The sequence below is a fragment of the Nonomuraea sp. B10E15 genome (genome assembly GCF_039871615.1).
Lineage (GTDB): Bacteria > Actinomycetota > Actinomycetes > Streptosporangiales > Streptosporangiaceae > Nonomuraea.
In genome coordinates, this window is the sequence record NZ_JBDPMB010000019.1 from 1 (window position 1) to 190,886 (window position 190,886).

A 190,886-nucleotide genomic window follows, 5' to 3' on the forward strand; every position below is an offset into this window, starting at 1 on the left:
TCTGGTCCGTGCCGGGGCGACCTTCGTCAAGGGCAAGCTCGTCGAGCGGCCCGCGGAATCACCGGCGATCGAGGACCAGTCGAGAGCCGCCTAGAAGATCTTGATCCACAGGTCTTGACGATTGCTCCTGTCCTCCCCGTTGCAGGCCGTCGAGGACGACTGCGACCTCAGCCCATTGATCCGGGCTCAGTTTCCACTGCCGCACTTGACCGAGCAAGCGCGCGACCTCTTGATACATCCACTCACCCATCAGCGAGCCTGAATGATCCACTGTTGTGATCGTATGCTCTCGTCTGCAATGCGACGTGATTTCTCGGCAACCCTGCGGAACACGCCTGAGAGCTTCGGTTCGGCTGCGTGGTGGAGCCTACACCGAGCGTCGGAATTAGAAGATGCAACGACACCCTCTGACTGGGCCCCGCAAGCCCTCTCGAGAACCGGACGGACTGGGCTCTACGGGTTCGTCGCCACGCTCCAGCCGGATGCGAACTTCGGCCGCATCCTGGCCGCCTACGGCGGTGTCTTCGTCGCCGGGTCCCTGGCCAGGGGCATGGTCATCGACGGTTTCCGGCCCGACCGGTGGGACGTCGTCGGCGCCTTGATCTGCCTGGCCGGAGTCGCCGTGATCATGTACGCGCCGCGCGGCTGAGCGGCCGGATCGCTACGGTCCTGCCGGGCCCGCGTGGGCGGCCAGGATGCGCCAGCCGTGTTCGTCCGTGTGAACCCAGGTCCGGGTGTAGCTCATCCGCCCGGCGAAGGGCTGGCCGGCGAAGGTGCCCTCCAGCGTGCCGAGGAAGCACGTGACGCCGGTACGCCCCTCGACGATCACGGTGAGATCCTCCTGGACGAGCTTCGTCATGACCTGGGTACGCGAGCGGTGGTTGTGCAGGTCGGCTCCCTTGGCTTCCGTGTGGCACCGGCCGTCCGGCGGGCCGGTGAAGACGAGCCGCTCGTCGAGCAGCCGGTCCAGCTCCTCGACGTCACCGGCGAGTTGCGCCGCCTGAAGTCGCCGCTCTGCCTCGTGTAGCTCATCGGTGAGGGTGCGGTCGGTCATGAAGAGTCCTCCTCCGGACGGGATGTGCTTGATGGGCGGGCATGGTCAGCCGTGCAGGTAGCGCCTGCGCCAGGTACAGGTTGCACAGCACCGCGGCGCGGGTCGCGCGGGTGACGCCCGCGGGCAGCCACAGCGCCCTGACGGGCGGCAGCACCCAGTACACCTCGCCCACGCCGACGCTCAGGACGCCGCGCCGGGTCCGGGCGAGCTGGTGGTGGGTGTGGCTGTGCGGGGGATCCAGTCCCCGAGGCGAGCGGGAACCGGACGACGATGGTCGCGCCGATGTCCTCCTGCGGCACAGTATGGCCCCATCGCGGATTGTGGCCAAATCGTGGCGAATCATAGCGTTGTCCGGGCGCCGATGACTGTGCTGTGCCTTGTCCAGTTCATGCTCGTGCTCGACGACACCGTCGTGAACGTGGCTCTGCCCAGCATCCGCGATGAGCTGGGCTTCAGCGTGTCCGGGCTGCCCTGGGTGGTCAACGCCTACTTCCTGGCGTTCGGCGGGCTGCTGTTGTTGTGCGGGAGGCTGGCCGATCTGCTGGGCCGCCGTCGTGTCTTCCTCGCCGACGTGGCGCTGTTCGGGGTGGTCAGCCTGGCGTGCGGGCTCGCGCAGGAGCCGTGGCAGCTCGTGATCGGGCGGTTCGTCCACGATGGTGCTGACCGACCGCCTGATCGTCATCGAGGACGGCGCCATCGTCCAGCAGGGCGCCCCGGCCGAGGTGGCCCGCCATCCACGTACTGACTACGTGGCCAGTCTGGTCGGGCTCAACCTGTATCGCGCGGCCAGATCGTCCGGATCGAGGACATCGCGGCCATGGTGACCCGAAGTTAGCCCGGAGTGCCGCGCGCATCGTTCTGGGAGAAGGAGCGCCTGTAGGCGGCGGGCGTGGTGCGTACCAGGGTGTGGAAGCGTCTGCGGAGGTTGGTGGCCGACGACAGGCCGACGCGGGCCGCGATCGTCTCCACGGAGAGTTCGGTCTCTTCCAGCAGCGTCCGCGCGGCGGCCACGCGCTGCTGGAGCAGCCATCGGCCGGGGCTGACGCCGAGCTGGTCGGCGAACCTGCGGGCGAGCGTCCGCGGCGCGACCCTGGCCCGCGCGGCGAGGTCGTCGACGGTGAGGGGTTCGTGCAGCCGCTCGGCGGCCCAGTCGAGGACGGGGGCCAGGGAGTGCGGCGGGCGGTCGGCGGCGGCCACGGCGCTGTATTGCAGTTGCCCGCCTTCGCGGTGCGGGGGCATGACCATGTGCCGGGCGACGTGCGTGGCGTAGGCGGCGCCGTGGTCGGCGCGGGCCAGGTGCAGGCACAGGTCGATGCCCGCGGCGGTGCCCGCGCTGGTGGCGACGTCGCCCAGGTCGACGTAGAGCGTGTCGGGCTCCACCAGCACGTCGGGGAAGCGGGCGGCGAGTTCGCCGGTGAGCCGCCAATGGGTGGTCGCCCTGCGGTGGTCCAGCAGCCCGGCCTGGGCCAGGAGGAAGGCGCCCGAGCAGATCGCGATGATCCGGGCACCGCGCCGGTGGGCCCCGCGCACCGCGTCGAGCACGGCGGGCGGCGCGGTGTCCTGGCGGCGGTGCCAGCCGGGGACCACCACCGTGTCCGCCGTGCCGAGCGCCGTCAGGTCCTGGCCGACCAGCATGTCGTAGCCCGCCAGGGTCGGCACCGCGCCCGGCCGCTCGGCGCACACCGTGAACGCGTAGCGCCCCGGCAGGCCGGGCCGGGACAGGCCGAAGACCTCGGCGGCGCAGGCCAGCTCGAACGTGGACTGCGGCGGCAGGACCAACGCGGCCACTCGATGGACACCCATGGCAAGAAAGTACCTGAAAGCGTCAATCATGACACTGGGCTGAGGTGGACGTCCGCCCCGACGATGGGCGCATGACACACGATGCGCATGACGTCCAGATCTTGAACGTCGACGAGGTCGAACCCGTCGAGGTCGTCCCCGGGATCATCCGGCGGCGGCTGCCGGCCACCGAGTGGGCTCGCGGGTGGATGTACGACTTCGCCGCGGGCACCGAGTGGCCCGAGGTGGACGTGCACGAGGGCGAAGAGCGCTACTACGTGATCTCGGGTGAGTTCATCGACCGGGGGCAGCGGCTCGGGCCCGGCAGCTATGTCGTGTTCGCCCCGGGCAGCACGCACCGCCCGCGCACCGAGACGGGCGCCCGCATGCTGGGCATCAGCATCCTCGCCGGGCCCCGTCCTAGCACGTCCTAGAGCGCCGGTCACGTAACCTTGGCTGGATTCGTGATACCTCTTCCTGATCGCGTCTTCGGTCGGGGTCAGGGAGAGGATCCGTGATTCATGCGTCCCGGAGCGTGGCAGCCGCCGGTAGAGCCGTCCCGGGTCGAGCAGACCATCCTGAAGGCGTCAAAGGGCCAAGCTGTTCGTCTTCCTGCGCCTGCACCGGCATGAGCTGTTCGATGAGGCATTCGGGGCCTCCCCCATCGACGTGAACACCGATTTCAGGCGGCAGGTTTCAGGTTATCTGTCGTCTTCTCGTAGGCGATCGGGCTGAGCCGGCCGAGGCGGGAGTGCCGCCGGATCGTGTTGTAGCGGGTGATCCAGCGGAACACGGCCAGGCGCGCAGTCGCGTGAACGCGGGGTGTGGCTGGCGGCTGTCGTCCTGCCGCTGTTCTACGCGGCCTGGCAACTGGCCTGGGCGGCCGGACGGCGAGGCCGAGGGCACCGAACCCGTAGACACCCGCGCGGCCGGGGTTGATCTTCAAGGCCGCCCCGTCCGGTCGCCGTCACTGTCCAGCACGGTGCCCGCGATGAACGGCGCCACCAGGTCACCCGCCTCTCGCTCGGCTTCCTGGGCGGCCTTGCCCGCGGCTTCGAGCACCGCAGCGGCCAGCTCCTCGGAGCCGAGCCGCATGGCGCGCGGGTCGATGGTGAGCCCGCGCAGCGCTCCACCCTGCGTCACCTCGGCCACCACCTTGCCCTGCGCCGCCTCGCCCAGGCCTCTGATGTCGGCTATCTGCCCGCTCAGCCGCTCGATCGCGGCCACGTCCTGCTGAAAGCGGTCACGCAACCGGCCCAGCCTCTCGTCGCCACCTGTGCTGAACGGTTCGACCGGTGATGTCATTCCATCTCCCGACTAGTGTGATCACCGCTTTACGTGGTCAACCAGCCGGAAATACGGGCTATTTCCGTCAGGCGAGCGGGATGAGCAATCCCCGTTCGTCCTCCTGGCGCGGGCCGAGGATCCGGCGCTGTTCCGCGGTGATCGACAGGTCGTTGATGCTGGCCTCACGCCGCCGCATCAGGCCGCCCTCGTCGAACTCCCACAGCTCATTGCCGTAGCTGCGCCACGATCGCCCGTCCGCATCGCGCCACTCGTACTGGAAGCGGACGGCGATGCGGTCGCCGGTGAAGGTCCAGAGTTCCTTGCGGAGCGCATAGTCCAGCTCCTTGGCCCACTTGCGGGTCAGGAAGGCGACGATCTCCTCCCGGCCGGTGACCAGCTCGCCGCGGTTGCGCCAGACCGAGTCGGGCGTGTAGGCGAGGGCCACGCGGTGCGGGTCGCGGGTGTTCCAGGCGTCCTCGGCTGCCTGGACCTTGGCGCGGGCGGTCTCTTCTGTGAAGGGCGGAACGGGCGGGCGGATCATGCGTGCTCCTTGGTGTGCTGCTTCGGGGCGGCGGGGGTCAGTCCGCCTCTGGGAAGATCGCCTGGACGGGGCAGGCGCGGGCGGCCTCTTCGACGGCGGGCCACGACACGTCGCCGGGCGTCGCGTCGTACACCAGCTCGTCATCGTCGTCGAGGCCGAACACCTCCGGGGCGGCGAACACGCACTGGGCGTGGGTCTGGCACAGGCTCATGTCGACGCGGACGCGCATCAGCCTCTCCTCTCGGTGGCCGGAGCCGGGTTGAACCTGGAGAACTTGCCGAACGACCAGCGCTGCGGGAACCCTCCGGTGATCTGGACGGCCCGCTCGACGTCGAAGTCGACCAGCCGCTGGGCGCCGGGCACCGCGGCGGCCCTGCCGGGGTCCCAGTCGACGTGGGCGCGGCCGGTCAACTGCAGCGTCGCGCCGTTCTCCCAGTCGAGGAACAGCAGGCCGCAGCGGGGTTCGAGCGCGAGGTTGCCCAGCGTCATGAACATGGAGTTGCCGGCGTAGTCGGGCCAGGTGAGCCGCCTGCCGCCGGTCACGGTGACGAAGCCGGGGTTGCCGCCGCGATGCGAGGCGTCGGCGCCCTGTCCGGCCGCGTAGGTGCCGGCGAAGAAGGTGTCGGCCGTGGCGACCCACCGCCGCTGGGCTTCGGTCAGCTCGCCGGTGACGACCGCCGCCCTGCTCGCCGCAAGCGTCTCGTCGGCATACGTACGAGTTTGCAGGTATTTCGGGCAGTTGGCGTACACCTGTTCGGTGCGGGTCACGAGCCGGTCGCCGTCCCTGACGGCCCGGCCGTTGACCCGCATCCGGCGGCGGCCTGCCGGTTCGATCACGATCATGCCGAGGTCCCGCTCGGTCTCGAACAGCCCGGCGAGCGGGTCGCCCCTGCCGGGCAGCCGGTCGGCGACGACGGTGCGGTCGTCCGGGGCGGTCAGGAAGCCGGGCGGGCCGGTGATCAGCCCGGCCCAGGCCGCGCCGGCGTCGTCGGCGGTCGCGATCACCGCCAGGCGCTGCTGGCGGAGGAAGTCCGCGGCGACCGGCGGGATCGCCCCGCCGACGCCCGCCGATCCCCATCCGCCGGTGGTCAGACCGGCCCGGCGCTGCACCGCGTGTTCGCCGTCGTGGAGCACCATCGGCTCCTCTCCTTACTGGGGGTCGTCTGTCAGAAGAAGCCGCACGTCGGAGCACCCTGCGTCGGAGCGGGGGCGGTGTCGGCGCCGGTCGGGGCGTAGATCTCCAGGCGGATGCCGTCGGGGTCGGTGAAGAACACGCCGCCGGACGAGGCGCCCTCACCGTGCGGGACGACGCCGTCGTGAAGTGGCTCCGTGCCGAGACCGCGCAGGACGGCCTCGGCGCGGTGGACCGCCTCGATGTCGGGCGCCTCGAACGACAGGTGGTGCAGCCCCGGCCGGTCCACGGGGAACGTGCCGTCGCTCTGCTGCCACAGCGTGAGGATCAGGGTGTTGTCCCGGCCGAGGAAGGCGTAGCGCCGGTCGTCCTCCGCCCGCTCGGCGAAGACCTCGAACTCGAAGACCTGGCGGTAGAAGGCGACAGAACGGGCCAGATCGGTCACGTTCAGACCGACATGCCCGGTCCGCAAGGCCGGTGCGCTCATGAGGGACCTCTCATATTTCTAATGGTTAAATGCTCTTGCATCCGTGATAAGCATGGCGGAGGGTTCTTACGGTGTCAAGCGCCTGGTACCGTGAGAAACGTGGATGTGGCTCACCTCACCGGCGGCGGTGCTCCCCAACTCGGCGAGCCCCTGCCCATCGAACTCGGCAACACCACCCATGCGGTGCGTGGCCGGGTCAGGGACGGCCTGCACACGGTCGAGCACCTCGCCGCGTGGCTGCGCGACATGCGCGACAGGCTCGCCGTCCCCCTCTCCGACGCCGACCTCCAGGACGTGACCGGCGACGACCTCCACCGGGCCAGGGAGCTGCGCGGCGTCATCCGCGCGCTCGCCGACGCTGCGGTCACCGGCCAGGACCCCGCCCCGGACACGGTCGCGACGCTCAACCGCCACGCCGGCAGCGTCCCGCGCTGGCACGAACTGCGTCTCGGCCCCGAGCCGCAGCTGGTCGTGCGCACCACCGGCCGCCCGGTCGCCGCCGCCGTCGCCGCACTGGCCGAGGACGCCGTCACCCTGTTCGCCGGGCCGGTCCGCCACGAGATCCGCGCCTGCCAGGCCCCCGGCTGCGTGCTGTACTTCGTCCGCGACAGCCCACGGCGCGAATGGTGCTCGGGCGGCTGCGGCAACCGGGCCCGAGCCGCCCGCCACTACGCCAAGAAACGGAACCGCTGACCGAGGCGGCAAAACGCCGGCACCGCGCGACCGCTGGGGGCAGCGGGCACGCGGTGCCGGAGGTCGTGCTTACTTGCGCAGGTTGAAGGCTCGGACGGTGGTCTGCTTGATGGTGTTGCCCTCCTTGTCCCAGGCTTCGACCTTGAGGGTCACGGCGCCCTTGGTGGCGCGGAAGGCGGGGTAGCGGGCCTTGGCGGTGTAGGTGCCGTCCTTGGCGTGCTTGACGGAGACGGACGTGTAGGTGACGCCGTCGTCCGTGCTGGCCCACAGCTTCAGCCCGGCGATGTCAGGCATCTTCGACGGGGACGGCGAGTGGTAGGGGGAGACGGTGAACGAGTGCGTGCCTCCGGCGCGCACGCTGTTGGCCATGTCCAGCGTGTCGCCCAGGTCGTAGCTGACGAACACGACAGGGGCGGGCTTGCAAGGCTCCGCCGTGCCGTACAGCACGTCGAGTGAGCAGAACGAGCCGGGCAGCCGGTCGGCCTTGGCCGGGGTGGCGAAGGTCCACTCGGTGTCGTGCCGGTCGTTCTTGGCGGTCAGCCGGTAGCGGCCGGAGTCGGCGGGCAGGGCGAAGACCGGCATCACGGTCGTGCCGCCGACCTGGGCGCGCGGGATCTCCTTGCCGTCCCGGTAGAGGCGGACGTCGAAGCCCGGCTTGGACAGGTCGGTCGTCGGCCAGAAGCCGCCGCTGTACTGCCTGGAGCCCGGGGAGCCGTAACTGGGCTCGAACTCCGCCCACAGGTTGCCGCCCTGGACGCAGATCATGCACCGGAAGTACGGGCCGAGGTTCGCGCCCGGCTTGGCGAGCTTGTAGACCTTGTCAGAGCCGGTCGCGACGCCGGGCGTGAACGGGGTGGCCAGCCATGCCTGCCGGGTGTGGACCGGCTTGTCGAACACTTCCAGGGCCCACTGCGGAATCCGGTCGTCCGTCTGCGAGCCGCGCATCTCCTCCATGCCGTGCGACCAGAGGATGCCGCCGTCGAGCGGTCCGACCCAGTCACGCCGTTCCCGCTGGGTGAGCCGGGGCCCGCCCCACGCGACGAGCCCGGTCGACAGCGGCATGACGTCGTCGGCCTTCTGCGCGTACCGCCAGTCGTTGTAGCGGGCGGAGGCGGCGAGGTGGGTGTCCAGGTCGACCCGGGCCAGGTCGCGTTCCTTGAAGGTGTAGTGCATCGAGCGGGGCACCCGGCCGTCTTCGTACGGGGCGAAGGTGTAGCTGTAGGGCGTCTCCTCGGTGCCGGTCACCCGGACGATGATCCGCTTGCGGCCCCCGAGCAGGTCACGCAGGCCGAGCGCCTCGCGGGAGGGCAGCGACACCGTCGGGATGCCGATGGGCTTGGCCGCCCCGCTGAACGGGGTCTGCGTAAAGCTCAGCGGGATCGCGCAGCCGGTGCCGGGCTTCGGGAAGTGCGCGATCGCGGCGGCGCCCGCGTCGCGGATCGGGCCGACCCGCTCGATCTGGACTCCGCACGCGTCGCCGAACAGGTTCTCCGACATCGGCGCTTCCAGGAGGACGAGCTTGCCGCGCAGGTCACGGCCCGCGATGTCCTCGGGCCTGCCCTCGCCGACGTCGACGACCTCCAGGTCCCGGGTCCCGGTGAACGGCCGGAAGTCGGGGAAGCCGTCGCTCTGCTCGTGCACCCCGAAGGTGTTGTAGCCGTGCAGCGCGGAGGCCGGGTGCAGGGTGAGCTTGCCGCCCCCGCGCACGCTCATGGCGACCTCGGCCTGCCCGAGGGTGAAGCGGGTGTGGAAGCGGAAGGCGCCCTTGGTGACCTTGTCGCCGGGCAGGGCCCACAGCCGGGCCCAGGCGTTCCTGGGCCAGGTGAACCCCATGTAGGGGGTGCCGTCGGCCACGGTCCGCTGGTACGCCAGGTAGGGGATGTTGCTCAACGGCTCGGCCGGCTTCGGGGTGGTGAAGCGGACCTCGGCCAGCTTCCTGGCGTCGAGCGTGATCTCGGTGTCGCCGCTGACGGTGAGCTGGGGGACGGTCAGGAGCGCCAGGTTGTCGCGCTCGTCGTCGCCGACCCAGGTCAGCACCTGCGTCACGCTGAGGACGCCCTGCGGGACGCGGACGACCGTGGTGCCCTCGGCGGTCAGGGCGACTCCGCCGATGAGGCCCTTGCCGCCGGACACGTCGATCGTGTCCTGGGCGACGGGGCTGCGCGGCTTGCCGTCCTGGCCCAGGGTGTGGATGGTGAGCGTGGCCTTGGGCACCTCGCGCACCACGCCCACGGGGCTGCGCAGCTCGACGCCGTCGGCGGTCGCGGTGACGGCGCCGGTGTAGTTGTCCAGCTCCGGAAGCGCCTTGGGGTCGAGGGTGGCGGTGACGGTGGCGGTCCCTCCCGCGGGCACCGTGAGCGTCGTCTCGGCGAGGCTCAGCGCGCCCTCGACCGCGCCGCCGCCGGACGCGCGCAGGTCGGGGGTGAGGGTCAGGGTGACCGGCTGGTCCCCCAGGTTGGCGTAGGTCAGCTCCCCGGTCGCGGGGGCGGAGTCCGCCTCGACCGCGCCGAAGTCCAGCGCCCCGGTGGTGGCGAAGACCTTCTGGGTGTACGCCCTGGCCACGTCGAGCCGGCCGGCGCCCTGCTTGAACACGCTGAGGGCGTCGTCCTTGGCGGTCGACATGAGCGCGGCCTTGATCTGCGGGCCGGTCCAGTCCGGGTGCAGTTGCGCGACGATCGCGGCGGCGCCCGCGACGTGCGGGGTGGCCATCGAGGTGCCGTTCGCGGCCGTGTAGTGCTCGTCGAGCGGGCTGCCCATGACCGTGCCCGCCGCGCGGGCCGCGGCGATGGCCACGCCGGGGGCGGCGATGTCCGGCTTGAGGCCGCCGCCGATGCGCGGTCCCTGGCTGGAGAAGGTGGCCCACTCGTCGCTCTTGTCGACGGCGGCCACGGTCAGCGCGGCGTCGGCCGTGCCGGGGGTGGCGACGGTCTCGGCGCCGGACGCTCCGGCGTTGCCCGCGGCGATCACGAACAGCGCGCCGGTGGAGGCGGTGAGCGCGTCGACCGCCTGGCTCATCGGGTCGGTCCCGTCGGTGGCGTCGCCGCCGAGGCTCATGCTGATCACCTTGGCGCCGGAGGCGGCGGCCCACTCCATGCCCTCGATGATCTGGGAGTCGGTGCCGGAACCCTCGTTGGACAGCACCTTGCCGACGATCAGCTCGGCGCCGGGCGCGACGCCCTTGAACTTGCCGCCGGCCGCCGCGCCTGACCCGGCGATGGTGGAGGCGACGTGGGTGCCGTGGCCGTGGCCGTCCCGCACCTCCTGGCCGGGGATGAAGGACCGGCTGCCGGTGATCCGGCCGGCCAGGTCGGGGTGCTCGGCGTCGACGCCGGTGTCCAGGACGGCGACCTTCACGCCGCTGCCGTCGTGACCCCCGGCCCACGCCTGCGGGGCGCCGATCATCGGGACGCTCTCCGCGAGGTCGGCCTTGACCTTGCCGTCCAGCCACACCTTGGCGATGTCGCCGCGCAGCGTGTCGAGCACGTTGGCCGGCCCGGCGAACCCGTTGGCGCCCTTGCTGTCCGGTACGGCCCGCACCGCGCTCCAGAACGCGCCCGCCTCCGCCTTGGTGACCCGGAGCGCCGAGGCGTTGACGCTCTCCAGGGCGAGCACGGGCTCGCTGGCGGGGATGGCCTGGGCCGCCGAGGCCACGGCCTGGTCGCTGTGCTCCCCGGGGTACTGGACGATGACGGGAACCTGCTCGGTCTCGTCGTCGGTGTAGCCGTTCTCGGCCAGGTAGGTGACGTTGAACAGCTCCCGGTCCAGGCGACCGGCGTTGATGGCGGGCACGGCGTCGCTCGGGGTGACGTACACGCCCTTCGGGGTGGCGAGCGTGGTGAGCTGGGCGGTGGTGCCGTCGGGGCGGACGCCCGCCTCGGGGCGCACGGCGTACGTGCCGCCGCCCGTGTCGGTGAGCCGTACTCGGTCGCCGGTGATCAGGGTGACGGTGCGGTCGCCTGGGCCCAGTCCGGTCAGCGTGACGGGGCCGGTGGCCGGGGTGGCGGCGGGGGCGGGTTCCTGGGCCTGGGCGGAGGCGCCGGGCACGGCGAGGGTGCCTAGGGCCAGGGCCGAGGCGGCGAGGAGCGCGCCGGTGCGGCGGCGCCCGGGAGAGGGGGGATCATGCGGAGGCCTGCGTGGGGACATGCGGGGGTGCCCTTTCGGGGTGGGAGGGGGGAAGATCAGACGGGCTCGAACCCTTCGGGGGCGTCGTCGAGGGGTTCGATGACCGGCCTCTCCGGCGGAGCCGCCGGTCCTTTCTGCGCTGGGTCGGCGTCGGCCGGTTCGCCATCGGCTGAGTCGGTTTCGGGCATGCCGTAAGCGTGGCCCGAATCCCTTCGGGGGACTATGGGTAGGGCACCCCATTCGCGGCCCCCGTACCGGGTGGGTCACTACGGGGGTGTTCGACCCCGAGGTGCGCGCCGAGTGCGGCGCGGGAGCGCAACCCGAGCTTGCGCAGCGCGGCGCCGAGGTGCTTCTCCACCGTTCTGGGCGAGACGAACAGTTGCTGGCCGATCTCCCGGTTGGTCAGCCCGGCGGCGGCCATTTCGGCTATCTCCCGCTCACGGGGGGACAGGTCGGCGCCGTAACCCTGCGGCCCGCCGGGATAGCGGCCCTTGACCGTCACGCCGTGCCTGCGGGCGAGCTGCGCGGCGCGGTCGAGGTCCCACCGGGCGGCCAGGTCCCGGAACGTCGTCATCGCCTCCAGCAGCGGCTCCCCCGCCCACGGGTCACCGGCGGCGAACAGACGCCCGGCGGCCAGCTCGCGCGCCTGGGCCGCCTCGTACGGCGCGCCCAGCAGGTCGTAGCCGGCCGCCGCCGCGCGGAACCGCGCCGCTGCGGGCGCGTCCCCGGCGGTGAGGTGCCCGCGCGCGTGCGCCAGCGCCGCCGCCGCCATCGGCGCGTCGAGGCCGCCGAGCCGCGCCGACAGCCGCTCCGCCAGCGCGACGGCCTCCTCCCGCCGGTCCACCGCGACCATGGCCTCGGCCAGCGCGGGCAGCGCACGCACCGCCAGCGGCCAGAGCCCCTTGGTCTCCCACACGGCGACCGCCGCCTCGGTCGCCGCGAGCGCGGCCTGGGCCTCGCCGCTCGCCGTGGACAGCCGCAGGAACCCGGCCGCCGACAGCGGAAGCAGCTCGTAGGCGCCCAGAGCCAGGGCTTTCCCTGCGACCTCGGGCAGCTCGCGCCTGGCCGTGTCGAGTTCGCCGCGCGCCAGCGCCAGGCAGGCCGCGACGGTCTCGGCGCCGAGGCGGTCGAACGGGCGCCCACCGTACTCGTCGAGCAGCAGCGCGGTCTCCTCCTCCAGGCCGTCCCACCGGCCCTGACAGCAGGCCAGCAGCAGCGCGACCAGCCGGCAGCGCGACAGCGGCTCGCGTGACGACTCCTCACCGGCCGCGCCCCGCATCGCCGCCGTCAGCAACTCTGCGGCGACCTCGTAGCCGCCCGCGAGACAGGCGTTCTCCGCGATGGACCGGTACGCGCCCACCTCCTGCCGATGCCCCGGCAGGCCGCCGGTCCTGCGGCGCACCTCCTCGGTCAGCCCCAGCCAGCGCGGATCGCCGTACCCGCAGAAGGAGGTCGCGATCTTGCCGAGGACGAAGACCTCCTCGACCGGGTCGCCGACGGCCGGGACCGCCTCCAGCGCCCGCTCCAGCCACACGACGTGCTCGGCCAGCGGCACCCGTGCGTCCATCGGCCTGCCGAGCGCCGCCATCACCCACGCCGCCAGCGCGGGCCGGTCGGCGAGGTCGCCCGCGGCGGCGGCGAAGGCGCGGCGCTGCGCGCCGGGGTCCCCGCCGAGCCGCTCCTGGAGCAGCCCGATGAGGAAGTGAAGCTGACCGCGCAGCGGGCCAGGCTGCTCCGACTCCAGCGCCTGTGACAGCAGATCGATGACCTCCGGCGGGCGCAGCACCTGCGGGGCCGCCCAGCCCAGCCGCACCGCCAGGCGGCCCCGGCGGGCCGGGTCGAGCGGCGCGTGGCGCAGCACGTCCTCCAGGATCCGCACGGCCTCGGCGTCGTCGCCGAGCTGCGACGCCTGCTCGGCGGCCTGTTCCGCGGCTTCGACCCAGTCGGCCAGCCGTCCGGCCTGGCGCAGGTGGTGGGCCTCCTGGCCGAGCGGCACCGGCTTCAGCTCCCGCACGGCCGCCGCCGCCCGCGCGTGCAGCTCCTGCCGCCGCCCGAGCGGGATCGCGCCGTACACCGCCTGCGCGGTCAGCACATGGCGGAACGCCACCGCCCCGGCCTGTTCCGCCAGCAGTCCGGAGACCAGCAGTTCGTCCACCCCGGCCACGGTCTCGCCCCTCGGCAGGCCGCTCACCCGGGCCAGTTCCGCCGGCCGCACCGGCACCTGGAGCACCGCCGCCGCCTCCGCCACCGCACGCGCCTCCCCGGGCAGCCGCGCCACCCGCTCACGCACCGAGTCGCGTACACCCGGCGGCACGTCGAGTTTCGCCACCGCCTTGCGCGCCCATCGCCCGCTGCGCAGCCTGATCAGCGCGCCCCGGGCGCGCAGCAGCGCCATCAGCTCCTGTACGGCCAGCGGCAGCCCCGACGACAGCTCGTACAGGTGCGCGCCGAAGTCGGCGGTGACCCCAGCCTCGCCGAGAATGGCGGCGGCCAACTCCCCGGTCTGCGCGGCGTCCAGAGCCTTCAGCAGGATGTGATCGTGGAAGACCGCGTCGGCGGGCCGCCCGGTCACCTCCCTGACCACGGCATCGGCCTCCTCCCCCCGGTAGGTGAGCACGACCGACATCCCGGGCGGCGGCACCGCCAGCGCGTAGGCGAGGAACTCGGCGGTCTGCTCGTCGGCCCAGTGCAGGTCCTCCACCACCAGCACCACGGGCCCGAGCGCCCGCAGCACCTCGGCCAGGCCACGGAACAACCGGTGACGTTCCGCGGCCCGGTCGTCCAGCGGCTCCAGCGACGGCGGCAGCACCGGCGCCAGCTCGGGCAGCAGGCCGCGCAGCGCGCCCGCGACCGGCGACAGCTCGGCCCGCGCGAGCGGGTCACCGGCGCCGCGTAACGCCTCCACCAGGGGGCCCAGCGGAAACGGCTCTCTGATACGCCGGGCGCCGCCGCGCAGCAGCAGCCGACCGGCCATCTCGGGACGGGCCGCCAGCTCGGCCAGCAGCCTGCTCTTGCCGATGCCGGCCTCGCCTTCGAGCACCACCACGGCGGGCGGCCGGCTCACCGCCGCGACCAAGCGCCGCAGCTCCTCCTCACGCCCGACCAGAACCGGCGAGATCACCCGCCCCGCGACCGTGCCGCCATCCGACATCGGGAACGCCTCCGCTCACCTGGCCCAGCCTGGATCATTCATACAGCAAACGCCCATAAAGGCTCACGGGTGGGCTTGTGCGTTCTGCATGCCCACCGGTGCACGAAGAACTACTGGTGAGGACCCCAGACGCCCAGGATGAAGGGCATGAGTTCCGACATCCAGCCCTTCCGTATCGAGGTTCCGCGGGGAGTCGATGATCAGCAGGCTCGGCGGCAGGACGTCGGGATGGTCGAGCGCGGCGGCTTCCGCGAGCCGCTCTTCGCTAACGATCGGCCCCTGTTGACCGACGCGTCTCAGACCGCCTGCGGTCTCGTTGCGGACACCGTCTCCAACGAGGCCGCCCAGGTCAGAGGCCCGCAACGATCAGCGGCTCAAGATAATGGTCGCTTGTGAAACAGCCCGTACCGGCCGGGAACATGCTGGCGTCCGTTGTTTCATAGGTCGGTGCAAAACCTTTGACGGGTGAAACGCACCCATGAAACGACCTCGGAGTGCATGACGACGACTTTCTCCGCGTGGAGGCCCACGACTGCCCGATGTCCTCCTGCGCCGCCCCGGCCGGCTCGCCGTACAAGATCGGCTACGCCCGTGCCTCGACGCTGCGGCAGTCGCCGGATACCCAGCTCGACTCCCTCAAGGCGGCCGGAGCGAGCCGGATCTCTTTTCGGAGAAGATCTCCACCCGCGCCACGAGGCGGCCCGAACTCGAGCGGGCCGTGGACCTGGCCCGCGAGATGCGCACCTCCGGCATCGCCGTCACCCTGGTCGTCCACGAGCACAAGCGACTTGGCCGCGGCCTGGCCCTGGCCGAACTCGCCGCACAACTGCGCGCCGCAGGCGTCGCCCTGGAGTTCCTCACCGGCGAGCTGCAAGGAAGCCATGATCCGTCCGGCGTGGTGTTCGCCGTGCTGGCCGCCCTGTCGGGGACGGAACGCGAATACATCCGCGACCGCACCCTGGAAGGTCACGAGTCCGCCCGTAAGAACGCAAGGCCATCGGCGGCGCCACCGTCACCGACCCCGCCATGCTGTCCATGGCCCTGCATCTGCGCGACCACGACGAACAGAACGCGCCGAAGACACGGACGTGAGCGCCGAGCCCGTGGCCCACCACCGTAATTGAACCGAGACCTCCTCCACAGGACCTTCGTTACCGCAGGTTAGACGGTAATTCGTTGGGAATTTCTTCAGTGCTAGCGGGACCCCTACGAGGGGAAGCCCAATGTGCGATTCCCTCCGTCATGGGGGCGCCGAAGGTCGCGCTGCGGCTGACTCCGAAACCGGTCTCGCTGATGCGTATCAGCCGCCTGGCCGACTCTCTCGAAGGGGTCGAAAGACGTCGTGTACGCCCGTAGCAACCGCGCCCTCGTGGGCAAGGTGACCTGGTCGGGCAGCGTACGGAACAAGCGGACGGGCGCCACCCTGCCGCTCGACCACATCAACCACCCGCCCGAGGTCCCCGTCGGCACGGCGCCGGGCGCCGTCGTCAAGTTCACCCCCAAGTTCGCCTCCGCCACCCCGTCCGGACCCGGCGTGGAGGTCATCCTCGACGCCCAGGGCCGCGTGACCGAGACGTCCAGCACCCGCGGCACGAAGCTCACGCAGGACCAGACGTCCCTCCAGGCCGCCGGCGGCCTCTTCGGCAGCAACCCCCGCGCCACCGTCGGCACCACCGAGGACAAGAAGATCGTCCTCGCCACGATCGACGGCCGGATGTCCACCGGCGTCGGCACCACCCTCAAGGAGAGCGCCGCCGTCGCCAAGGCACTGGGCATGCACGACGCCATCAACCTCGACGGCGGCGGCTCCGCCACCATGTCCCTCAAGGGCCGACTCATCAACAAACCCTGCGGCTCCAGAGAACGCGCGGTAGGCGACGCTCTCATCTTCGTCGACCCCCCTACCGGCCCCGCTGACCCGTCAGCCCTTCTCCGCGCCCGCCGTCAGCCCCGACACCATCGCGCGCTGGGCCGCGAAGAAGCCGATCAGGACCGGTACCGTGATGGCGATCGACCCGGCCATGAGCACGGTGACCGGCACGTCGAACTGGGCGAGCTGCGACACTCCGAGCGAGACGGTCCAGCGCTCGCGGTCGTCGATGAGGAAGAGCAGGGCGTACAGGTACTCGTTCCACGCGATCATGAAGATGTACAGGCCGGTCGCCGCGATCCCGGGCATGGTCATGGGCAGCACGATCCGACCGATGATCTGCATCCGGCCGGCTCCGTCGATCGCCCCGGCCTCCTCCACGGAGACCGGGACCGACTCGAAGTAGTTACGGAGCATGTAGATCGCCAGCGGCACGGTCGTCGCCATATAGATGATCACAAGGCCGACGAGCGACCCGCGCAGGCCGAGACGGCTGAAGAGCACGTACAGCGGCACCGCCAGGGCGATGCCCGGCAGCACGTACACCGAGAGGAACAGCGCGCCCACGGCGCCCCGGCCGCGGAAGCGCAGCCGCGCCGTCGCGTAGGCGCCGAGCACGCAGACGACGAGGGTCGCGAGAGTGGTGAGCGCGGAGAGCACGAACGAGTTCACCATGAACCGCAACAGGTCGAACCCGCCCTCCCCCCGGCCGCGCAGCGCCGTCGAGTACGCCGACAGGTCGAAGGTGCCCGGCAGGATCGCGAGCGGATCAGCGGCGACGTCGGCGAACGACCGCAGCGACAGGCCGATGGCGTACAGCAGGGGGAACGCCGCGAAGACCACGATCACAACGATGACGACGACGCGGACGACGCCGGCGACCGCTTCGCTCCCGGACATACGGCTCATGATGCGGCCTCCCGACGTCGCTGGAGCACGAGGTAGGCGGTGATGAAGACGGCGAGGATGAGCGTGATCGCCACACCCACGCCAGAGGCCGACCCGATGTCGGACCGTACGACCAGCTCGTTGTAGACCCGCACGGCCAGCACCTGGGTCCCGGCGGCTCCCCCGGTCAGCAGGTAGACCTCGTTGAACGTCTGGAAGGTCCAGATGAAGCGGAGCAGCAGCAGGATCGAGACCACGCCGGTCAGCTCCGGCAGGATGACGTACCGGATCCGCTGCCACGGCCCGGCCCCGTCCAGCACCGCGGCCTCCTCCAGGGTGCCCGGCACGGCGTGCAGCCGCGCCGCCACGAACAGGTAGGCCAGCGGGAAGGTGTGCCAGACCAGCACCAGGATCACGCTGCAGAGCGCGAGCGGGATCTCGACGCCGAGCACGGTGATGTCCGGCGTGGTGAGGAACGCGATCGGGGCGTCCCAGCCGAGCAGCCGGGTGCCCACCGCGTTGACGAAGCCGTACTGCGTGTTCAGCAGGCTGCGCCAGGTCTGCGTGGAGGCGACCACCGGCAGCACGTACGGCACCAGCACGAGGGCACTCACCAGCGCCCGCCCGCGGAACGGCCGCCGCAGCGCGACCGCGGTCACCGCGCCGAGCGCCACCGACAGGACCGAGGTGGCCAGCGACAGCACCACGGTGGTACGCAGGGACGTCCAGAAGCCCTCCGAGCGGAAGAGCGCCAGGATGTTCTCCGGGTTCAGCCCGAGGTCGGTCAGGGTGAGGCGGGGCAGCTGAACGAGCTTGATGTCCTGGAACGCCAGCACCAGCACGGCGAGAAACGGCAGGACCACGACGGCGAGCACGACCGCCGTCGTCGGGGCGACGAGGAGCCAGCCGGCCCTGGCCTCCTGCCGGGCGCGCGAACTGCGCCGGGCAGGACGCGGGGTGCCGGTGGCGGTGGTGCGTGCGGTCACTCAGTCTCCTGCTGGACCGCCTCGGCCGCGGCGGCGAGACCCTCGGCCACCTTGGCCGGGTCTCCCGCGGAGAACAGGTCGCCGATGTTCTGCGGCACCACCTGCTGCTGCGTCACCAGGGAGGCCAGCAGCACGTCGTCGGTGCCGGCGCCCCAGCGCACGTAGTTCTCCGAGCCCGTCGCGACCTGCTGGGCGACCTCGTCGCCGTACACCTTGGCGATTGATCCGCCCTGGCCGTCGGCGCCGAGCGGGAGCTTCGACCACGCGTCGATGTACTCGGTCGGGTTCTCGGCGGTGCCGAGACGGACCGGGACCCGCCCGACGGTGGCCATGGCCAGCGAGTCCACGTAGCCATCGGTCATGAGGAACTCGACGTAGTCCTTGGCCGCCTCGGTCTGCGCCCCGGTCGGGATCGACAGCTGCAGCACCGTGCCGAACTGGACCGGCTCGGTGCCGTCCGCGCCGGTGAGCGAGGTGAGGACCCCGGTGTTCTGGGCGAGGAAGCCGGGGTCCTCCTTGCACTCGGGGCAGGTGGGCGGGTTGGCCTCGTCCAGGCCCGCGACCTCGTCGAGGATATGCGAGGAGAACATGAGCATCGACGCCTGGCCGCTCAGGTAGGCTGAGCGGCCGGCTTCGACGTCGAACTGGGCGCCGCCGTTGGTGGCCGCCATCCGCTGGTACACCTCGAGCGCGTGCACGCAGGCGGGAGAGTCGATCGTGACCTTGCCGCCGGCGACCAGTTGGCACCCGTTCGGCAGCACGGACGCCTCCAGCGTCTCGCCGAGCCAGGCGTTGCCCGGCTGGTTGCCCAGCGCGATGCCGCCCTTGCCGTCGGCCGAGAGTTTCTCGGCGGCCGCGGCCAGGTCCTCGATCGTCTTCGGGGCGTCCAGGCCGGCGGCCTCGAACAGGTCGCTGCGGTAGAGGTAGAGGTAGCCCCAGCCGTCCATCGGGACGCCGGACGGCTGGCCGCCGACTTCGATCATGCGCATGGCGCCCTCGGCGAAGGTCTCCTCGCCCAGCCCGGCGATCACCTCGGCGGCCGCCTTCTGGTCGAGGATGCCCTGGTCGACCCAGCTGGCGGACTGCTCCCAGCCGTGCAGGATCACGTCCGGCACCTCGCCGGAGGCGACGTTGGCCAGCAACGTGGTGTTCTGGTCGGGACCGGAGAGCGGCACCACCTCGACCTCGATGCCGGTCTTCGCGGTGAAGCGCGCCGCGATCTCCTCCTGGGCGGTCACCCGCTCCGGGGTCGTCTGCCCCGTCCAGAACGTGAGCTTCGTGACCTCCTCGGCCGCTCCCTCGTTCGGCGTCCCGCCGGAACAGCCGGCGAGCATCACCGCGGCGGCCGCGCTCAGCGCGAACGCCCTGGTCCGATGCCTCATGTCATCTCCTCTCGTCGGCCGGCTCCGTGCCGGCCGGTGCTCCCGCGTCCCGCTCGGGGCCCGTCGTGGCGCGCGCCAGCAGGCGGCGCGCGGTCGCGACGACATCGCCGGTCGGCGTCGTCGCGTGATCGTGCGGCCCGGCGACCCAGGCGTCCTCGATCGCGGCGACGCGCTCGCGGTACTGGGCCAGGCGCTCGTCGGTCAGGGCCCGCTCACCGTCGGAGAGTTCGGCGAGCAGCGCGAACCAGGCCGCCCACCGGGGCCGGTACAGCCCGCCGAGCAGGCCCGCCCAGTGCCGGCCCGAGTAGTCGTGCAGGCCCGAGCCTGGCCGGCCCCAGACGGACAGGATCCGGCGCGCGTCGCGGCCCAGGACGTCCCGCTCTTCGGCGTCGTCACCCCACTCCCGCGCGGCCCGCACCCATGCTCCGGTCAGGCGGTCGGCCCGCGTGCCCGCGAGCTCCTCCAGCCCGTCCAACGCGGCGAGGACCTCGGCCGCGGCCCGCTCGACACCGGCGCGGTCGCCCGCCCTCGACGCGCGGACCGCGGCGCGCACCGGCGCCCGCACACCCTGTGCGACCACGTGGGTCACCACGTCGGCGAGGTCGCCCGCCCACGGGCCGTCCGGCCCGAGCCGCTCAGCCGCGTTGGCCAGCAGTTCCGCCGCTCTGGCCAGCTCGGGCAGGTCGCCCTCGACCCGCGGGTCCGCCTCGGCGTCGATGTTCGCCGACGGCGGCCGGTCCGGGCCGAGCTCCTCCCCCGCCAGGCGCTGGCTGCGGAAGGGCACGTCGGCGTCCCAGGGCCGGGCGATCACCGGCGACGGGATCGACCGGGTCGCGCCGGGGCCGTAGAGCGTCGCGGCCAGGATCCGCCAGGCCTCCAGCGCCGCCCCGCGGACGTCCTCGCCGGCGCCGGCCAGCCGATAGCGGCGGATCACGAACCCGGCGAGCCACGCCTCGACGTCGTCCGGCGGATCCCAGGGAAGGGTGGCTGCCAGCTCGTAGAAAGCCGGGTTCTGCTCCGTGGCCTCGGGGACGAGGCCGAAGCCACGGAGCCGGGCACGCTGCGGGGACGCCTCAACCCGGCGCCACTCCCGGACGAGCCCCCGCAGGTCGCCGTGGAGGGAGAAGCGGCCGCCGAAGTTGTGGATCGCGCACCAGGCCCACGGCCGGTCGGTGATCCCCCGGCTGTCGTCCCACACGGGCGCGTGCTCGGCCCAGAGGTCCAGCAGCAACATCCGGTCGGCCGGCACGTCCCGTACGAAGGCGGCGATGCGGTCGGCCGTCCAGAAGGCACGCTTGAAGTGGAACGGCCAGGCCTGCATGACCCAGGTCGCGTCCGGGTCGGCCCGCCGCAGCCCGCGCCAGATCGTCGCGCCGAGCCGGGCGAGGTAGTCCGGGTCGGCCGACGGCGGGACGGACTCGATGAGCGGGTCGGCGGCGTACAGGTGGTCGGTCCCGAGGAGTGCGCGCTGGTGGCGCGCCACCGCCGCGGCGACCTCGTCGAACGCGGCGCTGCCCGGCTCGAGCAGAGCCGTCGAGAAGTCCTGCCAGGTGGTACGGCGCGAGCCCGCCCCGCCGAGCGCGTCGGGCACATGGCCGCCGAACGCCGGCAGCACCGGGGTCATGCCGAGTTCGCGCTGCCGGGCCAGGACGCGGCGGGCCAGCTCGAGCCGCCGCTCGGGCCAGCGTCTGGGCAACGGCCCGCCCCAGGAGCTGGTGGAGCCCATCAGCGTCCACGGCAGGTAGGGGGCGCCGCCGAGCCAGGCGGCGATCTTGCCCCTACCGGCCCCCAGCTCGGCGAAGGCGGCCGCGAGCACGGCCTCGTGCCCGAGCACCATCAGCGGAGCGTTGATCCCGTGCAGCGCCATCCAGTCGATCTCGCGCTCCCACCTGGACCAGCTCCAGAAGGGGGCCGTGTACCCCGTGGTGACCACGTTGAAGTAGGTGCGCAGCGCGACCGCGGCCACGGCGCCCGTCTCCGGGGCGTCCGGCCAGCCGCCCACGGGCAGGCCGTGCGCGGCTCCGGGGTCGTCCCAGGTGACCTGGACCCCGGCGACGTCGGTGAGGTAGTGGTGCAACCCGGCCCCGAGCGCCGGCAGGTCGCCGCCACGCACGCGCAGCCGTCCCCCGGCGGCCGCGTAGGCGAAGCGGCCGGCGCCGAGCCCGGGGTCGAGCTCGAAGTCGACATCACCGGCGGGCCGGCCCAGGACCCGCTCCGCCAGCGCGCGTGCCGCCCCGGTCACAGCGTCACCACCGCCCCCGTGCGCCGCGACTCCTCGGCCGCGAACGCGATCCGGTGGCTCACGGCCGCGTTGGCCAGCGTGGTCGGCAGCGTGGCGTGCGGGGTCGCGTCCGGCCGCTCCCTGCGCTCCCACACCATCGCCAGGAACTCGCGCATCAGCCCGTCGTCGCCGCCGGCGTGCCCGTCCGACTCCCGGCGGCCGGGCTCGGCGATCAGGTCGGCCTCGTCCACCGGGGCGGTGACCGTGGTGATGACCTCGTCGTCCGGCATGCCCGAGCGACCCTCGGCGTCACGGTCCCACCGTGGCGCGCCCCCGAGCTCGGCGCCGGGGCGCGGCAGAAACCGGCGGAGCGTCACCACACCCGTGTCCAGCCGCGCCTCGATCTCGCCATGCGAACCGAGCAGGCGTACGGTACGGGTGTTGGCCTCGGTGAACGCGCCGATCCGCAGGGTCGCCGTCGTCCCGTCCGCGTAGTCGAGCACGACGACCTGGTGATCGACCGCGTCATTGTCGCAGCGGTAGACGCATCGCCCGTAGGGACCCGTCTCGAGCGCCTTGCGCCGCCCGGCCTCCGACGTGTCCGCGGTCACCGCCGTGACCGGCCAGGTGTTCCGCTCGCGCAGCCGCTCGACGTAGAAGCGCGGCGCGTAGAAGGGGCAGCTCGCCGCCGCGGGGCAGCCGTCGGTGCACCGCTCCGGCGCACCCGCCGGCGCGTTCTCGGGGCGGAACTGCGTCAGGCGGCCCGTGGAGTAGACGCGGTCCGGCGCCGCGCCGACCAGCCAGGTGATGACGTCGAGGTCGTGGCAGGACTTGGCGAGCAGCAGCGGACTCGAGGTGTCCGACCGCCGCCAGTTGCCCCGTACGTAGGAATGCACGAAGTGCCAGTAGCCGGGGTCCTCGGTCTGCTCCAGGTGGATCAGCCGCCCGATCGCGCCCTCGTCCAGCAGCCGCTTGATCTGACGGAAGAACTGCGTGTACCGCAGGACATGGGCGACCGCGACGGGAACATCGGCGGCGGCCACGCGGGCGAGGATCTCGTCGAGCTGGCCGGGCTCGACGGCCACCGGCTTCTCGACGAGGATCGCGTAGCCCAGATCGGCCGCGGCTCCCACCGGTCCGCTGCGGACCCGGTCCGGCGTCGCGACGACGACCGCCTCGGCGAGCCGCTCCCCGGCGAGCATGTCCTCCCATGAGGTGAAGACCCGGTCCGAGGGCAGGCCGTGCGCGGCAGCCATCGCGGCGCGCCGCCCGGGGTCGGGCTCGGCGACGGCGACCACCCGGGCCTGATCGGGGTGGCGCAGGCAGTAGTCCGCGTACGCCTCCGCTCCCCGGTGCCCCGCACCGATCACTCCCAACGTCACCGGCTCCACCCGATCCACCTCTCCCCCAGTTCCCTGTGCGGTGGTCAGGCTTGCGGAGAACCCACACCCACTGCAACGATGCCGGAAATGTCGCACGAAACGCTCACAAAAGCCCTTCCGGTGAACGGAAACGACATCCTTCACGGCATCGACCGGCGGATCGCCGGGGTGCTCCTCGCCCACCCGCGTGCGTCCGCCGCCACGGTCGCGACGATCGCCGGGACCAGCCCGCCGACGGCCTCCCGGCACATCGCCGCCCTGACGGCGCGAGGAACGATCACCGTCGCCGCGGTGGTTGATAGGGAGTGGGCCAACGCCGGGTTCACGGTCTGGCTGCGCGTACGGTGCGAGCCGGGAGCGAGCCGCACCGTCGCCCAGAAGATCGCCGAGTGGCCCGAATCCGGCTACCTCGCCGTCACGGGCGGCGAGGTCGACTGCGTGGCGCAGGTCGCCGTCCGCACCTCGGCCCAGCTGCTCGACATCTCCGCCCGGCAGCTGCGCGAGCTCCCCGGAGTACGCTCGGGCGAGATGCTCCGCGTCATCCGGCGCTTCGCCACGCCGCACGGCTGGACCGCGGGCATCCTGCACACCCGCGAGCTCACCCTCGCCCGCGCCGACCGATGGGACGCCTGGACCGAGGCGGGCGGGACCCGGCAGATCACGACCGACGCCGTCGACGAGGCGATCGTGACCGCCCTCGCCCACGACGGGCGGCTCAGCTGGCGCGAGCTCGGCGCCCGCGCCGGAGTCTCCTCCGCCACGGCCAGCCGCCGCACCGAGGCCCTCATGCGCTGCGGCCCGCTCCGTTTGCGCACCGTCGTCGACCCCGCACAGGTGGGCAGACCCGTAGTCGCCCTGGTCTGGCTGCGCGTGCTGCCCTCACGCCTCGAGGTCGCCGGTCGCACGCTCGCCGACCACCCCGACGTCCTCTCCATCGCCGCCACCACCGGCCGGCACAACCTCTGCGGCGAGATCGCCGTCGCCGACGACGACACGCTCTACCGCTTCCTCACCCACGACGTCGGCGCCATCCCCGGAGTCGCCGAGGTCGAGGTGACCGACGGCCTCCAGGTCCTCAAACGCGCGGCCCGCGTCTTCCCCACGGCGGGCGGTACCGGGTTCGAACCAGTGACCCCTCGGGGGTAGAGCACATCCGGCGATTCAGGGTCTCACCTCGGAAAACATTCCAGCCACATCCCTCGCCATGGAACACAGGGACCGTGTCTGGACGGTGCACGTCTGCGCGAGGAAGGGCGCCGCCGCCCGCGGCAGCCCTTATGGGCTTGAGCAACACATCGCTCATATGCACCAGCAGTTGGCCCGGCACGGTGGTGTGACGTTCGAGGATCGGACGTTGTCCTTCCAACCCGGTCCGGTCCCCGACGAGGGGCAGGAACTCCCCGCTTGGTACGTCGCCCGCCGCTTGTGGCGCGAACAGCTCTACCCTGACGCCGCCATTCAGGATGAGCGGCTACGGCGCCAGCCCATTCACGGCGACTTGCACTGGGACAACATCGTTACGGGGGTCAGCCCACATAAGCCCAAAACCCACATTGAGATGATCTTAAATGGGCGAGCGGGTGGGTTGATGAAGCTGTGATCTTCTTCGTCTGTTGCGCCCGTGTTCGTCTCGCTACGGTGTGTCTTGTCCGTTGGGCGGGGTGAGCCGGGAGGCGCGTGCGGTGACGTCCGTCGAGCGGACCGCCTATCGGCTGTTCCCGCGCTTGATGATGACGCGCGAGCTGTACCTCTTCTACTCCCCCTCGCAGGAGGAACTGGCGTGGGCGAGGGAGAAGACCGACACCGATGAGCCCCTGCTGGCGCTGACGCTCGCGCTCAAGTGCTTTCAGCGTTGGCCCGACCTCATGCGGGTGGCGATCTCCATCCGCGAGGGCAGGCTCAACTCCGTCACCCTGCTGCGCCGGCTGGGCTCCCACTCGCGCAAGAACGAGATCTACCGGGCCTTTCGGGAGGTCGGCCGCAGCGTGCGCACCGTGGCGCTCCTACGTTTCCTCGCCGACCCGGCCCTGCGGCGGCGTATCACCGCGTTCACCAACAAGGTCGAAGGCTTCAACGGCTTCTCCGCCTGGCTGCGCTTCGGCAACGACGGCGTCATCGCCGACAACGACCCGGCCGAGCAGGAGAAGATGATCAAATGCAACTCCCTGCTGGCCAACTGCGTGATCTTCCATACCGCGCTAGACATGATGGAGGTGAGCGTCAGCTTCTGTCGGAGGGCTGGGAGATCGGCGCCGAGGACGTCGCACAACTGTCGCCCTACCTGACCGCGCACATCAGCCGGTTCGGCCTGTACGCGACCGACGTGCTACGTCTGCGTCCGGACGACTTCGACCCCGACCTGCCCGAGATCGACTTCACCACCCTGTCCGAGGCGGCGTAGCGGTGGGCCTGTTACGGCTGTTGTATGGCTGTCAAAGGCGCAGCCCGAGGGGCGCCGCTGCCACGAGGCCACCGTCGATGACGAGGTCCTGACCAGTGATGTACGACGCGTCGTCCGAGGCCAGGAAGGCGACGGCAGCGGCGACATCGTCCGGGTGGCCGAGCGAGCCGAGCGGCACCTCCGCCGTGATGCGGGTCTCCGCGTCGGGGTCGATGGCGGACCGGTACATCTCGGTCTCGATGTAGCCGGGGCTGATGGAGTTGACGCGGATGCCACGCGCCGCGAGGTCGGTGCCGAGCGTGCGGGCGAGATTGTGCACGGCAGCCTTGCTGGCGGCGTAGATCGAGGCCGCAGGGAGGCCTCGGTGCAGGGTCCAGGAGGCGTTGATGACGACAGCGCCTCCGTCGCCCATCAGCGGCAGCGCCGTCTGGATCGTGAAGAACACGCCCTTGAAGTTGATTCCGACGGTGTGGTCGAAGTCCTTCGGGGTGAACTCTGGCCTGAAGTCCGCAATTCCGGCATTGGCGAAGACCGCATCGAGGGCACCACGCCAGGTCTCGATGCGTCGCACGAGGAGATCGCGGTCGGCGTCAACGCTGACGTCCGCGCGGACGGGCAGGACCCGCTCAGAGCCCAGGCGTTCTGCTGCGGCGTCGAGGCGGGGCTGGTCGCGGCCGGTGATGATGACGTACGCGCCCTCGTCGAGAAGCCTGCGCGCGGTCGCGAAGCCGATGCCGCTGGTGCCGCCAGTGATCAAAACTGTTTTGTTCGTGAATCGCTTCATGCCGACAATCCTCGAGCGGCCCGAGCCTACGCGGCAGTGTTGGCTGAACCTGGGTCTGACACCACCACCAAGCGCTCCAGCAGGGCCCCCGTTCCCGTCCCGGGCGCGGGGGTGTGCAGCAACAGGCGGTGGCCGGGCAGTTCGGGCAGCGGCAGCGTGGTGGCCTCGAAGGTCAGCGTCCCCAGGCCGGGAATCTCCAGGGCCTTGGTGCCGTGAGTGGGGCCGCCCACGGGGAGTTCCGCCCAGATCTCGGCGAAGGCGGGGCTAGCGGCGCACATGTCCGCGGCCAGGCGGCCGAATTCGGGATCGTCCGGGTAGCGGGCGGCGTCCGCCCGGAACAGGCCGATCATCGCTCGCGCCGCGTCGTGCCAGTCCACGACTGCCGCACGGTAGCGGGCGTTGGTGAAAAAGCTGACCAGGCAGTTGTGGTCGTACTCGTTGCACTGGAACACGATCTCCGTCGCGCGGTTGACCGCGAGGACGTTCCAGTGCCGGTCGATGACGTACGCGGGCCGCGGCAGCCAGCCCTCCAGCAGTCGCCGCACGGCATCGGGGACCCGTCCATCGGACGGCGCCGCCTGTGGCGGATTGAGGCCGGCGAGGAGGTACAGGTGCTCGCGCTCTGCGGGCTCCAGGCGCAGCACCTTGGCGATGGCGTCCAGGACGTCGGCGGAGACGTTGATGTCGCGTCCCTGCTCGAGCCAGGTGTACCAGGACACTCCTACGCCGGCGAGCACCGCCACCTCCTCCCGCCGCAGCCCGGGCGTACGGCGGCCCTCGCCTGCCTGCATGCCCACGTCAGCGGGCATCACCCGGGCCCGCCGCGACCGGAGGAACGCGCGCATCTCGGAACTGCGCCGCTGCCGCGCATCTGTGGAGAGCCGGGAAATGCCCATCAGGTCATGCTATGTCGTGATCAACAGACCTCGTCTGTACGGCACCCATGCGTGTTGCTGTCCAAGGGTGCTGCCGACCGGGCCGCCTCGTGTGCGAGCACACGGTGCCGCAGCGTTTTCTGGATAGAGGTTTCTGGACGGTGTCGCGCCTGGTCGCTAAGGTGTCCGGAAAAGTACACGTTTCTGGACACCGCCGGGATGATGGCGGATGACCATCTGGGCGTACGCACGAGTCTCGACGCGTGATCAGAACCCGCAGCTCCAGCTCGACGCTCTGGCGGCCAGCGGCTACGACGAACTGGTCATGGAAAGGGAGTCGGGCAAGCGTGGTGTCGCGCGACCGGAGTGGGAGGCGCTTCTGGCGCTGCCGCAGGCGGGGGACACGCTGAAGTTCTGGAAGTCCGACCGGTGGGGCCGTTCGGCGGGGCACGTGCTGACCACGGTCAACGAGCTGCGCGACCGCGGCATCACGGTGGTGTCGCTGACGGAGAACTTCGATCTGGGCATCAAGGAGGGTCGGTTCATGTTCGCGGTCCTGGCCGCAGCCGCCGAGTACGAGCTGGAGCTGCGAGCCGAGCGTCAGACCGAGGGGATCGCCGCCGCCAAGCGCCGCGAGGCCACCGGTGCCATGCTGCCTGGCAGGAAGAAGACCGGTCGGCCGCGCGTCATCGGCCCCGCCGAGCTGGCCACGCTACGCCGCCTGGTCGACGACGGCGTCTCGGTCACAGAAGCGGCCCGCACTCTCAAAATCGGCCGCTCCACCGCCTACGAAGCACTCGCGCGACGCTGACCAGTAGTTTCTCCCACCCTGCATCCCGTTCTGCCAGTTGGTCCCTAGCAAGATCGTTCTCAGCGCCGGTAGCTGTCCACCAATAGAGATCCACTCAAGATCATCTCAATGTGGGTTTGCCGCCCCTCCCAGCTCTCCCGGTGTACTTCTTGACCTGCGACGGGCTTGCCGACACCCCAAGAGGCGCGCCGGGCCGGCGGATCGGACGGTAGGCCAGAGCGCATGGACACCGCCTGGCCTGGCAGACGACGGCCGCGTGCGCTTCGCTGAATTCCGCCTGAAGCTGACGTTGCCGCAGCTCTGCCTGCGCGCCGTCACCGCCGCGGTCACCCCGAACGCGCCGCCGGACGCCTTCCTCGACGCCACCCCCGCCGACATGCTGCAACACCTGGCCGACTTCGAGCACACCTCGGCAACGATCGTCCAGCTGCGTCGATGGTTATCTTGGGTTCTTGGCCCTTTCTCGCAGGTCAGAGCGAGATAATCTTGTCGGGCATGTTAGGCAAGTGGGGCTGATCAGACGGAGCTCCTCGCCAGCCTGGTCGGCCCTCCGCTCCCGAACGTGTCCTGGGCCGTCAGGTAGCGGAACGTGATCGGGGCGGGGCGGCCGACCGAGTCAGCGATGCCAGCCAGATAATGAGCGGCATGCCACAGATCACCGTCGAGTACTCCGCTGCGCTCACCGACGCGTTCGACCGCCACGGGTTCGCACTGGCGTTGCATCCCACCGCGGCCGAGCTGATCGGTAGCGCTCTTCCAGATTTCAAAACCCGCTTCCATTCGATCACCGAGGCGGTCATCGGCAACGGCGAGGTCACCGAGGCGATGATCCATGTGGACCTGGCGATCCTGCCTGGCCGTGACGCGGAACTCAAGACCCATCTGGGCGATCTGACCCTGGCGATGCTGTGCGAGCACATAAAGCCGGGAACGGGGCTGAACATCCAGGTCACCGTAGAGGTTCGGGACATCGCCAGTTACCACAAAAGATGGCTGCCTTGACGCGAGGGCGGTCCTGGTCAGCCTGGGGCTGGTTCGGTGAGCCGGGCTTCGAGGTCGGCGATCATCTGGGTGAGCAGGCTGGGTACAAGCACCAGCATGAGGGTGAGGAGGCTCGCTCGTTGTCGGGCCGGAGCGGGCGCGGCTGCGGGAGCTGGAGCGGGAGAACAAGGAGCTGCGCGAGAAGGTGCAGTTCTTGAAAGAAGCGGCCGCCTTCTTCGCGGGCGAGACTCGGTGAGAGCTCGCTTCGAGCTCATCGACGCGGAGAAGGCCGACCACACCGTCGCGGCGATGTGCGCATGGCTGGGGGTGTCCCGGTCGGGCTACTACGAATGGCGCGGCCGGCCCGCCTCGGCGACCGCTCGCCGGCGTGAGCACCTCAAGCAGCTCATCACTGCCGTCTTCGAGGCCTCGCGTGAGACCTACGGTTACCGGCGGGTGCGCCGCGCGCTGGCCCGGTGCGGCGAGGAATGCTCGGCCGAGCTGGTTCGGCTGCTCATGCGTGAGCTCGGCCTGGTCCCGGTGCAGGCACGAGCCTTCACGCCGACCACGACCGAGCAGGGCGACTTCCTCGGGGGCGACCAGAGCGAGCAGGATCGGGTGGCGGCGTTCTCCTCGCCGCTCCAGGCCCTGAACCGTCGAGCGGCGTGCCACCGTGGCCAGGAACCGGCGCCGCTCCCTCGGCAGCATCGACATATCAAGCTGGTGGGCGTCCATCGCCCGCAGGTACAGCAGCTTGTCGACCGACACTCCGATCGCCGGAACGCTCGCCTCGACCGCCGGCGTGGTCAACCACCGAAGCCGGGACATCCCGATCTCCGCGTCCTCCACCAGCAGCGGATCCAGATCCGCCCGCATCAGCCGCGTCAGCAGATGCGCGACCTTCTGGCTGGTCAGCTTCCCCGCCGCAGTCCGCGCAGCGGTCACCAGTTCCATGAGCGTGACCGCGCCCGGCCGCACTACTTGCGCAGCCTGCAGATGCTCCACCGCCTGCTGGAACAACAGCGATGGGGTGTCGTGCTCCATCGCCCGGTCCGGGAGGAACTGCTCCAGCTCCTTCCACTGGATGCTGCCCGGCGTGGCGTTCTTCCACGTCAGATACTTCATAACCAGCTTCAAATGATCGCTGCGCGTCTGCGGCCGCTTCCGCGTCGACCGGTCGTACTGCTCGAGCATCCCGGGAAACACCGCCATCTGGGTCGCCAACCGCTGCACCGCCGCCTGCGGAACCTGCAGCAGTTCATCAGGGACGAAGCCGAGCCACGGCAACGTGCACAGCTGAACGGCCAACCCCAGCCGGGCGTCGGGACCGCGGCCAGGCACTGCCTGTCCAGTCCCGGTGAGGATCTCAACGCCGGTCGCCGGTACAGCTTCACCGCCTCCCAGCCCGCCGACGGGCTGCGGCCCCTGCGCGATCCAGCCCGAGCCGAGCCCGACGACATCGACGAGTAGGTCCCCGAGGGGACACGTGAGTCCATTAGCTGTCTGTTCTGCTCGAAGAAGGCCTCCCGGCCGAGGCTCTGACCCGGGGTCGTTGAGCCGGATCAGTGTCGCGGCGACCAGCGGCGGCTCTCGCGACGATTGATCAATCCGGCGGCCTCCAACCCGCCGCTGAGCCCTCGATCACACCAGCGCCGTCATGGACGGCGACACGGTCTTCTCCACCTGTGCTCCGGCCAGACGGCCCGCATCCAGCCGGTCAGTGGTGCCGAACTGGCCGGACTCCGCCGTGGTGATGGTGCCGAGCAGGGCCGCCGATCGCGACGTCGCGGATGAACCTGCCGTCCATCGCGGTGACGTCGTCATGGAGCTCGGCCCGCAGGATTGGGATGTCGTCCTCGTGCCCGACCTTGTTACTCCTTGGCATCCCAACCTCCTGACGTCACAACGCCACGCACGGTGAGTGCGTACGAGCAACCTCCCAGCCAGGGCCGACAGATCCCGTTGAAGACCCGAAGTCAGTCAGGGCTGAGTCAGACCCGGTGGGAGGTGCTCACCGACATCATCTCTGTCAGGGTTCGAGGTCGGTCACTCCCTGGCCGCTCGTGATGTCGAACGGAACGGAGACCTGGTCGTGCGTGATCAGCCAGGTGCCGGCGATTTCTCGGAAGCAGTATGTGCCTCGGACCCACATCCCGTCCGTCGAGGTCCCGTCTTTCAAGGTGCCGGTGAGTCGGGCGAAGCAGTGCCCGAACGCCACACCCTCGCCCACGGTGAGCTTCAGGTCGCGAACCTCAAAGGTCACTTCCTCGAAGACCGCGAACACGTTCGCCCAGTTCTTCAGCTTTGCGTCTATCCCTACATGCTGGAGTGGCGGCTCGACGTCGAAGGAGACGATGTCCGTGGCGTAGAGCTGCTTCAAGCCTGCGATGTCTTTGTTTCGGAGGCCTTCGGCCAGCTTGTCGATGTGATTTCTGAGTTCGGTTTCGCTCACTTCTCCTGGTTCCCTTCATTCGTTGTGGGTCAGATGACCTCAGGATTGGCCATCATTCCCATGTCCTCGTGTTCGGCGTTGTGGCAGTGAAAGAGGTCGCGGCCGCGGTAGCCGTCGAAGCGAGTGATGATCTCGGCTGCTTCGCCTGGCCGTAGCGAGATGGTGTCCTTGAGACCCGCATCGTGGGGCGGCGGGGCCTTGCCGCCGCGTGAGAGCACCCGGAAGCCGACCAGGTGCAGGTGGACGGGGTGGTGGATGTCGGCGATCAGCCGCCAGACCTCGATGTCGCCGAGGCGGGTGGTGACGTCGGTGCCGGCGGGGTCGAACGCCTTCCCGCCGATGAGCCAGCCGTGACGTCCGTTCTGGCCGGCGCGGAAGGAGAGGTCGCGCGTCCGGACGGCGCCCGAGCGGCGCCAGCTCGGCAGATCGGACGAGAGCTTTCTGGGGGTACGGCTGTCGTCGGTGGCCTTGCGCGCGACGCGGAAGGCCACCACGTCGCGAGTGCGGCTTGTGCCCAGCCGGTTGATGATGCGGACACGGCCGCCGACCGGGATCTTCTGCGGCTACCCATCGTGCGCACCGTGAAGACCAGCTGGGCCGAGCCACGTCGTGAGGGCGGTCCGGAGAGCGTCAAGGTCTGGCTGCTCGCCGGCGCGGGTGACCCAGGCGACGTGTCCGTCGGGACGGATGAGTACGGCGTCCGCGCCGAGGTCGGAGCCCTTCGCAGGATGGGCGCGGACGAGATCGACTCGGTCCGCCCAGCCGATCACGACGGCGTCGAGCGGCGGGAGACCGCCGAGATCCAGCAGAACCGCGCGAGCGCGGTGCAGCAGTTCGTAGACGCGACCGTGTTCGAGGTCGAGATCCGGCATCCGCATGCCGAGGAGGTCGTCCGTCCCCGCCATCGGATACCTGATGTCGGTCGCCGTGATCATCCCGGCCAGGCGCAGCCGTACCTCGTCGATGCCGATGAGATCACCCAGCACCTCGCGCAGAGCGGAGGTGTGATCGTCCACCCGCCAGAGGGCGGTCTGGGCGCGGGTGTTCTGCAGGACGCGGGCGGCGACCGGGTGGCGTTCTGCCTGGTAGGTGTCGAGCAACAGGGCCGGGGCCTGGCCGCGGACGACGGCGGCGAGCTTCCAGCCGAGGTTGACCGCGTCCTGCACGCCGGTGTTCAGGCCCTGCCCGCCTGCCGGGAAGTGGATGTGCGCGGCGTCGCCGGCCAGGAGGACGCGGCCTTCGCGGTAGCGGTCGGCCTGGCGTGCCGCGTCGCCGTGCCGGGAGAGCCAGCGCGGCGAGTGCATCCCGTAATCCGTCCCGGCGATCTTGAGCAGGGTCTTGCGGAGGGTCTCCAGGGTCACCGGTTCGTCCCGGCCAGCCACGTGATCGAACTCGTTGGTCAGCACCCGGTACCAGTCCGGACCGTAGGACAGCACCGAGAATCTGCCGTGCTCGCGTCCCTCCTGGAAGATGTCGGCGGCGGGCGGCTCGGCGAGCTCGACGTCGCCGAGCATCGCGGTCATCGTGGCCGGCGTGCCGGGGAAGGCGATGCCGGCGAGCGCGCGCACCGTGCTGCGGCCCCCGTCGCAGCCGACAAGGTAGTCCGCCCGGACGCGCGACCCGTCCGCGAGCTCCACCGTGGCGCCCGTCTCGTCCTGGCTGAACCCCGTCACCTCGGCGTCGCGGCTCAGCCGTACCCCCAACTGCGCCGCGCGCTCCTCCAGCAGCCGTTCCACCTCGGCCTGCAAGATGAGCAGAGCGTACGGATATCGCGTCGCCATATCGGATAGGTCGAGACCGAGTCCGGAGAAATGCACCTCCTGTCGCGGCCGTCCGCGCTCGAGGAACCCGTCGAGCAGACCCCGCTGGTCGAGCACCTCCATCGTGCGGATGTGCAGGGCTCCGGCCCGCGATTCCACCGTTCGAGGCTCCGCGGCCCGCTCGAGGACGAGCACATCGATCCCGGCGAGCCCCAGCTCGCACGCGAGCATCAGCCCGGTCGGCCCTGCTCCGGCGATCACTACCTGGGTATCGGTCATGGTCAACTCCTTGGTCATCTTTCAGTCGAATGGGTCAACACGCGCAGAGGAGACGGAGAGGCGTTCGTCGATCGCCTGCCGCCCCGCTTCTGCGGCGGCACCTTCGCTCGCGCCAGACATGCGCGATCGCGACTTACTGCGCTGCGGCTGCCGACTCCTACCGGCTGATCTGACGCGGAACCGTCAGTGCGAGGAGTTTGTCCGGGTTGCGGATGGAGTAGAGGTGGGTGATCTTCCCGTCGACGACATCGGCCAGGACGACACCCTCCAGGTGGTCGCCGCTGTAGGCGGCCATCGCGGGCGCGTTGTTGCAGTTGACGATCTCGATACGCAATTCAGGCAACCGCCCCGGGCGGACCAGTTCCATGACGAGCGCGGCCACTTTCTCCGCGCCCACCACCGGCTGGCGCGTCGCGGTGACCTTGCCGCCGCTGTCGGCGGTATACGTGGCGTCCGGCGCGAGCAGCGAGAGTAGCTCTCCCATGTCACCGGTCGCCGCCGCGGACATGAACTGCTCGGTGATCCGCGTGCACGTCCCGGCGTCGACGGGGTCGAAACGCCTGCGCCGCGCCTGTACGTGCCCGCGGGCGCGGTGCGCCATCTGGCGCACCGTCACCACGGATCTGTCCACCACTGCGGCGATAGCGTCGTAGTCGAACTCGAACACCTCGCGCAGCACGAACACCGCGCGCTCGTCGGGGGTGAGCGTTTCGAGCAGCACCAGCATCGCCATCGACACCGACTCGGCGAGCACCACATCGGCCGACGCGTCGTCCTCGCTGAGCAGCAGCGGCTCGGGCAGCCAGGAGCCGACGTACTCCTCGCGGCGGCGCTTACTCGCCCGCAGGGCGTTGAGCGCCTGACGGGTCACCAGCCGCGCCAGATACGACTTGGTGTCGCGCACCGCCGCGAGATCCACCTTGGCCCACCGCAGATAGCTGTCCTGCAGCACGTCGTCGGATTCTGTCGCCGAACCGAGGATCTCGTAGACGATCGTGAACAGCAGTGGCCGCAGTACGGTGAACCGCTCGGCATGCTCGTCGGTGGTCAGCGGGCGGCCGCCACCTGCGCGAGCCGCGGTCCCGGCTTGGACCACACGATGGTGCCCGGGTTGCGGCCTTCCATGCCGATGCCCATCATCGTCTGGCGGCACTGCTCCTCCTTCATCTGCGCGCCCTCCTGCCCGTCGAAGTAGGTGTCCAAGGAAGTGTCGTCCGCGCGGACGAGCTGCTTTATACCGGCATGCCTGCCCAGGCTGATGCACACCCCCTTGAAACCCTGATCGATCACCGCCGGCGCGGTTCCCGCGATGCGGCTCAGCACGGCGTCGGCGGCCTGCACTCCGAGCGGTATCGCGGCCTGGCAGCTCATCCGCAGCGGCTGCCCCGACGGTGAACCGGCGTCACCCGCCGCGACAATACGGTCGTCATCGACGCTGACCAGCGTTTCGTCCGTGAGCAGCCGACCCAGCTCGTCCACGCGCAACCCGCTGGCCGCCGCCAAGCCCGGCACGCCGAAGCCCGCCGTCCAGATGGTGAGGGCGCTCTGCCGTACCGCTCCATCGGTGAGGACGACCGCGTCCCGCCGGACCTCGGCCACCGCGCTGCCCTCCAGCACCGTGACACCGTTCTCGGACAGCCACGTCGCGACGGATCGGCGGCCAGGAGCGCTGAGGGTGGGGGCCAGGGTTCTCCCTTCGACCAGAGTGACCTTGCGCCCTTGTTCGGCGAGCTCCGCGGCGGTCTCGATGCCGGTCAGCCCGCCGCCGACCACGGTGATCGCGGCCTCGGCCGGCAGCTCCGCCAGCCTGGCGCGCAGCCGCTGGGCACATTCGAGCTCGGCGATGGAGTAGGCGAATTCGGCCGCGCCCGGCACGGAGGAGGGGACTGCGCCGGTGCTGCCGACCGCGTAGATGACGTAGTCGTAGTCCAGCGCAGCGCCCGACGCCAGCCCCACCGTGCGGGAGGCGGTGTCGATACGGGTGGCGTTGTCGACCACCAGCTTGATGCCGTCGCCAAGCAGGGTGCCGTAGTCGACCGAGGGGTCGTAATCGCCGGCGACGAACTGGTGCAGCCGGATCCGTTCGACGAACGTCGGGCGGGAGTTGACCAGGGTGATGTCGACGTCGTCGCGCAACTGGAGGTGGTTGGCCGCGACCGTTCCCGCGTATCCGCCGCCGATGACCACGATCTTGTGTGAAGTGTTGTGTACAGTCACGCCCTCAAGACACCGGGGACCGCAGCGACGTGACCGGAGGCGACGTGACGTGCGTCACTCCACACATAGGCGCGGAACACGTGCTCGCGGCAGAGCCTTCGGCCCATCCCAGACTGTGACACAGACTATCTATTATCTGTCACACTGACCCTCGCGGCCGGGACCACGCCCAGCTCGCGGCGAGCCGGCCGGGACGCGACTCGGCCACATGACGTGTCACATCGACGTGCAGGAGCTGCAGTGACGGTCGTCTCCTTCCTCGCGCCGAGCGCCGATGCTCCGGCAGGCGGGCAGAGTGTCGCGGCCGCGGTCGGCCGCTTCCTCGACCAGGTGCAGGCCGCCACTACCCGCGCCGGCTACGCCGCCACCCTCACCCGTCTGACCGCGCTGGCCGGCACCCGGCCCACCGCGAGCCTGAGGCCCGAGGACTACGCCACGGTGATGGAGTACTGGAACACCGCGGCGGCCGCTACCTGGAACCGGCACCTGTCCGCGCTGGTCTCCTTCACCGCCTGGGCCCAGCGCCAGGAACTGCTGGCCGCCAACCACGCCCGCCGTCTGCAGCGCCGCAAGAGCGCCCGCCGCGGCGACCGCGCCATCCCGCGCACGCGACTGGAGGCCCTGTTCACCGACCCCGAGAGCGCCCTGCGCGGGCGCCTGCTGTGGCGGATGCTGTATGAGACGGCCGCCCGCGCCGAGGAGATCCTCACCTTGAACATCGAGGATCTGGACCTGGAGTTCCGCCGCGCCCGCGTGGTCTCCGTGGGCGGCGCGATCGAGTACGTGCACTGGGGCACCGGCACCGCCCGGCTCCTGCCCCGCCTGCTCAAAGGCCGCACCGCCGGCCCGCTCTTCCTGGCCGACCGACGCGCCCCCGCCTCCGGCTCCCGGGCGCCCGCGGCCGCCGACATCTGCCCGGCCACCGGACGCGGCCGACTGTCCTACCCGCGCGCCGAGTACCTGTTCAAGCAGGCCAGCGCCAAGCTCGACCCGCACCAGAAAGGCTGGACGCTCCACCAACTGCGCCACAGCGCCCTGCAGCACCTGGCCGAGGCCGGCCGCAGCGCGCCCGAACTCCAGGCCAAGTCGCGCCACCAGCACCTGGCCAGCCTCGGCCGCTACGTCCGCCTCGGCGAGGAGACCTCCGCCCGCCTCACTCGTCACCGACTTCCAGGAGCGGCAGGCCCGCCGCGTACCGCCGGAAGAAGCCGGCGGTCGGGGTGTCCGCCGTCGCGACGGCGTCCGGGGTACCCGCCGCGACCACCGCGCCCCCGTCCGGTCCGGATCCCGGCCCCAGGTCGATCACCCAGTCCGCGGACGCGGCGACGGGGATGTCATGTTCGGCCACGACGACCGTGTTGCCCGAGTCGAGCAACACGTCGAGCGCGTCCACCACCTGCTGGACGTCGGACGGGTGCAGGCCCGAGACGGGTTCGTCGAGAACGACGAGGCCGGCCTTGCGGGACGCGGCGCCGCGCTGGATCGCGGACGCCAGCTTCAACCGCTGCGCCTCGCCGCCGGACAACTCCGTGGCGCTCTGGCCGAGCTGGAGATAACCAAGCCCGACCTGGTTCAGGGCTGCCAGGGTTTCCGCGAGCTGCCGGGGTTCGGAGAACCGCTCCACCGCCTCGGCGACGGTCAGGTCCAGCACCTGATCGATGGCCAGCCCCAGATATCTGATCTCCAAGGCCTCCGGCTTGTAGCGCCGGCCCTCGCACGCGTCGCAGACCACCCACACATCGGGCAGGAAGTGCATGTCGACCAGCTTGCGGCCATAACCGGTGCAGGTTTCGCAGCGGCCGCCGCCCGCGGTGTTGAAGCTGAACCAGGAGGCGTTGACCCCGCGTCCGCGCGCCAGGCCGGTCTCGGCGAACAGCTTGCGGACGATGTCGAAGGCCTTGCTGTAGGTGGCCGGATTGGACCGTGGCGTGCGCCCGAGTGGTTCCTGGTCGACGACGGCGACCCAGTCGAACCCCTCCAGACCGGTGACCTGTCGCACCGTGTCTGTCGTCGGCCCGTTCAGGGCGGCCGCCACGCTCGCCGCGAGCGCGCCGAGCAGGCTGCTCTTGCCGCTGCCGCTTACCCCGGTCAGGCAGGTGAGCCGACCGGCGGGGAAACGTACCAGATCCGCGGTCACGTTGTGCGCGCGCAGGCCGTGCAGCTCCACCCATCCGGTGTCACCCCCGATCGGACGGCGGGTCCGGCGCAGCCGCGGCCCCTCACCGGCCAGATAGCGTCCGGTCAGCGACATCGGGTGGGCGGCCGCGTCGGAGGGAAGGCCCGACACCAGGATCTCACCGCCGAGGCGGCCCGCGCCGGGGCCCATGTCGATCACCCAGTCGGCCCGGGCGATCAGTTCGGGGTCGTGCTCGACCAGGAGCACCGTGTTGCCGGCCCCACGTAGCTCCAGGGCGATGTCGAGCAGGTGCGCCTTGTCCGCCGGATGCAGCCCCGTCCCGGGCTCGTCCAGGACGAAGACTATGCCGCTCAGCTCGGTGCTGAGCTGCGCGGCGAGCCGGGTCCGCTGCAACTCGCCCCCGGACAACGTCGCCGCCCTCCGGGACAACTGGAGATGGGCCAGGCCGAGCCGGTTGATGATCCCGAGCCGGCGGCCCAGGTCCTGGAGCAGCGGCTCACCCACCTCGCGCTGCCGGGCGTCCAGGCCGCCGGCCACACGTTCCGCCCAGCTGCGCACATCCCGTACGTCCACCTCGAGCAGGTCGGGATAGGTCAGCCCGCCGAGCCGCACGGACCGGGCCACCTGGTCGTACCCGCTGCCGCCGCAGGTGCCGCACGGCAGCTTACGCATGTACGGCAGGTAGCGCTGCTTGGCGCTGGAGGTCTGGGCGTTCACGAACACCCGCTCCACCTCGGCGAGTGCGCCCCGAAGCGGCTGGCTGGAGGTGTAGGTCACCGAGACCGTCTCGTTCTTGTTCGACATGTCGACGGTCGCCTCGACCTTCTCCTCACCCGTGCCGTACAGCACGCAGTGGCGGAACTCCTCCGGCAGCGACCGCCACGGCCGGCCGAGGTCCACGCCGCGCTTCTCGGCGAGCGCCGGTACGAACGCGTGCTCCCCCGACCGCCACTTGGCGTACCAGGGCGAGGCCCCCTCGAAGAGCGGAAGCTCCGGATGGGTGATGACCAGGTCCTCCTGCGCCTGCCAGTGCCCTCCCACCCCGTGACAGTCCGCACAGCTCCCTTCCGGCGTGTTGCGGTCGAAATGAGCGGTCGTCAGATGCCCGTCCCCGCTTTCCGCCGCCGGGTCCGCGCCGATCCCCGGCAGGCGCGAGTACAGCAGCCCCAGATGCCCGTCGATGCCGGTGATCGTCGCGACCGTGGACCGAGGATTGCGGTTCAGGCGGCGCTGATCGACCGCGAGCGTCGCGCCGAGTCCCAAGATGCGGTCGACCTTCGGCCGATTGCGCTGGGTGATGTACTGCCGCACGAACGGCGAAAGCCCCTCCAAGTAGCGCAGCTGGGCCTCGTTGTGCAGGGTGTCGATGGCCAGCGAGGTCTTGCCGCTGCCGCTCACCCCGGTGAAGGCGGTGAGCCGCCCCTTGGGGATGCTCACCGACACGTTTCGTAGATTGTTGGTACCTGCCCCCACCACCTCGATGGCCTCACAGCCCATGCTCACGACATCCCGTACAAACGCGGTCAACCTTCCTCCACCCCTCTCGCGACACAGCAGAACATGGGCGGGCGGACGGCCCGCCCATGCCGAATGAATCGATCACGCCACTACGCGGCGGGCGTGGTGAGCTTGTCGATGTCGGGGGCGTAGACGGTCATCCAGTGCGGATGCAGCCGGTAGTAGACCACGTCGTTGTCCCAGTCGAAGGAGTCGTCACCGTAGAAGTCCTTGAGGTGGGCGAGGACGTCCGGCCAGTCTGCGGCCGGCTCGCCGTGCCGCGGGTTGAGGATCTCCACCGTGCCGTGCGTGAAGACGCCCAGGTCCTCGCCGCGCATGTGCGCGGCGCTGACGGCGGGGCGGGCGGCGAGGTGGCGTGCCTTGGCGGCGCCGCGCGCCGTGCCGAAGCACCACTTCCCGTGCAGGAAGTGCCCGTCCACACCGCTGATCCGCGGCTCTCCCTTCGCCGTCACGGTGGACAGGGCGAGGGTGCACATGCCGGTCAAGATCCGGGTGACCTGCTCCGCGGTCAGCGTGTTCTCGGTGACGATCGAGCGGAGGTGCGAGGTGGAGCGGGAAAGGGAGGCTTCGAGGAGGGCCTGGAGCTCCTTGAGCTCCTCGGGCGTTTCGCGCATGGAGATCCTTGTCTATCCGTGATGCGTCGGTCCACACCCACGTCGGTGCCGACCGGTGAACCCATGCTCGATCTGAAACCCGACGTCTTGTGTCATGTTTTTTCATCCGTCCTGAGGACGCCGCCGAGCCGCCGGGCCAGCGTCCTTCGCCTGGGCTTGTCCCCAGCCGCCCAGATTGGCGAGCGCTCGGTCAAGTGGTCTCGATAACGGCCCCTAGTCTTGTGGCTGGGGTGCGGCCGCTCGTGGGTGTTCCGTTTGGGGGGATCGCTCACCGGAACATCGGCCGTCCGGATGACCACGCCAGGTCGGGGTGTTCCGTATAGGTCTTCCGCGATCTGTTCCGGTGAAGCCCCCTATTCGGAACACTTGTGTCGGCTACGCCCGCTGCTCCACCGACGAGCAAGACGTGATCATCCAGACCGAGCAGTTGCTCGCTCTCGGCGTCCCCAAAGACCGGATCTACTGCCGCATCACCTTGGGTTTGCCCCGTTTCGTGGGGACATGCCGATCAAGGTCCCATCGCGGTCGGCGTGATCGCTTCAGACTCTGTTCGTGGCTGAGCGGGCTCGTGCACGCGAGATCGATGACAATGAGGGAAACCGGGCTGGTGCGCATCGTACGGCGCGGCACTGGCTCGGAGGTGACCTGGCGGCGAGCGCAGATGGTGCTGCTGTCGGCTCAGGGCATGACCACCAGGCAGATCGCCAAAGTGGCCTGCACCAGCGAAGACCGGGTCCGTGATGTGATTTACAACTTCAACGCCGATGGATTCGACTCGCTCTCCCCAAGTACAAGGGCGGCCGGAAGCCGGTTCACGCTCCCGGGAGCGTGTGGATATCAAGAAGATCGCCAAGTCTCGTCCTGCCGAGCGCGGGTTGCCGTTCTCCCGGTGGAGCCGGGCCAAGCTGGCCGATTTCCTGGTCGCCGAGGGGGTGGTCGAGGACATCAGCCATGAGGGCCTGCGCGAGCTTCTACGTGCGAAAAATGTCTCCTTTCAAGCCATGAAGACCTGGAAGCGGTGCGCACGGCACCTGCACACACTGCGCAAGACCCATCGCGAGAGCCTGTCCAGTGACGACAACCGGACAATCAAGGCCCTGCTCAGGCGAGCCAGTACCAGCTAACCAACCCGCCTTCCGCGCCGGTGATGACGCGCGCTCGCATGAATGTGACCAGGGCGGGACACCATGGCCCGCGCAACTGCGAGTTGTATGGGCTATGACAACGCCAACGTCGCCGTAGCCTCCACTGCCTCACCCTGTGAAACACGGCCTGCCCGAACACGGGCCAGCCGAGCTGAGCACAGACCCCGGCCTACGGAGCAGTCCTTAAGGAGGACGTGCGCTGCCTCGGCGACATCATGACCCGCGTGCGCGACCACATGCGCGCGCAGCCGCCCCGCTCGGCGGCCCCGCGCAAGCGCCGTACCCGGTCAGAGGCCTAGCACGGCCTCGAGGTCGTCGATGGCCGCCAGGGGCTGGGCGAGCTGCTCGCGTTCTGCCTCGGTCAGGGTGAGGGCGCGCGCCCGGGCCAGGGCGTGCCCGGCGGCGGCGTGGTCCTTGGCGCGGACGGCGAGCTCGGCCCGGTAGGCCAGCGCCTCCAGCAGCTCGGCCGCCGACGCGGTGTCCTTGTCCCGCTCCAGGGCGCCGTCCAGGATCTCGGCCGCCCGCTCGTGCTTGCCGTGGGAGTCGCCCATCACGACCGCCCGGTTCAGCGAGGCGGTGAGCCTGCTCGTGGTCTCCTCCTTCTCCGGCAGGGGGCGGGCGGCCATGAAGCGGATCCAGTTGCCGCCGGGGTCGATGACAGCGAAGCCGGAGTGGTTGCCGTCGTTCTTCCGCCTGCGCGGCCGAGTCATCCGGGGGATGCCGGAGATCAGGAGCTTCCCGTGCGCCGCGCGCATGCCCGCGGCGAACGCCTCGAACAGCTCTCCGGTGTCCGGCACGACGATTACGCAGGTCCCGTAGGAGTCTTCGGGTTTGAACGCCTCCGGCATGCCGAAGAAGCCCAGCTGGAGATCCTCGCGCTTGAGCAACACGTACGGGTTCGGCCGGGCCTGGTAGTAGATCCGGCGGAAACCGAGCATCGTGTAGAAGTCGACCATCTCGTCGATGGAGCGGCAGGGAAGCAGCGGTATGGCGATCTCGTCGGCCATCGGGAAAACTCCTATTCGCCGGCCATGGTGAACGCGCCCTCTTCCAGGCGGCGGATCAGTCGGTCGGTCCACTGGGCGCCGGCGTCGGCGGTGCCCAGCCACAGGGACAGCACCTCGCCCACCGGGCCCCAGGTCGCCAGATCCGTGCCCTCGGGCAGGTACGCGGTGATGCTCGCGCGCCACTCGCGCATAGCGCGGGCCCGCTCGCGCAGCAACTCCAGGGCCCGCTCCCGGGGAAGGTCCTCGATGAGGCCGACAGCGGCGCCCAGCACGTCCAGGCTCGGCTCGCGGTCGGCCAGCGCCTGACCCAGCAGGTCGAGGTATTCCCGCTCGCCCTCCTGGGTCAGCTCGTACTCGATCCGCGGCGGCCCCCCGGCCTCAGAGGTGACCGTCTCGTGCGTCACCAGCAGGCCCTGACCGGCCATGCTCTTGAGCGCGTGATAGACCGAGCCCGAGGTGGCGGTCGACCACTCGTGCGCGCCCCACGACTCGAGATCCGCGCGGATCTGGTAGCCGTGGGCGCGCCCGCGCCTGCGCAGCGCGCCCAGGACCAGCAGCCGTACCGGCTTCATCGAACCCTCCCGAGCTTCGCTAGCCAAATTTGGCTAGCTGCTACCGGGAGCTTACCGCACCAACGCGGAGGAATTCGGCATAGCGGCCGCCGCGGCGTACCAGCTCCTCGTGATCACCCTCCTCGACGACCCGGCCACCGTCCCAAAAGGCGATGCGATCGGCGCGCTGGACCGTCCGCATCCGGTGGGCCACCATCACCACCGTCCGGCCGGCCATCAGGCGCTCGATCCGCCCTACCTGGGTGGTTAGTGCTGATCCCGCGCCGTCATGTCGGTTCCATCGCTGATCTAACAGATGCTGAGATGCGTGACCTTGGCTCGTGGCAGGTACTGCTCTCGCGCAGCAAGAGCTGTATAGGGCGGTGAACCGGTCCCTAGGATCAGGTTCGGTCATGCGTCCCTCCTTCCTCTAGATGCGCCATCACCAGGGAGGTGAGCGAACCGCGCCCGTTCTTACAGCCCGAGGGGAATGGGTGTTTCCTGCCCCGTGTCTCCCGCATCTTGTACTCACTCCCACCCCGGAGGTGTGGCTCTTGTGGCTGGTGTTGTTCTGATGCCAGTTGGAGCGAGGAGATCGATGCGGGCATTTGCTCCGCGGCTCCCAAACCGAGACGAACCTCATTCGGAAACCCCTGAAACGACAAGATCCCGCCTGATCTCGATGATCAGACGGTCCAGCCGTCTCATGAACGGCCCAGCAGGGGCCTGGGTGGATTCCAGAGGCGCTCGTGGGAGTCGTAGGAGATCAGCTTGGAATCGCCGACCATCAGCACCTGGTGGCCCAGGTGCTGATTGCGGGACCGGGCGGCGGCCAGGCTTTCGTGGGTGCCTTCCACAAGCTCGCGGATGAACTCGGCGAGCGCGGCGAAGACGTGGAAGACAGGTTGGCCGCTGGTGGTGGTGTCCAGCGCCAGCAGGCTGCCCGTCGCGCACGTCGGCGAACAACTTCCGTCGACCGGCGGGACGGGTTAACGCTCGGGCGTCCATCGGCTCCTTCTTCACAGCCGAGGAATTCGGGACTGTCGAGAAAGGGGACAGCCATGAGCCTGATGGTCGCGGGGATGTTGGCGAGCGTGGCGGGCAGCCTGCTGGCGCTGGTCACGACCTGGGTACGCGAACGGTACAGGCAGCGAAGGCTAGCTGAGGTCATCGCGCGCCTGCCGAGGGGCAGCGTGTACGTCGACCGGGCGGACGGCGTACGCGTCCACGTTGGTTCCGCCGAATCGGCGGCCCTGGCGGAGGCCGGTGATGGATGATGTGGACGACACCTCGCAAGGCAGGAGCAGACCACCGTGACGCCGCCTCCCCGGCCTCCAGCCGAAGACGACGGCACCGAGTTCGCGCAGTGGTACCGCCGGGAGTTCCCCGACCTGCTGCTGTTCGCGCACCGGCTGGGCGCGCGCTGGCACGAGGCGTTCGACTTGGCGCAGGAGGCGTGCGCCAAGGCCTTTCCGCGCTGGCCGGAGATCGGCAAGCCCCGGGCCTACGTGCGGGTCGCGATCAGGAATGCCTACTTCAAGAAGGGACAGGGTGTCAGGGAAAGCGAGCTCGGCGAGGCGGGGACGGACACCGTCTCGCCCGGGGACCAGGAGTTGCTGCGGGTCGAGTTCCAGGATCAGGAGCGCGCGATCTTCGCGGCGATCCGGCACCTTCCGCCCGTCCAGCGGGAGATCATGGCGTGGACGATCGACGGGTACACTCCGGCCGAGATCGCCGAGCTGCTCGACAAGAGTCCGCCGGCCGTACGCGTCAATCTCTTCAAGGCCCGCGCGACGCTCCGGATCGCACTGGCTGGCATGGGAGGCGAGGATGGCTGAGGTGAACCCCCGGCGCTCACTCGACGGGCGCCGACTTGACCGGCTGCTCGCCGAGTCGCAGCGGCGGGCCAGGTCGGCGGTCGAGCAGGCGGTGGACACCGAGGCAGGCCTACAGGAGATCGCCAGGCCGCGGCCGACCGTGCTCGTGGTCGAGGACGACCCCTCCATGTCGGAGGCCCTCGCCCTCATCCTGGCCAGGTCCGGGTTCGAGGTCGTGGGCGTCGCGATCGAGGGCGGGGAGGCGGTGGCCGCGGTGCGGCGGACGCGTCCTGACCTGGTGACGATGGATCTCATGTTGCCCGGGATGGACGGATGGGTCGCTACCGAGATCATCGCCAGGGAGCACCCCTCGACGCGAGTGGTTTGCGTCACCGCGAAGGACGAGCGGGCGGACCTGCTGCGCGGGCTGGCCGCCGGCGCGGTGGGGTTCCTGACCAAGCCGTTCAGCGTGGACGAGCTGGTGGCGACGCTGCGCGAGGTGCTGCGCGGCGGCTATCCCATCGCCGCGGCGATCATGGCGTCGCTGCCGCCGCCGGGCACGGCGCGGACCGCGCCGGTTCCCGCGATCAGCCTGTTCACCGAGCTGGAGGCCACAGTGCTCCGGCACCTGGCCGACAACTTGTCCACCCCGCAGATCGCGGCGGCCACCGGCTTCACCGTCCAGGAGGTCACTGAGCTCCAGGCGCTCATCGCGGAGAAGATCAAGCTGCGCACCGCCCTGCAGGACAGGAGACACCGGCTCGGCTCCTGACAGACGCGGCCGGGCCCTGGCCGCCGCCGTCGAGGCCGGGCGCACCAGCGCGGAGGTCCGTCGCTGGCGGTCCGACATGAAGGAGATATGGATCACCAGGACCACGTTGGCCATTGAGGCCGAGCGTGCCCGCGGCACCGCGCCGCCCGGACCGCGAGCCCGCGATCTCGCCATCGCGCTGAACGCCATGAACGACTCGGTGTTCTATGCGACCTTGACCGGCGACGAGCCCGCGGTGCCGGCATCCGACGCCGTGGAGACACTGCTCCACATCTGGCTCACCACCATCTACCAGACCGCGCGCCCCACCTCGACCGCCTGATCACGGCTGGTGAGCAGATCATCGCGGTCCTGATCCGCCGATGGCTCCTTCGCCGCGCCGGCTGGACGCGCTCCCGCGGGATGCGGGCGCCGGAGGAGGTCGCGGTGGCGGGCTTCGACGATGTCGCGAGGGCACGCTTCGCGACGCCCCCGCTGACCTCGGTCTCCGCTGACGGGGAGGCGCCGGCTTCCGATGCCGTCGCGACGGCTCCACGAGCAGATCGCTGGCAAGCCCGGTGGACGCGGGCCGCGCATCACGGTGGATTTCGAGCTGAACGTGCGCGGGCCGAGTCAGTGAGGCTGGACCTCGAAGAGAGCCCGACGTGTCTGATCACCACGGGTCAGCCCGGAGCGCTGCGTGCTCACGTCCAGCCGTCCATGTGCCGACCGGGCGCGCGTCCCGGCGTATCCCGTCACGTGTCGAGCAGTTCCGCGTCGTCCGGGTGCAGGGCGGCGCCCAGCTCGAACTCGGCTTCGAAGCCCGCTTCTCCGAGTGCCGCGCGTAGCGCGGCGGCGATCCGGTCCACGTCACCGCGTTCGGCAGCGGGCAGCGGCGCGTCCACCGAGGCGCGGGCCGCGGAGGCCACACCGAGCAGGCGGGTGGCCCGCAGGGGGTGACCGGCGAGTGCCCACGCCCCGGCGAGCCCCTCAAAGGCCAGGGCGATCGCCCTCGGATCGCCGGTGTCCCGGGCCGCGGCCAGCCCTTCCCGATGCAGCTCCAGTGCCGTCTTCGCCTCCCCGCGCAGCTCCGCGACGAAGCCGAGCTCGGCCAGGATCAGCGCCGCCCCGTACTCCGCGTCGAACTGCCGGTTCCACTCCAGCCACCGGCGCAGATACGACTCCGCGCGGTCGAGCCTGCCCTGCCGGCGCGCCCCCAGGGCGAGCCCGAGCTCGGCGTACTCCTCGGCCGGTTGGTCTGCCTGCTCAATGGCGAGGAGCCTGGCCCGCTCGTGGAATTCCTCGGCCCCGGCGTGGTCGCCGGTCAGCAGGGTGATCCTGCCGAGCTCGGACCAGCGCATCGAGGCGTCGGTCCACAGCCCGAGCTCCTCCGCCATCCGCGCCCCCTCCCGGTGTAGCCGGGCGGCCCGCGGGTAGTCGCCCTCGATCTCCGCCAGCCGTCCCAGCACGGCCGTGGCCTGCAGTTGCCCCCATCGGTCACCGGCCTCGTGGAAGAGCTCGAGACTCTCCTCGCCGTCGCGCCGGGAAGCACGCAGATCGCCGCAGACGTACGTCTGCATGCCTCGGGTGCTGAGCCCCGCGGCGAGGGCCCAGCGATCGTCGAGCGCACGGGACTCGGTGAGCATCCGGTTCAGCAGTTCCGTGCCCACCGCGGAGTCGCCGAACCTGGTGACCGCGTAAGCGAGCAGCCAGCCCGCCCTGACCCGTTCATGGGGGTCGCGGATGCCGTCGTACACGTCGAGGACGGCCTGACTGTGGCGTGCCGGTCCGTCCGGGGCGCCGGACAGCAGGCTCATCCCGGTGTGCCAGGCCACGGTGCCCGACCGGTCCGGTACCCGGCCGGCCGCAGGGTCCGCCTCTCCCTCACCGCCGCCGGAGGCATCGCCGGGCAGGGCGAGGGCCATGGCGAGGTAGCGCCTGGCCTCGCTGAGACGGCCGCGCAGGAACCAGTACCAGGCCATCGCGTGGACGAGCCGGCGCATCAGGTGGCCGTCGCCGTCCGCGGCGGCGCTGTCGAGCGCGCTGCGGATGTTGGCGGTCTCGGCGTCCAGAAGCCGCAGCCGGCGCTGCTGGTCGGCGCCGCGCAGGAAGGGATCCGTCCGTTCGGCGAACGCCACGTAATAGGACGCGTGAGCGCGCCGCACCCGCTCATGCTCGGATTCCCGCAGCCGCTCCAGGAGGTACGCCGACACCGACTCGAGCAGCCGGTACCGGGTGCCGTCCGCATCGTGGGAGACCAGCACAAGAGAACGGTCGACCAGACGGGTCAGCAGGTCCAGGACCTCGGCGGGCTTCACACCGGCACCGGCGCAGACGGCCTCGGCGGCCTCCAGCGTGCAGCCGTCGGAGTGGACGGCGAGCCGGCGCAGCACCGCCTGCTCGGCCGCGGTGAGCAGTTCCCAGCTCCAATCGATCATCGCGCGCAAGGTCCGCTGCCGTGCGGGGGCGCCCCGACGGCCGCCGGTGAGCAGGCGGAACCGGTCGTCCAGACGCTTGGCCAGCTCACGCACCCCGAGGACGCGGACCCGGGTCGACGCCAGCTCCAGGGCCAGCGGAATGCCGTCGAGCCGGCGGCAGATGGAGGCGATCGCGCGGGCGTTGCCGTCGGTGAGGGCGAAACCGGGCGAGGCCGCCGCGGCGCGGTCGACGAACAACCGCACCGCGCTCGACGCGCGCAGTACCGCCTGATCACCCGAGTCCGGGGGCGGATCGAGCGGGGGCACCGGCCAGACCTGCTCGCCCGAGATGCTCAGCGGTTCCTGGCTCGTGGCGAGGATTCGTACGTCCGGGGCGTCCCGCAGCAGCGCCTGGGCCAGGCCGGCGGCGGCCTCGATGACGTGCTCGCAGTTGTCGAGGACCAGCAGCAGGCGCTGGGTGCGGAGCGCGTCGGACAATCGGTCGAGCAGCGTGCGCGGCACCGGGCCGGAGCGGCCGGCGTCGTCCCGGACCCCCAGCGTCGCGGCCACGACCTCGGCCAGTTCGTCACCCGTGGTGGCGCCGGACTCGGTGGAGAAGGTAGGGGCGGCCAACTCCACCAGCCAGACACCGTCCGGGTGCGAACCGGTCAGGGCGGACGCCACCTCTACCGCCAGCCGCGTCTTGCCGACTCCGCCGGGCCCGGTCAACGTCACCAGGCGGCCCGCCGCGACCAGGGCGCGAATCTCTGGCACACAGTCCTCCCGCCCGACCAGGGCGGTGGCCGGGACAGGCAGGTTGGTGTGGCGGCGCGGCCCGGACATGGGTGCCGGGACGGCCCGCAGGGTCGGGTCCTGCCGCAGGATCTCCTGGTGCAGGGCGGCCAGTTCGGTACCCGGATCGAGGCCCAGTTCGTCCTTCAGGCGGCGGCGTAGGTCCTGGTAGCTGTCAAGGGCCTCGCTCGCCCGGCCCGCGCCGTACAGGGCTCGCATATGGGCCGCGCGCAGCCGCTCCCGGAGCGGGTGGCGGCGGGTCAGGTCGCCGAGCTCCCCGGCGAGAAGACCGTGCTCGCCCAGTTCGAGGCGGGCCTCGGCCTGTTCCTCCAGGGCCAGCAGGCGCTGCTCCTCCAAGCGCGTGACGGCCGGGCGCGCGAACTCCTCGTCGGCGAAGTCGGCGAAGGCGGGGCCGCGCCACAACGCCAGAGCCGCGGTGAGCAGTTCGGCGCGTTCGCGGGGGTCCGTGGCGGTACGGGCCCGTGTGGTGAGTGCGGTGAACCGGCCCGCGTCCACGGCGTCGTCCGCCACGTCGAGGACGTAGCCGAGAGCCCGGTGCACCAGCAGGCCCTGACCCCCGGCACGGCCGAGCACCCGCCGCAACCGCGACACCAGGGTCTGCAGAGCACCCGTTGGGTTCGCCGGCGGCGCCTCGCCCCACAGTTCGTCCACGAGCCGATCGGCGGAGACCACCTGCCCCGGGGCCGTCAGCAGAGCAGCGAGCAGTGAGCGCACCTTCGTCTCCGGCACCACCACGGCATCACCGTCCGCCGACCAGACGGCCAGCGGACCCAACACCCCGAAACGCATGCATTCACCGTACGGCCACGCGGTCGTCCGCCGGCGTGTCAGCGCACCGCAAGCAGACCGACAGAAAACCGCGAGCCCAGGCCCGCACTGTCTGTGGTGCACCGGCCGGGAGCCGGCGCACCACATCTTGTAGGAGTCAACGATGAGCAAGTTCGCAGGTAAGAAGGCTGTCGTCACGGGCGGTACCCACGGAATGGGCCTGGCCATCGTCGAAGCGCTTCTGGACGGCGGGGCCGAGGTCGTCCTCACGGGCCGCAATGAGACGAAGATCGAGGAGGCACGTACCGGGCTGAAGCCGCACCCCGCGCACGTCGTACGCTCCGACGCGGCGAGCATGGCCGACATCCGAGCCCTCACCGGCACCGTGCGGGACAGGCTCGGCCGGATCGACTACCTGTTCGTCAACCACGGCATCGCCGAGGTCCAGACGCTCGAGGAGGTCACCGAGGGCTCCTGGGACCGGCACTTCGCCGTGAACGCCAAGGGCGCCTTCTTCACGGTGCAGAGCCTGTCGCCGCTGATCAACGAGGGCGGGGCGATCGTCTTCACCACCGTCGCCAACGATCTGATCTTCCCCGGCCTGAGCGCCTACTCCGGCTCCAAAGAGGCGGTACGGGCGATCTCCCACGTCCTCGCGGCCGAGTTCCTGCCTCGCAGGATCCGCGTCAACGCCGTGGCCCCCGGCTACATCACGACCCCGACCATGGGTGTCGCCGGGCTGACCGAGGAGGAACGCCGCGAGTTCGAGCGGCAGGGCAGCGAGACCACTCCGCTCAAGCGCAACGGCACCGTCGAGGAGGTCGCGGCGGCCGCGCTCTTCCTGGCCGCCGACGCGACCTTCACCACCAACGCCGAGTTCCCCGTCGACGGAGGGTTCGCCCAGGGCCTCAGCAGCGCGCACTGAGGCAGGCCCCGCTTCCACCGCTGCCCCGCCCATGTGCGGGACAGCGGCCCATGAACGAGTACCGAAAGGTCAGATCCATGACGTCGAGGAGTGCCGTCGGCAGCACGGCATCAGGGCGTGAGCTCGCGGCCGATACGGGGTTCGCCCAGGGTATTACGGCGGGAGACCGGTGATGTGGGACGACGCCGCCGACAGCCCCGACCGCTCGGTCGCCGAACATGTCCGCCGCTACCTGGCCACGGACGGCCGTGACGGTTACCTGGAAGGAGGGATGACCAACCTCGTCCTCACCGTCAAGGGCAGGAAGTCGGGCCGGTGGCTGCGCACGGGGCTGTTCTTCGGGGAGGACGACGGCCGCTACATCCTGGTCGCGTCCGGCTCGGCCGTCACGCAGACGCATCCCGCGTGGTATCTCAACATCATGGCCAACCCGGAGGTCGGCGTGCAGATCCTCGGCGAGCGTTTCACCGCCCGCGCGCGTACCGCTGAGGGGCCGGAACGGGAGCGGCTCTGGCGCATGATGACCGCGCTCGCGCCGGTCTACCACACCTACGAGGCCAGGAGCCGCAGGCAGATCCCCGTGGTCGTCCTGGAGCACATCCGACCGAGGCAGTGAGCACGATCTTTCCGGCGGTGCGGTTGGTCTCGCCGAGCTCATGTGCCTGGGCCGCCTGCTCGAACGGCAGGACAGTGCCGACCTCGACGCCCAGCTTTCCCGCCTCCACCAGCTCGGCGATCGTCGCTGCCGCCGGATCGCACGGGCCACGGCGTCAGGCGCGGGAACCGAACATCTGAACGTACGTCAGAGCCGGGGAAGCGCGGATCCAGCGGCCGGATCCGCGCTTCCCCAGGCGGCCCCGGTGTACAGCACCCTGAAGGCGGGGCTGAGGACGTGGTCGCGGTGGATCTTGCTGTCCATCCACGCTGAGACGGCCGCGCGAGGAGTGACATAGCCGCGTCCCCACCCGACGTAGGTGTTCTCGGCAACGGAGAAGGAGGTGCAGCGGCGGCCGTAACCCACCGCTCGGGCACGGCTGGGGCGGGGTCGAGCGGGTCTGTGGATTGATGTGCGAGCTGGGGCAGACGTGGTTCGACACGGCCGAACCGGCCGGCGATCCGGGCAGCTCGTTGAAGATGACCGTCCAGCCGTCAGGGTCTACGCTGTGGCTCGCGGCCACCGCATGGTCTTTTGTTGTCTTCGCAAACTCCGAATGATCGCGCGGTGGCTCCGCGGGCACGGCCCCGTCCGCCGGGGAGCTCACATCCATCAACATCCGTTGCGGATTTTTCCACACACCGAATCCTTATTCATGCACAGAACAATCAGCGACGCGCTGACAGCATGTCGAGCCAGCAAGCGAATCACCCACAGCGGGGGACGGGCCGGGTGAGGCCGTCAAATACAGGCCCGCCGCTGGAACATGGCAACAAACTCCACTGCCTGGACCAGGAAAATCGTTATGGCAGGAGCCGGGGCAGCACTCGCGGGCGGCCTCATGGTCACGGCGCAAGGCCCGGCCGCCGCCCAGGAAACATCGGCGGTCGCGCTCAGCACGGCCGCGCAGGCCGGTGCCGCGACCGCGACCGCGACCACCGCACGCTACCCGGTCCGCTGCTCCGTCTTCGGAAACTGCACGATCTACTTCCCGAAGAGCGTCACCCGCACACTCAACCGCTTGATGCAGTCCTATGGGCGTGACGCGCAAGGGTTGATCGAGGCCGCGTGCGGTGACCTGCAGAGCGGCCAGAGCATCTGCAAGTGGGGCGCGAAGCACCTGCCTCGGTCCACCTTCACGCACCTCCAGCTCGCGGTGAAGGAGGGCGGGTGCTACGTCGGCCGCATCTACCCCGCCGCAGCGACATTGGGCGCTGGCTTCCGATCCGACCGGGTCGGCCCCCGGCACACGCTCTGCCGCTGACCGCCGTACGACCCGAGGCGGGTGCTCCGGTCTCCACCCAGACCGGAGCACCCGCCTGCGCCCGCACCCCGTTCCATGCCTCAACTCATGGAGCCAGGTGAGATCGAGGTTGTCACTTCAGGTGTGTAAAGATCGTTTCTGATGGCTTGAGGCCGGTCTTTACCTGATGCGGCCTGGGTAGGCGATGTCGAGTTCGATGAGTGCCTCGCGCCAGCCGATGGTGCGCTGTCCTTCGATCAGGCGGGCGGTGCTGGGCGAGTTTTTGATCTTGCCGGTTTTCTCCTTGGTCACGGCGCGTTCGCGGGCGCGTTTGTCCTCGATGTTGATGATGGCCAGCCACAGCAGCTTGACCACGGCGTCGTCGCCGGGGAAGTGGCCGCGGGCCTTGGTGACCTTGCGCAGCTGGTAGTTCAGGGACTCGATGCTGTTGGTGGTGTAGAGCAGCTTGCGGACCGCCGGGGAGAAGGCGAAGAACGGGGTGAAGCGGTCCCAGGCGGCCTCGAACACGCGAGCCGCCTGCGGATACTTCTCGCCCCAGGTGGAGGCGGTGAAGTCGGCCAGGGCGTCGAAGGCCGTCTCCGCGGTGGGCGCGGTGTAGATCTTCTTGAGCTCGGCGGCCACCGCGACGCGGTCGCGGCGGGCGACCGGTCGCAGCGCGTTGCGGATCAGGTGCACGACGCAGGCCTGCACGGTGGTGTGCGGGAACGCCGCGTGGATGGCGTCTTCGAAGCCGTTCAGGCCGTCGGTGCAGGCGATGAGGATGTCGCGCACGCCGCGGTTCTTCAGGTCGTTCATCACCGAGGTCCAGAAGCGGGCCGACTCGCCGGCGGTGGCCGTATCGAGCGGGGTCTTGGCCAGCCAGATCCCCAGCACGTGTTTCTCGCCGTCGGCGTCGATGCCGACCGCTAGGTAGGCGGGTTTGGCCTGGACGCTGTGGTTGTCGCGGACTTTGACCACGATGGCGTCCAGGAACACCACCGGGTAGACGGCCTCCAACGGCCGGGCTTGCCAGGCGCGGACCTCTTCCAGCACGGCGTCGGTGATGTTGGAGATGGCCTCGTGCGACAGCTCGGTGTCGTAGATCTGGCGCAGGTGGTGCTGGATGTCGCGCACGCTCATGCCGTGCGCGTACAAGCTGATGATCATGTCGTCCAGGCCGCCGGAGACGCGGCCGGCCCGCTTGGGCACCAGCATCGGCTCGAAGGTGCCGGCCCGGTCCCGGGGCACGGCCAGCCGGACCGGCCCCACCCCGGTCTGCACCGTTTTGCCGATCCTGCCGTTGCGGGAGTTGCCGCTCCCGTGACCGGCCGGATCATGCTTGCCGTAGCCCAGATGCGACGACAGCTCGGCCTCCAGCGCGCGTTCCAGCACCGCCTTGACCAGCTCGCCGAGCATCGAACCCTCGCCGGTCAGCCGCAGCCCGCCGGCCCCGTCGCGCGAACGCTCCAGCAGCAGGTCCAGCACCTGATCGCCGAGCAGGTCCCGCAACGGCACCTCGCCGTCACGGTGGGGGGATTTTTCCCCGCCATGATGAGCAGCCGCCCCCAGCAGCGCCGATGCGTCATCGTGCTGGTCTTGCCCCACCGCGGCCAGCGCGGTTCTTCCCCGTGTCGTGGACATGATCGTGTTCTCCCCCGAGATGGTGAATGATCGTTGCAGACTTCCGTCTACGTTTGGTGATCATTTCCACACCTAGAGTGATACTCCCGTGAGATCAGCGGTGATGCGAATTCCGGTTGTTGGCCTCGCCGGCAAGAGCTCGGCCCGACGTCATGCCGTTGAGCTGCGGTATCGCTTATTGACAGCAAGCGGCTCTCAGCGTGCGCATGCTGAGAGCCGGGGCGCTGTTCAGGTGTCCTGGGGGCGGAACCCGTCGATGCCGGCCGCGACCGGGTCGGGGGCGGGCGCGAGGTACTCGGCGACGGCCCGGCGGCACCAGGCGGTCACGTTGGGGGGCCCGCTCCGCTTCGATCTCGGTGTCAAGCTGGGCGGCGGCTGGGCGCGCCGGTAGCCATCGGTGAGCGCGATGCCGAGATAGCCCAGGCCGATCCCGTCGGGCAGTGTGGGGTCGATGACGTGGTCGCTCGCGGCGGTGCTGCACCAGGCGTGATCGAAGGCGAAGGGCAGGTCTTCGGTAATCACCATGCCTTCCACGGACAGCAGACCGGCATGTTCGTCGGTCAGGCGGCACGCCGTTGCGAAGCAGATTCCCGACGGGCCGGGAACGAATGCTGCTGGCCCCGATGCCGGTGTGAACAGGCGGCCGTGGGCCGGCAGCATCTCTGCCAGGCTGGCGTATCTCCAGCCGTCGCGTCGGTCGGTGTGAGCGGCGCGCCATAGTCCGGCGATGGCCTCGACCTGCTCCAGCAGGAGTCGCGTCGCCGGGCGGACATCGCTCCTCATGAGGGCCGCCACGGCGGCGGTCTCGGTCTGGGCTTGGGCCCGCAGCGCCTGGTCGGCCTGCTTGCGGAGCCGGTCGCGGTCGTCGGCGAAGCGTTGTCCTGGACGGGCCTTCACCGCGAAGTCGGAGACGTACCGTACCGGCACGCAGCACAGATGCGAGACGGCCGACCTGTCATAACGAAGCTGGCAGTTCGACCCGCTGCGCGACGAGACATCGAGTACGCACACCGGCGTCCCCGTCGAGCCGCACCTCTACCCAGCACGTTCCACAGCCGACCGTGATGGCCGGAGCCGCGGTCTCCCAGCGGGTTGATCCAGGACTGATCGCCGTGTTCCGCCGCGCGCTGATGGCCAGGCGGCCCTGCACAGCCGAACGGGTGCGCCGGCCCGGATGTCCTTGAGCCGCTGAAGGCCGACGTTCGGCGCGTATCTTCGATGGTGGTGCCCACCTTGGCCGCGCTGCACAATCGAGCCGGTCAAGGAGCCGCCAGCAGCTGAGGGGGACGATCGATGGGCGCGGGCTATCCGAAGGGGCGACGGCGACGTGCCGAGATCGTCGAGGTCGCGTTCGCCAAGTTCGCCTCGGTCGGGTACCGCAACGCGAGCATGGTGCGGATCGCCGCGGACTGCGGGGTGTCGCGGATGGGCCTGGCGCATCACTTCCCGACGAAGGAATCGCTCCTGGCCGCGGTTCTCGAAGAACGGGATCGGGTGAACGGCGAGTTGTTCTTCGCCGGATTCGACGCGACGGCGGATGGCGTGGACTACTTCTCCCGGCTCGCGCGGCTGGTGGAGTACAACGCGACGGTGCCGGAGCTTGTGCGCTTGTACGCCGTGCTGTCGGTCGAGGCGGCCGATCCGGCGCATCCGGCGCACGCGTACTTCGTCGACCGGTATACGAACATCCGCCGCGACATTCGCGATGCGTTCGAGGAACTCCATGCCCGAGGGCTCGTGCGGCCGGGGATGAGCATCGCGGGTGCGGATGCGGATCTCATGGCGTTGATCGACGGTCTGCAGGTGCAGTGGCTCCTGCTGCTGCTGGTCGGCGGTCACGAGACCACCGCCAACATGATCTCGCTGAGCGTGGCCTCGCTTCTGGACGATCCGAAACTGCTGGCCGGGTTGCGGGAGCGGCCCGAGCGGACCCCGCAACTGGTCGAAGAGCTGCTGCGGTTCCACTCCATCGTCGACAACGCCACCTCCCGGGTGGTCGTCGAGGATTTCGAACTCGGCGGCATCGCCTTCCGCGCCGGCGACGGCGTCATCGTGGCGGCCGCGGCCGCCAGCCACGACCCGGACGTGTTCGCACGGCCGGATCAGATCGACGTCGACCGCGGTGCACGGCACCACCTGGCCTTCGGCTTCGGGATCCACCAGTGCCTCGGACAGAACCTCGCCCGGCTGGAGCTGGAGATCGTGCTGAACACGTTGTTCGCACGGATCCCGGACCTGGCGCTGGCGGACCCGGTAGAGCGCCTGCCGTTCAAGAGCGACGCGCTCGTCTACGGCATCCACCGGCTGCCGGTGACCTGGTAGACGAAGGAGACGCCGTAATGAAGATCACATGGAACGAGGAAAGATGCTGCGGTTCGGGCCAATGCGTGCTCGCCGCCCCAGACCTCTTCGATCAGCGAGAGGAGGACGGGCTCGCGGTACTGTTGCATCCGTACCCTGAAGCGGAGCAACACGCATCCGCCCGGGAGGCAGCCCTGCTGTGTCCAGGACGGGCGATCTCGATCGAGGGATCACCCTAGGCCCTCATCGAGCACCGCTGGCATGGGTGTGGCGGCAGGCGTGCGGCGTCACACCTCGCTGCCGAGGATGGCCGCCGCTCGCAGGTCCACGCCAGGACGGCTCCGGCCAGGCAGCGATGGCCTCCCTGTGCGGGAAAGTGCCGACAACTCCGTTCAGGAGCCGTTGCCCGACCCGCAGGTGCTGAGGCTCCGCGTCAGCGCGGGGTGAGGACGCAGAACTCGTTGCCCTCCGGGTCGGCGAGGACCGTCCACGGCACGTCGCCCTGGCCAATGTTGATGTCGATGGCGCCCAGAGCTCTCAACCTGGCCACCTCCGCCTCTTGGTCGTCACCGGGGTATGGCCGGAGGTCCAGGTGGACTCTGTTCCTCATGGTCTTCACGTCGGACGTGCGGTGGAACTCCAGATACGGGCCGACACCCTTGGCGGACCGGAGCATCGCGTGATCGTCGGTCACCTCGTGCAGGGTCCAGTCCATCGCCTCGTCCCAGAACCGGGCCATGGCCCGCGGATCCACGCAGTCGACCACTACCGCGGCGATCGGCCCGGTGTCCTGGTTGAGCGGATGAGGCTCCAGCACGCAGAACTCGTTGCCTTCCGGGTCGGCGAGGACCGTCCACGGCACGTCGCCCTGGCCCACGTCGGCGGGCGTCGCGCCGAGCTCCTGGAGGCGCGCGACCAGCTGTGCGTGATGGGCCGCAGAGGTGGTGGCGAGATCAATGTGCACGCGGTTCTTCACCGTTTTGGGTGCCGGGTCGCCAACGATGTCGATGACGACGGCGGAGGGATCGGGATAGACGAAGCCCATGGGCTCGAGGCAAGTTATGCCGGTGATGCCGGGTTCCTCGCTGTCAATACCCCAGCCGAGCACCTCCGCCCACCACCGGCCGAGCATCGAGTGATCCAGAGCCTTCATATGGATCTGAATGAGCCGCGTCGCCATGCCGTCGATCATATGACCAGGTGGATGATGCTTTGTTCGCGTGATCACTTAAGGCGACTTCGCTGATCGGCCGGGTTGCACCGCGTGTTGAGGCTTTTCTCTACCGCGTCCAGGCAGGAGGTACGGCGGGAGGCGAAAGTCTCCGGGACTCGTTCAGCGACAGTCTTGACGTCATGAGTGTTTGTGACAACGAGCAGTGCGACGCGGAGCCCGGCATCGGGCTCCGCTGCTTACGGCTGCGCCACCGGCCGGACGGCTCTCTCGCCGTGACGGACGAGTCTGGTCCAGCGAGACGTACCAGGCCCGATGCGTGGACGGGGGCGACCGCGTGACGGACCCCTCTGCCCCCGCCGCTGTCTCGTGGCGGGAACTGTTGAGCCCGGAGCACGCCGGCGTGGCGATCGTCCTGGCCGTCGGGGTGCTCGTCGGTGCGATCAACATCTATCTGGCCTCGAGCCTGCTGCCGACCGCGGTGGCCGAGATCGGCGGCGCGGGCTTCTACGCGTGGAACATGACGGTCTACCTCGTCGCGATGGTGATCGCGACGATGCTGGTCAGCCGCTTCCTGGCTCGCTGGGGCGACGTCGGCGCCTATCTGCTCGGCTTCGGAGTGTTCCTGGTGGGTTCGCTGGCCTGCGCGCTCAGCCCGGTGATGCCGGTGCTGCTGGCTGGCCGTGGCATCCAAGGGCTGGGGGCGGGGCTGCTGTCCGGGCTGGCCTTCGCCGCCGTCCGATCCGCCCTGCCGCGCCGGTTGTGGACGCGCGCCAATGCGCTGATGTCGGCGATGTACGGCGTGGGCAATTTCGTCGGACCCGCGCTCGGCGGGCTGTTCGCCCAGTTCGGGGGTTGGCGGTTGGCGTTCGTCTCGATGGCAGTGATCGCGGCGCTGTGCGGCTTGCTGGTGCCCCGAGTACTGCCACGCGGCGACCGCGGCGACGTCCGGGCGCCGGTCCCGGTGGTTTCGCTGCTGCTGGTCACGGCGGCCGCCGCCGCGGTCAGCGTGGCCGGGGTGTTGTCCGGGGCCGCGGCCATCGCGGCCGGCATCGCGGTGGCGTTGCTGCTGGTGGCCGTCTTCGTCGCTCATGAGCGGCGCAGTGAGCTGCGGGTCTTCCCCCGCCCCACCTACCGGCCGGGTTCGCCGCTGAAGTGGCTGTACCTGACGCTGGCGCTGCTGGCTTTCGGCGTCGCGGTGGAGTCATTCCTGCCGTTGTTCGGACAGCGGTTGGGCGGGCTGGCCCCGGCCGTGGCCGGGTTCTTCGGCGCGGCCATCTCGCTGGGCTGGTCGGCGACCCAGCTCGTCAGCTCCTCAGCGGTCAAGGAGCGCACGATCGGCCGGTTGCGCATGCTCGGCCCGCTGCTCCTGGCGCTCGGCTTCCTCGTCCAGGGCCTGCTGCAGCGGCAGGACGCCCCGCTCTGGCTGGTGCTCGTGTGGGTGCCGGTGCTGTTCATCGCCGGTGCCGGTGTCGGGCTGGCCTATCCGCACCTGTCGGTGGCGGTGATGTCCAGCACGCAGGACCCCGGCGAAGGAGAGCGGGCGGCCGCTGCGATCGCCACGGTGACGAGCCTGTCGATCGCGTTCGGGACGGCGGTGGCCGGCGCCCTGGTCAACCTGGGCGGTTCCTCGATGCTCGACGCGGCCCGTTACATGCTGTTCGGGTTCGCGATCATCTGTGCGTTCGGTGCCGTCACCGCCCGCGCGGCATCTAGTACCGGCTCTCCGGCGTCAGCCGGCCGGCCTGGCTCGTGAGCGTCACATTCCGCCCTCGGGCCGTGAAGCCCAACCGCAGACTCTCGACCGTGACCGTGTTCGATTCGAAGGAGATGTCATGACCGATGCCCCGCAAGAGACACCGATGTTCCCGATGGCCCGTGCGGCGGGATGTCCGTTCGATCCGCCGCCGCAGCTGAGCCGCCGCGGCGAGCAAACGCCGGTCTCGCGCGTGCGGCTCTGGGATGGCAGTACGCCGTGGATGGTCACCCGCTACGCCGACGTACGCGCGCTGCTCGCTGATCCGCGCGTCAGCGTCGACGTCGCCGAACCGGGCTTCCCGCACACCAACGCGGTGAGCAAGGCGCGCGACGCGCAGATGAAGACGCTGATGCAGATGGACGCGCCGGAGCACACGGTGCACCGGCGCCGGCTGACCGCGGACTTCATGGTCAAGAAGATGGAGGTGCTGCGGCCCACGATTCAGCGGATCGTCGATGGTCTCATCGATGACCTGCTCGCCGGGCCGAACCCGGCCGATCTGGTGGAGGCGTTCGCGCTGCCGGTTCCCTCGCTGGTGATCTGTGAGCTGCTGGGGGTGCCGTACGCCGACCGCGCCTTCTTCCAGCGGGTGGCCGGTGAACTGGTCATGGACGAGGGCGATCCGGCCGAGGCCATGGCCGCCAGCGAGGAGCTGAACAGCTACCTGGAGAATCTGGTGGAGGAGAAGAACGCCGAGCCAGGCGATGATGTGTTCAGCAGGCTGACCGTCGAGCAATACCGCACCGGCGCGATGACCCGGGCCGAGATCGCCACGATGGGACAGCTCCTGCTGGTGGCCGGGCACGACACCACCGCGAACATGATCGCGCTGGGCACGGCCGCGCTGCTGACCAACCCCAAGCAGTTGAGCGCACTGCGCGACGGCGCCGACCCTGCCCTGGTCGCAGGCGCGGTCGAGGAACTCCTGCGCTACCTGTCCATCACCCACACCGAAGCCCGCCGCGTCGCAGCCGCCGATCTTGAGATCGGCGGGCAGCTGATTCGCCGGGGCGAGGGCATCATCGCGGTCAAGAGCACCGCCAACCGCGACCTCGCCGCCTTCCCCGACCCCGACGTGCTCGACGTCCACCGCAACGCCCGGCACCATGTCGCCTTCGGCTACGGCGCCCACCAGTGCCTGGGCCAGCCGCTGGCCCGCGTGGAGCTCCAAGTCGTCTTCGGCACCCTGTTCCGGCGCATTCCCACGCTGGCTCTGGCCGTACCACCGCAAGATCTGACGTTCAACCCCAACGCGGTCTTCTACGGGGTCCGCGACCTGCCCGTCACCTGGTGAAGCAAGCAGAAGAGGAGAAGGTAGATGAAGGTCACCGTCGACCAGGACGCCTGCACCGGCTCGGGGCAGTGCGTGCTCAGCGCACCTGAGGTGTTCGACCAGCGCGACGCCGACGGCATCGCCGTGCTGCTCGACGACAGCCCGGAGCCCCGGCTGCACGAAGACGTCCGCGAGGCCGCGCGGATCTGCCCGGCCCTGGCGATCACGCTCACGGGCCCGTGAAGCAATTGTCCCGCATCGTTGTCGTAGGCGCTTCCGTGGCGGGGCTGACCGCCGCGGAGGCCCTGCGCCACCACGGATTCACCGGCGACCTGACGATCGTCGGCGCCGAATCCCGGCCGCCCTACGATCGGCCGCCGCTGTCCAAGCAGATCCTGCGCGGCACATGGCAATCCGACCGCGTGACGCTGCGGCGCCCTGACGCGCTCGACGCCCTGGGCGCGGACTGGCGGCTCGGCGTAGCCGCCACCCGCCTCGACACCGACGCGCGCGAACTCACCCTCACCGACGGCGGTGTGCTGCCCTACGACGGGCTTGTGATCGCCACCGGAGTCACCCCCCGGCAACTGCCCGCAGGACACGAACTCGGCGGCGTTCACCTGCTGCGCACCCTCGACGACGCGCTCGCCCTGCGGGCCGGGCTGCTGGCCGCCACCTCCGTGGCCGTCGTCGGTGCCGGTTTCCTCGGCTCGGAGGTCGCCGCGATCGCCCGCGAACTCGGCCGCAACGTCACCTTGATCGACCCGCTGCCCGCCCCGCTGATCCGTCAGTTCGGAGGTCACGTTGCCCAGTTGTGCGCCGAGTTGCATGCCCAGCGCGGCGTAACGGTCCGCTCCGGCACCATCGTGACCGCACTGTGCGGCCACGATGGTCGGGTCACCGGTCTGAACCTGGACGACGGCGATCACGTTTCAGCCGACCTGGTGCTGGTGGCCATCGGCTCGACCCCGGCCGTCGACTGGCTGACCGGCAGCGGGCTGAACCTGGACGACGGCATCCGGTGCGACCAGACGTGCCGGGCCGCCCCCGGCGTCGTCGCCGCCGGCGACCTCGCCTCATGGTCCCACCCGCAGTTCGGGCGCATGCGCGTCGAACACCGTATGAACGCCACCGAGCAGGGCACCGCCGCCGCGCGAACCCTTCTCGGCGCGGCAATCCCGTTCGCGCCCGTTCCCTACTTCTGGAGCGACCAGTACGACGTGAAGATCCAGGCCTACGGCCGCCCCAGCGGCGAGGCGAAACTCCACATCATCGCCGACGACCCGGCCACGCACCAGTTCGCCGCCCTGTACAGCACGGATGGTCGCGTCACAGGAGCCGTGACCTGGAACCTTCCCCGGCAGGCACGCGACCTTCGCCGCCATGTCGCCGAGCGAACCCCTTGGCGGCAAGCGCTCGGAGTCCGCCGCGGCTGATGGCGATGTGCGCCGGCTACCGGATTCTCGATCGCCGGGGTCGGTGACATCCAGGCCCAGGGCGCGGCCGCCGCCACGTTCGACGATGTCGCGGATCTGCGGGGACCTGGCCACCAGGCCGCCCGCGAGCACTGCGCCGGTCTCCACCGACGACGACCTCGCCCTCCTCAAGGAGGCCGGTTTCACGCGTTACGGAACGATCCTGAAGTACCTCGCCTTCGAATGAGACTGGCCGCACCCGTCTCGGCGAGCAGGTTACGGACGCGATCGCCGTCCTGACCGCCGACGCGGTCAGGGACGATACCGAAGGACATCTTCAGGGCCCCTCAGGTCGGGCGAATCCGCGGCTACTGGGAACCAGGGCCGCAGCGGCCGGGGCGAGGAAGCACACCAGCGCGCAACCGGCCAGGACCGGCTGCCAGCCGAAGGCGTCGATGGCGGGGGCGAGGAAGGCCAAGCCGACGGGAGCCAGGCCGTAGGAAACCAGAAAGTCGAGCGAGGAGACCCGGGCGAGCAGGCGCGGCTCCACCTCGCGCTGCGTGGCGGTGAACCAGGGCACGTTGAACAGCTCGATGCCCAGCCCGGCCAGCACGTAGGCGGCGAACACCACTGCCGGGTGCACCGGTAGCAGCAGGCTGAGCGGCGCGAAGCCGTACAGGGCCAGGCCAGCCAGGGCGGTCCAGCCCTGAGCTCGCGGCGTCCAGCGGGCCACGAGGAGCGCGCCGGCCAGCGCGCCGAGGGTGTAGGCGGTGAGCGCCACCGCGAGCATCGCCTCGGTGCCGTAGCGGTCGCGGCTGACCAGCGGGAGTGCCACGCCGGTGGCCGAATAGCCGGTGAAGACGACGGCGGCCAGCGCGCCCAGCCCGGCGAGGAACCACGGGTGCCGGCGCGCCTCGCGCACCCCCTCGCCGAACTCCGCGAAGAACCGCGCGCCGTCCGCCGGACGTGCCGGGGCCGACAGTCCCCGGGGCGGCAGTACGGCGGCGGCCAGCCATAGCAGCCCGGTGCCGATCAGCAGCCACCAGGTGTTCAGAACGGCGGCCAGCAACGCCGTGCCCGCCGGCGCGACCAGGGTGGTGACGCGCACGGCCAGCGTCATGGCGGCGTTGGCCTGCCTGCGCCGCCCGGCGTCCACGACTTCGGCCGTGAGCGCCTGGAACGCGGGCCGGCACGCCCCCTGGCCCGCGCCGACGACCGCCGCCGCCGCGGCCATCAGCGGAATCGACCGTCCGAGCCCTAGCGCGATGAAGGGGGTGGCGAGCGCGGCGGCCAGCCCCGCCCACAACACGACGGCCCGTCGCGAGTACCGATCGGCCAGGACTCCGCTGATCGGCACCGCAAGGAGGAAACCCACCGTTCGGGTGGCCAGCACGATCCCGAGAGCGGCGGCGGTAAGCCCACGGTCCAGCACGGCGAGCCCCAGCACGAACGGCAGCGCCCAGGTCGCCAGCCCTGAGGCGGTGGTGCCGCACCACAGCAGGAGGAACCGCCCCTCGCGCATGATGGACCGCGCCGCGGACGGCGACGTGTCCGAGTCGGTGGGCGTCGGTGCGATCACAGGCGGACTCCTCCATGGGACCAGGACCATCGAGATTTCTGATCCACAACACGGCAGTGAAAACCACTATCATTCCACTTCTCTGAGGGCCTTTCCCCCGTTCCGTGAGATCAGCGTCTTCACCGGGCTTGTGCTGCTCTTGTACTCGGCCGCCTGCGGCGGTACCCGATCCGTCTCCCCTTCGTCCGCTCCTGCCCCGGGTGCGGTGCGGGTGAGCAGCTGTGGCCAGGGCCTGTCGTTCTCCAGCCCGCCGGAGCGCGTCATCACGCTGGACCATTCCTCGACCGAGACGCTGCTCGCGCTCGGCCCACAGGACCGCATGGCCGGAACCTCGAATCTGAAGACCACGGTGGCGCCGCAGTACAAGGCCGCCTACGACAGCGTCCCCGTAGCCCGTGGAAGGCGCTCGGCCGGACCGACCAGCTCGTCATCGACGCCGCGCTGGAACGCCTCGACCTGACCGAGCTGAGGGCCAGGGACTGGAAGACACCCTCCGGTGGCGAACGCCGGCGCGCCCACATCGCCGCGCGCCCTCCCCCAGCAACCCTGGTGCATCCTGCTGGATGAACCCACCAACCACCTGGACATCAGACACCAGCTTGCCCTGATGGACCTGCTGGCGACCAGCGACCGTACGATTCTGGTGGCCCTGCACGATTTGGCCCTGGCCGCCCGCCACTGCGACCGCCTCGTCCTGATGAGCGGCGGCACGCTGATCGCCGACGGGCCGCCGAACGAGGTCATCACCCCGGAACGGCTGCGGAACGTCTTCGGCGTCGAGGCCCACATCGCCACGGACGTGCTGGGCAGCCTGACGGTCGCCTTCGCCCGCGCCGGTGAGGCAGGAAACCCGCACGCGACCTGGTGAGCCGCCCCGGGCGGCGCTGCTCATCCGGTCATGTCTCGAGTTCGCGCAGGTATTTCGCGAATCCTTCAAGCCCGTCGATGTTGCGCGGGCCGCTGATGCCCTCGTTGTAGTCCAGGACATAGAAGCGGTCGTTCACCACGGCGGGCAGCTTGCTGGTGGTGGGGAACTCCTTCAAAAACTTGATCTTCTCCGCGGCGGGCTTGTCCCCGTAGTCCAGGATGACGATGACCTCCGGCTTGGCCTCGACCACGGCCTCCCAGGTGACCTCCCCCCAGCGGGCGTCCAGGTCACCGAACACGTTTCGGCCGCCGGCGAAGCGGATGATGTCGGTAGGCGGCACCTGGCTGCCCGCGGTGAACGGCTTGTCCGTGCCCGAATCGTAGAGGAAGACCGGGGTCGGGTCGCCCTTGGGCGCCTGCGCCCGAACCGCCTCGACGCGCTTGCGGTAGTCGGCGATCAGTTCCTGGGCCTTGGCCTCGACGCCGAAGATCTGGCCGAGGCGTTCGAGGTCGGTGTAAAGGGCCTCGAACGGCGCCACCCGCTCAGGGTAGCCGGGGTAGTTGAAACATGACTCTGAGTGCATGAAGCTCTGAATCTTCAGCCCGTCGAGGATCTCGGGGGTGATGCCGCGCTGGTCGCTGAAGCCCGAGCGCCAGCCGGCGACCACGAAGTCGGCCTTGGCGTCCACGACGAGCTCGCGGTTGAGCAGGTCGTCGCTGAGGAACGTGACCTTGGCGTACTCGGCCGCCCAGGGCGACTCCTCGACGGACGGGTTGGCGGGCGGCATCACGTAGCCGTGCACATGCTGGGTCAGGCCGAGAGCGAACATCTTGTCGGCGCTGCCGCCCTCGTAGACGACGGCGCGGCGGGGCGTGGTGTACTGGACGTCCTCGCCGCACCTCTTGACCGTCACCGTGCTCGCGGCGGCGCCGTCACCCTCCACCTGCGCGCCGCATCCGGCGAGCAGGAGCGTGCCCGCCAGGAGCACGGCGATGGTAGGTCTCTTCACTCGGGGTTTCCTTTCATGATCGTGGCCGCACCCAGGTCGTAGAGCACCTGGGGGACCCCGGTGAGGGGATGAGGGACGACGCTCGCCTCGACGCCGAACGCCTCGCGGAGCAGTTCTCCAGTGAGAACCTCGGCGGGCGGGCCGCAGGCGACGAGAGCGCCGTGCGACAGCACCGCCAGCCGGTCGCACGCGGAGGCGGCCAGGTTGAGGTCGTGCAGGGTGACCAGCACGCTCACCCCGGCGCCCTTGAGCATCGACAGCAGCCGGATCTGGTGGTGCAGGTCTAGATGGTTGGTGGGCTCGTCCAGCACCAGCACCCGCGGCTCCTGCACGAGCGCCCGGGCCACCAGGACCCGCTGGCACTCACCGCCGGACAGCGACAGCACACCGCGGTCGGCCAGGTGCAGCACCTCCATCTGCGCCATCGCCTCGCGGCACAGCTCGCGCTCGCGGGCGCTGAGCGCCTGGTTGCCGCGCAGGTGGGGAGCGCGGCCGAGGGCGACGACCTCCGCGACGGTGAAGTCGAGATCCGCCCGCCCCTCCTGCGTGAGGGCGGCGATCACGCGGGCGCTGTCGCGCAGCGGCATCCGCGACAGGTCCTGCCCGTCGATCCGCACCGCGCCGCCCGTCGGCCGCAACGCCCGATACACGCACCGCAGGGCTGTCGTCTTTCCCGAACCGTTGGGCCCGACCAGCCCCACCACTTCCCCGTCCTCGACGGTGAGCGCCAGATCCCTGACAATGGCGGCGCCGTCGATGGACACCGAGAGATCGTCCAGCAGCAGGCGGGTCATCAGCGACCTCCGAACAGGTAGCCGCGGCGGCGCAGCAGCACGACGAACACCGGCACGCCCACCAGCGCGGTGATCACGCCCAGTGGCAGCTCGCGCGGAGCGACCAGGGTCGCCGATCGCGCCGCTGACCGCGACCATGGCCCCGGTCGCCAGCGACGTCAGCACGAACAGGCCCCGGCGAAACCTGACGGTGTCGACACCGAGGCTCACCGACGTCTCGTCACCCAGCGCGAGCACGTCCAGGCTCCGCCCGGAACGGCGCAGCACCACGACGGTGACCACGGTGACGACCGCCACGACCGGCAGCGCTCCCCAGGTGGCCGCGCCGAAGCCGCCCATCGACCAGAACAGCACCGTGCTCGTCGACTCGCCGTCCGGGACGAAGTAGACGATGAGGCTCATCACCGCCTGGAAACCGAACGCCATCGCCACTCCCGTGAGCACCAGCCGCAGCGGCGCCAGCCCGGCGGCGCCACGGGAGGCCAGATAGACCAGGCCGGAGACGAGCAGCGCCCCGAGAAACGCGCCGGCCGAGACCGCGTAGATCCCCAGCGCGGTGAGCGCGCCGGTGGCGCTGACGAGCACCGCCCCCGCCGACGCGCCCGACGACACGCCGAGGACGAACGGGTCGGCCAGCGCGTTGCGCACCATCGCCTGGATCGCCACCCCGACCACGCTGAGCCCGGCCCCCACCAGGACCGCCAGCAGCACGCGCGGCGTCCTGACCTGCCAGATGATCTGGTACGCGGTGACCTCGTCGGCCCCGATCGTGCCTCCGGTCACGGCCGCCCAGAGGAAGCGCAGCGTCTCCCCCGGTGGCACGGTGGCCGCGCCCAGGCCGATCGCCAGCAGCACGGACACCACGAGAACGCCGGCCAGCAGAACGACGATCAGCGGCATGGCCGGCCCCGTCACCTTACCGGTGGGCGGGTCGCCAGTTCCCGGGACCGCCGGTGAGGATGCCGCGCCGGAGCCCGATGAACCTGACTCACGCAACGTTCTCAAAGACACTCCAGAAAATGAGAATCATTTCCAACAGACCGTATCACCACGAATGACTCGCGCACTATCGGAGCGAAGGCGTGGAGACAGCCGGGTCAGTCTGCTGCCGCGTACCTGCGTGGGGCTGGGGAGGGCGATGTCGCAGCCGAGTACGGCGGATCGGCCGGTTCCGGTGGCCGGCCGCCGAGTCCGGGTCACCACAGGGCTGGGCCGGGTTCCGGCCGCCCTGGGCGTTCATCGTCCTCGTGGCCCCGCTGGTGACGGGGCGGTTCCTGCTCGCGCCCCACCTGACGCATCCGGCGCTGCGGGACCTGGGCGACCGTGTTCGCGGCCGTATGCGTGCAGGCCCTGCCGTTCCTGGTGCTGGGGGTGGCGTTGTCGGCGGCCATCACCGCGTTCGTGCCCGCCTCGTTCGGGACGCGGGCGCTGCCCCGGCGCACCTACGCGGCGGTGCCCGTCGCGGGCATGGCCGGGGCGGTGCTGCGACCTGCTGCATGCCGGCGGGCTCCTGGTGGTCGGCGCGCTGGCGGCGGCGACCCTGAACGTGGTGATCCCCCGCGGCTGGCTGACCACTGTGGCCGGGGTGCCAGCCCGGCAGGTTCGCCCTCGCGGGTGAGGGTTTGTGCGTGGGACGCGACTCCGCCGATCCGGTCAGCAGCGACTACAGCGCACCGTTCCCCGGCGGAACCATCAGGAGGGTGACCGTCAACGTCAGCGGCGAGCACTACGTCGACCACGACCTCGAAGGAATGGCGATGCTCGCCCGCGACTAGGACCCGTTGGAGTTCGGATCATGTGGTTGAGGTGAGGAGTCGTAAGCACAGGATCGATCCCCGGGGATAGCGTCTGGCCTCGTAGCTTTCCGGGGTTTTGTCGTAGCGGGTCGCCAGGCTTTGATCTTCTGGAAGCAGCGTTCGACGGTGTTGCGCCGTCGGTAGCGCTCGGGGCCGGCCTTGGCTCACCAGGCGAAGATTGCGCGATGGTGCGCCTGGAGGGCACGACGTTCAGGTCAGGACCCAGGGGTCGTGGTCGTAGAGCCAGGCGGTGGCCTTCTCGTAGAAGGGCGGGACGAACACTCGCATCACGGCGGCTTGCAGGCTGCGTTTGACGGGGCCGGCCTTCTTGGCGTCGCGGTTGTCGTCAGCGGCGCCCAGAAGTTTGGTGATGCGGGGACGGCGCCGGGCGTCGTAGGCGGCCAAGGCGTCGGGGATCGCTGGGGTGGTGCGCAGAGTTGCGGCAAGAGTGAGGGCGTCTTCGATGACCATGGACGCGCCCTGCCCGGCGCCGACGGGGTGGGCGGCGTCACCGATGAGAACGATCCGGTCGTTATGCCAGGTGGGGACCGGGTCAACGGCGTGCATGATCACCGTAGGGTGCAGGCGGGTGGTGGCCGCGATGACCGCCGACGGAACGCTCTCGTGCCGGTAGAGGTCGGCGGTGCGGCGCAGCCATTCGGCGTCGGTGACGCCGGTCCTGTCCGGTTCGGCCGGGTCGGCGATCTGCGCGGACCACCAGACCTCGCCGTCCCCGGCAGCGAGGTGGATAAAAGCTCCGTTGCGGGCGAACGTCATATTGAACACGCCCGGGTCGACGCTCGGCACCCGCGAGACGCCAGAGACGGCGTACAGGCCAGCGTACTCCGGGCGGGGCGCGGCCGGGTCGAGCGCCGCGCGGACCGTCGACCAGATGCCGTCGCCGGCCACCACCAGGTCGGCGGTGACCTGGTCACCGTTGTCGAAGTACGCGGTGACGCCGTCGCCGGTCTCGGACAGGCCGGTCACCCGGCGCCCGGTGACGATGGCCGCTCCGGCGTCCGTCGCGGCGGTGCACAGGGCGTCCACCAGGCGTCCCCGCATGAGAGTGACGCTGTGCAGCGGGTCGCTGCCACGACGGCCCCGTGGGACGTCGCCCAGCAGCCTCCCGGACGACGACCACATCCGCTGGCGCGGAATGGCTGTACCCCGCGCCTGGACCTCGGCCAGACAGCCGAGCACGTCCAAGCCACGCAGCCCGTTGGAGGCGAGGCTGACGAACGAGCCGACGTCCCCGCCAGGGTCCGCGTGCGCCTCGTACACGGTGGCTTCGATGTCATCCGGCCCCAGACGGCGCAGGGCCAGCGCCGCAGCGGCTCCGCCGACGCCTCCGCCGATCACGATAACGCGCATGACAACTCCCTGAATGCATATTCACCGAATAGAGATTCGGTGAAATTGTGTTCAGTATGATGGTCGCTGTCAACCCGCTTATCCAGAAGGGGGCAAAGATCGTGGGGAACAGCAGGACTCCCGGGCGCGCCACGGCGTCAGGCCTGCGCAAAGCGAAAGCAGCCGAGACAAGGGCGGCACTGCTGGAAGCCGCCCGCCGGCTGTTCGCCGAACGCGGCTACCTCAACACCAAGATCACGGACATCGCCGCAGCTGCTGGACGGGCCACCGGCTCGTTCTACGAGCACTTCACCGGCAAGGACGAACTGCTCCAAGCTCTCCTGGACGACCTGGAGGCGCACGCCGACGAAGAACTCGCGACTACCGAGCATCCACCTGACCACGACCTGACCGACCGCCGCCAGCTACGCGAGCACCTGCGGATCGTCTGGACCGTGCTGCGCGAGCACCGGCCCACGATGGTGGCCCTGTTCCAGTCCAGGATCGCCGCCGATCCCGGCTCCGGGCAGGCCTGGCACAGCCTCGTCACCGAGACCGCCGTCTTCCGCCAGCACCTCGAATACCTGCGCGACCGCGGCCACCACCTGCCCGGCGACCCCCAGCTGATCGCGGCCGCGATCGGCGCCATGATGACCACACTGGGTTACGCCATCCTCACCGACGACAGTCCCATCAACGACGACCAGGCCATCGACACCCTCACCGACCTCCTGCTGTACGGGCTAACCGGGCCGCGCGCATGATCCTCCGGCCTTGGCCGATATCGTGACCGGCACGGCGACCGGGAACCAGGCCCTGGTGCGGCGCTCTCAACGGCCCAAGCCACACCAGGGCGACGCGAGAGCGTCGGGTGTTGGCCAGCGACGGCGGACTCCTCCGGGGCCATGGACGGATGCCCCCAGCAGCCCCAACCGTTGACATCACTGGAGCACTCGCAGGGGAGTTCAGGGCGTCAGCCCCGGTCGGACACTGACGCAGCCTGGAGGGGTTCGAGTCATACCGAACCGCCTCTGAGAAGGTCATGTCTACCCTGCCCACGCCCACGCCCACCCGCAGCCGCGACATCGCGACCGACTACGGCACCGTTCCTTTGCCTCCTTCGACGACCAAGCCGCCTGGGTGGAGCAGATGCTTGGCGGTCTTCGACCTGAGCGAGCCCATGTCGTGGGGCACTCGTTCGGCGGGGCGATTCAGGCAGCCGGTCGACCGAACTGGTGCCTGAGGGCTCGTCTGGAGAAGCTCGGCGCGGCCGAGGAGCCGCCGCTGATGAAGGAGCTGCGCTCGCTGGTTGATGACATGCTGCCCCGGCTGGACTTTCCCGAGCTGCTGCTGGAGGTCTTCGACCGCACCGGGCTGCCGTCCGACTTCACCCATATCTCCGGCGCCGACGCCTCCATGGAGGACTTTGGGGTCAGCCTGGCCGCGCTGATCGTGGCCGAGGCGTGCAACGTCGGCCTGGTGCCGATCGAAAAGCCGAACGTGCCAGCGCTGACCCGGGCCCGGCTGCTGCAGGTGGATCAGCGCTACCTGCGTGGCGAGACGATCGTGGCGGCCAACGCCCGCCTGATTGCCGCCCAGGGCGAGCTGGACATCGTCGCTTGCTGGGCGGCGGGCACATCGCTTCAGCCGACGGGCTGCGCTTCGTGGTTCCGGTGCAGAACCTGCACACCGGCCACAACCCCGCCTACTGGGGCAGACAGCGCGGCGCGACCTGGCTGAACGTGGTCAATGACCAGGTGATGGGCATCGGCGGGTTGGTGGTGCCCGGCACGCTGCGCGACTCGCTGTTCATCTTGGACGCCATCCACAACCTCGACGGGGGCCCGAAGCCGGAGACGGTGGTCACCGACACCGCCGGCTATTCCGACATCGTCTCGGGCCTGTTCGTGATCTGCGGTTACCAGTTCTCCCCGCGTATCGCCGATCTGGCCGACACCCGGCTGTGGCGCACCAACACCAGAGCGGTGTACGGACCGCTGGAGCACATGTCCCGCCACACCGTGCGGCTGGATAAGATCCGCGCGCACTGGGGCGACATGCTGCGCGTGGCCGGCTCGCTGACGATGGGCACGGTGCGCGCCTACGACCTGATCCGGATGCTGTCGGCCGACGGGCGCACCACCGGCCTGGGTGAGGCGTTCGCCCACTACGGTCGGATCTTCAAGACGCTGCACCTGCTGCAGTTCATCGCCGACGAAGGCTACCGGCGGATGATCGGCACCCAGCTTAACGTGCAGGAGGCCCGCCACCGGCTGGCCCGGAAGATCGCCTTCGGCAACCGGGGCCAGCTGCGCCAGCGCTACCGCGAGGGCCTTGAGGATCAGCTGGGCAGTCTGGGGCTGGCGTTGAACGCGGTCATCTGGTGGAACAGCATGTATCTGGACACATGTCGTCGTCGAACACCTTCGGTCGGCCGCCGTGGCGGCCGCGCTCACGGGCCGAGGCCTGGCCCTCCAGCGACTTCTCCCGGATGTACTCGCGTTCGGACTCGGCCATCCCGGCGAAGAACGCGAACAACGCGGCCCCGTGCCCGCTCGGGTCATACACGCCCTGCAACGGGCCGGTGAGCAGCTCCAGCTGGATATCGGCCCGCCGCAGCTGTTCGGCGATGGTCAGCAGCTCGGCCGCGCCCCGCCCGAGGCGCTTCATCTCATGCACCGTGAAGATCACCCGCTGATGCGACCGCCTGCTTGATGGTGCGGGCGAAGTCCATCGCCTTGGTGAGCTCCGGCCGCACCTTCACGCGGGTGCTGATCTTCTCATTTCTGAGAACAGCACAGAGCCACCGTGGCTACGCAGAGCCAAATTGCATTCGCAGCGACTCGACCAGCGGCTCCGATGTCCAGTCGCCGGGCCGACGGGTTCGTGATGGCCAAGGGCTGTGGCGCTTCACCAGGTGATCGGTTGGCTGGTGAGCATGGGCCGGACCTTGGTGAGCATCAGGTCGAGGAACCGATCGGGGTGGCGGAAGGAGGCGAAGTGGCTCGCGTCCTGGATGAGGGCGAAGTTCTTGACGGGCGCGGTGACGTCGTCGAAGAACCGCCGGACCGGCTCAGGCGGGGTGATCACGTCGCGCTCGCCCTGGAAGATGAAGAACGGGATGGCGAACGTGGTGCCTTCGGCCCATTCGTCGATGGTCGCGGACTCGGGCGCGACGCGCTCGGAGAAGCTCATGGCCTTGGTGTAGGCAGGCAGTTCGCGCAGGGAGTGCAGGGGCGAGGACAGCAGGGAGCCGACCACGACGGTCTTGATGGTGTCGAAGGTGAGCGGGTCGGAGCCGACGGTGTGCTTGTTGTACTGCGACCAGTCCTCGACGCCCCAGGACGGCCCCTCACTCGGGTCCATGCGACCGGCCCCAAAGTAGCTCTCTGTAATGTTTCAGGATCGCCACGTAGCGGTCACGGATGAGCGGTACCGGACCGTAGCGACATCTGTGCGGAGCAGGGTGCCATCGTTATCTTCAGTGCGATCGGGGGAGAAAGGGTCCCTGTTCGATGCGCAGAGAGTGGGAGATGGAAGACCTCATCGAGTGCTGGACATTGGATGAGGCCGAGGTCGAGTTACTGGCGAATAAGAGCGGTGCCACCCGTCTCGGGTTCGCGCTGATACTGAAGTTCTTCGAGCTGGAAGGCCGTTTTCCGCGCCGGGAGGACGTGCCGAAGGCCGCGGTCGACTACATGGCCGGCCAGGTGAAGGTCGATGCCGCCCTGTTCGCCGAGTACCGCTGGTCGGGTAGCACGATCGAGTATCACCGGGCGCAGGTCCGCCGGTTCCACGGCTTTCGAGAGCCGACGGTGGCCGATGAGGACAAGCTGACGTTCTGGCTGGCCGACAAGATGTGCCCGGTGGAGACGTCGCGGGAGCGGCTGCGTGCCGCGCTGCTGGCCCGCTGCCGCGAGGAGCGAACCGAGCCGCCCACGCCCAAGCAGATCGAGCGGCTGGCCGGTGCGGCCGAGGCGTTGTTCGAGCGGGAATTCACCGCCACCACGACGCGGCGGTTGCCGGTCTCGGCGGTGGCCGCGCTGGAGGATCTGGTCGCGGTTCCCGACCCGGACCCGGAGGGCGAGGGCGAGGCCGGGGCCGCCGGAGCGCGCAGCTTCCTGCAGGAGCTGAAAGAGGACCCCGGGCCTCTGCAGTTGGAAACGTTGCTGGCCGAGATTGTCAAGCTGGAGCGGGTCAAGGCCATCGGGTTACCGGAGGGCCTGTTCGAGGGTGTGTCGGAGAAGGTGGTGGAGGCGTGGCGGGCACGGGCGATGCGCATGTACCCGTCCGACTTCGCCGCCGCACCGGAGCCGATCCGGCTGACCCTGCTGGCGGCGCTGTGCTGGGTGCGCAAGGCGGAGATGATCGACGGGCTGGTGGAACTGCTGATCCAGCTCGTGCACAAGATCAGCGTGCGGGCGGAGAAGAAGGTCGAGAACGAGCTGAGCAGTGAGTTCCGGCGGGTTCAGGGCAAGTACGGCATCTTGGCCCGGCTGGCCCAGGCGGCGCTGGACCTGCCCGAGGAACTCGTCCGCACGGCGATCTACCCGGTGGTGGGCACGGCCACGCTGGCCGACATCATCGCCGAGGCCAAGGCGAATGAGAAAGAGCTCCGTACGCGGGTGCGGGTCAAGCTGCGTGGCTCCTACTCGCGCCACTATCGGCGTGGGCTGCCCAAACTGCTGCGCGCGCTGAACTTTCACTGCAACAACACCACCTTCCAGCCGGTGATGGACGCACTGAAGCTGCTGGACCGCTACGCCGACTCCGAGGCCGTCTTCCACGACCGCGCCGAGACGGTCCCGATCGAGCATGTAGTACCGGAGGACTGGCGGGAGGCGGTGGTCGACGAACGCGGCCGTATCGAGCGCATCCCGTACGAGCTGTGCGTTCTTGTGGCGCTGCGCAAGGCGATCCGCCGGCGGGAGATCTGGGTTGAGGGCGGCAAGATCTGGCGCAACCCCGAGGCGGACTTGCCGGCCGACTTTGACGACAACCGGGACGTGCACTACGAGGCCCTGAAGAAGCCCCGTGACCCGGCGGCGTTCATCGCCGACCTGCAGCGCCGCCACACCGCCGCCCTCGACCGGCTGGACAAGGCGATGCGCAAGGGCACCACCGGCGGGGTGAAGATCACCCGGAAGAAGGGTGAGCCGTGGATCAGCGTCCCGCCGCTGGGCAAGCAGGAGGAGCCGGTGGGCTTGAAGGCGCTGAAGGCGGAGATCTCCCGCCGGTGGGGCGTGATCGACCTGCTGGACGTGCTCAAGGACGTGGCTAACGTCACCGACTACACCGACGCTTTCACCTCGGTGGCCTCGCGAATCGTCATCGACCCTGCTGTGCTGCAGAGACGGCTGTTGTTGTGCCTGTACGGGCTGGGGACGAATGTCGGGATCAAGCGAGTGGCCGACGGCGTGGCCGCGGCTGCGCTGCCGCCCGGGCAGATCGACAACGAGGCGGCGCTGCGACGAACCCGCCGGTTGTTCATCAACCGGGACAACCTCCGCGAGGCGATCCGCCTCATCGTCAACGCCACTCTGAAGGCGCGCGACACTGTGCTGTGGGGCGAGGGCACCTCGTGCGCGTCCGACTCGCGAAAGTTCGGATCGTGGTCGGCGAATTTCATGACCGAGTGGCATCAGCGCTACCACGGGCCGGGGATCATGGTGTATTGGCACGTCGAACGGCGGTCGGTGTGCATCTACAGCCAGGTGACCTCCACGACCGCCTCCGAGGTGGCCTCGATGATCGAGGGTCTGCTGCGGCACCTGACGGATGCGGAGATCGATCGCCAGTACACCGATACCCACGGCGCCTCGATCGTCGGGTTTGCCTTCTCGGAGTTGCTGGGCTTCAAGCTGCTGCCGCGGCTGAAGAACATCGGCTCGGCCCGGCTGTATCGGCCCGGGACCGGCGAGGATGAGGCGTGGCCGCGCCTGGAGGCGGTGCTGTCGAACAAGACCATCGACTGGGATGTGGTCGCCCGCCACTACGACCAGATGATCAAGTACGCGACCGCGCTGCGGCTGCGCACCGCCGAGTCCCACCAGATGCTGCGCCGCTTCACCCGCGGCGGCCCCAAGCATCCCACCTACCAGGCGATCGAGGAACTCGGCCGCGTCATCAGAACGATCTTCATCTGTGATTACCTTGCGGATGAGGGGCTCAGGAGGGAGATCGGCGAGGGCCTGAACGTGGTGGAGAACTTCAACTCGGCCAGCAAGGACCTGTTCTACGGCAAGGCCGGCGATCTGACCGGCGACGACCGCGAGAACGTTGAAGTTTCCGCGCTGGCGCTGCACCTGATCGCCGCCGCCATCACCTACCTCAACACGCACCTGATCCAGATCGTGCTGCGCGACCCGGTCTGGCGAAAACGGCTGAGCCCGGCCGACCGGCGCGGGCTGACGGCTCTGTTCTGGTCCCATCTGAACCTGTACGGGCGCTTCGAACTCGACATGAGTCGCCACCTGGAGTTGGAGGGCGTCCCGCTCACCCGGCCCAGCTGATCAGCGGACAGCGGGCGTTGGAGCGCCCGCCGCAACATGATCGAGAACATGATCGAGTAATTCGAGCGCAAGCCCTTGCACGGTCAAGCACACCTGAAGGCAGGTGCCGCCAGCTCAGGATGTTGTCTCCTCCGGTCATGCTCGCTGGCCACGCCCTCCAGCATGGCCAGCCGCGTCACGAGTCGGGACAGGTCAGTCCCCGCACGCCAGGGTTGCAAATGATGTTTCTTATTACGATGTCCGGATGGTTTCCGCTCCCCTCACTGCCGTCGACTCGGCTCCGCCGCATTCCCGCCGTCTGGCCTGGTTAGACGCGCTGCGAGGACTGGCTGCGATGGTGGTGGTTTTCGAGCATGCGCTCACGCCGCTGTGGCCGGAGGCGCGGCTGCCGATCAAGGCTGTCTTCGATCCCGGCTGGTACGGCGTATTGGTGTTCTTCTTGGTCAGCGGCTACATCGTGCCGGCGTCGCTGGAGCGCCGGGGCAGCGTGCGGGCCTTTTGGATCTCACGGTTCTTCCGGCTGTGGCCGCTGTTCACCGTGTGCGTGGCCGGCATGCTGCTGCTGGCGGCGGTCGGCTGGGACAGCTTGCACACCTGGTGGGGCAGCCGGCCGGTGGCGCTGGCCCTGGCGCACGCCAGCATGCTGCAGAACCTGATGTACGTACCGAACCTGGCCAATGTGCTGTGGACACTGTCCTACGAGATGGCCTTCTACCTGCTGCTGACGGCGATGTTCGCCCTGGGTGTGCACCGGCGCAGTACCATGGCCGCGCTCACGTTCGCGGCGGCCGCTGTGCTGGGCGCCGGGCTGCTGCCGGTGACGCTCCTGTCAGCTGGCGGGGCGGGGCGCATGCTCACGGTCGTGGTCGTAGTGATCGCCGTGCTGGCTGCCGGGCTGGCCGCGGTGCTGCGTGGCGGCAGGCGGGTACAGCAGGTGGGCGCCGCGGCTATCGCGGGCACGATCCTCCTGCTACTGGCGGTCAACCAGAGTTACCCCGGGCCGTGGCAGGGGCTGTTCATCTTGGCGACCATGTTCGCCGGCACCGCGCTGTATCGTGTCGAGACCGGTCAGTTCGGTCACTGGCACATCGCCTGGGTGGCGCTGGTACCGCTGGCGGGGTTGTGGCTCGCGCGCGCCGAGTTGGGAGTGCAGCTGGCGATCGCAGCGGCCTGGCTGACGTTCGCCGCCGGGATGACGCTGCGCCACCGCGCGATGCCGTCGTGGCTGACCTGGCTGGGCCTGGTGTCCTACTCGATCTACCTGTTGCACCCGCTGCTGCTGGAGAGCGTGGAGTACCTTCTGCCGAACCCGCCGGCCGTACCAGTGGCAGCACGCCTGACGCTGCTGGCGGCGGTGTACGCGGTGCTCCTCGGCCTATGCACGCTGACCTGGCGATGGGTGGAGATGCCGGTGCAGCGGCTGGGCAGGCGCTTGATCAGCCAGGCCGGATCCCGGGCAGAGTCCAGCCTGGAGAGGGCAGCCAGCGGGTGAAGCCGCGCGGTGGATCCCAGACGCAGACGACCTTCCGTAGCCGTTGTGTTCCACGCAACTCAACTTGAGGATGAAGCCTGGGTTGATGGTCAGCGGGCGTGAGGATCGGGATCCCTGCGCGGGCTTAACCGGTGTCCGTTTTCGTGGAGATCACGAAACAGCGAGGGGTCCCGGTAGCAACGGAGCAGAATCCAACGAACCTGCCTCTGACCTGCAGTGGCGTGGTGTTCCGCGCCAAGTTAGAAGGACTTCGTCGTGGTTCTTGGTGCTGACGGCTGATCCGCGGGTGAGCGAGGTTAGAGCCCTTTGTGGAAGGCGGCGTACTCGGCGCGGGCCTGTTCGACAGCGTCGGGGTGGCGCTGGGCCTTCTCGTGTTCTGCAAGGGCGCGGTAGATGCTGGCGAGGGAGGGGTTGTGACCTTTGCGTTTGCCGGTGGGGATGATCAGGTCCTTGCGGATCTTGTCGATGGGTTCGCCGGCCGCGCGGCGCCGTAGGACGGTGTGGATCATGTCGTCGGTGATGACGGTGGGACGGCCGCCGTGGTTGCCCTTGCGGGCTGCGGCGTCCAGTCCTTCCAGCGTCGCCTCGCGGATCGCTTCTCGTTCGGTCTCGGCCATGGCGGCGAAGAATGCGAATAGCATGCGGCCGGGTCCGGCAGGGTCGTAGATTCCGGCGAGGGGGCCGACGAGCATTTCCAGGACCAGGCCGTGCGCGGTGAGGTGGTCGGCCAGGGCGGTGAGCTCGCTGGCGTCGCGGCCGAGCCGCTTCATCTCGTACACGGTGAGGATGACGCGGCAGTGCGGGGCATGGGCCTTGATCTGCCGGGCGGTGGCCAGGGCCTTCTCGAACGCGGGCCGGACCTTGAGGCGGGTGGAGATCTTCTCGCTGAAGATCTTGTCGCGGCCGATGCCGTGCGCGGTCAGGGCGTCCAGTTGGGACTGGAGTTCCTGGGTGAGGGAGGAGCAGCGGGCGTAGCCGATGCGGATGTCGGCTGCGGGCCGGTCGGGGTCGACGGGGGCGGGCGGCGGGGTGCCGGGCCGCCAGGGCTGGCCGGGCCTGCGGTCGGAGGAAGTTTGGATGCGCAGTCGCTTGGCCAGCCGGGGCACCTTGGTGAAGCGGCCGGTGTGGTATGTGCCGGCGACGGCGCCGGACCGTGACCGGCAGGGCGATCCGGGTTCGACGTCGCATCGCGGACAGGGGTGACGCTCGACCTCATCGCCGTCACGGGAGACGTCGTCGGCGGTGTCGGAATCAGTGACGGATCCGGCTCTTTCGCAGGGCTGGAGGACATCGACCATGCCCCGAATCCTCTCACAAACATTTCTCAAAACAACCTTGGTTGAGGACTTGAGTGAGAACGAGTTATGAGAGGGATTCGAGGCTGTCTGCCGTCCCGCGAGGCGTGTTGGTGATCTTCTCTCGGAATCGCTCGTTTATGAGAGCCCCGCCGTAGGCGACAGTTAATTAATAACCAGCATTAGTCTGCTTGAAGCAGCGGTCCAGTTCGCGGGGTAGTCCGCTCCGGTGGTCGGACTCTTGGCAGATCAGGTCGCTGGTCGCCGCGGTAGGTCTGGCATTTACTGCGGCGACGTCGTCAGTGGTGATGAAAGCGGTCTGTTTCGCTACGCTGGATGCCCGGTCTTCGTGCTCACCGCTTCTTTGCCACCATGAACGGTGTGCTGTCGACAACGCCGGACAGGGCAGGGTGCTCGTGCGGGGTAAAGGGTAGCCACGCCAGTCTGATCCGATGCGGCTGCCCATCGCCGGTGGAAACCTCTAGCGTGGCCGCTGCTTGCCTGTTGGAGGCAACTGCGATCTGTCCGCTGACCTCTAGGCCGCTCACGAGACTTGTCCGTTCCAGCGTGATCGTGGTGTCGCTGAAATCGACCCGGCCGCCTCGTAGTCCCGGCTGGGTGTCGAGCCGACTGTGGGTGGGCGAATAGGGGTTGCGGCGGGCGACGGCGTCGGTTGCGGTGGCGAAGGTGACCGCGAGCAGGCGTCGCTGCTTGTGGGAAAGTCCGGCTGCGGGTATCGGCGGCACGTCGCTGATCGTGCGAGGGAAGCTGCCGATGGCCCGGTAGTTCTCCGCAGCACACCGCATATCCGGAACTCTGTGGCTGGTAAGGAACGATCGCATTGCCGTACGAATGCACTCGCCCACCTCGCCCGGCACCATCGCGAGGCTGTGCGCCGCGAAAGGGACCCGGACGAACGTGGCGTTGGGGAAGGCGCGCATCGCGCGGGCGACTTCAGCTGGACTATGTGTGTCGAAGTCACCGCCGACTACCATGATCGGCACGTTGGGCAGGTCCGCCCGTGGAGGCAGGGGAGGGCTGTGCCGGAGGGTGGGCCACTGGACGCAGAAGTCGAGATCTTTGGTGATGTCCAGGCCCAGATCGGCCGGTGTGTACGGCGCCAGCGGCCGTTCCTGAAGGTAGTAGCGTTGCAGCTGGGCTTGTCGTTCGGCGGGTGAGGCGTCCCGGTCGAAGGGGAAAGACCCGTCGCCGCATCGGTAGGCCAGGTACCCGGCCCACTCCGGGCCCTCCACCGGTTGCTGTGGCAGACCGGGCACCACTTGGGTCAGCCGTCGCAGTGGTGCGGGGTCGCCGTGGAGGTAGGCCGTGGCTGCGGCGTTGGCTTCTCTGCCGAATACCGCGTCATAGACTTTGTCCACCATGCCGAGTGCGGCGATTGGCACCTTCGGGTCAGGATGTGCGCGCAGCCGGGTTACCAGGTCCGTCCAGGTGTTACTTGCTCGGCCTGGCAGGGCGCGGCAGGCCCGCGACTGTCTGCACACCAAATCGAGGTGGTCCAGGCGTGAGCGAACCGGCCACAGCGCGTATCCGTCGGCCGAGGTGATCATAGTGCTGTCCAGGAACGCGGCGGCCAGGCTGCCGGGGTGCCTGGCGGCGTACGCCTGGGCGAAGAGGGTGCCGTACGAGTTGCCGTAGAAGGTAATCTTCGAGACGCCCAGCGCCCGGCGCACCGCGTCCATGTCGTGCACAGCCTGGTCGGCAGTGAAGAACTGAACGCGCGGGCCGAGGCGTTTGGCGCAGGGCGCGATCGTCTCCGGGACACGGAGGTTCAGCCCTGGGCACAGTAGGGGGGACGACGTGCCCAGCCCGCGGGGCTCGACCACTAGGAGGTTCTGGTCCTCCAGCACCGGGCCGAGCACCTGCTGGATGCGTGGGAGATCGGGCAAGGCGGCCATCGGCCCGCCGGGGTTGGCGAGGATAGTGCCGGTTGCTCGGCCTGGGCGTTTTGTTGCCGGGAGCCAGGTGAAGGCGACGGTGATGCGCTCAGACGATGGGTCGCCCCAGTCCAGCGGCACCGCCAGTGTGCCGTCGCAGCGTTCGGTCGCCGCTGCGCACTCGTGGGATGGGGCGACCGCCTGAGACGCGGCAGCCGGAACGGCGGGCAGGAGTACCGCGGCAAGTACTCCTCCAGCAGCAAGGACTCTGGAGATCATTTCCCTGGCCCTGCATCGGGATGCTTGGTTGTCATCATGGTGATCACTGTGGCGAGGACGGACGAGTGTTCACCACGGGGACATCCTCCGTGCTGGCTTCGGGATATCCCCCATGGGCTCTCCGGCTGTTCTTGTGGGTGAGTGTCCGCCAGGCTGTACGGCGTGTGGCCGTGATCACCCGCAAGATGGCGTCAGGTGAGGAGGAGCGTGGGCAAGCAAGCAGAGAGCGGCTCCGGCCTGTGGCCGGTGCTGATCACGGCTCCATTGAAAAGGCGGGCATGGTGTGAGCTCGCTTACGCGCTGATGTTGCCGTTCATGGTGGGAGCCGGCCTGGTCCATCTCGTTCTCGTGCTGCTGAGCGTCATGCTGGCGGCGAATTTCGTCGGAGTGCCGATGCTGGCCCTGAGCGTGAGAGTGGCCAGAGGGCTCGGCACGGCCAATCGACGGCTGGCACGAGCGTGGGCCGGGGTGCGGGTGCCCGATCCCGCGCCGTTCCGTACCAGGCCGGGGCTGCTGAATCGGCTCGGCTCGGCACTCGGTGACGCGACGGGATGGCGCGCCATCATCCATGGCCTGCTCCGGCTGCCGGCGGCCGTGGTCGCCTGCGCGGCCGCCGCCGGGTTGTGGGGAGGCGGCCTGCTTCTGCTCGGCTGCCCCCTGTGGGGGCAGTCCTCTGTCTTGGTGCACCTGTCTCCCCCCAGTTGGCCGGTTGCGGCGCTGGTGAGCGCCGCCGGACTGGCGCTGCTGCTCCTCGCCCCGTGGGGTGTCCACCTCGCCCTGGCCCCCGAGCGCATGCTCGCCCGTACGCTGCTCGGGCCCGCGCCAGGTGACACCCGGATCCGCCGACTGGAGCAGGCACGAGCGCTGGCCGCAGAGGACGCGATCGCCAGGCTCCGCCGGATCGAGCGGGACCTGCACGACGGGACGGCGGCACGGCTGGTGACGCTGGCCATGAGCCTGGGCATGGCCCAGGACGAGCTCGAGCAGGCCGCCCAGCCCGAACGGCTCCAGCGCGCCCGCGTCCTCGTCGACAGCGCGCACCGCAGCGCCAAGGAGACCGTGGCCGAGCTGCGTGACCTGATCCGCGGCATCCACCCGCCGGCACTCGACCAAGGGCTGGAGGTCGCCCTGGCCACGCTCACCGCACGGAGCCCGATCCCCGCCCGGTTCGAAGCCGACCTGCCCGAGCGACCGGCTCCCGTCATCGAGGCCATCGCCTACTTCTGCACGACGGAACTGCTCGCCAACGTGGTCAAGCACAGCGGCGCCAGGCACGCCGCCATCGAGGTACGGGTACGTGATGGACTGCTGACCCTGCGGGTGCGCGACGACGGCACCGGCGGCGCGGCGATCGGCACCGGATCCGGATTACGCGGACTGGCCGCCCGGGTTCAGACGCTGGACGGCATGATCGACATTCACAGCCCGGCCGGAGGACCTACGGTGATCACAGTCGAACTCCCCCTGCACATCTGAACGGAGCAGTGCATGCGCATCGTGATCGCCGAGGACGCCGCGATGCTCCGGGAGGGCCTGTGCATGCTGCTCACCTCCCGCGACCACGAGGTGGTGGCCGCCGTGGGCGATGGCGACGCGCTCCTGGCCGCCGTGGCGGAACACGGTCCCGACATCGCCGTGGTCGACGTACGCATGCCGCCTTCCCACACCGACGAGGGCCTGCGAGCCGCGATCCAGATCCGCCGTGATCACCCCGAGGTGGGCGTGCTGGTGTTCTCCCAGTACATCGAGACGCGTTACGCGACCCAGTTGCTCGCCGACGGCGCCCATGGCGTGGGCTACCTGCTGAAGGAGCGCGTCGCCGACATCAAGGACTTCCTGGCCGCGCTCGACCAGATCGCGGCCGGGCAGACCGTCCTCGACCCCGAGGTCGTCACCCAGATCATGGGAGCCAGCCGGCGCACGGAAGCCCTGGGCACGCTCTCCCCGAGGGAACGTGAGGTGCTGGCCATGATGGCGGAAGGGCGTTCCAACAACGCCATCGCCGCCGCGCTGTTCCTGTCGTACGGCTCGGTGGAGAAACACGTCACGCAGATCTTCACCAAGCTCGGCCTTTCTCCGTCGGACAACGACCACCGCCGGGTACTCGCCGTCCTGCACTACCTGCAGGCCTGACCATGCCCACCCGCGCGGGAGCGCGGATAGGGATTTCAGCGTCAAAGGCGTCCCACGGCGCCGAGGTCGCGTGAGAACTGGCCACTGTGGCCATGGCCTCAGCACGCCATCGAGGTCGGCCAGCAGGGGTGTGGTTCGGGCGGGGTGACATTCTGATCGGACCGTTCGCTGAGCAGCGGGGTCACGGGTTGAGCAGAAAGGGCAGGCCCGCGTCGTGGACTCTGGTCGGGCGCAGGGGCCGCCACCCCTCGATGAGCTTGGCGAGCTCGGCTTCGATATCGACGGTGATGAACCCGAAGAAGTTGATGTTCTCACGGTGGCCGGGGGCGATGAACGACAGCAGTTCGTCGGGAACTTCGCGGCCCTGGCCACGCAGTTCCTTGATCGCCATGCCGTAATACTCGGTCGTCCACGTGATGACCGCGTTCGTCAAGATTGTGAGGCACCATGCTTGCTCGGTCTGGTCCTGCAGCTGGGTGCGGACGATCGTGCCCTGCTGGGCGTAGTGCAGATCGCGGCGCAGGGCATGCAGGGACTCGCCTTTGTTGAGTTGCCGGGAGATCTTGCGCCGGTAGACGGGGTCGGACAGGTAGCGGGCGGCGTGGACGGTGCGCTGCATCCGCCCCCATTCCTTCAACGCCGCTGCCAGGGTGTTCTGCCGGGAGGCGGCCGACCACTTCCCGACGATGAGCGAGGCGGTCGCCTCTCCGAACTTCAATGATCCGCCCATTCGCAGCAGGTCGGAGTAACACTCGTGTATCAGGTTCTCGTTCCACCGGTCGGCCAGCAGCGGCCCGGCGTGCGGGTAGAGCGCGTTCGTCGCTGCCGGAGTGTCGACCCGCAGCATGGTGATCCTGCCGAGATCGCGCATCCGGGGGGTGAGGACCTTACCGACCAGGTCGAACAACCCGAAGTTGACCAGCGTGGCGCCATGGGTATCGGTCGCGTGCTCGTGGATCGGCAGATCGGTCTCATTGCCCAGCAGCTCGTCCAGGGTGTAGTGGCCTTCGCGGGTGGTCGGCACGATCTGCTTCGTCCCGTACGTCGACCATTGGTCGGAGACGTGGGTGTAGGTCGACAGGACCTTCCCGCCGTGGATGGTCATGTCCCGGGCCGTCAAGCTCTTGCCTCGGACAGGGAAGCGCTGCCTTATGTGGAATCTGGTGTGGCTACTTTGCTGCGCCATGGACGTCAAGTGGGAGAAGTACCCGCGGGTCGCTGAGCATGGCGAAGCCCGCCGATGGCTGGAGTTCACCGCGAACATCGGGCGTGCCCCGAACACGATCGACGCCTACGGCAGGGCGCTTGAGGACCACCTTCGGTTCTGTTCCTTGATCGGCACCGACCCGCTCACCATCAAAGCCGATGGGGTGGCGGCCTGGATCGGCGACATGCGACAACGCCCGAGCGCGAGGGGCGCCAACGTCGTTCCTGGACACCGCGGCCGGGCTGTCGAATGCGACGATCCAGCAACGCGTCGTCGCGGTCCGATCCTTCTACGAGTTCCTCGTCGAGGACGGGCTGCGCGAGCGCAACCCGGTCCGGCGCGGGCACTCCTCCCGGCACGGCGGTCGGGCCCGGCAGGGCCTGGTGCGCCGCGTCGAGCAGGCACCGTGGATTCCCAGCGAGGCCGCCTGGCAATCCATCCTGGTCGCCACCACAGCCCAGCCGCTCCGCAACCGACTGATGGTCGCGCTGGCCTACGACGGCGCGCTGCGCCGTGAAGAACTGATACAGCTGGAACTCGGTGACTTCGAGCCGGCCTACGGTCTGATCCGGCTTCGCGCGCAGACGACCAAGTCTCACCGATCACGACAGGTGGCCTTCGGCACGGCCACCGCCCGCTTGTTCGTCGCCTATCTGGCCGAGCGGCGCGGCCTGTTCGGCAAGCGGGACGGCCGCCTGCTGCTGAGCGCCTCACGCCGCAACTTCGGGATGCCATTAGGGCCGTCGAGCTGGTCAAAGATCGTAACGGCGATCGGCGAGCAGGCCGGACTCCGCCAGCTGACCACGCACACCTTCCGGCACCTGCGTCTGACCGACCTCGCCCGGGCCGAGTGGACCATCGACCAGATCGCCCAGTACGCCGGCCACCGGGACCTGGCCACGACCATGACTTACATCCATCTCAGCGGCCGGGAACTGGCCAGCAAGCTCCGCCGCGCAACCGCATCGATCCAAGCAGAGCGAGAGCGCCTGCTGGCCGGGCTGGTGGTGCCGTCATGACGCCCATCAGCTCAGCCCAAGCACGACGGCCCGAGCCTGCCACGACCCTGACGACCGGCGAACGCGTCGCGCTGGCCAGCTGCATGTCGCGCCCGCAGCCCGGCAGGCACTTCGCTGAGGCGAGCGACCTGAGCCGTCTCATCGAACCCATCACAGCCGTCTCCACCGGCTGGCCGGACAAGACGGCCAGGCGCGCCCGCAACATGATCCTGGAACACACCCATCACCTTCAGAGCCCCTACTGGAGCTGGGAAGAAGACATCTGGGCGGAGTTGATCAGCCAGGAGCGCTCCGGCAACTACCGCTTCCCTCTGACCGCGCTGGGCTACCTGCTGGGTGGACACCGACGGCTGCATCAGCGGATCGGTCTCACCCGGCTGGGCACACTGGCCGACCTCGTCTTCGGCCCTGGCACCGTCGAAACGGCGGTGCGGGAGGTCACCACGACTTTGACCCAATGGGGAATCTCTCCGGCATACCAACGTGATGTCCTGCGCAACGCGCTGCTGGACGTGCTGCTCAGCAGCGGCAGCCCGCACCTGAAGGACGTCACCGTCGAGCTGCTGGAGCGGCTGGTCCAAGACAACTCCGCCCATGTCTCCCGGCGCCGAACCATGTTCCCCATCTCCCGGGTCCTGGCCCACCACGGACTGATCTCGCGGCCACTGACGGCGAACTCGCACCTGAAAGGGCCGCGACAGGAGACCTTGGCCTCCGTCCCTGCCGAGTGGCGAGACTGGGTGCTGCGCTGGCGCAAGCTGGCCACCCATGAGCCGAAAACCGTCGAATCGCGCTTCGTCCACGTTCTCACCGCCGGCCGCTGGGCCGCCGACAAGCACCCCGAAGCCGTCAGCCCGCAGGACTGGACACGCGACATCGCCGCCGAGTACGTCGCCGACACCCTGCACGCCCGAGTCGGCCAATGGGCGGGGCACAACCGCAACCGGGTCCGCCACGGCGAAGAGCTGACCGCGACCGGCAAGGCCCAGCGCATCGACAACATCCGCAGCTACTTCTGCGAGCTCATCGACTGGGAGTGGATCACACCCAGGTTCGATCCACGTCAGGTCTTCAGCCTGCCGCTGTCCATCCGCGCCGGCCTCAACCCCAACCCGCGGATCATCGACGACGCCGCCTGGGCCAAGCTGATGGCCGCCGGATTGACCCTCACCACCGAAGACCTCCGTCCCCCCGGCGACCCCGCACGGCGTTCCTCCGCCTACCACGCCGGCTACTACCCCCTCGAGATGGTGCGCGCTCTGATCGGCGTCTGGCTGTTCGCCGGCTGCCGGATCAACGAAATCCAGCGCCTGGAACTCGACTGCATCACCTGGGACCAAGGCAGCGACGACCGCACCGGCGAGCCCTTCCGCATCTGCCTGCTGAAAGTCCCGCAGAACAAGACCTCCGGACCGTTCTCCAAACCCGTCGACCCGATCGTCGGCGAGCTCATCGAGGCATGGAAGGCCGTGCGCTTGCCGCAACCCGACATCACCGACCGCAAGACCGGACGCAAGCGTCAACACCTGTTCTGCGTCCGCGGCCTGCTCATCGGCAGGAGCTACCTCAACGACCGGCTCATCCCTCTGCTCTGCGCCAAGGCGGGCATCCCCGAAACGGACTCCCGCGGGGCCCTGACCAGTCACCGGGCACGAGCCACCATCGCCACTCAGCTTCTGAACGCCCGTGAGCCACTCTCGCTAGCCGATCTCCAACAGTGGCTCGGGCACAAGCATCCGGCCAGCACCCGCCACTACGCAGCGATCCTGCAACGCACCCTGACTGCCGCCTACCAGCGCGCCGACTACTTCGCCCGCAACGTCCGGACCATCCAGGTCCTCATCGACCGCGACGCGATCCTCACCGGTGCCGCCGCGAACGACGGCCAGCCCTGGAAGTACTACGACCTGGGCGATGGCTACTGCAGTTACGACTTCTTCGCCAAGTGCCCGCATCGCCTGGCCTGCGCTCGCTGCCCGTTCTACCTGCCCAAAGACAGCCACCGCGGCCAACTGCTGGCGGTCAAGGACGGCATCGACCAGATGCTCGAACAGATGGAGCTCACCGAGGAGGAGCGTCAGGCGCTGGAAGGAGATCGGGACGCCGTTGCCGCGCTGGCTGAACGCCTAGCCGATGTCCCGACGCCAGCCGGTCCGACTCCCAAGGATCTCGGTGCCCAACCGGCGTTCATCCCTCTGACCGTTCTGCACGACAGCCTGCGGAGGGACCCGCAATGACCTGGAAGGGAGCAGCCGCTCCGCCACCGAACGCTTCTCGCCGACACCTGGGCGACGTGGTGGACACATGCCAGTCAACACCGGAGGTGGATGCTGATCTGCGAGCCGAACTCTCGGAAACCGAGTGCTCGGGCGACCCGTCGCGACGGCTCCGGCCGCGCCCTCCACTGCGGCAACAACCCGCTCGCCAATGCGTCGGCTACCGCCGCCGAGGCCACCCGGCGAGCCAGGCCACGACCACGATGCTCCCGAGCGGTCAAGACGGACACATGCGCCGCCATACTCAGCCACTGTTGATATCCGGCGGCGGCGACCACCTTCCGCCCTTCGCGGATCACAAAGGCCTCGGAAGTGATCTCCTCCAGAGTGCACTCGTCTGCGTCCTGTTTGTCCACCGAGGCCACCAGCTCGCGAACATCGTGATGACCCACCGGCAGGCTTTCGACTTTGTCCACCGAGGCCACCAGCTCGCGAACATCGTGATGACCCACCGGCAGGCTTTCGACCTCGGCATCGGTGTGAGCGGCAACAAAATCCTCAGCCTCGAGGTATGCCAGCGTCGCCGGGCCCAAGAGGTCGAGGACGGGCAGCTGAGGCGGGAGCAGAGCAAGATCAATACTGGCTCGGGCGAGGTGGCGGATCAGCGCGCCTTGCACCGGCTCGACCAGGTCAGCGCTGGGCACCGTTGCCAAGATCGCTCCGTTCAACGCGACGACGCCCGTCCACCCCGGTGGGCACATCCACGATTTCGGCGAGACCACCACACTCACGCCTCCACGCTCGGGAAACGTGGCAGGGACACGAGCCAAGTCCGCCCACAACTGGCGCGCTCGATCCAAGGAACTCCGCGACATTCGCCGATGATCCCTGCTGGCAAGGCACAAGACCAACCCATTTATGCCCGGGGATCTGCTCCGAACCGCTCGACAAGCCCTAGAAACGCGCAGGTCCCCAAGAATCGTTACCGCTTATTCGCCATAACTTGCCCGTCGGAGGAGGACATGGTGCCGCCACCGAACTTCTTGGCCAGCTCCAGCTTGTAGTGGTGGTTGACCAGGATGGTGTTCGCCTCGCGCAGCGTCTCCTCCCGCACGTACCACTCCTGGGTCCAGGCGAGGGTGTCGTAGGAGACGCCACACGCCTCGGACATGCGGGTGAGCCCGAGGTTGGTGGCGCCAGCGATCAAGACCGCGAGGATGTTGCGCTTCTGCTCGATCGACAGCTTGGTCTTGCGGCCGCCGGCATGGGTGAAGCAGTCCAGGAAGTGGGTGCGGGCGTCCAACTCGATCAGCAGCGAGGCGATCGGCACGAACGGCAGCATGCCCGACAATTCCTCCCGCAGCGCCTTGGCCTCGGCCGGGATGTCCTCTGCCGACAGCGGCGGAATGACGAGCTGCCCAGCCTCGTCCAGCCGGACCGCGCCGACGTCGTTGGGGGCGGCGCTCGCCAGGGTCTCTTCGAGGTCCTCCAGGGCCTGGTGGAGTTCGTCCTTGACCTGCTCGATCGCCTCGGACGCGTCGGCGGGTTTGCGGACCAGGTGGCAGAACTCCGCCCGTTTGGCCTGCCACTGCTCGGGGGTGAACAGGTAGGTGCCGGGGTCGGCGTAGCGGCGCGAGCCTGGCACGAACACATCCCCCGACCGCAGGCCGTCGCGCAACGCGAGGATGGTGCAGATCTCCCAGTAGTGCCGGAACGCGGTGTCGTCTCTGCTCTTGCGGGCCTTGGCCAGGTAGTCGGCGTACCGAGCCGGGACGAACGACGTCGGCGCCTCGGCGGGAACCTTCCGGCCTCCGGTCCGGTTCAAGTCCTTGAGGATGGCGACCGCGTCTATCAAGTCAGCGGTGCCGGGCCCGCCCTGGAAGTCGATCGCCTCCAGCACCCTGGGAGTGAACTTCCGCAGGTAGGTGTGGGACGCCTCCAGCGCCGCCAGACGGCCGTGGTCCCTGGGCAGCGGCCTCCAGCTCACCGCTGCGACCTCCCGGAGCTTGTTCATCCCGATCCGCTCCCGCAGCATCCCGCCGACCTGCTCGTCGGCGATGGCGGGATCGATGAGTACCGGCAGGATCACATCCATCAGCAACTGCCGGGCCTCGCCCTTCTTAGCCCCTTCCGCCAGGGCGGCGTCAGTCTTGGCCTTGGCGTGGGACTCGCGCGCCGACACCGCCTGGTCGAACAACGCGATGACCTCGTCCAGCTGGTCGACCGCGGACTGGGCGACCAGCGCCAGCGGGATCGGATGGCGGCGCTCCCCGCGCCGCTCCAGCCCCTGCACCGTCGAGCGCCGGCCCAACGTGGCCAGGAACCGGCGCCGCTCCCGCGGCAGCATCGACAGATCCAGCAGATGCGCGTCCATCGCGCGCAGGTACATCAGCTTGCCGATCGCTAACTTGATCGACGTCGGCGTCGCCTCCACCGCGGGCGTCGTCAGCCACGCCAGCCGGGTCGTTCCGATCTCCGGATCGTGCACCAGCAGCCGGTCTAAATCCGCCCGCATCGGCCCGGTCAACAGATGATCGACTTTCTCCGACGTCAACGCCCCCGCCGCGTTACGCGCCGACCCGACCATCTTCATCAACACGACCACACCGGGCCGGACCACCTTCGAGCTGATCAGATGCTCGGCCGCCTGGTGGAACAGCAGCGACGGCGTGTCATGCTCCATCGCCCGGTCCAGCAGGAACTGCTCCAGCTCCTTGAGCGTCTCGCCCCTGGTCGGAACCGGTTTCCAGCCCAGGTACTTCAGGCCCAGCTTCAAATGATCGCTACGGGTCTGCGCCCGCCGCCCGTACTGCTCCAGGGCTCCCGGAAACACCGCCAGCTGGTTCGCCAGCCGCTGGACCGCCGCCTGCGGCACCGACCGGATGTCGTCCGGTACGAACCCCAGCCACGGCAAGGTGCACAGCTGCACCGCCAAACCCAAGCGCGCCGCCGAACCCCTGCCCCCGCCCCGGCTTAAGTTGTCGATGAACCCCAGATCCTTCCGTGTCAACGTGAAGAACCTAATCAACTCCTCCCTGCCGATGTCCGGATACGAGCGAAGCCGCTCCATCTGCTCGTCGGAGAAGAACTGAACCGCCAACGCCCACCAACCTCCACAACCGCACCGAAACCAGTACGAACCGTAGTAGCAAAGATCGACAGGCGTTTCCTCAACTCAAATAACACCAGGTCAGAGGCGGGTTCGTTGGATTCTGCTCCGTTGCTACCGGGACCCCAGCGAGACCGCGTCGGCGAGCGCTGGCCCAACAGCCCGCTGCTGTTCCCTCGGCCCACCAGCAACATCGATGCCGAGAGAATCAGCGACTTCGCAGGCGACTCGTGTACGCCCTCGGGCAGGGTCGCGTCCCATCGCCCTCCGAAGATCAGCCTGATGAACCGACCGGGCAGCGCTCTTCAGTAACGATTGGGCCCTGCTGATCTTCGTGTCCACAACCCGCCATCGGTCGCGTCGGCGACGTGTCCTCGACGCGGCTGCGCACGTCAACACCATGATCAAGTTAAGAGCTCAAGATAACGCTCGACCAGCGCATCGCCGTGCGTTACCACATGAACGGCATGTCAGGGCAGGAGATCGCGGCCTACCTGGCCCATCACGTCGCCCTCACCGGCCGCTCCGACCCGCTGTTCACCGAGGACGCCGCCTCGCTGCTCCATAACACCAGCCGCGGCTATCCCCGCGCCATCAACAACCTCGCGCTCCAGGCGCTGCTGGCCACCTTCGCCGCCGACGAGGCTATCGTCGACGAGTCCGCCACCCGCACCGCCGTTAACGAAGTCATCGCTGCGGAGTGATCTACGGTGAGGTCATGTTCTTCGAACCACGCTCAAACTTGGACGAATCGGCTCCTCCACCGGAGCCGAAACTCCCCGATTGGATCGCTCCGCCCACCGACGAGACGGGCGTCGTGGTGACAACCAGTCTGATCCTGGCCCGCACCCCGAACATCGCCATCGCCTTGCCGATGATCCGGTCATATCGAACTGGCTGCCTCCTGGACTTGGAGATCATCTTACGGCAGGGCGACCTCTCCGCCAGCGCCTTCTCCGACCTCCGCTCATCCATCCACCCCACTGCCCTGCACCCCGAGCCGTCGCCGGCCACGATGATGCGCCTCGGCGTGCGCTATGCCGATGGCACCAAAGTCAGCACCCTCCTCAACAGGGGCAAGGTGGTGCGCTTCAGCGAGGATGGTCGGCCATCGAATCCCCTTCTCAGCTGGCAACCCACCGGTGACCAACTGCACGGTTCAGCCCCCCACCTGGGGCACAACACGATGAAACTATGGCTATGGCCTCTGCCGCCCGCCGAGCCCTTCGAACTCGGCGTGGAATGGCCCGGTGGCGGCATCGAACTGAGCGTCGCCGAACTCGACGGCGCCGCCATCGAGTTCGCCGCTCAGCAGTCGGTCCCATGCTGGCCGGATCACCCATAGAGCGAGATCTTCAACAGGCTCGAACGCGGGCTCGCCGACGAGATCTTGCCTCAACATAGGGCAGGCGCAGCGGCAAAGTGCGCACGAAGTCGCCAACCTGCACACCAAGACCCCGTCAGCCTCACGCTGCCGGGTCTTCGCATACCGCCACATCCTCACGCCGGATGACGCGTTCGTTCTCATCTTGAGTGTCCGGGAACACCGTGTCGGGCGCGTTCGTCAAACGAGCGTTTGACGAACGCAACCGAGGACACCCGGCCGAACGGGGACCTCGGTGCGCCGTGTCCGGTTCGGGTGTTCATTTTGCCGTTCATCTTCCGACGTCCCCTGCTACCGTTCAGATGCCTCGCACGTGACGTTTGATGAACGGAGGTGCTTCGCGATGGCGCTCATCGGACTGGTCCGCGTCAGCACCGACAAGCAGAAGACCCAGCGGCAGCACGACGCCCTCGATCCGATCTGCCTGAAGGTCATCGAGGAGAAGGCCAGCGGCAAGCTCGCCACCGAGGACCGGCCCGATCTGCTCACCGCGCTGTCCTACATCCGCGAGGGCGACCTGCTGACCGTCCAGGAGGTCGACCGGCTTGGCCGCAATCTCCTTGAAGGACTGATCGTCCTCAACGACTTGTTCCAGCGGGGCATCGGCGTCAAGGTGCTGGAGGGCATCGGCGCCGGCGAGCACACCGAACGCTCCTTCATCCTCGACCTAGCCCTCGCCCTGGCCGAGGACCGGCGCCGCGACATCGTCCGCAAGACCAAGAACGGCCTGGAGACCGCCCGCAAGCAAGGCAAGGTTGGAGGCCGCCGCCCTGCGGTCGACGACGACAAACGAGCCGCGATCCTCGACCGTCGCCGACGAGGGGAATCCATCCGGACCATCGCCGCCGGGGTGAAGGTCTCCGTCGGCGTCGTCCACAAAACCCTCGCAGCCGCTGCCGAGGGCAATTCCACCGACCGGCCCCCGACTCCCTGAGGCCGTAGCGGCGATTACAGAGAGCTACTTTGGGGCTGGTCGCTCGAACCCGAGTGGGGCCCCAGGACGACCTGTCCGCGCCCATCGTGGTGACGGCGGCCAATTCCTTGCGCTTGCCGGCCGCGCCGAGCCGGTCCAGCAGCGCGCGGTAGGCGGTGTGGTCGCGGCCGCCGGCGTTGATGTTCTGGTCGGTGCCGACGTAGGCGCAGTACAGCTCCGGGTGGTTGCGGGCCAGGCGCAGCCCGACGATGGAGCCGAAGGAGCAGCCGAGCAGCACGACTTTGTCGACGCCGAGCCGGGCGCGGATGTGCTGGGTGACCTCCAGGGCGTCGCGCTCAAGGCGCTGCAGGCTCATGTCGCCCTGCCCGTCGGGTCCGCCGTGAGCGAAGGTCTTGCCAGCGCCGCGCATGTCCCACCGCACGATCGTGAAGTGCCGCTCCCAGGAGCGGGTGCGCGAGGCGAAGATCAGGTTGGTGGCGCCGGGGCCGCCGTGGAGTTCCAGGACCACCGGGTTGCGGCGGTCTTCGCCGCGGATGGTCACCCACTGGTCGATGCCGCCGATGCGGACGAACCCGGATTCCTCGATGCCGTGCGGGCTGGTGATGCGTAGTCGTTTGGCGTGGGCGGTGCGCCTGAGCTGGCGGTAGCCGAGCAGGCCTGCGGCGGGGACGGTGATGACCGCGGTGGCGGTTGCGGCGATGGCGATGCCAAGCATCTGCTACTTCCTTAAACTGTTTATAGCAGTAACAAGCGCGTTTACGCTATATACAGTTGTGGGAGGGTGTCAACCGACGTCCGCGAAGACCTCACCAAGGGGAGCGACCATGGCCAGGGCAGCCAAGCCGCGCGAGAACAAAGACAAGAAGGCGCGCGACCTGCCGACGGGCATTGCACTGCTGTGGGGCGAACAGGACCAGCCCGCCCGCGGCCCCAAGCCCAGCCTCACCCCCCAGCGCATCGCCGAAGCCGCCGTGACCCTCGCCGACGCCGAAGGGCTGGAGACCGTCTCGATGAACAAGGTCGCCGCCGAATTCGGCGTCTCGGCCATGGCCCTGTACCGCTACGTGCCCGGCAAGACCGAACTCGTCGAATTGATGGTGGAAGCCGTCCTCGCCGAACCTCCCGACCTGTCGGCCGCCGGCTCCGGCTGGCGACCCCGGCTTTCCGCGTGGGCCCACCGCCAGTGGGCGGTCTACCAGGCCCACCCCTGGCTGCTGGCCGCCACCGCCATGCGCCGGCAGATCATGGGCCCCCACCAGCTCGCCTGGATGGACGCCGCACTTGCCGCCCTGGAACCCACCGGCCTGACCGCCGGCCAACGCCACCAGGTCTTCCTGCTGATCGCCGGGCAGGTACGCAACCTCGCCCAGCAACGGGCCGACTTCGACGAGGACCACAACCGCGAATGGGGCCGCCTGACCAGCGAACTACTCAACCGCCACAGCAATCGCTTCCCCGCCCTGACCAAGGCGATCGCCGACGGCGCATTCACCTCCACCGAGCTCGATCCACTCGACTTCGGCCTTGATCGCATCCTCGACGGCGTCCAAGTGCTCATCGACCGTGGCTAGCGAGCATCACCCCCCTACGATCGCTGACCTACTGACGCAGCTGTGGCGGGGTCAGGTAGCGCCGGCGGACGTACGACGGCCTCGTCGCCGGGTTCGGCCTCACCATCGAGGTGACCGGACCCAACTTCGGCTCCGACGCGCTCCTCGACACCATCGCCCACACTCCAGCCCTGGCCACCTTCATGGGCGAGCAGACCCGCCTCATCTGGCCCGCCGGCTACGGCCTGCGCCGCATCCCGGTGATCGGCCCCACGCCCGTCTACCCGCACTCGCTCCTGTGGCACCGCGACAACCCCCACCTCGCGCTGGCCACCCTCCGCGGCCACCTCGCCACAGCCGCCGACCATGGCGCCGCCGGGACCTGGACGCCGGACTGGACAATCCCGCGCTGAACGCCACCGCGGAGGGTCGGACCGATGAACCGGGATTCAGGAGGCAGGCGGGGCCATCGGCACCCTCCGGCCCTGCCCCTCCGTATGCCCCATATGAGGCACGAGCAGGCACGCTAAGGACCTCGACCAGGGCAAACGGCCGTCTTCACGAATCGTCGTCAAGAGCGACTCCGCAGCGCCAAAATCCGGTCCGATCCTCCCCGGAGGCCCCAGCGTCCGCCACCGGCTGACCAAGCCCGCCGCGGGCCCGTCGTACCCGTTTCAAATCTCTTCCCGGAGACACCACCGACCCGCCACCACAACGAATGGCCCGCGCATCGTGTCGGCCATCATCTCGTTGTCATAGCCAGCCGTTCGAGGTCAGGGACATGACTATCCCTTTCTCTCGTACTTGGTCTGCCCCCTCAACGGCGGTCGGCGGTTTGCCTGTCTTGGTTGATGAGTACGGGCGAAGCCCGTGCCTTCTTCGGTAGGTTTTGATCTTGTAACGACCGATCGCCTTTACATTGTAGATTTTTTGACCGGTGGCACTGTGTGCCGGAACGCCGGTGGGCCAGTCATGTGACACCGAGAACCGCGGCTCGGCTCGGTCCAGGGCGTGCTCGACCGCGGCGGCCGGCAGCGCGAGCAGGGCGGCGACGACGTGCGGCATGGCCGAGCTGCACGATGGAGGCGGCGATGCGCAGCTCGCCCGTGTCGTAGCGGGCCGCGCGGGCGGTGACGAGATACGCCAGTCCATCTGCGTAGGCGTCGGCGACGGGCCATCGCCTCTCGGCGGGCCCGATGGGCAGGGCTGAGAAGGGGCCGAAGCCGGCGATGCCTGCCAGGGCCTCGACGACGGATACGGACGGGACGGAGCGCAACGCGGTCATGGGAAGGTCCTCCGGCCAGGATCGGGGATGACGCTGATCTGCGGGATACCGGTGCTCGGGTGGCAGGTCACCGTGGCGTCCACGTGGTAGACCTCGGCCAGCATGGCGGGGGTGAGAACCTGGGCGGGCGGCCCCGCGGCGACCACCCGGCCGCCGGCCATGACGTGGACTCGGTCGCAGAACGCGGCGGCCAGGTTGAGGTCGTGCAGCGCGATCACGGCGGTCACGCCCAACTCCCGCACCAGCCGGAGGGCGTCCAACTGGTGACGCAGGTCGAGGTGGTTGGTCGGCTCGTCGAGCACGATCGTGCCGGTTCGCTGGGCGAGGGCACGGGCGATCAGGACGCGCTGCTTCTCCCCGCCCGACAGCCGGTCGAACGAGGCGTGCGCCAGCGCGGTCACGTCCAGCGCTTCCAAGGCGCCCATGATGATCTGCCGATCTTCGGCGTCGTCGCCCTGGTAGGCCCGCTTGTACGGGCTGCGCCCCATGGCCACCACGTCGTACACGGTCAGCTCGAACTCGCCGGGGGTTTCCTGCATGACGGCAGCGAGCCGCCTCGCGAGCCGCCTCGCGCCGATCCGCCAGACGTCCTCACCGTCCACCAGCACCCGTCCTGACGTGGGGCGGCTGACACGGTAGAGAGTGCGCAGGAGCGTAGACTTACCCGCCCCGTTCGGGCCGACCAGTGCCACCACCTGGCCGGGGGGCACGTGCAGGTTGACGTCGCACACCAGAGCGCGTCCCCCCACAACCACGCCGACGTTCTCGGCCCACAGCTCGCCGGGGGTCACCGGGCCCCCCTTCGCCGCATGAGCCACAGGAAGAACGGGCCACCGGCGAGCGCCGTCAGAATACCGATGGGAATCTCCTCGGGGGCGATCATGGTCCGCGCCGCCAGGTCGGCGGCGATCAGGAAGGCCGCGCCCAGCAGGGCAGCGGCCGGGAGGGCGCGGCGGTGGTCGGCGCCGACCAGCAGGCGCACCACGTGCGGCATCATCAATCCGACGAACCCGATCGACCCGCTGACCGCCACGATTGCGCCGATCACCAGTGCGACGAGCACGAACAGGCCGGCTCGGAAACGGTGCACGTTCACTCCCATGGAGGCGGCCGCCTCCTCCCCGGCCAGCAGGAGGTTCAGCGGGCGGGACACGCCGAGCAGCGCCACGGTGCCGAGCAGCACCGCCGCCACCGGAATGCCCACGAGGTCCCAGGACGTGCCGCCGAAGCCGCCCAGCATCCAGCGCATCGCCGACTCGGCCTTGCGCGGGTCGCTGGAGGTGATGATGAAATAGCTGGCGACGGCCGAGAGCACCTCGGCGGTCGCCACCCCGGCCAGGACCAGCCGCACGGTCGTCATGCGCCCGCCGGAGCGGGCCAGGAAGTACACCAGCGTCAACGCCGCGAGGGCGCCCCCGAAGGCGGCCAGCGGCAGCGAGAACGCGCCGAACAGCGCGATGTGCAGAACCAGGACCAGCACGGCGCCGACGCTCGCCCCCGACGAGACGCCGAGCAACATCGGGTCGGCCAGCGGGTTGCGTACCAGCGCCTGCAGTGCCATCCCGCACACCGACAGCCCGGCTCCGACGATGCCGCACAGCAGCACGCGGGGCACGCGTACGTCCATCACGATCGTCTCCCTGACGACCGGCCAGGTGGGCTCGATCAGCCCGGGCACGATCCGGTGCAGCAGGATGCCCCACACGTCACCGGCCGCCAGGGCGACCGACCCGGCCGCGATCCCGGCCGTGGCCGCCGCCAGGACCGCCGCGCCGAGCAGGATCAGGACCAGCGTGTACGGCAGGCGCGCGCGGAGCCGGGGAGGCGCGGCCTCCGCCGGCGCGGTCACGAGATGCGGTCCGGATGGAGCTGGCCCGCGAGCGACTCGACGCCCTCCGGCGCCCTGACTCCCAGCAGCGTGGACGACAGCGGGAGCACCGCGAAGCGTTGGTTCTTGATCGCGGGCGCGTCCTTGAGCGCCGGGTTGCTCAGCAGGAACTTCTTCTTGTCCGCCACCGGCTGATCGCCGTAGTCGTATATCACGATCACCTCCGGCGCGCGTTCGGCGACCTGCTCGAAGGAGACGTCACCGAACGTCTTGGGCAGGTCCGCGAACAGGTTGACGCCGCCGGCCCGGGTGATCATGTCATTGCCGATTCCGGCGCCGCCGGCGGTGAAGGCGGCCTTGTCGCCGCTGTCGTAGACGAACACCTTGACCGGCTCGACCTCGCCCACCTTCGTCTCGACGCCGTCCAGGACGCCGCGCATCTCGGCGACACGCTGCTCGGCACGGTCGCTGACGCCGAAGATCCGGCCGACTGTGCGGATCTCCTCCTCCAGGAGGTCCATGGTCACCGGACCGGACGGGCAGGCTTCCAGGTTGAGGTAGGCGTCGATACCGGCCTTGGCCAGGGTGGCGCGGCCTCGTCCTTCCTTGTCGTCGAAGGCGCTCTGAAATCCGCCGTAGACGAAGTCGGGTTCGACGGACAGCAGCGACTCGTACGAGGGGTACTCCTTGGCGAGGACCTTGACGCTGTTGTAGGCGGTCTCGTACTCCTGCGGGATCCGGTCATCGAGGAATGCCGTGCCGGCCATCGACGTCTCCAGCCCGAGGGCCAGCATGATCTCGGTGACGTGCTGGTTCATCGTGACCGCCCGCTGCGGAGCACGCTCGTACGTGGTGGTCGCCCCGCAGTTCGTCACGGTGACCGGGAAGCCGGCGGCGGACGTCTCGGCAGACGGTGGTGGCGCGGCCTGCTGGGCATCGGCGCATCCGGCGACCGGCCCGATGATCAGCACGGCGAGCGCCATGAGCGACAGGGGAAGCGAGCGTCGGCTCGTCATGGGCGGGACCTTTCCTGACCGGCATGACAGGGCTGGATCGCTGGAGAAGGGCCGCACGCCAGGCAGCGGGAAAAGTGTCATGCCGAGCTCGCGGCATGCCGACCACCGTCCTCTCTTGGGGAGATCCGCCCCAATCTCTTCGAGGAGGCGACCGCGTGAGTCTCCTGGCTCTCGGGTCGACGCTCGCCCCGGCCTTCCCACCCTGACGGGCAGTGGCCTGCGTGGGGTTCGCTCACCGATCACAGTGGCGGGACCGCGCCGGATTCACACCGGCTTCCTCGTTCCGCCGTCGCCTACGTCCGGCATCGTCTCATACGCACACCTTGCCCGGTGGCCGCTGGAGTGCATTGACGCGAACGGGAGGAAAGGATACGTTCCGGTAGATTTCACGGTTGTCCAAGGGAAATCCGGTGAGATGCCGGTGCGGACGCGCCACTGTATCCGGGACGTGGATCCCGGGAGCCAGGTCGCTTGGCCGCCGTGACCTCGCTATGGGACGCGTCACCCCGAGGAGGCTCGTATGAGTGGTTTGACCACTCCGTCCACTATTCCCTTCCCACGCCTGCGCCCCTGGCTGCTGGCGGTGCCGGTGCTGCTGCTCGTCGCTTACCTGGTCCTGATGGACAATGGCGCGGTCTCCCAGACGGGCGCCTTCCTGCACGAGCTGATGCACGACGGGCGGCATCTGCTCGGCGTGCCCTGTCACTAGGGGCCGGGATGGTACGCACTTTCCTGGTCAGAGGCCTGCTCGTGGGGCTGCTGGCCGGACTGATCGCGGGCGGATTCGCCTTCGCTTTCGGGGAGCCGCGCGTCGATGCGGCGATCGCCCTGGAGGAGGCCGCGGCCCAGGCCGAGGTACCGGAGCCGCCCGCCGCCGAGGAGGCCGGGCACAACCACGGCGAGGAGGCCGAGGTCAGCAGGCCGGCGCAGAAGGCCGGGCTCTTCCTCGCCACCGGCTTGTACGGGCTGGCCGTGGGCGGCGTGTTCGCGCTCGTGTTCGCCGGCCTGCGCGGACGGGTGGGACCGCGCTCCGACGGGCTGCTGGCACTCGCCGCGGCAGGAACGGCCTTCGTCGCGGTCATCCTCGTTCCCTTCGTGAAGTATCCGGCCAACCCGCCGGCGGTAGGTGACCCAGAGACGATCAACAGCCGTACGGTGCTCTACCTCGTGATGATCCTCGTCGGGCTGGCGGCGACGGCGATCGCGGTGGCCACCGCCCGCCGTGTCACCGCGGATCCGTGGGCCCGCTGGGTGGCGGCGGTCATCGGCTTTCTCATCCCCGTGGGTGCCGCCTGGGCGCTGTTGCCAACGGTCGACGAGGTGGCCGACGGCTTCCCCGGCACGCTGCTGTGGGAGTTCAGGCTCGCCTCGATCGGCACCCAGCTCATCTTCTGGGCGGCCTTCGGCCTGCTGTTCGGCTGGATGAGCGAGCGGGCGGTGCGGCGTACGAGCGACGTACCGTTGAGCGCCGCCGCGCCGAGCTGAGCGGGGTGCTGTTCGTCCGGCACGCCACGACGCCGGGCATGCGCGCCGTGCGCTTTCCGGCCGACGAGGACGCCGACGCGGCGGATCTGGCCAGAGCCGCCGTGCTCGGCCCGGCGGTCGCCGCAACGGTCGCGTGGGCCGCTCCCGCCCGTGCGGCACGGCAGACCGCCGCTGCCCTCGGGCTGGACGCGCGGGTCGTCCCGGCGCTCGCGGAGGCGGACTGCGGCAGGTGGCGCGGCCTGCCGTACGAGCAAGTCGTGCGGGAGGAGCCGGACGAGCTGGCGAGCTGGCTGTCCGACCCGCACGCGGCTCCGCACGGCGGCGAGAGCAGGGCGGCACTCGCGGTCAGGGTAGGAGCCTGGCTCGACTCCGTCCGGGAGGAGCCCGGCGGGGTCGTGGTGTGCGACGCGGGCGCCATCCGGGCCGCGCTCGGGCACGCCCTGGGGCTGGGCCCGCCGGGTGCCGGCCGTTTCGATCTGGCTCCTCTGTCCACCACCGGGCTGGCCGTCACGCGGGAGGGCTGGCGGGTGGCTCATGTCAACCGGAAGGTTCTGTTTTGATCGTCACTTACCCGTTCAGCGCCGTCGTCGGGCTCGATGACCTGAAGCTGGCACTGGTGCTCAACGCGGTCTCGCCCCGGGTGGGCGGGGTGCTCGTACGCGGTGAGAAGGGCACCGCGAAGTCCACGATCGTGCGCGCGCTGGCTGCCCAGTTGCCCGCCGTGGACGTGGTGCCCGCCTGCCGGTTCGCCTGCGATCCGGGCGCGCCCGACTTCGAATGCCCGGACGGCCCCCACGAGCCCGGCGCCGGGGGCGTGAGCCGCCCGGCTGCGCTGGTGGAGCTGCCGGTGGGGGCGTCGGAGGACCGCCTGGCCGGCTCGCTCGACGTGGAGCGGGCGCTGACGGAGGGGGTGAAGGCGTTCGAGCCGGGCCTGCTGGCGGCCGCGCATCGCGGTGTGCTGTACGTCGACGAGGTGAACCTGCTGCACGACCACCTCGTCGACCTCCTCCTCGACGCGGCCGCCCTGGGCAGGTGTTACGTGGAGCGCGAGTCGGTGTCGGTCCGGCACGCCGCTCGTTTCCTGCTGGTCGGCACCATGAACCCGGAGGAGGGCGAGCTGCGTCCGCAACTCCTGGACAGGTTCGGGCTGACGGTCGAGGTGAAGGCGTCCCGCGCCCCTGAGGAACGCGCGGAAGTCATCCGCCGGCGGCTGGCTTTCGACGCCGACGCGGACGCGTTCGCGGCGCGCTGGGCGGAGGAGGAGTCGGCACTGGCGGACCGGATCGCGGGCGCGCGGGCCCGGGTCCCGGGCGTGCGGCTGCCGGACGCCCGGTTGAGGCAGATCGCGACGGTCTGCGCGGCGTTCGAGGTCGACGGGTTGCGGGCGGACCTGGTCACGGCCAACGCCGCCGTCGCCCACGCCGCCTGGCAGGGGCGGGACACAGTGACCACCGAGGACGTGCGGGCGGCGGCCCGCCTGTCGCTGCCACACCGGCGGCGGCGCGACCCGTTCGACGCGCCGGGACTGGACGAGGCCCTGCTCGACGAGTTACTGGAGCGTACGTCTCAGGACGACGGCCCGGACGACCCCGGCGGCGGCGCAGGTCCCGCCGGGCCGCCACCGGGTGGAAGCGAGGGACCGCCGTCGGGTGGGAGCGAGCGGCCACCTCCACCGGGCGGGAGCGAGGGACCGCCGCCGGGCAGCCCCGGGGAGGCCGCGAAGGGGCCGGAGTCTCCCGCCGTGGACGGGCGGCCGGGCAGCGGCCTCCCGGACCCGGGAGATGAGGACGCGGGAGGGACAACGCCCGGCATCGGCGTGCGGGTGGCCGGCATAAGGGCTCCGCACCGGGTGCCGCTGCTGGAGGTGCCGGGGATCGGCGAGGGGGCGGCCGGCCGGCGGTCGCGCTCGCGGACCCGGCAGGGCCGGGGCACCGGCGCCCGCCGTCCCTCCGGCCAGGTGCGCGACCTGCACGTGACGGCGACGATGCTGGCCGCGGCGCCCCACCAGCGCGGGCGTGGGCGCACCGGCCCCGGGCTGCTGCTGCGTACGGACGATCTGCGCGAAGTGGTGCGCGAAGGCAGGGAGGGCAACCTTGTGCTGTTCGTGGTGGACGCGAGCGGCTCGATGGCGGCGCGCAAGCGGATGAGCGCGGTCAAGACGGCCGTGCTGAGCCTGCTGCTGGACGCCTACCAGCGTCGCGACAAGGTCGGCCTGATCACGTTCCGGGGTGCGGGCGCGGAGGTGGCGCTGCCCCCGACTTCGTCGGTGGAGGCGGGCGCGGCACGGTTGCGTTCGCTGCCGACCGGCGGGCGCACCCCGCTTGCGGCGGGGCTGATGCGCGCGGCGGACGTGCTGCGCGTGGAGCGGCTGCGTGACCCGGCCAGGCGTCCGCTGCTGGTGCTGGTGACCGACGGGCGCGTCACGGCGGGCGGGGACGTGGACCGGGCGGCCGTCCTGCTGGAGGGCACGGCCTGCGTGGTCGTGGACTGCGAGAGCGGGCCGGTCCGGCTCGGTCTGGCGGTGAGGCTGGCGTCCCGGTTGCGGGCACGGCTCGTCTCTCTCGATGCGCTGGCCGATTTCGGCGGCCTCGTCCGTGACTACAGGAAGGCGGTCTGAGATGCCGCAGGGAAAGCCCTCGATCGTCCCCGACGACGGTCTCACCACCCGGCAGCGGCGTACCAGGCCGCTGCTGATCGTCCACACCGGCCCCGGCAAGGGCAAGTCGACGGCCGCCTTCGGGATGGCGTTGCGGGCCTGGAACCAGGGCTGGCCGGTCGGGGTGTTCCAGTTCGTGAAGTCGGCCAAGTGGCGCATCGGCGAGGAGCGGGCCTTCAAGATGCTCGGCGACAGCGGCGAGGGCGGCTCGGTGACCTGGCACAAGATGGGTGAGGGCTGGTCGTGGATCCAGCGGCCGGGTTCCGAGGAGGACCACGCGGCCGACGCCCGAGAGGGATGGGAGCAGATCAAGCGCGATCTCGCGGCCGAGACGTACCGCTTCTACGTGCTGGACGAGTTCACGTACCCGCTGAAGTGGGGCTGGCTGGACCTGGACGACGTGCTGGAAACGCTCACCGGCAGGCCGGGAGGCCAGCATGTGGTGGTCACCGGCAGGGACGCCCCCGACCGGCTCATCGAGGCCGCCGATCTGGTGACGGAAATGGTCAAGGTACGCCATCCCATGGACGCCGGGCAGAAGGGCCAGAAGGGCATCGAGTGGTAGTACCGCGGCTGGTCATCGCGGCGCCGTCGTCGGGCAGCGGCAAGACCACGGTGGCCACCGGGCTGATGGCGGCGCTGCGGGCCCGCGGTCTCAAGGTCTCGCCGCACAAGGTGGGGCCCGACTACATCGATCCCGGCTATCACGCGCTGGCCACCGGGCGTCCTGGCCGCAACCTGGATCCGTGGCTGGCGGGCGAGGAACGCGTCGCGCCACTGTTCCTGTACGGGGCGGCCGGATGCGACGTGGCGGTGGTCGAGGGCGTGATGGGGCTGTTCGACGGCAGGGGCGACACGGACTTCGCCTCGACCGCGCACGTCGCCAGGCTGCTGGACGCCCCGGTGGTCCTGGTCGTGGACGCGGCCCGGCAGAGCCGGTCGGTGGCGGCCGTCGTGCATGGATTCGCCACGTTCGATCCTGGGGTGCGGGTCGCCGGCGTCGTTCTCAACCGGGTGGGCTCCGACCGGCATGAGGAGCTGTGCCGGGCCGCGCTCACGGCGGCGGGAGTGCCGGTGCTCGGCGCCATCCGCCGTGACGATGCCGTCTCGACTCCGTCCAGGCATCTGGGACTGGTGCCCGCTGCCGAGCGCGAGGCGGCGGCGGCGGCCGCGGTGGACCGGCTGGGCGCGCTGGTGGCCCGCTCGTGCGACCTCGACGCGCTGGTACGGTTGGCCCGATCGGCCCCGCCGCTGGACGCGACACCATGGGAGGCGGAGCTGGGTGCCGCCGAGGGCGGGCCGGTGGTGGCCGTGGCAGGCGGAGCCGCGTTCACCTTCGGCTACGCCGAGCATGTGGAGCTGCTGCGGGCGGCGGGCGCGGAAGTCGCGGTGTTCGACCCCTTGCGTGACGAGAAGCTGCCCGACGGGTCCGCGGCGCTGGTCGTCGGCGGTGGGTTCCCCGAGGTGTACGCCGCCGAGCTGGCCGCCAACGCGCCGTTGCGCGAGCAGGTGGCGGCCTTCGACGGGCCGATCGCGGCCGAGTGCGCCGGGCTGCTCTACCTGTGCGAGGAGCTCGACGGGCAACGTATGTGCGGGCGGGTGCCGGGGCGGGCTCGGATGACGCCCCGGCTGACGCTCGGTTACCGGGACGCGGTCGCGCTCAGGCGTTCGCCGCTGACCAGGGTGGACGAGCGCTTCCGCGGCCACGAGTTCCACCGCACCGTCATCGACTCCTCGGGAGAGCCGCTGTTCCGGTGGGAGGGCGGCGCCGACGGGTTCGGCGACGCCCTCGTGACCGCGTCCTACCTGCACCTGCACTGGGCCGGAGCATCCGGCCTGGCTCAGCGGCTGGTGTCGTCCTCCAGATCACCCTCGGTCTTGAGGTAAACCTCCTGCAGGCCGCGCAGGAGATCCGGGTCGGGGTGCTCCCACATGCCGCGCTCGGCGGCTTCGAGCAGGCGTTCGGCGATGCCGTGCAGCGCCCACGGGTTCGACTCGGCCATGAACGCCTGGTTCTCCGGGTCCAGCACGTACGTCTCGGTGAGCTTGTCGTACATCCAGTCGGCCATCACACCGGCGGTGGCGTCGTAGCCGAATAGGTAGTCGACGGTCGCGGCCAGTTCGAAAGCGCCCTTGTAGCCGTGCCGCCGCATCGCGGCCAGCCAGCGGGGGTTGACGACCCTGGCGCGGAAGATGCGCGAGGTCTCCTCCGACAGGGTGCGGGTGCGTACCGCGTCCGGGCGGGTGCTGTCGCCCACGTACGCGGCGGGGGCTCTGCCGGTGAGCGCGCGGACGGTGGCGATCATGCCGCCGTGGTACTGGAAGTAGTCGTCGGAGTCGGCGATGTCGTGCTCGCGGGTGTCGACGTTCTTGGCGGCCACGGCGATCCGGCGGTAGGCGTCCTCCATCTGCGGGCGGGCGGCGACGCCATCGAGGTCGCGGCCGTAGGCGAAGCCGCCCCACGCCGCGTACACCTCGGCCAGGTCGGCGTCGTCGCGCCAGTTGCGGCTGTCGATGAGCGGCAGCAGCCCGGCCCCGTACGCGCCGGGCGCCGAGCCGAAGATGCGCATCGTCGCCTGACGCTCGTCGCCGCCGCTCCGGCGGGCGTGGGCGCGCACGTAGTTGTCCTCGTCCGGCTCGTCCAGCCCGGCGGCCAGGCGTACGGCGTCGTCCAACAAGCTCACCACGTGCGGGAAGGCGTCGCGGAAGAAGCCGCTGATGCGGACCGTCACGTCGATCCTGGGGCGGCCGAGCTCCGCGAGCGGGATGGGCTCCAGGCTCGTGACGCGGCGCGACGCCTCGTCCCATTCGGGGCGGATGCCGAGAAGTGCCAGCACCTCGGCCACGTCGTCACCCGCCGTGCGCATGGCGCTGGTGCCCCAGACGGACAGGCCCACCGAGCGCGGCCACTCCCCCGTGTCGGCGTGATAGCGCTCCAGCAGCGAGTCCGCCATCGCCTGGCCGGTCTCCCAGGCCAGCCTGCTCGGTACCGCGCGGGGATCGACGGAGTAGAAGTTGCGGCCGGTCGGCAGCACATTGATCAGGCCGCGCATCGGCGAACCGCTCGGCCCGGCGGGCACGTAGCCGCCGTCCAGAGCGTGCAGGAGGTGGTCCAGCTCGTCGGTGGTACGGGCCAGGCGCGGCACCACCTCCGTGGCGGCGAACGTCAGGACGCGGGTGACGAGGGCCAGCCGATCGGCGGGTACCGAGCGGGCGGCCTCCGGCGCGGCGTCCGGTGCCCAGCCACGCTCCTCCATCCCCTCGACCAGGGCGCGGGCGACGGTCTCGGCGCGATCCACGTCGCCCAGCGCGGCCGTGCCGTCCTCGGCCAGCCCGAGCGCCTCGCGCAGGCCGGGCAGCGTCTCCCTGCCCGACCACATCTGCCGGGCCCGCAACATGGCCAGCACCAGATCCACCCGGACCTGGCCGGTCGGCGCCTGCCCGAGCACGTGCAGGCCGTCGCGGATCTGCGCGTCCTTCACCTCGCACAGCCAGCCGTCCACGTGCAGGAGGAAGTCGTCGAACTCGCTGTCGTGCGGCCGGTCGGCCAGCCCGAGGTCGTGGTCGAGCCGGGCGGCCTGGATCAGCGTCCAGATCTGCGCCCGGATGGCGGGCAGCTTGGCCGGGTCCATGGCGGCGATGGTGGCGTGCTCGTCGAGGAGCTGTTCCAGCCGGGCGATGTCGCCGTAGGTTTCGGCGCGGGCCATCGGCGGCACCATGTGGTCGACCAGCACGGCGTGCGCCCGCCGCTTGGCCTGGGTGCCCTCGCCCGGGTCGTTGACCAGGAACGGGTAGATGAGCGGCAGGTCGCCGATCGCGGCGTCGGTTCCGCACGCGGCCGACATGCCCGCCGACTTGCCCGGCAGCCATTCCAGGTTGCCGTGCTTGCCCACGTGCACCATCGCGTGGGCGCCGAACTCGGCCGACAGCCAGCGGTAGGCGGCCAGGTAGTGGTGGCTGGGCGGCAGGTCGGGGTTGTGGTAGATGGCGATCGGGTTCTCGCCGAAGCCGCGCGGCGGCTGCACCATCACCACCAGGTTCCCGGCGCGCAGCGCGGCCAGCACGATGTCGCCGTCGTGCACGAACAGCTCGCCCGGCGGCGGCCCCCAGTGCCGTTCCATCCCGGCCCGCAGTTCCTCGGGCAGCGTCTGGTACCAGCGCTCGTAGGAGGCGGCGGAGATACGTACCGGGTTGCCCGCCAGGTGCTCCTCGGTCAGCCAGTCCTGGTCCTGGCCGCCGGCGGCGATGAGCGCGTGGATGAGCGCGTCGCCGTCCTGCTCGGCCACGCCGGGAAAGCCGTCGCCCAGGTCGTAGCCCGCCTCGGCCAGCCGGGCCAGCAGGCGCACGGTGCTGGCCGGGGTGTCCAGGCCGACGGCGTTGCCCACCCGGGAGTGCTTGGTGGGGTAGGCCGACAACATCACGACCAGGCGGCGCTCGGCGGGCGGGGTGTGCCGCAGCAGGCCGTGCCGTACGGCGATGCCCGCCACCCGGGCGGCCCGCTCGGCGTCGGCGGCGTAGACGGTGAGCCCGTCCTGGTCGACCTCCTTGAACGAGAACGGCACCGTGATGATCCGCCCGTCGAACTCGGGGATCGCCACCTGGGAGGCGGCGTCGAGCGGCGAGAGCCCGTCGTCGTTCTCCTCCCATGCCTGCTTCGAGGTGGTCAGGCAGAGTCCCTGCAGGATCGGCACGTCCAGCGCGGCGAGCGCGCCGACGTCCCAGGCTTCGTCGTCTCCCCCGGCGCCCGCCGTGGCCGGGCGGGAGCCGCCCGCCGCGAGCACGGTCACCACCAGCGCGTCGGCCGCGCCCAGCGTGGCGAGCAGTTCGGGCTCCGCGGTGCGCAGCGAGGAGCAGTAGACCGGCAGCGCCTGCCCGCCCGCCGCTTCGATGGCCGTGCAGAGCGTCTCGACGAACGCGGTGTTACCGGCCATGTGATGCGCGCGGTAGTACAGCACGCCCACCACCGGTCCGCTTCGGGAGCCGGTGACGCGCTCCAGCCGTCCCCAGGAGGGCGCCGGCGCGGGCGGCGCGAACCCGTGCCCTGTCAGCAGGACGGTGTCCGACACGAACGCGTGCAGCTCGGCCAGGTTCGCCGGTCCGCCATGGGCCAGGTAGGCGTGTGCTTCGGCGCAGACGCCACCGGTGACCGTGGACAGCTCCATCAGCTCGGCGTCCGGGGCCTGCTCCCCGCCGAGGACCACCACCGGGCGCGGCTGCGCCAGCAGCGCGTCCAACCCCGCTTCCCAGGCCCTGCGCCCGCCCAGCAGGCGAACCACGACCAGGTCGACGCCGTCGAGCAGCTCCGGCAGATCCTCGGCCGCCAGCCTGGCGGGGTTGCCCCATCGGTAGGCCGCGCCGCTGGCCCGGGCGCTCAGCAAGTCTGTGTCAGAGGTCGAGAGCAGCAGAACGGTATGGCTGTCGCCAGGCACGGCGCATCCTCCCTCGGGGTCCTCGCCCCGGTCGCGGGTGTCGCGACAGCAGGAGTCTCCTGGCTCCCGGATCAGCGCTCACCCCGGCCTTCCCACCCGTCGCCGGGTAGTGGCCTGTGGTGGGGTTCGCTCCCCGGTCACAGTGGCGGGACCGCGCCGGTTTCGCACCGGCTTCCTCCCTTTGCCATCGCCTACCCGGGAGCCTACGGCAGGAGCCACCCTTGCCAGAAGTGGCGTTACCATCCTCTTCGTGTCCATAGCCGACTTTTCCGGACGGGTGCGCCCTGACGCCTGTCCGGGAGCGCTACAGATGCACGACGCCGCCGACGGCCCCCTGGCCCGCGTCCGCCTGCCCGGCGGCGCCGTCACCGCCGCCCAGCTCCGCGAGATCGCGGCCTGCGCGGACGAGCTCGGTTCCGGCGTGATCGAACTGACCTCGCGGGCGAACGTGCAGGTGCGCGCGCTGCGCTCGGCATCCGCCTTCGCCGGGCGGATCGCGTCCGCGGGCCTGCTGCCGTCCGCCGCGCACGAACGAGTCCGCAACATCGTCGCCTCACCGTTGAGCGGGCGAGGCTCCGGAGGGTTGCTCGACACCCAGCCGATGGTAGATGCCCTCGATCAGGCGCTGTGCGCACGTGCGCGCCTCGCCGAGTTGCCGGGACGGTTCCTGTTCGCGCTGGACGACGGCACGGGAGACGTGACCGGGCTCGGCGCGGACGTCACCTTCACGGCTGCGGGCTCACACCACGGGCGGGTGCTGCTGGCGGGCTCGGACCTCGGGCTCGCCGCGCGCTCGTACGCCGCGATCCCCCTCATGATCGCCGTGGCCGAGGCGTTCCTCGACGAGCGGGCCTCGCACGCGGCATGGAGGATCCGCGAGCTGGAGGACGGCCCCCGGCGGATCGCCGCCCGTCTGACCGGCTCCGCACCCGAGCTGCCCGGCGTCCCGGCCGGATCGCGCGATTCGCCCGCCACCAGGCGCGCCGGACGCATTACCCAGCGGGACGGCCGCATCGCGCTCGAAGCTCTGGTGCCGCTCGGCCGGTTGACGCCTGCCCAGGCTTGGGCGCTCGCGAACGGCGGACCCGTTGTGCGGCTCACTCCCTGGCGAACCGCCGTACTGCTGGACCTGTCCCCCGAGGAAGCGGATCGCGCGGCGAAGACGCTCGAAGAGGCCGGGCTCGTCGTCGACCCGGCGTCGCCATGGGCGGGCGTCACCGCCTGCACCGGCCGCCCGGGCTGCGCCAAATCGCTGGCGGACGTCCAGGCCGACGCGCGGCGCTGGGTGAGCGGCCTGGACTCCGCTCCGCGTACGCCCGTGCACTGGGCCGGTTGTGAGCGCCGCTGCGGGCTTCCGCGCGGCCAGGTCGTCCAGATGATCGCCACCGAAGACGGTTACCAGGAAAGGCAGCAGTGAGCGACTACATCCGCGACGGCGCCGAGATCTACCGGCAGTCGTTCGCCACCATTCGCGCCGAGACCGACCTCAGCCGCATGCCTCCCGAGGTCGCGCAGGTGGCGGTGCGGATGATCCACGCCTGCGGGATGATCGACCTGGTCGCCGATCTGGACTGGTCGCCCGCCGTGGTCGTCCGGGCCAGGGAGGCGCTGCGCCGTGGCGCGCCCGTGCTGTGCGACGCCATGATGGTCGCCTCCGGCGTGACCAGGAGCAGGCTGCCCGCCGCCAACGAGGTGCTGTGCACGCTCGGCGACCCCGGCGTGCCCGAGCTGGCCGAACGGCTGGGCACCACCCGCAGCGCCGCCGCCCTCGAACTCTGGCGTGACCGCCTCGACGGCGCGGTGGTGGCGATCGGCAACGCGCCCACCGCCCTGTTCCGGCTGCTCGAACTGGTCGCCGAGGGCGCGGGCAGGCCCGCGGCGGTGCTCGGCATCCCCGTGGGGTTCATCGGCGCGGCCGAGTCCAAACGAGCGCTGGTGGAAAGCGATTTGGACTACCTGGTGGTGCACGGCCGTCGCGGCGGCAGTGCGATGACGGCGGCGGCGGTCAACGCCCTCGCGAGCGAGACGGAGTGAGTGCGATGACGGGACGGCTGTACGGGGTCGGTCTCGGCCCCGGCGACCCCGAACTGGTCACGGTCAGGACCGCCAGGCTGATCGGCGAGGCGGACGTGATCGCCTACCACGCGGCCCGGCACGGACGCAGCATCGCCCGCTCCATCGCGCTGCCGTACATGAAAGAAGGGCAGGTCGAAGAACTCCTGCTCTACCCGCTGACCACGGAGACGACCGACCATCCCGGCGGCTACCAGGGCGCTCTCGACGACTTCTACGCCGACTGCGCCGAGCGGCTGGCCGCGCACCTGGAGGCCGGCCGCACCGTGGTCGTGCTGGCGGAGGGCGACCCGCTGTTCTACGGCTCCTACATGCACATGCACAAGCGGCTCGCCCACCGCTACCCGACGGAGGTGGTGCCCGGGGTCACCTCCGTCAGCGCCGCCTCCGCCGTGCTCGGCCGACCCCTGGTGGAGCGGGACGAGGTGCTCACCGTGCTGCCCGGCACGCTGCCCGCCGGAGAACTGGCCGAGCGGCTGCGCGGTACGGACTCCGCCGCGGTGCTCAAACTGGGCAGGACCTTCACGAAGGTCCGCGACGCCCTGGCCGAGGCCGGGCGTCTCGACGACGCCTGGTACGTCGAGCGCGCCACCATGGGCGCCGAGCGGGTCGCGCCGCTCAAGGACGTCGACGCGGACGGAGTGCCGTACTTCTCGCTGGCCCTGCTGGCCAGCCCGGCCGAGCGCACCTTCGTTCCCGAACCGGCGGCGACCGAGGGACGGGGCGAGGTGACGGTGGTCGGCCTCGGCCCGGCAGGGCGGCCGTGGCTCACCCCGGAGGCGCAGGACGCTCTGGCGGCGGCGACGGACCTGGTCGGCTACGGCCCGTACGTGGACCGGGTGGCGCCGAACCCGCGCCAGCGCCGCCACCGTACCGACAACCGGGTCGAGGCGGAGCGGGCCAGGCACGCATTCGAGCTGGCCCGCGAGGGAGCGCGGGTGGCCGTGGTGTCCTCCGGCGATCCCGGCGTGTTCGCCATGGCGAGCGCGGTTCTCGAAGCGGCGGGCGACTTCCCCGACGTGCCGGTGCGGGTCGTCCCCGGACTGACTGCCGCGCAGGCTGTGGCCAGCAGGGCCGGCGCTCCCCTGGGCCATGACTACTGTGTGCTGTCGCTGTCGGACCTGCTCAAGCCGTGGGAGGTGGTGGCTGACCGGTTGTCGGCCGCCGCACGGGCGGATCTGGTGCTGGCGATCTACAACCCGGCCTCGCGCAGCCGTACCTGGCAGCTCGGCGCGGCCCGTGACCTGCTGCTGGAGCACCGCGACGCCGCCACCCCCGTGGTGATCGGCCGCAACGTCGGCGGCGAGCAGGAGAGCGTCACCGTCACCACGCTCGGCGAGTTGGATCCCTCCCAGGTCGACATGCGCTGTCTGCTGATCATCGGCTCCTCGACGACCCGTGTCACCGATCGCGGCGTCGTCTACACACCCCGCCGCTACCCCTGAGCCCAGGCTGCCGCCACGGCCACGGCGTCCACCACCCGGACGCCCGGTGGCGGTGACGGCCGGTCCACCATGATCACCGGCAGCCCCAGCTCGCGTGCCGCCGCCAGCTTGGCGACCGTCATCTCACCGCCGCTGTCCTTGGTGACCAGCACGTCCAGCCGGTGCTCCCGGATGAGGGACCGCTCCCCCTCGACCGTGTACGGGCCGCGATCGAGCAGCACGTGCACGTTGGCCGGGACGGGGGCGTCGGGCGGGTCGACCGACCTGGCCAGCAGCCATACCCCGGACAGCCCGGTGAAGACCGGCAGGCTCCGGCGGCCGGTGGTGAGGAACACCCGCTCCCCAGGCATGTCGGCCAGCCTGGCAGCCGCTTCTTCCAGGGAGGGGACCCGCTGCCAGGCGTCACCCGGGCCCTCCCGCCAGCCCCGCCTGCGCAGGACGAGCAGCGGCACGCCGGCCCGCACCGTAGCCTCGGCCGCGGAGGCCGACATCCGCGCCGCGAATGGGTGCGTCGCGTCCACCACGGCGTCGATCCGCTCGGCGGCCAGCCAGTCGGCAAGCCCGTCCGGCCCGCCGAACCCGCCTTCCCGCACCTCACCCACCGGCAGGCGGGGGTTGGTCACGCGCCCGGCCAGCGACGACACCACGTACGTCCCCCCGCCGGCGAGCTCCGCGGCCAGGGCACGAGCCTCGGCGGTGCCTCCCAGGATCAGGACCCGGCGCACGGCCGTGCCCGTTCCGCACTGTAGAGGTGGCTGTCGGGGAACTGCGTCGCCGACAGCACCCGCCCGACGACGATCACCGCCGTGCGCCGGATGCCGGCCTGGTGGACCTGACCGGCGATGTCCGCCAGTGTCCCGCGCAGGATCACCTCGTCGGGCCGGCTGGCCCGCGCGACCACCGCGACCGGGCAGTCGGGACCGTAGGAGGGCAGCAGTTCGGCCACCACCGCGTCGATCCGCTGCACGGCCAGGTGCAGCACCATCGTCGCGCCGCCGGCGCCGAGCGTCGTCAGGTCCTCGCCCTCGGGCATCGGCGTGGCCCGCGCCGAGGTACGGGTCAGGATGATCGTCTGGCCGACCCCTGGCACGGTCAGCTCCCTGCCGAGCGAGGCCGCCGCCGCCGCGAACGCCGGCACCCCGGGAACCACCTCGTACGGCACCCCGAGCGCGTCCAACCGGCGCATCTGCTCGGCCACCGCGCTGAACACCGACGGGTCGCCCGAGTGCAGCCGCGCCACGTCCAGGCCCTGACCGTGGGCATCGGCCAGCTCCGAGACGATCTCGTCCAGCGTCAGGTTCGCCGTGTCCACGAGTCGCGCGTCCGCGGGGCAGGAGGCGAGGAGCTCACGCGGCACCAGCGAGCCCGCGTACAGGCACACCGGCGAGGACTCCAGCCGCCGCAGCCCGCGCAACGTGATCAAATCGGCGGCGCCGGGGCCCGCTCCGATGAAGTAGACGGTCACGGCTGATCCTTCCTGGTGACCGACCAGACGGTCACCGGCATCGCGGCCCGCCACCCCGTGAACGAGCCGACGGGCGAGGCACGCTGCACGGCCAGACGCACCAGATCGCCGCCGAGCCGGGCGTACCATCCGGCCACGACGGCCTCGGACTCCAGGGTGACGGCGTTGACCACGAGCCTGCCGCCCGGCCGCAGCGCCGCCCAGCACCTGTCCAGCAGTCCGGGCGCGGTCGCGCCGCCGCCGACGAACACGGCGTCCGGTGCGGGCAGTCCGTCCAGGGCGGCGGGCGCCTTGCCCTCGACGACCCGCAGCGACGGCACTCCAAGGACATCGGCGTTGCGCCGGATCGCGGCGGCCCGATCGCCCCGGCTCTCGACCGCCACGGCTGCGCACGCCGGGTGGCTGCGCATCCACTCGATGGCGATGCTGCCCGCCCCCGCGCCGACGTCCCACAACAGTTCGCCGGGCACCGGTGCCAGCCGCGACAGGCTCACGGCGCGGACCTCGCGCTTGGTGAGCTGCCCGTCGTGCTCGAACGCCGTGTCAGGAAGGCCGGGGACGCGGGCCGGCGGCTCGGTGTCCGGTTCGGCGACGCACTCGATCGCGATCACGTTCAAGGACGAGGGCGGGGACTCCGGCCAGCCGTCCGCCGTGCCCCGCAGCTCCGACTCCGACTCCGCGCCCAGGTCCGACAGCACCGTCATCGGGCTGGGGCCGTACCCCTGTCCGGCCAGCAGCCCCGCCACCAGGGACGGCGAGCCGCGCCCCGCACCCAGTACGACGATCCGCCGCCCCGGCAGCAGGGCGGCGTTCAGAGCCGCCGGCGCTCGGCCCACGAGGCTCACCACCTCCACCTGCTCGACCGGCCAGCCCAGCCGGGCGCACGCCAGCGACAGCGACGACAGGTGCGGCAGCACCCTGACCCGCGAGGCGCCCAGCAGCCGCACCAGGGTGGAGCCGATGCCGTAGAACATCGGATCGCCGCTGGCCAGCACGCACACGTCATGATCGGCGTACTTCTCCAGCAGCGCAGGCAGCGCCGGGAGCAGGGGCGACGGCCAGACGACCCGCTCGGCGACGGAGTCCGGCACCAGGCCGAGCTGCCGGATACTGCCCATGAGGACCTCCGCCGCCTCCAGCGCGCGGCGCGACCGGGCGGGCAGCCCGTCCCAGCCGTCCGCTCCGATGCCGACGACGGTGATCACACGTTGCCCAGCACGTGCGTCACCCGGATCTCCACGACCACCCTGGACGGGTTCGGACGCGGCGGCTTGTAGCGGGCGGTGTAGCGGCGCTCGGCGTCGGCCACCTGCTCGGGCTCCGTCCGCAGCACGGCAAGGCCCTCCAGCGTCGACCACCGGCGGCCGTCCACCTGAGTCAGCGCCACCAGCGCGCCGGACGGGCCGGACCGGGCGATGAGCCTGGCCTTGTACGAGGATCCGGAGGTGATCACGCGAGCGGTCGCCGTCGCCAGGTCCAGCGTGGCCCCCACCGGCACCACGTGCGGCGGCCCGCCGGGGCGAGAGGTGGCGATCGTGCACAGATGCCGCTCCCGCCAGAACGCGGCGAAGTCGTCGCCCTGCTCGGCCAGATCCACGGTCCTCCTCGGGTGCTTTAGCGAGCGATATCGTATATCTCCCGCTCTGGCACACTCTTATGGGTGAAGCGGCTACTCGTCATCGGCATCGGCGCGGGCGATCCCGACCATCTCACCCTTCAGGCGGCCAAGGCCATCGCCCGCACGGACGTGTTCTTCCTCGTCGACAAGGGCGAGGTGAAAGACGAACTGGTGCGACTCCGGCAGGACCTGATCGCCGAACACGGCCGCCCGCCGTACCGGGTCGTCGAGGCCCGCGACCCCGAACGCGACCGGAACGCCTCCGCCTACACCGCAGCCGTCGAAGACTGGCGCTCGCGCAGGGCATTGGCCTGCGAAGCGCTCATCAGCGAGGAACTGGCCGACGGCGAGACAGGGGCGTTCCTGGTCTGGGGAGATCCGGGTGTGTATGACAGCACGCTGGCCATCGTCGAAGAGATCCTCCAGCGCGGGAACGTCACGTTCGAGTACGAGGTGATCCCCGGCATCAGCAGCGTGGCCGCCCTGACCGCCCGCCACCGCACCAGCCTCAACCAGGTCGGACGACCCGTCCATCTCACCACGGGCCGCCGCTTGGCAGAGGAGGGCGCCACCGCCGACGACATGGTCGTCATGCTGGACGCCCACTGCTCCTTCGCCGGTCTGGACGACTTCCACATCCACTGGGGCGCCTACCTGGGGACCCCTGACGAGATCCTGGTTTCCGGGAACGTCGCCGAGGTCGGCGACCGCATCCGCGAACTCCGCGCCGGAGCGCGCGCCCGCAAGGGGTGGATCATGGACACCTACCTGCTGCGCCGGACTCCTCCCGCCGATCGTTAAGTCGCGGCCGGCCACGGACCGATGCGCCGAAGGTGCAACACAGGCGCCCCATCTCGTGCGGACGGTGGTGCTGGCCGGTTGCGTGATGAACATCGTGACGCTGGCCTGGGAGTCGAGGCTGGTGCTGCTGGCCGTGGGGCCGATGCGGAGGTCGGAAGGGCGGGTACGGCGTCATGCCGGCGGCCGGAGCGAGGTGCTCGCCGGAGTGCTCACCGCCTGCACGCTCGTGTGCTTCGCACTCCTGCCGCGGCCGCCCTGATCCCACCGGCCGCTCCTTCTCCCGTCGTTCGCATTCACGCACGGTCGAAGCGACGGCCGTCTCCATTTCACGGTGCCACGCCTATGCCCGGGTCCAACTCGTACACCACTCCCGTGGACGCAACCGGTCTCAGGCGGTCGGTCGGTTCGGCACGGCAACCTACGCCCGTTCACTCTGCACGTCGTCTCGGGCGCGACCTCCGTCCAGGAAGATGGCGATGATCGTCGAGCTGGCGTCCTCCACTCCCATCTGCCCCTGAATCACCAGGTTGCCGATCCCTCTGAGCAGCCCGCCATAGGCGCCCATCAGGGTCGAGGCGGGCAGATCGGTGCGGAAGGTCCCCTCGGCGGCACCCCGGTCGAAGACGCCCTGGAGCGTCGACCCGATCCGTCCGTTGGCCTCTTCCAGCCCGTCCATCCTGCTGTCGAGCACGGCCAGTGCTCGATATTTGCCGATGACGCTCACGGCGGCCCTGGTCAGCCGGGCCAGCGCCTCCGTCGCGGGAACGGCGTCGAGGTCGGCGTCGTCGATCTTGTCGAACAGATCGCGGACGGCCGTCTGGTAGAGCGCCTGGACCAGCGCCTCCCGGCTCGGGAAATAGCGGTAGAGCGTGGCGCGCCCCATCCCGGCCGCCTTGGCGATGTCAGCCATGCTGGCCGCTTCGCCATGCTCCGCGAGGACCTTCGCGGCGATGTCGAGGATCCCGGCGGCGGCGTGCTCGCGCAAAGGCGACCTTCTGATCATTGTCGCCATCATACGTCGCCGCCGGTTTGCTTGACACAGGATCCCAAAATTGAGACAGTCTGTCTCGATAAAGAGACCCCTGTCTCAGTTGCGAGGGCAAACCGATGACACATCCAGACCCCGCCGACGGTCCGCACCGGAAAACCGGATCCGCCCTGGCGAACTCGTCACCGGCGTCCGCACCCTCGACCTGCCGATCAGCCCGGAGAAGCCTCTTGCAGCAAGCGAGGAATGAGATGGCCCACCCTCTGCCCACGACCCGCACCCGCCCCCTCGACCCGCCGGCACAGCTGGCGACGCTACGTCCCATCAGCCGCATGACCTACCCTGACGGCCACCTCGGCTGGCTGGTGACCGGTCACGCCGCGGCCCGGGCGGTCCTCGCCCATCCCGACGTCAGCGCCCGATCGGAGCTCCAGCACCGACCGGTCGGGCACGGCCCGCGAGAGCCCGCAGGACCGGGGATCTTCATCAACCTGGACGCGCCCGACCACACCAGGTACCGGCGCCTGATCACCGGCCAGTTCACCGTGCGCCGGATGAAGGAGCTGGAGCCCGAAGTCGAGAAGATCACCGCCGGGCGCCTCGACGCGATGGCACGGCTGGGCCCGCCCATCGACCTGATCGAGACCTTCGCTCTGCCCATCCCGTCACTGGTCATCTGCGAGCTGCTCGGCGTGCCCTACCACGACCGCGAGAGGTTCCAGCGGGACACGACCGTGATCGCGAGCCTCGACGCCACCGCCGAACACGCCCGCGCGGCCACCGCCGACATCACCCGTCACCTCCACGAGCTGGTCCAGCGCAAGCGCGCCGAGCCCGCGCACGACCTGATCAGCGGCCTGATCGAGGGCGGCGAGCTGAGCGACGAGGAGCTGACCGGCGTGGCCGTCATGCTGCTCGTCGCCGGTCACGAAACCACCGCGGGCATGCTCGGCCTCGGCACGCTCGCCCTGTTGTCCCATCCCGACCAACTGGACCGTCTGCGCGCCGACCCGTCGCTGATCGACGGCGCCGTCGAGGAGCTGCTGCGCTACCTGTCCATCGTCCACCTCGGCCCGACCCGCACCGCGCTCAAGGACATCGAGGTGCACGGCGTACGCATCGCCGCAGGCGAGACCGTGACGATCTCGCTTCCCGCCGCCAACCGCGACCCCGGCCGCTTCCCCGACCCGGACGAGCTCCGGCTGACCAGGACGACCTCGGGCCACGTCGCATTCGGCCACGGGATCCACCAGTGCATCGGCCAGCAGCTCGCCCGAGTCGAGCTGCGCGTCGCGCTGCACGCCCTGCTCCGCCGCTTCCCGACCCTGCGGCTCGCGGTCCCGCAGGAGGACATCGGCTTCCGCACCGACTCCATCACCTACGGCGTGCGCCGTCTCCCCGTCACCTGGGATCCCGAAGGAGAAGCATGACATCCAACGCGGTATTGATCACCGGATGCTCAACGGGCATCGGACGGGCCACCGCACTCGCCCTGGCCCGCGCCGGCTATCCCACCTGGGCCACGGCACGGCGGTTGGACACCCTGGACGAGCTGAAAGACGCGGGCTGCCGGGTGCGGCGGCTGGACGTGACCGACGAGGACGACATGGCGCGGGTCGTACGGGCTGTCGAGGAGGAGCACGGCGCCGTCGGAACCCTGATCAACAATGCCGGGCGCGGCGGGAGCGGACCTGTGGAGGAGGTTCCACTCGCACTGGTGCGCGAGACGTTCGAGACCAACGTGTTCGGCGTGATCCGGATGTGCCAGCTCGTCCTGCCCGGGATGCGGGGACAACGTTCCGGCACGATCGTCAACGTGGGTTCCGCAGCTGGACTCGTGACACCCCCGACCGGGTGCCCGTACGCGATGACCAAATACGCACTCGAATCGTTCAGTGACGCGCTCCGGCCGGAGGTCGCACCGTTCGGCATCAGCGTCGCGCTCATAGAACCGGGCGCGGTGCGGACGGAGTTCACGGCGAGCAGCGAGCGGAACATACCGCTCACCGGCGGCGAGGGCCCCTACAAGGAGTTCAAGCAGAGCGTGGCCAGAATGATCGAGCGGGCCCACCGGGACGGGGCCCGCAGCGTGCTGAGCGCCCAGGACGTGGCCAAGGTGATCGCCAAAGCGGTCGCAGCACGCCACCCGAAGCCCCGGTACAGGATCGGACCCCAGGCCCGGTTGGCGCCACTGGCCCGGCGCCTCGCGGGCGATCGCGGCTGGGACGCCTTCATGCGCCGGATGGTGCCGTTCTCCGTGGACTGACCCGTTCGAGCTCTGCCCTGCCCCGCTCGGGCTGGAGCACTCGACAACGCTCCCGGAGGAGGCGCTGCGCTTCCGGGTGGCGATGGGACACCAGGGCGAACCCGGACAGGACCCCGAGCCGGCACCCGGTCTGGGACGTGATGCCGCGCTCGGCTGGGCCGTACGGCAGGGTCATCGTCTCGGCCGGCGATGTCGCCCGGTTCGCCAAGATGCACCTGGACGGCGGCCTCGCCGCCGACGGCACCCGCGTCCTGTCCGCCGCCACCGTCGCCGCAATGCAGCGCCGCGAGGTTGACAGCCCGGACAAGTGGTCAATGTCGGCCGACGGCTGGGGCCTGGGGTGGACACTGCACGACTGGAACGGCATTCCTGGCTCCGCTCATGGGGTACGAGGTCGCCAGGCGTCCACCCGAATGGAACAGCGCCCGCGGCACTACGCTGCTGTGTCATGCAGGAGACGCGCCTCGACACTGCTCGGATCCGGGCGGCTCGCCGGATGATCGACCCTATCTTTCTCGATACTCCGCTGTACCGCTGCCAGGCGCTGGAGCCCGGTCTCGAGTGCACGGTGAGCATCAAGCTGGAAACGGCGAACCCGGTGCGCAGCTTCAAGGGGCGCGGCACCGAGTTGGTTGCGAGCCTGCTGGCCGACGAGGGCTCGAGGGCCGCGGTGTGCGCCAGCGCGGGCAATCTTGGGCAAGCCCTCGCGTGGTCCGGGCATGGCCGAGGGCTTGACGTCACCGTTGTGGCCTCCCGGTTCGCGCCCGTGGCCAAGCTTGATCGCATCCGCGCGTTGGGCGCTCGGCTGGAGCTGGTGGACGGCGACTTCGACATGGCGCGCGAGCGGGCGGCGGCCATCGCGCGGCACGACGGCATCCGGCTCGTCGAAGACAGCCTGGACATCGAGACCTGCGAGGGCGCGGCGACCATCGGCCTGGAACTGGTGGACGCCCTGGCGGACACCGCGGCGCCGTTCGACACCGTCCTGATCGCTCTCGGCGGCGGGGCGATGGCCACCGGGGTGGGTCATGTGCTCAAGGCATTGGCGCCCGCCGTCGAGGTGATCTGCGTCCAGCCGCTGGGCGCACCGGCGATGACGCACTCGTGGCACCAGCGGCGCGTCATCACCACCGACTCGACCGACACCATCGCCGACGGCGTCGCCGGCCGATGTCCCATCCCGGCCGTTCTGGACGACCTCCTCCTGGTCGCCGACGACGCCGTCCTGGTCCGGGAGGCGTCGATCATCGCCGGTATGCGGATGCTCCTCGACCACGCCGGCCTCGTCGTCGAACCGTCGGCCGCGCTCGGCGTCGCGGCGATCCTCGAAGACCGTGACCGCTTCGCCGGCCGGCACGTCGTCACCATCGTGTGCGGCAGCAACGTCGATGTGGACGCCTATCACCGCTGGATCGGTGTGGCTCCCATCCACGGGGTTTGACCCTTGCTCATCCAGGGGCGTGAAGTACTGCGCTCATCGGTTGTCGAGCCGGGTTGGGCCAGCCGTCCGGAAGGCGCGGGGCGGTAGGCCCGGTCGAGCGACGGACGTGCCCGCCGCATCGTAGAGTGGAGCCCTCATGGCAAGGCTGGAGGATCTGCTCGCCGCGTACCCGTGGATGAGGCGGCTTGGAGCTGATCTGCTCAGCAGGCTCGATCTGGACGAACTGGCCGATCCGCACCCTTACGCGCTGGCGCTGGGACCGGCCGTGGTCGCCTATCGGCGCGGTGCCCGTCCCAGCCCGGGACGGGTCTCACTGTGCACGCTGGTGGAGGCGGCGCGGATCGGAGAGGCACGGATAGCGGTGCTCGACGATGCCGAACGGGCCGATCCCGGGATCGTGCTGGTCGAGTACGCTCCTGTCGGCGAGGAAGGCCGTCTCCAAGCGGGGACCAGGGGCGAACCGTACATCACCGGCAGCCGCGAACCTCGCAGTGCTCCTTGAAGGGTTGAGTGGTCAGGAGAGGGTGGGGAAGGTTCTGGCCCGCAGGTTCTCGGTCGCCATGATGGTGGTGAGTTCCGCCCGTTGAGGTTCGGTGAGATGGCCAAGCAGGGCGGAGACGAGGTGGTCGGTGACGGCGGGCGGAGTGTCGGTCATCGCCTCGGCGTTGGGCGGCTTCGCCCGGCTCTCACGGCAGGTCATGAGCGGACTCCAGGGCGGCGAGCACAGCCAGAGCGTCGCTGAGCGCGGCGACATCATGGGTGCGGATGAAGTCCACGCCCTGCCGGGCCGCGTACAGCTCGGCCGCCAGCGTCGCCGAGCCGATCCGGTCCAGGTCGCGTCCGGTCAGCTCGCGCAGGAATGACTTGCGCGAGGGCGAGACCATGACGGGGACCCCGAACCGGTCCTTGAGCCGCCGCAGGCGCGACAGCACCAGGAGCGACGGCTCAGGCGTGCGCCCCAGGAAGTAGCCGAGCCCAGGATCGATGATCAACTGTTCCCGGGCGATTCCGGCCGCCGACAACGCGGCCAGCCGCTCGGCGAAGAAGCGCTCGATACCCGCCCATACCGTCTCCGGATCAGTCAGTATCTTGGTGGCCGGGCCGATGCGCCGAACCGAATGCATGACGATGAGCCGGCATGAGGTCGCGGCCAGCTCCTCGTACCGGCGCGGGTCCGGGAAACCCTGAATGTCATTGAGGTAGGCCGCCCCGCACGCGGCGGCGAAACGCTGCGTCGGGGACGCGTAGGAGTCCACCGAAACCGGTACGTTCTCCGCAATCAGTGACTGCAGCACACCGCCGAGCCGCCGTTGCTCCTCCTCCACCGGCACCTGTTCAGCGTCCGGGTTGCTGGCCACCGCGCCAAGCTCGATGACGTCGGCCCCGTCCAGGCGCAGCCGCCGCGCGTGCGCCAACGCGTCGTCGGCTGCCAGGAATCTGCCGCCGTCGGAAAACGAATCCGCGGTGATGTTGACGATCCCGACCAGCCGAGGCCGGACACGAGAAGCAGAAGGGACAACCGAACTCCGGGCCACGACGGAACCTCCGACTCCGATACTGAAGACCCAGGCGCCCGGCGCTGCATCACCGTGATGGGGCCGCTCCCCGATGGTTCATTCCATCTCGACACGCCAGTCACGACCCGAGATCACTGTAGCCCAGATTGCGCGTAGGCAGGTGCCTGGAGGTATTCATCCTTGCTTGAGCGAGCCGGGGCAGGGTCAGCCGCCGGCGATCGAGAGCACCGACGCGCAGTCCCCGCCCCCCTTTGCCGCCTCTGATCACGTAGCTCGTCGTGTGGATGGTCCGTCCGGAAGGGTGACGTTGGGCTCCTGAAGCCGTACCGGGCCGGGGCCCCGGCCGCCGAGGGCGTCGTCGGGGTTGAGGAGCAGGCAGGCCTTCATCGACAGGCAGCCACAGCCGATGCAGCCGGTGAGCTCTTGTTCGAGGAACTCGATGGCTCGGCGCCGTTCCTCAAGTTGCTTCTTCCAGATGCGGGAGACCCGCTGCCAGTCCTTGTGGGTGGGGGCCCGATCGGTGGGCAGGGTGGTGAAGACCTCGGCGACGTCCGACAGCGGGATATTGAGGCGCTTGGCCACGATGATCAAGGAGATCCGGCGAAGCATGTGCCGGGAGAAGATCCTCTGGTTGCCGCTGCCGCGTTCACTGAAGATCAGGCCCTTGCGTTCGTAGAAGTGCAGGGCGGAAGCGGGCACACCGGTCCGGCGGATGATCTCACCGATGGTGAGGTGGTCGTCCGGACTGGCGCGCACGGTATCTCTCCTTCGTCGTGATCGAGACAGCGGTGGGGTCAGGCAGTGCCTCGAGACGTCGCGGCGCGGCCGCGGATCAGGGTGACCACGACGATCGACAGTACGAGGCAGAGGAGCCCGACACCGAGCTGGGTCAGGTGCCAGGACCAGGTGAACGCGTCGAGTTCCTCCGTTTCGGCCCCGTTGGTGAGGCGTCCGGCACCGACTGCGGCGGCGCGGCTTGTGTCGCCGAGCTTCGCGGCGAGGAGCCCGGCGAGGGAGGCGCTGAATGCGGCGATCACGAGAGCTTCGGCCGCGCCCCGCAGGGTGTTGAGGAATCCGGCCGCCATGCCGACGGCGTCGGCCGGGACCAGAGCCATGGCCTGGCCGTCGGTGATGCCGAAGGAGGCTCCCATGCCGACGCCGATCATCACCAGCGGTGCCGCGACTGCCGTGACCGCGTGGTCGGCGTTCAGCGCCGTCAGCCACAGGTTCCCGGCCACGACCAGCGCCAGAGCGATCACGATCAGCAAGCGAGCCGACACGCCCTTGTTCACCAGAGTCACGGCGACCATGGGCACGACCAGTACGGGCGCGGTCAGCAGCAGCATCGCCACCCCTGCCGCCGAGGCGGACAGCCCGGCCGCCGCCTGCAGGTAGGTGGGCAGGAAGACCAGTACGCCGAGGAACCCGATCGAGGTGGTCAGGGTCGCGAGACTCCAGCCCATAAAGCCCCGGTTGGCAACCAAGGCAGGGGCCAGCACCGGAGCGGGGCTGCGCCGCTGCACGCGGCCGAACAGGGCCAGGGCGACCAGACCGGCGATCCCGCTGATCAGGATGCCCGGGTGGAGCCAGCCGAGCGCGGGCGCCTCCAGGAGCGCGAACATGAGCAGGGACAGCGCGGCGACGAACAAGGCGCTGCCCGCCCAGTCGACCGGGCCGCTGACGTTGGCTCGGGACTCGCGGGCCCGGGTCGCGCCCAGGGCGACTAGCAGGCTGACGACCGTGAAGGCCGCGAAACCGCCCCGCCATCCCATGGCATCGATCAGCAGCCCCGCCAAGGTGGGGCCGATGGCGATGCCGATTCCGGCCATGGTGCCCATCAGGGCGAAGGCCCGGTTGCGGGCCGCGCCGTCATAGCTGGAGGCGAGCATGGCACCGCCGGCGGCCATGATCCCGGCACCGCCCGCGCCGGAGATGATGCGGGCCATGTCGATGACGATCATCGCCGGGCTCAGCGCCGTTGCGAGAAATCCGGCCGCGAAGACCAGCGCCGCAGCGATGAACACCCGCCGGCGGCCGATCCGGTCGGCGGCCGATCCCGCGATGAGTGTCATGGCCGCGAAGGCCAGGTTGTATCCGGCGACAACCCAGTTCAGCGGGGCCCCCGAGGTATCGAGATCGCGTCCGATGCTTGGCAGCGCGACCGCGGTCCCGGAGATGGACATCGCCACGAGGACGACACCGACCAGGACCACCGGGAGTGTCAGCGGAGACGGCCGGTCGGCTGTGGGCGGCGGCTGGGATGTGTCTGTAGTGGTGTCCATGCTGCTCGCTTTCTCTGGTCCTCAAACTCTGGCGAGCAGCCCATCAGCTCAACTGTGGTTGAGGTCAAATGCGCTGGTCAGCACGGAGCCATCGGCTCTCGTGACGGCCCCTCCACGACGGCTTCGTCGATGCGGCGGCACCTGGACCCTCGCCCCGACCACCCCAGACAAGAGGGTGAGCCGGATCATGCCGAGCAAGATCTTCAAGACGTCCCTAGATGGTTCCTCCGGCACTCACGCCCTATCTGATTTCATCCCGATGTGGGCAAGCTTGTCCGGGTTGGCCACCGAGTGGATCGCGTTGACCACGCCGTCGGCGATGTCGAGCTCGATCACGCCGATCACGCGGCCTTCGGCGTCGAACTTGACAGCGCCCGGCCGGCCGTTGACCCAGGCCGGCCGGAGGGAGACCCCCAAGATCCCGGCCCGGCGGAAAACACCGAGGAGCAGCCGCACGACGGGCAGCCGCCCGGCCAGCCGCTTTCCGAAGGCCTGAACCTTGCCGCCACCGTCCCCGTGCAGCACCACGTCTGGCGCGAGCATGCCGAGCAGCGCGTCCATGTCGCCGCCCGCGGCGGCCTCGAAGAACCTGCGGGCGAGCTTCTCGCCTTCCGCCCGTCGCTCGCGGGGCGGCGTGCTGTCGGCCACCTGCCCTCCGGCGGCGATGCGCTGCCGGGCGCGGGCGAAGATCTGCCGGCAGTTCACCTCGCTCTTGCCGGTGATCCGCGCCACCTCCGTGTAGCCGTACCCGAACACTTCACGCAGCATGAACACCGCCCGCTCCACCGGCGAGAGCGCCTCCAGCAGCACGAGGAACGCCATCGACAGCGAGTCGGCCAGTTCGGCCTGCTCGGCCGGCCCCGGCCTGTCGGCGGGCACGACGACAGGCTCAGGCAGCCAGTCACCGACGTAGGTCTCCCGCCGCACCCGCGCCGAGCTCAGGTAGTTGATGCCCAGCCGCGTCACCGCCGTGGTCAGGTACGCCTTCGGATTGACGATCACAGTCCCCTCCTGGTGCGCCCGGCTCAGGCCGAGGAACGCGTCCTGCACGATGTCCTCGGCATCGCCCACGGATCCGGTCATCCCGTAGGCGATGGAAAACAGCAGCGGCCGGTAACCGACAGCCTCTTTCACATCCGTTGAACCCGACATACGACCCTTCCCCACTCGCGTATCGAGGCTCTTCGCGGAGCCCATCTGCCTGCCCGCCCACGGCCTCGACACCCTCGGCACCTCGCGGTTCGCACCTGTCTGCTCGAATGGCTGTCCATGGTGGCCGGGTCCCGGACTCCGAGCGGCTTGGTCGCTTTGTTCCGCCGGCCCCAAGGCCGTGCCACCGATCGATCGTGCCCTCAGGCGGGGACACGGACGGGCGCAGCCGGGGCGGGGTGGGCGAAGTCCGCGTCCTTCATCCGTGCCGCCTTGCCCCTGGTCCGCCACCACAGGAATAACGGGGAGGTCACCGGCATCTTGCTCACCCGCAGCATTATCCTGCGCCGTGCGAGTTCAAAACGGGTGGCCGGGACGAACAGGCTGCGCATCTGCATCCCGTTGCCCTGCAGGTAACCGATGGAGGGGCGCAACTGCTGCTCCCATCGCGTCAGGGCCTCGGTCACGCTGTCGCTGTGGCGGGCCAGCATGGTGCCCAGCAGGTCGGCCCCGGCCATCCCGGTCGAGGCGCCCATCCCCGCATACAGGGTCACGCACCAGGCCGCGTCACCGACGAGCACCACCCGGCCGCGATGCCAGCTGTCCATGTGCACCTGCTCCACCGAGTCGAACAGCACATCCTCGGCCGACTCCAGCGCGTCCAGCACCGCGCCCAAGGCCGGGCCTGCCGGCTCCGGGCCGAACACCTCGCGCACCCGCTCGGCCTTCGGCCGGGTGAACTCGGCATCCACATCGTCGGTGTGGTAACTCAGCAACACGGTCGGCGGACGATCCTTGAACGGGAAAATCCACATCGACCGCCGGGATTCGGCCAGGATGACCGAATCGGTCTGGTCGTGACCCGGGATCGCGCTGGGCAGCTGGAAGGCGACTGCCATGTAGTTCATCCGGTGCAGGTAGTTCTCGTGCGGCCCGAACACCAGCTGCCGCACCGTGGAGCGCAGCCCGTCCGCGCCGACGACCAGATCGAAGCGCTCGGTCATCGGGGTCCCGCCGGCGGTGTCGGCCAGCGTGACGCTCACCCCGTCGGCGTCCTGCTCGATCCTGGTCGGCACAGTGGTGTAACGGATCTCGACATCGGACGGCAGCGCGGCGAAACCGGCCGCTTCCACGTCTCCTCGTGTCATCATCCACGGCCGGCCGGGAAAGTCCTTGAAACCCAGCCCGGCGCGGCGCCTGCCGACCCGGTTGACGTCGTAGGCGGCCCCGTCCGCACCGCGATCGGTGAGCCTGTCCAGGATGCCCAGGCGCTGGGCAGCGGCCCGGCCGGCGCCGAACAGCGCGATGAAGTATCCACCGGAGCGCCGCCCGGCAGCCCGCTCGATGATGACCGGCTTCCAGCCGATCTGCCGTAGCCGCAGCGCTGCCGCGATCCCACTGATACCCAGCCCGACCACCAGAGCTCGGCGGCCACTGTCGTTCGTTACGTCCATGAACTTCCTCCTTGCGGGGGTGCCTGCCCGGAAGGGCAGTGCCTGGCCTGCGCTGATACGGGAATGTGTCGTTGCCGATCACTTCTGCCACGGTTGGTACAGTCCTGACCGGTGGTGGTGAATGAGGGCGACGTCGACCCGCGTTCTCCGAGGAGCAACGGGAGCACTGCGCTCGGACCCGGACATCGGCCGAGACACTCTGATCCGGTAGCGCCCACTGACACCCGCCGATACGCCGGCCGCCCGGCTCCGTCGGCCTTGCGGCTATCCCCGCCCCGCCCTCGGGCCCGTCCTCGGTCTTGTCCACGGTCGTGTCCACGATGTCGACGTGCGGCCCCTGGCTGCACCCCGATCAGCCGATGAAGGACGCGGGGCCGAAGCGACCCCACGCCACGAAGGCGGCCAAGGCGAGATAGACCAGGTTCCCCGCGGCCGACATGGCCTCACCACGGCGCAGGTGCGTGACCGTCGCACCGACCATCAGCACCACCACACCGACCGCCGCCACCGGCACCAGAACCGGCACGATACCGGTCACGGCGGGCAGCAGGAGCCCCACCGCCCCCAGGACCTCGATGGCCCCGAGGACCTTCAGGAACCCGGCGCTGAAGTCCGCGGTCCAACCCGCACCGCGCATGGCGGCCATCTTCTCCCGAGGGACGATCAGCTTGCCGACGCCACCGGTGAGGAGGACAACGGCCAGCAATCCGGCACAGATCCACAGGGCGAGGTTCATGAGAGCTCTTCCTTTACGGGTTGTAGGGGAATCCGGTTCTGGAACCGGGGCGGCGATCGGTGCACGGCCGGACGACTGACGCGAGACAGCGTCAGGCCGCGCCGTGCTCGTTATCCGTGCCGGCCGGGCTGGTGGTCACCAGCGGGCTGCTCTCCCCGGCGTGCAGGGCGTCCTTGGTGTGCATGTCGACGCAGACGGCACAGCCGTTGATCTGGCTGGCGCGGAGCATCACCAGCTCGCGCGTCGCGGCCGGCAGCGTCGAGTTCGCGAGCACCTTGCCCGCCGCGACGAGCTGCTTCAGGGACTTGCCTGCAACCTGGTTGCCGAAGAGGTTCAAACGAGCATCCATGGTGAGCTCCCAGCGTGTTTGCCTGTCGCCCCTCTCAGACAGAGCAGCCCGGCGACCTGTGACGGCAGCCAAGTGTGACGTGCGTCTCTCCGTCCTGGGCGACGACCATCTACCGAGGGCTGCACAGCCGAACGCCCCAGCGAAGATCCCGCCGGCATCGATGACCCGCAGCTGTGCATGCTCTTCAAAGGGCATACGGGGCAGCACGACTTCTACTGAATGCCAGGCACGGACGGGACCCCTCCGCCGTAGGTGTCGAAGGGGTCGCTCGAGCACGCGTTTGCGGCAGGGTGGACGACGGGACGCGGCAGGTGGTGATGCTGGGCATCTGCCAGCTGTGGGCGCCGAAATGGCCCTCGGGCAGCTGGCAGAGCCAGCGGTCGTCACGGTTGCGGGCATCGATCGCCGAGCCGGTCGCTTCGCAGTAGCCGCTCTCTTCGTGCACCGCGATCAGAGCACGCTCGGTGGCCGACCAGCGCACCCGCCAGGCAGTGTCCGCGCCACATTTCATGATCTTCCCCGAGATCGCCGACGGCGGGCGCCCGTTCGACGACGGCCCGCCGGCGACGAAGTGGGCGCTTCACCCCACCAGGAGGCCTACAAGCTGGGCGAGATCGCCACATTACGACCAGGTCCGCTGAGCGCGCCACGACGGGCCTGGCCGGTGTGCCGTCAGCGCTGCTGCCGCAGCACGCCGATCAGGCTGGTGAGACTGTCCCCGCCGTGGCCTGCGGCGACGCCCCGACGGAAGAGCTCCAGGACAGCGGCCGGGAGCGAGCCGTCCACGCCGGACGCCCGCGTCGTCTTCAGTACATGTTCCACGCTCGCCGCGCCCATGGAGATACGGTCCGTGTCCCCCTCGTGGTTGCCCGCAGTGATGCGCGGCGCGTAGAACTCAAGGAAATAGCGGAGGTCCAGGGTCTGCACCGCGCGCGGCAGGAAGTCGGCCGCCGAGATGCCGTTGGCCTCCGCGACCGCCTGGCCGTGCAGGTAGCCTGCCAGCGCCGTCCAGAACATGTCGATCCCGATCTGGTAGTAAAGCGCGGCCAGCCCCTGGTCCTCGCCAAGGTAGTCGATCCCGGTCAGCACCTCGAGGGCGGCCCGATGCGCTTCGATCGCGTCCTTCGGCCCGCTGTAGTAGGTCATCGCGCCCGGCGTGCCGATGCCCGGCGGGGGCACCAGCACGCCGCCGGTGATCTGCACGGCCCCGCGCTCGGCGAGCCACGCGGCCGCCCGGCGGGCCCGGTCCGGGGTGTCGGAGGTGAGGTTGGCCAGGGTACGGCCGGCCAGCGCGGCCTCGGGTGCCTGCGCCAGGATGGCGTCCATCGCGTCGTAGTCGGTCAGGCTCAGCACCGCCAGCTCGTTGGCGGCGAGCGCGGCACCGGCCGACTCCGCCCGTTTCGCGCCCCGCGCCACCAGGTCATCGGCCCTGGCGGCGGTGCGGTTCCACACGGTCACCTCGTAGCCGTTGTCGAGGTAGGCGGCGGCCATGGCATGTCCCATCGGGCCCAGCCCGATCACGGTCACGGACTCCATTTGAATACTCCTCATCACTAGGACGAACGCTCTATCTAGTCACGACGGTAGCAGACCATTAGAACGAACGCTCTATCCAGTACGATGGGAACCATGCGAACCAAGCACGAGCTCGGCACCCGGGAGCGGATCGTCCGGACCACCTCTCGCCTGATGCAGCGGCAGGGATACGAGGCGACCGGTCTCAAGCAGATCTCCCAGGAGGCCAAGGCCACCCTGGGCTCGGTCTACCACTTCTTCCCAGGCGGCAAGCGGGAGCTGGCGATCGAGGCGGTCCGGCACGGCGACCGTGAGTTCGCCGAGTTCCTGCGGGCCGCGTTCGATCGGGACGACGACCCCGCCGCCGCGATGGTTGCCTGCACCCGCGACCTGGCGAGCGGGCTGCGCGAGTCCGGGTGGCTGGACGGCTGCCCGGTCACCACCACGGCGCTGGAGAGCGCAGGCCGGGAGCCGGAGATCCAGCAGGCCGCGGAGGACGCCTACGAAAACTGGCGCAGGCTGGTCCGCGAGAAGCTGGAGCGCTCCGGCTTCGCCGCCGACGTGGCGCACGACCTCGCACACACTGTGATCAACCTGCTGGAGGGCGCGGAGCTGTCGGCACAGGTGGCGCAGAGCGAGGCGCCGCTGGAGATCGCCGGTCGGCACCTCGCCCGGCTCATCGACTCCTACCGCTGAGCCGGGCCGCCCTCACCCGGCATCTTGAACACCTCGGTGAGAGCCGTGATGCTGTGCTCGCCGTGACCGGCCGCGGCCGCCCGCCGTACGAGATCGTGCAGGGGGTGAGCCAAGACCGATGCCGTTCAGGCAGGAAAGGATCATGGTCTTGCCTGTGTGGTCGATGGCGTGGGCAAGAGTGCGACCGTCGGTGGCCCCGCGTATCGGATGCCTTTGCCGGAGGGGCGTCGCTCGCGGTAGCTGCTCGTGCGAGAGCGTTTGACGGCTCAAGGTCGCCGATACCGCCCTGGACCACCCCGACGATCCGTCCGCGCGGTCATCTTCCCGGCCGTGAGCGGTGGCGAGCAGACGCTGCGCGCTCTGGTGCACGAGTTCAAGACCAAGAGCCCGGCCTACCACACCACGGTGCAGACCACGCTGCGCGCCTCCTGCACCAATCACTACCGGCGTGGCCTGATCGCGCTGCTGGCCACCCTGGAGTTCAGGAGCAACAACATTGCCTACCAGCCGGCGATCGAGGCGCTGAAGCTGATTCGCCGCTACGCCGAGGCCGGCAGCACCACCTACTATCCGCGCGGCGAAGTGGTGCCCGAGCACCGCGGCACCGCCGGCGACTGGGAGAGCCGGTGCTGACCGAGGAGATGCCGCTCACCGCCGACCGCGGCTTTTACAGCTTTCCCGCCGGGAACGAGGCCCGTTCGCAGTGGCGCGCATTTGCTCTGGCGTGTCCAGGCCGGGCTTCGCCCGTGTTGGCTGCGTGACCTGGCCGACGGGTCCTGGCTCGCCGTCATCACCCAACCCACCGGCCTGCGCCGATCGCAGGAAGAGCTGGCCCGTTGCTACCATGATCGCTGGGAGGCCGAAACCGGCATCGATCAGCTCAGGACGCACTTGCGCGGGCCGGGCCGGATCCTGCGCTCCCGCACCCCCGAGCTGGCCTGTCAGGAGATCTGAGCCTTCCTGCTCACGCACTGGGCGTTATGCACGCTGATCCGCACCGCCGCCACCGTTCCTGCCCGCGAGCCGTCAAACGCTCTCGCACGAGCAGCTACCGCGAGCGACGCCCCTCCGGCAAAGGCATCCGATACGCGGGGCCACCGACGGTCGCACTCCTGCCCACGCCATCGACCACACAGGCGAGACCATGATCCTTTCCTATCCAAACGGCATTGGAGCCAAGACGTGTCGACGTCCGCCTCCTCGGCCAGGTCCGCGTCGTGGCCTTCGGCGGCCACGAAGAGGTTCACGAACGAGGCGGCGTCGGTGTGCCGTGCGCCCAGGTCGACGAGAGGGGCGGCCTTGGCTGCGGTTCTGTTCCAGTCGGCGCTGCGCGCCGCCGCGAGGATGCGGCCGGGCAGCCGCATCGTCCCGCGCGAGTCGGCTTCGCGGTCGAGGTCATCGATGGTCAGGTACGCCAGGAACGGCAGTGCCGGAAGGCTCCTTGTGGGCGCAGCCCGCGGTCGAACGGCCGGAGATGCCGGCGAGCACCCGGCGGAGTTCCGCCAGGGAGTCGTCCAGCGCGGCACGCTGGTCCGTGGCGCGCGCGATGTCGAGGGCGCTTTCGCAGATCCCGCCGTACAGCAGCGAGGTGGAGGGATCCAGCGGCCGTTCGGAGATGCACCCGGCCTCGACCGCGATGGCGAGCCCGCGCCGCATCTGGTCCTTGCATCCAGCCTGGATGTCGCGCATGGCGGACCAGCCGAGCGCGCCCGGCGCCTCCAGCAGGGTGATCCGGCGGACGGCGGGTTCCAAGGACGCTTCCAGCAGCGCGCGGCAGCCCGCGAACACTCCGTCCCATGGATCTGTCTGGGCTCGGAACGCCTGCCGGACGGTGGCGCCGAGCTCCTTCTGGTCGGCGGCGTAGACCTCGCGGAAGATGTGTTCCTTGTTGCTGAAGTGGTGATAGAAGGCGCCGCGCGTCACCTTGGCCCTGGCGCAGATCGCGTCCAGGGAGGTGGCGGTGAAACCTTCCTCGATGAAAAGCTCGCGAGCCGCCGCGACCAGGGCGCCCGTGGTCGCCCTGGTGCGTTCCTGCTGGCTCCGGCGCGCGCTTGTGTTCGTTGTCACCCTTATCCTCCCGATCTGAACCGAGGATAGAAGAACGTACGCGGCGTCGGCGTCCCGGACGAGCCGTGGCCGGTCGCCCTCACACGTCGAGCAGGGGCAGGACACGGGCGGCGAACCGTTCCACGGCCGCGTGGTGGTCGCCGGCCGCCAGGCGGATGACGAGGTGCCTGGCCCCTGCCCCGATGTAGTGGTTCAGCCAGGCGGCGGCGTCCGCCGGAGGGCCGGCGAACATGGCCTGGATTCTCTCCACCGTCTCCAACGGGGCGTTGTAGTAGCGCTCGATGCTCTTGCGCAGGAGCGTGCGCGCGTGCTGGGGATCGTCGTCAAGGCAGAGTGTCGCGTACAGGGCGGCGGTGACCGGACGGGGCGCCAGCCGGTGGACGGCCGCCCGCTCGCGAGCGTAGTCGGCGACGTCGGGCGGATAGGGCAACCAGCCGTCGCCCAGGCGGGCCACCCGCCGCAGGGAGGGTTCGCCGCTTCCCGCCAGCCAGATCGGCGGGCCGCCGGGACGGGCCGGAGCGGGCGCGAGAGTGACCCCGCTGAAGTCGAAGTGCCGGCCGGTGAACGACACGTCCTTACCGCTCCACAACCGCCGCATCACCTCGATCGACTCCTCGAGACGGCTGAAGCGGGTCCGGAAGGGGACGCCGATCGTGTCGAACTGCACCTGGGTGCCGGCGGTGGGGAATCCGGCTCCCATCCCGACGATCAGCCGTCCGCCGGCGAGCCGGTCCAGCGTGGCGAGCTGGTGCGCCACCAGGATCGGATGCCGGAGTGCGGGCAGCATCGTCGCGGTGCCGATCGTGAGCCGCGGTGCGGCGACGGCGACAGCGGACAGCAGGAGCAGGGGATCGGCGCGGGGCCGGGTGAGGGGGCTGTCTCCGGTCCAGACGGAATCGAACCCGAGTACGTCGGCGTGGCGGGCAAGCTCGATCAGCCGGGCCAGGTCGTCGTCACCGCCCGCGGCACGGTCGCGGGTCGGCAACAGGTAACCGATCTTCACCTCGGCCACGTCGCACCTTTCTGTACGGGATTTCGTTCCTGGCATCGGGTCAGGAGCCGCATGCGTCCTGCAGGAGGACGTCCGCCAGGGCGCGCGGTGCGATGACCATGGCGTCGTGGCCGGCGTCCAGGACCGTGGCCGCCCAGCCGTGCTCGTCGGCGATCCGAGCGAACGGCATGGGGCCACCGGGTGTGCAGAGCACGGCGCGGCACGGGATCGCGTCGACGGCCCCGGACAACCGGGCCGGCTCGGAGAATGTTCGCCGCGGATGGGACGTCAGCTTGGATTCCAGCCATGCGACCTGGTCCGGTTCCGTCACGCCGACGGTGGCCGCGGGGGCGGGCGGGATCAGGCCGTCGACGGTGACCGATTCGATCCAGTCGCGGAAGAAGGCGGGGGCCAGGTCGTCCAGTGACTCCCCGTCCCGGCCCGCCCAGGCGTCGACCATGGTGATGCGGGAGACGCGTTCCGGCATGCGGTCGGCGGCCTCGCGCACGACGAGACCGGCGTAGCTGTGCCCGACGAGCACGACGTCCCGGAGATCCTCGTACCTCAGCAGGCCCAGGACGTCGTCAGCGTGCGTCCGCAGGCCGATCTCGGGCCCCGCCAGGTGGGCGCGCTCACCGAGGCCGGTCAGCGTCGGGGTGTGGACCTCGTGCCCGGCCTCCCGCAACCGCGCGGCCACGCGGCGCCAGCACCAGCCGCCGTGCCAAGCACCATGAACCAGCACGTACGTCGTCATCGCGCCGCCTCTTCCGCACGCTCGCGCCAGGCGGTGAACTGTGCCGCCGCGGCCTCGGTGGACAGTCCGAGCTGCTCGCACATCTGATGGAAGTCGAAGAAGAACCGTTCGTGTGCGATCAGCCCGTCCCGCACGGTCCAGTGGCAGGCGAACGGCAGTGCGAAGGACCTGCCCGTGGGTTCGATCCCCACCAGGCTCTCCATCATGGTGGCCCGGACCGTCCCGGCGCCGACGGCCAGCTCACCGGCCTCGACGAGGTACTCCAACTCCACGCCGTAGTCGGGGAAGGCGCGCAGGAAGGCGGTGTTCTGCCGGGCGACCTCGTCCCAGCCGGTCGCGACGGCCCGGAAGGCGATCGTCTCGAAGACGACGTCCGGGTGACAGAACCGCATCGCCGCCGGGATGTCGGCACGGCTCTTCGCCCGTGCGTAGGCCCGTACGACCTCGGTCGGCGTGACGTGCTTCTCGGACATCTCCGTGTCTCCTCGTCTCACGCGGGCTCACCCACGGCGAGCACGATCTTGCCGGTGGTGTGGCCGTCGGCGATGCGGTCGTGGGCCGCGAGCGCCTGCGCCAGCGGGAACACCGCGTCGACATGCACCTTGAGCCGCCCGCCGGCGACGAGCTCGGCCAGCGCGCCGAGCCCCGCCCCGTCGGGGTCGACGAGGTAGTCCACGGCGCGCACGCCGAGCTCGCCGGCACGCTCGTGCAACCCCGGAGTCCAGGCTGCCTGGCCGCTGACCAGGACGCCGCCCGGCCGCAGGCATTCCAGCGTCGCGAGTGCCGCCCGGCCGCCGAACATCTGGATGACGACGTCCACGTCCCGCACCAAGGAGGACACCTCGGCCGTGGTGTAGTCGATCACCTCGTCCGCGCCCAGTCCGCGGACGAAGGCGTGTTTGGCGGCGCTCGCGGTGCCGGTCACGTGCGCGCCGCGGGCCTTGGCGATCTGGACCGCCAGGTGCCCCACGCCTCCGGCCGCGCCCGCGACCAGGACCCGCTGTCCGGGGGCGAGGGCGGCGACCTCGACGAGCATCTGCCACGCCGTCAGGCCGGCCAGCGGCAGCGCCGCCGCCTCGGTGAAGGCCAGGCCCTCCGGCATACGGGCGAAATGACGGGCGGGGGCGGTGACGTACTCGGCGTAGCCGCCTGCCGCGCGGGGGAACCACGGCATTCCGAAAACCCTGTCGCCCGGCTGGAACCGGGGCGTGCCGTAGCCGGTCTCCACCACCTCCCCGGCGACGTCCCAGCCGTTGATGAACGGCAGGTCGAGCACCCGGTTGTACGCCTGCCCGCGGCGTGTGTAGACATCCACCGGATTGACCCCGGCCGCCACGACCCTGACGAGCACCTCGCCGAAGACCGGCGCCGGTTTCGCCACCTCGACCAGCGCCATGGTCTCGGTGTCGCCCCACGCCGATTGTTGTATCGCCTGCATAAGCGTTCCTCCTGGAAATATCCCTCAGGAGATTACATACATACCGCATGTATGTAAATGTGCGGAACCTGACGGTCGATCGTCGTCGTGTTGGTGGTGGCCTTGGGGGTTACGGGTGAACTCGGCTGATCGGACTGCGCGCCCGGGACTTGCCAGGCTGGCGTCGGCGCGGGAGCCGGCGGAGGCGTTCACGCCGATAGCGGCCGAGATCGAGTGGGCGCGTGGCCGGACGCAGGATGAGAACCGTCTGTGGGCGTGAGCGGTGTGGCTGAAGTCATACCAGCGGCTCGGGTACTTCCCGAAAGGTCTGGGACGTTCCGGCGGTAGTGGTCGGGCACGTTCGCGGTGCGCTGGGGTTGGCCGACGAGGTGGAGTTGCGGCGAGCGGCGCCGATGTCGGCCAGCCGACATCGAGCGTTCGTCCGCAAGCGGCTGGGGGTGGTCCACGACGCGGCCCGGGTCCGGCAGGTCGCCGAGGAGGCGATCCGCACGGAGGTGAACACCGGGTTCTTCCAGACCGTGACCGGGCGGCTGGACGCGGCCGCGCGGACGGTGGCGCGGGAGGCGATCGAACTGGAAGCCGGCACCCCCGAGCGCAGCGTGCTCGAGGCGATGATCGTGCAGCGGCCCGGCCCTGCTGATGGGGCGGCCGAGGAGCCGGCAGGGCGTCGTCTGGGGCCGGCTATCGCGGCAAGAAGCTGACCGCAATTCTCTCTAGCCTCGCGGCATGGAGATGACTAAGCAAGATCCCGAACCCCGAGGTGAGAACACCGTTAACGGATTCGTTGTCGTTGACGGAGCCGCGTCTTTCATCGACTTCCTCGTCGCTGTCTTTGATGGGACTGAGCGGGAGGAAGCCCGTACCCCTGACTTCTACGCCGGAGACGGAACGCTGATCCACGCCGAAGTCAAACTCGGCAACTCGTTGCTCATGGTCGCTGACCGTAAGGCCGGCTGGCCGTTCACCCCGGCCCTGACCCAGGTGTACGTCGCCGACCCCGAGGAGACGATGCGCAGAGCGGTCGAACGCGGTGCGACCGTCGTCACTCCGGCGTCTCCCTTCTACGGCGGGTACGGTATCGCCCGGTTCCTCGACCCGTGGCACAACCTGTGGTGGCTGTTCTTTCCGGCGGCGGAAACCAGTCCGGCGGCCGGGGAGGAGTCGAGCTGGGAGGAATCCGCTGAACCCAGCACTGTCTACACGACGCTGCTCGATACGATGGTCAAGCTGGCCGACAGCCGATGATGTTCACGGCGCGGCGGGAGGTCGGCGGCCGCGGTGGCCATGGCGGTGGCCTGCCGCTCGATCTCGTCGTTGCTGTTGGTCAGGCTCGCGCGCGCCAGCCGCTGTCGATCAGTTCCACGGCCGGGACGAGCCCGGCGTTGACCGCCGGCTCCAGGTAGTTGCGGGCATCGGGCAGGGAGCCCTCGCGTTCCTTGTCGGTCGGCTCGTCCCACGTCGGCAGAAACGCGCAGTCGTGGGCGAGCTGCTGGCGGGCCTTGGCCGGGGCCAGCACACTCGGGTCGTCGAGCGGGATCCACGGCAGTGGCACGGCGCGCTCCTCGGGAAGTCGGGGCTGGTCAGTGGGGTTGCCCTCGGCAGCGGCCGCGAGGGTTTCGTGGACGACGCCGACGGATACCTTCACCCCGGCGGCGATGGTGCGGACGGATTCCCCGCGCCGCAGGAGGTCGTTGCGGCCGTAGCGGATGGGGTGGCGTGCCGGTGACGCCGCGCACGTGCATTGCCCGGCACCGTCCGGACGGCCGCAGGATGACCTCCGACACGCCTCGTGGTCCCGGTATGTCAGGAGACTCGCGGCCCGACCTCGGTAACCCGCACCGCCTCGGCATATCCCGTCGGCTGCTCGCCCTTGAAGACGACCTCGCAGGTGTACGTGGTCTTCGCGTTCAACGGCACGAGCACGGCATCGCGGCCTCGGCCATGTCAAGGGTCTTGCGGCGCAATTCGTACGCCAGATTCTCGCTCAACGTGGCGTCGTCGGCAGGAGACGGCTCCTCCTCCGGCATCGCGGGCGGTTCGGACAACTTCTGCGGAAGCACGGTGGCAGCCGATGCCGGCCGGGCAGCGGCGTCGTCGGAGCCGGGGCCCTCCCCCGCGCGCCCCGTGACCAGCAGCTCCACGACGCCGAGCATGGTTACCGGCCGCGGGTGCGCGTCAGCCCAGCGCTTTGCGCAGCAGCGCCGTCAACTGATCCTGTTCGTCGGGTGAGAGCCGTCCGACCGCCGTACGGGCGAAGGTGAAGGCCGTGGCGAACCGCTGGTTGGTCTCGTCTCCTCGGGGAGTTCGCGCGACGAGTCGTGCGCGGCGATCCCGGGGATTCGGCTCGCGGGTCACGAGGCCGAGCGCTTCGAGACGCGCGACGATCTGGGTGATGTTGGAGGCATCGCAGCCGAGCTCCTCGGCCAGGGCGCCCATGCCGCGTCGCTCGTCGAGTCGCCCGAGCACACATGCCTGCGCCGAGCTGAGCGACACCTCGGCCGCGGCCGCTTCGTAGGCGCGGTCATATATGTCCACCAGGTCGAACAAGACGGCTTCGGCCTTGGACGAGGTGGCTACGGGGCCGTTCGGCAGCGCCATGGCCGCCAGCTTAGCGGAGTTATTTGATTCACTCAAATAGCTGTGGTCCAATGATTCTTGATTCACTCAAATAACATGGAGGGCCGATGGACAGCAGAGCCGAGCGCAGAGCGGGCGGCGCGAACGTGGCGCCGCAGATGAACGCGGTCGTCCTTGACCGCTTCGGCGGAATCGACGAACTCTCAGCGCGCCGGATACCACTCCCGCAGGTCGGCGACGACGACGTCCTCATCCGGGTGGAGTTCGCAGGGGTCGGATCCTGGGACGCGGTCGAGCGCGAGGGGGACTACGACGGCGCCTTCGGCGTCGCGTCGGCCTTCCCCTATGTCCTCGGCTGGGACGCGGCGGGCACGGTGGCCGCGGTCGGGCGCAACGTCACCCGGTTCGACGTGGGCGAGCGTGTCTACGCTGCGACGATGCCGGTGCCGCGTGGCGGCTTCTACGCCGAGTACGGCGTCGTCGAGGCGGAGTACGTCGCGCGCGTGCCCGATCGGCTGCCGACGGAGCAGGCCGGCGCGATGGCCTGGGATGCCCTGACCGCACTGAGCGGCCTCGATCTGCTCGCCCTGCGGCCGGACCAGACGCTCATGGTCTTCGGGGCCAGCGGGGGCATCGGCCACCTGGCCGTGCAGTTGGCGCGGCACAACGGCATCCGAGTGCTGGCCGTGGCCTCGGGTGACGACGGTGTCGCCCTGGCCCGGCGGCTGGGCGCTGACCACGCCGTCGACGGCCGCAAAGACGATGTGTTGGCTGCGGCGTTCGATTTCGCACCGGGCGGGCTCGATGCGGCTCTGGTCACCGTGGGAGGCGAGATCGCTGAACGATCTCTTCGCGCGATCAACAACTCGGGACGGATCGCCTGGCCGAACGGTGTCCTGCCCGTGCTCGCGACGTCGCCGGGCGCGCCGGTGTCCTACTACGACGGGGATCGGAGCCGCACCACCACCGATCGGCTGAACGCGATCGTCCAGGCGAGTTCCTTCGAGGTCCACGTCGCCCGGACCTTCCCGATGGAGCGGGTCGAAGACGCGCATCGTGCCCTGAAGGATCACTATGTCGGGAAGCTGGCCCTCAAGGTCGGATAGGAAGCACGCCGTGAGGTTCCGTACCGGTCCCAACCTCTGACCGGCCCCTGTCATCTCGGCGGCCCTGAGCGACCACGCGCTGTTCGGCGGACGTGACCAGGTCGAACGCGAGGTCAGCCCGGGAAACTGGTGGGTCGGATGGCTGGCCTGCGGGCACGGGCGAGGGCCGGGGAGCCGGCCGACCCGGATGATCTGCCGCCGCCGTCGCCTGCGGTTCTCGCGCATCTGGCCGCCGGGCTGCCGCTGGGTGTGGAGTCCGACGTGGCCTTGTTCCGGGTCTTCAACGGGGCGGCTCGGCCGTTCGACGAGCCGGCCGCCCGGGCGATGCCGGAGTTGGCGCTGTCGCGGGCTACCGACCCGGCGGCCGCGGCCGACCGTGGCCGGGCCGCGTGGATGGACGCCCCTGACCTGCTGCCGCGATTCCGGGCGCGATACTGCACGTCGTGTCCGGGATGGGCCATGTCATGACTTCACCGGGCCTGCCCGAGGAGGTCGCCGACCTGATCCGGCTGTGATCCGCCTGCCGGGAGCGGGACCGCGCCGATGAGAGGCCGCGTGCTGAACCGCCGCCTGATGGCGGCGAGACCTGAGGCGGTTTCCTGGCGAGGCCCGGTGACGGGTTCGAGGTGGCCCCCAGGCCGCTCCCGTCCAACTCACTGACGCGACTCTTCGTCCGCATGCCCGTCACCCCTTTCTGTTCGTGGTGAGGTGGTTGTCAGTGGTCTGCTCGTTCCACTGGGCGAGCAGGTGCAGCGAGGTCTCGGACGAGCTGCCGGGCTCGACGTCGTAGATGAACAGCGTTTGGTCGGGGTCGTCGGCGGGGGTGAGGGCCTGGTAGGTGATGGTGAGGTCGCCGACGAGGGGATGGTGGTAGTCCTTGCTGCCGGTGGTGCGCTGGTGGACCTTGTTGTCGGACCAGTAGCGGCGGAATGATTCGCTGTGGATGGACAGGTTGCCGACGAGCGCATCCAGGGCGGGGTCGTCGGGGTGGCGGCCGGCGTCGCGGCGGAGCATGGCAGCCGTGTCGGCGGCGACGGCGGCCCAGTTCCCGTACAGCTCGCGCGCGTGTGGATCGAGGAAGACGAAGCGCGCCTGGTTGCGCTCGTCCGCGGGCATGGCCCGGAAATCGGCGATCAGGCGCCCGGCGAGCCGGTTGTGCGCCAGGACGTCCAGGCGGCGGCCCAGGACGAAGGCGGGCCGGCGCGCCTCCTCCAGAGTGTCCAGCAGCCGCCAGGTGGCGGGGTGGACGCGTTGCGGGCGCGGTCGCCGACGGCGCCGGGCGGGCTGCGGGCGGGCGAGGGTGTGCAGGTGCTCGCGTTCGGCGTCGTCGAGGTGGAGCGCGGTGGCCAGCGCGTCGAGCACCTCGGGTGAGGCGCTGCGGCTGCGGCCCTGTTCCAGACGGGTGTAGTAGTCCGCGCTCACTCCGGCCAGCCGGGCGAGCTCCTCGCGCCGCAGCCCGGACACGCGGCGCCGGCCCAGCGCCGGCTCGTCGATCCCGGCCTGGTGCGGGCTGAGCCGGGCGCGGGCCGAGCGCAGGAACCCCGCGAGCGGGGTGCTGGTGTGGTCACGCTCCATACCTCCAGTGTCGCCGCTTCCCGCAGGGCACCGCTCCGCAAGGGTGGCCCAGTTTGTCCCCCGATCGCTTGGGCTATATTCGAGCCTGTTATCGCTGCTCAGAGCTGGTTCAGTGGAAGCCAGGCCGGAAGCGGGGCGCACCGCGCCGCGACCAGTTCCGGCCCGTTCTCCCCATCAGCACGAAGGAGCTGTTCACATGTCCACGTGGTTCATCACCGGCGCTTCCCGGGGACTCGGTCTGCAGATCGCCCGCACCGCCGTGGCGCACGACGACACCGTGGTGGCGGCGGTCCGTGACCCGGCCGGCCTGCCCGACGATCTCAAGCGGTCCGACCGGGTGCTCGGCGTCCGGCTCGACGTTACCCGCAGCGAGGAGATCGTCCAGGCCGTCGAGTCGGCCACCCAGCGCTTCGGGAGCATCGACGTCCTGGTCAACAACGCGGGCCGGGGCCTGCTCGGCGCGCTGGAGGAGATCACCGACGCCGAGGCGCGCTCCCTGTTCGACCTCAACGTCTTCGCCCTGGCCAACCTCATCCGCGCCGTGCTGCCGGGCATGCGCGCCGCGGGTCGCGGGAAGATCGTCAACATCGGGTCCCGGTCCGGTTTCGAGGGCGAGCCTGGGGTGAGCATGTACGCTGCCTCGAAGTTCGCCGTCGCGGGCATCAGCGAAGCGCTGTCGGCGGAGCTGGCACCGTTCGGGATCCAGTGCATGGTCGTCGAGCCCGGCGTCATCCGCACCGACTTCCTCGATGCCAGCTCCCTGTCCACCGCCAAGCACCGCATCGGCGCCTACGACGGCACTCCCGCCCATGTCACCCTGGACTGGGCCGGTACGGCCAACCACACCCAGCTCGGCGACCCGGTCAAGAGCGCCGCTCTGATCTACGAGGTCACCTGCCAGGACAAGCTGCCGGGGCACCTGTACCTCGGGCCCGACACTCTCGAGCGGCTGCAGGTCAAACTGGACCGGATCGAGCAGGACGCGGCATCTTGGCGTGAGAAGTCTGCCGCCACCGCGCACGACGACGCCGCCGCGTGATCACAGACCGTAACCGTCGCAACGGAGGCGTTCGTCGCCGCCCCGCCCCGCCACGTCAACCCCACCGAGATCACCGTCCTGCCACCGCGCAGGTCGTCTGACGCGCCCTGAGCCGGATGATCGAGCGGACCTTCCACCACGCTTCGCAAGACTCTTGCGAGAAGCCGCACAAAGGTTTCCGCGACCTGCGAACACATCTGGCTGATCAGCGCCGGCCTGAGCTCCTGATGCATCCGGCATGGACGGCGAGCTGAAGAACCGAACCTCGCGATTGTGGCCAAAGCGTCCGTTGCATGGGCCTCCACAGCAGCTCCTCGAGTTCGGTCCGGGTAGGTGCCGGGGCGCGGGCGCGGGCCGAAAGTTCTGGTAGATCCCCGGCCCTGGACAGGGCCGTGCCGAAAATCCTTGCGCGTACACGCGGTGTAACCGTATATGTCACGTCAGGCCGACTACGTGACCGTCGATCTGCCGGACGCGATGCTCCCCGGCGCAGAGCCGCTGCAGCGGCCGGCCGCGACAGAGGCCGGCATCCCCGTCTTCCGCCGGGCCGGCGCGGCCTCGGTGCACGACGGGGTGCCCGAGTCTCTCCGGGAGCGCAAGGAGACTGTGTTCGTGCCGCCGGGATCCCCGTTCATGGAGGTCCTGCACTCGCGCCGGCCGCACTTCGAGCCCGTGCTGGACACCTCGCCCGGTACCTGGCTGGACCTGGTCCCCGACCGGGCGCGGACCATCCACGCGACCGGCATGCACTCGCTGATCGTCATTCCGCTGGAGGCGCGCGGCGACGTGCTCGGCGTCGCGGTGTTCGGGCGCACCTCCCACCCGGCGCCGTTCAGCAGGGACGACCTCCTCCTGGCTGAGGAGCTGGTCACGCGGGCCGCGCTCAGCCTGGCCAACGCGCGCCAGTACACGCGCGAGCGGCTGACCGCGCTCGCGCTCCAGCGCGACCTGCTGCCGCACGACCTGTGCGGCAGCAGCAACGTCGAGGTGGCCTCGCGCTACCTGCCCTCCGACACGCACGAGGGGGTGGGAGGCGACTGGTACGACGCCATCCACCTGCCCGGCGACCGCATCGCCCTAGTCGTCGTCGATGTGACCGGGCATGGCATCAACGCCGCAGCCGCCATGGGCCGGCTGCGCACCGCCGTGCGCACCCTGGCCTACCTGGACCTGCCGCCGGACGAGCTGCTCACCCACCTCGACCACCTGATGGCGAACGACGCCCGCGGCTTCGACGCCACGGGTGCCACCTGCCTGTACGCCGTCTACGATCCGCAGACCAGCCGCTGCACCATGGCCGCGGCCGGGCACCCGCCGCCCGCGATCGTGACCCCGTCCGGCGACGTGACCTTCCCGTCATTGCCCACCGGCACTCCGATCGGCGTGGGGCTGGGCACCCTCCAGTCGCACGACCTCCACCTGCCGGCCGGGACCCTGCCGGCCCTCTACACCGACGGCCTGATCGAGACGCGGCAGGCCGACCTCGACGCGGGCATGGCCAGGCTCGGCGACGCCCTCGTCCGAGCGACACTGCAGACGGCGACGCTCGAACGGGTGTGCGCGGCAGTGATCGGCTCCATCGTGGGCGACGCGCCGGCCGAGGACGACATCGCCGTGCTCATGGCCCGCATCCAGGCCTGACCCCCCACCCCGGATACCTCGCCGACCAGATGGCCCGAGGTAAGCGCGGAATGTAGCGCGGCCGAACACGCGTAGGGTGCCCACGGCATCGTCAACGACCCTGCACCCGGCCGTCCGCCGCTCCCCGCCGCCGTAGCTCACCCACGACAGCAAGGGGTGGCCGGGTGCGCGCGTCTGGATCACCTGCCGTGCCCCGGACATGACGCAGGCCCACCACCTGATTACGACGGGGACTGCGGCGGAGAATCAGGCCGACACGAGTTCCGCCAGCAGCTTCTCGATACGGCGGCGGATGTCGTCACGGATCGGCCGGACCGCTTCGATGTCCTGTCCGGCCGGGTCGTCGAGCTTCCAGTCCTCGTAGCGCTTGCCGGGGAAGATCGGGCAGGCATCGCCGCAGCCCATGGTGATGACCACGTCGCTGGCCTGTACGGCGTCGACGGTCAGAACCTTGGGCTGCTCAGCGGTGATGTCGATGCCGACCTCGCGCATCGCTTCGGCGGCGACCGGGTTGACCTGATCGGCCGGCGCCGATCCGGCGGAGCGGACCTCGACGCGGTCTCCTGCCAGGTGGGTGAGCCAGCCGGCGGCCATCTGGGAGCGTCCGGCGTTGTGCACGCAGACGAACAGCACGCTGGGCTTGTCGGGGGTGCGGTCAGGCACGGGTGGGCTCCTTGCGGGTGAACAGGCGGCGGCCGGCCAGGCTGACGTAGACCAGGGCGACCAGGACGGGAACCTCGATGAGCGGGCCGACCACTCCGGCCAGGGCCTGGCCGGAGGTGACGCCGAAGACGCCGACCGCGACCGCGATGGCCAGCTCGAAGTTGTTGCCGGCGGCGGTGAAGGCGAGCGTCGTGGTCTTGTCGTAGGACAGGCCGATCGCCTTGCCGGTCAGGAAGCCGCCGCCCCACATGAGGGCGAAGTAGGCCAGCAACGGCAGCGCGATGCGGGCCACATCGGCCGGTTGGGAGGTGATGGTGTGGCCTTGCAGGGCGAACAGGATGACGATGGTGAACAGCAGCCCGTACAGGGCGATCGGGCCGATGCGCGGCAGGAAGCGCTGCTCGTACCAGTCGCGGCCACGGGAGCGTTCGCCCAGCTTGCGCGAGGCGTAACCGGCGGCCAGCGGGATACCCAGAAAGACCAGCACGTAGAAGGCGATGTCGAAGGCCGACACCTCCAGCTCCGAGCCCGGCAGGCCGAGCCGGCCGGGCAGCACCTGCAGGTAGAACCAGCCCAGCGCGCCGAACGCGATCACCTGGAAGATGGAATTGAGCGCGACCAGAACGGCGGCGGCCTCCCGGTTCCCGCAGGCCAGGTCGTTCCAGATGAGCACCATGGCGATGCAGCGCGCGAGCCCGACGATGATCAGTCCAGTGCGGTACTCGGGCAGGTCGGGCAGGAAGATCCAGGCCAGCGCGAACATCAGCGCCGGGCCGAGCACCCAGTTGAGCACCAGCGAGGAGACCAGCAGACGGCGGTCGCCGGTGACGGTGTTCAGGCGGTCGTAACGGACCTTGGCCAGCACCGGGTACATCATCAACAGCAGGCCGAGCGCGATCGGCAGCGAGATCTCACCGATCTTGACGGCGTCCAGCGCGGTGTCCAGGCCGGGCAGCAGACGCCCGAGCAGCAGCCCGACGCCCATGGCCGCGATGATCCACACCGGCAGGAACCGATCCAGCATCGACAGAGCGCCGATCACGCCGGCCGGTGGCGCGGTGGCCTGTGCGGGTCGAGCCGACATCACCGTGACACCGCCGCTGCAGCGCCCGGCAGGCCGGCAGACCCGCTGGCAGACCCGCTGGCAGACCCGCTGGCGGGCCCACCAGCGGGCAACGTCAGCAGCGCCGACAGCTCGCCCAGCGTTTCGGGCACCAGCCGGTAGTGCACCCACGAGGCGCGCCGCTCGGAGGTCAGCAGGCCGACCTCCTTGAGTACCTTCAGGTGGTGGCTGATGGTGGGCTGGGACAGCTCGAAGGCGTCGGTGATGTCGCATACGCACACCTCGCCGCCGGCGCGGCTGGCCACGATCGACAGGATGCGCAGCCGTACCGGGTCGCCCAGCGCCTTGAACACCCGTGCCACCCCGGCCGCCTGCTCGGCGTCCAGCGGCTCGCGGGTCAGCGGCGGGCTGCACTCCAAGATCTCCAGCAGTTCCATCCACTACCCTCCCGTATAGATGTTCATCGAAATTGATGCATGTCTATATTGACATCTGTCTCTACCTGCTTGGAACAAGGGTGGCTGCTCTCAGCCGGCCGGGATAGGTCGCGCAGGTGAACGCCGGGCCAACGGCGGCCCTTGCGGTCTTTCAGGCTCCGATCACAACACTGCGGCGTTCGATCAGCAGCACGTCCCGCCAGACGCCGCGGTGGCGGCCGATGCGTTCGCGCGTGCCCACCATCCGAAAACCGAGCGCCTGATGCAGACTCAGGCTCGCGGCGTTCTCGCCGAACACGCCCGACTGGATGGTCCACACGCCGGCGTCATCGGCTGCGGCGATGAACGCCGACAGCAGCGCGCGGCCGATGCCGTGGGCCTGGCAGCCGGGGTGGACGTAGATGCTGTGCTCGACCACGCCCGCGTAGACCGGGCGGCCGGAGACCGCCGAGGCGGCCACCCAGCCGAGCACCTCGCCGGAGTCGCTATCGGCCGCCACATACCGCAGATGCGGCAACCGGCTCGCGGTGAACCCCTCCCAGCCGGGCGCGGTGGTCTCGAAACTGGCCTGGCCGGTGTCCAGCCCGGCCTGGTAGATCGCCAGCACCTCGGCGGCGTCGCCCTCACGCATCGGCCGGATCTCCAGGCCGGGCCCGATGGCGGGTTTGACGGCCTGGACGATGGCCGAGTGCACCCCGTCGCCGTGATCGGCGGTCAACGTGATGGCGATCTTGACGAAGCCGGCAGCGGCCAGCAGGTCCCGGTACTCCCGTACGGCGAGCGACCCGGCCGCGCAGCCGATGCGCTGCTCAGCCCGCTGCCGCGCCCGCTCGTCCCGGACGTGCGCGGTGACAACGTCGCTGACGCCGAACCGGCCGCCGGGCCGCAGTACCCGGAACGCCTCGGCCAGCACGGCCGCCTTGTCCCCGGACAGGTTGATCACGCAGTTGGAGATGACCACGTCGACCGCGTGACCGGGCAGCGGGATCGCCTCGATCGTGCCGTGCAGGAACTCCACGTTGGCCGCGCCGGCCTGCTCGGCGTTGCGCCGGGCCAGACTCAGCATGTCCGTGCTGGCGTCCACCCCGTACGCCGTCCCGGACGGGCCGACGCGGCGCGCCGACAGCAGCACGTCGATGCCGCCGCCCGAGCCGAGGTCGAGCACCGTCTCGCCGAGTCGCAGGTCGGCGACGGCCACCGGGTTGCCGCAGCCCAGGCTGGCTCGCACCGCCCCCTCGGGGAGCACGGTCAGGTCGTCGTAGCCGGCCGCGCCGAAGCCGCCCTGTACGAAGGCGTCCTGCCGGCAGTCGGCGACCGTCCGGCCGGCGTCCGCGGCGCGGGCCAGGGCCGAGTAGTGGTCGATGATCTCGTCGTGCGCCATGACCAGGCTCCTTCACTCGCAGGTGGGCGCTGCCGGGACGGGGTTGCCCATGACCACGTCGGCGGCGGTCGGGAAACAGTTCACGCAGTTCTCGTTGATCCGGTACAGGCTGGACGTGCCCTGCCGATCGATCAGGACGAACCGCACCTCGGCCAGGATCTTCAGATGGTGGGAGACGGTGGACTGGCCCACCCCGGAAGCGGCCACGATCTCCCCCACGCTCATCGGCGCGCGCCGCCGCGCCAGCAGCGAAACGATCTGGATGCGGGTGGCGTCAGCCAAAGCCTTGAACCAGCTCGCGTACTCCTCGGCCTCCGCACGCGGCAAGGGCCCCTTGTTCTCGTTCATCGTTCATCGACGATATTCGATTAATTAGGCGAGCGGAAGCCCGGTTCTTCCTTCTCGCCCAGGCCATCCATGTACGTGACAACGAACTGTTATCACGTACATGAGCGATCACGACGGCGCGGGACCAGGAGAAATCCTCCACTGGGCGGTGCGCCGAGGCTCTCGCCGCCCTCGCCGCGCGAGACGGCGCGCCGCCGACCGGCTAGCGCCCCACCACGCTGGCCGTCGTCCGTCATCATCCGGACTGTGAACTGGCCAGCTCTCCGGTCAGCCATCGAACCGGCGTTGGCCAGCCTGATGGCCCAGGTGACGAATGCTGTTTCCCGCTCTGGCGCTCCTCCTACGCGTTGAGCAGCATGACGGTCGCCACCAGCAGCCGGGCGGCGGCCATCAGTGTGTCCGGCTCAACGCGATCCGGAGTCTCTGCTGGAGTCTGGTAGCCGGGCATGCCCATGCCGATGCCGATCGAGGCCAGGCCGGCGGCGGCGTAGCGGCGGTTGTCGGAGGCCATCGCGCCCGCCTTCAATGGCACGCCGGTCAGGCGGGCGGCCTGGTCCAGGGCGGCCAGCAAAGCGTGGGCGGGTCCGCCCGCCTCGACAGCGGCGGCCTCGTGCAACTGCGCGGCACCGTCGAGGTTGATCACGAGCGTGTCCGGTGGCAGGGCGGCGGCGTGATGGGCCGAGCCCCACGCGCCCGCCTCCTCCGCGTCCAGGAAGGCCACCGTCAGCTCCAGCTCCCCGGGTGGCGCAGCGGCCGCCAGCACGCGAGCGGCCTCCAGGACCGCGGCCACCCCGGAGGCGTTGTCGGCGGCCGCGGGCAGGCGCCGGCCGGGATCGTCGCCGACGCCGTCGTAGTGCGCGCTCAGCAGTATGCGCAGCCCGGCCGGTGCGCCACCGTGATCGGTGCCGCCTCTGCCGCCGTCGGCCGGGCTGCCGGTCGGGGTGCTCGTTTCGGTACGAGGAGGGCGCGGGAAGCGGGCGTAGACGTTGCGGCCTCGGGTGGCGACCTGCCGCAACGGCATCGAGCCGGTCACCTGAACCGGGCCGCCATCCAGCGCTTCGGCCAGGCGCCTGTGGACCTCAGGGTGCACGGCGATGACGGCCACCGTGCGGGCAGCCGGACCGGCGATCATCTTGGGCATCCAGCCTTCGGCGTCGGTGCCGCGTACGGTCAGCACTCCGGCCGCGCCCTGCGCCTCGGCCAGCTCGCACGCTCGCCCCCAGGTGGTGGCGTCGGCCAGTACCCATCGGCCGCGCAGGCCGGCCGGCGAGCCGGTCTCGGAGCCGGTCTCGGGGGCCTTGGTCAGGAGGGCGGTGCGCGGGTGCGAGAGTTCGGTGGAGGCCAGGTGTTCGACGAAGTCACGGCGGTGTTCCAGGCGCCGCGTCTGCCCGGCGCTGCTCCATTCGAGCACGGGCGTCTCATACAGTTCGCGCAGCCCTGCAACGTCGAACTCCGACACCTGCACCTGCGCGCCCAGCTCGCCGAGTTGCTCGGCGAGCCAGACAGCGGCCGCGCGGCCTCCGGGCGAGCCCACACGCCGCCCGGCGTAGCGGTCGCCGGCCAGCTCGCGCACCGTGGCGTGCATGCGGGTGGCCGACACCGCCTCCACCAGAGCGGCCAGATCCGGCTCGCCCTGGCCGAGGTCGGATGTTGTGCAGGTCATCCGCAGCACCCGGCGGCACCCTGAAAACCGGCCTGAGAGTCGGCCCGGAGACCGGCCGGAGCCGGGTCCTGCCCGCAGCAACCTCTATGAGCCGCCTGCTCGGCGGCGGCCGGCTCCGCGCTCTGCCCTGCGAGGGCGGATGGCTCGCCGGTGGGGGCGGAGGGGCCGCCACAGCAACCTCCCGCAGCGGGCGGGGCGAATGCCTCATCCAGGTTCCCGAGGAAGCCGCCGCTGGCCTGGTTCGTCATCGTGTCTCCCTACTGAGCAGGGCGGAGTGCCCACCCCAGCCCAAAATTAGATGAATGTCGAAGCAGATGCCACGATCTCAGAACATTTTGATATCCGTCAAGATAGATGAGCATCTAATCATGATGGGTCTAGTTGCTAGGCGCGACGCGAAGCGTACTGCGGCTGGGTGAGTGATCTCGGCGGCGAGCTGCCGGGCGGTACAGCCGGCGCCGATCAGGGCGGCCGAGGCGGGCCCGGTCCAGTCGCCATAGCCGAGCAGGTGCAGGCGGGACGGACATGGGCTCTGGCCTTGAGCACGCCCCGCTCGCGGGCCTCGCGCACGGGCGGGACGGCCATGCTCCCGGCCTGCTCGCCCGCCTGGGCGGGCGGTGGCGGCGGGTGGCCAGGTCGAACAGGGCGCGGCCGTCGATCTCGATGATCACGCGCTCGCCGCGCGGTGTGCACATGTGTGCCGCGAGCTGTACTGGGCCGGCGAGAACAGGCGCAGGCTGTCCCAGAGGTGCCGTCAAGCGCCGCCGGCGCTGTCCTGAGCGTCGAGGATGACGAAGTCGGCTCTCGCGCGGCGCAGATAGTAGCTGGCGGCCAGGCCCGCCGGCCCGCCGCCGACACCTGGACGTCGACGGGCCGGGGCGACCGTCATGCGGGCAGCAGCTCCAGCTCAGTGCGTCCCGCCGCAGGCCGGGGGGCGGGTCCAGGAGTGGACTCGGTGAGCGGGGCGAACAGGGCGCCAAGCTTGTTCACCGCCTCGGGGATGATGCGGTAGTAGACCCAGGTGCCGCGGCGTTCGCCGTCGATCAGCCCGGCGGTGCGCAGGACCTTGAGGTGGTGGGAGATCGTGGGGGCGGTCAGGTCGAAGGCGTCGGTCAGGTCGCAGACGCATGCCTCGCCGCCGGCGTGCGAGCCGATCATCGACAGCAGGCGCAGCCGTACCGGGTCGGCGACCGCCTTGAGCATGACGGCGAGTTCGGCAGCAGTGTCCTCGGCCAGCGGTTCACGGGCGATCGGGGCGCAGCACTGGCCGGTGGGGACGGTCATGACAACCCCTTCTGATTCGAATTATGTCTAAATTATAGGCGGTGGGACGGGAGCGGCGCGAGCGCCGCCCATCGCGGACAGCGCTCCAGCGTTGCCCGGCCGCCCCGCTGCCGGAGGTAGCCGCAGGGATCAGCGCGGCCGTGCACGCCTTCCGCCTCAAGGCCCTGTCGGCCGGTTCAGTGGAGTAGTGGCGGGCGTGCGGCAGGCGCTGCGCAACAGCGCCGCGATGGTCTGCTCCCACGGTTCGCACCGACGCCGGTGTCGATCTCGGTCTCGTGGCCGCGGATCACGGTGGCATCGCACAGATGGGCGGCGCGATGCAGAGACCCCGCAGGCGCGAGCCGAGATGCAGGAGATCATCTCGCTGCGGTACCCACAATCTGTCCCGGGCCGCCGTCGGGCCGGCCGTGGCCGAGCGGGACTGCGGAAGTTGCCGTTGTGCGGCAACGTACTACCCGTCAGGGCTGCGGCCGGTAGTCCTAGTCGTATGTCGCGTTCTCCCGGCAGTCTTCGGTTGGGGACAACAGCCGGGGGTGAAACTGTGCTGGAGAAAACTGCTGTGACGGTTCGGACGTCACGGTGTGGCGAGGCGCATTGGGCCGCGCATGGCAAGAGGCGGATGGATCTCATCCAGTGGGGCCATGTCGGCGTCGTGAGGGCCCATGACAGCTTCGACATCAGCAGGGGCGGCACCTTCACTGTTGATGCGGTCCCGTTGATCCGGGGTGAGATTCGACGGCACCTCCGCGCGTGGCGTCGTTGTCGCGATGCATGGCCACCGACGCCGGCCGGGGCTCGCACCGCAATGTGGCGTCTGCCAGGTGCACGTGTCGCGAGTGCAGGCGAGGGTGTGGTCGCACCTGCGTGAACGTCTGCAGCCGCGTGAGCCGATGCGGCGCCGGCACCGAGCCGGGCCGCTTGCGGCGACGACCTTGAAGCGGTCGCAACGTTTCGGCTCGGTCGCAGGAGGACGAGGTCCCGCCTGCCGTACAACGTGGAGTATTCATGACTGGCCCCGCGCGTAGCGCACCCCGCCTGTTCGGACGGCGCTCCTGGGCTGAAGCCCGTCGCATCGCAGACATTCTCCGCAAGGAGACCATCGGCGGCGCCCTGCTGCTGGCGGGTGCGGCACTGGCCATGGCGTGCGCCAACTCCCCGTGGTCAGCCGCCTATGAGGAGGTCCGCAGCTTCACCATCGGCCCTGCCTGGCTGCACCTGAACCTCGACATGGCCACCTGGGCAGCTGACGGGCTGCTGGCGATCTTCTTCTTCGTGGCCGGCCTGGAACTCAAACGCGAGTTCGTCGCCGGGGATCTGCGCCAGCCACGGCGGGCCGCAGTGCCGGTCGCCGCCGCCCTCGGAGGCGTGATCGTCCCGGCCGCGCTCTATCTGTCGCTCACCCGGAACGTCGACGGCGCCGCCGCAGGTTGGGCGATCCCCACCGCGACCGACATCGCCTTCGCGCTGGCGGTGCTCGCGGTGATCGGCCGATTCCTGCCCGCGGCGCTGCGCACGTTCCTGCTGACCCTGGCCGTGGTCGATGACCTGCTGGCGATCGTCATCATCGCCGTCTTCTACACCAGCGACCTCGCGCCGATGCCGTTGCTGGTGGCGCTGATTCCACTGGCGATCTTCACTGTGCTGGTGCAGCACCGGCTGCGTTCCTGGTGGCTGCTGCTGCCGCTGGCGATAACGGCCTGGGCTCTGGTGCACGCCTCGGGCGTGCATGCCACCGTCGCCGGCGTGCTGCTGGGCTTCGCCGTGCCGGTCATGCGCAGCCGGCGCGCGGGCGGGCCGGAAACCGGGCCGGGATTGGCCGAGCACTTCGAGCACCGGTTCAGGCCGCTCTCAGCCGGGGTGGCGGTGCCCTTGTTCGCGTTCTTGTCGGCGGGCGTGCAGCTGGGTGGGCTGAACGGTGCCTTCACCGCCCTGAGCGACCCGGTCGCCCTTGGCATCGTGGTCGGTCTGGTCGTCGGCAAACCCATCGGGATCATGGTCGCGACCTGGCTGGTGGCTCGGTTCACCCGTGCTCACCTCGACGAGGGGTTGAGTTGGGTCGATGTGCTGGGGTTGTCGATTCTGGCCGGCATCGGCTTCACAGTGTCGTTGCTCATCGGCGAGCTGGCCTTCGGCGCCGGTGGCGCGCGCGGTGACTACGTCAAGATAGCCGTGCTCGGCGGCTCTGTCGCCGCAGCGCTGCTGGCGTCTGTCATCTTGCGCCTGCGTAACCGTGTCTACCGGCGCCTGCACGAGGCCGAGACCGCAGACCAGGACGGTGACAGCATTCCTGATGTCTATCAGAGCCACGTCGCTCCCCTGGACCACCATGTCGATCATGGCAACCGCGCCGGCCGTCACCATCCTGCCCACCACGGTCGCGTGAACCATGCGCGGCACGGGCAACGGAACAAGCCGGTGTGACCCTCAATCCGTGTGCAGCACGTGGCCGTGGTCGCCGGCATAGGCGTGAGACCCGCCGCAGGGACCAGCCATTCCAGACCGCTTCTTCTCCGGTTGATCGCTGCAACTCCCATTGCCGGACTTCGGTAAGCAGGAACCGACAAATCTGCCTATAGCCATCCTTATCTTGCCGAACAGTCCCATTTCGGGAGAATCTGGAACTATGACTGATTGCTGGGACAGGGAACATCAGCACGGCACCGGCGGACACGCGGATCGCTTGCCTTTCGCTGAGATCGCCGCTCGTGCCAGCGCTGACGCCGGGGGTGTTCCTGCCCAGTGGCTGAGGGACTATCTCCCGCTACTGGCCGACGTCAGTCGGACCGGGCGACGCCCAGGAGCGGCCGCGCTGGCCCGCATGCGGGAATGTGGTGGGACCGCGGCGCGGGACGGCGTGCCCCTGCGCGCCATCATCGATGTGCACCTGAGCGCGACATGGCTGGCGTGGCCCGCTCTGCCAGGCATCGTCCGAAGCAGGCGGGCGGAGGAGCTCCGGTCCGCCGGGGAAGCGGTCTTCAAGGCCGCGGACCGGTCGATCGTGGCTTTGGTGGAGGGTTACGAGGCGGCCCAGCGCCTGATGATCCGCCGCGAGGAGGCACTTCGCCGGGAGTTCATCGACGACCTGCTCCACGGACGCCGTGACGTGGGTGCCCTCGCCGAGCGAGCGGAGCGCTTCGGGCTGCGCCTCGCCGGCGCCCACGTGGTCGCCATCGCCGCGGCCGGACAACCCTTCTTCGACGGCGGGCCAGTCTCACGTCACGTGGAAGCGTCCCTGCTGTCCCGGTTCAGCCTGCGTGACATCCTGATCGCCACCAAGGAAGGCCTGCTGGTCTGCATATCCTCCGGCTACGTGAAAGGCGTGAGCGAAGCCTTCAGCGCGGCGGTGCAGGAGATGATGAACGGCGACCCCTCGCTACGGATCGGCGTGGGCCGCACCCACCACGGTTTTGGCGGCGTGGTGCGCTCCTTCGAGGAAGCCCGGAGCGTGGTGTCGTTCGCCCACCGCCTGGAACTCCCCGAGCGGATCCTGCATGCGTCCGACCTGCTCGTTCTGCAGGTGCTGCTGAGGGACAACGCGGCGATCAGCGAACTGGTCGAAGCCGTCCTCGGCCCGTTGCGGACCGCCAGAGGAGGCCCCGGTGCGCTGCTGGAAACGCTGTTCGCCTACTTCGCCGCCCAGGGCGTGGCAACGACGACGGCACGCCGCCTGCACATCGGCGTGCGTACGGTGACCTATCGCCTGCAGCGAATCCGCGAGCTCACCGGCTATGACCTGAACAACCCGATACAGCGACACGCGCTCGAGACGGCGACTCTCGGCGCGCGGCTGCTGGGCTGGCCTGGTGAGGGGGCCATCATGAGCGGCACCCGGACCCCTGCCCCACGGAGCCCTCGCTGAGGGCCTGCAAGAGCCGCGCGAGCAGACGGTTCGCACAGATCACGTTGGAGCCGGCACCGGCGTCCGACACCGTGGCCAGCGGGCTACGCTGTCGCGTCATCGCGGTGACTATCTCCAAGGTCGTGGCGTGGCCCGGTACGCGGCAAAGTTCCCGGCTGGGCAGCGCGGAAAGCAGGTCGCCGATCGGGCGCTGGAGCGCCTCGGTCAGGATGCGCTCGCCGGTCTCGTCCGGGAATACCTTCGCCAGGTTCGGGCTCTCACGAAACGGCCACGGAAGCAGCAGATCGAGCACCCTCGGCAGCGAGAGCGTCGCCTGGGAACGCCCGGAGAAGTCCAGGATCACGACTCCGGGAAGATTGCCGCGGACCATGACCGCCAGCACGTCCATCAATCTCGCGTCGGACCGCATGGCCGGAAAATCGTGCGCCAGGTCCCGGGCGATCATATGAATCATCCCCTCACCCGTATGAAGCTTTCAGTTTCGATGCTGACAAGCCTTGTGGCGGGAGGACAATGTACGTGCCGGACCAGTATGAACGTCAATTCTTGCCGTCAAGCGGCAAAGTCCAACCAGGAGTACAGCACGCGGGCCGTGTGCCAGGTGAGTCTCCCGTCGGCCGCAACGTAGCGAGGGCCGCCACGGTGGAGGACAGTGGACGGATGCTGACGATCGAACCCGCCGGGCTGACCAAGCGTTACCGGGATGTGGTCGCGGTCGACGAGCTCAGCCTGCAGGTCGCCCCCGGTGACATCTAATGCGCTGGTCGGCCCGAACGGTGCGGGCAAGACCACACGGTCGAGTCTCTCAAGGGGCTGGCCGAGAGGATCAGCGCCTGGCGCTGGAGACGAGCACCAGGACGGGCCGCTGCCCGCTGTCAGCAATCACATGAACACGCTAAGTGAGTTGCCCAGCCTCCGGCTGCTGCTACTTCTCACCGACATTCCGGGCCCGAGCAGCCCTCGAGTGCTGTCCAAACTGACCCGACAAACGCTGCTGCTGCTCACCTGCCAAATCAGCCGCCCTGGGTGGGTCACGCGGGCGCGGTCCTGCTGCACACGCTCGCCGATCGGGTGGGGCTGACCGCAGCGCTCGGCGGACTGTGGCCGGGCAGGCAAAGCACGACCTGATGTGACCGCGCTCACGTCACGGTCACCCTGGCCGCAGCGATCACGTGCGGCGCGTGGAGCCTGCTGGAGGCCGAACGGCTGCAAGCCCACCACGCTGTGTTGTTCGGCGCAGCACTGTCGGACTCCACCATTCACCGCACACTCGCCGACCTGGACGAGCCGCGATCTCCTGCCCAACCCGAGCGTCCCAGCCCTTCAATCATCCTGACAGAGAAACCCGGCCATCGATTCGTTCGGATTGATCCGAACTTTGGTCACTGATCGTGCTCAATGCCGACGGCCGCGATCAGCGCGGCCTTCCCTGAGCAGGCTCGGGGAGGCCGCCGCCACATCGAAGACGCAACGTTGTCGTCGGCTCCGTCCTGTTTCACCGCACGGTTCATCGGATACCTCCGAGGAGATCCCCGCCTTCAGGCGGGGGAGGATGTCAAACAACAGTCCCAGCCCGCAGACGGCCTTCCACCGCAGATCAAACCGCAGCGTAGCGACCGCAGGCGTCATAGGCGATGCCGACGCCCGCTCCGATGCCGGGTTCGGCGATGAGACCGAATCCGGCGCGCAGGGTCGGCGGCGAGCGCGGGCGGGATGCGGGAGGGTGAGCAGCGCGTGATGGTGGCGGCTTGGACCGGCGGGATGGAGCCGAGGCGGTCAGCTCGCGCCTGAGGTCTGGCTTAGACACGGTGTTGGATCATGACCACGGACAGTTCGCGGCTCGGTGCCGGCCAGGAGAGGCGGCCTCGGCCGCCGGGCCGGCCACCGAAGCGAAAGCGGCCGGCCCGGCGAACATCGGCAACTACCCTGGCAGGCCTCGGGATCGAGGCCACCGCCGGGTTCGGCGTCGACTACACCGGACTGCACGCCACCGACGAACCTCATCGCTGCTGGGGACCCCAGGAGGATGGACGGGCGCCCGCGTACGTGCTAATTTGCCTGCTAGTTAGCATCTAATGCGGAAAAGCAGATGAATACACGTAACCACGTTCAGCAGCTGCTCGCCGCGATGCAACGCGACCTGCTGCCCTCGCTGCTGCACGTCCATGAAGACGACGACCTGCGGCTGATCGACAACGTCATGCTGCAGGTGCTCGACCGCGGTGAGGAGCCCACGGTCAAGGAACTGGCCGCCCTGATCGGCCGTTCCGACTCGCGGACCAGCCGGATCGTCGACGGGCTGGTGCGGCGCGGGCTCGTGGAGCGGTATGAGGACGAGCGGGATCGCCGCGCCCGCAGGATCCGGGTGAGTGAGCAGGGCACCGCGTTGCTGCGACGGATCCGCCGGGTCAGAGTCGATGCGCAGATGCGGCTCTGGGAGCACTTCACCGAGCAGGAGCAGCAGATCGTGCTCCAGGCGCTGGAGCTTTTCGCTAAGGCTGCGAGGAGGGTACGGGATGAAGCTGATCCAACTGTCTCAGATCGACGCCTCGATGGTCGACCTGGTGGGCGGGAAGGCCGCCGGGCAGGGGGAGATGATCAAGGCAGGTGAGCGGGTCCCTGACGGCTTCTGCGTGACCGTCGAAGCCCATGCGACTGGAGAGGTCCCGGAGACAGAACTGGTCGAGGCCTACGAGCGACTCGGCGGCGGCAAGGTGGCGGTGCGCTCAAGCGCCACCGCCGAAGACCTCCCTCAGGCCAGTTTCGCCGGGCAGCAGGACACCTACCTCAACGTCGAGGGCGGCCAAGCGCTGATCGACGCCGTCCGCCGCTGCTGGGACTCCCTGCACACCGAGCGCGCCGTGTCCTACCGGGCCAACGCCGGCATCGAGGACGCGGCGATGGCCGTCGTGGTGCAGCGGATGGTCGACCCCGAGCGGGCCGGCGTGCTGTTCACGGCCAACCCGATCACCGGGCGTCGCACCCAGATGGTCGTCGACGCCGCGAAAGGACTCGGCACCGCGATCGTCGACGGGACCGTGGTGCCCGACCACTACGAATTCGACGACGATGCCGTCCAGGACGGCTGGCTGGAGGACCTGCGTACGGCAGGACTGCGGTTGCGGGAGCACTTCGGGTCGCCGCAGGACATCGAGTGGGCCATCGATCGAGACGGCACGCTGTGGTTACTGCAGTCCCGCCCGATCACGACCCTGTTCCCGGCGCCGCCCGCGACCGGCCAGCCCCGGCTCTACCTGGAGATCGGACACATCCAGGGCATGCTGCGGCCGATGACCCCGATGGGGGTGTCGATACTCAAGGCCGGCGCCGCCCCGTGGTTCGAAGCGGTCGGCGCGAAGCTCGATCAGCGTGATCCGCTGCCCCGGATGGTTCCCATCGGCGGCAGGCTCTACTTCGACCTGACCGACTTCCTGCGCAACAAGGCGATCCGCGAACGGCTGGGAGCTTCACTGGAGGTGTACGGTCCGCGCGTGCAGGGCGCGGTGCAGCGGATGCTGCACGATCCGCGCTTCGCCCCGCGGCCCGGCCTGCCGTTCAGGATGCGCACGGTCATCAGGGCGACGGCGCTCATCGCGCCCCGAGCCGTCGCCGGGCTCGTCTCCGCCCTGGCCCGGCCGGAGGCCGCGCGGGCCAAGGCCTACCGTGGAGTGGAGAAGATCAGGCGACTGACCGTCCCGCCCGGGAAGAACGCGACCGCCGCCGAGCGGCTGCGCTGGGCGGCGGAGGACGCGCACAAAGCGGTCATGACCCTGGACATGCAGGGGATCATGTGGCCGCTGGTCGCCGGCATCATGGCAGGCACCGCTCCGGCCGCTCTGCTCGAGGGCGTGGCCACCGAGGAGGAGCTGGACACCGTTCTCGGCGGCATGCCGTACAACGTGACCACGGAGATGGACCTGGCCCTGTGGAAGCTCGCGGTGAGGGCGCGCGAGCACCGCGACCTGTTCGCGACCACCCCCACGGCTGAGCTCGCCGCCCGCTACCGGGAAGGCGACCTGCCCGACATCGGCATGGCCGCGTTCCTCGACAAGTACGGCATGCGCGCCGCCGCCGAGATCGACGTCGGTACGCCACGGTGGTCGGAGGACCAGGCCCCGCTGTTCTCCACGATCGCCAACTACCTGCGCGTGGACGACCCCGGCCAGGCACCGGACCGGCGGTTCGAGCAGGCAGCGGCGAGAGCCGAGCGGATGCTCACCGCGCTGGCGCGGCGCGCGCGACGCAGACGGCCGATCCGTGGCAGGGTCGCGACCTTCCTCATGCGCAGGTCGCGCGGGCTCACCGGCCTGCGCGAGATCGGCAAGTTCGCCTGGCTGATCCCGCTGCAGGCCGCGCGGAAGCAACTGCTGCTCGTCGGCGAGGAGTTGTTCGAGCGACCGGACGACATCATGTTCCTCGACCTGGTCGAGGCACGCCGGGCCGTTCAGGGCGCGGATCTCCGAGACTTGATCGCGGCCCGTCGGGCCGAGTACGAGCGCGAACTGCGACGGCCCGCCGTACCTGGAGCGCTGCTGTCCGACGGCACCGACGTGGAGGCGCTCGCGCCGCAAGGCCCCGCGGAGGACGGAGTGCTCACCGGCATGGCCGGAGCGGCGGGTCGGGCGACCGGAAGGGCGCGCGTGATCCGCGACCCGGCCGACGCGCACATCGAGCCCGGCGAGATCCTCGTCGCACCCACCACCGACCCCGGCTGGACGCCGCTCTTCCTGACCACGGCGGGCCTGGTCACCGAGACCGGCTCCCCGGTCGCGCACGGCCCGACCGTCGCCAGGGAATACGGCATCCCCGCCGTCATCTGCGTGCGCAACGCCACCCACGAGATCAGAACCGGGCAGCTCATCACCATCGACGGCGCCGCGGGGACCGTGCGCATAGACGAGGGTTGACCAGGGGTTCGATCCGGTCGCCGACTGCTCGGCTTCCCAGGCGGGTCAAGTCTCGCTTGTGAGATGTCCCTTCCGGATGAAGGCGGCGCGCCCCTGCGGCTGTCGCCTTCTCCCGCGCCATGTCCCGGTGCGCCCCCAGCCAGAAGGCCACGCCGCGCGACCCGGCGGAGGCGGATGTCGAAGAGGACGCCCAGGACTGACCCGCCCATCCGCCCCTTGCACCGCGTTACAAGGGTCCGACCCTGCGGATCTTCACCGCCTGGCGATCACACCCCGATGAAGCTCACTGTCTCCATCATGTCCGCCCGCCCTGTACGCAGCCGTGGCACGCCTTCCTTCTCGAACCCCGCTGAGACACCGCAGAACAGTACGAGCCCGTCATCGGCTCCGACCAGCTGGCTGACAGTCTTGCGATACATCGTCCACATCACCTGGGGGCAACTGTGCAACCCTTCCGCTCTCAGCAACAGCATGACCGTCTGCAGGTACATCCCTGCGTCCCCCCACTGTCCGGGCCCCATCGTCCGATCGAGGTAGCAGAACAGTACGACTGGCGCCCCGAACGCCTCCGAGTTCAAGGCAGCGATCTTCTTGGGCCTGTCGGGGTCGTCACGCTCGATTCCCAGCGCTTCGTACCGCTGCGCGGCCGCGGCGGAAAAGCGGTCCAGATACGGCGAGGTCAGTTCGGCCGGGTATATCGGATACTCCCGCTCATCACCCGGGTCTCCCGCCCGGGCCCTGGCCGTCGCGCGCCTTTTGAGTTCGGCCAAGGGCTCGCCGGTCACGACGTACACATGCCACGGCTGGAGATTCCCACTCGACGGAGCTCGCGTCGCTGTCGTCAGCACTCGTTCGAGTATCTCCTTGGGCACCGGCTCATCGCTGAACGCCCGCACGGCCCGGCGACTGTCCACGGCCTCATACACATCCACGTCTTCGCGCCCCTCAATCAAGACGATCAGCTCCTCCACCGTAGTCAGCGGAAAGCGGCGCGTTCCTGGAGGAGGTCGCCGCTCTCCTCGACCGCGAGGCCCTGCTGCTTGATTCGGCACCAGCGGCTGAGGGTTGCAGCCGTGGCAGGCCGTCCGGCAGGACGATCCGGACTCTCTACCCGCCTGGGCTTCCCGCCGCTGAGAGATTCTCCATCCACATCCACCTCGCTGACTCGCGCTCCTGGCGCGTACGCGCGCACGGTCTGACGTCCTGGCCGCCCGAGTTCGCCGCCCAGGTGCAGGGGGCGATCGAGCGGCATGTGACCGGCCCGCACGACGACGCCACTGGCGGCGCCGAACGGGACGAGCTCCTGCGGCGCCATCCCGACACTGGGCGCCTGGTGCGCGCCTGGGCTGCGTTCACCTGCAACTACCCCGCTGATTCAGCCGCGTGATCGCGGCCAAGCAGCGCGGTGGTCGAGCCGAGCCTTGCCGGTGTCGTCGGAAGCGGCTCCGGCATCCCCTCCTGCTGGGCGGCCGGAGTCACACAGCCAGATCGCGGCGGCGGAGCCCGTACAGGCCCGCCACGGTGAAGCCGGCGGCCACGAGCGTGAGCCCGAGCAGCGTGCCCGTTCCCGGGCTGGCCAGCGTGGAGTAATGGACGTGCGCGAACGGGGAGACCATGAAGAACGAGTCGCTCACCAGCCCGACCTCCCAGCCGACCTCCACGGCGATGGCCAGCACCAAGGCGGTCCACCCCACGACCGCTCCGGCTCGCCGGAACAGCCCGAAGGCCGCCACGGCGATCCCGGCCATCACCCAGACGCCGGGCAGGAGGGTCGTGGTGATGGCCAGGCCACCGGCGAAGTCACCGCTGCCAAGGCCCAGCGCGAGGCCGGCGATCACCAGAACGGCGGCAGGCACCGCAACCGCGAACACGAAATGGCTGACCACCCAGCGCGTCCGGCTCACGGGAAAGGACAGGAAGAGTTCCGTGGCCTCCTCGCCGCGCAGGCGGAGCACCGTCATGATCGAGTACAGGGAGACGGAGTACATCGCCAGCTTGTACACGACGAGGCGGAAGAAGATCTCCGTGGGATCGTCGGTTCCCGTCCGCTCGGCCCAGAAATCCAGCGCGCCGCTCTGGGCGAACGTCTCGATGGCGGTCTGCCCGCCCAGCCCGACCGCCGCACCGATGAAGGCGGCACCCGCGACCCACCCCAGTGCCATGCCCCGGTGCATCCGCCACGCCAGCCCGAGCGGCCCGCGCAGGCCGTTCGGCGCATGGGCGGGACCGAGACGCGGCGGCACGACGCCGGCGCCGATGTCCCGGCGGGCCGACAGCGCGTAGGCCAACCCGGTCAAGGCCGCGACGAACACCGCGACCAGCAGGAACACCCACCACCGCTCGCCGCCGAAGGCGTGGGCGCGCAGGATCCACCCGCTCGGCATGAGCCACCCCAGCCATTCCATGCTCGGGCCGCCCACGTCACTGACGCCGCGGATCAGGTAAGCCCCGAAGAACACGGTGAAGGCCGCGGCTCCGGCCACCCGAGCGCTCTGAGTCACCTGCACGGCCACCGCGGCCAGCGCGGCCCCCACCCAGCCGCCCGACGCGGCCATGAGCCCCCAGGCGAGGGACCCGGCCAGGGGAAGCCCGGCGCTCACGCCGACCACGGCGATCAGCACGGCCAGCACCAGGTTCGCACACAGCACGACGGCGAGAGCAGCGGTCAGCGGCGCGTGCCGCCCCACGGCGGCCGAGCCGACGAGCTCGCGCCGCCCCTGCTCCTCGTCGGAGCGGGTGTGCTTGACCAGCAGGATGACACTGGCCAGGGCAGCGAAGATCATGGTGGCGGCGCCCCGCTGCTGAGCGGCGGCCGCGCCCAGGCTGTCGCCGTACGCCGGCCCCTGCATCAGAAGGATCACGGGGTTGGCCGCGATCTCGTTCGCGTAGTGCAGGCGCGCTTCGGGAGTCGGGAGCAACTGGCGGATGGTGGCCACCGTGGTGGTGACGAAGAGGGCGACCAGCAGGAGCCACAGCGGCTGCCAGACGCGGTCGCGGCGCAGGATCAGCCTGATCAGTTCCGGCGTGTTCATCGGTAGTGCCTCATGAACAACTCTTCGAGGGTGGGGGGCTGGGCGGAGATGTCGCGCACGCCGTACTGCGCCAGCCGGGCCAGCACCTCGCCGATGTGGTCGGTGTCGGCCTGGAAGCGTACGCGGCCGCCGTCCATGCGGAGGTCGTGGACATGGGGCAGGCCGTCATCCGGCGCCGTGTCCAGCTCCGCCGTGACCGAGATGCGCGTGAGATGGCGCAGCTGCGCGAGCGTGCCGGTCTCCACGATCCGGCCGTCCCGGATGATGCTCACCCGGTCGCAGAGCGCCTCGACCTCGGCGAGGATGTGGCTGGAGAGCAGGACCGTACGGCCGGCGCGCCGCTCCTCGGTGATGACCTCGCGGAAGACCGCTTCCATCAGCGGGTCGAGACCGGAGGTCGGCTCGTCCAGCAGCAGTAACTCGACCTCGGAGGCGAGTGCGGCGATCAGCGCGACCTTCTGCCGGTTGCCCTTGGAATAGGTCCGGGCCTTCTTGCGCGGATCCAGGGCGAAGCGCTCGATCAGCTCGTCGCGCCGCTTGGCGTCGGTGGCGCCGCGCAGGCGGGCGAGCAGGTCGATCACCTCGCCACCGGACAGGCTCGGCCACAGGGTGACGTCGCCGGGGACGTACGCGAGCCGCCGGTGCAGCTCGACGGCCTCGGACCAGGGATCGCCGCCCAGCAGCCGGACCTCGCCGGCGCCCTTGCGCAGCAGGCCGAGGAGGATGCGCAGGGTCGTGGACTTGCCGGCGCCGTTGGGGCCGAGGAAGCCGTGCACCTCTCCTTCCCGCACGGTCATGTCCAGGCCGTCCAGCGCACGGACCCGGCCGAAGTCCTTGATCAGGCGGCGGATCTCGATCACATCAGGCATCGGGGTGCTCCTTCGTGTGAAAGTCGGTGACGGCCTGACGGAGCCGGCTTCCCTGCTCCATGGCGAACCACTCACCCATGTGCGCGTAGACATCGGCCAGGGCGATGCCGATCAGGCTGGAGTGCGCGCGCTGCAACACGTCGACGCCTAGCCGCCGGGACAGATGCTCGTGCAGCACGATCGTGCCCAGATGCATCGCCGCCATCACGACGGCCCGTTCGCGAACCTTCGCTTGGCCGGGAGGGAAGTCATCGGGCCAGGTGGCCGTGAAGAACCGCTCGGCGACCTCGGCGCCTTCGTCGAACACCGCAGCCGCCACCGGGGAGCCCTCGACCAGGGCCCGCGCGAGGTAGCGGACGCTGAGCTCGCTCGCCTCGTACATCCCCCGCAGAAATTCGGGGTCGACGTCGGTCTCTTCCTGGATCTGGCTGGCGGCACCCAGGATGGCGTCGCGGACATGCTGGTCGCAGGCCTCCCGCAGCCCGTCCTTGGAGCCGAAATGGTGCTGCACCAGGCCGACGGAGACGCCCGCAGCGTCGGCGATGTTCTTCAGTGTGGCGGCCTTGACGCCCCGAGCGGCGAACTGGGCCAGCGCGGCGTCTCGGATGCGAGCGCGCGCGGTCAGGTCTTCCTTCGGACGGTCTCCGGCACTTGACGGTATTGACATACTGCGGACCATATCTTCATATTGTCGACCATATCAAGATATTGACCGATGCCTGCTGGTGACTGCCCCGCTGCCTCCATCGGCTCCGGCTCGATCGGTCGCGCCTCCTGCGTGCAGCTTCAAACGCACGACAACGGCACCATCACCACGTCTCTGCCGTGGGCGTTCCCCAGCAGCAACGGGACCTGCCGCTGCACTGACCGGCCGCGCGAGGCAGGCCTAGACACCTACACCGTCGATCGGCTTGGCGGGGTCTCTTCCCGCCCGCGAAGGCGAACCACGACGTGCGAGTGTGAGCGTCACCCGATAGCCGCCACACGGGTGATTGCGCGAGCGCCGCTCGGCTTCGTCAGCGAGCGGCGCCAAGGTCCGCGCGACAGGCGCGATGAACCGGCGAGCAGATGCGGCCGTGGCCCGACGCCTGAACCGGCTGCACCACATCCCGGCTCGCGTCGTGGAAGCCGCCGTGCTCGCCGTATGGGGCCTGCCGCTGAAGGGCCGGAGAATCGTCGAACTCCTCGACGACGTCGACGCGCCGCGGCTGCAAGGCCCAGCCCATGCGCCGCTTTGAGTTCGCCGCGGAGGGATCGGAGTTTCGAAACCACTGATAATATGTCTGACATACGATGTAACCATTAGTCAAGAAGAGGCGTTGTGCTGGTCCAATCCCATTCACCATTATGCCTCCAGGGCAGAACGTCCTTATGGTCGCTCCGCGTCCGAGTGGTATTGGCCCTCGCTCCACTCGTTCTCGCCATGCTGGGTAGTGCGCTCGGGGCCCGCGAGCGCACGAACGCCCGCGGGCCCCGAGAAGGTGGTTCCATTCGGGCTGGATGCAGTGAATCGAGTCGCGATAATGCCCCGGGCGGCTGGTCAGCGGTCTCAGATGAAGATCTGCCACCGCCCTGAGATACGCCAATCGAAACGCCGTCACGGGCTGACAACTAAGGGACCGCTTGGGAGCGCGTATGGCAACCACCAAGCACCCCGCCCAGGAAACCAGTCGCACCACGGCCAAGGCGAACAGCTAAGGCGCCGTCCACGGCGCTGGGCTCCTGCAAATCGGCACACCGGGAAGCCAACTGAGCTCAACTCGGTTTGGCGCTCCCATAACACTGTCAAACTCCGCAGTCGGCCATGACCTTGGCCAGCGCATGTACCTGACCCTGACGATTGAAGAGGAGATCAGTCAAATTACCATCACTTCTCCGGCCACGGGCAGCCGCCGGCGGTGGACCTTGTGGGGGTTGATGGCCGTCTCCGCGATCGCCATCGCCGCCTTCGCCGTACCGCCGTACCTGAGCGGTGACCCGGCCAACAGCAATCTCCCGATCAACCCGGACGCGGCGCACCACTTCCTGTCGCTCGTCGTGCACGCCGTTCCGTCCGGCCTGGCACTGGTCATCGGCCCCTTGCAGTTCCTGGCTCCCCTGCGCAACCGTCACCTCAAGGCGCACCGGGTCGCGGGCCGCGTCTACATGATCTCGGTGCTGATCGCCTCGATCGCCGCCTTCTTCGCCGCCACGTTCTCGGTCAGCGGTTTCCCCGCCAAAGTCGCGTTCTACGTGCTCACGGCAGCCTGGTTGTACACGCTGGCCCAGGCCTACCGGTGCGTCCGCCGCGGTGAGGTGCGGCTCCACCAGATCTGGATGATCCGCAACTACGCCCTGACGTTCGCCGCGGTGACCCTGCGCATCTACCTGGTCATCGGCATGGTGGCGCGGAAGCAGTTCACCTGGCTGACATTCGAGGACATCTACACCGCCAGCGTGTGGGCATCCATCCTGATCAACGTCGTCGTGGCCGAATACTTCATCGTCCACGGCATCCTGGCGCTGTCAGGCCGTCGCCGGCGGCGGCACGAGTCCCCATCCTCCACACCTGTCCTCACCGGAGCCGAGGAGAAGGGCGCGCGGAGTCCCGCTGGTCCAGATGGCGGGCCATCCAGTGACCATCGGTGATCTGCCTGATCAGGGGGTACGCGCTTCCCCGTGCGCCGCCCTGCCGGCTCGATCAGCCGTTCTTCCCACGGCCTCGCGGAACTCCAGCGTGCCCGCACCCTCACCTCGCCGGGAGGTCTCGAGGAAGAGCATGGGGCTCGCCCGTGCACACGTACTCGATCGCAGAGCCGAATTCAGACCGGAGCAACTCGGCGAGCTTGCTCAACGCGAACGGAGGCCGATTCCGGTCGGCGAAGGGCATATTGACAAAGGGCCATTCTCAACATAGGCAGCCCGCGGAGAGCGATCAGCAGCCATGTCCCAAGAAAGGATCGGCGGCTTCCCGGCCCCGGCTCGCACCACACGACGGCGGACGCCGGCTTCTCGGCCGCATGGGCGGTGCCGGACAAGGTCAAGAGCAGAATGGACGCCGTCAGGGCGGCCACGGCCAGTGCGATGGCCGTCGAATCATCGATTGCCTCCTGTCTCCCTGTGCGCGGGGGCTGTCTCAGCTCGCCGGAGTGCGCGAGCGGCTCGCGAGCGAGTCGCGGTCCCGCGCGAGATCGCAGGCGATCGCGGCGTGGGCCGGGGCTACTTGGCTGTCCTCGAGAATCTCGATACAGAAGGCATGGACGAGTGAGTTACAGGCGTCGGTCCTGGCCGGCGTCGTCGCATAACCCTGGCTGTTGAGATACACCAGACATTCCTCTGCCGACTGCGGCGCCGATCCCACGGTTTTCACGGTGGCCGCGGCCGGTAGAGCCGACATGCCCAAGGTGAGCACCGCAAAGCTCCCGGCGACGGCGATAGTCTTCAGAACGCTCATGACAATCGAGCCCCTTTCTACATCGTGGACTGGGAACAGCATGCAGGTCAGGACACGGAGTTGGGCGATTCGACCGATTGATTTCCGTTGTCGCCGAACGTCTTTCACTCCGGGACTTTAGGTCAATACAAGCTGCCACAACCAGGACATCGACCGGACATTTGGCGGACTCAGGACTCCCGGGCTCCGGCAAGGCGCGACCGGTATCCACTCCAAGGACCCCAAGCGGTGCTGGAAGCCGTCTTCCGCCGAACTCGCTGAGCTTCCGCTACAGCAACCCGCGGCCCCTTTCCGGCGTACTCCGGCGGCCCCCGTAGTGCGCACGCGACCGGCTCGACCACCGTGATCTCCTCGCCGCCGCCTTCGGCGGGATGACCGTCGAGCTCGCCCTGCTCGGTCTCGACCGTCCCGACGCCGTGATGCCGCCGCTGCGGGGGTGACAGGGCCGCCGGCTGGGACGCTCTCGCGCCACGTACGAGATCGCTTCCCCGTCGAGCGAGCCCCGCTCCACCCCCGAGCCGGACCAGGTCGGCGGCGGTGAGACTGCCGGAGTCGGTGGTGTGGAGGCAGGCCAGGTCGGCGGCGGGCATGCGCGACATACCAGTCGTGACGGGGACTGCGGTCAGCCGCTCGACCGCTTGGGCGTCGGCGGTGCCGCGCGGACGACGCGCACCGATCTGGGGATGATCCTGCTACGCGTTCGCCATGGGCGACCACGAAGCGCACCGTCCTCACCCACACGAACGGTGGCTGGGCACCGGCCCGCTGGCCCAGCGGGATCACGACTCACGAGCACGCGCGCTCCCACGACGGGGAAGCCCCGTCAGGCGGGTCGACGGCCGGTGGCTCGCCGGGACTTGAGCCACAGTCCGGTCGTGACCGTCCAGGGCATGGCCAGCACGGCCGCCCAGGCGATCGCCTGCCAGACCAGCGGAACCAGCGCCCGGCCCTTCGCGTGCCGTCTCCCGCCTTGCCGACCTGGGCCCCGCCTACGTCAGCGCGGCGTCCGGCCGGCACCATGGCGGAGCGCCTGAGTGACAGGTCCGTCGGCCGACCGCCACACGAAGAGCGTTTGAGCCGCCGTCGAGACCGTGCAGCGCTCGAATACTGACGCTCGTTCGCTGTCGCTCCCGCGACGAAGCAGCCTGGTACGCCGGGACCGCGGCGCCGGGGATCTGCCTCTCCTCGCCGCGCAGGCGGTTCCTGACCCACCGGCTCGAACAACGCCGGGTTTCCCGGCTCCGCGGTGTCCCCGGGGAGGCCACCCGTTCGTCGCCTGGATGTGACGTCCGGTGCTTGGAGCACATCTCAACGCCCACCTGATCGGTCCGGACGCCGCGCGGATCCTGCCCTCGATGCTGGACGGCCATCGCCACGATGCCGGCCCAGGCGGACACCTTCATGAACCCGAGGAGAGACCACCTGTCGATCATCACCGCGGCGGAACGCAACAAGGAGGCGATCCGCCGCTTCCACGACGCCGTCAGCACCGGCGACGAAGAGGCCATCTCCAGAACGATCGACGAGGACGAGGTCGTCCGGCCGGACGTGCGGATTCGCACGCCGCTGCCGATCGAGACGACGGGGACGTCGGCGATGAAGGAGGTGTTCGCGGTGCTGCGCCGTCCCCGACCTCCACGTCGAGATCGAGGACGTGATCGCGGAAGGGGAACCGTGTCGTCGCCAGGAACACGGTCACCGGGACGCACCGGGGTGAGTACATGGGCGTGCCGCCGACCGGCAGGTCCATCGTCGGGGTTGAGGAACCCAGGAACAGCCATTGGCGGTGAGAATGCGCGCTCAAGATGCCGGTTGACAAGCGGCATGCTTCTCTACTCGGCGTGCTCGGCCGCGGCCTTCGGGAGTGCGAGCATCACGAGTGCCGTGATCAGGTAGAGCGCGGCTGAGACGATCAGGACGATGCCGAGCGCATGACTGTAGTCGGGCAGCGCCGGCGCCCCGGCGGCTGGACCGGTGACGGAGGTGAAGAAGACCGTGCCGAGCACGGCGATGCCGGCGGCGCCGCCGATCTGGTTGACGGTGGACAGCACCCCGCCGGCGGCGCCCGCGTTGCGCCCGGGGACGCCCGCCAGGACGACGTTGACGAGGATCGGCGCGGCGAGACCGAGTCCGAGGCCACCGATGAACAGCGCCAGGGCGAGCAGCCAGTATCCGGGATCGTCGCCGCCCTTGACGACGGACCACAGGACGAGGTGCGATGCCGCGATCGTGAGCGAGCCGGCGACCAGCAGTGTTCTGCCTGCCTTGGCGGCCAGGGCGACGCCGAGGCCGGAGGTGACGATCGAGCCGAGCGCGTACGGGAGGATCACCAGGCCGGTCTCCCACGCGGTCCGGCCGGTCCCGTTCTGCAGGTAGATCGAGAGGGTGAGGAAGTACGACCCGAGGCCGCCGAAGAACAGCACCGAAGCGGCCAGACCGACGGTGAAGGCCCGGATTCTCAGCAGAGCGGGATCGAAGACGGGCTCGTTCCCGCGTCCGGTGAGGCGGCGCTCGTAGGCGAGGAAGATCGCGAGCACGACGAGCCCGGCCGCCAGGAGGGCGTAGCTGCCCCAGGTCCATCCCCAGGTTTCGGCCTGGATGATCGGCAGCAGCAGGAGCAGGATGCCCGTGGCCGCCAGGAGCGCGCCCGCCAGGTCCAGCCGCGCGGTCGAGGTGGAGCGGGACTCCGGCAGCGCCTTCGCGCCGATGACGAGGGCCAGGACCGAGACGGGCACATTGATCCAGAAGATCGTACGCCAGCCCAGGCCGAACAGGTCGGCCTCGACGAGCAGCCCGCCCAGCAGCGGACCCGCGACCGAGGCGAGACCCTGAACCGCTCCGTACGCGCCGAACGCCTTGGCCCGCTCACCCGGCGCGAAGGACGCCCGGATGATCCCGAACACCTGCGGCACCATGATGCCGCCGGTCAGCCCCTGCGCGGCCCGCATGCCGATGAGCATCGCCGGATCGGCGGCCAGCGCGCACAGCGCCGAGGTGAGCATGAACCCGGCCAGCCCGATCAGGAACAGCCGCTTGCGGCCGTACTGATCACCGAGCCGTCCACCGGTGATCAGGCCCGCGCCCAGGGCGAGGGTGTAGGCGGCGATCGTCCACTGGATCTGAGCGTCGCCGGCACCCAGGTCCCGGGCTATCGCCGGGGCCGCGACGGTCACGATTGTCGCATCGAGAAGGTCCATGAAGGACCCGAAGAGCACCACCAGCAGCGCCGCGGTCGCGCCGGCGCCGGCGATGGGTACGGGAGGAAGCTCAGGGTTGAGGGTGCCCTTTGGCGGGCTTGGTGAAGCGGTCATGCCGGTCACCCTGTCGGGCATAGTTGCCATCGAGTGACCGCTATCGGCGAGAGAATCGGAGAATCATGGCTGCCACCTCCGCGCGGACGCTCAAACTGCTGTCCATCTTCGGGATCGGCGCGACCCTGACCGCCGAGAAACTCGCCACCCGGCTCGGCACGTCGGTGCGAACCGTGCGCCGCGACATCGACACGCTCCGAGACCTCGGGTACGAGATCGAGGCCATCCGCGGCGCGGGTGGCGGTTATCGGCTCGGTCACGCCGCCCGCCTGCCGCCGGTCGTGTTCGACGAGGACCAGGCCGTCGCCACGGCCGTCGCGCTGCAGACCGTCCCGGCGGTCCTGTCCGGCATCCGCGAGAACGCGGCACGCGCTCTCGCCACGCTGCACCAGGCGATGCCCGCGCGCAGCCGCCTGCACGCCGAAGCGTTCACCGTCTCCTCTGCCCGCAACTATTGGGAGTTCCCCGCCCCGCCGATCGACGCCGAGACCGTCCGCGCCGTCGGCAGCGCGATCAACCGGCAGCACCTCGTACGCGTCGGCTACACCGGTGACGGAGAACCCGTCACGCTCACGCTGGAACCGCACGACCTCGTGGTGTGGGCCGCACGCTGGTACCTGGTCGCCTTCGACCGGGATGCGGGCCGATGGCGCGCCATGCGCATGGATCGCATCCAGGCGCACCTGCCCACGCACACCCCCTTCGACCGGCGCGACATCCCGCACGGCGATCCCGTCACCTTCGTCATGACCGCACCCGACCGCGGAGACGCCGCTGCCGACTGGCCATGCTGCGGCTCGGCCACCCTCGCCCTGCCCGCCTCCACCGTCGCCCGGTTCGCTCCCGGCGGATCAACAGTCAAGTACGACACCGAAACCACTTGCCGCCTCACCCTTGGCGCCTGGTCATGGCCAGGACTCGCCGGCCTGCTCCTCACCTTCGACGCCGACCTCACCGACATCGAACCAGCCGAACTCCGGCAAGCCCTGCGCTCCCTGCGCACCCGGATCAGCAGGGGACTCGGACCCGACGACCTCACCGGTGACCTGCGCACCTCATGTGGAGTGCGGAGGGGTGGATGAACTGGTGTTCCGTAAGGGGACCCCCACCGGGAACACCAGCCACCCGGCCAACCGCCCCAGGTCAGGGTGTTCCGTATAGGTGTTCCGCGAACTGTTCCAGTGAAGGCCCCCTATCCGGAACGCTTGGGAGCCGTGAACGGAACCCGCGTCGGCTACGCCCGCTGCTCCACCGACGAGCAAGACGTCGTGATCCAGACCGAGCAACTCCTGACCCTCGGCGTCCCCGAAGACCGCATCTACATCGACCGCGGTTTCTCCGGCACCACCCGCCGCAACCGCGCCGGCCTCGACCAGGCCCTCGCCGCCGTCTGGAATGGGTCGGTGTTCACGGTCACCAAGTTCGACCGGTTCGCTCGCAACATGGCCGAGGCCAACGAGATCCTCACCGACCTGTCCGGACGGGGCGTCCTGTTCGGACTCGGCGGCTCCGTCTACGACTGGACCGACCCGTTCGGGCGGCTGTTCCTGCAGACCCTCGCCATGGTCGCCGAGTTCGAGGCCAACCTCGGACACATGCGCACCCGCGAGGGTATGGCCCTGGCCAAGAAGAACGGCAAGCTCAAGGGCAAGCAACCCAAATTGCCCGAACCCGCCCGGCGCTCCATCCGCCGCCGATACGCCGAGGGCGAGGTGTCCCTGGCCGACCTGGCCACCGAATACAGCGTCGGACGCTCCACCATCCACCGCATCATCCATGGCCCGGAAACCTCCAGGTGGAGCGATCACACGCCGAAGCTGGACGTCATATTCCGCCCAAGATCATTCTCAGCGCCAACCGCTGTTCCTGGGTTCCCCGACCCCGATCACGTACAGGGAGATCCTCATCGCCCGCTTCGCCGACGGGCGGGTCGCCGAGACCTGGGCGGTCGTCGATGTCATGTCGCAGATGCGGCAGCTCGGCATGTTCGACAGGCCGAACGACTAGCGAACCGTTCACACCCCGCAGGAGACCGCGCGGCGGGACACCGTGGACGGCCGGGCTCGCGACGGCGAGGGTGTGGTGCGGGTGGGGACGGCCTGGGGCCTGCCGGGGTACCTGGTCTGCCGGCATGAGGACGTCCGAGGGGTGCTGGCGGATCCGGCGGTTCAGCAGTGCCCTGACGCCGCTTCGCGGAGCGGGTGCGCTGGATCCCGATGAGGTGGCCAGGATGCGTGCCGGGCAGCTGATCGGGTTGGATCCGCCGGAGCACACCCGGCTGCGCCGGCCGCCGTCGAAGAGCTGCTGCGGTGGCTGTCCATTTCGCAGGCGCCTCCGCCCCGCTCCACCACGGCCGAGGTGGAGATCGCCGGGCAGGTCATCCCCGCGGGGGCGATGGTGATCTGCTCGCTTCCCGCCGCCAACCGCGATCACGCGTTCGTCGGCGACCCGGACCGGCTCGACGTCACCCGGCAGGCCGCCGGTCATGTCGCGTTCGGCCACGGCGTGCATCACTGTCTCGGGGCGCCGCTGGCCCGGATGGAGATGCGCATCGCCTTCTCCCTCCTGTTCCAGCGGTTCCCCCGTCTCGCCCTGGCCGACCCGTACGAGCAGGTCGACTTCCGGGTCTTCAGCGTCGTGTACGGCGTGAACTCGCTCCGGGTGACCTGGTGAGCTCGCGGGTCTGGGGGGTGACGCCGCCCGCGACGACGATCGGATCACGGCGCGCGCACGGCGTGTTGAGACGGTGATTCCTCATCGCCTCGCCGCGGGCGGCACCGGTCAGGGAGCGATGATCAGTTCGGCGATGAGGTCGCCGTCCAGCGTGAAGCGGTAGGCCAGCTCGGCGACGCCGCCCGGGAAGTCGCCCTCCAGACGGTTGCTGGACACCCAGCGCGCGTCGTCGACGCGCTGGGCGCCGATGAGTTCGGTCGTGTAGCTGAACTCGGCTCCGGCTTCGCGCAGGAAGACGAGGATCTCGTCGGTCCCGCGGAAGGTCTGGCCCTGGTCGGCGACCATGGCGGTGGGGGCGAAAGCGCGGAGGGCGGTCTCCGTGTCGCGGGCCGCGTGCGCGGCGAGGAAGCCGCGGATCGTGGCGGGGAGCTGGCCAGGCGAGATGCTAATTGGTGTAGTCATGTCTCCACGGTGCGGCCTCTCCCGACGGGAGGGGCAAGCGCTGGACTCTCCCGCAGGGGGAGGGTGCACACTACAAGCATGCTGGCCATCGGCGAGTTCTCGCGGCTGACCCACCTGAGCGTGCGCACGCTGCGCCGCTACCACGAAGCAGGCCTGCTCGAACCCGCGACGGTGGACCACGCGACCGGCTACCGCTACTACAGCGCGGACCAGATCCCGGCCGCCCAGGTCATCCACCGCCTGCGCGAGCTCGACGTCCCGCTGCCGGACGTCCAACGCATCCTGCGCTCCCCTGACCCCGGCGCGCGCGCCGCCCTTGTCGCCGACCACCTGCGACGGCTCGAATCGGAGCTGGACCGGACACGCGCCGCAGTGGCGTCGCTGCGCCGGCTGCTGCGGCCGGAGCCGGCACCGCTCGACGTCGAGCTGCGCGCCGTCCCGGCCACCACGGTTGCCGCGATCGAGGACGACGTCGAGCACGAACACGTCATCGCCTGGTACGCCGGTGCCGCCGCCGAGCTGGACGCCCTCGTCGCCGAGCCGACCGGCGTCCTCGGCGGGTTGTACGACAACTCGCTTTTCGAAAGCGGCCACGGGCACGTGCTCGTCTACCGGCCGACGCCGGAACCCCCGCGCCGCGGCCGAGTGCACCCGGTGACCCTGCCGGGCGTCGAACTGGCCACCACTACCCATGTCGGCGACCACGACGACATCGACGTCACCTACGGGGAACTCGGCGCCTGGGTCGTGGCCAACGCGCTCGCGGTCGCCGGGCCGGTCCGTGAGCGCTACCTGGTCGGCCCCCGCGACACGGACGACCCGGCGACATGGCGCACCGAGATCGGCTGGCCCGTCTTCCGGGTGGCCCGACCCTGAGCCGGGACGGCTCGCGCCGTCCTCGCTGGGTAACCGGACCGTCTGCAGGGACTCCATGGACAGGGGTCGAGAGATCATGCTCTCTACGCCGCCGGCTCGTCCACGCCCTTCGAGAGACTCCGCACGGAGGAGAACGTGGGGGCGACGCCATGGGACGCCTTGCGCGCTGCCCGGCGCAGCGTGGCCAGGACCGCCGGGCGAGGACGGTGATCGCGACGGTGTTGGTGGTGGCGCGGCCGGTCCCCCAGCCGGGCGGTCAACGTCAGCAGAGTGAATATGGCAAACCGGTGCAGGTTCTCTCATAAGGGATCGCCAGGCCGCGTCTATGCCGTACGTGACCAGCATGGCGATCTCGGCTTTTCCTGTGACACGGTGCGGCAGCAGCCCCGCGCCCATGCCGATCCACGCACAACATCTGGAACGGCGGCCACGGGCCCACGCCGGCCGTTGGATCGCGGACGCGAGCAGGGAGGAGTTCTTCGACGAGGTACGCGTGCCCGTCGACGGCGACGCGGTCGGCTGGCCGAACATCGCGAAGACCGCCACCATCCTGGCCCGCGGGCTCGGCAGACTCTGAGGGCACGACCTGGAGCTGCTCGGCGTTCGCGGCTACGACGCCACGACCCGCGTGGCGTGGGGTCAGGACCTGGGTGCCGGCGCCTCGGTCACCAAGCTGCTGTGGTCACGGACCAGGGTTGTAGGACACGATCCAGGCCCTCACCCGAACGCGGCGATCAAGCCGGCCGTCGCCAGGCCGGTTCCAGCCCCGGCTCTATGGTTCCCGGTGGTTCAGAAGCCGAGGGCCTGCCGGAGCAGCAGGACGGTGCCGCGCCCTGGGAAGGGTTCCGCGTTGAGGACGAGGAGGCGGTTGACGGCGCTGGGCCACCCGTGGACCGCCTGGGTGCGAGCGGTTTCCAGCGGGAGGCAGTGCTCTTCGACGCGGCGTAGCGCGGTGCTCAGGTCGGGCACCACCTTCTGCGCCCCGACGATCCAGATCGCGCGGGCGGCGCCGCCGGAGTAGCTGGGCAACTGGCTTCCGCTGCCAGAGGCGGCCACGAGGGAGCCGGTTTCGGTGACCGCGGCGACGCTCCCCACGACGACGTCGGGGCTGGCGGTCAGCCGCCGGATCTCGTCCCTCTGGGTGGCGCGGTCCATGGCCAGGATGCGTGGCTTGATGGCCTGGTATCGCCCGCTGGCGTTGATGTCCTCATCGATGCCGGACAGGCGCAGGGTCTCGCTGGCCCCGGTGAAAACGCTGGAGCCCTCGGGTATCAGCTCCTTGACGCGGGTACGCGCGGCGGCGACGTCATCGAGGATCTCCACGGTGAAACCGTGTCCGGTCAGCGCGGTGGCCGCCCGCTCCAGGGGCCCCGCGGGCGCCGGGTCGGCGAACGATGTTGCCGGCAATGGGGTGGTCATGATGTCGCTACTTTCTGTTCGCTGGATGATGTGTTCGTTTCAGCCAGTTCGACGACACGGTCCCGTGAAATGTGAGGTGATGCGCCGGCCGCACATTCCGGTGTGCCGTGGCGTCGAGCCGGTACTGAGGGAGCGCTCTACGGGCGATCGGCTCGCCGACGGGAGTGGGAGCGATCGTGGCGGTAGGTCAGCCCCACTGGCCGGGCTCGAAGTCTCCGGTGGCGGGTTGCCGGGTGATGATGTTCATGCGGTTCCAGGCGTTCATGACGGCGATGAGGGCGGTCAGGGCGGCGAGCTGGTCATCGTCGTGGTGCTTGGCGGCGTCGGCCCAGGCCTCGTCGGTGACGCCGCCGGCGTCGGCCGTACGGGTGCCCTGCTCGGCCAGCTCCAGGGCGGCGCGCTCGGCGTCGGTGAAGACGGTCGCCTCCCGCCAGGCCGAGACCAGGTTGATGCGCACCGAGGTCTCCCCCGCGTGGGCGGCTTCCTTGGTGTGCTGGTCGATGCACACGGCGCAGCCGTTGATCTGGCTGACGCGGAGCATCACGAGCTCCCGCGTCGTGGCCGGCAGCGCAGAGTCCGACACGACCTTGCTCGCCGAGACGAACGCCTTCGCGGCCTTCGCTCCGACCGGGTTGCCGGCGTAGTCGAAACGGGCGTCCATGGGATCTCCTTGCCGTGGTGGTCGCTACACCCCTACGACGAACGGTCCGGGCAACGCCGGGACGACCGTTGATGTGACGCACGCCACATCTGCGCGGCATCAGAAGAGGCCATTGCTGTCGAGCGGCGTCAGGCGGGCCGCCGCGTCGTGGTCCGCGGCGGTACGGCACCCTCGCCATGATTCGGGCATTCGCTCCTGTTCCAGCCCGCAACGGCGGAGGGGCCATCCTTAACGTCCTGTCGGCCGCGGCCTGGACCACCGTCGACGGCAAGACCTCCTACGCGGCCGCCGAGTCCGCGCAGTGGGGCCTGGCCAACGGTGTCCGGGTGGAACTGGCCGGCAAGGGAACGCACTTGCCCCAAGCTCATAGCCACAGAAACAGAGCGCGCTGCGCGCCTCGCGAGCGACGCGTGATCAACTCGCCTCATGGCCGTCAAGGTGGGGGGCAGGACCCAATAGGGGACGCATCGTTCGGGGAGTGGCGACGTGGACGCGTTCGATGACGAGCGGGCGCAGTTCGAGCCGAGTGCCGGGCGGTACGACGGTGACCGCGTCTCGCAGTGCCGCCACGGCCGGCTCGAAGCGTTCCGGCGTGTCGGTGTGCAGGGTAAGCAGCGGCTGCCCTGTGCGCACCGATGCGCCCGGTTTGGCGTGCAGTTCTATCCCGGCCGCGGCCTGCACGGGATCCTCCTTGCGGGCGCGGCCGGCGCCCAAGTGCCAGGCGGCCATGCCCACCGCGTAGGCGTCCAGCTTGGCCAGCACGCCGGTGGCGGGCGCCACGACGGCGTGGCTCTCTCTGGCGCGCGGCAGGGTCGCGTCGGGGTCGCCGCCCTGCGCGCTGATCATGCGCCGCCACACGTCCATGGCGGATCCGTCGCGCAGCCGGTCGGCCGGGTCGATCCTGTCGAGCCCGGCAGCGGCGAGCATCTCGCGGGCCAGGGCGTGCGTCAGCTCGACCACGTCGCACGGACCGCCGCCCGCCAGCACCTCCACCGATTCGCGCACTTCCAGGGCGTTGCCCGCGGTCAGGCCGAGTGGGGTGTCCATGTCCGTCAGCACGGCTGTGGTGGTCACCCCATGGTCGCCGCCCAGTGCGACCATGGTCCTGGCGAGCTCGCGGGCCTGCCCGACGTCCTTCATGAACGCGCCGGTGCCGACCTTGACGTCCAGGACGAGGGAGCCGGCGCCTTCGGCGATCTTCTTGCTCATGATGGAGCCGGCGATCAACGGGATGGACTCGACAGTGCCGGTGACGTCGCGCAGCGCGTACAGCTTCCGGTCGGCCGGGGCGAGTTCGTCGCTCGCGGCGCAGACAGCGGCGCCGACCTCGCGGAGCTGGGCGAGCAGCCGCCCCGCCGACAAGCCGGCGCGCCAGCCGGGAATGGTCTCCAGTTTGTCCAGCGTGCCGCCGGTGTGGCCGAGCCCGCGCCCGGACAGTTGTGGCACGACGGCGCCGCAGGCCGCGACCAGGGGCGCCAACGGCAAGGTGATCTTGTCGCCGACGCCCCCCGTCGAATGCTTGTCGACGGTGGGGCGGCCGCCGAGCTCCTGGGCCGGCAGGCGCATGCGCTGCCCGGAGGCGATCAGCGCGGCGGTCCAGCGGGCGATCTCCCTGCGGCTCATGCCGTTGAGCAGGATGGCCATGGCCAGGGCCGCCATCTGCTCCTCCGCCACCCGGCCGCGGGTGTAGCCATGGATGATCCAGTCGATCTGCTCGTCGCTGAGCGTGGCACCGTCGCGTTTGGCGCGGATGACGTCGATGGCCGTCACGTGGCCCATGGGGTCGGTCTCCTCATCGATCGTGGGGGTGGGGGCGCTCGCGCCCGGCGAGCCTTCTGGCCGGGCGCAGCAGGCGGCGCAGCCTCGTGCGCAGCCGCGTTCCGGGCACGAGGTGGCCAGGACGGTAGTCAATGCGCAGGACGTCGTCGCGCCGGGAGAGCGTGTCGATCGCGGCGAGCAGGCGGTTGCCGCGGTGGTCGTCCATTTCCAGGACGACGGTCCGCGACGGTGCGGGCTCGTGGACGTCCTCGCAGATCGTCAAGCTCTCGACCTTCGGCCCGGCGGCCTCGACCGTGCGCAGGATCGTATCCAGCGTGCCGTGCTCGGGCCGGTGAGTGACCCGCAGCGACGGGCTGCGGCGGGCGATGCCGCGCGCCGCGGGTTTGACCATGCGCAGAGCCACCAGGACGAGCATCACCAGGACGAGTCCGGCGGCCAGCGGGAGGTAGGCCCCGGTGCCGCCCGCCATGCCCAGCGCGGCGCTGAGCCACAGGGTCGCCGCCGTGGTCAGGCCGCGGACGACGACGCCGTCCTTGACGATGGCTCCGGCGCCGATGAAGCCGATGCCGGAGGCGATCTGTGCCGCGACGCGGGCCGGGTCGGCCACCGGGGCCCGGGGGATGTCAGCGAATCCGTAGGCTCCGCTGATGGCGAAGACCGCGGCGCCCACGGCTACCAGCGTGTGCGTGCGGATGCCGGCGACGTGGTCGCCGACCTCCCGCTCAAATCCGATCGCGATGCCCGCTCCGGCCGCAGCGGCCAGGCGGATGACGAGTTCAGCCATATCGAGGGTGGGGTGCACGACCCTCCTTTCACGGCAGGCTCAGGAGGGGACGTCGGACAAGTAGGGCCGCAGCGTCGCCAGGTTCCAGATGACGATGTCGGCTCCTGCTTCGGCCAGCGCGGACGCGGGCCGGTATCCGCCGCCGAAACCGACGGGATAGGCGCCGGCCTCGACCGCGCAGCACATGTCGTACTCGACGTCGCCCACGTAGATCACCCGGCCGCTCTCGGCGACGAGCCGGGTCAGCTCGGCCGCCTTGTCCCGCACCGAGCCGATGACCTGCCCCAGCAGATGGTCGACGCGCAACGCGCGGGCGTCCTTCATGATCGCGTCCGGCGCCGCCGCGCTCACCACCACCACGCGCACTCGCTGGTCGGCCGCCGCCCGCAGAATGTCGACGGCCCCGGCGCTCAGGGGCGCGTCGTGTGCCGCCATCTCCTCGTTCCACTGTTTCTCCGCCGCGCCCAGCTGTTCCTCGGGCACACCCGCGGCAAGGAAGAACCGACGCATGGGCAGCGTGAAGGTGTGCTTGAACTCGGCCGGGGTGAGCGTGGCGGCGTCATGCGCGCCGAGGACGCGGTTGACCGCCCGCCTGGCCCGCTCGGCGTCGTCGACCAGCGTGCCGTTCCAGTCGAAGGCGAGCAAGCCGGCTGCTCGCCGGTCGTGGGTGTATGTCATGAGAGCGGATCTCCTTCAGCTAGCGCGATGCGCAACGAGTCCCGGACGCCGGTGGGTGCCGGCTCGAAGGCCAGGGGTCTGTTCAGGTGGGCTGCGATCTCGGTGACGGCATAGCGGGTCAGGGCCAGCCGGCCGCCGGCGGCGGGGCTGCGGATCACCAGGTCGTCGCGTTGCCGCAGGCGGGCCAGGTCCTGCCCGGTCAGGTCGGCCAGGACGACGGAGTCGTCCTGGTAGGGCACCAGCCGCAGGATGTCGGCCTCGGTGACCTCGCCCGCGCCGAGCCAGGCCAGCGTTCCGTCCAGCGGCGGCTGTCCCGTCGCGATCTCCCAGCAGCCGTAGAGCGCGCCGTCACCGCCGTTGGCGCGCGCGAACGCGTCGCCCACGTAGCGCGGCAGGGAGTCATCGACGCCGGGCTGGTTGCGCAAGGGGCGGGTCAGCGTGCCTGCCCGCTGCGCCCGAGCCTGGGCGATCAGGTGGGCGCCGGAGCGGTCCCACGGGGCGGCCGGCTCGGGGACTTCGGTGTAGGTGCGCACGGGCGCGAGAGCGTGGTCGAAGTCGACCACGCCGATCTCCTGGCCGAACGCCCATGGCTGGAGCACGGGCGTCTCGTGCAGCGTGCCGATCCAGCGGCCCAGGGTGTGCCCGGCCACGATCACCTCCACCAGATGCGCCCACGCCCCGATGACGGAGGCGAACCGCGAAGGCAGCGGCCGGCACCCGCCGGTGGCGACGGGCTCCCAGTCCACGCCGTCGTGGACGACGGCCACGATCACGTCGCACCCATCACCTCGCAGTTCTCCGACGGCCTGCCGGATCGCCTCGCCGAGGTCCTCCAGCGGGGCCGCCGGCGGTTCGCGGATCAGGTCGTACAGCGCGGGGGTGGTGCAGCCGACGACGCCCACGGCCAGGCCGTCCACGGCGAACGTCGCGGTGGCGGGCAGCCCGCTGGCGGGGTGGTTGGCGCACAGCGCCGGCGCCCGCATCCGCCGCGCGCCCTCGCGTGCCGTGGGGGTGCCCCAGTCGAACTCGTGATTGCCGGCCACCACCACGTCGGGCCCGAGCTCGTCCATGGCGGTGAACCCGCCGAGACCGCCGGTGAGAGTACTGATCACCCCACCCTGGGCGAAGTCGCCGGCGTCGGCCCACAGGGTGGGCGCGCCGGACCGCAGCCGCCGCACCGTCTCGCGCACGGCGACGCCGCCGGGCAGCCGGCCGTAGCTGGTCGGCCAGGGATGGAAGGAACCGAGCAGGTCGTTGGTGGCCAGAACGCGCAGGCGTGGGACGTCAGGCACGTGTGCTCCGTGGCAGGCGGTACACGCTCCACAGCCGGGCCAGGAGCAGGATGGCGAGCGCTGCGGCATACGGCAGGACGTAGCTGAGCTCGGACCACAGCCCCTCGGACTGCAACGACAGGCCCACGACATCGAAGACGGCGAAGCCGATCGACAGCGGCAGCAGCGTCCACGCCCGCCGGGCCGCGATGAGCACCATGGCCAGCGCCACGAATCCGCGGCCCGAGGTCATGTTCTCGGAGAACTGCGCGACGTCGCCGAGGGCGAGCTGGGCTCCGCCCACGCCCACCAGCGCCCCGCCGGCGAGCAGGGCCGTGGCCCGGGTGCGCCGGACCGGCACGCCGGTGACGGCGGCGATCTCCTCGCGCAGCCCGACGGCGCGCAGTGCCATGCCGGAGCGGGTGTGGCGGAGCCAGACCGCCACGGCGGCCGCCAGCAGCCACCCCAGATAGGTCAGCACGCTGCGTCCGCTGACCACGTCACCGAGCCACGGGACGGCGTCGATGCCCGGCAGGCCGACGTGCGGGATGGGGCGCACCTCGGGGGAGGTGAAGCCGCCGCGGATGCCGAAGGCCCACTGCAGCAGCAGCGGGGTCGCGCCCAGCCCGAGCAGGTTCAACGCGAGCCCGACGAGCAGCACGTCAGCGTGCAGGTACACGCACACCAGGGCGAGCACGCCGGTCACCGCGACGCCCACTGCGGCTGCGCCGAGCACGCCCAGGCCCCAGTTGCTCGCCCAGAAGCTGCACGCCACGGCGGCGAAGCAGCTGAAGATCATGGAGCCTTCGAGTGCGATGTTGAACACGCCGGAGCGCACGCACAGATACCCGCCGAGGGCGACCAGGAGCAGCGAGGTCGCGGCGTCCAGGGTCCGGCCCCAGATCACGACGCTGGTCAGCAGATCGATCATGACGTGACCCTTTCGGCCCTGGGTTGCGGCCCGCGCGCGGTTCCATCCGCCGGGGCGTCCCGGCTCGCCCGCAGGGCCCGGCCCCGGCCATAGGCGACCGCGATCATCACGACGGCCTGGACGACGAGGCTCAGCCTGCTGGACACGCCGATCTCCCGTTCGACGCCGAGCAGCCCGGTCTGCAGACAGGCAAGGAAGAGCGCCCCGGGGACGAGCAGCAGGCTGCCGAGCGGAGCGAGGATGGCAAGGATCATGCCGGTCCAGGCGGCGGAGGAGGCGCCGCCGACAGAGCCGTCGATGTAGCGCAGGAAGACCCCGAGGACCTGGATGCCGCCGGCCAGCCCGGAAACCGCGCCGGCGACCACGGTGACACGCAGCTCGTAGCGCCGGGGCGAGGTGCCGGACGCCGCGGCGAAGCGCGGGTTCTGCCCGTAGAGCCGCAACCGGTGCCCGGCGCGCGTCTGGTTCAGCACCCACCAGTAGAGCACGCACACGGCGACCGCCAGCAGCGCGCCTGCGTGGAAGCTGCTCTGCTCGACGAGCAGCGGCAGCCGGGCGGGCACCAGCCGGGTCTCGATCACGCCGAACGCGGTGGGGTCGCGGAAGACGCGGGTGGTCAGCAGCGTCGCCAGGCCATCGGCGAGGTAGTTCATGATCAGCGACAGGACGAGCACGTCCACTGCGGTCAACCGGCTGAATATGGTGATCAGGGCCGCCCACAGAGCACCGGCCGCCATCGAGACGAGCAGCGTGATCAGGACGTTCAGCAGCGGGGGTCCGCCCAGCGCGGGCGCGGCGGCCCCGGCGGCCACCGCCCCCGCGACGAACATGCCGGGCTGGCCCAGGTTGAAGATGCCGGCGCGGAAGGCGATGCTGGCGCCGATCGCGGTCAGCAGGATGGGCACGGCGGCCGCGACGGTCGCGCCCCAGGCGGTGCCGGAGCCGTACGCGCCGGAGGCGAAGGCGGCCGCCGCGGCGGGCAGGCTGGCTCCTCCCCCGACGGCCGTGATGATCGCCCCGGCGATGGCCAGGCCGGCCAGCAGCGCGACCGCCATGATCCGGACGGCGCGACGATCCACGCTCATGACGCCGCCTCCGCCTCTGACCCCGCTGTCTCGGCGGCGGCCGCTTCCGGGTCGAGGCCGCCCATGAGCTCGCCCAGCCGGGCCCGGGAGAACTCCGCTCTATGCACCTCTCCCGCGACCTCGCCCCGGTACATCACCACGATGCGATCGCTGATCTCGAACAGTTCGTCGAGGTCAGAGGAGATCAGGAGCGTTCCACCACCTTGATCGGCGAAGTCTCTGAGCCGGTCCCTGATGGCCCGCGCCGCCCTGAAGTCGACGCCACGGGTCGGCTCGTGCGCCACCACGACCGTCCCGTCAGAGTTCAGCTCCCTGGCGGCCACGAGCCGCTGCAGGTTGCCCCCGGACAGTTCGCCCGCCTTCTGGCGGATCCCCGCCGTGACGACCTGCCCCGCCTCGACGATCTCGGCCGCGTGCCGCGCCATCGCGCTCTTGCGCAGCCTGCCGAAGCGCCCGGTGAAGGCGGGGCTCACCTCGGACGTGGCGACGTTGTCGACGAGGTCGGCCTCCACCGCGCTCGCCCACTGCCGGGCGTCGGCGGGGATCAACCGCAGCCCCGCGGCGCGACGGCGGTTGGTGGGCCAGCCGTCGGCTCGGACGCCGCCGATCGCGACCTGCCCGAACCCCGGGTGCTCGGCCAGCCCGCACACGTGCTCGACCAGGGTGTCCTGGCCGTTGCCCGCGACCCCGGCGACGCCGGTCACCTCGCCCGCCCGTACCTCGATCCGGTGTCCGGCCACGTCGAGCGAGAGCCTGATGTCCGCGCTCGTGAGGTCGCGCCCGGCGCGCTCGGACGCCACCACACCCGCGCCGCTCTCTCCCACCATCGCCGCGGCCATGCCGGTGACGGTGAACGTGCGATCGGGCCATTGGTGGGTGGTGGCACCGTGGCGGATCACGGTGACCGCGTCGCACAGCGCCTCGACCTCACGCAGCTTGTGGGTGATGAACACAACGGTGTGGCCCTGCTCGACCAGCCGTCGCAGCAGCTCTGACATGGCATCGACCTCGCTGGGCGTGAGCAGTGCGGTGGGCTCGTCCATGAGGATCAGCTCGGCGCGGTGGTACAGGATGCGCAGGATCTCCATGCGCTGCTGCAGGGCCAGCGGCAGCAGCGCGGCCTCCTCCTGGAGGGGCAGCGGCAGCCGGATCTCCTCCATGAGCTCGCCGATCCGCTTGGCGGCGGCGCGCCGGGAGACGAGCCCGTGCCGCAGCGGCTCCGAGCCGAAGATGATGTTCTCCAGGACGGAGAACTCGGGGACGGTGGACAACTGCTGCCGGATCAGGCCCGGGACGGCGCCGACCTCCAGGTGCCCGGAGTCGGGCGTCAGCTCGCCCATGACGACCTTCATCAGCGTGGACTTGCCGGCGCCGTTCTCGCCGACCAGCCCGTGGATCGTGCCGCGCCGCACGCGCAGGTCGGTGCCGTTGAGGGCGCGTACCGGGCCGAAGCTCTTGCGGATGTCGCCGCACACCAGGACGTCGGTCACGGTCACTGCCCCGCCACCGGGTTGGCGACGGTGATGGCGCCCGCCACGATGTCGTCGTAGGCGGCCTTGGCGGCCTTGACGACGTCGGCGGGCACCCGGTCGTCGTACGTGCCGGAGGAGGTGGTCATCGGGTCGAAGACGAACACGTCGTCCTTGAGCGTGAGGTTTCTGGTGCCGCCTCTCGGCTCTCCCGTCCACTTCTCGCCGAACAGCAGGCGGACCGAGTCAGCGACCTTCATCGACATGGTGAACGCCACGCCCTTCTCGCCGGCCTTGCCGGCCTCCTCGGGATCGACCGCCGCGACGGAGAAGCCGTTCTTGGCGGCCTCGGAGATGACGCCCAGGTTCGAGCCCGAGGCGGGCAGGATGACGTCCGCGCCCTGCTGCTTCTGCGCGATGGCCAAGGTGAGCGACTTCGCCGGGTCGGAGAACGAGCCGACGTAGTTGATGAGGACCTTGGTGCCGGGGACGGCGGCCTTGGCACCCGCTTCGTAGCCCGCCTGCCAGCGCTTGAGCGACGGGACCTCCATGCCGAAGACCGCGCCGATCGTCTTCGTCTTCGACAGCAGCGCGGCGCTCACGCCGGCCACGTAGGTGGCCTGTTCGACGGCCCAGGCGTAGGAGCGCACGTTGGGCAGGTCCACCTCGGCGTCGAGGATGGCGAACTGCTGGCCGGGGAACTCCTTGGCGACCTGCGTGAGGGGCTCGGCCGCCGAGAAGCCCGCGGTGGCGATCACCTGCTTGCAACCGCGCTGGGCGAAAGCGCGGAAGTTGTCGGCGATGGCCGTCGGAGTGGCCGACTCGACCGAGTCGATGGTCACGTCCAGCTCCTTCTTGGCCTGCTGGACACCGTCCTCGGCCCATTTCTCGAACAGGCTGCTGCCGATGGTCGCGGCGTGGACGAAGGCGTACCCGCAGTCGCCGTTCCTGGCGGCCCGGGGCGCGGGGTTGGTGGTGGTTGCGGTGCTGCATGCGCTGGTCAGGACGAGTGCGGTTGCGAGGACGAGGAGTCGTTTCATGGCTGAGGCCTTCTCGCGGAGGGGGTGGGGTCGAGGGTCCAGCGCCCGTCCTGGAACATCCAGTGTTCGAGCGCGGGAGTGGGGCGCGAGGCGGCGCGCAGCGGCACGGTCTCGCGGTCGACGTTGAGCCCATCGGGCTCGGTACGCAGGGTCAGCAGGGTCACGGCGTGCGGACTTTCGATGAGCGGGGCCATCGACAGCTGCAGGAGCCGCCCGCTGCGCGCCGCGTGGTGGCGGTGCACGTGGCCGTGCAGGACGACGCCCGGGCCCCGGTGGCGGTGCAGTTGCCGGCGCAGCGGCCCGACGCCGCCCAGATGGTCAGGGTGTCTGAGGTGCTGCCTGGTGAGATCGGCTTCGATGTCGAGGATGGGATAGTGGCTGATCATGACGAGCGGACGGTCGCCGGGCAGGTCGTGCAGCTCGTCCCCGTCCAGGACGTGGCCGCCCTGGCGGCTCGCCCTGATGGGAACGCCGGCGACATGGAGGCCGCCGAACGCCGGTGACGGCGACGGAGTCAGCCCCGGCACCGTCAAAGCCGGAATCGCCTGCTTCGCGGCGGCCAGGGCGTCGCGTACCGGTTCGACGTCGTGGTTGCCCGCGACGGCGATGACGGGCCGGCCCGCGCGGGCCAGCTCGCGCAGGCCGCGCACGAGCAGGTCGGGCTCGGCGAAGTTCGTCACGTCGCCGAGGAGCATGACGGCCTCGGCGGCGCTGGCCGCCACGAAGTCGACAGCCTCCCGCCACAGCGTCCACGACTCCGGGAGCAGGAGCCGGTCGTTCCAGTGGCCGTACGGTGTGCCGGGCGAGCAGAGATGGCTGTCGGCGATGACGGCGAGGCGGGCGGCGGCCATCAGAACCGGTGCTCCGCCAGCACACCGCCGGTCAGTTCCAGGGCCGCGGAGGCCGCCGCCGGGCGGCGCTGCGCCAGCGCGACGAACATGGCGTCCAGCAGCGAAAGGTGGGCGATGCGGCTGGCCATCGCCTCGATGCGGAACGACGTCTCGCGGCTTCCGGCGACCAGCACGGCGTCGACGACGTCCGTCAGTGGAGAGCGGGCGAAGCTGGTGACAGCGATGGTGGTGGCGCGCACGTCGCGAGCCGCCTCGACCGCCGCGACGGTCTCCCTGGTGGACCCGGTGTGGCTGACGGCCAGGCACACGTCGGAGGGGCCGAGCAACCGGGCCGTGACATGCTGCACGTGCGTGTCGGCGGGGGCGTCGGCGTGCAGACCTATGGTGATCAGGCGGTAGGCGAAGTCCTGGGCCAGGGGGGCCGAGGTGCCCACCCCGACGACGAGGATGCGGCCGGCGTCGTGCAGGGCGTTGACGGCCGTCTCCAGCTGCGCGGGGTCGATGGTCGAGGTGACGTCGCGCAGCGCCTCCGCGTCCAAGGTGATGATCTTGTTGAGCACGGAGAGCGGGCTGTCGTCTGCCGTGATCCTTGGAGTGGCCAGAGCGTTGCCGGTGCCGAGCTCGCTGGCGATGGCCAGTTTCAGGGCGTGATAGCCGCGCAGCCCGAGCCGCTGGCAGAACCGGACGACGGTGGACGAGGCGGTCCCGGCCTCGGCCGCCAGATCGCTGATCGTGGAGTGGACAACGGCCGACGGGTCCCGCAGGACGGCGTCCGAGACGCGCAGGTCTCCTCGCGCGAAGGACGGGCGCATGGCCCGGATGCGGGCGAGGATGCCGGAGCCGTCGTCCGGGTGCATCTCGGCCGCGCGGCTCTCGTTGGGGGGTTCCATGGCTGCCCTTTCGGATGTGGATTCCAGGACAGTAGCGACATATGGAAAATAATTCCAGAGTGTTTGGTGAACTTTCTGCAGCTTCGCGGCATGCAAGCGGCTAACCCGCCAGGCGAGCGACGATGATCGCCATGGATGTGGAACTCAGTTCCAAGCCCGCCGAGCGGCCCACGGACCGGACTTCCCCACCTTCGATGTGTCGCCCGTGGAACAGCACCGGGAGCGCCTCTCAGGCCGGCCGCGCGACGCCGCGCCTGCCCGACCCGGAAACCTGGATGCCCTGCCGTCCAGAACGCCCTCTCCAGAAGATCGCTGCGGCGGAGCTCCTGGGGACGATGAGGATGTGCGCAAGATCGAACGGGAAACCTGGCGGTCACCCGCCGATCATGTAAAAAAGCTTTGACATGGAGTCTGGCGTGTTTTACATTGCATGATGTCAGCTTTGTTTTACATGAGGAGCGGGCATGGCCTTCGAGGAGAAACGCGCCTGGGTGATGATCGTGGTCACCATCGGCGCGTACACGATCTACGTGGTGACCGTCCTGGGCCGGGCCGGCGGCGGCCCGCTTCCCGACGTCGCCTACGCCGGACCTCTGCTGTGGACCATCGGCGGCGCCATCGTCGCCGCGATCGTGGCCAACATCGCGATGGCCGTCGCGGGCGGCCACGGCACCGACCGCACCGACGAGCGCGATCGCGAGATCAACCACGTCAGCGAGCGCATCGGGCAGTCGATCGTCGTCATCGGCGCGCTCGCCGCACTGGTCATGGCCATCGCCGAACTGCGCCACTTCTGGATCGCCAACGCCGTCTACCTGGCGTTCGTGCTGTCCGCGGGGCTCAGCTCGGTTGCCAAGATCATGGCGTACCGCAAGGGCGGCTTCCAGACGTGGTGAAGCCGACGCAGGTCACCAACACGATCCGGGCCCTGCGGTTCGCGCACGGCGAGATGACCCAGGCCGAGCTGGCCGACCGGGTCGGCGTCACCCGCCAGACCATCATCGCGATCGAACAGGGTCGCTACTCCCCCTCGCTGGAGATGGCCTTCCGCATCGCCCGGGTGTTCCGGGTCGGGCTCGACGACGTCTTCCAGTACCCCGACACCGAAGGAGACCCCTCATGAGGGCGATCGTCCAGGACGAGTACGGCCCGCCACACACGCTGAGCCTCGGCGAGGTCCCGGCCCCGACGCCCGGCGCCGACGACGTGCTGATCCGGGTGCACGCGGCCGGCGTCGACTACGGCGTGTGGCACGTCATGACCGGGCTGCCGCTCATCGGCCGCCTCGGTTTCGGCCTGCGCCGGCCCCGCAACCGCGTGCCGGGCATGGACGTGGCCGGCGTCGTGGAGTCCGTCGGCGCCAACGTGACCGCGTTACGCCCCGGCGACGAGGTGTACGGCGCGGCGACCGGCACGTACGCGCAGTTCGCGCTCGCCCGCCCGGGCAAGCTCGCCCGCAAGCCCGCCAACCTGAGCTTCACCGAAGCGGCGGCCGTACCCGTGTCGGGGGTGACCGCGTTGCGGGCCGTCGGCCAGGTCACCGCCGGCGCGAAGGTGCTGGTCATCGGCGCCGGCGGCGGAGTGGGCAGCTTCGCGACGCAACTCGCGGTCGCCGGCGGCGCCCACGTCACCGGCGTGTGCAGCACGGCCAAGGCCGACCTCGTCCGGTCGCTGGGCGCCCAGGCCGTCATCGACTACACGCGCGAGCCCCTCACCGGGACGTACGATCTGATCATCGACATCGCGGGCCTGCGGCCGCTGGCCCTGCTGCGCGGGCTGCTCGCCGAGCGCGGCCGGCTGGTCATCATCGGCGGCGAGGGCGGCGGTCGGTGGTTCGGCGGACTCGGCCGGCTGCTCGCCGCCCGGCTGATCACCCCGTTCACGCGCCAGAGCCTGGACGCGCTGATCGCGCTGACCCGCACCGCCGACCTGGACGCGCTGCGCGACCTCATCGAGGCCGGGTCCGTGCGACCGGCCGTCGGACGCACGTACTCCCTGGCGGAGGCCCCCACCGCGGTAGGGGACCTGGCTGCGGGCAACGCGCCGGGAAAGCTCGTCATCACGGTCGATTGACCCCGGGACGTCGGGATCAACAGCCTGCTACTGCGGGGCGACAAACCGATCAGGAATCGAGAAGCGCCAGTCCCTGAGCCGCACCTAGCGTGATCTGTCATGGAGCGCACCACGTTGGTGGCGGCCACCCGCCGGCCACCGTCATGATCGCCGATGGCGATGTGCTCGGCTGCGCAACGACCGACGAGTGCCGGGCCATGCCCTCGCACTCAGCTCGTCGCGACAACACCGAGCATCGGCTCACCCAGCACGAAGACGTCCGGGTGAGCCGAGCCATGGGCGATCGGTGCGCTGCATCCAGTGCCGCTGTCCACGGACTGAACAGGAGCGTTGCAGTCAGCGACGTCCGCAGGCGGCTGAACGTCCCTCCCGGCAGGTCGCTCTGGCCGGGGTTGCTCGTCTTCCAGAGGAGGTCTCATTGACCGGGAACACGTGGGTTCGGCAGACTCACCGCTGGTTGTCCATCGTCTTCACGGCGACCGTCTTGGTCAGTATCGTCGCCGTGCTCCAGGAGGAGCCTGCCGAGTGGGTGTTCTACTTGCCGCTGCTCCCGCTCGTCTTGCAGCTGTTCACGGGTCTGTACTTGTTCGTGTTGCCGTATGCCGCCAGACGGCGCAGTGGGCAGCGCCCCGCTCGGGAGACATGACCCGGACGCTCAGCCCGGGAAGACGCAGCCGGGCCGGCGACAACCCGGCGCTCACCGCGCCGGCCGACCGCTTCGATCCGAGTCGAGTCGAGGAGTGAGGCGAACGTCATCTCCGTCGTGAGGTCCTAGGCGGTTACGCGACCCACCTGCTCGGCGGACGTGTCCGGTGCGGTGGTCAGGCGGCGCCTGCGCCTGGGCAGGCCGTAGGTGGGGTGTGAGGTGGCCCACAGTGCCGTCGTGAGGATTCCCGCCTTGACCCGCGCGGCTTTGCGGCCGCCCTGGTACGTCGGTTTTGCCTGCCCTTCGTGGTCGATCATCTGCAGGATTCCGTCTCGCCGCCCGAGGCTGATGTGGTTGTAGGTGTAGACCAGTTTCGTGTTCGTGATCGTGCGCCCGGTCAGGCGTGCCACGATCGCCTCGATCGCCTGCCGGCTGGTGTAGCCGGCCGACGCGCACGACATCGGCATCGGCCGGCCGTTGTCGCCGATGGCGTGGGCGCTGTCGCCGATGGCGTACACGTCGGGGTGCGAGATCGACCGCATGGTGCGATCGACGACGATCTGACCGTTCTCGGTGACCTCCAGCCCGCTGTCGGCGGCGATGGGGTTGACCGCGAACCCGGCTGTCCACACGGTCGCGTCGGACGCCAGGGTGGTGCCGCCGGCGCACCGCAGCAGCGTCGCGTCGACGGCTTCGACGCTGGTGTGCTCCAGGACGGTGATGCCCAGCCGGTCGCAGGCCCGGCGCAGGTGGCCGCGGGCTCCGGCGGAGAGCCGGGCGCCCAGCTGCCTGCGGGCGATGAGCGTCACCGACAGGCCGGGCCGGGATTCGGCGATCTCGGTGGCGGTCTCGATGCCGGTCAGCCCGTCGCCGACGACCACCACGCTCCCGCCTTCGCCCCGCTTGTCCAGGCTGTCCAGGCGTTCGCACAGGCGCAGCGCCGAAGGCCGGCCGGTGACGTCGAAGGCGTGCTCGGCCACACCGGGGACGCCGTGGTCGGCGACGTGGCTGCCGAGCGCGTAGACCAGCGTGTCGTAGCCGAGCTCGCCGGCGTCGGTGCCGGCCATGGCGACGAGCCGGCGCTCGAGGTCGACGGTGGTGACGCGGGCCAGGCGCAGCCGTATCCCCGTGTCCGCGAAGACGTCGGCGAGCTTGGGAACCTCGACCTCCTGGCCGGCCGCCACCTGGGGCAGCCGCATGCGCTGCACGAAGTGCGGCACGGCGTTGACCACGGTGATCACGGTGTCCTTCGGGGACAGCCGGCGGGCCAGGTTGCCGGCCGCGTAGGCTCCGGCATAGCCGGCGCCGAGGACGACGATGCGGTGCTTCATGTGGTGCTCCTGTCGGGTCGTTTGCTTTGTGGTGAGTGGGCCCGGTCCCGGGTCACCGATCTTCGTGTTGGGGCTTGCCGTGCGCCTGTGCCGAGAGGTCCTGCCAGTCGGCCCAGGTCTTGAGCCGGTCGGCGTAGGCCTGCTGGAGCATCGGGTAGAAGCCCTGCCCGAACAGCACCCGCAGCGGCGGCTGGTCGGAGTCGACGAGCGTGAGGAGGGCTTGGGCGGCGGCGGCCGGGTCGCCGGCGGGCTGCTTGCCCGCGAACGCGGCGATCCGCTGGCGAAGCCCGTCGTAGATCGGGTCCTGCTCGGCCAGGTGGCCGTTGGCGAGGGGGTCGGGGTTCTTGCCGTCCCTGGTGGCGAAGCCGCCGGGCTCGATGACGGTCACCTTGATGCCGAACTCGGCGACCTCCTGGGCGAGGGATTCGTTCAGTGCTTCCAGGGCCCACTTGGAGGCGCTGTAGGCGCCGCTGAGCGGCATCGCCACGAGCCCGGCCGCGGAGGACAGCTGGATGATGTGCCCGGAGCGCTGCTCGCGTAGACAGGGCAGCGCGGCCTGGATCACCCATAGGGCGCCGAACAGGTTGGTCTCCAGCTGGTCGCGCAGGTGCTGCTCGGTCAGCTCCTCGACCGCGCCGACCTGGGCGTAGCCGGCGTTGTTCACGATGACGTCGAGCCGGCCGAAGTGCTCGGCCGCCCGCTTCACGGACTCGAAGACGGTGGCCTTGTCGGTCACGTCCAGCTCCAGCGGGAGCACCGCCTCGCCGTGGGCGGCGGCCAGGTCGTCCAGGCTGGCGATGTTGCGGGCGGCCGCGGCCACCTTGTCGCCGCGCGACAGGGCGGCCTCGACAAACTGACGGCCGAGGCCGCGGGAGGAACCGGTGACGAACCAGACCTTGCTCATTATGGCTTTCCGTTCCTTGTGGTTGCGCGATCACCACGCGACGGGCGCCATGGTGATCGCTCGGGAAGTTGCGTGCCGCGCGCATCGTTCGCGCGGCGTCCTGACCATGCGGCGTTCGTGTCCCGGACTTTGTGACAGGGCGCTCACGTGAGGTGTGTCACCGATGGCGGGTGTCACACAGCGGTGGGCGCCGGCGCCTTGTGCATAGAGCAACGATTACGGGTGGACAGGCGGGAGCCAGGTATGGACGA

Annotated in this window: 179 protein-coding genes, 14 pseudogenes and 4 riboswitches; of the genes and pseudogenes, 86 read left to right on the top strand and 107 right to left on the bottom strand. The window is 69.9% G+C overall.

The annotated features are described in order from the left end of the window. The first annotated feature begins 298 nt into the window (after nucleotides 1-298). The gene (locus tag ABGB14_RS36920) at nucleotides 299-649 is read left to right on the top strand and encodes a YnfA family protein (RefSeq protein ID WP_347648494.1); all 351 of its coding nucleotides are present in this window, start codon (nucleotides 299-301) and stop codon (nucleotides 647-649) included. A 12-nt stretch (nucleotides 650-661) separates the two neighbouring features. On the opposite strand, the gene ABGB14_RS36925 is transcribed toward ABGB14_RS36920, so the two are convergent. Then, nucleotides 662-1,054, bottom strand: a complete 393-nt coding sequence (locus ABGB14_RS36925) for a nuclear transport factor 2 family protein (protein WP_347648495.1) — start codon at nucleotides 1,052-1,054, stop codon at nucleotides 662-664. A gap of 361 nt (nucleotides 1,055-1,415) precedes the next feature. Here ABGB14_RS36925 and ABGB14_RS36930 point away from each other — a divergent pair. Next, a pseudogene (locus ABGB14_RS36930) lies at nucleotides 1,416-1,691 on the top strand (MFS transporter); the annotation flags it as partial. Between the two features lie 16 nt (nucleotides 1,692-1,707). Then, nucleotides 1,708-1,836 (top strand): annotated as a pseudogene (locus ABGB14_RS36935) (ABC transporter ATP-binding protein); the annotation flags it as partial. A 49-nt stretch (nucleotides 1,837-1,885) separates the two neighbouring features. Here the strand turns inward: ABGB14_RS36935 and ABGB14_RS36940 are convergent. Then, entirely contained in the window at nucleotides 1,886-2,857 is a 972-nt protein-coding gene (locus tag ABGB14_RS36940; protein WP_347648496.1) for a helix-turn-helix domain-containing protein, read from the bottom strand. Nucleotides 2,858-2,928: 71 nt separating this feature from the next. On the opposite strand from ABGB14_RS36940, the gene ABGB14_RS36945 reads away from it, so the two are divergent. After that, nucleotides 2,929-3,270 carry a cupin domain-containing protein gene (locus tag ABGB14_RS36945; RefSeq protein WP_347648497.1) on the top strand — a complete coding sequence of 114 codons (342 nt, stop codon included), beginning with the start codon at nucleotides 2,929-2,931 and terminating at the stop codon, nucleotides 3,268-3,270. Between the two features lie 248 nt (nucleotides 3,271-3,518). Here the strand turns inward: ABGB14_RS36945 and ABGB14_RS36950 are convergent. From ABGB14_RS36950 to ABGB14_RS36975, 6 genes and pseudogenes are all read right to left on the bottom strand, one after another. After that, nucleotides 3,519-3,641, bottom strand: a pseudogene (locus ABGB14_RS36950) (IS3 family transposase); the annotation flags it as partial. Nucleotides 3,642-3,778: 137 nt separating this feature from the next. Then, the gene (locus ABGB14_RS36955) at nucleotides 3,779-4,141 is read right to left on the bottom strand and encodes a YbaB/EbfC family nucleoid-associated protein (protein WP_347648498.1); all 363 of its coding nucleotides are present in this window, start codon (nucleotides 4,139-4,141) and stop codon (nucleotides 3,779-3,781) included. A gap of 67 nt (nucleotides 4,142-4,208) precedes the next feature. Next, complete coding sequence (locus ABGB14_RS36960) at nucleotides 4,209-4,664, bottom strand: nuclear transport factor 2 family protein (RefSeq protein WP_347648499.1); 456 nt, start codon at nucleotides 4,662-4,664, stop codon at nucleotides 4,209-4,211. A 37-nt stretch (nucleotides 4,665-4,701) separates the two neighbouring features. After that, complete coding sequence (locus ABGB14_RS36965; protein WP_347648500.1) at nucleotides 4,702-4,893, bottom strand: ferredoxin; 192 nt, start codon at nucleotides 4,891-4,893, stop codon at nucleotides 4,702-4,704. Next, nucleotides 4,893-5,801, bottom strand: coding sequence for a pyridoxamine 5'-phosphate oxidase family protein (locus tag ABGB14_RS36970; RefSeq protein WP_347648501.1), 909 nt, complete (start codon nucleotides 5,799-5,801; stop codon nucleotides 4,893-4,895). Before ABGB14_RS36970 ends, ABGB14_RS36965 begins: the two co-directional genes overlap by 1 nt. 29 nt (nucleotides 5,802-5,830) lie before the next feature. Beyond that, on the bottom strand, nucleotides 5,831-6,283 hold the full coding sequence (locus tag ABGB14_RS36975) for a VOC family protein (protein WP_347648502.1): 453 nt from the start codon (nucleotides 6,281-6,283) through the stop codon (nucleotides 5,831-5,833). Between the two features lie 99 nt (nucleotides 6,284-6,382). Between ABGB14_RS36975 and ABGB14_RS36980 the strand changes: the two genes are divergently transcribed. After that, entirely contained in the window at nucleotides 6,383-6,976 is a 594-nt protein-coding gene (locus tag ABGB14_RS36980; protein ID WP_347648503.1) for an ABATE domain-containing protein, read from the top strand. A gap of 69 nt (nucleotides 6,977-7,045) precedes the next feature. Here the strand turns inward: ABGB14_RS36980 and ABGB14_RS36985 are convergent, their stop codons facing one another. Further along, nucleotides 7,046-11,119, bottom strand: a complete 4,074-nt coding sequence (locus tag ABGB14_RS36985; protein WP_347648504.1) for a S8 family serine peptidase — start codon at nucleotides 11,117-11,119, stop codon at nucleotides 7,046-7,048. 199 nt (nucleotides 11,120-11,318) lie between these two features. Beyond that, complete coding sequence (locus ABGB14_RS36990) at nucleotides 11,319-14,249, bottom strand: AAA family ATPase (protein WP_347648505.1); 2,931 nt, start codon at nucleotides 14,247-14,249, stop codon at nucleotides 11,319-11,321. A gap of 147 nt (nucleotides 14,250-14,396) precedes the next feature. On the opposite strand from ABGB14_RS36990, the gene ABGB14_RS36995 reads away from it, so the two are divergent. Beyond that, a complete protein-coding gene (locus ABGB14_RS36995) occupies nucleotides 14,397-14,645 on the top strand; it encodes a hypothetical protein (protein ID WP_347648506.1) in 249 nt (82 codons plus the stop codon). A gap of 187 nt (nucleotides 14,646-14,832) precedes the next feature. Here ABGB14_RS36995 and ABGB14_RS37000 read toward each other — a convergent pair whose 3' ends face one another. The 6 genes from ABGB14_RS37000 to ABGB14_RS37025 form a co-directional block, all read right to left on the bottom strand. After that, nucleotides 14,833-15,219 (bottom strand): hypothetical protein, encoded by a 387-nt coding sequence (locus ABGB14_RS37000; protein WP_347648507.1) that lies wholly within the window; start codon nucleotides 15,217-15,219, stop codon nucleotides 14,833-14,835. 951 nt (nucleotides 15,220-16,170) lie between these two features. Further along, nucleotides 16,171-17,019, bottom strand: coding sequence for a carbohydrate ABC transporter permease (locus ABGB14_RS37005; protein WP_347648508.1), 849 nt, complete (start codon nucleotides 17,017-17,019; stop codon nucleotides 16,171-16,173). A 5-nt stretch (nucleotides 17,020-17,024) separates the two neighbouring features. Next, nucleotides 17,025-17,993, bottom strand: coding sequence for a sugar ABC transporter permease (locus tag ABGB14_RS37010; protein WP_347648509.1), 969 nt, complete (start codon nucleotides 17,991-17,993; stop codon nucleotides 17,025-17,027). Next, nucleotides 17,990-19,375, bottom strand: a complete 1,386-nt coding sequence (locus ABGB14_RS37015) for an extracellular solute-binding protein (RefSeq protein ID WP_347648510.1) — start codon at nucleotides 19,373-19,375, stop codon at nucleotides 17,990-17,992. Before ABGB14_RS37015 ends, ABGB14_RS37010 begins: the two co-directional genes overlap by 4 nt. Nucleotide 19,376: 1 nt before the next feature. Next, nucleotides 19,377-21,617: an alpha-N-acetylglucosaminidase TIM-barrel domain-containing protein gene (locus ABGB14_RS37020; RefSeq protein WP_347648511.1), complete on the bottom strand. Its 2,241-nt coding sequence runs from the start codon at nucleotides 21,615-21,617 to the stop codon at nucleotides 19,377-19,379. Then, a complete protein-coding gene (locus tag ABGB14_RS37025; RefSeq protein ID WP_347648512.1) occupies nucleotides 21,614-22,978 on the bottom strand; it encodes a Gfo/Idh/MocA family oxidoreductase in 1,365 nt (454 codons plus the stop codon). Before ABGB14_RS37025 ends, ABGB14_RS37020 begins: the two co-directional genes overlap by 4 nt. Nucleotides 22,979-23,098: 120 nt before the next feature. Between ABGB14_RS37025 and ABGB14_RS37030 the strand changes: the two genes are divergently transcribed. The 3 genes from ABGB14_RS37030 (at nucleotide 23,099) to ABGB14_RS37040 (ending at nucleotide 25,263) form a co-directional block, all read left to right on the top strand. After that, the gene (locus ABGB14_RS37030; RefSeq protein WP_347648513.1) at nucleotides 23,099-24,124 is read left to right on the top strand and encodes an Lrp/AsnC family transcriptional regulator; all 1,026 of its coding nucleotides are present in this window, start codon (nucleotides 23,099-23,101) and stop codon (nucleotides 24,122-24,124) included. Nucleotides 24,125-24,182: 58 nt separating this feature from the next. Further along, nucleotides 24,183-24,578, top strand: coding sequence for a hypothetical protein (locus tag ABGB14_RS37035; RefSeq protein ID WP_347648514.1), 396 nt, complete (start codon nucleotides 24,183-24,185; stop codon nucleotides 24,576-24,578). Between the two features lie 82 nt (nucleotides 24,579-24,660). Continuing rightward, on the top strand, nucleotides 24,661-25,263 hold the full coding sequence (locus ABGB14_RS37040) for a Tn3 family transposase (RefSeq protein WP_347648515.1): 603 nt from the start codon (nucleotides 24,661-24,663) through the stop codon (nucleotides 25,261-25,263). Nucleotides 25,264-25,410: 147 nt separating this feature from the next. Here ABGB14_RS37040 and ABGB14_RS37045 read toward each other — a convergent pair whose 3' ends face one another. Both ABGB14_RS37045 and ABGB14_RS37050 read right to left on the bottom strand, forming a co-directional pair. After that, a complete protein-coding gene (locus tag ABGB14_RS37045) occupies nucleotides 25,411-26,163 on the bottom strand; it encodes an SDR family oxidoreductase (protein WP_347648516.1) in 753 nt (250 codons plus the stop codon). A 26-nt stretch (nucleotides 26,164-26,189) separates the two neighbouring features. Continuing rightward, a complete protein-coding gene (locus tag ABGB14_RS37050) occupies nucleotides 26,190-27,059 on the bottom strand; it encodes a helix-turn-helix transcriptional regulator (protein WP_347648517.1) in 870 nt (289 codons plus the stop codon). A gap of 208 nt (nucleotides 27,060-27,267) precedes the next feature. Here ABGB14_RS37050 and ABGB14_RS37055 point away from each other — a divergent pair, with 208 nt between their 5' ends. From ABGB14_RS37055 to ABGB14_RS37070, 4 genes are all read left to right on the top strand, one after another. After that, a complete protein-coding gene (locus tag ABGB14_RS37055) occupies nucleotides 27,268-27,849 on the top strand; it encodes a recombinase family protein (RefSeq protein ID WP_347648518.1) in 582 nt (193 codons plus the stop codon). A gap of 256 nt (nucleotides 27,850-28,105) precedes the next feature. Beyond that, nucleotides 28,106-28,333, top strand: coding sequence for a hypothetical protein (locus ABGB14_RS37060; protein WP_347648519.1), 228 nt, complete (start codon nucleotides 28,106-28,108; stop codon nucleotides 28,331-28,333). Between the two features lie 161 nt (nucleotides 28,334-28,494). Further along, a complete protein-coding gene (locus tag ABGB14_RS37065) occupies nucleotides 28,495-28,851 on the top strand; it encodes a hypothetical protein (RefSeq protein WP_347648520.1) in 357 nt (118 codons plus the stop codon). A gap of 231 nt (nucleotides 28,852-29,082) precedes the next feature. After that, nucleotides 29,083-30,300, top strand: coding sequence for an IS3 family transposase (locus ABGB14_RS37070; RefSeq protein WP_347648521.1), 1,218 nt, complete (start codon nucleotides 29,083-29,085; stop codon nucleotides 30,298-30,300). 171 nt (nucleotides 30,301-30,471) lie between these two features. On the opposite strand, the gene ABGB14_RS37075 is transcribed toward ABGB14_RS37070, so the two are convergent. From ABGB14_RS37075 to ABGB14_RS37100, 6 genes are all read right to left on the bottom strand, one after another. Then, nucleotides 30,472-30,654, bottom strand: coding sequence for a hypothetical protein (locus ABGB14_RS37075; RefSeq protein WP_347648522.1), 183 nt, complete (start codon nucleotides 30,652-30,654; stop codon nucleotides 30,472-30,474). Nucleotides 30,655-30,859: 205 nt separating this feature from the next. After that, nucleotides 30,860-31,282 carry a nuclear transport factor 2 family protein gene (locus tag ABGB14_RS37080; RefSeq protein ID WP_347648523.1) on the bottom strand — a complete coding sequence of 141 codons (423 nt, stop codon included), beginning with the start codon at nucleotides 31,280-31,282 and terminating at the stop codon, nucleotides 30,860-30,862. Nucleotides 31,283-31,311: 29 nt separating this feature from the next. Then, nucleotides 31,312-31,776 (bottom strand): multicopper oxidase domain-containing protein, encoded by a 465-nt coding sequence (locus ABGB14_RS37085; protein WP_347648524.1) that lies wholly within the window; start codon nucleotides 31,774-31,776, stop codon nucleotides 31,312-31,314. A gap of 69 nt (nucleotides 31,777-31,845) precedes the next feature. Next, nucleotides 31,846-33,321, bottom strand: coding sequence for an FAD-dependent monooxygenase (locus tag ABGB14_RS37090; protein ID WP_347648525.1), 1,476 nt, complete (start codon nucleotides 33,319-33,321; stop codon nucleotides 31,846-31,848). A gap of 157 nt (nucleotides 33,322-33,478) precedes the next feature. Further along, nucleotides 33,479-34,417 (bottom strand): RNA polymerase sigma factor SigJ, encoded by a 939-nt coding sequence (sigJ, locus tag ABGB14_RS37095; RefSeq protein WP_347648526.1) that lies wholly within the window; start codon nucleotides 34,415-34,417, stop codon nucleotides 33,479-33,481. Then, nucleotides 34,369-35,538, bottom strand: a complete 1,170-nt coding sequence (locus ABGB14_RS37100; protein WP_347648527.1) for an FAD-dependent oxidoreductase — start codon at nucleotides 35,536-35,538, stop codon at nucleotides 34,369-34,371. Before ABGB14_RS37100 ends, sigJ (ABGB14_RS37095) begins: the two co-directional genes overlap by 49 nt. A gap of 669 nt (nucleotides 35,539-36,207) precedes the next feature. Here ABGB14_RS37100 and ABGB14_RS37105 point away from each other — a divergent pair. Next, nucleotides 36,208-36,609, top strand: a pseudogene (locus tag ABGB14_RS37105) (site-specific integrase); the annotation flags it as partial. A gap of 82 nt (nucleotides 36,610-36,691) precedes the next feature. Here the strand turns inward: ABGB14_RS37105 and ABGB14_RS37110 are convergent. Both ABGB14_RS37110 and ABGB14_RS37115 read right to left on the bottom strand, forming a co-directional pair. Further along, nucleotides 36,692-39,112 (bottom strand): excinuclease ABC subunit UvrA, encoded by a 2,421-nt coding sequence (locus tag ABGB14_RS37110; RefSeq protein WP_347648528.1) that lies wholly within the window; start codon nucleotides 39,110-39,112, stop codon nucleotides 36,692-36,694. Nucleotides 39,113-39,282: 170 nt separating this feature from the next. Further along, nucleotides 39,283-39,807, bottom strand: coding sequence for a pyridoxamine 5'-phosphate oxidase family protein (locus tag ABGB14_RS37115; RefSeq protein ID WP_347648529.1), 525 nt, complete (start codon nucleotides 39,805-39,807; stop codon nucleotides 39,283-39,285). An 830-nt stretch (nucleotides 39,808-40,637) separates the two neighbouring features. Here ABGB14_RS37115 and ABGB14_RS37120 point away from each other — a divergent pair. Then, the gene (locus ABGB14_RS37120) at nucleotides 40,638-40,931 is read left to right on the top strand and encodes a hypothetical protein (RefSeq protein ID WP_347648530.1); all 294 of its coding nucleotides are present in this window, start codon (nucleotides 40,638-40,640) and stop codon (nucleotides 40,929-40,931) included. Nucleotides 40,932-41,239: 308 nt separating this feature from the next. Here ABGB14_RS37120 and ABGB14_RS37125 read toward each other — a convergent pair whose 3' ends face one another. From ABGB14_RS37125 to ABGB14_RS37140, 4 genes and pseudogenes are all read right to left on the bottom strand, one after another. After that, complete coding sequence (locus tag ABGB14_RS37125; protein ID WP_347648531.1) at nucleotides 41,240-41,959, bottom strand: VOC family protein; 720 nt, start codon at nucleotides 41,957-41,959, stop codon at nucleotides 41,240-41,242. Between the two features lie 11 nt (nucleotides 41,960-41,970). Beyond that, nucleotides 41,971-42,531 (bottom strand): PadR family transcriptional regulator, encoded by a 561-nt coding sequence (locus tag ABGB14_RS37130; RefSeq protein ID WP_347648532.1) that lies wholly within the window; start codon nucleotides 42,529-42,531, stop codon nucleotides 41,971-41,973. Between the two features lie 40 nt (nucleotides 42,532-42,571). Then, nucleotides 42,572-42,751 (bottom strand): annotated as a pseudogene (locus ABGB14_RS37135) (ABC transporter ATP-binding protein); the annotation flags it as partial. A gap of 463 nt (nucleotides 42,752-43,214) precedes the next feature. Next, nucleotides 43,215-43,367, bottom strand: a complete 153-nt coding sequence (locus ABGB14_RS37140; protein ID WP_347648533.1) for a hypothetical protein — start codon at nucleotides 43,365-43,367, stop codon at nucleotides 43,215-43,217. Between the two features lie 204 nt (nucleotides 43,368-43,571). On the opposite strand from ABGB14_RS37140, the gene ABGB14_RS37145 reads away from it, so the two are divergent. The 5 genes and pseudogenes from ABGB14_RS37145 to ABGB14_RS37165 form a co-directional block, all read left to right on the top strand. After that, nucleotides 43,572-43,787 (top strand): hypothetical protein, encoded by a 216-nt coding sequence (locus ABGB14_RS37145; protein ID WP_347648534.1) that lies wholly within the window; start codon nucleotides 43,572-43,574, stop codon nucleotides 43,785-43,787. A gap of 36 nt (nucleotides 43,788-43,823) precedes the next feature. Beyond that, nucleotides 43,824-44,348, top strand: a complete 525-nt coding sequence (locus ABGB14_RS37150; protein ID WP_347648535.1) for a sigma-70 family RNA polymerase sigma factor — start codon at nucleotides 43,824-43,826, stop codon at nucleotides 44,346-44,348. Next, nucleotides 44,341-45,099: a response regulator transcription factor gene (locus ABGB14_RS37155; protein WP_347648536.1), complete on the top strand. Its 759-nt coding sequence runs from the start codon at nucleotides 44,341-44,343 to the stop codon at nucleotides 45,097-45,099. The genes ABGB14_RS37150 and ABGB14_RS37155 overlap by 8 nt, the downstream gene beginning before the upstream one ends. A 16-nt stretch (nucleotides 45,100-45,115) precedes the next feature. Continuing rightward, on the top strand, nucleotides 45,116-45,421 hold the full coding sequence (locus ABGB14_RS37160; RefSeq protein ID WP_347648663.1) for a hypothetical protein: 306 nt from the start codon (nucleotides 45,116-45,118) through the stop codon (nucleotides 45,419-45,421). Between the two features lie 32 nt (nucleotides 45,422-45,453). After that, nucleotides 45,454-45,612 (top strand): annotated as a pseudogene (locus ABGB14_RS37165) (substrate-binding domain-containing protein); the annotation flags it as partial. 221 nt (nucleotides 45,613-45,833) lie between these two features. Here ABGB14_RS37165 and ABGB14_RS37170 read toward each other — a convergent pair. After that, nucleotides 45,834-49,097 (bottom strand): BTAD domain-containing putative transcriptional regulator, encoded by a 3,264-nt coding sequence (locus ABGB14_RS37170; protein WP_347648537.1) that lies wholly within the window; start codon nucleotides 49,095-49,097, stop codon nucleotides 45,834-45,836. Nucleotides 49,098-49,239: 142 nt separating this feature from the next. Between ABGB14_RS37170 and ABGB14_RS37175 the strand changes: the two genes are divergently transcribed. Next, a complete protein-coding gene (locus ABGB14_RS37175) occupies nucleotides 49,240-50,001 on the top strand; it encodes an SDR family oxidoreductase (RefSeq protein ID WP_347648538.1) in 762 nt (253 codons plus the stop codon). A gap of 172 nt (nucleotides 50,002-50,173) precedes the next feature. Beyond that, nucleotides 50,174-50,617, top strand: a complete 444-nt coding sequence (locus tag ABGB14_RS37180; protein ID WP_347648539.1) for a nitroreductase family deazaflavin-dependent oxidoreductase — start codon at nucleotides 50,174-50,176, stop codon at nucleotides 50,615-50,617. Nucleotides 50,618-50,627: 10 nt separating this feature from the next. Here the strand turns inward: ABGB14_RS37180 and ABGB14_RS37185 are convergent. Beyond that, a pseudogene (locus ABGB14_RS37185) lies at nucleotides 50,628-50,738 on the bottom strand (zinc-binding dehydrogenase); the annotation flags it as partial. A gap of 723 nt (nucleotides 50,739-51,461) precedes the next feature. On the opposite strand from ABGB14_RS37185, the gene ABGB14_RS37190 reads away from it, so the two are divergent. Continuing rightward, a complete protein-coding gene (locus ABGB14_RS37190; protein ID WP_347648540.1) occupies nucleotides 51,462-51,920 on the top strand; it encodes a hypothetical protein in 459 nt (152 codons plus the stop codon). Between the two features lie 159 nt (nucleotides 51,921-52,079). Here the strand turns inward: ABGB14_RS37190 and ABGB14_RS37195 are convergent. After that, a pseudogene (locus ABGB14_RS37195) lies at nucleotides 52,080-53,345 on the bottom strand (IS256 family transposase); the annotation flags it as partial. Nucleotides 53,346-53,768: 423 nt separating this feature from the next. Next, nucleotides 53,769-54,437, bottom strand: a complete 669-nt coding sequence (locus tag ABGB14_RS37200) for a hypothetical protein (protein WP_347648541.1) — start codon at nucleotides 54,435-54,437, stop codon at nucleotides 53,769-53,771. A 396-nt stretch (nucleotides 54,438-54,833) separates the two neighbouring features. Here ABGB14_RS37200 and ABGB14_RS37205 point away from each other — a divergent pair, with 396 nt between their 5' ends. Continuing rightward, nucleotides 54,834-55,862, top strand: coding sequence for a cytochrome P450 (locus ABGB14_RS37205; RefSeq protein ID WP_347648542.1), 1,029 nt, complete (start codon nucleotides 54,834-54,836; stop codon nucleotides 55,860-55,862). 17 nt (nucleotides 55,863-55,879) lie between these two features. Then, entirely contained in the window at nucleotides 55,880-56,080 is a 201-nt protein-coding gene (locus ABGB14_RS37210; RefSeq protein ID WP_347647709.1) for a ferredoxin, read from the top strand. Between the two features lie 194 nt (nucleotides 56,081-56,274). Here ABGB14_RS37210 and ABGB14_RS37215 read toward each other — a convergent pair whose 3' ends face one another. Further along, nucleotides 56,275-57,021, bottom strand: a complete 747-nt coding sequence (locus ABGB14_RS37215; protein WP_347648543.1) for a VOC family protein — start codon at nucleotides 57,019-57,021, stop codon at nucleotides 56,275-56,277. 328 nt (nucleotides 57,022-57,349) lie between these two features. Between ABGB14_RS37215 and ABGB14_RS37220 the strand changes: the two genes are divergently transcribed. From ABGB14_RS37220 to ABGB14_RS37240, 5 genes are all read left to right on the top strand, one after another. Continuing rightward, nucleotides 57,350-58,768: an MFS transporter gene (locus ABGB14_RS37220; RefSeq protein WP_347648544.1), complete on the top strand. Its 1,419-nt coding sequence runs from the start codon at nucleotides 57,350-57,352 to the stop codon at nucleotides 58,766-58,768. Between the two features lie 79 nt (nucleotides 58,769-58,847). Further along, nucleotides 58,848-60,065 carry a cytochrome P450 gene (locus ABGB14_RS37225; protein ID WP_347648545.1) on the top strand — a complete coding sequence of 406 codons (1,218 nt, stop codon included), beginning with the start codon at nucleotides 58,848-58,850 and terminating at the stop codon, nucleotides 60,063-60,065. A gap of 24 nt (nucleotides 60,066-60,089) precedes the next feature. Beyond that, the gene (locus ABGB14_RS37230) at nucleotides 60,090-60,287 is read left to right on the top strand and encodes a ferredoxin (protein WP_347648546.1); all 198 of its coding nucleotides are present in this window, start codon (nucleotides 60,090-60,092) and stop codon (nucleotides 60,285-60,287) included. Further along, complete coding sequence (locus tag ABGB14_RS37235; RefSeq protein ID WP_347648547.1) at nucleotides 60,284-61,480, top strand: FAD-dependent oxidoreductase; 1,197 nt, start codon at nucleotides 60,284-60,286, stop codon at nucleotides 61,478-61,480. The genes ABGB14_RS37230 and ABGB14_RS37235 overlap by 4 nt, the downstream gene beginning before the upstream one ends. Before the next feature lie 85 nt (nucleotides 61,481-61,565). Then, a complete protein-coding gene (locus tag ABGB14_RS37240; RefSeq protein WP_347648548.1) occupies nucleotides 61,566-61,706 on the top strand; it encodes a hypothetical protein in 141 nt (46 codons plus the stop codon). 90 nt (nucleotides 61,707-61,796) lie between these two features. Here the strand turns inward: ABGB14_RS37240 and ABGB14_RS37245 are convergent, their stop codons facing one another. Further along, on the bottom strand, nucleotides 61,797-62,981 hold the full coding sequence (locus tag ABGB14_RS37245; protein WP_347648664.1) for an MFS transporter: 1,185 nt from the start codon (nucleotides 62,979-62,981) through the stop codon (nucleotides 61,797-61,799). Nucleotides 62,982-63,249: 268 nt separating this feature from the next. On the opposite strand from ABGB14_RS37245, the gene ABGB14_RS37250 reads away from it, so the two are divergent. Further along, nucleotides 63,250-63,498, top strand: coding sequence for a hypothetical protein (locus ABGB14_RS37250; RefSeq protein ID WP_347648549.1), 249 nt, complete (start codon nucleotides 63,250-63,252; stop codon nucleotides 63,496-63,498). A gap of 36 nt (nucleotides 63,499-63,534) precedes the next feature. Next, entirely contained in the window at nucleotides 63,535-63,906 is a 372-nt protein-coding gene (locus ABGB14_RS37255; protein ID WP_347648550.1) for an ABC transporter ATP-binding protein, read from the top strand. A gap of 28 nt (nucleotides 63,907-63,934) precedes the next feature. On the opposite strand, the gene ABGB14_RS37260 is transcribed toward ABGB14_RS37255, so the two are convergent. The 3 genes and pseudogenes from ABGB14_RS37260 to ABGB14_RS37270 form a co-directional block, all read right to left on the bottom strand. Then, nucleotides 63,935-64,915 carry an ABC transporter substrate-binding protein gene (locus ABGB14_RS37260; RefSeq protein ID WP_347648551.1) on the bottom strand — a complete coding sequence of 327 codons (981 nt, stop codon included), beginning with the start codon at nucleotides 64,913-64,915 and terminating at the stop codon, nucleotides 63,935-63,937. Then, the gene (locus ABGB14_RS37265) at nucleotides 64,912-65,709 is read right to left on the bottom strand and encodes an ABC transporter ATP-binding protein (protein ID WP_347648665.1); all 798 of its coding nucleotides are present in this window, start codon (nucleotides 65,707-65,709) and stop codon (nucleotides 64,912-64,914) included. The genes ABGB14_RS37260 and ABGB14_RS37265 overlap by 4 nt, the downstream gene beginning before the upstream one ends. A gap of 86 nt (nucleotides 65,710-65,795) precedes the next feature. Further along, a pseudogene (locus ABGB14_RS37270) lies at nucleotides 65,796-66,609 on the bottom strand (iron ABC transporter permease); the annotation flags it as partial. 414 nt (nucleotides 66,610-67,023) lie between these two features. On the opposite strand from ABGB14_RS37270, the pseudogene ABGB14_RS37275 reads away from it, so the two are divergent. After that, nucleotides 67,024-67,194: pseudogene (locus tag ABGB14_RS37275) on the top strand (permease); the annotation flags it as partial. Nucleotides 67,195-67,337: 143 nt separating this feature from the next. Then, a complete protein-coding gene (locus tag ABGB14_RS37280) occupies nucleotides 67,338-67,484 on the top strand; it encodes a hypothetical protein (RefSeq protein ID WP_347648552.1) in 147 nt (48 codons plus the stop codon). Between the two features lie 231 nt (nucleotides 67,485-67,715). On the opposite strand, the gene ABGB14_RS37285 is transcribed toward ABGB14_RS37280, so the two are convergent. Continuing rightward, nucleotides 67,716-68,876 carry an FAD-dependent oxidoreductase gene (locus ABGB14_RS37285; protein WP_347648553.1) on the bottom strand — a complete coding sequence of 387 codons (1,161 nt, stop codon included), beginning with the start codon at nucleotides 68,874-68,876 and terminating at the stop codon, nucleotides 67,716-67,718. Nucleotides 68,877-68,977: 101 nt separating this feature from the next. Here ABGB14_RS37285 and ABGB14_RS37290 point away from each other — a divergent pair, with 101 nt between their 5' ends. After that, a complete protein-coding gene (locus ABGB14_RS37290; RefSeq protein ID WP_347648554.1) occupies nucleotides 68,978-69,619 on the top strand; it encodes a TetR/AcrR family transcriptional regulator in 642 nt (213 codons plus the stop codon). A 553-nt stretch (nucleotides 69,620-70,172) separates the two neighbouring features. Further along, nucleotides 70,173-71,443 (top strand): annotated as a pseudogene (locus ABGB14_RS37295) (transposase). A gap of 322 nt (nucleotides 71,444-71,765) precedes the next feature. Here ABGB14_RS37295 and ABGB14_RS37300 read toward each other — a convergent pair. Next, the gene (locus ABGB14_RS37300) at nucleotides 71,766-72,221 is read right to left on the bottom strand and encodes a hypothetical protein (protein WP_347648555.1); all 456 of its coding nucleotides are present in this window, start codon (nucleotides 72,219-72,221) and stop codon (nucleotides 71,766-71,768) included. A gap of 149 nt (nucleotides 72,222-72,370) precedes the next feature. On the opposite strand from ABGB14_RS37300, the gene ABGB14_RS37305 reads away from it, so the two are divergent. Together ABGB14_RS37305 and ABGB14_RS37310 are read left to right on the top strand one after the other, a co-directional pair. Next, nucleotides 72,371-75,367, top strand: a complete 2,997-nt coding sequence (locus tag ABGB14_RS37305) for a Tn3 family transposase (protein ID WP_347648556.1) — start codon at nucleotides 72,371-72,373, stop codon at nucleotides 75,365-75,367. Nucleotides 75,368-75,611: 244 nt separating this feature from the next. Further along, nucleotides 75,612-76,859, top strand: a complete 1,248-nt coding sequence (locus tag ABGB14_RS37310; protein WP_347648557.1) for an acyltransferase — start codon at nucleotides 75,612-75,614, stop codon at nucleotides 76,857-76,859. Nucleotides 76,860-77,155: 296 nt separating this feature from the next. Here the strand turns inward: ABGB14_RS37310 and ABGB14_RS37315 are convergent, their stop codons facing one another. Beyond that, entirely contained in the window at nucleotides 77,156-78,157 is a 1,002-nt protein-coding gene (locus tag ABGB14_RS37315) for a recombinase family protein (protein ID WP_347648558.1), read from the bottom strand. A gap of 350 nt (nucleotides 78,158-78,507) precedes the next feature. Next, entirely contained in the window at nucleotides 78,508-80,190 is a 1,683-nt protein-coding gene (locus ABGB14_RS37320) for an alpha/beta fold hydrolase (protein ID WP_347648559.1), read from the bottom strand. Nucleotides 80,191-80,535: 345 nt separating this feature from the next. Between ABGB14_RS37320 and ABGB14_RS37325 the strand changes: the two genes are divergently transcribed. Beyond that, nucleotides 80,536-81,804, top strand: a complete 1,269-nt coding sequence (locus ABGB14_RS37325; RefSeq protein WP_347648560.1) for a sensor domain-containing protein — start codon at nucleotides 80,536-80,538, stop codon at nucleotides 81,802-81,804. A 12-nt stretch (nucleotides 81,805-81,816) separates the two neighbouring features. Beyond that, entirely contained in the window at nucleotides 81,817-82,461 is a 645-nt protein-coding gene (locus ABGB14_RS37330; RefSeq protein ID WP_347648561.1) for a response regulator transcription factor, read from the top strand. Nucleotides 82,462-82,642: 181 nt separating this feature from the next. Here ABGB14_RS37330 and ABGB14_RS37335 read toward each other — a convergent pair whose 3' ends face one another. Then, the gene (locus ABGB14_RS37335; RefSeq protein ID WP_347648666.1) at nucleotides 82,643-83,725 is read right to left on the bottom strand and encodes a Tn3 family transposase; all 1,083 of its coding nucleotides are present in this window, start codon (nucleotides 83,723-83,725) and stop codon (nucleotides 82,643-82,645) included. Nucleotides 83,726-83,826: 101 nt separating this feature from the next. On the opposite strand from ABGB14_RS37335, the gene ABGB14_RS37340 reads away from it, so the two are divergent. Together ABGB14_RS37340 and ABGB14_RS37345 are read left to right on the top strand one after the other, a co-directional pair. Beyond that, nucleotides 83,827-84,687, top strand: coding sequence for a site-specific integrase (locus ABGB14_RS37340; RefSeq protein WP_347648562.1), 861 nt, complete (start codon nucleotides 83,827-83,829; stop codon nucleotides 84,685-84,687). Further along, on the top strand, nucleotides 84,684-86,924 hold the full coding sequence (locus ABGB14_RS37345; RefSeq protein ID WP_347648563.1) for a tyrosine-type recombinase/integrase: 2,241 nt from the start codon (nucleotides 84,684-84,686) through the stop codon (nucleotides 86,922-86,924). Before ABGB14_RS37340 ends, ABGB14_RS37345 begins: the two co-directional genes overlap by 4 nt. 74 nt (nucleotides 86,925-86,998) lie before the next feature. Here the strand turns inward: ABGB14_RS37345 and ABGB14_RS37350 are convergent, their stop codons facing one another. Beyond that, nucleotides 86,999-87,694, bottom strand: a complete 696-nt coding sequence (locus ABGB14_RS37350; protein ID WP_347648564.1) for a GNAT family N-acetyltransferase — start codon at nucleotides 87,692-87,694, stop codon at nucleotides 86,999-87,001. 191 nt (nucleotides 87,695-87,885) lie between these two features. Continuing rightward, on the bottom strand, nucleotides 87,886-90,003 hold the full coding sequence (locus ABGB14_RS37355; RefSeq protein WP_347648565.1) for a DUF4158 domain-containing protein: 2,118 nt from the start codon (nucleotides 90,001-90,003) through the stop codon (nucleotides 87,886-87,888). Nucleotides 90,004-90,458: 455 nt separating this feature from the next. Here ABGB14_RS37355 and ABGB14_RS37360 point away from each other — a divergent pair, with 455 nt between their 5' ends. From ABGB14_RS37360 to ABGB14_RS37385, 6 genes are all read left to right on the top strand, one after another. After that, nucleotides 90,459-90,716, top strand: a complete 258-nt coding sequence (locus ABGB14_RS37360) for a hypothetical protein (RefSeq protein ID WP_347648566.1) — start codon at nucleotides 90,459-90,461, stop codon at nucleotides 90,714-90,716. Between the two features lie 14 nt (nucleotides 90,717-90,730). Further along, nucleotides 90,731-91,357 carry a hypothetical protein gene (locus ABGB14_RS37365; RefSeq protein WP_347648567.1) on the top strand — a complete coding sequence of 209 codons (627 nt, stop codon included), beginning with the start codon at nucleotides 90,731-90,733 and terminating at the stop codon, nucleotides 91,355-91,357. Nucleotides 91,358-91,739: 382 nt separating this feature from the next. Continuing rightward, nucleotides 91,740-92,330, top strand: a complete 591-nt coding sequence (locus tag ABGB14_RS37370; RefSeq protein WP_347648568.1) for a recombinase family protein — start codon at nucleotides 91,740-91,742, stop codon at nucleotides 92,328-92,330. Nucleotides 92,331-92,487: 157 nt separating this feature from the next. Further along, nucleotides 92,488-92,940, top strand: coding sequence for a hypothetical protein (locus ABGB14_RS37375; RefSeq protein ID WP_347648569.1), 453 nt, complete (start codon nucleotides 92,488-92,490; stop codon nucleotides 92,938-92,940). A gap of 214 nt (nucleotides 92,941-93,154) precedes the next feature. Continuing rightward, nucleotides 93,155-93,901: a TetR/AcrR family transcriptional regulator gene (locus tag ABGB14_RS37380; protein ID WP_347648570.1), complete on the top strand. Its 747-nt coding sequence runs from the start codon at nucleotides 93,155-93,157 to the stop codon at nucleotides 93,899-93,901. 110 nt (nucleotides 93,902-94,011) lie between these two features. After that, nucleotides 94,012-94,293: a hypothetical protein gene (locus tag ABGB14_RS37385; protein WP_347648571.1), complete on the top strand. Its 282-nt coding sequence runs from the start codon at nucleotides 94,012-94,014 to the stop codon at nucleotides 94,291-94,293. A 340-nt stretch (nucleotides 94,294-94,633) separates the two neighbouring features. On the opposite strand, the gene ABGB14_RS37390 is transcribed toward ABGB14_RS37385, so the two are convergent. The 4 genes from ABGB14_RS37390 to ABGB14_RS37405 form a co-directional block, all read right to left on the bottom strand. Further along, a complete protein-coding gene (locus tag ABGB14_RS37390) occupies nucleotides 94,634-94,945 on the bottom strand; it encodes a hypothetical protein (RefSeq protein ID WP_347648572.1) in 312 nt (103 codons plus the stop codon). Between the two features lie 216 nt (nucleotides 94,946-95,161). Beyond that, on the bottom strand, nucleotides 95,162-95,956 hold the full coding sequence (locus tag ABGB14_RS37395) for an ABC transporter ATP-binding protein (RefSeq protein WP_347648573.1): 795 nt from the start codon (nucleotides 95,954-95,956) through the stop codon (nucleotides 95,162-95,164). After that, nucleotides 95,953-97,014 carry an iron ABC transporter permease gene (locus ABGB14_RS37400; RefSeq protein WP_347648574.1) on the bottom strand — a complete coding sequence of 354 codons (1,062 nt, stop codon included), beginning with the start codon at nucleotides 97,012-97,014 and terminating at the stop codon, nucleotides 95,953-95,955. The genes ABGB14_RS37395 and ABGB14_RS37400 overlap by 4 nt, the downstream gene beginning before the upstream one ends. After that, nucleotides 97,011-98,009, bottom strand: a complete 999-nt coding sequence (locus ABGB14_RS37405; RefSeq protein ID WP_347648575.1) for an ABC transporter substrate-binding protein — start codon at nucleotides 98,007-98,009, stop codon at nucleotides 97,011-97,013. The genes ABGB14_RS37400 and ABGB14_RS37405 overlap by 4 nt, the downstream gene beginning before the upstream one ends. A 157-nt stretch (nucleotides 98,010-98,166) precedes the next feature. Then, a riboswitch (cobalamin riboswitch) is annotated at nucleotides 98,167-98,292 on the bottom strand. Nucleotides 98,293-98,369: 77 nt separating this feature from the next. Continuing rightward, nucleotides 98,370-98,499, top strand: a riboswitch (cobalamin riboswitch). Nucleotides 98,500-98,529: 30 nt separating this feature from the next. Between ABGB14_RS37405 and ABGB14_RS37410 the strand changes: the two genes are divergently transcribed. From ABGB14_RS37410 to ABGB14_RS37435, 6 genes are read left to right on the top strand one after another with little or no spacing between them, the layout of a single operon-like run. Beyond that, the gene (locus ABGB14_RS37410) at nucleotides 98,530-98,718 is read left to right on the top strand and encodes a CbtB-domain containing protein (RefSeq protein WP_138208152.1); all 189 of its coding nucleotides are present in this window, start codon (nucleotides 98,530-98,532) and stop codon (nucleotides 98,716-98,718) included. 8 nt (nucleotides 98,719-98,726) lie between these two features. Continuing rightward, nucleotides 98,727-99,494 carry a CbtA family protein gene (locus ABGB14_RS37415; RefSeq protein WP_347648576.1) on the top strand — a complete coding sequence of 256 codons (768 nt, stop codon included), beginning with the start codon at nucleotides 98,727-98,729 and terminating at the stop codon, nucleotides 99,492-99,494. A 5-nt stretch (nucleotides 99,495-99,499) separates the two neighbouring features. Further along, nucleotides 99,500-100,054 carry a histidine phosphatase family protein gene (locus ABGB14_RS37420; RefSeq protein ID WP_347648577.1) on the top strand — a complete coding sequence of 185 codons (555 nt, stop codon included), beginning with the start codon at nucleotides 99,500-99,502 and terminating at the stop codon, nucleotides 100,052-100,054. Then, complete coding sequence (locus tag ABGB14_RS37425; protein ID WP_347648578.1) at nucleotides 100,051-102,111, top strand: VWA domain-containing protein; 2,061 nt, start codon at nucleotides 100,051-100,053, stop codon at nucleotides 102,109-102,111. The genes ABGB14_RS37420 and ABGB14_RS37425 overlap by 4 nt, the downstream gene beginning before the upstream one ends. Nucleotide 102,112: 1 nt before the next feature. Continuing rightward, a complete protein-coding gene (cobO, locus tag ABGB14_RS37430; RefSeq protein WP_347648579.1) occupies nucleotides 102,113-102,715 on the top strand; it encodes a cob(I)yrinic acid a,c-diamide adenosyltransferase in 603 nt (200 codons plus the stop codon). Between the two features lie 8 nt (nucleotides 102,716-102,723). Further along, nucleotides 102,724-104,037 carry a cobyrinate a,c-diamide synthase gene (locus ABGB14_RS37435; protein ID WP_347648667.1) on the top strand — a complete coding sequence of 438 codons (1,314 nt, stop codon included), beginning with the start codon at nucleotides 102,724-102,726 and terminating at the stop codon, nucleotides 104,035-104,037. On the opposite strand, the gene cobN is transcribed toward ABGB14_RS37435, so the two are convergent. Beyond that, nucleotides 103,992-107,528, bottom strand: coding sequence for a cobaltochelatase subunit CobN (gene cobN / locus ABGB14_RS37440; RefSeq protein WP_347648580.1), 3,537 nt, complete (start codon nucleotides 107,526-107,528; stop codon nucleotides 103,992-103,994). The genes ABGB14_RS37435 and cobN overlap by 46 nt on opposite strands. 84 nt (nucleotides 107,529-107,612) lie before the next feature. After that, nucleotides 107,613-107,801: riboswitch (cobalamin riboswitch) on the bottom strand. A gap of 55 nt (nucleotides 107,802-107,856) precedes the next feature. Here cobN and cobG point away from each other — a divergent pair. Genes cobG through ABGB14_RS37455 form a run of 3 tightly spaced genes read left to right on the top strand, consistent with a single transcriptional unit; the run spans nucleotide 107,857 to nucleotide 111,097 of the window. Further along, nucleotides 107,857-108,996: a precorrin-3B synthase gene (cobG, locus tag ABGB14_RS37445; protein ID WP_347648668.1), complete on the top strand. Its 1,140-nt coding sequence runs from the start codon at nucleotides 107,857-107,859 to the stop codon at nucleotides 108,994-108,996. Beyond that, nucleotides 108,993-109,613, top strand: coding sequence for a precorrin-8X methylmutase (locus ABGB14_RS37450; RefSeq protein ID WP_347648581.1), 621 nt, complete (start codon nucleotides 108,993-108,995; stop codon nucleotides 109,611-109,613). The genes cobG and ABGB14_RS37450 overlap by 4 nt, the downstream gene beginning before the upstream one ends. Before the next feature lie 5 nt (nucleotides 109,614-109,618). Beyond that, on the top strand, nucleotides 109,619-111,097 hold the full coding sequence (locus tag ABGB14_RS37455) for a precorrin-2 C(20)-methyltransferase (protein WP_347648582.1): 1,479 nt from the start codon (nucleotides 109,619-109,621) through the stop codon (nucleotides 111,095-111,097). On the opposite strand, the gene ABGB14_RS37460 is transcribed toward ABGB14_RS37455, so the two are convergent. From ABGB14_RS37460 to ABGB14_RS37475, 4 genes are read right to left on the bottom strand one after another with little or no spacing between them, the layout of a single operon-like run. Next, nucleotides 111,088-111,822: a cobalt-precorrin-6A reductase gene (locus tag ABGB14_RS37460; protein ID WP_347648583.1), complete on the bottom strand. Its 735-nt coding sequence runs from the start codon at nucleotides 111,820-111,822 to the stop codon at nucleotides 111,088-111,090. The two genes, ABGB14_RS37455 and ABGB14_RS37460, sit on opposite strands and share 10 nt — an antisense overlap. Further along, nucleotides 111,807-112,562: a precorrin-4 C(11)-methyltransferase gene (gene cobM, locus ABGB14_RS37465; protein WP_347648584.1), complete on the bottom strand. Its 756-nt coding sequence runs from the start codon at nucleotides 112,560-112,562 to the stop codon at nucleotides 111,807-111,809. Before cobM ends, ABGB14_RS37460 begins: the two co-directional genes overlap by 16 nt. Continuing rightward, complete coding sequence (gene cbiE / locus ABGB14_RS37470; RefSeq protein WP_347648585.1) at nucleotides 112,559-113,767, bottom strand: precorrin-6y C5,15-methyltransferase (decarboxylating) subunit CbiE; 1,209 nt, start codon at nucleotides 113,765-113,767, stop codon at nucleotides 112,559-112,561. Before cbiE ends, cobM begins: the two co-directional genes overlap by 4 nt. After that, the gene (locus ABGB14_RS37475) at nucleotides 113,764-114,159 is read right to left on the bottom strand and encodes a pyridoxamine 5'-phosphate oxidase family protein (protein ID WP_347648586.1); all 396 of its coding nucleotides are present in this window, start codon (nucleotides 114,157-114,159) and stop codon (nucleotides 113,764-113,766) included. The genes cbiE and ABGB14_RS37475 overlap by 4 nt, the downstream gene beginning before the upstream one ends. A gap of 63 nt (nucleotides 114,160-114,222) precedes the next feature. Here ABGB14_RS37475 and cobF point away from each other — a divergent pair, with 63 nt between their 5' ends. Beyond that, nucleotides 114,223-114,981, top strand: coding sequence for a precorrin-6A synthase (deacetylating) (cobF, locus tag ABGB14_RS37480; protein ID WP_347648587.1), 759 nt, complete (start codon nucleotides 114,223-114,225; stop codon nucleotides 114,979-114,981). 55 nt (nucleotides 114,982-115,036) lie between these two features. Continuing rightward, a complete protein-coding gene (locus tag ABGB14_RS37485) occupies nucleotides 115,037-115,240 on the top strand; it encodes a hypothetical protein (protein WP_347648588.1) in 204 nt (67 codons plus the stop codon). 159 nt (nucleotides 115,241-115,399) lie between these two features. On the opposite strand, the gene ABGB14_RS37490 is transcribed toward ABGB14_RS37485, so the two are convergent. Then, nucleotides 115,400-115,984 (bottom strand): helix-turn-helix domain-containing protein, encoded by a 585-nt coding sequence (locus tag ABGB14_RS37490; protein WP_347648589.1) that lies wholly within the window; start codon nucleotides 115,982-115,984, stop codon nucleotides 115,400-115,402. Between the two features lie 317 nt (nucleotides 115,985-116,301). Here ABGB14_RS37490 and ABGB14_RS37495 point away from each other — a divergent pair, with 317 nt between their 5' ends. The 4 genes from ABGB14_RS37495 to ABGB14_RS37510 all read left to right on the top strand — a co-directional run bounded on the left by ABGB14_RS37495 (nucleotide 116,302) and on the right by ABGB14_RS37510 (nucleotide 120,178). After that, on the top strand, nucleotides 116,302-117,399 hold the full coding sequence (locus tag ABGB14_RS37495; RefSeq protein WP_347648590.1) for a cytochrome P450: 1,098 nt from the start codon (nucleotides 116,302-116,304) through the stop codon (nucleotides 117,397-117,399). Further along, nucleotides 117,396-118,235: an SDR family NAD(P)-dependent oxidoreductase gene (locus tag ABGB14_RS37500; protein ID WP_347648591.1), complete on the top strand. Its 840-nt coding sequence runs from the start codon at nucleotides 117,396-117,398 to the stop codon at nucleotides 118,233-118,235. The genes ABGB14_RS37495 and ABGB14_RS37500 overlap by 4 nt, the downstream gene beginning before the upstream one ends. A 448-nt stretch (nucleotides 118,236-118,683) precedes the next feature. Continuing rightward, entirely contained in the window at nucleotides 118,684-119,676 is a 993-nt protein-coding gene (locus ABGB14_RS37505) for a pyridoxal-phosphate dependent enzyme (RefSeq protein WP_347648592.1), read from the top strand. 136 nt (nucleotides 119,677-119,812) lie between these two features. After that, on the top strand, nucleotides 119,813-120,178 hold the full coding sequence (locus tag ABGB14_RS37510; protein WP_347648593.1) for a hypothetical protein: 366 nt from the start codon (nucleotides 119,813-119,815) through the stop codon (nucleotides 120,176-120,178). A 12-nt stretch (nucleotides 120,179-120,190) separates the two neighbouring features. On the opposite strand, the gene ABGB14_RS37515 is transcribed toward ABGB14_RS37510, so the two are convergent. The 9 genes from ABGB14_RS37515 to ABGB14_RS37555 form a co-directional block, all read right to left on the bottom strand. Then, complete coding sequence (locus ABGB14_RS37515; protein WP_347648594.1) at nucleotides 120,191-120,376, bottom strand: hypothetical protein; 186 nt, start codon at nucleotides 120,374-120,376, stop codon at nucleotides 120,191-120,193. Beyond that, on the bottom strand, nucleotides 120,363-121,211 hold the full coding sequence (gene folP / locus ABGB14_RS37520; RefSeq protein WP_347648595.1) for a dihydropteroate synthase: 849 nt from the start codon (nucleotides 121,209-121,211) through the stop codon (nucleotides 120,363-120,365). The genes ABGB14_RS37515 and folP overlap by 14 nt, the downstream gene beginning before the upstream one ends. Before the next feature lie 21 nt (nucleotides 121,212-121,232). Next, nucleotides 121,233-121,325: riboswitch (ZMP/ZTP riboswitch) on the bottom strand. A gap of 132 nt (nucleotides 121,326-121,457) precedes the next feature. Next, the gene (gene soxR, locus ABGB14_RS37525; protein ID WP_347648596.1) at nucleotides 121,458-121,949 is read right to left on the bottom strand and encodes a redox-sensitive transcriptional activator SoxR; all 492 of its coding nucleotides are present in this window, start codon (nucleotides 121,947-121,949) and stop codon (nucleotides 121,458-121,460) included. A 38-nt stretch (nucleotides 121,950-121,987) separates the two neighbouring features. Next, on the bottom strand, nucleotides 121,988-123,406 hold the full coding sequence (locus ABGB14_RS37530) for an MFS transporter (RefSeq protein ID WP_347648597.1): 1,419 nt from the start codon (nucleotides 123,404-123,406) through the stop codon (nucleotides 121,988-121,990). A gap of 303 nt (nucleotides 123,407-123,709) precedes the next feature. Continuing rightward, nucleotides 123,710-124,627, bottom strand: a complete 918-nt coding sequence (gene sigJ, locus ABGB14_RS37535) for an RNA polymerase sigma factor SigJ (protein ID WP_347648598.1) — start codon at nucleotides 124,625-124,627, stop codon at nucleotides 123,710-123,712. Between the two features lie 200 nt (nucleotides 124,628-124,827). Then, entirely contained in the window at nucleotides 124,828-126,078 is a 1,251-nt protein-coding gene (locus ABGB14_RS37540) for an FAD-dependent monooxygenase (protein WP_347648599.1), read from the bottom strand. 352 nt (nucleotides 126,079-126,430) lie between these two features. After that, entirely contained in the window at nucleotides 126,431-126,814 is a 384-nt protein-coding gene (locus ABGB14_RS37545) for a DoxX family protein (protein WP_347648600.1), read from the bottom strand. Between the two features lie 91 nt (nucleotides 126,815-126,905). Then, entirely contained in the window at nucleotides 126,906-127,163 is a 258-nt protein-coding gene (locus ABGB14_RS37550; RefSeq protein ID WP_347648601.1) for a carboxymuconolactone decarboxylase family protein, read from the bottom strand. 672 nt (nucleotides 127,164-127,835) lie between these two features. Continuing rightward, complete coding sequence (locus tag ABGB14_RS37555) at nucleotides 127,836-128,699, bottom strand: NAD(P)-binding domain-containing protein (RefSeq protein ID WP_347648602.1); 864 nt, start codon at nucleotides 128,697-128,699, stop codon at nucleotides 127,836-127,838. Between the two features lie 93 nt (nucleotides 128,700-128,792). Here ABGB14_RS37555 and ABGB14_RS37560 point away from each other — a divergent pair, with 93 nt between their 5' ends. Further along, nucleotides 128,793-129,374 carry a TetR/AcrR family transcriptional regulator gene (locus tag ABGB14_RS37560; RefSeq protein WP_347648603.1) on the top strand — a complete coding sequence of 194 codons (582 nt, stop codon included), beginning with the start codon at nucleotides 128,793-128,795 and terminating at the stop codon, nucleotides 129,372-129,374. On the opposite strand, the gene ABGB14_RS37565 is transcribed toward ABGB14_RS37560, so the two are convergent. Then, entirely contained in the window at nucleotides 129,365-129,487 is a 123-nt protein-coding gene (locus tag ABGB14_RS37565) for a hypothetical protein (protein ID WP_347648604.1), read from the bottom strand. The two genes, ABGB14_RS37560 and ABGB14_RS37565, sit on opposite strands and share 10 nt — an antisense overlap. Before the next feature lie 217 nt (nucleotides 129,488-129,704). Here ABGB14_RS37565 and ABGB14_RS37570 point away from each other — a divergent pair, with 217 nt between their 5' ends. Together ABGB14_RS37570 and ABGB14_RS37575 are read left to right on the top strand one after the other, a co-directional pair. After that, on the top strand, nucleotides 129,705-130,007 hold the full coding sequence (locus ABGB14_RS37570; protein ID WP_347648605.1) for a hypothetical protein: 303 nt from the start codon (nucleotides 129,705-129,707) through the stop codon (nucleotides 130,005-130,007). Between the two features lie 81 nt (nucleotides 130,008-130,088). After that, nucleotides 130,089-130,328 carry a hypothetical protein gene (locus ABGB14_RS37575; protein WP_347648606.1) on the top strand — a complete coding sequence of 80 codons (240 nt, stop codon included), beginning with the start codon at nucleotides 130,089-130,091 and terminating at the stop codon, nucleotides 130,326-130,328. Nucleotides 130,329-130,769: 441 nt separating this feature from the next. Here the strand turns inward: ABGB14_RS37575 and ABGB14_RS37580 are convergent, their stop codons facing one another. From ABGB14_RS37580 to ABGB14_RS37600, 5 genes are all read right to left on the bottom strand, one after another. After that, nucleotides 130,770-131,441, bottom strand: a complete 672-nt coding sequence (locus ABGB14_RS37580; RefSeq protein WP_347648607.1) for a helix-turn-helix domain-containing protein — start codon at nucleotides 131,439-131,441, stop codon at nucleotides 130,770-130,772. 79 nt (nucleotides 131,442-131,520) lie between these two features. Continuing rightward, nucleotides 131,521-132,453 (bottom strand): LLM class flavin-dependent oxidoreductase, encoded by a 933-nt coding sequence (locus ABGB14_RS37585; protein ID WP_347648608.1) that lies wholly within the window; start codon nucleotides 132,451-132,453, stop codon nucleotides 131,521-131,523. Nucleotides 132,454-132,493: 40 nt separating this feature from the next. Next, nucleotides 132,494-133,186 carry an alpha/beta fold hydrolase gene (locus ABGB14_RS37590; protein WP_347648609.1) on the bottom strand — a complete coding sequence of 231 codons (693 nt, stop codon included), beginning with the start codon at nucleotides 133,184-133,186 and terminating at the stop codon, nucleotides 132,494-132,496. Then, nucleotides 133,183-133,659: an ester cyclase gene (locus ABGB14_RS37595; RefSeq protein WP_347648610.1), complete on the bottom strand. Its 477-nt coding sequence runs from the start codon at nucleotides 133,657-133,659 to the stop codon at nucleotides 133,183-133,185. Before ABGB14_RS37595 ends, ABGB14_RS37590 begins: the two co-directional genes overlap by 4 nt. A gap of 17 nt (nucleotides 133,660-133,676) precedes the next feature. Then, on the bottom strand, nucleotides 133,677-134,624 hold the full coding sequence (locus ABGB14_RS37600) for an NADP-dependent oxidoreductase (RefSeq protein WP_347648611.1): 948 nt from the start codon (nucleotides 134,622-134,624) through the stop codon (nucleotides 133,677-133,679). A gap of 356 nt (nucleotides 134,625-134,980) precedes the next feature. Between ABGB14_RS37600 and ABGB14_RS37605 the strand changes: the two genes are divergently transcribed. Together ABGB14_RS37605 and ABGB14_RS37610 are read left to right on the top strand one after the other, a co-directional pair. Next, nucleotides 134,981-135,325, top strand: coding sequence for a hypothetical protein (locus ABGB14_RS37605; RefSeq protein ID WP_347648612.1), 345 nt, complete (start codon nucleotides 134,981-134,983; stop codon nucleotides 135,323-135,325). Nucleotides 135,326-135,350: 25 nt separating this feature from the next. Further along, nucleotides 135,351-135,869, top strand: a complete 519-nt coding sequence (locus tag ABGB14_RS37610) for a VOC family protein (RefSeq protein ID WP_347648613.1) — start codon at nucleotides 135,351-135,353, stop codon at nucleotides 135,867-135,869. 79 nt (nucleotides 135,870-135,948) lie between these two features. Here the strand turns inward: ABGB14_RS37610 and ABGB14_RS37615 are convergent, their stop codons facing one another. From ABGB14_RS37615 to ABGB14_RS37625, 3 genes are all read right to left on the bottom strand, one after another. Next, entirely contained in the window at nucleotides 135,949-136,269 is a 321-nt protein-coding gene (locus ABGB14_RS37615) for a hypothetical protein (RefSeq protein WP_347648614.1), read from the bottom strand. Nucleotides 136,270-136,531: 262 nt separating this feature from the next. Continuing rightward, complete coding sequence (locus tag ABGB14_RS37620) at nucleotides 136,532-136,765, bottom strand: hypothetical protein (RefSeq protein WP_347648615.1); 234 nt, start codon at nucleotides 136,763-136,765, stop codon at nucleotides 136,532-136,534. Between the two features lie 34 nt (nucleotides 136,766-136,799). Beyond that, entirely contained in the window at nucleotides 136,800-137,222 is a 423-nt protein-coding gene (locus tag ABGB14_RS37625) for a MarR family transcriptional regulator (RefSeq protein ID WP_347648616.1), read from the bottom strand. An 86-nt stretch (nucleotides 137,223-137,308) separates the two neighbouring features. Here ABGB14_RS37625 and ABGB14_RS37630 point away from each other — a divergent pair, with 86 nt between their 5' ends. Both ABGB14_RS37630 and ABGB14_RS37635 read left to right on the top strand, forming a co-directional pair. Further along, nucleotides 137,309-138,307: an NADP-dependent oxidoreductase gene (locus ABGB14_RS37630; protein WP_347648617.1), complete on the top strand. Its 999-nt coding sequence runs from the start codon at nucleotides 137,309-137,311 to the stop codon at nucleotides 138,305-138,307. A gap of 138 nt (nucleotides 138,308-138,445) precedes the next feature. After that, nucleotides 138,446-138,775, top strand: coding sequence for a hypothetical protein (locus ABGB14_RS37635; protein ID WP_347648618.1), 330 nt, complete (start codon nucleotides 138,446-138,448; stop codon nucleotides 138,773-138,775). Nucleotides 138,776-138,991: 216 nt separating this feature from the next. On the opposite strand, the gene ABGB14_RS37640 is transcribed toward ABGB14_RS37635, so the two are convergent. Then, a complete protein-coding gene (locus ABGB14_RS37640; protein WP_347648619.1) occupies nucleotides 138,992-139,882 on the bottom strand; it encodes a helix-turn-helix transcriptional regulator in 891 nt (296 codons plus the stop codon). Between the two features lie 196 nt (nucleotides 139,883-140,078). Between ABGB14_RS37640 and ABGB14_RS37645 the strand changes: the two genes are divergently transcribed. Beyond that, a complete protein-coding gene (locus ABGB14_RS37645; protein WP_347648620.1) occupies nucleotides 140,079-140,921 on the top strand; it encodes an SDR family oxidoreductase in 843 nt (280 codons plus the stop codon). A 432-nt stretch (nucleotides 140,922-141,353) separates the two neighbouring features. Next, a complete protein-coding gene (locus ABGB14_RS37650) occupies nucleotides 141,354-142,562 on the top strand; it encodes a GAF domain-containing SpoIIE family protein phosphatase (protein WP_347648621.1) in 1,209 nt (402 codons plus the stop codon). A gap of 246 nt (nucleotides 142,563-142,808) precedes the next feature. Here ABGB14_RS37650 and ABGB14_RS37655 read toward each other — a convergent pair whose 3' ends face one another. The 9 genes and pseudogenes from ABGB14_RS37655 to ABGB14_RS37695 form a co-directional block, all read right to left on the bottom strand. Then, nucleotides 142,809-143,225: an arsenate reductase ArsC gene (locus ABGB14_RS37655; RefSeq protein WP_347648622.1), complete on the bottom strand. Its 417-nt coding sequence runs from the start codon at nucleotides 143,223-143,225 to the stop codon at nucleotides 142,809-142,811. Next, on the bottom strand, nucleotides 143,218-144,309 hold the full coding sequence (gene arsB, locus ABGB14_RS37660; protein WP_347648623.1) for an ACR3 family arsenite efflux transporter: 1,092 nt from the start codon (nucleotides 144,307-144,309) through the stop codon (nucleotides 143,218-143,220). Before arsB ends, ABGB14_RS37655 begins: the two co-directional genes overlap by 8 nt. After that, nucleotides 144,309-144,725: a metalloregulator ArsR/SmtB family transcription factor gene (locus ABGB14_RS37665; RefSeq protein WP_347648624.1), complete on the bottom strand. Its 417-nt coding sequence runs from the start codon at nucleotides 144,723-144,725 to the stop codon at nucleotides 144,309-144,311. Before ABGB14_RS37665 ends, arsB begins: the two co-directional genes overlap by 1 nt. A gap of 151 nt (nucleotides 144,726-144,876) precedes the next feature. Then, nucleotides 144,877-146,106: a GNAT family N-acetyltransferase gene (locus tag ABGB14_RS37670; RefSeq protein ID WP_347648625.1), complete on the bottom strand. Its 1,230-nt coding sequence runs from the start codon at nucleotides 146,104-146,106 to the stop codon at nucleotides 144,877-144,879. Nucleotides 146,107-146,118: 12 nt separating this feature from the next. Beyond that, entirely contained in the window at nucleotides 146,119-146,454 is a 336-nt protein-coding gene (locus ABGB14_RS37675) for a metalloregulator ArsR/SmtB family transcription factor (protein WP_347648626.1), read from the bottom strand. A gap of 340 nt (nucleotides 146,455-146,794) precedes the next feature. After that, nucleotides 146,795-148,117, bottom strand: coding sequence for a M28 family peptidase (locus ABGB14_RS37680; RefSeq protein WP_347648627.1), 1,323 nt, complete (start codon nucleotides 148,115-148,117; stop codon nucleotides 146,795-146,797). Nucleotides 148,118-148,442: 325 nt separating this feature from the next. After that, nucleotides 148,443-148,634 (bottom strand): annotated as a pseudogene (locus ABGB14_RS37685) (hypothetical protein); the annotation flags it as partial. Between the two features lie 240 nt (nucleotides 148,635-148,874). Next, a pseudogene (locus ABGB14_RS37690) lies at nucleotides 148,875-149,006 on the bottom strand (NAD(P)-binding protein); the annotation flags it as partial. Then, a complete protein-coding gene (locus ABGB14_RS37695) occupies nucleotides 149,003-149,401 on the bottom strand; it encodes a metalloregulator ArsR/SmtB family transcription factor (RefSeq protein WP_347648628.1) in 399 nt (132 codons plus the stop codon). The pseudogene ABGB14_RS37690 and the gene ABGB14_RS37695, both read right to left, overlap by 4 nt. 1,005 nt (nucleotides 149,402-150,406) lie before the next feature. On the opposite strand from ABGB14_RS37695, the gene nhaA reads away from it, so the two are divergent. Then, entirely contained in the window at nucleotides 150,407-151,822 is a 1,416-nt protein-coding gene (nhaA, locus tag ABGB14_RS37700; protein WP_347648629.1) for a Na+/H+ antiporter NhaA, read from the top strand. A 433-nt stretch (nucleotides 151,823-152,255) separates the two neighbouring features. Then, a complete protein-coding gene (locus tag ABGB14_RS37705) occupies nucleotides 152,256-153,260 on the top strand; it encodes a helix-turn-helix domain-containing protein (protein ID WP_347648630.1) in 1,005 nt (334 codons plus the stop codon). Here ABGB14_RS37705 and ABGB14_RS37710 read toward each other — a convergent pair. Beyond that, nucleotides 153,217-153,714 carry a hypothetical protein gene (locus tag ABGB14_RS37710; RefSeq protein ID WP_347648631.1) on the bottom strand — a complete coding sequence of 166 codons (498 nt, stop codon included), beginning with the start codon at nucleotides 153,712-153,714 and terminating at the stop codon, nucleotides 153,217-153,219. The two genes, ABGB14_RS37705 and ABGB14_RS37710, sit on opposite strands and share 44 nt — an antisense overlap. 1,674 nt (nucleotides 153,715-155,388) lie before the next feature. On the opposite strand from ABGB14_RS37710, the gene ABGB14_RS37715 reads away from it, so the two are divergent. After that, nucleotides 155,389-155,871 (top strand): MarR family winged helix-turn-helix transcriptional regulator, encoded by a 483-nt coding sequence (locus tag ABGB14_RS37715; protein ID WP_347648632.1) that lies wholly within the window; start codon nucleotides 155,389-155,391, stop codon nucleotides 155,869-155,871. After that, on the top strand, nucleotides 155,777-158,167 hold the full coding sequence (locus ABGB14_RS37720) for a PEP/pyruvate-binding domain-containing protein (RefSeq protein WP_347648633.1): 2,391 nt from the start codon (nucleotides 155,777-155,779) through the stop codon (nucleotides 158,165-158,167). Before ABGB14_RS37715 ends, ABGB14_RS37720 begins: the two co-directional genes overlap by 95 nt. Nucleotides 158,168-158,433: 266 nt before the next feature. Here the strand turns inward: ABGB14_RS37720 and ABGB14_RS37725 are convergent, their stop codons facing one another. The 5 genes from ABGB14_RS37725 to ABGB14_RS37745 form a co-directional block, all read right to left on the bottom strand. Beyond that, the gene (locus ABGB14_RS37725) at nucleotides 158,434-159,138 is read right to left on the bottom strand and encodes a nitroreductase (protein ID WP_347648634.1); all 705 of its coding nucleotides are present in this window, start codon (nucleotides 159,136-159,138) and stop codon (nucleotides 158,434-158,436) included. 5 nt (nucleotides 159,139-159,143) lie between these two features. After that, nucleotides 159,144-159,482 carry a hypothetical protein gene (locus ABGB14_RS37730; protein ID WP_347648635.1) on the bottom strand — a complete coding sequence of 113 codons (339 nt, stop codon included), beginning with the start codon at nucleotides 159,480-159,482 and terminating at the stop codon, nucleotides 159,144-159,146. A 160-nt stretch (nucleotides 159,483-159,642) separates the two neighbouring features. Then, entirely contained in the window at nucleotides 159,643-161,199 is a 1,557-nt protein-coding gene (locus ABGB14_RS37735) for a hypothetical protein (protein WP_347648636.1), read from the bottom strand. Beyond that, the gene (locus tag ABGB14_RS37740) at nucleotides 161,196-162,068 is read right to left on the bottom strand and encodes an ABC transporter ATP-binding protein (protein ID WP_347648637.1); all 873 of its coding nucleotides are present in this window, start codon (nucleotides 162,066-162,068) and stop codon (nucleotides 161,196-161,198) included. The genes ABGB14_RS37735 and ABGB14_RS37740 overlap by 4 nt, the downstream gene beginning before the upstream one ends. Then, nucleotides 162,061-162,735, bottom strand: coding sequence for a helix-turn-helix domain-containing protein (locus tag ABGB14_RS37745; protein ID WP_347648638.1), 675 nt, complete (start codon nucleotides 162,733-162,735; stop codon nucleotides 162,061-162,063). The genes ABGB14_RS37740 and ABGB14_RS37745 overlap by 8 nt, the downstream gene beginning before the upstream one ends. 409 nt (nucleotides 162,736-163,144) lie before the next feature. On the opposite strand from ABGB14_RS37745, the gene ABGB14_RS37750 reads away from it, so the two are divergent. Next, on the top strand, nucleotides 163,145-163,306 hold the full coding sequence (locus ABGB14_RS37750) for a hypothetical protein (RefSeq protein ID WP_347648639.1): 162 nt from the start codon (nucleotides 163,145-163,147) through the stop codon (nucleotides 163,304-163,306). Between the two features lie 679 nt (nucleotides 163,307-163,985). Next, nucleotides 163,986-164,696: a DUF2306 domain-containing protein gene (locus tag ABGB14_RS37755; protein WP_347648669.1), complete on the top strand. Its 711-nt coding sequence runs from the start codon at nucleotides 163,986-163,988 to the stop codon at nucleotides 164,694-164,696. 487 nt (nucleotides 164,697-165,183) lie between these two features. Here ABGB14_RS37755 and ABGB14_RS37760 read toward each other — a convergent pair whose 3' ends face one another. Then, nucleotides 165,184-165,501, bottom strand: coding sequence for a hypothetical protein (locus tag ABGB14_RS37760; RefSeq protein WP_347648640.1), 318 nt, complete (start codon nucleotides 165,499-165,501; stop codon nucleotides 165,184-165,186). Between the two features lie 1,832 nt (nucleotides 165,502-167,333). Further along, nucleotides 167,334-168,812: an MFS transporter gene (locus ABGB14_RS37765; RefSeq protein ID WP_347648641.1), complete on the bottom strand. Its 1,479-nt coding sequence runs from the start codon at nucleotides 168,810-168,812 to the stop codon at nucleotides 167,334-167,336. 65 nt (nucleotides 168,813-168,877) lie between these two features. Here ABGB14_RS37765 and ABGB14_RS37770 point away from each other — a divergent pair, with 65 nt between their 5' ends. From ABGB14_RS37770 to ABGB14_RS37780, 3 genes and pseudogenes are all read left to right on the top strand, one after another. Then, nucleotides 168,878-169,894, top strand: coding sequence for a WYL domain-containing protein (locus ABGB14_RS37770; protein ID WP_347648642.1), 1,017 nt, complete (start codon nucleotides 168,878-168,880; stop codon nucleotides 169,892-169,894). 132 nt (nucleotides 169,895-170,026) lie between these two features. Beyond that, on the top strand, nucleotides 170,027-170,947 hold the full coding sequence (locus ABGB14_RS37775; RefSeq protein ID WP_347648643.1) for a recombinase family protein: 921 nt from the start codon (nucleotides 170,027-170,029) through the stop codon (nucleotides 170,945-170,947). 160 nt (nucleotides 170,948-171,107) lie between these two features. Beyond that, nucleotides 171,108-171,485, top strand: a pseudogene (locus ABGB14_RS37780) (cytochrome P450); the annotation flags it as partial. Between the two features lie 108 nt (nucleotides 171,486-171,593). Here ABGB14_RS37780 and ABGB14_RS37785 read toward each other — a convergent pair. Continuing rightward, a complete protein-coding gene (locus ABGB14_RS37785) occupies nucleotides 171,594-171,947 on the bottom strand; it encodes a nuclear transport factor 2 family protein (RefSeq protein ID WP_347648644.1) in 354 nt (117 codons plus the stop codon). Nucleotides 171,948-172,025: 78 nt separating this feature from the next. Here ABGB14_RS37785 and ABGB14_RS37790 point away from each other — a divergent pair, with 78 nt between their 5' ends. Next, nucleotides 172,026-172,823 (top strand): MerR family transcriptional regulator, encoded by a 798-nt coding sequence (locus tag ABGB14_RS37790; RefSeq protein WP_347648645.1) that lies wholly within the window; start codon nucleotides 172,026-172,028, stop codon nucleotides 172,821-172,823. 394 nt (nucleotides 172,824-173,217) lie between these two features. Beyond that, a complete protein-coding gene (locus ABGB14_RS37795) occupies nucleotides 173,218-173,400 on the top strand; it encodes a hypothetical protein (protein ID WP_347648646.1) in 183 nt (60 codons plus the stop codon). Between the two features lie 212 nt (nucleotides 173,401-173,612). On the opposite strand, the gene ABGB14_RS37800 is transcribed toward ABGB14_RS37795, so the two are convergent. The 12 genes from ABGB14_RS37800 to ABGB14_RS37855 all read right to left on the bottom strand — a co-directional run bounded on the left by ABGB14_RS37800 (nucleotide 173,613) and on the right by ABGB14_RS37855 (nucleotide 185,681). Further along, complete coding sequence (locus tag ABGB14_RS37800; RefSeq protein ID WP_347648647.1) at nucleotides 173,613-174,242, bottom strand: LUD domain-containing protein; 630 nt, start codon at nucleotides 174,240-174,242, stop codon at nucleotides 173,613-173,615. A 187-nt stretch (nucleotides 174,243-174,429) separates the two neighbouring features. Next, nucleotides 174,430-174,903 carry a carboxymuconolactone decarboxylase family protein gene (locus tag ABGB14_RS37805; protein WP_347648648.1) on the bottom strand — a complete coding sequence of 158 codons (474 nt, stop codon included), beginning with the start codon at nucleotides 174,901-174,903 and terminating at the stop codon, nucleotides 174,430-174,432. A gap of 414 nt (nucleotides 174,904-175,317) precedes the next feature. Further along, the gene (locus ABGB14_RS37810) at nucleotides 175,318-176,673 is read right to left on the bottom strand and encodes a thymidine phosphorylase (protein ID WP_347648670.1); all 1,356 of its coding nucleotides are present in this window, start codon (nucleotides 176,671-176,673) and stop codon (nucleotides 175,318-175,320) included. A 22-nt stretch (nucleotides 176,674-176,695) separates the two neighbouring features. After that, nucleotides 176,696-177,466 carry an MgtC/SapB family protein gene (locus tag ABGB14_RS37815; RefSeq protein ID WP_347648649.1) on the bottom strand — a complete coding sequence of 257 codons (771 nt, stop codon included), beginning with the start codon at nucleotides 177,464-177,466 and terminating at the stop codon, nucleotides 176,696-176,698. A 39-nt stretch (nucleotides 177,467-177,505) separates the two neighbouring features. Next, nucleotides 177,506-178,144, bottom strand: a complete 639-nt coding sequence (locus ABGB14_RS37820) for an HAD hydrolase-like protein (RefSeq protein ID WP_347648650.1) — start codon at nucleotides 178,142-178,144, stop codon at nucleotides 177,506-177,508. After that, nucleotides 178,141-179,436, bottom strand: coding sequence for a metallophosphoesterase (locus tag ABGB14_RS37825; RefSeq protein ID WP_347648651.1), 1,296 nt, complete (start codon nucleotides 179,434-179,436; stop codon nucleotides 178,141-178,143). The genes ABGB14_RS37820 and ABGB14_RS37825 overlap by 4 nt, the downstream gene beginning before the upstream one ends. Continuing rightward, nucleotides 179,429-180,346, bottom strand: coding sequence for a hypothetical protein (locus ABGB14_RS37830; protein ID WP_347648652.1), 918 nt, complete (start codon nucleotides 180,344-180,346; stop codon nucleotides 179,429-179,431). The genes ABGB14_RS37825 and ABGB14_RS37830 overlap by 8 nt, the downstream gene beginning before the upstream one ends. Continuing rightward, the gene (locus tag ABGB14_RS37835) at nucleotides 180,343-181,431 is read right to left on the bottom strand and encodes a hypothetical protein (protein ID WP_347648653.1); all 1,089 of its coding nucleotides are present in this window, start codon (nucleotides 181,429-181,431) and stop codon (nucleotides 180,343-180,345) included. Before ABGB14_RS37835 ends, ABGB14_RS37830 begins: the two co-directional genes overlap by 4 nt. Next, complete coding sequence (locus ABGB14_RS37840; RefSeq protein WP_347648654.1) at nucleotides 181,428-182,921, bottom strand: ATP-binding cassette domain-containing protein; 1,494 nt, start codon at nucleotides 182,919-182,921, stop codon at nucleotides 181,428-181,430. Before ABGB14_RS37840 ends, ABGB14_RS37835 begins: the two co-directional genes overlap by 4 nt. A 2-nt stretch (nucleotides 182,922-182,923) precedes the next feature. Beyond that, nucleotides 182,924-183,940: a BMP family ABC transporter substrate-binding protein gene (locus ABGB14_RS37845; RefSeq protein WP_347648655.1), complete on the bottom strand. Its 1,017-nt coding sequence runs from the start codon at nucleotides 183,938-183,940 to the stop codon at nucleotides 182,924-182,926. Further along, entirely contained in the window at nucleotides 183,937-184,791 is an 855-nt protein-coding gene (locus ABGB14_RS37850) for a metallophosphoesterase (protein WP_347648656.1), read from the bottom strand. Before ABGB14_RS37850 ends, ABGB14_RS37845 begins: the two co-directional genes overlap by 4 nt. Beyond that, nucleotides 184,791-185,681, bottom strand: a complete 891-nt coding sequence (locus tag ABGB14_RS37855) for a MurR/RpiR family transcriptional regulator (RefSeq protein WP_347648657.1) — start codon at nucleotides 185,679-185,681, stop codon at nucleotides 184,791-184,793. The genes ABGB14_RS37850 and ABGB14_RS37855 overlap by 1 nt, the downstream gene beginning before the upstream one ends. Nucleotides 185,682-186,145: 464 nt before the next feature. Here ABGB14_RS37855 and ABGB14_RS37860 point away from each other — a divergent pair, with 464 nt between their 5' ends. The 3 genes from ABGB14_RS37860 to ABGB14_RS37870 are packed head-to-tail and all read left to right on the top strand — an operon-like array spanning nucleotide 186,146 to nucleotide 187,754. Next, the gene (locus ABGB14_RS37860) at nucleotides 186,146-186,577 is read left to right on the top strand and encodes a hypothetical protein (protein WP_347648658.1); all 432 of its coding nucleotides are present in this window, start codon (nucleotides 186,146-186,148) and stop codon (nucleotides 186,575-186,577) included. Next, nucleotides 186,571-186,804, top strand: coding sequence for a helix-turn-helix transcriptional regulator (locus ABGB14_RS37865; protein WP_347648659.1), 234 nt, complete (start codon nucleotides 186,571-186,573; stop codon nucleotides 186,802-186,804). Before ABGB14_RS37860 ends, ABGB14_RS37865 begins: the two co-directional genes overlap by 7 nt. Beyond that, nucleotides 186,801-187,754 carry an NAD(P)-dependent alcohol dehydrogenase gene (locus ABGB14_RS37870; protein WP_347648660.1) on the top strand — a complete coding sequence of 318 codons (954 nt, stop codon included), beginning with the start codon at nucleotides 186,801-186,803 and terminating at the stop codon, nucleotides 187,752-187,754. Before ABGB14_RS37865 ends, ABGB14_RS37870 begins: the two co-directional genes overlap by 4 nt. A gap of 771 nt (nucleotides 187,755-188,525) precedes the next feature. Here the strand turns inward: ABGB14_RS37870 and ABGB14_RS37875 are convergent. Then, complete coding sequence (locus ABGB14_RS37875) at nucleotides 188,526-189,731, bottom strand: FAD-dependent oxidoreductase (RefSeq protein WP_347648661.1); 1,206 nt, start codon at nucleotides 189,729-189,731, stop codon at nucleotides 188,526-188,528. A gap of 52 nt (nucleotides 189,732-189,783) precedes the next feature. Then, nucleotides 189,784-190,635 carry an SDR family NAD(P)-dependent oxidoreductase gene (locus tag ABGB14_RS37880; RefSeq protein WP_347648662.1) on the bottom strand — a complete coding sequence of 284 codons (852 nt, stop codon included), beginning with the start codon at nucleotides 190,633-190,635 and terminating at the stop codon, nucleotides 189,784-189,786. Nucleotides 190,636-190,886: the final 251 nt, after the last annotated feature.

Coding starts and splice junctions, on each gene's coding strand:
- ABGB14_RS37640 (WP_347648619.1), bottom strand. CDS start 139,882: ATGGAGCGTGACCACACCAGCACCCCGCTCGCGGGGTTCCTGCGCTCG.
- ABGB14_RS36990 (WP_347648505.1), bottom strand. CDS start 14,249: ATGTCGGATGGCGGCACGGTCGCGGGGCGGGTGATCTCGCCGGTTCTG.
- ABGB14_RS37515 (WP_347648594.1), bottom strand. CDS start 120,376: ATGACCTGCCGTGAGAGCCGGGCGAAGCCGCCCAACGCCGAGGCGATG.
- ABGB14_RS37770 (WP_347648642.1), top strand. CDS start 168,878: ATGGCTGCCACCTCCGCGCGGACGCTCAAACTGCTGTCCATCTTCGGG.
- ABGB14_RS37370 (WP_347648568.1), top strand. CDS start 91,740: ATGGCGCTCATCGGACTGGTCCGCGTCAGCACCGACAAGCAGAAGACC.
- ABGB14_RS36925 (WP_347648495.1), bottom strand. CDS start 1,054: ATGACCGACCGCACCCTCACCGATGAGCTACACGAGGCAGAGCGGCGA.
- ABGB14_RS37125 (WP_347648531.1), bottom strand. CDS start 41,959: ATGGCCGACGAGATCGCCATACCGCTGCTTCCCTGCCGCTCCATCGAC.
- ABGB14_RS37625 (WP_347648616.1), bottom strand. CDS start 137,222: ATGGCGCTGCCGAACGGCCCCGTAGCCACCTCGTCCAAGGCCGAAGCC.
- ABGB14_RS37830 (WP_347648652.1), bottom strand. CDS start 180,346: ATGATCGATCTGCTGACCAGCGTCGTGATCTGGGGCCGGACCCTGGAC.
- ABGB14_RS37540 (WP_347648599.1), bottom strand. CDS start 126,078: ATGGACGTAACGAACGACAGTGGCCGCCGAGCTCTGGTGGTCGGGCTG.
- ABGB14_RS37045 (WP_347648516.1), bottom strand. CDS start 26,163: ATGAAGCGATTCACGAACAAAACAGTTTTGATCACTGGCGGCACCAGC.
- ABGB14_RS37215 (WP_347648543.1), bottom strand. CDS start 57,021: ATGGCGACGCGGCTCATTCAGATCCATATGAAGGCTCTGGATCACTCG.
- ABGB14_RS37335 (WP_347648666.1), bottom strand. CDS start 83,725: ATGTTCGCGGTGAACTCCAGCCATCGGCGGGCTTCGCCATGCTCAGCG.
- ABGB14_RS37835 (WP_347648653.1), bottom strand. CDS start 181,431: ATGAGCGTGGATCGTCGCGCCGTCCGGATCATGGCGGTCGCGCTGCTG.
- ABGB14_RS37855 (WP_347648657.1), bottom strand. CDS start 185,681: ATGGAACCCCCCAACGAGAGCCGCGCGGCCGAGATGCACCCGGACGAC.
- ABGB14_RS37870 (WP_347648660.1), top strand. CDS start 186,801: ATGAGGGCGATCGTCCAGGACGAGTACGGCCCGCCACACACGCTGAGC.
- ABGB14_RS37300 (WP_347648555.1), bottom strand. CDS start 72,221: ATGGACCCGAGTGAGGGGCCGTCCTGGGGCGTCGAGGACTGGTCGCAG.
- ABGB14_RS37665 (WP_347648624.1), bottom strand. CDS start 144,725: ATGGAACTGCTGGAGATCTTGGAGTGCAGCCCGCCGCTGACCCGCGAG.
- ABGB14_RS36965 (WP_347648500.1), bottom strand. CDS start 4,893: ATGCGCGTCCGCGTCGACATGAGCCTGTGCCAGACCCACGCCCAGTGC.
- ABGB14_RS37340 (WP_347648562.1), top strand. CDS start 83,827: ATGGGGTGGCGGCCTGGATCGGCGACATGCGACAACGCCCGAGCGCGA.
- ABGB14_RS37210 (WP_347647709.1), top strand. CDS start 55,880: ATGAAGATCACATGGAACGAGGAAAGATGCTGCGGTTCGGGCCAATGC.
- ABGB14_RS37510 (WP_347648593.1), top strand. CDS start 119,813: ATGGCAAGGCTGGAGGATCTGCTCGCCGCGTACCCGTGGATGAGGCGG.
- ABGB14_RS37645 (WP_347648620.1), top strand. CDS start 140,079: ATGTCCACGTGGTTCATCACCGGCGCTTCCCGGGGACTCGGTCTGCAG.
- ABGB14_RS37065 (WP_347648520.1), top strand. CDS start 28,495: ATGCCACAGATCACCGTCGAGTACTCCGCTGCGCTCACCGACGCGTTC.
- ABGB14_RS36945 (WP_347648497.1), top strand. CDS start 2,929: ATGACACACGATGCGCATGACGTCCAGATCTTGAACGTCGACGAGGTC.
- ABGB14_RS37740 (WP_347648637.1), bottom strand. CDS start 162,068: ATGCCTGATGTGATCGAGATCCGCCGCCTGATCAAGGACTTCGGCCGG.
- ABGB14_RS37860 (WP_347648658.1), top strand. CDS start 186,146: ATGGCCTTCGAGGAGAAACGCGCCTGGGTGATGATCGTGGTCACCATC.
- ABGB14_RS37415 (WP_347648576.1), top strand. CDS start 98,727: ATGGTACGCACTTTCCTGGTCAGAGGCCTGCTCGTGGGGCTGCTGGCC.
- ABGB14_RS37315 (WP_347648558.1), bottom strand. CDS start 78,157: ATGGTCGATGTCCTCCAGCCCTGCGAAAGAGCCGGATCCGTCACTGAT.
- ABGB14_RS37130 (WP_347648532.1), bottom strand. CDS start 42,531: ATGAAGCCGGTACGGCTGCTGGTCCTGGGCGCGCTGCGCAGGCGCGGG.
- ABGB14_RS37170 (WP_347648537.1), bottom strand. CDS start 49,097: ATGCGTTTCGGGGTGTTGGGTCCGCTGGCCGTCTGGTCGGCGGACGGT.
- ABGB14_RS37595 (WP_347648610.1), bottom strand. CDS start 133,659: ATGTCCGAGAAGCACGTCACGCCGACCGAGGTCGTACGGGCCTACGCA.
- ABGB14_RS37730 (WP_347648635.1), bottom strand. CDS start 159,482: ATGGCGCCGCAGGAGCTCGTCCCGTTCGGCGCCGCCAGTGGCGTCGTC.
- ABGB14_RS37785 (WP_347648644.1), bottom strand. CDS start 171,947: ATGACTACACCAATTAGCATCTCGCCTGGCCAGCTCCCCGCCACGATC.
- ABGB14_RS36985 (WP_347648504.1), bottom strand. CDS start 11,119: ATGTCCCCACGCAGGCCTCCGCATGATCCCCCCTCTCCCGGGCGCCGC.
- ABGB14_RS37310 (WP_347648557.1), top strand. CDS start 75,612: ATGGTTTCCGCTCCCCTCACTGCCGTCGACTCGGCTCCGCCGCATTCC.
- ABGB14_RS36940 (WP_347648496.1), bottom strand. CDS start 2,857: ATGGGTGTCCATCGAGTGGCCGCGTTGGTCCTGCCGCCGCAGTCCACG.
- ABGB14_RS37455 (WP_347648582.1), top strand. CDS start 109,619: ATGACGGGACGGCTGTACGGGGTCGGTCTCGGCCCCGGCGACCCCGAA.
- ABGB14_RS37845 (WP_347648655.1), bottom strand. CDS start 183,940: ATGAAACGACTCCTCGTCCTCGCAACCGCACTCGTCCTGACCAGCGCA.
- sigJ (WP_347648598.1), bottom strand. CDS start 124,627: ATGTCGGGTTCAACGGATGTGAAAGAGGCTGTCGGTTACCGGCCGCTG.
- ABGB14_RS36920 (WP_347648494.1), top strand. CDS start 299: ATGCGACGTGATTTCTCGGCAACCCTGCGGAACACGCCTGAGAGCTTC.
- ABGB14_RS37790 (WP_347648645.1), top strand. CDS start 172,026: ATGCTGGCCATCGGCGAGTTCTCGCGGCTGACCCACCTGAGCGTGCGC.
- ABGB14_RS37800 (WP_347648647.1), bottom strand. CDS start 174,242: ATGACCACCCCATTGCCGGCAACATCGTTCGCCGACCCGGCGCCCGCG.
- ABGB14_RS37265 (WP_347648665.1), bottom strand. CDS start 65,709: ATGACCCGCCTGCTGCTGGACGATCTCTCGGTGTCCATCGACGGCGCC.
- ABGB14_RS37285 (WP_347648553.1), bottom strand. CDS start 68,876: ATGCGCGTTATCGTGATCGGCGGAGGCGTCGGCGGAGCCGCTGCGGCG.
- ABGB14_RS36955 (WP_347648498.1), bottom strand. CDS start 4,141: ATGACATCACCGGTCGAACCGTTCAGCACAGGTGGCGACGAGAGGCTG.
- ABGB14_RS37795 (WP_347648646.1), top strand. CDS start 173,218: ATGCCGATCCACGCACAACATCTGGAACGGCGGCCACGGGCCCACGCC.
- ABGB14_RS37670 (WP_347648625.1), bottom strand. CDS start 146,106: ATGGCGCACGACGAGATCATCGACCACTACTCGGCCCTGGCCCGCGCC.
- ABGB14_RS36975 (WP_347648502.1), bottom strand. CDS start 6,283: ATGAGCGCACCGGCCTTGCGGACCGGGCATGTCGGTCTGAACGTGACC.
- ABGB14_RS37650 (WP_347648621.1), top strand. CDS start 141,354: ATGTCACGTCAGGCCGACTACGTGACCGTCGATCTGCCGGACGCGATG.
- ABGB14_RS37005 (WP_347648508.1), bottom strand. CDS start 17,019: ATGTCCGGGAGCGAAGCGGTCGCCGGCGTCGTCCGCGTCGTCGTCATC.
- ABGB14_RS37345 (WP_347648563.1), top strand. CDS start 84,684: ATGACGCCCATCAGCTCAGCCCAAGCACGACGGCCCGAGCCTGCCACG.
- ABGB14_RS36995 (WP_347648506.1), top strand. CDS start 14,397: ATGAGTTCCGACATCCAGCCCTTCCGTATCGAGGTTCCGCGGGGAGTC.
- ABGB14_RS37820 (WP_347648650.1), bottom strand. CDS start 178,144: ATGACATACACCCACGACCGGCGAGCAGCCGGCTTGCTCGCCTTCGAC.
- ABGB14_RS37635 (WP_347648618.1), top strand. CDS start 138,446: ATGGCTGGCCTGCGGGCACGGGCGAGGGCCGGGGAGCCGGCCGACCCG.
- ABGB14_RS37050 (WP_347648517.1), bottom strand. CDS start 27,059: ATGGGCATTTCCCGGCTCTCCACAGATGCGCGGCAGCGGCGCAGTTCC.
- ABGB14_RS37710 (WP_347648631.1), bottom strand. CDS start 153,714: ATGATTCATATGATCGCCCGGGACCTGGCGCACGATTTTCCGGCCATG.
- ABGB14_RS37155 (WP_347648536.1), top strand. CDS start 44,341: ATGGCTGAGGTGAACCCCCGGCGCTCACTCGACGGGCGCCGACTTGAC.
- ABGB14_RS37850 (WP_347648656.1), bottom strand. CDS start 184,791: ATGGCCGCCGCCCGCCTCGCCGTCATCGCCGACAGCCATCTCTGCTCG.
- ABGB14_RS37055 (WP_347648518.1), top strand. CDS start 27,268: ATGACCATCTGGGCGTACGCACGAGTCTCGACGCGTGATCAGAACCCG.
- ABGB14_RS37880 (WP_347648662.1), bottom strand. CDS start 190,635: ATGAGCAAGGTCTGGTTCGTCACCGGTTCCTCCCGCGGCCTCGGCCGT.
- ABGB14_RS37230 (WP_347648546.1), top strand. CDS start 60,090: ATGAAGGTCACCGTCGACCAGGACGCCTGCACCGGCTCGGGGCAGTGC.
- ABGB14_RS37035 (WP_347648514.1), top strand. CDS start 24,183: ATGGAACACAGGGACCGTGTCTGGACGGTGCACGTCTGCGCGAGGAAG.
- ABGB14_RS37075 (WP_347648522.1), bottom strand. CDS start 30,654: ATGACGACGTCACCGCGATGGACGGCAGGTTCATCCGCGACGTCGCGA.
- ABGB14_RS37245 (WP_347648664.1), bottom strand. CDS start 62,981: ATGCGCGAGGGGCGGTTCCTCCTGCTGTGGTGCGGCACCACCGCCTCA.
- ABGB14_RS37875 (WP_347648661.1), bottom strand. CDS start 189,731: ATGAAGCACCGCATCGTCGTCCTCGGCGCCGGCTATGCCGGAGCCTAC.
- ABGB14_RS37675 (WP_347648626.1), bottom strand. CDS start 146,454: ATGAACGAGAACAAGGGGCCCTTGCCGCGTGCGGAGGCCGAGGAGTAC.
- cobO (WP_347648579.1), top strand. CDS start 102,113: ATGCCGCAGGGAAAGCCCTCGATCGTCCCCGACGACGGTCTCACCACC.
- ABGB14_RS37180 (WP_347648539.1), top strand. CDS start 50,174: ATGTGGGACGACGCCGCCGACAGCCCCGACCGCTCGGTCGCCGAACAT.
- ABGB14_RS37240 (WP_347648548.1), top strand. CDS start 61,566: ATGTCGCGGATCTGCGGGGACCTGGCCACCAGGCCGCCCGCGAGCACT.
- ABGB14_RS37545 (WP_347648600.1), bottom strand. CDS start 126,814: ATGAACCTCGCCCTGTGGATCTGTGCCGGATTGCTGGCCGTTGTCCTC.
- ABGB14_RS37305 (WP_347648556.1), top strand. CDS start 72,371: ATGCGCAGAGAGTGGGAGATGGAAGACCTCATCGAGTGCTGGACATTG.
- ABGB14_RS37720 (WP_347648633.1), top strand. CDS start 155,777: ATGAAGCTGATCCAACTGTCTCAGATCGACGCCTCGATGGTCGACCTG.
- ABGB14_RS37330 (WP_347648561.1), top strand. CDS start 81,817: ATGCGCATCGTGATCGCCGAGGACGCCGCGATGCTCCGGGAGGGCCTG.
- ABGB14_RS36960 (WP_347648499.1), bottom strand. CDS start 4,664: ATGATCCGCCCGCCCGTTCCGCCCTTCACAGAAGAGACCGCCCGCGCC.
- ABGB14_RS37610 (WP_347648613.1), top strand. CDS start 135,351: ATGGAGATGACTAAGCAAGATCCCGAACCCCGAGGTGAGAACACCGTT.
- ABGB14_RS37695 (WP_347648628.1), bottom strand. CDS start 149,401: ATGACCGTCCCCACCGGCCAGTGCTGCGCCCCGATCGCCCGTGAACCG.
- ABGB14_RS37175 (WP_347648538.1), top strand. CDS start 49,240: ATGAGCAAGTTCGCAGGTAAGAAGGCTGTCGTCACGGGCGGTACCCAC.
- ABGB14_RS37680 (WP_347648627.1), bottom strand. CDS start 148,117: ATGACCTGCACAACATCCGACCTCGGCCAGGGCGAGCCGGATCTGGCC.
- ABGB14_RS37015 (WP_347648510.1), bottom strand. CDS start 19,375: ATGAGGCATCGGACCAGGGCGTTCGCGCTGAGCGCGGCCGCCGCGGTG.
- ABGB14_RS37145 (WP_347648534.1), top strand. CDS start 43,572: ATGAGCCTGATGGTCGCGGGGATGTTGGCGAGCGTGGCGGGCAGCCTG.
- ABGB14_RS37205 (WP_347648542.1), top strand. CDS start 54,834: ATGGGCGCGGGCTATCCGAAGGGGCGACGGCGACGTGCCGAGATCGTC.
- ABGB14_RS37365 (WP_347648567.1), top strand. CDS start 90,731: ATGTTCTTCGAACCACGCTCAAACTTGGACGAATCGGCTCCTCCACCG.
- ABGB14_RS37190 (WP_347648540.1), top strand. CDS start 51,462: ATGGCAGGAGCCGGGGCAGCACTCGCGGGCGGCCTCATGGTCACGGCG.
- ABGB14_RS37555 (WP_347648602.1), bottom strand. CDS start 128,699: ATGGAGTCCGTGACCGTGATCGGGCTGGGCCCGATGGGACATGCCATG.
- arsB (WP_347648623.1), bottom strand. CDS start 144,309: ATGTCGGCTCGACCCGCACAGGCCACCGCGCCACCGGCCGGCGTGATC.
- ABGB14_RS37630 (WP_347648617.1), top strand. CDS start 137,309: ATGGACAGCAGAGCCGAGCGCAGAGCGGGCGGCGCGAACGTGGCGCCG.
- ABGB14_RS37805 (WP_347648648.1), bottom strand. CDS start 174,903: ATGGACGCCCGTTTCGACTACGCCGGCAACCCGGTCGGAGCGAAGGCC.
- ABGB14_RS36970 (WP_347648501.1), bottom strand. CDS start 5,801: ATGGTGCTCCACGACGGCGAACACGCGGTGCAGCGCCGGGCCGGTCTG.
- ABGB14_RS37815 (WP_347648649.1), bottom strand. CDS start 177,466: ATGGCTGAACTCGTCATCCGCCTGGCCGCTGCGGCCGGAGCGGGCATC.
- ABGB14_RS37405 (WP_347648575.1), bottom strand. CDS start 98,009: ATGACGAGCCGACGCTCGCTTCCCCTGTCGCTCATGGCGCTCGCCGTG.
- ABGB14_RS37765 (WP_347648641.1), bottom strand. CDS start 168,812: ATGACCGCTTCACCAAGCCCGCCAAAGGGCACCCTCAACCCTGAGCTT.
- ABGB14_RS37115 (WP_347648529.1), bottom strand. CDS start 39,807: ATGCGCGAAACGCCCGAGGAGCTCAAGGAGCTCCAGGCCCTCCTCGAA.
- ABGB14_RS37560 (WP_347648603.1), top strand. CDS start 128,793: ATGCGAACCAAGCACGAGCTCGGCACCCGGGAGCGGATCGTCCGGACC.
- ABGB14_RS37715 (WP_347648632.1), top strand. CDS start 155,389: ATGCAACGCGACCTGCTGCCCTCGCTGCTGCACGTCCATGAAGACGAC.
- ABGB14_RS37410 (WP_138208152.1), top strand. CDS start 98,530: ATGAGTGGTTTGACCACTCCGTCCACTATTCCCTTCCCACGCCTGCGC.
- ABGB14_RS37090 (WP_347648525.1), bottom strand. CDS start 33,321: ATGACCGATACCCAGGTAGTGATCGCCGGAGCAGGGCCGACCGGGCTG.
- ABGB14_RS37390 (WP_347648572.1), bottom strand. CDS start 94,945: ATGCCGCACGTCGTCGCCGCCCTGCTCGCGCTGCCGGCCGCCGCGGTC.
- ABGB14_RS37505 (WP_347648592.1), top strand. CDS start 118,684: ATGCAGGAGACGCGCCTCGACACTGCTCGGATCCGGGCGGCTCGCCGG.
- nhaA (WP_347648629.1), top strand. CDS start 150,407: ATGACTGGCCCCGCGCGTAGCGCACCCCGCCTGTTCGGACGGCGCTCC.
- ABGB14_RS37590 (WP_347648609.1), bottom strand. CDS start 133,186: ATGACGACGTACGTGCTGGTTCATGGTGCTTGGCACGGCGGCTGGTGC.
- ABGB14_RS37745 (WP_347648638.1), bottom strand. CDS start 162,735: ATGTCAATACCGTCAAGTGCCGGAGACCGTCCGAAGGAAGACCTGACC.
- ABGB14_RS37495 (WP_347648590.1), top strand. CDS start 116,302: ATGACCTACCCTGACGGCCACCTCGGCTGGCTGGTGACCGGTCACGCC.
- ABGB14_RS37225 (WP_347648545.1), top strand. CDS start 58,848: ATGACCGATGCCCCGCAAGAGACACCGATGTTCCCGATGGCCCGTGCG.
- ABGB14_RS37600 (WP_347648611.1), bottom strand. CDS start 134,624: ATGCAGGCGATACAACAATCGGCGTGGGGCGACACCGAGACCATGGCG.
- ABGB14_RS37760 (WP_347648640.1), bottom strand. CDS start 165,501: ATGAGCGTTCTGAAGACTATCGCCGTCGCCGGGAGCTTTGCGGTGCTC.
- ABGB14_RS37490 (WP_347648589.1), bottom strand. CDS start 115,984: ATGATCAGAAGGTCGCCTTTGCGCGAGCACGCCGCCGCCGGGATCCTC.
- ABGB14_RS37755 (WP_347648669.1), top strand. CDS start 163,986: ATGGCCGTCTCCGCGATCGCCATCGCCGCCTTCGCCGTACCGCCGTAC.
- ABGB14_RS37735 (WP_347648636.1), bottom strand. CDS start 161,199: ATGAACACGCCGGAACTGATCAGGCTGATCCTGCGCCGCGACCGCGTC.
- ABGB14_RS37550 (WP_347648601.1), bottom strand. CDS start 127,163: ATGGATGCTCGTTTGAACCTCTTCGGCAACCAGGTTGCAGGCAAGTCC.
- ABGB14_RS37500 (WP_347648591.1), top strand. CDS start 117,396: ATGACATCCAACGCGGTATTGATCACCGGATGCTCAACGGGCATCGGA.
- ABGB14_RS37380 (WP_347648570.1), top strand. CDS start 93,155: ATGGCCAGGGCAGCCAAGCCGCGCGAGAACAAAGACAAGAAGGCGCGC.